This is a genomic window from Pseudomonas sp. TMB3-21 (assembly GCF_054898145.1).
Genome location: NZ_CM142718.1, coordinates 4,233,628 through 4,464,313, shown reverse-complemented (window position 1 = coordinate 4,464,313; position 230,686 = coordinate 4,233,628). Strand labels below are relative to the sequence as shown.

General features: G+C 58.5%; 177 protein-coding genes and 7 pseudogenes (2 of these 184 running past the window's edge). 102 read left to right on the top strand and 82 right to left on the bottom strand.

Translation table 11 applies throughout. The features are described 5' to 3' along the window. The 9 genes from ACYZTS_RS20315 to ACYZTS_RS20275 all read right to left on the bottom strand — a co-directional run. A protein-coding gene (locus ACYZTS_RS20315; protein ID WP_461991606.1) for an outer membrane beta-barrel protein crosses the window boundary here: on the bottom strand, positions 1 to 666 show its 5' portion. It extends 495 nt beyond the left edge of the window; the window shows 666 of its 1,161 coding nt (coding positions 1-666); it begins with the start codon at positions 664 to 666; the stop codon falls past the left edge of the window. A gap of 42 nt (positions 667 to 708) precedes the next feature. Then, complete coding sequence (gene rfaH, locus ACYZTS_RS20310) at positions 709 to 1,242, bottom strand: transcription/translation regulatory transformer protein RfaH (protein ID WP_028620253.1); 534 nt, start codon at positions 1,240 to 1,242, stop codon at positions 709 to 711. A 788-nt stretch (positions 1,243 to 2,030) separates the two neighbouring features. Continuing rightward, a complete protein-coding gene (locus ACYZTS_RS20305; protein WP_461991604.1) occupies positions 2,031 to 2,627 on the bottom strand; it encodes an MliC family protein in 597 nt (198 codons plus the stop codon). A 192-nt stretch (positions 2,628 to 2,819) separates the two neighbouring features. Next, positions 2,820 to 3,446 carry an isochorismate family cysteine hydrolase YcaC gene (gene ycaC / locus ACYZTS_RS20300; protein ID WP_461991602.1) on the bottom strand — a complete coding sequence of 209 codons (627 nt, stop codon included), beginning with the start codon at positions 3,444 to 3,446 and terminating at the stop codon, positions 2,820 to 2,822. A 126-nt stretch (positions 3,447 to 3,572) separates the two neighbouring features. Next, on the bottom strand, positions 3,573 to 4,694 hold the full coding sequence (locus ACYZTS_RS20295) for an ATP-binding protein (protein WP_461991600.1): 1,122 nt from the start codon (positions 4,692 to 4,694) through the stop codon (positions 3,573 to 3,575). Between the two features lie 145 nt (positions 4,695 to 4,839). Next, on the bottom strand, positions 4,840 to 5,235 hold the full coding sequence (locus ACYZTS_RS20290; RefSeq protein WP_461991598.1) for a RidA family protein: 396 nt from the start codon (positions 5,233 to 5,235) through the stop codon (positions 4,840 to 4,842). Positions 5,236 to 5,283: 48 nt separating this feature from the next. Then, on the bottom strand, positions 5,284 to 6,549 hold the full coding sequence (locus ACYZTS_RS20285; RefSeq protein ID WP_461991596.1) for an epoxide hydrolase family protein: 1,266 nt from the start codon (positions 6,547 to 6,549) through the stop codon (positions 5,284 to 5,286). Between the two features lie 90 nt (positions 6,550 to 6,639). Continuing rightward, complete coding sequence (locus ACYZTS_RS20280) at positions 6,640 to 8,022, bottom strand: epoxide hydrolase family protein (protein WP_461991594.1); 1,383 nt, start codon at positions 8,020 to 8,022, stop codon at positions 6,640 to 6,642. Positions 8,023 to 8,172: 150 nt separating this feature from the next. Next, positions 8,173 to 8,547, bottom strand: a complete 375-nt coding sequence (locus ACYZTS_RS20275) for a DoxX family protein (RefSeq protein ID WP_461991592.1) — start codon at positions 8,545 to 8,547, stop codon at positions 8,173 to 8,175. Positions 8,548 to 8,688: 141 nt separating this feature from the next. Between ACYZTS_RS20275 and ACYZTS_RS20270 the strand changes: the two genes are divergently transcribed. Next, positions 8,689 to 9,324 carry a TetR/AcrR family transcriptional regulator gene (locus ACYZTS_RS20270; RefSeq protein WP_461991590.1) on the top strand — a complete coding sequence of 212 codons (636 nt, stop codon included), beginning with the start codon at positions 8,689 to 8,691 and terminating at the stop codon, positions 9,322 to 9,324. 54 nt (positions 9,325 to 9,378) lie between these two features. After that, positions 9,379 to 10,290 (top strand): LysR substrate-binding domain-containing protein, encoded by a 912-nt coding sequence (locus tag ACYZTS_RS20265; protein WP_461991588.1) that lies wholly within the window; start codon positions 9,379 to 9,381, stop codon positions 10,288 to 10,290. 71 nt (positions 10,291 to 10,361) lie between these two features. Here the strand turns inward: ACYZTS_RS20265 and ACYZTS_RS20260 are convergent, their stop codons facing one another. Continuing rightward, complete coding sequence (locus ACYZTS_RS20260; protein WP_461991586.1) at positions 10,362 to 11,030, bottom strand: FMN-dependent NADH-azoreductase; 669 nt, start codon at positions 11,028 to 11,030, stop codon at positions 10,362 to 10,364. A 374-nt stretch (positions 11,031 to 11,404) separates the two neighbouring features. On the opposite strand from ACYZTS_RS20260, the gene ACYZTS_RS20255 reads away from it, so the two are divergent. Continuing rightward, entirely contained in the window at positions 11,405 to 12,916 is a 1,512-nt protein-coding gene (locus tag ACYZTS_RS20255) for a Fic family protein (RefSeq protein WP_461991584.1), read from the top strand. Between the two features lie 27 nt (positions 12,917 to 12,943). Further along, complete coding sequence (locus tag ACYZTS_RS20250; protein WP_461991582.1) at positions 12,944 to 13,567, top strand: dTMP kinase; 624 nt, start codon at positions 12,944 to 12,946, stop codon at positions 13,565 to 13,567. Positions 13,568 to 13,656: 89 nt separating this feature from the next. Here the strand turns inward: ACYZTS_RS20250 and ACYZTS_RS20245 are convergent, their stop codons facing one another. Beyond that, positions 13,657 to 16,020, bottom strand: coding sequence for a tetratricopeptide repeat protein (locus tag ACYZTS_RS20245; RefSeq protein WP_461991580.1), 2,364 nt, complete (start codon positions 16,018 to 16,020; stop codon positions 13,657 to 13,659). Positions 16,021 to 16,389: 369 nt separating this feature from the next. On the opposite strand from ACYZTS_RS20245, the gene ACYZTS_RS20240 reads away from it, so the two are divergent. The 4 genes and pseudogenes from ACYZTS_RS20240 (at position 16,390) to ACYZTS_RS20225 (ending at position 18,502) form a co-directional block, all read left to right on the top strand. After that, on the top strand, positions 16,390 to 17,172 hold the full coding sequence (locus ACYZTS_RS20240) for an SDR family NAD(P)-dependent oxidoreductase (protein WP_461991578.1): 783 nt from the start codon (positions 16,390 to 16,392) through the stop codon (positions 17,170 to 17,172). 70 nt (positions 17,173 to 17,242) lie between these two features. Continuing rightward, positions 17,243 to 17,350: pseudogene (locus ACYZTS_RS20235) on the top strand (proline racemase family protein); the annotation flags it as partial. A gap of 94 nt (positions 17,351 to 17,444) precedes the next feature. Then, positions 17,445 to 18,179: an AzlC family ABC transporter permease gene (locus ACYZTS_RS20230; RefSeq protein WP_461991576.1), complete on the top strand. Its 735-nt coding sequence runs from the start codon at positions 17,445 to 17,447 to the stop codon at positions 18,177 to 18,179. After that, positions 18,176 to 18,502 (top strand): AzlD domain-containing protein, encoded by a 327-nt coding sequence (locus ACYZTS_RS20225; protein WP_461991574.1) that lies wholly within the window; start codon positions 18,176 to 18,178, stop codon positions 18,500 to 18,502. The genes ACYZTS_RS20230 and ACYZTS_RS20225 overlap by 4 nt, the downstream gene beginning before the upstream one ends. 70 nt (positions 18,503 to 18,572) lie before the next feature. Here the strand turns inward: ACYZTS_RS20225 and nhaA are convergent, their stop codons facing one another. Further along, entirely contained in the window at positions 18,573 to 19,946 is a 1,374-nt protein-coding gene (gene nhaA, locus ACYZTS_RS20220) for a Na+/H+ antiporter NhaA (protein ID WP_461991572.1), read from the bottom strand. A gap of 655 nt (positions 19,947 to 20,601) precedes the next feature. Between nhaA and ACYZTS_RS20215 the strand changes: the two genes are divergently transcribed. Genes ACYZTS_RS20215 through ACYZTS_RS20205 form a run of 3 tightly spaced genes read left to right on the top strand, consistent with a single transcriptional unit; the run spans position 20,602 to position 25,032 of the window. Continuing rightward, positions 20,602 to 22,323, top strand: coding sequence for a type I secretion system permease/ATPase (locus ACYZTS_RS20215; protein WP_028620272.1), 1,722 nt, complete (start codon positions 20,602 to 20,604; stop codon positions 22,321 to 22,323). Next, positions 22,316 to 23,680 (top strand): HlyD family type I secretion periplasmic adaptor subunit, encoded by a 1,365-nt coding sequence (locus ACYZTS_RS20210; RefSeq protein WP_461991570.1) that lies wholly within the window; start codon positions 22,316 to 22,318, stop codon positions 23,678 to 23,680. The genes ACYZTS_RS20215 and ACYZTS_RS20210 overlap by 8 nt, the downstream gene beginning before the upstream one ends. Before the next feature lie 2 nt (positions 23,681 to 23,682). Beyond that, positions 23,683 to 25,032, top strand: coding sequence for a TolC family outer membrane protein (locus tag ACYZTS_RS20205; protein WP_461991569.1), 1,350 nt, complete (start codon positions 23,683 to 23,685; stop codon positions 25,030 to 25,032). 230 nt (positions 25,033 to 25,262) lie between these two features. Here the strand turns inward: ACYZTS_RS20205 and ACYZTS_RS20200 are convergent, their stop codons facing one another. Further along, the gene (locus ACYZTS_RS20200) at positions 25,263 to 30,878 is read right to left on the bottom strand and encodes a putative Ig domain-containing protein (RefSeq protein WP_461991567.1); all 5,616 of its coding nucleotides are present in this window, start codon (positions 30,876 to 30,878) and stop codon (positions 25,263 to 25,265) included. Between the two features lie 301 nt (positions 30,879 to 31,179). Here ACYZTS_RS20200 and ACYZTS_RS20195 point away from each other — a divergent pair, with 301 nt between their 5' ends. Further along, positions 31,180 to 31,587 carry a zeta toxin family protein gene (locus ACYZTS_RS20195; protein WP_461991565.1) on the top strand — a complete coding sequence of 136 codons (408 nt, stop codon included), beginning with the start codon at positions 31,180 to 31,182 and terminating at the stop codon, positions 31,585 to 31,587. 3 nt (positions 31,588 to 31,590) lie between these two features. Continuing rightward, positions 31,591 to 31,761: a hypothetical protein gene (locus ACYZTS_RS20190; protein ID WP_161781269.1), complete on the top strand. Its 171-nt coding sequence runs from the start codon at positions 31,591 to 31,593 to the stop codon at positions 31,759 to 31,761. Positions 31,762 to 31,900: 139 nt separating this feature from the next. Here ACYZTS_RS20190 and ACYZTS_RS20185 read toward each other — a convergent pair whose 3' ends face one another. The 5 genes from ACYZTS_RS20185 to ACYZTS_RS20165 all read right to left on the bottom strand — a co-directional run bounded on the left by ACYZTS_RS20185 (position 31,901) and on the right by ACYZTS_RS20165 (position 36,934). After that, the gene (locus ACYZTS_RS20185; RefSeq protein WP_461991563.1) at positions 31,901 to 32,845 is read right to left on the bottom strand and encodes an alpha/beta hydrolase; all 945 of its coding nucleotides are present in this window, start codon (positions 32,843 to 32,845) and stop codon (positions 31,901 to 31,903) included. A 51-nt stretch (positions 32,846 to 32,896) separates the two neighbouring features. Further along, positions 32,897 to 33,919, bottom strand: a complete 1,023-nt coding sequence (locus tag ACYZTS_RS20180) for a transketolase family protein (protein ID WP_461991561.1) — start codon at positions 33,917 to 33,919, stop codon at positions 32,897 to 32,899. After that, a complete protein-coding gene (locus ACYZTS_RS20175) occupies positions 33,916 to 34,764 on the bottom strand; it encodes a transketolase (RefSeq protein WP_028620278.1) in 849 nt (282 codons plus the stop codon). Before ACYZTS_RS20175 ends, ACYZTS_RS20180 begins: the two co-directional genes overlap by 4 nt. 18 nt (positions 34,765 to 34,782) lie before the next feature. After that, a complete protein-coding gene (locus tag ACYZTS_RS20170; protein WP_461991559.1) occupies positions 34,783 to 36,087 on the bottom strand; it encodes an MFS transporter in 1,305 nt (434 codons plus the stop codon). Positions 36,088 to 36,184: 97 nt separating this feature from the next. Next, positions 36,185 to 36,934: an SDR family NAD(P)-dependent oxidoreductase gene (locus ACYZTS_RS20165; RefSeq protein ID WP_461991557.1), complete on the bottom strand. Its 750-nt coding sequence runs from the start codon at positions 36,932 to 36,934 to the stop codon at positions 36,185 to 36,187. Between the two features lie 189 nt (positions 36,935 to 37,123). Between ACYZTS_RS20165 and ACYZTS_RS20160 the strand changes: the two genes are divergently transcribed. After that, positions 37,124 to 38,041, top strand: a complete 918-nt coding sequence (locus ACYZTS_RS20160; protein ID WP_461996493.1) for a LysR substrate-binding domain-containing protein — start codon at positions 37,124 to 37,126, stop codon at positions 38,039 to 38,041. Positions 38,042 to 38,048: 7 nt separating this feature from the next. Here ACYZTS_RS20160 and ACYZTS_RS20155 read toward each other — a convergent pair whose 3' ends face one another. Continuing rightward, positions 38,049 to 39,161 (bottom strand): endonuclease/exonuclease/phosphatase family protein, encoded by a 1,113-nt coding sequence (locus ACYZTS_RS20155; RefSeq protein WP_461991555.1) that lies wholly within the window; start codon positions 39,159 to 39,161, stop codon positions 38,049 to 38,051. Positions 39,162 to 39,470: 309 nt separating this feature from the next. Here ACYZTS_RS20155 and ACYZTS_RS20150 point away from each other — a divergent pair, with 309 nt between their 5' ends. Further along, positions 39,471 to 40,439, top strand: a complete 969-nt coding sequence (locus tag ACYZTS_RS20150; protein ID WP_461996491.1) for an AraC family transcriptional regulator — start codon at positions 39,471 to 39,473, stop codon at positions 40,437 to 40,439. A gap of 39 nt (positions 40,440 to 40,478) precedes the next feature. On the opposite strand, the gene ACYZTS_RS20145 is transcribed toward ACYZTS_RS20150, so the two are convergent. Beyond that, on the bottom strand, positions 40,479 to 42,398 hold the full coding sequence (locus ACYZTS_RS20145; protein ID WP_461991553.1) for a tyrosine-protein phosphatase: 1,920 nt from the start codon (positions 42,396 to 42,398) through the stop codon (positions 40,479 to 40,481). Positions 42,399 to 42,523: 125 nt separating this feature from the next. Beyond that, on the bottom strand, positions 42,524 to 43,435 hold the full coding sequence (locus ACYZTS_RS20140) for an AraC family transcriptional regulator (RefSeq protein ID WP_028620285.1): 912 nt from the start codon (positions 43,433 to 43,435) through the stop codon (positions 42,524 to 42,526). 168 nt (positions 43,436 to 43,603) lie between these two features. Between ACYZTS_RS20140 and rclC the strand changes: the two genes are divergently transcribed. The 7 genes from rclC (at position 43,604) to ACYZTS_RS20105 (ending at position 49,670) form a co-directional block, all read left to right on the top strand. Further along, positions 43,604 to 44,179 (top strand): reactive chlorine resistance membrane protein RclC, encoded by a 576-nt coding sequence (rclC, locus tag ACYZTS_RS20135; RefSeq protein ID WP_461991550.1) that lies wholly within the window; start codon positions 43,604 to 43,606, stop codon positions 44,177 to 44,179. 178 nt (positions 44,180 to 44,357) lie between these two features. Further along, positions 44,358 to 44,591, top strand: a complete 234-nt coding sequence (locus ACYZTS_RS20130; protein WP_028620287.1) for a hypothetical protein — start codon at positions 44,358 to 44,360, stop codon at positions 44,589 to 44,591. A 34-nt stretch (positions 44,592 to 44,625) separates the two neighbouring features. After that, complete coding sequence (gene gorA / locus ACYZTS_RS20125; RefSeq protein WP_461991548.1) at positions 44,626 to 45,987, top strand: glutathione-disulfide reductase; 1,362 nt, start codon at positions 44,626 to 44,628, stop codon at positions 45,985 to 45,987. A 95-nt stretch (positions 45,988 to 46,082) separates the two neighbouring features. Then, positions 46,083 to 46,997, top strand: a complete 915-nt coding sequence (cynR, locus tag ACYZTS_RS20120; protein WP_461991546.1) for a transcriptional regulator CynR — start codon at positions 46,083 to 46,085, stop codon at positions 46,995 to 46,997. 105 nt (positions 46,998 to 47,102) lie between these two features. Next, a complete protein-coding gene (locus ACYZTS_RS20115; protein WP_028620290.1) occupies positions 47,103 to 47,732 on the top strand; it encodes a glutathione S-transferase family protein in 630 nt (209 codons plus the stop codon). Between the two features lie 106 nt (positions 47,733 to 47,838). Next, on the top strand, positions 47,839 to 48,759 hold the full coding sequence (locus tag ACYZTS_RS20110) for a LysR substrate-binding domain-containing protein (RefSeq protein ID WP_028620291.1): 921 nt from the start codon (positions 47,839 to 47,841) through the stop codon (positions 48,757 to 48,759). Beyond that, positions 48,759 to 49,670: a LysR family transcriptional regulator gene (locus ACYZTS_RS20105; RefSeq protein WP_028620292.1), complete on the top strand. Its 912-nt coding sequence runs from the start codon at positions 48,759 to 48,761 to the stop codon at positions 49,668 to 49,670. The genes ACYZTS_RS20110 and ACYZTS_RS20105 overlap by 1 nt, the downstream gene beginning before the upstream one ends. Positions 49,671 to 49,707: 37 nt before the next feature. On the opposite strand, the gene ACYZTS_RS20100 is transcribed toward ACYZTS_RS20105, so the two are convergent. Then, the gene (locus ACYZTS_RS20100; protein WP_461991543.1) at positions 49,708 to 50,484 is read right to left on the bottom strand and encodes an alpha/beta fold hydrolase; all 777 of its coding nucleotides are present in this window, start codon (positions 50,482 to 50,484) and stop codon (positions 49,708 to 49,710) included. Between the two features lie 261 nt (positions 50,485 to 50,745). Between ACYZTS_RS20100 and ACYZTS_RS20095 the strand changes: the two genes are divergently transcribed. Both ACYZTS_RS20095 and ACYZTS_RS20090 read left to right on the top strand, forming a co-directional pair. Then, on the top strand, positions 50,746 to 51,381 hold the full coding sequence (locus ACYZTS_RS20095) for a DJ-1/PfpI family protein (RefSeq protein ID WP_028620294.1): 636 nt from the start codon (positions 50,746 to 50,748) through the stop codon (positions 51,379 to 51,381). An 8-nt stretch (positions 51,382 to 51,389) separates the two neighbouring features. Then, the gene (locus ACYZTS_RS20090) at positions 51,390 to 53,462 is read left to right on the top strand and encodes a pyridoxamine 5'-phosphate oxidase family protein (protein ID WP_461991541.1); all 2,073 of its coding nucleotides are present in this window, start codon (positions 51,390 to 51,392) and stop codon (positions 53,460 to 53,462) included. A 74-nt stretch (positions 53,463 to 53,536) separates the two neighbouring features. On the opposite strand, the gene ACYZTS_RS20085 is transcribed toward ACYZTS_RS20090, so the two are convergent. The 5 genes from ACYZTS_RS20085 to ACYZTS_RS20065 all read right to left on the bottom strand — a co-directional run bounded on the left by ACYZTS_RS20085 (position 53,537) and on the right by ACYZTS_RS20065 (position 57,074). After that, complete coding sequence (locus ACYZTS_RS20085) at positions 53,537 to 54,199, bottom strand: carbonic anhydrase (protein ID WP_461991539.1); 663 nt, start codon at positions 54,197 to 54,199, stop codon at positions 53,537 to 53,539. A gap of 39 nt (positions 54,200 to 54,238) precedes the next feature. Then, positions 54,239 to 54,487, bottom strand: a complete 249-nt coding sequence (locus tag ACYZTS_RS20080; protein WP_461991537.1) for a DUF2790 domain-containing protein — start codon at positions 54,485 to 54,487, stop codon at positions 54,239 to 54,241. Between the two features lie 102 nt (positions 54,488 to 54,589). Next, complete coding sequence (gene cynS, locus ACYZTS_RS20075; protein ID WP_028620298.1) at positions 54,590 to 55,057, bottom strand: cyanase; 468 nt, start codon at positions 55,055 to 55,057, stop codon at positions 54,590 to 54,592. Positions 55,058 to 55,344: 287 nt separating this feature from the next. Further along, positions 55,345 to 55,974 (bottom strand): LysE family translocator, encoded by a 630-nt coding sequence (locus ACYZTS_RS20070; RefSeq protein WP_461991534.1) that lies wholly within the window; start codon positions 55,972 to 55,974, stop codon positions 55,345 to 55,347. 176 nt (positions 55,975 to 56,150) lie between these two features. Continuing rightward, positions 56,151 to 57,074, bottom strand: a complete 924-nt coding sequence (locus ACYZTS_RS20065; protein ID WP_028620300.1) for a LysR family transcriptional regulator — start codon at positions 57,072 to 57,074, stop codon at positions 56,151 to 56,153. Between the two features lie 117 nt (positions 57,075 to 57,191). On the opposite strand from ACYZTS_RS20065, the gene ACYZTS_RS20060 reads away from it, so the two are divergent. After that, the gene (locus ACYZTS_RS20060) at positions 57,192 to 58,061 is read left to right on the top strand and encodes an SDR family oxidoreductase (protein ID WP_461991532.1); all 870 of its coding nucleotides are present in this window, start codon (positions 57,192 to 57,194) and stop codon (positions 58,059 to 58,061) included. Between the two features lie 157 nt (positions 58,062 to 58,218). On the opposite strand, the gene ACYZTS_RS20055 is transcribed toward ACYZTS_RS20060, so the two are convergent. After that, on the bottom strand, positions 58,219 to 59,010 hold the full coding sequence (locus ACYZTS_RS20055) for a LysR substrate-binding domain-containing protein (protein WP_461991530.1): 792 nt from the start codon (positions 59,008 to 59,010) through the stop codon (positions 58,219 to 58,221). A 104-nt stretch (positions 59,011 to 59,114) separates the two neighbouring features. Between ACYZTS_RS20055 and ACYZTS_RS20050 the strand changes: the two genes are divergently transcribed. Together ACYZTS_RS20050 and ACYZTS_RS20045 are read left to right on the top strand one after the other, a co-directional pair. Then, the gene (locus tag ACYZTS_RS20050; protein ID WP_461991528.1) at positions 59,115 to 60,026 is read left to right on the top strand and encodes an SDR family NAD(P)-dependent oxidoreductase; all 912 of its coding nucleotides are present in this window, start codon (positions 59,115 to 59,117) and stop codon (positions 60,024 to 60,026) included. 612 nt (positions 60,027 to 60,638) lie between these two features. Continuing rightward, complete coding sequence (locus ACYZTS_RS20045; protein WP_461991526.1) at positions 60,639 to 61,049, top strand: hypothetical protein; 411 nt, start codon at positions 60,639 to 60,641, stop codon at positions 61,047 to 61,049. Between the two features lie 140 nt (positions 61,050 to 61,189). Here ACYZTS_RS20045 and ACYZTS_RS20040 read toward each other — a convergent pair whose 3' ends face one another. Next, positions 61,190 to 62,164, bottom strand: coding sequence for a LysR family transcriptional regulator (locus ACYZTS_RS20040; RefSeq protein ID WP_461991524.1), 975 nt, complete (start codon positions 62,162 to 62,164; stop codon positions 61,190 to 61,192). Between the two features lie 241 nt (positions 62,165 to 62,405). Between ACYZTS_RS20040 and ACYZTS_RS20035 the strand changes: the two genes are divergently transcribed. After that, positions 62,406 to 63,692 (top strand): 3-keto-5-aminohexanoate cleavage protein, encoded by a 1,287-nt coding sequence (locus ACYZTS_RS20035; protein WP_461991522.1) that lies wholly within the window; start codon positions 62,406 to 62,408, stop codon positions 63,690 to 63,692. Next, positions 63,689 to 64,936: an MFS transporter gene (locus ACYZTS_RS20030; protein WP_461991520.1), complete on the top strand. Its 1,248-nt coding sequence runs from the start codon at positions 63,689 to 63,691 to the stop codon at positions 64,934 to 64,936. Before ACYZTS_RS20035 ends, ACYZTS_RS20030 begins: the two co-directional genes overlap by 4 nt. 620 nt (positions 64,937 to 65,556) lie before the next feature. Here the strand turns inward: ACYZTS_RS20030 and ACYZTS_RS20025 are convergent. Then, a pseudogene (locus tag ACYZTS_RS20025) lies at positions 65,557 to 65,727 on the bottom strand (citrate-proton symporter); the annotation flags it as partial. 23 nt (positions 65,728 to 65,750) lie between these two features. On the opposite strand from ACYZTS_RS20025, the gene ACYZTS_RS20020 reads away from it, so the two are divergent. Next, positions 65,751 to 65,987 (top strand): LysR substrate-binding domain-containing protein, encoded by a 237-nt coding sequence (locus ACYZTS_RS20020; protein WP_461991518.1) that lies wholly within the window; start codon positions 65,751 to 65,753, stop codon positions 65,985 to 65,987. A gap of 30 nt (positions 65,988 to 66,017) precedes the next feature. Here ACYZTS_RS20020 and ACYZTS_RS20015 read toward each other — a convergent pair whose 3' ends face one another. The 3 genes and pseudogenes from ACYZTS_RS20015 to ACYZTS_RS20005 form a co-directional block, all read right to left on the bottom strand. Then, positions 66,018 to 67,319: a carbohydrate porin gene (locus ACYZTS_RS20015; protein WP_461991517.1), complete on the bottom strand. Its 1,302-nt coding sequence runs from the start codon at positions 67,317 to 67,319 to the stop codon at positions 66,018 to 66,020. Positions 67,320 to 67,422: 103 nt separating this feature from the next. Then, positions 67,423 to 69,828, bottom strand: a complete 2,406-nt coding sequence (locus tag ACYZTS_RS20010) for a glucose/quinate/shikimate family membrane-bound PQQ-dependent dehydrogenase (RefSeq protein ID WP_461991515.1) — start codon at positions 69,826 to 69,828, stop codon at positions 67,423 to 67,425. Positions 69,829 to 70,082: 254 nt separating this feature from the next. Continuing rightward, positions 70,083 to 70,226 (bottom strand): annotated as a pseudogene (locus tag ACYZTS_RS20005) (LysR family transcriptional regulator); the annotation flags it as partial. On the opposite strand from ACYZTS_RS20005, the pseudogene ACYZTS_RS20000 reads away from it, so the two are divergent. Continuing rightward, a pseudogene (locus ACYZTS_RS20000) lies at positions 70,227 to 70,397 on the top strand (NAD(P)-dependent alcohol dehydrogenase); the annotation flags it as partial. It lies immediately after the preceding pseudogene. On the opposite strand, the gene ACYZTS_RS19995 reads toward ACYZTS_RS20000, so the two are convergent. Further along, the gene (locus tag ACYZTS_RS19995) at positions 70,352 to 71,044 is read right to left on the bottom strand and encodes a DUF421 domain-containing protein (RefSeq protein ID WP_461996489.1); all 693 of its coding nucleotides are present in this window, start codon (positions 71,042 to 71,044) and stop codon (positions 70,352 to 70,354) included. The pseudogene ACYZTS_RS20000 and the gene ACYZTS_RS19995 sit on opposite strands and share 46 nt — an antisense overlap. A 432-nt stretch (positions 71,045 to 71,476) precedes the next feature. After that, positions 71,477 to 72,568, bottom strand: a complete 1,092-nt coding sequence (locus ACYZTS_RS19990; RefSeq protein ID WP_461991513.1) for an NADH:flavin oxidoreductase/NADH oxidase — start codon at positions 72,566 to 72,568, stop codon at positions 71,477 to 71,479. A gap of 48 nt (positions 72,569 to 72,616) precedes the next feature. On the opposite strand from ACYZTS_RS19990, the gene ACYZTS_RS19985 reads away from it, so the two are divergent. Further along, a complete protein-coding gene (locus ACYZTS_RS19985; RefSeq protein ID WP_442961276.1) occupies positions 72,617 to 72,952 on the top strand; it encodes an ArsR/SmtB family transcription factor in 336 nt (111 codons plus the stop codon). 185 nt (positions 72,953 to 73,137) lie between these two features. Then, positions 73,138 to 74,300 (top strand): IS3 family transposase gene (locus ACYZTS_RS19980; RefSeq protein WP_461991109.1). Its coding sequence is split into 2 segments (ribosomal slippage): positions 73,138 to 73,393 and positions 73,393 to 74,300, totalling 1,164 coding nucleotides; the frame shifts between segments, so codons are not numbered across the junction. Between the two features lie 3 nt (positions 74,301 to 74,303). Here ACYZTS_RS19980 and ACYZTS_RS19975 read toward each other — a convergent pair. The 4 genes from ACYZTS_RS19975 to ACYZTS_RS19960 form a co-directional block, all read right to left on the bottom strand. Beyond that, on the bottom strand, positions 74,304 to 76,145 hold the full coding sequence (locus ACYZTS_RS19975) for a hypothetical protein (protein ID WP_461991511.1): 1,842 nt from the start codon (positions 76,143 to 76,145) through the stop codon (positions 74,304 to 74,306). Further along, positions 76,123 to 77,643, bottom strand: coding sequence for a tyrosine-type recombinase/integrase (locus ACYZTS_RS19970; RefSeq protein ID WP_461991509.1), 1,521 nt, complete (start codon positions 77,641 to 77,643; stop codon positions 76,123 to 76,125). The genes ACYZTS_RS19975 and ACYZTS_RS19970 overlap by 23 nt, the downstream gene beginning before the upstream one ends. An 11-nt stretch (positions 77,644 to 77,654) precedes the next feature. Next, positions 77,655 to 78,908 carry a tyrosine-type recombinase/integrase gene (locus ACYZTS_RS19965; protein WP_461991508.1) on the bottom strand — a complete coding sequence of 418 codons (1,254 nt, stop codon included), beginning with the start codon at positions 78,906 to 78,908 and terminating at the stop codon, positions 77,655 to 77,657. Between the two features lie 1,085 nt (positions 78,909 to 79,993). Further along, on the bottom strand, positions 79,994 to 80,950 hold the full coding sequence (locus tag ACYZTS_RS19960) for a threonine dehydratase (RefSeq protein WP_461991506.1): 957 nt from the start codon (positions 80,948 to 80,950) through the stop codon (positions 79,994 to 79,996). Between the two features lie 97 nt (positions 80,951 to 81,047). Between ACYZTS_RS19960 and ACYZTS_RS19955 the strand changes: the two genes are divergently transcribed. Then, entirely contained in the window at positions 81,048 to 81,881 is an 834-nt protein-coding gene (locus ACYZTS_RS19955; protein WP_461991504.1) for a helix-turn-helix transcriptional regulator, read from the top strand. On the opposite strand, the gene ACYZTS_RS19950 is transcribed toward ACYZTS_RS19955, so the two are convergent. Both ACYZTS_RS19950 and ACYZTS_RS19945 read right to left on the bottom strand, forming a co-directional pair. Then, a complete protein-coding gene (locus ACYZTS_RS19950; protein ID WP_461991502.1) occupies positions 81,865 to 82,176 on the bottom strand; it encodes a hypothetical protein in 312 nt (103 codons plus the stop codon). The two genes, ACYZTS_RS19955 and ACYZTS_RS19950, sit on opposite strands and share 17 nt — an antisense overlap. 101 nt (positions 82,177 to 82,277) lie before the next feature. Beyond that, positions 82,278 to 82,868, bottom strand: a complete 591-nt coding sequence (locus ACYZTS_RS19945; protein WP_461991500.1) for a YniB family protein — start codon at positions 82,866 to 82,868, stop codon at positions 82,278 to 82,280. A 491-nt stretch (positions 82,869 to 83,359) separates the two neighbouring features. Here ACYZTS_RS19945 and ACYZTS_RS19940 point away from each other — a divergent pair, with 491 nt between their 5' ends. From ACYZTS_RS19940 to ACYZTS_RS19920, 5 genes are all read left to right on the top strand, one after another. Continuing rightward, complete coding sequence (locus tag ACYZTS_RS19940) at positions 83,360 to 83,719, top strand: DUF6124 family protein (RefSeq protein ID WP_461991498.1); 360 nt, start codon at positions 83,360 to 83,362, stop codon at positions 83,717 to 83,719. 251 nt (positions 83,720 to 83,970) lie between these two features. Further along, positions 83,971 to 86,097 (top strand): TonB-dependent receptor family protein, encoded by a 2,127-nt coding sequence (locus ACYZTS_RS19935; RefSeq protein ID WP_461991496.1) that lies wholly within the window; start codon positions 83,971 to 83,973, stop codon positions 86,095 to 86,097. Between the two features lie 93 nt (positions 86,098 to 86,190). Further along, positions 86,191 to 87,732, top strand: coding sequence for an efflux transporter outer membrane subunit (locus ACYZTS_RS19930; protein WP_461991494.1), 1,542 nt, complete (start codon positions 86,191 to 86,193; stop codon positions 87,730 to 87,732). Continuing rightward, complete coding sequence (locus tag ACYZTS_RS19925; RefSeq protein WP_461991492.1) at positions 87,725 to 88,843, top strand: HlyD family secretion protein; 1,119 nt, start codon at positions 87,725 to 87,727, stop codon at positions 88,841 to 88,843. Before ACYZTS_RS19930 ends, ACYZTS_RS19925 begins: the two co-directional genes overlap by 8 nt. Beyond that, positions 88,833 to 89,861: a DUF2955 domain-containing protein gene (locus ACYZTS_RS19920; RefSeq protein WP_461991490.1), complete on the top strand. Its 1,029-nt coding sequence runs from the start codon at positions 88,833 to 88,835 to the stop codon at positions 89,859 to 89,861. The genes ACYZTS_RS19925 and ACYZTS_RS19920 overlap by 11 nt, the downstream gene beginning before the upstream one ends. Here ACYZTS_RS19920 and ACYZTS_RS19915 read toward each other — a convergent pair. Both ACYZTS_RS19915 and ACYZTS_RS19910 read right to left on the bottom strand, forming a co-directional pair. Continuing rightward, positions 89,846 to 90,295, bottom strand: coding sequence for a hypothetical protein (locus ACYZTS_RS19915; protein WP_461991488.1), 450 nt, complete (start codon positions 90,293 to 90,295; stop codon positions 89,846 to 89,848). The two genes, ACYZTS_RS19920 and ACYZTS_RS19915, sit on opposite strands and share 16 nt — an antisense overlap. A gap of 305 nt (positions 90,296 to 90,600) precedes the next feature. Then, positions 90,601 to 91,509 (bottom strand): helix-turn-helix domain-containing protein, encoded by a 909-nt coding sequence (locus ACYZTS_RS19910; protein ID WP_461991487.1) that lies wholly within the window; start codon positions 91,507 to 91,509, stop codon positions 90,601 to 90,603. 161 nt (positions 91,510 to 91,670) lie between these two features. Between ACYZTS_RS19910 and ACYZTS_RS19905 the strand changes: the two genes are divergently transcribed. The 7 genes from ACYZTS_RS19905 (at position 91,671) to ACYZTS_RS19875 (ending at position 99,282) form a co-directional block, all read left to right on the top strand. After that, complete coding sequence (locus ACYZTS_RS19905; protein ID WP_461991485.1) at positions 91,671 to 93,029, top strand: glutamine synthetase family protein; 1,359 nt, start codon at positions 91,671 to 91,673, stop codon at positions 93,027 to 93,029. A gap of 165 nt (positions 93,030 to 93,194) precedes the next feature. Beyond that, positions 93,195 to 94,283: a polyamine ABC transporter substrate-binding protein gene (locus tag ACYZTS_RS19900; protein ID WP_461991483.1), complete on the top strand. Its 1,089-nt coding sequence runs from the start codon at positions 93,195 to 93,197 to the stop codon at positions 94,281 to 94,283. Beyond that, positions 94,280 to 95,572 carry an NAD(P)/FAD-dependent oxidoreductase gene (locus ACYZTS_RS19895; protein WP_461991481.1) on the top strand — a complete coding sequence of 431 codons (1,293 nt, stop codon included), beginning with the start codon at positions 94,280 to 94,282 and terminating at the stop codon, positions 95,570 to 95,572. The genes ACYZTS_RS19900 and ACYZTS_RS19895 overlap by 4 nt, the downstream gene beginning before the upstream one ends. Positions 95,573 to 95,828: 256 nt before the next feature. Continuing rightward, positions 95,829 to 96,425, top strand: coding sequence for a paraquat-inducible protein A (locus ACYZTS_RS19890; RefSeq protein WP_028621063.1), 597 nt, complete (start codon positions 95,829 to 95,831; stop codon positions 96,423 to 96,425). Then, complete coding sequence (locus ACYZTS_RS19885; RefSeq protein ID WP_461991479.1) at positions 96,422 to 97,084, top strand: paraquat-inducible protein A; 663 nt, start codon at positions 96,422 to 96,424, stop codon at positions 97,082 to 97,084. The genes ACYZTS_RS19890 and ACYZTS_RS19885 overlap by 4 nt, the downstream gene beginning before the upstream one ends. Next, positions 97,065 to 98,720 carry a PqiB family protein gene (locus ACYZTS_RS19880; RefSeq protein WP_461991477.1) on the top strand — a complete coding sequence of 552 codons (1,656 nt, stop codon included), beginning with the start codon at positions 97,065 to 97,067 and terminating at the stop codon, positions 98,718 to 98,720. Before ACYZTS_RS19885 ends, ACYZTS_RS19880 begins: the two co-directional genes overlap by 20 nt. A gap of 16 nt (positions 98,721 to 98,736) precedes the next feature. After that, entirely contained in the window at positions 98,737 to 99,282 is a 546-nt protein-coding gene (locus ACYZTS_RS19875; protein ID WP_461991475.1) for a PqiC family protein, read from the top strand. Between the two features lie 144 nt (positions 99,283 to 99,426). Here the strand turns inward: ACYZTS_RS19875 and ACYZTS_RS19870 are convergent, their stop codons facing one another. Both ACYZTS_RS19870 and ACYZTS_RS19865 read right to left on the bottom strand, forming a co-directional pair. Next, a complete protein-coding gene (locus ACYZTS_RS19870) occupies positions 99,427 to 100,317 on the bottom strand; it encodes a site-specific integrase (protein WP_461991474.1) in 891 nt (296 codons plus the stop codon). 245 nt (positions 100,318 to 100,562) lie between these two features. Next, positions 100,563 to 101,528, bottom strand: a complete 966-nt coding sequence (locus ACYZTS_RS19865; protein WP_461991472.1) for a LysR family transcriptional regulator — start codon at positions 101,526 to 101,528, stop codon at positions 100,563 to 100,565. Between the two features lie 295 nt (positions 101,529 to 101,823). Here ACYZTS_RS19865 and argH point away from each other — a divergent pair, with 295 nt between their 5' ends. The 10 genes from argH (at position 101,824) to ACYZTS_RS19815 (ending at position 112,302) form a co-directional block, all read left to right on the top strand. Continuing rightward, positions 101,824 to 103,251: an argininosuccinate lyase gene (gene argH / locus ACYZTS_RS19860; RefSeq protein ID WP_461991471.1), complete on the top strand. Its 1,428-nt coding sequence runs from the start codon at positions 101,824 to 101,826 to the stop codon at positions 103,249 to 103,251. A 148-nt stretch (positions 103,252 to 103,399) separates the two neighbouring features. Further along, positions 103,400 to 104,278 carry an amino acid ABC transporter permease gene (locus tag ACYZTS_RS19855; protein ID WP_028621070.1) on the top strand — a complete coding sequence of 293 codons (879 nt, stop codon included), beginning with the start codon at positions 103,400 to 103,402 and terminating at the stop codon, positions 104,276 to 104,278. Between the two features lie 10 nt (positions 104,279 to 104,288). Then, positions 104,289 to 105,053 carry an amino acid ABC transporter ATP-binding protein gene (locus tag ACYZTS_RS19850; protein ID WP_028621071.1) on the top strand — a complete coding sequence of 255 codons (765 nt, stop codon included), beginning with the start codon at positions 104,289 to 104,291 and terminating at the stop codon, positions 105,051 to 105,053. Positions 105,054 to 105,104: 51 nt separating this feature from the next. Beyond that, positions 105,105 to 105,929 (top strand): ABC transporter substrate-binding protein, encoded by an 825-nt coding sequence (locus ACYZTS_RS19845; protein WP_461991468.1) that lies wholly within the window; start codon positions 105,105 to 105,107, stop codon positions 105,927 to 105,929. Between the two features lie 146 nt (positions 105,930 to 106,075). Then, complete coding sequence (locus tag ACYZTS_RS19840; protein WP_461991466.1) at positions 106,076 to 106,924, top strand: polysaccharide deacetylase family protein; 849 nt, start codon at positions 106,076 to 106,078, stop codon at positions 106,922 to 106,924. Further along, complete coding sequence (locus tag ACYZTS_RS19835) at positions 106,917 to 107,804, top strand: polysaccharide deacetylase family protein (RefSeq protein WP_461991464.1); 888 nt, start codon at positions 106,917 to 106,919, stop codon at positions 107,802 to 107,804. The genes ACYZTS_RS19840 and ACYZTS_RS19835 overlap by 8 nt, the downstream gene beginning before the upstream one ends. Positions 107,805 to 107,864: 60 nt before the next feature. Beyond that, on the top strand, positions 107,865 to 109,043 hold the full coding sequence (locus ACYZTS_RS19830; protein ID WP_461996487.1) for an MFS transporter: 1,179 nt from the start codon (positions 107,865 to 107,867) through the stop codon (positions 109,041 to 109,043). Between the two features lie 154 nt (positions 109,044 to 109,197). Further along, complete coding sequence (locus ACYZTS_RS19825; protein ID WP_461991462.1) at positions 109,198 to 109,908, top strand: HPP family protein; 711 nt, start codon at positions 109,198 to 109,200, stop codon at positions 109,906 to 109,908. Positions 109,909 to 110,040: 132 nt separating this feature from the next. Next, entirely contained in the window at positions 110,041 to 111,147 is a 1,107-nt protein-coding gene (locus ACYZTS_RS19820) for an enoyl-CoA hydratase/isomerase family protein (RefSeq protein ID WP_461991460.1), read from the top strand. A gap of 3 nt (positions 111,148 to 111,150) precedes the next feature. Next, a complete protein-coding gene (locus ACYZTS_RS19815) occupies positions 111,151 to 112,302 on the top strand; it encodes an acyl-CoA dehydrogenase family protein (protein ID WP_461991458.1) in 1,152 nt (383 codons plus the stop codon). Between the two features lie 203 nt (positions 112,303 to 112,505). Here the strand turns inward: ACYZTS_RS19815 and ACYZTS_RS19810 are convergent, their stop codons facing one another. From ACYZTS_RS19810 to ACYZTS_RS19785, 6 genes are all read right to left on the bottom strand, one after another. Next, on the bottom strand, positions 112,506 to 113,279 hold the full coding sequence (locus ACYZTS_RS19810; protein WP_461991456.1) for an enoyl-CoA hydratase: 774 nt from the start codon (positions 113,277 to 113,279) through the stop codon (positions 112,506 to 112,508). A gap of 13 nt (positions 113,280 to 113,292) precedes the next feature. Further along, positions 113,293 to 114,420, bottom strand: coding sequence for an acyl-CoA dehydrogenase (locus ACYZTS_RS19805; RefSeq protein ID WP_028621080.1), 1,128 nt, complete (start codon positions 114,418 to 114,420; stop codon positions 113,293 to 113,295). A gap of 126 nt (positions 114,421 to 114,546) precedes the next feature. Next, positions 114,547 to 115,740 (bottom strand): acetyl-CoA C-acyltransferase, encoded by a 1,194-nt coding sequence (locus tag ACYZTS_RS19800; RefSeq protein ID WP_461991454.1) that lies wholly within the window; start codon positions 115,738 to 115,740, stop codon positions 114,547 to 114,549. A 12-nt stretch (positions 115,741 to 115,752) separates the two neighbouring features. Beyond that, positions 115,753 to 116,514, bottom strand: a complete 762-nt coding sequence (locus ACYZTS_RS19795; protein ID WP_028621082.1) for an SDR family NAD(P)-dependent oxidoreductase — start codon at positions 116,512 to 116,514, stop codon at positions 115,753 to 115,755. Next, entirely contained in the window at positions 116,514 to 118,193 is a 1,680-nt protein-coding gene (locus ACYZTS_RS19790) for an AMP-binding protein (RefSeq protein WP_461991452.1), read from the bottom strand. The genes ACYZTS_RS19795 and ACYZTS_RS19790 overlap by 1 nt, the downstream gene beginning before the upstream one ends. 210 nt (positions 118,194 to 118,403) lie before the next feature. After that, positions 118,404 to 119,291, bottom strand: a complete 888-nt coding sequence (locus ACYZTS_RS19785) for an AraC family transcriptional regulator (RefSeq protein ID WP_461991450.1) — start codon at positions 119,289 to 119,291, stop codon at positions 118,404 to 118,406. Between the two features lie 233 nt (positions 119,292 to 119,524). Between ACYZTS_RS19785 and ACYZTS_RS19780 the strand changes: the two genes are divergently transcribed. Together ACYZTS_RS19780 and ACYZTS_RS19775 are read left to right on the top strand one after the other, a co-directional pair. Beyond that, complete coding sequence (locus tag ACYZTS_RS19780) at positions 119,525 to 120,595, top strand: aldo/keto reductase (RefSeq protein WP_461991448.1); 1,071 nt, start codon at positions 119,525 to 119,527, stop codon at positions 120,593 to 120,595. Positions 120,596 to 120,599: 4 nt separating this feature from the next. Further along, positions 120,600 to 121,118, top strand: coding sequence for a nuclear transport factor 2 family protein (locus ACYZTS_RS19775; protein WP_461991446.1), 519 nt, complete (start codon positions 120,600 to 120,602; stop codon positions 121,116 to 121,118). 51 nt (positions 121,119 to 121,169) lie between these two features. Here ACYZTS_RS19775 and ACYZTS_RS19770 read toward each other — a convergent pair whose 3' ends face one another. Further along, positions 121,170 to 122,186: an AraC family transcriptional regulator gene (locus ACYZTS_RS19770; protein ID WP_461991444.1), complete on the bottom strand. Its 1,017-nt coding sequence runs from the start codon at positions 122,184 to 122,186 to the stop codon at positions 121,170 to 121,172. 274 nt (positions 122,187 to 122,460) lie between these two features. On the opposite strand from ACYZTS_RS19770, the gene efeU reads away from it, so the two are divergent. The 4 genes from efeU to efeO (ACYZTS_RS19750) are packed head-to-tail and all read left to right on the top strand — an operon-like array spanning position 122,461 to position 126,659. Then, positions 122,461 to 123,288 carry an iron uptake transporter permease EfeU gene (gene efeU, locus ACYZTS_RS19765; RefSeq protein WP_461991442.1) on the top strand — a complete coding sequence of 276 codons (828 nt, stop codon included), beginning with the start codon at positions 122,461 to 122,463 and terminating at the stop codon, positions 123,286 to 123,288. A gap of 8 nt (positions 123,289 to 123,296) precedes the next feature. After that, positions 123,297 to 124,496 carry an iron uptake system protein EfeO gene (gene efeO, locus ACYZTS_RS19760; RefSeq protein ID WP_028621089.1) on the top strand — a complete coding sequence of 400 codons (1,200 nt, stop codon included), beginning with the start codon at positions 123,297 to 123,299 and terminating at the stop codon, positions 124,494 to 124,496. Between the two features lie 16 nt (positions 124,497 to 124,512). Continuing rightward, a complete protein-coding gene (efeB, locus tag ACYZTS_RS19755; RefSeq protein ID WP_461991439.1) occupies positions 124,513 to 125,811 on the top strand; it encodes an iron uptake transporter deferrochelatase/peroxidase subunit in 1,299 nt (432 codons plus the stop codon). A gap of 23 nt (positions 125,812 to 125,834) precedes the next feature. Continuing rightward, positions 125,835 to 126,659 carry an iron uptake system protein EfeO gene (efeO, locus tag ACYZTS_RS19750; protein WP_461991437.1) on the top strand — a complete coding sequence of 275 codons (825 nt, stop codon included), beginning with the start codon at positions 125,835 to 125,837 and terminating at the stop codon, positions 126,657 to 126,659. Between the two features lie 108 nt (positions 126,660 to 126,767). Here efeO (ACYZTS_RS19750) and pssA read toward each other — a convergent pair whose 3' ends face one another. Continuing rightward, positions 126,768 to 128,111 carry a CDP-diacylglycerol--serine O-phosphatidyltransferase gene (pssA, locus tag ACYZTS_RS19745; protein WP_028621092.1) on the bottom strand — a complete coding sequence of 448 codons (1,344 nt, stop codon included), beginning with the start codon at positions 128,109 to 128,111 and terminating at the stop codon, positions 126,768 to 126,770. 169 nt (positions 128,112 to 128,280) lie between these two features. Between pssA and ACYZTS_RS19740 the strand changes: the two genes are divergently transcribed. The 3 genes from ACYZTS_RS19740 to ACYZTS_RS19730 all read left to right on the top strand — a co-directional run bounded on the left by ACYZTS_RS19740 (position 128,281) and on the right by ACYZTS_RS19730 (position 130,460). Then, entirely contained in the window at positions 128,281 to 128,844 is a 564-nt protein-coding gene (locus tag ACYZTS_RS19740) for a TetR/AcrR family transcriptional regulator (RefSeq protein ID WP_461991435.1), read from the top strand. Between the two features lie 47 nt (positions 128,845 to 128,891). Further along, positions 128,892 to 129,368 (top strand): nuclear transport factor 2 family protein, encoded by a 477-nt coding sequence (locus ACYZTS_RS19735; RefSeq protein WP_461991433.1) that lies wholly within the window; start codon positions 128,892 to 128,894, stop codon positions 129,366 to 129,368. Between the two features lie 312 nt (positions 129,369 to 129,680). Then, positions 129,681 to 130,460: a TSUP family transporter gene (locus ACYZTS_RS19730; RefSeq protein ID WP_028621095.1), complete on the top strand. Its 780-nt coding sequence runs from the start codon at positions 129,681 to 129,683 to the stop codon at positions 130,458 to 130,460. Here the strand turns inward: ACYZTS_RS19730 and nudC are convergent. Both nudC and ACYZTS_RS19720 read right to left on the bottom strand, forming a co-directional pair. After that, complete coding sequence (gene nudC, locus ACYZTS_RS19725; RefSeq protein WP_461991431.1) at positions 130,428 to 131,258, bottom strand: NAD(+) diphosphatase; 831 nt, start codon at positions 131,256 to 131,258, stop codon at positions 130,428 to 130,430. The genes ACYZTS_RS19730 and nudC overlap by 33 nt on opposite strands. A gap of 6 nt (positions 131,259 to 131,264) precedes the next feature. Further along, positions 131,265 to 132,077: a crotonase/enoyl-CoA hydratase family protein gene (locus ACYZTS_RS19720; protein ID WP_461991429.1), complete on the bottom strand. Its 813-nt coding sequence runs from the start codon at positions 132,075 to 132,077 to the stop codon at positions 131,265 to 131,267. 591 nt (positions 132,078 to 132,668) lie between these two features. On the opposite strand from ACYZTS_RS19720, the gene glgA reads away from it, so the two are divergent. The 15 genes and pseudogenes from glgA to ACYZTS_RS19645 all read left to right on the top strand — a co-directional run bounded on the left by glgA (position 132,669) and on the right by ACYZTS_RS19645 (position 157,268). Beyond that, a complete protein-coding gene (gene glgA / locus ACYZTS_RS19715) occupies positions 132,669 to 134,255 on the top strand; it encodes a glycogen synthase GlgA (protein WP_461991427.1) in 1,587 nt (528 codons plus the stop codon). A 12-nt stretch (positions 134,256 to 134,267) separates the two neighbouring features. After that, on the top strand, positions 134,268 to 136,061 hold the full coding sequence (gene treZ / locus ACYZTS_RS19710) for a malto-oligosyltrehalose trehalohydrolase (protein WP_461991425.1): 1,794 nt from the start codon (positions 134,268 to 134,270) through the stop codon (positions 136,059 to 136,061). Next, entirely contained in the window at positions 136,058 to 138,136 is a 2,079-nt protein-coding gene (malQ, locus tag ACYZTS_RS19705; RefSeq protein ID WP_461991423.1) for a 4-alpha-glucanotransferase, read from the top strand. Before treZ ends, malQ begins: the two co-directional genes overlap by 4 nt. Then, positions 138,133 to 140,898: a malto-oligosyltrehalose synthase gene (locus ACYZTS_RS19700; RefSeq protein ID WP_461991421.1), complete on the top strand. Its 2,766-nt coding sequence runs from the start codon at positions 138,133 to 138,135 to the stop codon at positions 140,896 to 140,898. The genes malQ and ACYZTS_RS19700 overlap by 4 nt, the downstream gene beginning before the upstream one ends. A 21-nt stretch (positions 140,899 to 140,919) precedes the next feature. Further along, entirely contained in the window at positions 140,920 to 141,252 is a 333-nt protein-coding gene (locus tag ACYZTS_RS19695; protein ID WP_461991419.1) for a DUF2934 domain-containing protein, read from the top strand. A 124-nt stretch (positions 141,253 to 141,376) separates the two neighbouring features. After that, on the top strand, positions 141,377 to 143,536 hold the full coding sequence (gene glgX, locus ACYZTS_RS19690) for a glycogen debranching protein GlgX (RefSeq protein WP_461991417.1): 2,160 nt from the start codon (positions 141,377 to 141,379) through the stop codon (positions 143,534 to 143,536). Position 143,537: 1 nt separating this feature from the next. Beyond that, entirely contained in the window at positions 143,538 to 144,527 is a 990-nt protein-coding gene (locus ACYZTS_RS19685; protein WP_461991415.1) for an acyl-CoA dehydrogenase family protein, read from the top strand. After that, positions 144,524 to 145,281, top strand: a pseudogene (locus ACYZTS_RS19680) (PIG-L deacetylase family protein). Before ACYZTS_RS19685 ends, ACYZTS_RS19680 begins: the two are co-directional and overlap by 4 nt. Further along, entirely contained in the window at positions 145,278 to 145,877 is a 600-nt protein-coding gene (locus tag ACYZTS_RS19675) for an SAM-dependent methyltransferase (RefSeq protein WP_461991413.1), read from the top strand. Before ACYZTS_RS19680 ends, ACYZTS_RS19675 begins: the two are co-directional and overlap by 4 nt. Beyond that, positions 145,874 to 146,533 (top strand): glycosyltransferase family 2 protein, encoded by a 660-nt coding sequence (locus ACYZTS_RS19670; RefSeq protein WP_461991411.1) that lies wholly within the window; start codon positions 145,874 to 145,876, stop codon positions 146,531 to 146,533. Before ACYZTS_RS19675 ends, ACYZTS_RS19670 begins: the two co-directional genes overlap by 4 nt. Positions 146,534 to 146,654: 121 nt before the next feature. Further along, the gene (locus ACYZTS_RS19665; RefSeq protein WP_461991410.1) at positions 146,655 to 147,413 is read left to right on the top strand and encodes a PIG-L deacetylase family protein; all 759 of its coding nucleotides are present in this window, start codon (positions 146,655 to 146,657) and stop codon (positions 147,411 to 147,413) included. 294 nt (positions 147,414 to 147,707) lie between these two features. Next, positions 147,708 to 148,508: an endonuclease/exonuclease/phosphatase family protein gene (locus tag ACYZTS_RS19660; RefSeq protein ID WP_461991408.1), complete on the top strand. Its 801-nt coding sequence runs from the start codon at positions 147,708 to 147,710 to the stop codon at positions 148,506 to 148,508. 240 nt (positions 148,509 to 148,748) lie between these two features. Next, positions 148,749 to 151,355 carry an autotransporter family protein gene (locus ACYZTS_RS19655; protein WP_461991407.1) on the top strand — a complete coding sequence of 869 codons (2,607 nt, stop codon included), beginning with the start codon at positions 148,749 to 148,751 and terminating at the stop codon, positions 151,353 to 151,355. A 196-nt stretch (positions 151,356 to 151,551) separates the two neighbouring features. After that, positions 151,552 to 154,401, top strand: coding sequence for an RHS repeat-associated core domain-containing protein (locus ACYZTS_RS19650; RefSeq protein ID WP_461991405.1), 2,850 nt, complete (start codon positions 151,552 to 151,554; stop codon positions 154,399 to 154,401). 266 nt (positions 154,402 to 154,667) lie between these two features. Beyond that, positions 154,668 to 157,268, top strand: coding sequence for an RHS repeat domain-containing protein (locus tag ACYZTS_RS19645; protein ID WP_461991403.1), 2,601 nt, complete (start codon positions 154,668 to 154,670; stop codon positions 157,266 to 157,268). A gap of 79 nt (positions 157,269 to 157,347) precedes the next feature. Here the strand turns inward: ACYZTS_RS19645 and glgB are convergent, their stop codons facing one another. The 3 genes from glgB to ACYZTS_RS19630 form a co-directional block, all read right to left on the bottom strand. Then, entirely contained in the window at positions 157,348 to 159,579 is a 2,232-nt protein-coding gene (glgB, locus tag ACYZTS_RS19640; RefSeq protein WP_461991401.1) for a 1,4-alpha-glucan branching protein GlgB, read from the bottom strand. 2 nt (positions 159,580 to 159,581) lie between these two features. Next, complete coding sequence (gene treS / locus ACYZTS_RS19635) at positions 159,582 to 162,923, bottom strand: maltose alpha-D-glucosyltransferase (protein ID WP_461991399.1); 3,342 nt, start codon at positions 162,921 to 162,923, stop codon at positions 159,582 to 159,584. Between the two features lie 167 nt (positions 162,924 to 163,090). After that, the gene (locus ACYZTS_RS19630; protein WP_461991397.1) at positions 163,091 to 165,085 is read right to left on the bottom strand and encodes an alpha-1,4-glucan--maltose-1-phosphate maltosyltransferase; all 1,995 of its coding nucleotides are present in this window, start codon (positions 165,083 to 165,085) and stop codon (positions 163,091 to 163,093) included. A gap of 206 nt (positions 165,086 to 165,291) precedes the next feature. Between ACYZTS_RS19630 and ACYZTS_RS19625 the strand changes: the two genes are divergently transcribed. Continuing rightward, complete coding sequence (locus ACYZTS_RS19625) at positions 165,292 to 165,459, top strand: hypothetical protein (RefSeq protein ID WP_177326947.1); 168 nt, start codon at positions 165,292 to 165,294, stop codon at positions 165,457 to 165,459. Positions 165,460 to 165,502: 43 nt separating this feature from the next. On the opposite strand, the gene ACYZTS_RS19620 is transcribed toward ACYZTS_RS19625, so the two are convergent. Then, positions 165,503 to 166,012, bottom strand: a complete 510-nt coding sequence (locus ACYZTS_RS19620) for an MgtC/SapB family protein (protein WP_028621114.1) — start codon at positions 166,010 to 166,012, stop codon at positions 165,503 to 165,505. A gap of 122 nt (positions 166,013 to 166,134) precedes the next feature. Here ACYZTS_RS19620 and ACYZTS_RS19615 point away from each other — a divergent pair, with 122 nt between their 5' ends. The 3 genes from ACYZTS_RS19615 (at position 166,135) to mapR (ending at position 169,464) form a co-directional block, all read left to right on the top strand. Continuing rightward, positions 166,135 to 166,368 carry a DUF3203 family protein gene (locus ACYZTS_RS19615; protein ID WP_028621115.1) on the top strand — a complete coding sequence of 78 codons (234 nt, stop codon included), beginning with the start codon at positions 166,135 to 166,137 and terminating at the stop codon, positions 166,366 to 166,368. Positions 166,369 to 166,548: 180 nt separating this feature from the next. Beyond that, positions 166,549 to 167,979 (top strand): cytochrome c oxidase accessory protein CcoG, encoded by a 1,431-nt coding sequence (gene ccoG, locus ACYZTS_RS19610; RefSeq protein WP_461991394.1) that lies wholly within the window; start codon positions 166,549 to 166,551, stop codon positions 167,977 to 167,979. A 66-nt stretch (positions 167,980 to 168,045) separates the two neighbouring features. Then, the gene (gene mapR / locus ACYZTS_RS19605) at positions 168,046 to 169,464 is read left to right on the top strand and encodes a GntR family transcriptional regulator MpaR (RefSeq protein WP_461991392.1); all 1,419 of its coding nucleotides are present in this window, start codon (positions 168,046 to 168,048) and stop codon (positions 169,462 to 169,464) included. Here mapR and ACYZTS_RS19600 read toward each other — a convergent pair. Next, complete coding sequence (locus ACYZTS_RS19600) at positions 169,451 to 172,180, bottom strand: RHS repeat domain-containing protein (RefSeq protein ID WP_461991390.1); 2,730 nt, start codon at positions 172,178 to 172,180, stop codon at positions 169,451 to 169,453. The two genes, mapR and ACYZTS_RS19600, sit on opposite strands and share 14 nt — an antisense overlap. Positions 172,181 to 172,351: 171 nt before the next feature. Between ACYZTS_RS19600 and ACYZTS_RS19595 the strand changes: the two are divergent. Then, positions 172,352 to 172,521, top strand: a pseudogene (locus ACYZTS_RS19595) (PLP-dependent aminotransferase family protein); the annotation flags it as partial. 44 nt (positions 172,522 to 172,565) lie between these two features. Here ACYZTS_RS19595 and ACYZTS_RS19590 read toward each other — a convergent pair. The 8 genes from ACYZTS_RS19590 to tpx all read right to left on the bottom strand — a co-directional run bounded on the left by ACYZTS_RS19590 (position 172,566) and on the right by tpx (position 188,335). Continuing rightward, positions 172,566 to 175,208 carry an RHS repeat domain-containing protein gene (locus tag ACYZTS_RS19590; RefSeq protein ID WP_461991388.1) on the bottom strand — a complete coding sequence of 881 codons (2,643 nt, stop codon included), beginning with the start codon at positions 175,206 to 175,208 and terminating at the stop codon, positions 172,566 to 172,568. An 88-nt stretch (positions 175,209 to 175,296) separates the two neighbouring features. Beyond that, positions 175,297 to 176,043 (bottom strand): SDR family oxidoreductase, encoded by a 747-nt coding sequence (locus ACYZTS_RS19585; protein WP_461991386.1) that lies wholly within the window; start codon positions 176,041 to 176,043, stop codon positions 175,297 to 175,299. A 228-nt stretch (positions 176,044 to 176,271) separates the two neighbouring features. Continuing rightward, the gene (locus ACYZTS_RS19580) at positions 176,272 to 178,353 is read right to left on the bottom strand and encodes a putative bifunctional diguanylate cyclase/phosphodiesterase (RefSeq protein WP_461991384.1); all 2,082 of its coding nucleotides are present in this window, start codon (positions 178,351 to 178,353) and stop codon (positions 176,272 to 176,274) included. 304 nt (positions 178,354 to 178,657) lie between these two features. Then, positions 178,658 to 180,139, bottom strand: coding sequence for an efflux transporter outer membrane subunit (locus ACYZTS_RS19575; protein WP_461991381.1), 1,482 nt, complete (start codon positions 180,137 to 180,139; stop codon positions 178,658 to 178,660). Then, the gene (locus ACYZTS_RS19570; RefSeq protein ID WP_461991379.1) at positions 180,136 to 183,243 is read right to left on the bottom strand and encodes an efflux RND transporter permease subunit; all 3,108 of its coding nucleotides are present in this window, start codon (positions 183,241 to 183,243) and stop codon (positions 180,136 to 180,138) included. Before ACYZTS_RS19570 ends, ACYZTS_RS19575 begins: the two co-directional genes overlap by 4 nt. Then, positions 183,240 to 186,344 carry an MdtB/MuxB family multidrug efflux RND transporter permease subunit gene (locus ACYZTS_RS19565; protein ID WP_461991377.1) on the bottom strand — a complete coding sequence of 1,035 codons (3,105 nt, stop codon included), beginning with the start codon at positions 186,342 to 186,344 and terminating at the stop codon, positions 183,240 to 183,242. The genes ACYZTS_RS19570 and ACYZTS_RS19565 overlap by 4 nt, the downstream gene beginning before the upstream one ends. Continuing rightward, positions 186,341 to 187,654: an MdtA/MuxA family multidrug efflux RND transporter periplasmic adaptor subunit gene (locus tag ACYZTS_RS19560; RefSeq protein ID WP_461991375.1), complete on the bottom strand. Its 1,314-nt coding sequence runs from the start codon at positions 187,652 to 187,654 to the stop codon at positions 186,341 to 186,343. Before ACYZTS_RS19560 ends, ACYZTS_RS19565 begins: the two co-directional genes overlap by 4 nt. A 180-nt stretch (positions 187,655 to 187,834) precedes the next feature. Beyond that, positions 187,835 to 188,335, bottom strand: a complete 501-nt coding sequence (gene tpx, locus ACYZTS_RS19555; protein ID WP_028620605.1) for a thiol peroxidase — start codon at positions 188,333 to 188,335, stop codon at positions 187,835 to 187,837. A 336-nt stretch (positions 188,336 to 188,671) separates the two neighbouring features. Between tpx and ACYZTS_RS19550 the strand changes: the two genes are divergently transcribed. After that, positions 188,672 to 190,072: a DUF1254 domain-containing protein gene (locus ACYZTS_RS19550; RefSeq protein WP_461996486.1), complete on the top strand. Its 1,401-nt coding sequence runs from the start codon at positions 188,672 to 188,674 to the stop codon at positions 190,070 to 190,072. A gap of 68 nt (positions 190,073 to 190,140) precedes the next feature. Here the strand turns inward: ACYZTS_RS19550 and ACYZTS_RS19545 are convergent, their stop codons facing one another. The 4 genes from ACYZTS_RS19545 to ACYZTS_RS19530 all read right to left on the bottom strand — a co-directional run bounded on the left by ACYZTS_RS19545 (position 190,141) and on the right by ACYZTS_RS19530 (position 192,639). Then, positions 190,141 to 190,812 carry a DUF3313 domain-containing protein gene (locus ACYZTS_RS19545; RefSeq protein WP_028620603.1) on the bottom strand — a complete coding sequence of 224 codons (672 nt, stop codon included), beginning with the start codon at positions 190,810 to 190,812 and terminating at the stop codon, positions 190,141 to 190,143. A 137-nt stretch (positions 190,813 to 190,949) separates the two neighbouring features. Beyond that, the gene (locus ACYZTS_RS19540) at positions 190,950 to 191,444 is read right to left on the bottom strand and encodes a hypothetical protein (RefSeq protein ID WP_461991373.1); all 495 of its coding nucleotides are present in this window, start codon (positions 191,442 to 191,444) and stop codon (positions 190,950 to 190,952) included. A 135-nt stretch (positions 191,445 to 191,579) separates the two neighbouring features. Next, complete coding sequence (locus ACYZTS_RS19535) at positions 191,580 to 192,098, bottom strand: GNAT family N-acetyltransferase (RefSeq protein ID WP_461991371.1); 519 nt, start codon at positions 192,096 to 192,098, stop codon at positions 191,580 to 191,582. 100 nt (positions 192,099 to 192,198) lie between these two features. Beyond that, complete coding sequence (locus ACYZTS_RS19530) at positions 192,199 to 192,639, bottom strand: carboxymuconolactone decarboxylase family protein (protein WP_461991369.1); 441 nt, start codon at positions 192,637 to 192,639, stop codon at positions 192,199 to 192,201. 231 nt (positions 192,640 to 192,870) lie between these two features. Between ACYZTS_RS19530 and pdxR the strand changes: the two genes are divergently transcribed. The 3 genes from pdxR (at position 192,871) to ACYZTS_RS19515 (ending at position 195,240) form a co-directional block, all read left to right on the top strand. Then, a complete protein-coding gene (gene pdxR / locus ACYZTS_RS19525) occupies positions 192,871 to 194,304 on the top strand; it encodes a MocR-like pyridoxine biosynthesis transcription factor PdxR (RefSeq protein WP_461991367.1) in 1,434 nt (477 codons plus the stop codon). A gap of 123 nt (positions 194,305 to 194,427) precedes the next feature. Then, positions 194,428 to 194,721 (top strand): antibiotic biosynthesis monooxygenase family protein, encoded by a 294-nt coding sequence (locus tag ACYZTS_RS19520; RefSeq protein WP_028620598.1) that lies wholly within the window; start codon positions 194,428 to 194,430, stop codon positions 194,719 to 194,721. A 99-nt stretch (positions 194,722 to 194,820) separates the two neighbouring features. Further along, positions 194,821 to 195,240, top strand: coding sequence for a cupin domain-containing protein (locus ACYZTS_RS19515; RefSeq protein WP_028620597.1), 420 nt, complete (start codon positions 194,821 to 194,823; stop codon positions 195,238 to 195,240). 301 nt (positions 195,241 to 195,541) lie between these two features. On the opposite strand, the gene ACYZTS_RS19510 is transcribed toward ACYZTS_RS19515, so the two are convergent. After that, positions 195,542 to 200,443, bottom strand: a complete 4,902-nt coding sequence (locus ACYZTS_RS19510; protein WP_461991364.1) for an NAD-glutamate dehydrogenase — start codon at positions 200,441 to 200,443, stop codon at positions 195,542 to 195,544. A 503-nt stretch (positions 200,444 to 200,946) separates the two neighbouring features. Here ACYZTS_RS19510 and ACYZTS_RS19505 point away from each other — a divergent pair. The 10 genes from ACYZTS_RS19505 (at position 200,947) to ACYZTS_RS19460 (ending at position 214,329) form a co-directional block, all read left to right on the top strand. Further along, positions 200,947 to 201,300 (top strand): hypothetical protein, encoded by a 354-nt coding sequence (locus tag ACYZTS_RS19505; protein WP_461991363.1) that lies wholly within the window; start codon positions 200,947 to 200,949, stop codon positions 201,298 to 201,300. A 277-nt stretch (positions 201,301 to 201,577) separates the two neighbouring features. Next, entirely contained in the window at positions 201,578 to 202,537 is a 960-nt protein-coding gene (locus tag ACYZTS_RS19500) for an AAA family ATPase (RefSeq protein ID WP_003218556.1), read from the top strand. A 5-nt stretch (positions 202,538 to 202,542) separates the two neighbouring features. Beyond that, positions 202,543 to 203,487 carry a DUF58 domain-containing protein gene (locus tag ACYZTS_RS19495; RefSeq protein ID WP_028620594.1) on the top strand — a complete coding sequence of 315 codons (945 nt, stop codon included), beginning with the start codon at positions 202,543 to 202,545 and terminating at the stop codon, positions 203,485 to 203,487. Beyond that, positions 203,484 to 203,978 carry a DUF4381 domain-containing protein gene (locus ACYZTS_RS19490; RefSeq protein WP_028620593.1) on the top strand — a complete coding sequence of 165 codons (495 nt, stop codon included), beginning with the start codon at positions 203,484 to 203,486 and terminating at the stop codon, positions 203,976 to 203,978. The genes ACYZTS_RS19495 and ACYZTS_RS19490 overlap by 4 nt, the downstream gene beginning before the upstream one ends. Next, positions 203,971 to 205,050, top strand: a complete 1,080-nt coding sequence (locus ACYZTS_RS19485; protein WP_028620592.1) for a vWA domain-containing protein — start codon at positions 203,971 to 203,973, stop codon at positions 205,048 to 205,050. The genes ACYZTS_RS19490 and ACYZTS_RS19485 overlap by 8 nt, the downstream gene beginning before the upstream one ends. Further along, positions 205,047 to 206,783, top strand: a complete 1,737-nt coding sequence (locus ACYZTS_RS19480) for a VWA domain-containing protein (RefSeq protein ID WP_461991358.1) — start codon at positions 205,047 to 205,049, stop codon at positions 206,781 to 206,783. The genes ACYZTS_RS19485 and ACYZTS_RS19480 overlap by 4 nt, the downstream gene beginning before the upstream one ends. Then, complete coding sequence (locus ACYZTS_RS19475) at positions 206,780 to 208,414, top strand: BatD family protein (protein ID WP_461991356.1); 1,635 nt, start codon at positions 206,780 to 206,782, stop codon at positions 208,412 to 208,414. The genes ACYZTS_RS19480 and ACYZTS_RS19475 overlap by 4 nt, the downstream gene beginning before the upstream one ends. A gap of 439 nt (positions 208,415 to 208,853) precedes the next feature. After that, positions 208,854 to 210,098 (top strand): exonuclease SbcCD subunit D C-terminal domain-containing protein, encoded by a 1,245-nt coding sequence (locus ACYZTS_RS19470; RefSeq protein WP_461991354.1) that lies wholly within the window; start codon positions 208,854 to 208,856, stop codon positions 210,096 to 210,098. Then, positions 210,095 to 213,736, top strand: a complete 3,642-nt coding sequence (locus tag ACYZTS_RS19465) for an SbcC/MukB-like Walker B domain-containing protein (protein ID WP_461991352.1) — start codon at positions 210,095 to 210,097, stop codon at positions 213,734 to 213,736. Before ACYZTS_RS19470 ends, ACYZTS_RS19465 begins: the two co-directional genes overlap by 4 nt. Continuing rightward, the gene (locus ACYZTS_RS19460; RefSeq protein WP_461991350.1) at positions 213,733 to 214,329 is read left to right on the top strand and encodes a glutathione S-transferase; all 597 of its coding nucleotides are present in this window, start codon (positions 213,733 to 213,735) and stop codon (positions 214,327 to 214,329) included. Before ACYZTS_RS19465 ends, ACYZTS_RS19460 begins: the two co-directional genes overlap by 4 nt. Before the next feature lie 56 nt (positions 214,330 to 214,385). Here the strand turns inward: ACYZTS_RS19460 and ACYZTS_RS19455 are convergent, their stop codons facing one another. The 8 genes and pseudogenes from ACYZTS_RS19455 to ACYZTS_RS19420 form a co-directional block, all read right to left on the bottom strand. After that, positions 214,386 to 214,643: a hypothetical protein gene (locus ACYZTS_RS19455; protein WP_028620585.1), complete on the bottom strand. Its 258-nt coding sequence runs from the start codon at positions 214,641 to 214,643 to the stop codon at positions 214,386 to 214,388. Further along, positions 214,640 to 214,852, bottom strand: a complete 213-nt coding sequence (locus tag ACYZTS_RS19450) for a hypothetical protein (RefSeq protein WP_028620584.1) — start codon at positions 214,850 to 214,852, stop codon at positions 214,640 to 214,642. Before ACYZTS_RS19450 ends, ACYZTS_RS19455 begins: the two co-directional genes overlap by 4 nt. 294 nt (positions 214,853 to 215,146) lie before the next feature. Continuing rightward, a complete protein-coding gene (locus ACYZTS_RS19445; protein ID WP_028620583.1) occupies positions 215,147 to 215,326 on the bottom strand; it encodes a hypothetical protein in 180 nt (59 codons plus the stop codon). 156 nt (positions 215,327 to 215,482) lie between these two features. After that, complete coding sequence (locus ACYZTS_RS19440) at positions 215,483 to 216,652, bottom strand: lactonase family protein (RefSeq protein WP_461996484.1); 1,170 nt, start codon at positions 216,650 to 216,652, stop codon at positions 215,483 to 215,485. Next, positions 216,645 to 216,941 carry a DUF5629 family protein gene (locus ACYZTS_RS19435; protein ID WP_461991347.1) on the bottom strand — a complete coding sequence of 99 codons (297 nt, stop codon included), beginning with the start codon at positions 216,939 to 216,941 and terminating at the stop codon, positions 216,645 to 216,647. The genes ACYZTS_RS19440 and ACYZTS_RS19435 overlap by 8 nt, the downstream gene beginning before the upstream one ends. 318 nt (positions 216,942 to 217,259) lie before the next feature. Continuing rightward, positions 217,260 to 218,846 (bottom strand): aldehyde dehydrogenase (NADP(+)), encoded by a 1,587-nt coding sequence (locus tag ACYZTS_RS19430; protein ID WP_028620580.1) that lies wholly within the window; start codon positions 218,844 to 218,846, stop codon positions 217,260 to 217,262. Between the two features lie 10 nt (positions 218,847 to 218,856). Continuing rightward, positions 218,857 to 219,849: an AraD1 family protein gene (araD1, locus tag ACYZTS_RS19425; RefSeq protein WP_028620579.1), complete on the bottom strand. Its 993-nt coding sequence runs from the start codon at positions 219,847 to 219,849 to the stop codon at positions 218,857 to 218,859. A gap of 145 nt (positions 219,850 to 219,994) precedes the next feature. Further along, positions 219,995 to 221,316 (bottom strand): annotated as a pseudogene (locus ACYZTS_RS19420) (MFS transporter). Between the two features lie 193 nt (positions 221,317 to 221,509). Here ACYZTS_RS19420 and ACYZTS_RS19415 point away from each other — a divergent pair. The 3 genes from ACYZTS_RS19415 (at position 221,510) to ACYZTS_RS19405 (ending at position 228,980) form a co-directional block, all read left to right on the top strand. Continuing rightward, on the top strand, positions 221,510 to 223,246 hold the full coding sequence (locus ACYZTS_RS19415; RefSeq protein ID WP_461991345.1) for an IlvD/Edd family dehydratase: 1,737 nt from the start codon (positions 221,510 to 221,512) through the stop codon (positions 223,244 to 223,246). 180 nt (positions 223,247 to 223,426) lie between these two features. Continuing rightward, entirely contained in the window at positions 223,427 to 224,146 is a 720-nt protein-coding gene (locus ACYZTS_RS19410; protein WP_461991343.1) for a FadR/GntR family transcriptional regulator, read from the top strand. A gap of 133 nt (positions 224,147 to 224,279) precedes the next feature. Beyond that, a complete protein-coding gene (locus tag ACYZTS_RS19405) occupies positions 224,280 to 228,980 on the top strand; it encodes a dermonecrotic toxin domain-containing protein (RefSeq protein ID WP_461991342.1) in 4,701 nt (1,566 codons plus the stop codon). 60 nt (positions 228,981 to 229,040) lie between these two features. Here ACYZTS_RS19405 and ACYZTS_RS19400 read toward each other — a convergent pair whose 3' ends face one another. Continuing rightward, on the bottom strand, positions 229,041 to 230,686 hold the 3' portion of the coding sequence (locus tag ACYZTS_RS19400) for an efflux RND transporter permease subunit (RefSeq protein ID WP_028621141.1). Its footprint extends 730 nt past the window's final position; only the last 1,646 of its 2,376 coding nucleotides appear in the window; its start codon lies beyond the right edge, outside the window — the gene reads right to left on this strand; it ends in the stop codon at positions 229,041 to 229,043.

The following is a 230,686-nucleotide window of genomic DNA, read 5'->3' as shown; positions in this document are numbered from 1 at the left end:
GCGCGGGCTGTTGGGCTCGACGTAGTCGAAAATCTTGTGGTTGTACTCAAGCAAACTGCGGGTGTTGCTGCCGAGGCGGTGGTACCACGTGGTGGACAATGCCGTGGTGTCGCGCTCTTTGTCGTCGTTGATGCCGTCAGCGTTGTCGTAGCGAAGGCGATCGTAGCTGGCGCCCAGATCGATCTGATTCAGAGCGCTTTTGGCGCCGTAGGTATAAACGCCGCCGACGCGCTGACTGCTGATCTCGTCATTGATGCCGTCGACAGCCGTCGAGGTGGTGCGTTCGTACTTGCGTGCCTCAGCTTCCAGTTTCAAGCGATGGCGATCGGTGAACTCCATCACGCTGTCCGCTCGCAACCGTTGTGCGGTATTCGAGGCGTCGGAGTCATCGTGATAGATGTAACGGGTCGGCTGCCAGATCAGTCGGGTGCCGCTGTTGCGGTCTTCAGCCTTCAGCTCGAAGGTGGGCGCAATTTTGGTCACCATGGTCGAGTCGACATCGTGCTCCAGCTCGCGAAAGTTATCATCGTAACTTTCGGAAAATAACAAAGTGGGGGTGAAGTCGAATCCATACACATCGATCGATTGTGGTTCGATGCTCCAGGCAGCGCCAGGATAAAAAGACATCATGACCAGCATGAGAGGGCAGTTAGACTTCAAACCCATATGTTTGCTCCTGACGAGAACAGCCTGGCTTTTATTTATTAGTCATTTGTTTATAGCTGCCATTGGCTGTCGTTCAAGGTGACTCAAGGGCACACATACCTGTTGTTCTCTGTTCAGGAACTGCAATAACAGCATGACGCGCTCGGCACCGAGCATGGACAGGAACACGCCTTCCAGTGGCGACAGCGGGCCGCGGATGATTTGCAGGGTGTCACCGGGTTCGAGGGTGGGCTCGGAATGCGGTTCCAGGGAGTTGATGCACCGAGTGCGCAGGTGCTCGATGACGTGATCGGGCACCGTGGCGGGCCCGTGGTTGAATTCGACGATGCGGCTGATGCCCCGCGTGGAACGAATCGGGCCCCAGTTATCTTCGCGACTCAGCTGTATGAACAGGTAGCCCGGAAACAGCAGCTCCAGGGTTCGTAAGCGCTTGCCCCGCTGCAAGCGTTCGCTGACCAGTTGAGGGCAAAACGTTATGTAGTTCTGTTGCAGAAGATTGATCTGAGCTCGCTCATCTTGCCGGGGCTTGCACTGCAACAGGTACCATTTGGAAGGGAGGGCGATAACTTCTTGCATGGGGGGAGCTCCATACATAGCGAAGATAGTTCAGCAGGCGACAGGCACAGCTACGCCATCGCGCTTGCCATCATGCAGCTAGTAGGCAGTGGCCCATGGAGGCCGGTGCATCGTCAGAAAGAAAGCGTCAATAGTTATAGTGGAGAAGTTGATGTATCAATAATGCAACAGATATCTGGGGTGGCTTTTAATTATGCGAAAAAATTCGCGCGATAGAGTTCATGGCAACTGCTGAAATCGCCTTTCGTTCTATCTAAATTCAAATTAGTAATGAAATTGTCATCGAGTTTTGTCAGAGCAAAGCTACCGCATGGTCGATACTTGCGACCCTAATTAAATAGCTTCGTGCGTGTCCTGACTTGCCGGGGGGTCAATTAACAATGCAACACTTATGGGCATTCCCCGAGCCGATATAGTTATCGTCCAGTCTTGGCGAGCTGTCAAACGCTACAAGTCAAAAAGAATGCCTTTTATCGAAAAGCAAAATTGATGAACTGTAAGTCATTGATGATTAAGGGTGTTGGTTTTCTGTCGGAAGAATTAAACTTTTTGCAAGTTTTGTAGTCTTTGCGATGGCTAACACAGAATGAAGTCATTGTGATGTCAGTTTAGTTGAGAACTACAGTCATGGTTAACGGCCCGGGCAACTTGCAAGGTCCTTCTCCCCAACTTCGGGCACTTTGCACCTGATCGGGGAGCGAATTCAATCTATTAATCGGCGCAGCCGCGTGGTGCAAGTGCCGAGGTGCGAGCCTGCAATTCGTCCCGCGTTTGCACGCACCCGGATGTCAGGATTTCTTTTTGCACGTCATCTCGGCTGCGCCATAGCCCCAAGTCACCCGCGCCTCACCCTGATGTTCCCGGAAACTTTCGTTCTGACCTTGATATCGGCTGCCGCTGGCGGATTGAGCGGCCGTCATCAGCGAGCGCTGGTCTTTATAAACGGCAGCGAGAGAAGGTGGTTCGGTTTGAAAGAAGGTCGCACTCACTGTGCCGTTGCGGCCACAGTCGTAGGTAACAGGCCCTGTCGAGGCAACAAGGCCATATGTGCTTTGAACTTCAACAGTACGTTGGCGATAACGGCTGCTGATGCACGCGGGTTTATCGTCGGACTTCCAGCATTCATCGCGACCTTTTATCCAGCCGCGCTGTTCGGCTTTCAACACTTTGGAATCGGCACCGGCATTTTTCAGAGCGGCGTTGTAGGCAGCCGCCAGCGTCCGGTCCAGCGCGGCCAACTCTGGGGTTTTGCAGATAATTTCCTCGACGCTGCTGGACATTTTTTCCGAGCATTTGAACGACGGACCCTGCGCTGCGGAGGCCGGCGAGGTGAATGCCAGCGCAGATAAACCGGCGCAAGCCAGTGTGCGATAAAAAAGCTTCATGATCACTCCTGTAGTGAAGCTGCACCGCGAACGTGCAGGTGTTACCCGGCATAGTCTCACAGGCACTGCTTTTCGCCGATGCGGGGCAGGGTTCCTATAGTTGATTTTATCGATTGCGATGAACTCAGAACGCAGAAAAGCGCCCGGTCCCGGTGCAGGAACCGAGCGCTCAACACTAGCGGTAAGCAGTTATTACGCCTGGCGCGCGGCCATTGCCGAGTAACTGTTCATCAGGTTGCGGTAGTTGGGGATGCGCTGGGAGAGCAGGTTGCCCAGGCCCTCGATATCGTTGCGCCAGTCACCCTGCAGCTCGCAGGCGACCGAGAACCAGTTCATCATTTGCGCGCCGGCTTGCGTCATGCGATTCCACGCAGCCTGTTGCACGGTGGTGTTGAAGGTGCCGGAGGAATCGGTGACCACAAACACTTCAAACCCTTCTGCCAGCGCCGACAATGTCGGGAAGGTGACGCAGACATCAGTCACCACACCGGCAATGATCAGCTGGTTGCGACCGGTGGCTTTGATCGCCTTGACGAAATCTTCGTTGTCCCACGCGTTGATTTGACCAGGACGTGCGATGTAAGGCGCATCCGGGAACATCTCTTTCAGCTCTGGCACCAGCGGGCCATTGGGGCCTTGTTCGAAGCTGGTGGTGAGGATGGTCGGCAGCTCGAAAAATTTGGCGACGTCGGCCAGGGCCAGCACGTTGTTCTTGAACTCGTTGGGCGAGAAGTCCTGCACCAGCGAGATCAGGCCAGTCTGGTGGTCGATCATCAGAACTACGGCGTCGTCTTTGTTCAGGCGGTTGTAGGTGGTCATGGTGAAATCCTTTATCGAGTGGGTTGGGCGTCGTTCAACATGGGCTCAGATTAAGGAAGTACAAGAACACGATAAAGAGCTTGAAAACGGTTTGACTGTCCACTCAGTTGGGACAATGGCCCGGCATCACTCCATTGGAAGCACTACCACGAATTTCGTACCGATTTTGCTTTCCGAGGACACCTCGATCCGGCCGCCGTGAGCACCAACGATTTGATCAGCAATAAAAAGACCCAGGCCGAGGCTCGAATAAGGCCCGTGGTCAATTGACGCTTGCGGCGAGTAACGCCCCATCGGATTGAAAATAAACGGCAGGACATCTTCCGGTATGACGCTGCCACTGTTGTGGACGCTGAACAGAAGGTTATCCCCCGAGACCTCCAGCGTGACCGTAACCGGCTGGCGACCATCGCCGTGTTGTACGGCGTTATTGATCAGATTGGAAAACACCTGCTCCAGTCGATCGCTGTCGAACTGACCTGTCGCCCGTTTGACCGATTTCAACTTGATGTTGGTTTCCGGATACACCGTTCTGGATTCATCGACAATCCGCTCGCAAATCGGGCTGAGGTCTATCTCCTGTTTTTTCACGGGGATACCCGGGCCGACCTGGGAACGGGTGAAATCAAGCAGATCACCGACAATCTGGCTGGCGCGTTTAACGCTACTGTAAATGCGCGAAGCGATTTTGGTGGGCCGTGCGCCCAGATCGTCCGAACGCAAAAGAACGTCCGCGCCCAAGAGTATTGCGCTCAGTGGCGTGCGCAGGTCGTGGCCGAGAATGCCAAGGAAGACGTTGCGTGAAGCCTGAACGGCTTCGGTGTAACTGTTGATGGACTCGGCCAGCGCCTGATCGATGGCTTCATTGAAGCGGATCATGTCTTCGACTTGCAGCTGCGTGCCGTCGGCTGATCGTTTCATCCACAGTTTAATCACGCTCGCTCGCAAGGCACGGAATTCCGAAACCAGTTGATCGATGGTAAAACCGGACATCAACCGGGTAATGGCATGGGTCTTGGCAGCGGTTTCGTCCTCTGACACGCCATGGCCCTGAGATTTTTCTACTTGTTCCTTCGCGGACTGTGCGGTTTTCAGATCCGCCGCGATGGTGCGCAGCATCAATTCAGCGTGATCGCGCAGGGCCGCCGTATCCAGCGGATTGCCAGGGGTGTCCATGGTCCGTGCGAAGTTTTCCCATTCCTGGACAATGGCTTCAATATTTTCGAGGATGAATCCGGATAAACGCATAGCTGTCCAAACCTGAACGTTGAACCGTGCATTGTGCTGGCTCGATGATTCAGTAGAGCATCAATCGTGCTTGGGGCGCAAAAACGTCGGTTCGCTCAACCCGGCGTGAGGTAAGCCGTTTATAAACAGGATTCGGTAACAGCCTTCATAATCGGGCAACGCATTTGATTTCGATCATGGAGGTGGACACGCCAAGCGCAACCACTTCCACCAGCGTTTGAGCAACTTGCGGGTCTTCGCCATAGGCTTCGGCGCGTATCGCAAACAGTTCGTCCGCACGGGACAGGAAGTTTCTGATATCGGTCACAAACAAGGTTTCTTCGACAATATGAGGCATGTCTGCGCCGAACGAATTCAACGTCGTTTTGACATTCTGGTACGCCATGCGAACTTGTTCAGCAATGTCGTTCTCACCCACGGTCTGCCCATTGGCGTCGACACTCAACTGGCCCGACAGATAGATCCAGTTGTCGACTTTTACGCCGTCATTGATAAGCCGCTTGAAGGGGCCGTTGCGCAGCACAACTCTTTCGGTGTTCATGGTGGCGATACCTTTTTATTGAAAATGTCGTTAGGCGAAACGAAGAAATCAGCTTAAAGAACGGCCCCATTGCTGGATGTCTTTAGCAAAAGCCTCGGGCACCTCCATGGCTGCAAAGTGGCCACCTTGCTCCATGACCCGCCAGTATTTGAGGTTATAACCGCGTTCAATCAAACTCCGCGGTGGGTTGGGGGATCTTGAGTCGGGGTAAGCGGAAAACCCGGTTGGAGTCTCCACGCGTCGACCGACTGGCATCTCAGTAACTTGCTCCATACGGCCAGCGGTGTAAAACCAGGCCGCGCTGGCAAATGCATCGTTCATGACGTAAATCATCACGGATGTCAGCAGTTGGTCTTTGCTAAATACGGTTTCGAATGATCGATCCCGTAAATCCGACCAGTCATGGAACCGTTCCAACAGCCAGGCAGCCTGGCCCACAGGATTGTTTGCCATCGCGTAAGCCAGCGAATGAGGTTTGGTGGACTGCAGTTGATAATAGGCACCCAAGCGAGATTCATACTCGGCGTGTGAGGTTGCGTATATGTGTTCTTCGGCGTCACCGGGCGCGGACTGGGGTGACACGATCAGCAAATTCAAATGCATGGCTTTAAGCGATTCGGCATAGTCGAGGCCGAGCCAGCCGACGACGCCAGCTCCCCAGTCGCCGCCTTGAGCCATATAGGTTTTGTAGCCGAGCCTTTCACGCATCAGTGTGTCGAACAGCCTCGCGGTTGTGCGGGCGCCGATCGGCTGCCGAGGCTTGCCACTTGAACCGAAGCCAGGTAGCGAAGGAATGACCACATCAAAGGCATCGGCAGTGTTATTACCGAATCTCGACGGGAAGGCCAGACGCTCGGCCACCTGCCAGAATTCAAACACCGACCCAGGCCACCCATGAACCATGAGCAAGGGTCGCTTGCCGCGTGCTTCACCCACGATGTGCAGAAAGTGAACGTCCAGGTCTTCGATTCTGGTCACGAATTGCGGATAACGGTTCAGCTCATCGACTGCCTTCTGCGTGTCATAACCATTGACCCAGTAATCGCAGATTGATTTCAAGAAAACCGGATCACAACCGTACCGCCAACCGGCACTCTCGGGCTCGATGGGGAACTCGTAAGTCCTGACTTTATCCAGAACGCTCGCCAATTTCGCAGTTGGCCATTCAACTTTGAATGGACGTATGTCTCCTTTCACTGCGGTGTCGGCGAATAAGGACAGCGGCGTTGCTGCCGAGGCCAATACTGCAGCGCCGACGAAACTGCTTTTCAACAATGTCCGCCTGTTAAAACCCTGTTGATCGTCGGATTGCATGATTAGCCTCTGATGTCTGGCGTAGGTATGGAATTTCAGAAACGTTCGTGACGCTTCATGTCTTGGCCATATGGCAGCGCAAATTCAGACTCACGACCGCAGAGAGGTGAACGCGCGGCGGAGTTCTTCAGTGAACAGTTTGGGTTGCTCCAGCGCAGCGAAATGACCACCTTTTTCAACTTCGCCGAAATAGATCAACTTGGGAAAAGTGGCCTCTGCCCAACTTTTTGGCACTTGATAGATTTCTCTCGGGAATACACTCACCGCTACGGGCACGTCGATGATGCCTCCGGCAAAGCTGTTTCCCGGATTTTCCCAGTAGAACCGCGCGGCAGAAGCACCGCTTCGGGTAAGCCAGTACAAGGAAATATCGTCCAGCATTGCGGTCAGGGAAATCGCTTCTTCGGGATCACCCTTGTTGTCCGACCATACCTGGAACTTTTCATAGATGTAGGTCGCCAGCGCTACGGGGGAATCGAGCAAGCCGTAGCCCATGGTTTGCGGTTTGGTCGACAGCTGTTTGAAATACCCGATGCCCTCTGTCTTGAAGACATTGGCTTGATCAACGGCGCGTTTTTCGTCGGGTGACAATTTTTCGGGAATGACCTCGGGGAACACGAACGCCCAATTCAGATGGATCCCGGCCAATCCCTCAGGTCTTAATTGACCGAGCGTGCTGGTGACGCTGGCGCCCCAGTCGCCCCCTTGCGCAACCCAGCGTTCATAGCCGAGCCGGTCCATGAGTTTGACCCAGGTCGCAGCGGTTTTATCGATGTTCCAACCCGGGGCAGTCGGCTTTGCGGAGAACGCATAACCGGGCAGTGAAGGGATGATGACATCGAAGGCGTCGCTCGCTTTGCCGCCATGGCGGACAGGATCGGTCAAGGGGCCGACGACCTCCAGAAACTCCGAGAACGAACCGGGCCAGCCATGTGTGAGTAAGATGGGGAGTGCATTGGGCTCAGCTGATTTAACGTGAATGAAGTGGATATCCAGTCCATCGATGTTCGTCAAAAACTGAGGTATCTGGTTGACTCGCCGTTCAAACGCTCGCCAGTCGTAATGATCGTGCCACGCTGCAATCAGCGCTTGTGCCTTTGCCAGCGGGACGCCTTGCGACCAGTCCTGCACGGTTTCCTTTTCAGGCCAGCGGGTAAGGGCGAGCCGGGCGCGCAGATCGTCAAGGTCGCTTTGCGCGATTGCAATGCGAAACGGCACGATGGCAGTGCCGGTAGGTTTTGCCGAAGGCGCGGAAGCAGCCAGGGCGGGGCCGGACAACAGGGGCAACGTCGACCCCGCCGTTATCGACAGAAGGCCAGCGCCAGAGAGAAACGGTAGAACCGATCCCGTTGTCACAGCGGCTTTGAGTACGCCGCGTCGTGAGAATGCGGACGTGATTACCGGAGGCGGATCAAGACGCACGGTTTCATGTTCGGTTTTATTGTCATTAATGTGCGTAATAAAATCCGACATGACTGTTCATCTCTACGCGATAAGTTGTATGGATGCTAACGGCGCAATACTCGTCGAACAATTGGCGCACCTTAGAATTGTATTTTCGAATAACTCAAATGATTGAACCGGATCTTCGCTCTTGGTAATTGTGGAAGGCGCGTCTGCGGTCTAACGAATGGTCAGAATGGCTGCGCCCATCAAACCGCCGATGACGGCGAGATGCTCCAGAGCAAGCTGAAACTCTTCCATTTTCCTTGGTGGCGGGTATCTCCAGAAGGCGTGGCCCAGCGGGATGCTGAGCAGGGTGAACACGCCCAGTGCCCCGGCACCCAGCCAACCCGTGGAGCGAAAATCGGTGACGAGCAATATCGAACCGACGAGTTCGGTGGTCACCATCAAAACCACGATCAGACGGGGCATTGGCAGCCCGTGGGCCTTGATTGTCTCAACCATCACACCGAAGTTAAAAATGCCGAAAAGACCTGCAATCCAGAAAAACGAGGTCAATATCAAACGGGCCAGAATCGAAAACGCATCGCTCATGAGCAGGTCATGGATCAGACTGGGCATTGCTCTACCTACGGTGAGTCAGCGGTTCACGCGACATTGCGCAAAGCCTGTTCACCTCGTACTTTAATGACTGTCTGCTGAATTTCTTACTCGCATTTCAGAGCTGTCGATCCTATGCCAACGCCTTCGCTGGAGCCCCGTAAAATCCCGCAGCAAGCACGTGCGCAGGCCACTATTGAGGTGATTCTGGAGGGGGCTACTCAGGTTCTCGCCACTGACCATCTGGCAGGGTTCAACACCAATGCGATCGCAGAGCGGGCAGGGACGAGCAACGGCACGTTTTATCAGTACTTCCCCAACAAGGAAGCCTTGTTGTTGGCGCTGATCCGACGGCAGAAGCAACAGATGTTCATCAATATTTCGGCATCGATGCAAGCGGCCTCAAACACAGATCTGGAGGGTGCCGTCCGCCTTTTAATCAGAGGCCGAATGAAACACCTGCGCGACAATCAGTCCGTCGCGTGGATCCTCACTCAGCAGGAAATGCATCTGCCCATTCACGCGATCAAGGCCGGGTACCTGACGCAAGGCAGTGAGTTGTTTGCGTCGAGACTTTCGCATTGGGGTGATACGGCGCGAGGCATTGATGTGTTGCGCGCGGCGACAACCGTGCCGGCGCTGGTTCGCGGCATTTTTGAGCGTTGGCTGAGCGACAGGCCTGAGAGTATGGACATTGCCGAGCAGGAAGCGGTGTGTGGCGTACTGGGTTACCTGCAATGCCTGAAGCGCATAGATCGCCGAGATGACTAAAGGTGTGGACACTGAAGCTGCTGTCAATCCACGAGCAGACGTCTGGAGAAAGCCATGCGCAAAATACCCCCTCTCAATTCCGTGCGAGCGTTTGAGGCTGTAGCTCGTCATCAGAGCTTTTCCATCGCTGCCAATGAGCTTTCGGTCACTGTCGCAGCGGTCAGTCATCAGGTCCGGCAACTGGAAGACGGATTGGGGCAAAAGCTCCTGGAACGCGGGCGGACAGTCACCCTCACGTCCGCCGGCAAAGCCATCTACCCGCTGTTGCGAGACAGCTTTGACCAGATAGCTCAAGCATTTGCCCTGATCGGTACGCCAACCGAGGGGGACGCCATTGAGGTGTCCACTACGCGCGCGTTCGCGGAAAGATGGCTGATGCCGCGCCTGGCGAAATTCAACGCGATCCATCCCGATATAGTGGTGTCCATTCATGCCTCGGAGAAAGTCATGGACTTGCGCTCCGAGAAGATCGATCTCGCAATTCGATATGGTCTGCCCGATGCCAATGCCCGTGGGCCCGTATTGTTCGAGGATCGCTACGTTGCGGTCGCGGACAAAAGCATTTGTCCGGCCGACCGTACCGCAACGATCAACGACTTTCACAACCGCTCGTTACTGGCATTCAAATGGAAAAATCAGTCGCTGGAAGTACCGTCATGGTCGGCCTGGCTGGCCCGCGTCGAGCATGATGCATCACGGCATCTGCGCACCTCCTGGTACAGCGAGGAAACCCTTGCGCTGCATGCGGTCGAGCGCGGGCTGGGGCCGTTGTTGTGCAGCAATGTACTGATCGACGATGAGCTGCGTTCCGGCCGGATGCATCGGGTAGACGGTCCGACCTTGCCCGGATTCACGTACTACCTGATAGAAGACCACCAGCGTGCGCCGCGCCGCAGCCTGTCAGTGTTCAAAGACTGGCTTCTGAGCGAGGCCGGCTCCTTCAAGGAAAATGCTGCGATTGATTGACTCGACATCAATCGACGATCACTTCACGAGACCGGCGACACTTCTCCCCATGTCGCGGCGGCACCTGGCCTTCAGGCTGGCGAGAGCTGGCATTGTTGTTCTGCAATCATCTGCCTGATCAACACGGGAATGGCGTCGAATGCATCGGCGATGGAAGCTTCATAGCGAGCGTCTCCGAATTCCTGATAGTCGATGGAGATGACGTGAGTCTCGTCCACACCCAGGTAGTGCGCACATGTCTGAATGTGGGTGTCGAGGTGGTTCATGTGCTCGCGAACACCACCCGGTCCAAAGCCGAACTCACCCCGGGCAGACAAGATGATCAGCTTCTTGCCACTCATGATCGGCTCCAGCGGATAGTCGCCCCGGTCGAGATCAAACGTAAACGTCTTGCCGATACGAATCACTTTATCGAACCAGGACTTGAGGGTTGCCGGCATTCCGTAGTTGTACATCGGCGTGCCGATCACGATGACATCAGCGCGATCAAGTTCAGCGATCAGTTCATCCGAGAGCCGCAGCTCCTCGCGTTTTTCAGGAGTCATTTGCGCTTCGGGGGTAAACACCGCAGCAATGCATTCCTCGGTCAAGTAAGGAGGAGGGGTGTGCCCGACGTCACGGACTATGACGTGTGTTTTGCCGTCGTGGGCTAACCAGGACTCGACGAATGCCTGGGACAGTTTTCGGCTCAGGGAGCGATCAGATCGTGCGCTGGCGTCAATATGTAAAAGAGTGGTCATGTGGCGGCTCCTTTAAAGCTGAGGTGTTATTACCTCAGCGGCTTAAACAAGTTGGCCATAGCGAGCGAGTGTTCGGCTATTGATGTTTATTTGAGCAGCGTCAAATAAAACTCAACAAGAGAGTTTATTTGTCGGGGCGCGAGGGGAGCGATTCACTTGCTGGCCAGCATCATCAGTGAGAATGTCGCCAGGGAGATTCATGGCATCGGCGCGCCGGCGCTGTCACCGTACGCTGAAGCAGGCAAAGAATAGTCCGTATCGTAAATCCGCCATAGCCAGTCAAGAAAAAATCAGGATAATCGCGTGAAGTTAAGATTTTCCTGGCGCGCTGAAGAAAATCGCGCGGCAACAGCACAACATTAAGGATTTGCGCCATGAAATCAGCTGGATATGCCTGGCTGCTGGAATCGCTGCGGCTTTCAGCGTTCCCCTTGCCCCGGCCGGCGAAGGTTCAGCCGGTTACCCGCATCAAGCGGATCGGGGAAACCCTGGCTGTGCCATCCAATATTGTGCCCGCCCCGGATGATCTGCTGGGGCACCTGTTATTCGCGCTCAAGCACGAAGGTATCAACCTCGCCATTCTGGCCCAGGCGCTGCCGCGAATCCCGGCAGCGAGCCTGGAAGCAGAACTGGAACGCGCCCCTAATGGTATCTACATCCGCAAAGCGTGCTTTTTACGTGAAGCGTTCACCGCTGAAGAACTGCGCCAGCACTCGCCAGTGCGAGGTGCCTTTGTCCCACTGTTCGACCCAAAACTGTACGTGACCATGCCCGGCGAGCGTAATTCTCGCTGGCGGGTGGAGTTCAACGGCATCGGGACGATCGCGTATTGCGCCACGGTTGAACGCACCCCCGAGATTGTCGCGCTCATTGAGCACGATATTCTTGCCCGCGCGCAGCAATTCATGCAAAACCTCCCGTCGGGAATGATGGATCGCGCGATCCAGTGGGCGTACCTGCATGAAACCCAGGATTCGTTTGCGATAGAGAAAGAGTCACCCAGCGAGGACAAAGCACGCAAATTCATTAAGTTGCTTCGCCAGGCTCACGAGCGCATCCCGCTGAGTGAGGACTACCTGGTCCACCTGCAGAATGCGACTATTTCCAATCCCTTTGACATGGCCGCGGGGTTTCGTCATGAGCAGAACCATTTAGCCAGTGGTCTGCAAGGCGCTGCGGGCGTGACTTACGTCCCGCCCGCGCCAGACCTGTGCCGTGAGCTGATGGAACAGCTCATGGCGCTGGGCAATGACGCTCCAGCGCGCATCGATCCTTTGATAGCGGCGGGAATCATCTCCTTCGGCTTTGTCTTCCTGCACCCCTTCATGGACGGCAACGGACGCCTCTCGCGTTTTCTGATCCACCAGACCTTATGCCGCGCCGGCGCATTGGAGAACGGGTTGCTGCTGCCTGTTTCTGTCGCGATGAAACGCGAGGAACGCCTGTACCTGGAGACGTTGCAGCAATTCTCCCGCCCGGCGCGAGAGTTCTGGGATGTGCGCTGGATCGATCACGGTCAATACTCGTTCAACTTTATCGGCGACCCGGCGATCTATCGCTATTGGGATGCCACTCCCGGGGTTCGGTTTACCCTGGAAATGGCCCAGCGGGCACTCGAAGTCGAGCTTCGTGAAGAGACAATATTTCTCGAGAACTTCGACAAGGTCGTGAGCGCGGTCAATGACGTGTATGACGTGCGCGGTAGCGACTTGGCCAACCTGGTGATGATGTGCCTGAGCAACAATGGAGTGGTTTCCAATAACCGTCGTAAACAGTACCAATATTCGGTTCAATCCGAGGTGCTGGACTACATTGAGCAGGTCACACAAGCCCTTATCAGAGAGCAAGCGTTGGCAAAACAACCGGGTGAAGACGACGATGAGTAAGTGGCATCAGCTATCACTGTGTGAAGAATGAATCGTCAGTTGTTCGTTTCTCTGGATGGGCCCAAGGGGACCGGCAAAACCACGCTGCTGGAGGCCGTTACGAAAGCATTGCGGGCCGATAACAAAAAAGTGATCCGGCTTTCCGAGCAAAAAAGCGATCCTTACAGGGCTGAAACAATGGCCCTGGTCAACCAGTTCGTGCGAAACCCCACCCGGGATCTGGAGTTGAGAGTCTGTGAGCGTTTTGCTGACAGCCGCGCCTGGATTTCCCGGCACGTGCTGACCAAACAGCCACCCGACAGCATCATCCTGATCGATCGCTGGTACCCGTCGGATGCCGCGTTTCGCCGGTTGATTCCGTTTGCCGAGATTCTGCAATTAAACATTGACCGACACGTGCGGGTGCCGGACCTGCATGTCGGGGTTGTTACCAGCCCTGATATTTCCTGGGCGAGGGCCGCGGCACGGCGGCGCGGGCTGAGCAGTACGGTGATCCATAGGCTGGAAGATCAGGTCGCTTGTACCGAGGCGTTCGAGCGAGCGATCGCAGATTACGGCTGGGTGTTATGCCGTAATGAAGGAACGATCGAAGACGCAACGATGCAGGTGGTAACCGAGATCCACAAAGTCCTCGGATGCTCCGCAGGCTAGGTTCGCCCTTCCACGCCCCTCGTAGCCGTCAACGCAAATCTTGTAGCAACTGGCGCAGCCTGCGTCCGGACGCGAAGCGGTCGTCTTTCTCACTTCAGCGCCGGGTCCTGCGGATTCATCTTCTTCCAGGCCTGCATCACGGCATGAGCTTTCGGCTCCTGCCCGCTGTCGAGGTAATACTGGATCAACGATAGACGAGCATTTCTGTTTGCGGGCTGCACTTTCAGCAGGCGCTCCAGTTCCTCGCAGGCTTCATTCACTTTGCCGCTTTCATGCAGAGCCACCGCCAGTACATAACCGTACTGCGCATTCTGAGGCTCGAGTTGCGCAGCTTTCTTCAAGGCACTCATGGCCGCCGCAACGTTACCGGCGCGAATCAGCGACAGCCCTTGGGCGTGCTGGAGGAGTGCTGCATCCGGATGTTGCTGCAGTCCACTGGCCAGCAGTTGCTGCGCTTCCGAACTTCGCCCGCCAGCCTCCAACCACTGCACAAGTGTCACCAGCGCCGGGTAAAAGTCCGGATCACGTTTGAGCGCGGTGCGCAGCAAGCCTTCGACTTCCGAACTGCGGCCACTGGCCTGATACAGCATTGCCAGGTTCAGGTTGGCCTCTGCGCGCTCGGCAAGGCTTTTTTGCACGGCCTCGTACTCACCGATCGCCGCCTGCCAATTGGCTTGTGCGCCGCCAAGACCATTGGTGCCGACACTCAGCAGCTCCCTCGCCGCCGCGATGCGCACGGCTTTGACCGGATCTCCCAATAATGGCGCGAGCAACGGCGCTCGCTCCGGCGGTGGCAGAAACGCACTGATCGCGCGCACTGCGCTTTCTCGTACTTCTGGCGCGGAGTTTCGAAGAGCCTCGGTCGCCAGTGTCAGCGCCTGCTCGCTGGGGTACGGCGGCAGCTCAGCGAGCAACGTGGTGCGCCGAATCGCCGGCAGGTCGCTACGTTGCAGCTGTTCATCAAGGGCTTGCGCTGCGCCCGGCTGACCATTACGGATCAACCACAGGCTCTCATCGTAACGGGAAGACTGAGGCGCGCTGGAGGCATTCCATGTTTTGAACTGGGCCGTGATTGTGTCGCCTGCCTTGCCTTGGTGGCAGGTGAGGCACGCGTCCGGGGTGCCGAGTTTTTGTGCCCGCTCCGGGTTCGGGATGCTGAAGCTGTGGTCGTGGCGAAAGTCGTTGCCCATGTAAAACTTGCCGGGCATGTGGCAATCCACGCACTGCGACCCTGGTGTGCCCGGAGCATGACGAGTGTGTTCGATGGCGTCGTAGTTCTTCGCTTGCAGGCCCTGGCCGTCAACGCCTGCGACCGATGTCTTGCCAGCCGTGTTGTGGCATTGCAGGCAAACGCCGTTACCGGGCGCCTTCAATTCGTTGCTGTGCGGGTTATGGCAATTGCTGCAGCGCACGCCTTTGTCGAACATTTTGCTCTGCGCAAACGAGCCGTGCTCGAAGACTTCGTCCTTGATTTTGCCATCCAGTGCGTAGAGTTCACGCGTCAGCGTACTCGGCAGGTAATCATCCATCAGCCGTTTGCCGACGGTGAAACCGTCACCCAATGGCGCCCGGCGCGCGTGGCAGCGAGCGCATGTTTCGATCTCGACGGTGGCGTCCTTGTCCTTGAGGTCCACGGCGAAGCCGGCATGGATCAAATCGGTTTTTTTCGCCGACCATTCGAGGTGATTCGACGCCGGACCATGGCAAGCCTGGCAGCCCACGCCAAGGCTGTTCCATTGACTGGCGAAGGTGCCGGTAGTGGCGTCGAAATTGCGTTTGAACCCGGTGGTGTGACATTCCACGCACATGAAGTTGGCGTTCTGGCTGGGTTTGCTCCAGTGCAGTGGATTCTTGAAATTCACGCCCTGACCGGCATACAGGTGAAACCAGCGGTTTGTTTCCGTATCCCACGCCACGCCCAGTGCTTGCAAGCGACCTTCGCCAACTTCGATCAGGTATTGCTGCAGCGGAGCAATGCCAAAGGTGTAGGCCACTTTGAAGTCGTTGTTCTTGCCATCGAGGCCGGGCGTGTTGACCCAGAACTCATCGCCTTTGCGAGAAAAACGCACAGCCTCTTTTTCGGCATTGACCGTGACGTTGTTGAAGTCTCCCAGCATGGTCTCTGCCGTGGCCGGTTGCATAGCCAACTGGTGGTGGGAACCTTGCCAGTCTTTGACCTGCTCACTGTGGCAGCCTTGGCATTGCTGTTCATCGACCATCGTGGCGGGTTTGACCGCTGGTTGTGGCTTGCTGATCGGTGCTGGTGCCGCAGCGATAACGGCAGGTGGAGCTACAGGCTTGGGCGTCACCGGGGCCGGGCTCAACAAAAACCAGCCGATGGCAGCGACTGCCGCCAGCAACACGCCGATGGCCAGCGGGTAAAGGTATCGAGCACTGGCCTTGGAAGATGCACCGGGGGTGGCATTGACTGCTTTGTTTTCACGTTTGGGCATTGCGACTTCCATAGTCCTGGTGCGGGTGCCATTTGGCGAAGGTACACATCACGGCGGTCGATTTATTTGCTGCCGGTAAACCAGCGAAAGTATGGATTGGCGCCATCCCCACGTATTACCTCACCGATGTCGCGAGCAGGACCGCTAACGAGCCTATACCGACTTCCTGCAACGGGTCACGCACGGTGTTCTGTTGACTGCGCAACAGGGAGCGGGAGTCATCGATGTTCCACGCTGGCAGAGGAGAGCGGTAGCGTTTGCGGCGGCTATCCTGTTGAATGCGCCACCGCTCGAACCGCTGCGCAAGACAGCGTTTCTGAGGGGCAGGGTAAAGGGCTGAGATTGACTTGATGCAAAGGAGCGAGCGCTATGGTTGTGGATTGGTCGGGTCAAGTGGCCCTGATAAGTGGAGCAGGCAGCGAACACGGCATCGGCATGGCCATAGCCCGGCGCCTTGGCGCACAGGGTGTCCGGTTGATCGTGACGGCCAGTAGCTCGCGCATTGATGAACGTGTCACCGAACTTCGCGCGGCGGGTTTTGAGGCGCAAGGGCGGCCGGCAGATCTCACCAAAGAAGACGAGGTGCGCGCGTTGGTGACGTGGGCGCAAGCGCAGTGGGGGAGGATCGACATTCTGGTGAACAACGCTGGCATGACGATGCAGGGCAGTCCAGAAACCTGCGACGAACTGGCGGACATGAGCCTTGAAGCCTGGAACCTGGCCATCGCGCGCAATCTGACCACGGCGTTCCTGTTAACTCAAAGCGTACTGGCGGGCATGAAGAGCCGCGGGTACGGGCGCGTCGTCAACGTCAGTTCGACCACTGGCACGCGGGCGAGTACACCGGGACAGTCTGCCTACAGTGCAGCAAAAGCTGCGATGGTGGGGATGAACATGAGCCTGGCGCTGGAAGTTGCCCATCAGGGCATTACGGTCAATTCGGTGGCCCCCGGCTGGATCGCCACCGCATCAACGCTGCTCGAAGAGGTTGAGGCGGCGAAAGCCACTCCAATCAAAAGGGCAGGTCGACCAGAAGAAGTGGCCGCTGCGGTCGCGTTCCTTGCATCACCCGAAGCGAGCTACATCACCGGCGAGTTGCTGGTGGTCGATGGCGGCAATTGTCTGATGGAGGACAAGTCGTTGCGCAGTTGATCGTCTCTTCGAACTTTCAACAGGCGTGCGGCATGGGTGAAGCGCATGACCAATACGATGAAGGTAAGGATTTGACGGCATGCAGCCGAATATCAATGGCTGGGCGTAGACCAGCAGTCACCATACGATTTTCATGGACGACAGAGATCCATTGCGGCATGGTTTTCAGCTTGCCTGAAACGGGAGTGAACAGCGAACTTCAGCCGTCCACGATCAGGCGCTGGGTCAGTGCAGAGTGATCACTTGCGCGCGGCTGATGTCACGGGAGCAACATGACTTACCGAACGGGAACAGAAGCTTTTGTACAAGGAGTTCGCACGCTGGTTCCGTTGATGCCCGGCGTCATTCCCTTCGGCCTGGTGACCGGGGTGTTGGCGATCGAAATGGGTATGTCGCCCGGCATGAGCATCGGCATGACGTTGCTTTTTTATTCGGGTTCCGCCCAGTTGGTCGCGCTGCAGCTTCTCCAAAACGGAGTATTGCCAGCCGCGATTATTGCCACCGCCCTGATTATCAATTTGCGCTTCATGATGTACAGCGCTTCGCTGGCGCCCTACCTGCACCACTTGCCCCGTCGCTACTCGTGGCCAGTGGCATACATGCTGTCCGACCAGTCCTATGCACTGTCCATCCTGAAGTTTTCATCCGGTGAACTGGGTCGCTTTGGCCCACATTTTCACGCCGGTACAGCCAGTGCCATGTGGCTGACCTGGCAGCTTTCAGTGATTGCCGGCGTGTCCCTGGGCGCAAGCATTCCGCAGACGTGGTCCCTGAGTTTCGCCGTACCGCTTTCATTTCTGGCGTTGCTGGTACCCAACATACGCAGCGCGCCGACCTTGGTCGCTGCAACCGTTGGCGGGCTGATCGCCGTGATGGCGGTTGATCTGCCCTATAACCTGGGTTTGGTGACAGCTTCCATCGGTGGCGTTATTGCCGGCCTGCTGACTGAAAGCGCCCGCAAAAAAAAACCTGAGCCGCGCCTGGGCGATCAGGAGGAAAGTCGATGAGTGATCTGGCTTTGTGGGGCATGTTCCTGGCGGTTGGCATCGGGACTTTTGTCATGCGTCTTTCGTTCGTCGAGCTGTATGGTCGCTTTCGAATGCCCACGTTGCTGAGTCGAGCGTTGGTGTATGTACCGGCGAGTGTGCTGGCAGCGTTGGTGTTACCTGCGGTGGTCTATCCGGGTGGCCAAGGTGGAATTGTGTTCGAAAACCCCCAGATACCTGCAGCCATCATTGCTGCCTGGGTGGCCTGGAAGACTCGAAGCACAGTGCTGACACTTGTTGCAGGTATGGCAGCACTGTGGGGTATCAAGCTCATGGTTGCGTGAAAGCCGATCGGGGTTTGATCTTCCTAAATCATGCTCTCATTTCTGATCTGGACAGTACCCCACACCGAGCTCATTCGCTCTTTAGTTCCGCCTGTTGAGGCTTGGCGGATCGCCGTAACGCACCCCAAGCAAGGCCCACTATCGCGGCAGCAGCGGAAGCGCATAGCACGCTCAATTTTGCAGCAGCCAGCAGGGCTGCATCGTCAAATGCCAGCGACGCAATGAAGATCGACATGGTAAAGCCGATACCGGCGAGCAGGCCGACGAGGACGATGCCAGGCCAGGTCACCCCGGTGGGAAGCTCACACATTTTCATTTTGACGAGCACGTAGGACGCCAATATCACCCCTACTGGCTTGCCGACAACCAACGCCAGCATCACCGCGATGAACACATGTTGTGAAAGTGCATTGTCGAGGTCCGCGCCTGCGAAGCTCACACCCGCGTTGGCCAGTGCGAACAGCGGCATGATGCAGAACGCTACCCATGGATGAAGTGTCATTTGAATACGCTGCACCGGGGAAAGCATCTCCCGCTGCGCTTGAAGGAGCTCTTTCAGTGGCTTGGCGACTGACTGGTCGGGAGTGTCCTTGGCAGAGAATCTATCCAGCAAATCGTGGAAATTTCTCTGGATCATATCCAGTGGTCGTTCTGTCATAGGCATTGAGCGCACTGGGCTCATGAGCCCCAGAAGCACACCCGCCAGTGTCGGATGCACGCCCGTCTTCAGCAATCCGTACCAGATGATCGCACCCGGCAATATATAAAGAGCCATCCGGCTCAGGCCCATTCGCTGGAACATCAGTAGCAGCAGAATACCGCCTGAGGCGATGGCGATTCCCGTGTAGTCCAGGCTCGCGGTGTAGAACACAGCGATGATCAGAATGGCCACGATGTCATCGATGATCGCCAAGGCCAGCAACAATACCCTCACGCCTCCGGGGATCGACTTGCCCAGCAAGGCAAGCACGCCGACAGCGAATGCGATATCCGTTGCAGTCGGCACGGCCCAGCCGTTACTGGCGGCTGTCCCATGGTTAATCGCAATGTAGATCAACGCCGGAACCACCACGCCACCGAGTGCCGCCCCCATTGGCAGGAGAGCCATCTTGAAGCTGGCCAGGGCGCCATCATGGATTTCCTGACGTATCTCCGCACCAACGACCAGAAAGAAAATGGTCATAAGGCCGTCGTTGACGAGGAAATGAAGGGATCGCGAGACGCTGGCCTCGCCATAACCAATGGTGATTTGCGTATGCCAAAGGTGTTCGTAGCTCTCGGCAAAAGAACTGTTCGCCCACACCAAGGCAACAATGGCTGCAATCAGCAACGCGATCCCGCTGACAGCTTCGATGTGTGAAAACCGTTCAAACGCTGCAAGTGCTTTTTCTGTAAGCACTTGAGGGCGGGGGATAGAAACAGGCAAGGGCTTATTTTCAGGCACTGGTATTCTCCGCTGGCGGCCCGACCAACGCTTGAGATTAACCTGCCCTGCGCATCATGCAGCAGAGCACCCGCCCCGATGGTATGAAATGTACGGGCCTGGGCGCAAATGTTTTGCCCATCAGGCTTGCCGTCTTATCGATCACACGGGTAGATTTATAGCGTTTTGCCATCGCAGCCTGGGGCCGTGCGGCCAGGCCGATCCTGGATGTCGTCATTAGAGCATTGGGCCGCCGGTCGGGTGCGTGAACGGAATAAACAGCTTTGGCAGAATCGTTGCAAACACAGCGCCATAGGGCGTGAACTCGATGCATTCCAGAGCAGTGCCAGTGGCAGCGGCTGTCACTGATATCGCGCATTGATGAGCGATCCTGTGCAGTGCTGCACTTTATTGAGGAGGCGCATGGCTGGGAGGCTGGTTGAGCAAGGCCGGTCGGGGGGGCAAATCGACCCGCACGTTATCCGCGTCACGACCTGCTGGTGTGACTGGCACTAATCCGAGGTTGGGCTGTCAGTAACTGGCGCCTGTGGGGACTAGGATCGTCTCCGATAGCAAAAGTCAGGCTACGTTTAGTGTTTTCTCCAATGCCTTTGGGCAAAACGCTCGCGATGGATTGCGTCTTGGATCGATTATTTTCTTATGCGGGCAACATTCTATGGGTTTGCTTCTCGATCCTCGTCACGACATTGATGCCGCTTTATTGAGCTATCGCCGGGTGTTCTGGTCACTGGCGCTGTTCAGTGGTGTGATCAACCTGCTGGTGCTGGTGCCGTCGCTCTACATGATGCAGGTGTATGACCGGGTTCTTACCAGTCGCAATGAAACCACCCTGATGATGCTCACCCTGATCGCGGTGGGACTGTTCATGTTCAGTGCCTTGATCGAATGGGTGCGCGGCGAGGTGATGATTCGCATGAGCGCCGGGCTGGACGAGGCCCTGGGCGAGCGGATTTTCGACGCCGCGTTCGCCCGCAGCCTGCGTGAGCACAACGCCAACCCGGCGCAAGTGCTGACCGATCTGGCGACACTGCGGCAGTTGATCACAGGCCAGGGCCTGATTGCCTTGTTCGATGCGCCCTGGTTGCCGATCTTCCTGGTGGTCGCGTTCATCTTCCATCCCTGGTTCGGCGTGCTGACGCTGGTGCTCGCCCTGGTGCTGGTCGGCCTGGCGCTGTGGGGCGAGTTGGCAACACGCGCGCGTCTGGGCGAGGCCAATCGGCTGGGCGTGCAGTCGTCGATCTATGTCAACAGCACCTTGCAAAATGCCGAAGTGATTCAGGCCCTCGGCATGCTCGGCCCGTTGCGCCAGCGCTGGAGCCTGCTGCAGCAACGCATCATCGCCGCTCAGGCGCATGCCAGCGATCGCAGCGCACGCATCACGTCGGCCACCCGCTTCGTGCGTATCTCGGGGCAGTCGCTGGCCCTCGGTCTGGGGGCATTGCTGGTACTTGAGGGGCAAATATCGGCGGGCATGATGATTGCGATGTCGCTGTTGCTGGGGCGAGCTCTGGCGCCAGTGGAAATCGCCATTGGTTCGTGGAAGCAATTCACCTCTGGACGCCAGAGTTACCAGCGCTTGAGTCAACTGCTCGATCAGCACCCGCGCGAGCGTCTGCGCATGCCGTTGCCGGCGCCTACCGGCGCGTTGCGTCTGGAGCAACTGTATGCCGGCCCGCCAGGCACTGCGCAGCCGATTTTGCGCGGGATCAATTTCAGCCTGGCCAAAGGTGAAGTGCTCGCCGTCGTCGGCCCCAGCGCCAGCGGCAAATCAACGCTGGCGCGGACGTTGGTCGGGGTCTGGCCGGCCATGGGCGGCTCAGTGCGTCTGGACGACGCCGAGATCAGTCAATGGTCCCACGACGCGCTGGGTCCGCACCTTGGCTACCTGCCGCAGGACATCGAACTGTTCGACGGCAGCGTGGCCGACAACATTGCCCGTTTTGGCGAGCAGGACGCCGACAAGATCATCGCTGCCGGGCGTCATGCCGGCATTCACGAAATGATCCTGAGGTTTCCCAAGGGTTACGACACGCCGCTGGGCCCCGGCGGGCTGGGTCTGTCCGGTGGACAGAAGCAGCGCCTCGGCCTGGCGCGTGCGCTCTACGGGCGCCCGTCGCTGATCGTGCTCGATGAGCCCAATTCGAACCTGGATGAAGCAGGCGAGCTGGCACTGGTGCAGGCGATCAGTGCGCTCAAGGCTGCGGGCAGCACCGTGGTGCTGATCACCCATCGGCCAAATGTGCTGGCAGTGGCCGATCACATCCTGGTGCTCAAGGACGGTACTCAACAAGCCTTCGGTCCACGGGACCGGGTGCTCAAGGCATTGATGCCCGCGCCAAAAGCGGTAGTGATCAGGGAGGCCGGAAAAGATGCGTGATGTAACCCCAGCAGCTGCTCACGATTCGATGCCGAACCTGCGCGACACCACAACGCTACCCCGCGCCAGTTCTGACGCCGGGGCCGCCGCACGCTACGGCATGGGTTTCCTGATTCTGACGCTCGGCGCCTTCCTGCTCTGGGCGTTCCTGGCGCCGCTCGACCAGGGTGTGGTCGGCAGCGGCACCGTGGTAGTCGCCGGCGAACGCAAGGCGGTGCAATCGCTCGTCGGCGGGGTCGTGGAAAAACTGTCGGCCGGCGATGGTGATCGCGTCACTCAGGGTCAGTTGATGGTGCAGCTCAATACGGTGCAGGCGCAGTCGCAACTGGACGTCACCCGGGGCAAGTTGCTAAACGATCGCGCCGTCGAGGCGCGGTTGATTGCCGAGCGCCTGGGTTCTGCCGAGATTCAATGGCCGGAGGAGCTGACTGAACGCGCCGCCGAGCCGCGCGTGAAGGCCGCGATGGCATTGCAGAGCCAGTTGTTTCTGACCCGCCGCGCAGAGTTGGGCAGCCGCCTGCAGATCATCGAACACGCGGCCGCCGCATTGCAGCAGCAATTGCAGGGCTACGAAGGCGTCAAGCGCAACTACGATGCGCAGATGCGCTTCCAGCAGCAGGAGCTGGAAGGCCTGCGCGATTTGGCCCGTGAGGGCTACGTCCCGCGCAACAAACTCTTCGAGTCCGAGCGCAATGCCGCCCAACTGGCCGGGCAGATTGCGTCCGGGATCGGCGATGTCGGGCGCACGCGCCAGGCGATCAACGAAAGCCGTCTTAAGGCGTTGCAGGCGCAGCAGGAGTTTCGCCGCGATGCTGAAACCCAGCTCAGCGAAGTCTCTGCCGAGGCAGCGGGTTTTGCCGATCAGATGCGTGCCTTGCAGTTTGAAGTCGACAACGCGGCGATCCGTGCTCCGGTGTCGGGGCAGGTCATGGACGTGAGCATTCATACGGTCGGCGGCGTGGTGCAGGCCGGTCAAACGCTGATGCAGGTGGTACCGCTGGATGCGCCAATGGCAATCACGGCGCGATTCGAGCCACTGATGGCGAACAAATTGCGCCCGGGGTTGCCGGTGCATGTGCATTTCACAGCGCTGCAACGGGTCGATACGCCGACGGTCACTGGCACGGTGACCACGGTGTCGGCGGACCAGTTGATTGATGAGCAGACGAAGCAACCGTACTTTTCCGCCAAGGTCGAAATCCCCGCTGAGACCGTCGCCTCGCTGCAGACAGCCGGGCTGCTGGTGCGTCCGGGCATGCTCGCCGATGTCACCGTGGTAACGGGGGAACGTACTTTGATGAATTACCTGATGAAACCGTTGCGTGAGCGCTTGCTCGCAGCGTTCAAAGAGGAATGAGCATGACCGCCCGTTGTCGCTATCGCTCCGGCATGTTGCTGGGTTTGTGTACGGGTTGGGCCGCGCTCAGTCCCGTTTGGGCCGCCGACAACGGCTTGAGCCTGACCGCTGCTTACGACGCCTCGCGCCTCAATGATCCGACCGTGCAGTCGGCCGCCCATGCGTTCGATGCGTCGACCCATGAAGAGGCGATCGGCCGTGGCGGGCTCTATCCGCAAGTGTCGCTGAGCTCGCGCTACGGCTACGGCGGGCGCACCGACGGCGGCGACGATACCAGCTACGTCAACAGCAACGACTACCAGGCAAACAACATCACGCTCGCGGCGCAGCAGCCGCTCTATGACAAGGCGCGCTGGGCCGCGTATCAAGAGGGCAAGGCGCGCGGCCGGTTGGGCACACAGATGTTCGATGTCGCAACACAGGCCCTGTTCGACCGGGTCGCCAAGGGCTATTTCGACGTTGCCCGGGCCGAGAACGAAATCAAGTTGATCGCCCAGCAAAAGGCGGCCATCAGCGGCTTGGTGACCCAGAGCAAAAAGCTATATGAGGGCGGGCAGGGTGCAGTCACTGATATCGATGAGGCCCAGGCGCGACTCGATCTGGTCGATGCCCAGGAGGCGGAAGCCCAGGCCCGCCGCGTGGCTGCGTTGCGGGCATTGTCCGGTCGCTCCAACGTGCCTATCGATGACATTCAGCCGATGCGCGAAGAAGTCGCCGCAGGTAACCCGATCCCGCCGGAACGTGACTTGCCTTACTGGACCGCGATTGCCCGCGAAGCCAGCCCCGAGCTGGCCGCCCGGCTGGCGACGGTGAAAGTTGCCGAGGCCCAGGCCGACAGCCAGCGCGCCGGGCATTATCCGACGTTGTCGCTGACTACTCAGCTGAGCCGCCGGGAAACCCGTCAATACCAGGACCTCGACCCGCGCCAGGATTCCTATTACGTCGGGGTTCAGCTGGATATTCCGCTGTATCGCGGCGGGGCAGTACGCGCCTCGGTGGCCAAGGCTGAAGCGCAACTGGCCGGCGCCCAGTCCGACTATGACGTGCAGCGCCAGCAATTGGCCGAAGACATCGAGGCCGATTACCTGGGCGTTGTTGCCGGATTTACCAAAAGCAAGGCGATGCAACGGGCGGTGGAATCCAACCAGCGGGCGCTGATCTCCACCGAGAAAGGTTTTCAGGGAGGCGTGCGCTCCACTGTGGATATTCTTGATGCGCAGCAGCGCGTGTTCCAGGCACGTCGAGACCTGCTCAACACCAAACTCGACATGTTGCAAAGCTACGTCAGCCTGCACACCCACACCGGCCAGATGAACCGCGCGGTGCTCGACCAGGTGGAAGACCTGTTCTGAAGTGGGTAAGCCCTGAATTCGCAGGCGCGAGCCTGATTTTGTGAACGCAACAGATACATTGTAGGAGTGAGCCTGCTCGCGAATGCGGTGTGTCATTCAACATATATATTGAATGTGCCACCCTCATCGCGAGCAGGCTCGCTCCCACACTGGATTTGTAGTCAACCTCCCTCTTGAATGCACGGAAAATCCCCACTGTGGGAGCGAGCTTGCCTCGCTCCCACCTCTGGTCACGCCGTAAAGTCGCCGGCCTGCAGTTCCTTGACGCCGACCAGTTGTATTTCGAAGTCTGGCGTAGCGTCGGCGTTGACGCTGCCGTAGAGGATGCCGTCGGCGAAGCGAATCTGGCCGGTGGCATTAGTGGCGTCGAAGGCATTGCTGCCGATGAAAGTGAAAGCGTCGATGTTGGCGGTCAGCGGGTTAGCGTCGAGGCCGGAGAAATCCAGGTGATCATTCTCGGTGGTCTTGAACCCGTTGATCACATCGCGCAAGGCTCCGACGTTCATGTCCGACAGCGCCGCGAATGCGTAGGTATCCGCGCCCGTGCCGCCAGTGAGAGTGTCGGTACCGGAGCCGCCGATCAGTCGATCATCGCCCGATCCGCCCACCAGTGTGTCGTTGCCCGCACCGCCGTTGAGGATATTGGCGCCGCTGTTGCCGGACAGGGTGTCGTCATAGGCGCTGCCTGTCACGTTCTCGATAAACTTCAAGGTGTCGAGCCCTGATCCCACCGTGTTTTGCTGCGCCGATGTCGACAGGTTGACCGTCACTGCCGCCGATGCCCGATCGAAGGACACCGTGTCATTGCCATCGCGACCGTCCAGCACGTTGTTGCCGGCACCGGCGAACAGTGTGTTGTTGAGCGAGTTGCCAGTGGCATTGGCAGCGCCAGCACTATCGATATACAGGTTTTCCACATTGCTGCCGAGCGTGTACGCCGCGAGGCTGCTGTGTACGCTGTCGATCCCGCCAGGCACCGTGTTGCTGTTGGTTTCGATCACGGAATCGTCGGCGTTGTCGACATAGTAAGTGTCGTTGCCATCGCCACCGCTCATGCTGTCGGCGCCGGCCGCACCATCGAGCACGTTATTGGCGGCATTACCGGTGATGAAGTTGCGTCGGTCGTTGCCGGTACCTTCGATGTCCGATACACCACTGAGCACGAGGTTTTCCAGGTTGGCGCCCAGGGTCCAGCTGACCGAAGATTGCACGGTGTCGATCTGCGAAGCCGAATCGTTGCTTTCCACCACACTGTCGAAGGCATTGTCTACCACGTAGACGTCGTTGCCATCGCCACCCGTCATGGTGTCGGCACCCATGTCGCCATTCAGCGTGTCGTTGCCCGAACTGCCGACCAGCGTATCCGCCTGGTCCGTCCCGTAAATATGCCCGCCCTGGTTCTGAGCGTTGTCGAAGATATCCTGCACGCTGTTGTTGTCGTTGGGGTTGCCCTGGAAGCCCAGGTCGCCGGCGATGTAATCAGCGAGGCGCTGGCCAACGATTTCCGCCGATTCCTCGTGCAAGTGCCAGACGTCATCGGGATACACCAGTGGATCGACTTCGTAGCGCAGGGGCAGGTCGTTGTAGTCCACGGCCAGCTTTACGTCGGGACGTTCGGCGGCGATGGCTTCCTGCGCAGCGCGGACATAGCCGACGCCCTCGACAATGGCGGCGATCTTGTCCTCGGCGTAGCCGCGGGCGCGCGCCGCGTCCTCTTGGTAGTGACCGGTTTCCATCATGTACACGTTGAAAGTGCCGAACTGCGCATGCAGGTAATCGAACACCTTCAGCGTCGCCGCCTTGTATTCCGCTGCCGCTGCCGGTTTATTCGTGGCGCGGGCAATCTCCTGGGCGGCTTCTTCGCCCTGGCCCCAGATGATGCCCATGGTGACGTTATCGATGGATTTCAGTTCGCTGAGCTGATCCTGCAGCAGCGTTACCGCACGCAGCAGCGCAGGGCCCGGCTGGTTGGTGTCGGTCAGCCACCAGCACAACTTGAGTTCCTCGACTCCCAGCGTGGACATGCCATTGACCGTGCTGCCGCCCACGGCGATGTCGATGCCGTTACCATCGGCATCGGTGAACTGGCTGCGCACGTCATAGTCGGTGTAGCGGTCCAGGTCCTTGACCAGCATCGATGTGCCGGACTGATCGTCGTCCTCGGTCATGCGCATCAGGCGCGCATTGGATTGACCGAGGGTTGGCAGGTAAAGGATGTCCTGCTGTGCGCGCTCGCCGAAGACGAAATCATCAGCGGTCAGGGTGTTGAGGTAGTTGCCGTTGAGCGCGATCTCGAAGCGGTTGCCCGCGGCGTCGGCATCGGCGGACTTGATGTAAGTCTTGTCGCCGGCCGCGTTGAGGGTCATGTACAGCGTGCCATTGTTGCCATCGCCCAGACCCAGGAAGCCCAGAGCCGACACGTCGATCTTGTCTACACCCGCGGTGAAATCGTAGATCGTGTCAGTGGCCGTGACACCGCCGCTGTCATAGTCGCGGTAGCTGTCGAGCACGTCTGTATAGCGGAAGGTATCCGCACCGTCGCCGCCGTAGAGCGAATCGCGCCCGGCGCCGCCGTCGAGGATGTCCGCGCCGGTACCGGCTTTGATGGTGTCGTTGCCGTTGAGGCCGAGCATCAGGTCGGCGCCCGCCGTGCCGGTGAGGCTGTCGGCGTTGTTGGTGCCGGTGATGGTGCTGGCTGGCGCGTCGGCCACTGCCAGCGCAAAGCTGTCGCTGACCGACGCGCCGGACGGATCGGTAGCTTTGAGCAGAACACTATAGGTGCCAGACGCGGTGTTGGTTGGCGTGCCGCTGAACGTCAGGTTGCTGGCATTGAAACTCAACCATGCGGGCAGAGGGCTGCCGTCGGCCAGGGTCGCGCTGAAGGTCAGCGTGTCCTTGTTGGCGTCGGCGAAGCTGTCTTGGGTCACGGTGTAACTGAACAGGGTTCTTTCGGTGGCGTTCTGGTCGAGGAGGGGAATGGCCACCACCGGCGCCACGTTGCTCGGCGGGTTCTGGTCAGCGAAGACGAAATGACTTGCCGTCAGGCTGTTTGCGAGATTCCCTGCCAACGACATTTCGAAGCGGTTGCCGTTGGCATCGGCAGTCAGGTCCTTGATGTAGGTGCGATTGCTCGAGGCGCTGTAGGTCACTTGCAGCGTGCCGTTCTGGCCGTTGCCCAGGCCGGTGTAGCCGAGTGCGGAGACATCGATCTTGTCGGCGGCCGCGTCGAAATCGAGAATCTGGTCACTGGCACTGGTGGAACTGGTGCGGTAGCTGTCGAGTTTCGAGGTGTAGCGGAATACATCGGCGCCCGAACCACCGGTGAGTTTGTCCGCGCCAGTGCCGCCGACCAGGATGTCGTTGCCAGCGCCGCCATTTAGCGTGTCATTGCCCGCACCACCGTACAATTGTTCGTTGGCGGCGGTGCCGGTCAGCGTGTCGTTGTTCGGCGTGCCATTGATCACGGCGGGGCCCGCGGGAACGTCCTGCACGGCCAGAGTAAAGCTGTCGCTCACGGAGGCATTGCTGCCATCGGATGCCGTCACCTGAATCGAGTAAGTGCCCGAAGCCGTGTCGCTTGGCGTGCCGCTGAAGGTGCGTGTGGCGGCGTCGAACGTCAGCCACGTGGGCAGTGCGCTGCCGTCGGCCATTTTCGCGGTGTAGCTGAGGCTATCGTTATCCGAATCGGTAAAGCTGGTCGCCGGCACCACATAGTTGAACGGGGTGTTCTCGGTCGCGTTCTGGTCCAGCAATGCGGAGGCCACCACGGGTGCGTGGTTGACGGTTGGCGACGTGGCAAAGACGAAATTGGCGCTGGTCAAGGTGTTGAGGTAATTGCCGTCCAGCGCTACTTCGAAGCGGTTGCCATTGGCGTCGGCTTCCAGCGACTTGATGTACGTCTTGGTCCCGGCCGAGTTGACCACCAGGTACACCGTGTTGTTTTTGCCGTCACCGAGACCGGTGAAACCCATTGCGGAGAGGTCGATCTTGTCGGCGCCGATGTTGAAGTCTGTGATCAGGTCGCCGAGGTTGGCGCCGCCAGTGTTGTAATTGCGATAGCTGTCCATGCGGCTGGAGAACACGAAGGTGTCCGCGCCAGCGCCGCCGGTGAGGGTATCCATGCCGGCGCCGCCGTCGAGCTTGTCGTCGCCCGCGCCGCCATTAAGGCCGTCGTTGCCCGCGAGGCCAAGCAAAGTGTCCGCCGAATCAGTGCCCGCCAGCGAGTCGTTACCGCTTGTGCCGGTGACCACACGATTGAAAATGAAGTTGTCCGCGGTCAGGGTGCTGGTCAGGTTGCCCGACAGGATCAACTCGAAGCGATTGCCGCTGGCATCGGCATCGTAGTCCTTGATGTATGTGCGGTCGTTGCTGGCGCTGTAGCTGATCTGCAAGGTGCCGCCGCGGCCATTGCCAAGGCCGGTAAAGCCGAGGCCAGCGAGATCGATCTTGTCTTGAGTGACGTCGAAGTCAGTGATGGTGTCATCGAAGCTGGAGGTCGCGTTGCGGTAACTGTCGGACTGCGAGGCGAACCGGAACGTATCGGCGCCAGCGCCTCCGGTGAGTTTATCGACGCCTGCGCCGCCCACCAGAATGTCGTTCCCGGCTCCGCCATTGATCGTGTCGTTGCCGGCCGCACCATAAAAAATTTCACTGGCGGCGCTGCCCACCAGGTTGTCGTTACCCGCAGTGCCTTGCACGGTAGTCATCGGGATGGTGGCGCTGACGTAGCTGCCGTCGCCGTACACCAGCGTGGCGCCCTTGCTGGTGTTGCTGATGGTATTGCCAATGATCGCGTTGCGATCGACGCCGTCTTCGTTGCGTTCTGCAACGCCGTAGGTCGACAGGTTGCTGCCGCTGATGATGTTGCCCTGAATGGTGTTGTCGCTGCCGTTGAAGTACTTGCCGGATACACCCAGGGTGTCGTCGTAGGCCTGGATGATGATTTCCGGCACAGGGTTGGCCAGGGAATTGTTATTGAGCGTGTTGTCGGTGACTTCGACGTGGTTGCTGCCGTAGATACGGATCCCGGCGCTACCGTTGTCATGGATATCAACGCCGCTGACGGTCACATCACTGGACAACTTGACCAGCACGCCTTCAGCGCCGTTGCCGTACACCTCGCCACCGGTAATGGTGATGTTGCTGGGGGAAGCGATGTCCTCACTGCCGCGCTGCACGACGATGCCATTGCCGCCATTGTTGTAGGCGACGTTGTTGGTGAGGGTGAAGTCGTGGGTGCTGGTGACGACGTTGAAACCGTGGCGGTCATTGTCGTAGGCAACGTTGTTTTCGAAGGTGCTGTTGCTGAGGAAGTCAGCGACGAAGCCGTCCAGGCCATTGCCGTGGGCCACGCTGTTCTTGATGACCATATTGACGGTCTGCTCGTGGGGGTCGAAGCCGTACCCGGAGCAATCCTTGATCTCGACGCTGTCGAGGGTGACGTTGGAGTCGTAGCCTTCCTGACCGGGAATGTAGCCATTGAACCAACCGTCGATCTTGCCGGTGGTGTTGTCGCGGTTACCGTCGATGGTGAGGTTGCTGATACCAAAGTCATGGGTTTCTTCGCCGTACGCAGAGCGGATGACACCGGTGATCTTGGTGTCGGAGCCGTCCGCCACCTTGACGTTGGTTTCGCCCATGCCGTCGCCGTACATGTAGACGTTGCTCTTGATCATGAGGCAGCCGTCAGAAGGTTCTTCGCCTCCTGAAACGATGTAGGTGCCAGTTGGCATATACACCTGTCCACCGCCTGCCGCGGCGGCCGCATCAATCGCACTTTGGATCGCCGCGGTATCGTCTGTGATGCCATCACCCATGGCGCCAAAATCTTGTACGTTAAAAATCATGAGCTTATCTCCGTAACAGGCTGAAACCGCGACATGCGCCAATAATCCATCGACGACCACCGTGTTATGACCCACCGCGAAGAAAAAGTTGTGACCGCGCATCGGCAAAAGTGTCAAAAAAACGTGAAAACCGATAGACGGTAGTGAGGTGTATCAAAAAAGTAACGGTCTATTGACGCTTTTAGCGCTGACAATGCTTTGGCACGCCGGTGGCCCGGCAACTACTCTGCAAAGCCGTTAGCATGCGAAACCAGGCGTGTGTCTGGTGTTCACCGAGAGGGTTAGGCTGAAGTGACAACGAATGCAGATGACCTGGCAGCGGCAGTCATTTTTGCTTGATGGAACACTGTCCAACCTGGCCGTGGCGAAACAGAATGTAGAGCGCTCGCTGCGGCACAATCGCCTCGTCGCTGTCGTTTACGTGTTTCAGGAACCTTTGCTCGCATGGGAATTTGTGAAGGCCAGGGAGCTCACCGAGGGCAGGAGCATCCCCAAGGCAGAATTTGTTCGGCAGTTGTTTGCAGCCAAAGAAGCTGTTCTGGAATTGAAAAGGACATATAGGCTGCAGATCCGCATTGATGTCATTGTCAAGAACACGGACGGCACCAATAGGATCGTCGAACTGGACGCTGACGCCGGCAAAATTGATGCTCTCGTCACCATTCGATACTCTCAGGACAAGCTCAATCAAATTTTAGCGGAGGCTTGACCCATGAAACCCGTTTCGGACGCCAGTCCTCTCTCAAACTTCTTCAGAAACGCCTCAGAATCAGACAAGCGTGCGGCTTACACTTCAGCAGCCTCGAAGGCCATTGAAAGCCAGCGCAAAGTGCTCGAAGAGGCGAAGGGCATCAGGGAAGCACGAGAACGCCACTGCGCCTGACGTTCTGCATTTAACAAACCCGACCTGACGGGCTGCTTGATATCTGGCAATCTGCCTGGCGATAAAAAATGCTCCGCATCGAAAGATACGGAGCATTTTTTCGTTATGGCGCACTTCCAATAGAGCGTGCGAGAACCGATCAGGCTGCCCACATTTTCCCAAGCGCGGCCGCCACGTCGTGCCTGCATTGATCAGTCACTGAACCCGGGTATTGGTCAAACATATGCGGTACTCCAGGGTAAACATGAAGCTCTACGGGTACGCCTGAACGCGAAAGCTTCAACGCGAATTCCACGTCCTCTTCCAAAAACAAATCCAATGCTCCGACGCAAATGAAACTCCGCGGCAATCCCTGCAGATCTGGCGCAAGCGCCGCGGAAAACAGGAAGGCTTTTGCGTCGTCAGAGTCGTATGACCCTTGCAGGCACTGCCAGCAAAACCGGTTGGCTTCCCGCCCCCAATTCAACGTTCCGGTAGTGGGGTTATCGACAGGAGCAAACGCCGAGCCCGTACGGTGATCGAGCATCGGATAAATCAGTACCAGACCGGCGACTGAATACTGGGCCCTTTCTCGAACGAGCAACGCCAGTGCCGCAGCAAGTCCGCCGCCCGCACTGTGGCCCATAATGACGACTCTGTTGGCATCAAGGCCAAGACGGTAACTTTCACGAAAAAGCCAGCTCAGGGCCGTATAGCTATCTTCCAGCGGAACAGGGAAGGGATGTTCCGGAGCCAGCCTGTAATCGACCGCAACGATCACTGCTTTCATCTCATTAGCCAGGTCGGCCAGGTAGTCGTCGGCCATCTCTGGACAACCCAGAACAAATCCTCCCCCGTGCAGATACAGAATGGCAGGCAGTGATTGAGCTTCGGATGTTTGATCGGGCCGGTAAATGCACAGACGAACCCCGGGAGCGCCGGGAGCGTCCGTTGTCCAACGCTGTTCGTAGCGCCCTGGCCTGGATGGGATAAAATCCGCGCTGATTCGGCTTCGAATGGCGGGAAGATGGGCGAGCGTCCATTCGCTGGACTTTTTTTCCAGAAATTGCGCGTATTCAGGGTCGAGTAACTTGGCAGCGTCCAATTGTCATTCCTCCTTGCAGGGGGCCGAATAACCCCCTGCAGGTTTACACTTTTATAACCAGCCTTTGACCTGCGCGCATACGGCCTGAGTAGAAATGCCGTAGCGGTCGTGCAGCGTTGGAAGCGCCCCTGCATCGAGGAAAGCATCCGGTAGCGCGATTTGCCTGAATGTCGGCGTAACGCCATTGCGCAGTAATACCGTTGCCACTGCTTCTCCCAATCCGCCAATGATGGAGTGGTTCTCTGCGGTGATTACCAACCGTCCCGGCTTGCGGGCCTCGGCGAGAATGGTCTGCACATCCAAAGGCTTGATAGTGGGCACGTGCAGGACTGCGACCTCTACGCCATCTGCCTGAAGTTCTTTAGCGGCTTCTAAAGCGCGCATTGTCATCAAGCCCGTAGAGATGATCAAAACATCATTACCGGTGCGCAATGTCTTGGCTTTACCAATTTCGAACTTGTACCCGTATTCGTCGAGCACCAACGGTACGTTGCCGCGCAACAAGCGCATGTACACCGGCCCTTGGTGGGCGGCGATAGCAGGTACGGCCTGTTCTATCTCCAGCGCATCGCAAGGATCGACGATCATCAGATTGGGCATGGCGCGGAAGATCGCCAGATCGTCGGTTGCCTGATGGCTGGGGCCGTAACCTGTGGTCAGACCCGGCAGGCCGCAGACGATTTTGACATTCAGGTTCTCTTCAGCAATTGCCATGCAGATGAAGTCATAGGCGCGACGCGAGGCAAACACTGCATAGGTCGTGGCAAAGGGGACAAATCCTTCCCGCGCCATCCCGGCTGCCGCACTCATCAACAATTGCTCGGCCATTCCCATCTGGTAGAAGCGGTCGGGATGGGCCTTGGCGAAAATGTGCAAGTCGGTGTATTTCGACAGGTCGGCGGACAAGCCAACGATGTCTGATCGCTGATCGGCGAGTGCAGCCAGTGCATGTCCAAATGGAGCGGATTTCGTGGCCTGACCTTCAGAAGCAATCGACGCAATCATCGCGGAGGTCGTCAGCTTTTTCTTTACGATCACGGGCGCCTGAGCCGTATTGTTATTGGTAGTGCTCATACAGTTTTCCCCTCTTCGAGGTTGTTCAGGGCGAGATCCCATTCATGCTCATCCACGCGGATGAAGTGCGCCTTCTCACGTGTTTCCAGAAATGGCACGCCTTTGCCCATTTTGGTGTCGCAAATAATGACTCTGGGCTGAGAACCTGGATGGCTGCGGGCAGCATCGAACGCCTTTACCAATGCGTCCAGGTCGTTGCCATCTACTCGTTGGGTGAACCAGCCGAACGCTTGCCATCGATCAACGATCGGTTCAAACGCCAGCACTTCACTGGAACGCCCATCGGCTTGCTGATTGTTGACGTCGACGATGGCGATAAGGTTGTCGAGTTTCCAGTGGGACGCCGACATTACGGCTTCCCAGGTGGAGCCTTCATTCAGCTCGCCGTCCGACAGCAGGTTATAAACGAATGACGCAGATTTTTTGCGCTTCAAGCCGAGGCAGGCACCCACCGCGATCCCCAGTCCCTGGCCAAGCGATCCGCCGGTGATCTCCATACCCGGTGTGTAGGTGGCCATGCCAGACATGGGCAGACGGCTATCGTCTGAACCGTATGTTTCGAGTTCGTCCAGAGGCACGATTTCAGCTTCAATCAACGCGGCATAGAGCGCGATCGCGTAGTGGCCGATGGAGAGGTAAAAGCGATCGCGATCTTCCCACTCCGGGTCTTCAGGTTTGTAGGTCATGGCATGGAAGTACGACACGGCCAGCAAGTCCGCTGCGCCTAGCGCCTGACCGACATAGCCTTGGCCCTGAACCTGGCCCATGCGCAATGCGTGGCGGCGAATGTTGTGGGCGCGCTGCACTAAAGTAGTAGACGACGCGCGAGATGGATTGGCAGTCATGGGGAATTCTCCGTTAACTCAACGATTGACCGAAGCGGCAGGAATGCGCAGTACCAAACAGGCGCCGAGACACAGCACACCGGTGATCAGATACATGCCAATGGCGCTTGAGCCGGTCGTGGTGGTGATCCATCCAATCAGATAAGGCGAGCAGAACCCCGCGAGATTGGCAAAGCTGTTGATGCCGGCAATACCCGCAGCAGCGGATACTCCACCGAGCAACGTGGTGGGCAACATCCAGAAAAGTGACGAGGCGGAAAGCACACCTGCCGCCGCCTGACACAGGCTCAAGACCGATAGAACCAGATTGCCTCCGAACATCGCCGCCAACGTGAGGCCCACGGCGCCCGCAATCATCGGGCCCACCAGGTGCCAGCGACGCTCTTGGTGTTTGTCCCCGCTACGACCCATCAATACCATTGCCACGATGGCGCACAGGTACGGAAGGCTGGTGAGTAAACCGATGTGCATGGTGTCGGAAACACCGGCATTGCGGATCAGGGTAGGCAACCAGAACGTGATCGCGTATTGGCCCATGACCACGCAAAAGTAGATGCAGGCGAGAATCCACAGGCGCCGATCTCGCAGGAACTCTCCGACTGAAGCGTGAGTGACCTTTTGGCTGTTGTCCTCGGCCAGTTCCTTGCTGACGAGCTCCTTTTCTTCATCGGTCAGCCAGGTAGCCTGGTGGACGCCATCCTTTAGATAAGCAAGGACCATCAGCCCGACAATCACAGTTGGAATGGCTTCAAGAACGAACATCCACTGCCAGCCAGCCCAACCCTGATAGCCGGCGAACTCCGTCATGATCCAGCCAGAAAGAGGCCCGCCGATCATTCCGGAGAGCGGGATGGCGATGAACCACAGCACCGTCATCTTCGCGCGGCGATAGGACGGGAACCAGTAAGTGAGGTAGAGCAGCAGGCCAGGCGCGAGGCCTGCCTCTGCGATGCCAAGCAGAAAACGCAGTGTGTAGAACTGCCATGCGGTTTCGACGAAAGCGAAGAGGGCGGAAATAATGCCCCACGAAATCATGATGCGGGCGATCCAGCGCCGGGCTCCGACTTTGTGAAGGATGAGATTACTCGGCACCTCGCAAAGGAAATAACCAAGAAAAAATACCCCTGCTCCCAGCCCGTATACGGTCTCGCTGAGGGATAGATCACTCATCATCTGGAGCTTGGCGAACCCTACGTTTACCCGGTCGAGGTAGGCGCAGAGGTAGCACAGCATCAAAAAAGGCATCAAGCGCCAGGCGGTTTTACGGTAAGCGCTGGACCGAACCGAGGCGGCGGCGTCAAGCGTCATGGTGGTGGTAATCATGATTGTCTGATCTCTTGTTTTTATAGAACGCCCGGCATGAACCCGACGTACCTTCGATCCAGAACTCAATGGGCCGATGACGGCCCGCCACTTGGGGTCAGTGGATCAACATACCGCCGTTGACATCCAGCGTGATCCCGGTGAGATAGGAGGACAGGTCGCTGGCGAGGAACAGGGCGGCATTGGCAACGTCTTGAGCGGCGCCCAGGCGACCGAGCGGGATGCTTTCGATGATGGCGTGGCGGCGCTCATCCTGCATGAGTCCACCGGTAATATCTGTGTGTATCAAACCAGGCGTGATGGAGTTCACCCGGATGTTGTCAGCACCGAATTCCCGGGCCATTGCTTTGCCGAGTCCGAGCACACCCGCTTTCGCAGCGCTGTAGTGTGGCCCGCCGAAAATGCCGCCGCCGCGCTGGGCTGAGACAGACGACATGCACACGATGCTGCCGGATGACTGCGTACGCATGGTGGGAATCACGGCTTGTGACATCAGCAAAGTGCCGCGCAGACTGACATCCAGCACAGTGTCGTAGTCGGCAGGACGGATATCCAGGGTCTTGATGGGCTGCGTGATGCCGGCGTTGTTGATGAGTATGTCGATACGACCGAATCGCTCGATGACTTTAGCGACAGCCGCTTTGACCTGCGTTTCGTCGGCAACGTTGGCGGCAAGCCCCAGATGGCCCTCGCCAAGGGCGACAGCTGCGTCTCGTGCAGCGGCTTCGTCGAGATCCAGAATGACTACTTGAGCGCCATGTTTGGCGAAGGTGACGGCAGTGGCGCGGCCAATGCCACGTTCCGAAGCTGCGCCAGTGATGATGGCGACTTTACCTTGAAGAAGCATGCGGGTTACCTCTGATTGTTTTTATGGTTCGATTCAGTGATCGATGATTCAGAGTGTCCGTGGACGGCATGCTGAGCAATAACGCAAACGTCACTGCTAGATGAATAAAATTCACCTCTCGTCATTCCAAATGACTAATGGTTGAATGAATCTGTCCCCCAGCGACCAAAAACAATAGGCAGAGCACTGATGCGCCAAGACGATCACACTCCATCCAACCTCCCACCGCTGAGAGCAATTCAAGCCTTCGAGCAAACGGCCCGTTTTGGCAACCTCGCCCGAGCGGCTGAGGTGCTTGACCTCACGCCATCTGCCATTAGCCACCAGTTGGCCAAACTGGAAGTCATGATCGGTCGACAGTTGTTCGTCAGGGCTGCGCGCGGGGTGACGTTGACGCCGGTGGGCGAGCAGTACCTGAAGGACATCTCCGGGCTGTTGCAAAGCCTGGAGGTGGCGACGGAGCGTGCAGCCAGTGACGTCAGTCTCGATTGCCTGAGGCTTCATTCATCCCCCAGTTTCGGACTGCTCTGGCTCATGCCCAGGCTTGAGGCTTTCCGGATCAGTAATCCGGATATCCAGATAAACCTCTCGTGCTCGTACGAGTCGCTGCATTTCAGCCGGGACAAGATCGACGTCGATATTCGCCACGGACGACCTAACTGGCCCAGCTATGAGGTTCGCACTGTGCGTAATGAAACCTTCGCTGTGCTGGCGTCCCCGAAGCTACTCGCGCGTTGCCCCATCAATAGCGCAGCGGATCTCCTGGTACAGGATCTGATTCTGTCAGAGGCGACCCTGCTCAAGTGGCCAGAATGGTTTGCGCAGCATGGCCTGGCACGACCGGAGAACCCTTATGCACTCAGCTTCGATCGGTCGTACATGACCCTCGAAGCGGCGAGCCACGGCTTGGGATTCGCTTTGGAAAGTGCACTGCTGGCGCACAAGTATCTGGCTAGCGGTGCGTTGGTCGAGGTCGCGCCGCAAGCATTGAGTTCACCGGTAGCCGCGCATCATCTGGTTTTTCCAAAAGCACACTCCAGCTTTCCTCGAGTCAGGCGATTTTTGCAGTGGATGGAGGGAGAGTTGGGGCATAGCTTCGTATTTTGATCATCGCTTAGATGTTCAGATCGACCCACACGGCAGCATGGTCAGAGCCGGCGTTTTCTTTCCTGGTCAGCTCGGGGTAAACCTCCCAACGTACTGGCCTTGAACCCGGCCACATCCCTTTGCGGAAAACCCCGCCAGCGTTCACTTTAAGAAAAAGCTCCGGCGACAGCAGCAAATAATCAATCTTATTGGCGGCAGTGCACGATCCATATGTTCCGGGATAACCACCGTCATCAAAACGTTCGTGAGTGAACGCGTCCTTCAGCGTCGTATCTTCAAGGAGCGGCTTTAATGCGTCGCTATCCGGCGTGTCGTTGAAGTCACCCACAACGGCGACATAGAGTTCACCTTGCTCGATCAGCGAGTCGTAGATTTCCTTCACTCGGCTGGCCTGAGCCAATCTTCGTTTGGCCGAGTCAGCGAGGCTGCCGTAGCCTTTGCTTTTGAAGTGATTGACTAACAGCACCAATCGCAGACCCGAGGGCATTGTCAGATAAAACTCTGGGCAATCCCTGGAAAATATCGGCGGTCCGCCGTCTACACGATCATCCACGTGGCTGCGCATGGTTCCGATGGGAAAGCCTGCGCGTGTGGCCACGCCGACATCAATGCCGCGCTCGTCATTCCCGTCGATCAACATCACGTGGCTGAACGGAGCGCCGCCCAATCCACCGATAATCTCGGTGTTGAAATCACGTAGCGCCGGTCTGCTTTCCGCTTCCACTACGGCCAGGACGTCGGCCTTCAGATCGATCATGACCCTGGCCGTGTTGCGCATGGCTTCCTCGTCAACAGGCGCCTGGATCAACTCCAGCGAACCGACCCAATCGGATCGTCCATTGGCAACAATTGTTATTTCGCCGTTGCGCGACCGTTTTACCAGGCTGCCGCGATTTTGCCGAAGCTGGACGAAAGGCCCGCGGTCTGAGCGGTGAAGTCCCAGCTCATCCAGCAAACGGACCATGCTTCGTTTGTCTGCTGCAGAATAGGCACCTTGCCCCAGCAAGCCGTTGAGTTTCGCGAAGCGCTCCAGGGTGGGCTTGCCTTCCGCCCATCCCTCAAGATTCATGGCTTTGGCGCGATTGAACAGGTTTTCGACGTTGTAGGTGGCCAGTCTCATTTGCGTTCCTCAGGTTTAATTGGCGCCCTGCAGTTCTTGAGTGGAGACCAGCTTTCCATGGGGTGATGACGTTGAGATGAACAACACTCCGCAAGCCCCGTCACACACCTGTCACCCGCACTTGCTAACTTCCCTAGCGCCTGCTCACTGACCGACACACCGCTATCGCGAGCAAGCTTTGCTCCCACGGGTTTACCGCTGCCCACGTTATCCAGGCCAATCGAAACCCTGTAGGAGTGAGCCTGCTCGCGATGGGGTCACGTCAGTCTCCGCTTTATCCAAGAGCCCTCAACCAAGGTGCCATTCAAGTTGTTCTCCACGCCAACCCGCCAACAAATCATTCTGCGCTCCGACAACCTGCGTTCCGATGACTTCGGTGCTCTGTTCTCAAAACTGTTCGGCGACCGCTACAGCGACACGCCGCCGCCACCCTCCAACATCATCATCGGCGGCGTTTACGGCAGGCACGACGGCGTCAGTTTCCGGCGCATGCACTACCACGGCGATTTCACCGTTACCTTCCCGGCCCCACAGGACGAGATCACGTTCGTCATCCCCACGGCCGGGGCGATCCTGTTCAACCATTCCTGCGAATCCATCGGTGTTTCCCACATCGGTCTGGCCATCGACAAGGCTGATATCCGCTCGATGCGTTTCTGCGACGATCACGCGCACCACGGGATTTCGGTGAATCGCCATCAACTCACTGAGCGCTTGTCGACGCTTCTGGGCAAACCGATTGTGCAGAAATTGCACTTCGAGCCGAGGGTGGATCTGAACACGGCGGCTTTTCAGGGGATCAAGGCGTTGATTGATCTGGCCACAGGCACTGAGTTCGATGTGCTGATCAACAGCGGGACATTGATGCCGTCACGCCTGCGCGAGATGTTAATTGATGCAGTACTGGAGGCGTGGCCGCACAATTTCACTGAAGCACTGCGCCAGCCGGCGCCGCAGATTGCTCCCCGGCATGTGAGGTTGGCGATTGAGTTTATTCGGGCGCATCCGCAGCAGTTAGTCAGTGGTGTGGAGCTCGCGCGGTTGAGCAATGTCAGTCAACGGGCGCTGCAGGAGGGGTTTCGGCGGTTTGTCGGGACTTCGATTGTCGCGTATCAGCGCCAGGTGCGGCTGGAGCGGGCTTATGAGGCGCTCGCGCAGCCATATTCGGTGTCGGTGACTGAGGTGGCATCGCGCTTCGGATTCAGCAACGTCGGGCGGTTTTGTCAGTATTTTCAGAAGGCTTATGGCGTCAGTCCTGCGGATCTGAAATCGCGCTGAGTGCCCGGCCACCCTCATGAGTGGCCGGAACCCCATCGTTTAGAACGCGTAGCTGGCTTTCAGGCCGCCGTTGAAGCCGTGGCTATCGCCGCCGCCGTTGGCGCCCAGTTCGGCGCCAAGGCTCAAGGCGCCAAGGCTGGCCATGACGTTGACGCCGCCGGTGAATTGATCGCGGTTGTCGAAGGCGGCACGTTGTTCGATGTCGAGGCCAAGCAGGTGGCCCTGGCTGTCGACTTCGCTGTTACCCAGCGTCCGCTCGTAACCCACTTGCAAACCCGGTACCAGTTGCCAGTTGCCCATCGGCACCGGGGCGAAGGCGACGTTGAGGTTGGCGACGGCGCTGCGGCGGGTTTCATTGTTGTCGTCGATGTCGAGAGCGAGTTCGCTGCCTTTTTCGTTGTAACCCTTCAGGTCAAGATGGCTGACGCGCAAGCCGAGGCTCGGTTCCAGGGTCATGCCGTTGACCGGCACGCGGTAGCCCAATGCCAATGTCCCGCCGGTGAGGTTGCCGTGGGTGTCGCCCTTGGCGGTGCCGAGGCCGCCGCCGAGGTCACGTTTGCTGTCGTAGTCGATATAGCCGGCGCTGGCGTTGGCGTCGACGAACAGGCCGCGGTCCAGGCTGGTGAAGCCGTAGCGGGCGCCGACGTTGAAGAAGGTCAAATCGGTATCGGCTTCGCCGCCTGCGCCGCCAACGCTGCCTTTGCTGTAGCCGAATCCGCCGCGGGTGGAGAGTTGTTCGGAGTAGCGCCAGGTGACGCCGACCATCAGGCCCTGGCTGTGTTCGTTGCTGCTTTGGGCATGCGACGAGCCATCGGTGCCCAGGTAACCGGCGAGTGCAGTGGTCCACAAGCGGTATTGGCCGACTTGCAGGTCGGTGCCGCTGGCGAACGGTGCGGCGGCTTGTTCGATCATCGCGTTCTGGCGCAACAGATAGCTGGCCGCGTCGGCGTGAACCTGACCACCGACCTCGGATTCGACGCCGCCAAGTGTGCCGGCGTCGATGGCCGATTGCAGGTAATAGTTGTAGGCGCTGTAAGTGCCGGACAGTTCGCTGTTCTGCAATTGCTGCAGCAGTCGCGCGCCGGCGGCGGCGTTGTCCATCAGGACGGCCTGACCCGGCAAGCTGTTGTACTCGACCAGTTTGCCGCGCAGCACATAGATGGTTTCCTGCGACAGGCCGAGGCCTTGTTTGAGGTAGTTGTCCATGCTGCCGTACTCGGCCGTGACTTCATCGAGACCGGCCTGTAAATAGCTGGCCTGAACGCCCAGCAGAGGCGCGTAAACCGAGGCCATGCTGGCTGGCATCGCTTTCAACGTGGCGGCGATGCGGGCGGCGGTGTAATCGTTGCTCGCCAGGTAGTTGGCCATGATCGTCGCGTCGTCGACGCCGGCAATGCTCTGCAACACGGCGGCGGTCCAGCCGGTGCGGTCTTTGCCGGCGGTGCAGTGGAACAACTGCGCAGCGTCGACACTGGCGAGTTCATTGAACAGTTTGCCGAACTGACTGCGCATCCCTGCATCGCTGACGAAGGCGCGGTTGGTCTGCTCCATCATGGCGACGGCGTCGGCAGCGCTGGTGAACGAGATGCTGGTGATGTCTGCGCCGGAGGTGGTGCTGCCGATGATGTCGATGTTTTGCCAGTTCGCACCGGCCAGCGGGGTGTCCGGCGTATCGGCGATTTCGCTTGGGGTGCGCAGGTCATAGATCGCTTTGATGCCGAGGTTGTTCAGGGTCGCCAGGTCCGACGCCGACGGGGTCAGCGCGTTAGAGCGGTAGAACACGCCACTGCGCAGGGTGCCGTCGTGGGTAGTGGAGTACGCGGTGGTAATGCCGGCGACATCACGAAAGTTATCGATGCCTTGCAGGCGCGGCGTATCGAAAGGAACAGACTCGGCAGCATGGGCAGCGGCAATGGACAGGCTCAGAACAGACAGCGAACACACAAGACGTTGAAACACGATGCAGCCTCATAAGATTAGCGTTGGGCTGGCTACTGTCTGTGATGAATGGAAACCGAATATGACAGTTTCGTTCGGAATGGAAATGGCGGCGTGATCGGGCCGTGGGGTGCGTGATCTGTCCCTCAGACAAGCCCGCCGCGTCTCACTCTGCCTGGTGATTCACCGTAAACCTCCTTGAATTTCTTGCTGAAAGCCGCCTGGGATTGATACCCCACCTGAGACGCAATGTCGCTCAATCCCAAATGCGAATGGCTGAGCAGGCTGAAGGCGAGCTCCATTCGAACCTGCGTCAACAATGCCCACGGTGAAACGCCCGCTACCCGCACGAAGGCTCGCATGAACGTGGCTCGGGACATGCTGGCAGTCTCGGCGAGCGCGTCGACTGTCCACTCGAACGCAGGATCCGCCAGCATCGATTGCCAGGCGCGGCCTAGTCGTTTATCGGACAGCAAGGCCAGCGTGCCGGTGTGTTGACCATGGCTGGCGATGTGCGCGCGCAGCAACAGTGTGAAAAGCGCCTGGGACAAGGCATCAAGCAGGAAATGGGCGCCGACCTGATCACTGTCCGCTTCGCCGCGCAGCATGTCGACCAGCGCCGGCAGTGGGGCACTGGCGGGGAGGGCAGCGCTGGGGATCACAAGGTGCTCGGGGAGGGCAGCGAACAACAGCGACGTACGATTGTAATGAAAGCCCCCGCAGAGCATGTCCAGGTCTGTACTCGCAACGCCAATGCGATACAGCGGCAGCGTGCCGCCGGAAACCCGCTTCGGTGTGCTGGGCGCAACGGTTTTGCCGACGCTGTGCATGATGTGCGGCGCGCCACGCGGCAGCAGCAAAATGTCCCCTGCACGCATGGGCAGGCGTTGCCCGTCCGCAAACTCAACCCGACATTCGCCCCGCAGCACGATGTGATAGGGCGCTTTGCCCAGGACTTCCTGCTGGTGATCCCGCGCCCAATCCCCCTCGAACTGGCACCGCAGATCCAGACTGCCGCGTACGTTGGCCAGGCTGATGAGTTTATCGATCGAATTCATGTGAGGGCTTCGCTTGAAAATTTGAGCGTAGTGGACTCGCGTCGCAGGGGAGTACCGCGCCTGTCGAGGCAATTGAGACGATCCAGCAATAAATTGAGCAAGACGCACAAAACCGGCTTTCGCATCCCCCGCAGACTACCTCCACATTCAACCCCTCGGAGAAGTCTCATGCTCACCTCTATGACTGCCTGGCTACGGCTGATCAGCAAAGTCGACACGTTCGGCACGTCCCTCATGCGATTGGCGATTGCCGTCGTTTTTTTATGGATTGGTGCGCTGAAATTCGTCCCGTATGAAGCCGATAGCATCACCCCCTTCGTCGCGAACAGCCCCTTCATGTCGTTCTTCTACGAGCATCCTCAGGACTACAAGGCTCACCTCACACACGAGGGTGAGTTGAACGCTGACAAGCGCGCCTGGCAGACCGCTAACAACACCTACGGTTTTTCGACCGGTCTGGGCCTCGTCGAGATTCTGATCGGTTTGCTGGTGCTGTCAAATCCGCTTTCCAGGCGTACTGGTCTGTTGGGCGGCGCGCTGGCCTTCGGCACACCGCTGGTGACGCTGAGCTTTCTGATCACGACGCCGGAAGCCTGGGTGGGCGCCCTGGGTGATGCGCAGCATGGCTTCCCGTACTTGTCCGGTGCCGGACGCCTGGTGCTCAAAGACCTGCTGATGCTGGCCGGCGCTTTACCCGTCATGGCTGACTCCGCACGTCAATTGCTCAGCGAGCGTTCGGCGTAATTCGTCGGTCACGATGTGGCGGGGGGAAACAGATTGCTTCCTGCAATTGTTTCACCCAGCACAATTAAGCCATGACATCTGTGCACATTCTCTGAAAAGGCTTTGTTGGTGAAACTGATCTCACAAGCGATCAACCCCTTCAGTTGTCGCAGCGTTCTCCACAACCGGGAGATGACCTATGCCTGGCACTACTCAATCCTGCACTGACGGCTGTTCTGCAACTTCAATCGTGCTGGATCGCGAGCACGAAGCGGGCTTCCTACTGCCGCAGTTCATGGGGGCGCTGGCCAGCGAGACCATGGGATTAACCCTGACGAACCGGTGCCAGCAACCAACCGGCCCAGGTGTGTTTGCAAGGCTCGGGGCCTCACTGATGCAGTCGCTGAAACTCCGATTACTCTTCGGCAAATAAGCGAGAACTTGAATATTCCTGATAGAGAACTGACATGAGCTACGACTTCGATCTGTTTGTCATTGGTGCCGGCTCGGGTGGCGTGCGCGCTGCGCGGTTTGCAGCGGATTTCGGTGCGAAAGTAGCGGTTGCCGAAAGCCGCTACCTGGGCGGTACGTGCGTGAATGTCGGCTGCGTTCCAAAAAAATTGCTGGTCTACGGTGCCCATTTTGCTGACGACTTCGAGCAGGCCGAAAGCTTCGGCTGGACAGCGGGAAAAGCGAATTTCGACTGGGCATACCTGATTGCGAACAAAAACCGCGAGATCGCAAGGCTCAACGGGATCTACCGAAAGCTCTTGATCAACAGCGGCGTCACGTTGCTTGAAGGGCATGCCCGATTGGCCGATGCGCACCATGTGGATATAAACGGCCAGCGTTTCAGTGCCGAGCGGATTCTGCTGGCGACCGGTGGATGGCCGCAGATCCCGGACATCCCGGGGCATGAGCACGCGATTACGTCCAATGAAGCGTTCTTTCTGGAACACCTGCCCAAGCGAGTCCTGGTGGTTGGCGGCGGTTATATTGCCGTCGAATTCGCCGGCATTTTCAATGGGCTGGGCGCAGATACCCGACTGCTGTATCGCGGTGATCTGTTCCTGCGCGGATTTGATCAGTCAGTGCGTACCCACCTGGCTGACGAGTTGACCAAGCGCGGTCTGCGACTGGAGTTCAACACTGACATCGTCCGCATCGACAAGCAGGCCGATGGCAGTCTGCTTGCAACGCTGAAGGACGGCAGGCAGCTGGAAACTGACAGCATTTTTTACGCCACGGGCCGCAGGCCGATGCTGGACAACCTCGGGTTGGAAAACACCAGCGTCGAACTCAACGAAGCGGGCTATATCGCCGTCAATGAGCATTTCGAAACTGACGAGCCTTCTGTTCTGGCGCTTGGCGACGTGATTGGTGGCGTGCAGCTGACGCCTGTTGCGACAGCGGAAGGCATGGCGGTTGCTCGACGGTTATTCCAACCCGAACACTATCGACCAGTCGATTATCGTCATATACCGACCGCTGTGTTCAGTCAGCCGAACATCGGCACGGTGGGTCTTACCGAGCAGCAAGCGATCGAGCAGGGGCACCAGGTCGTGGTGTTCGAGAGCCGTTTCCGCCCGATGAAACTGACCCTGACCGAATCCTCGGAGCAGACATTGATGAAACTGGTGGTCGACGCGGATTCCGATCGGGTACTGGGCTGCCATATGGTGGGTCCGGATGCGGGCGACATCATTCAAGGGTTGGCGATTGCGCTCAAGGCCGGTGCCACCAAACGACTGTTCGATGACACCATTGGGGTGCACCCGACCTCGGCAGAAGAATTTGTCACCCTGCGTACGGCAGTGGTCAGGCGGTGAAGGGCATTCGGTTGCTCAGCCGAAAGCAGATCAGCCCTTCACGCCGCAAACGTACGAGATACACTGCAACTCGCGTTTAATCTTCAGGTGACCCCATGCTGCTAAGACATCTGCGGTATTTGTTGGCAGTGGCTGACCACGGTGGCTTTACCCGCGCCGCAGAAGTCCTGCATGTGTCTCAGCCGACGCTGTCGCAACAGATACGGCAGCTGGAAGAAACCCTTGGCGTCAGTCTGTTTGACCGAACATCCCGAACTGTCCGACCCACCGATGCGGGGCTGGCCTACATCGAATGCGCCCGTCGCGTTCTGGTGGAACTAGCGGCCGGCAAGCGGGCTTTGCACGATGTAAAGGACTTGTCACGTGGCACCTTGAGGCTCGCCATGGCACCCACCTTCATGGCGTACGTCCTGGGGCCTTTAGTGCGTGACTACATCGCGCAGTATCCGAATATCCGCCTGGAGATTTTCGAGCTGTCGATGGGTGACATTGAAACGGGGCTGGTCAATGACTCGCTGGACATTGCGGTCGCATTTGACCAGGTGCGGAACGCCGATATCGAGTCAATCCCGGCATTTGTTGAAACACTGGGTCTGATGGTCGGGCGTGCTCATCCCCTGTATGACTGCGAGGACGCGTTGACGTCCGAACAGCTGGCTGAACTGGATTTCGCCTTGCTGACACCGGACTTCGCCACCCGCGTGTGTATCGACGAGTACTTCGCCAGGGTGAGGATCACGCCGAAAGTGCTGGTCCAGGTCAACTCAGTGAACACGTTGCTGGAAGTCATCCGCAACACGGCAGTCGCCACCATTCTTCCGGAACCCATCGCCACTCAGGATCGCGCTTTGCACAGGTTGGCCCTGCTCGACAAGGCGCCTCAACGTGGCGTGTCGATCCTCCGGCGCAAGAATAACTACCACAGCGCAGCGTCAGTCGCGTTCATGAACCTGATGCTGGGAACAGCGGGCGTGGAATCAGGCCAGGGTGCCGATCATTACGCCGAGTGAAATGCTGGATTGTGAATTGTGGTAATTCCGCTGTTTGGGAGACAGGGGCAAGATCACTCCATCGACGCGATCACCGGGTCGAATCCATAACAACCGGAGCAGGTCATGTCCCAGCAACCTATCAAACTTTATCGTCACCCATTGTCAGGCCACGCCCATCGCGTCGAGTTGATGCTGTCGCTGCTCGGGCAGCCAACCGAGTTGGTATTCGTGGACCTGGCGAAAGGCGCGCACAAGACTCCCGAGTTCCTGGCGTTGAACAGTTTCGGCCAGGTACCGGTGCTGGATGATAACGGCACCGTGCTGGCTGACTCGAACGCGATTCTGGTCTACCTGGCCGCTAAATACGGCAACGGCGAGTGGCTGCCCAGCGACCCTGTTGCGCAAGCCAAGGTACAACGCTGGTTGTCGATCGCGGCCGGTCAGATCAACTCAGGCCCGGCGACAGCTCGACTGATTACGGTGTTCGGTGCCGGTTACAACGCTGAAGAGGCGATCAGCAAGTCCCACAGTCTGCTCGCCGTCATGGAGCAAGAGTTGGGCAGCAGCAAATTCCTGGCGGGCGATAAGCCGACCGTCGCTGATGTCGCGGCTTATACCTACATATCCCACGCCCCGGAAGGCAATGTTGCGCTGACTGACTATCCTAACGTCCGTGCCTGGTTGAGCAGTATCGAGGCACTGCCAAATTTTGTTGGCATGCAGCGTACTGCCACGGGCTTGCAGCAAGTCTGATCGAACGGTCGGAGCTTCCCGGGAAATACCCCGGGCAAGCTCCGGTGATCGTCTGCTCGCTCTGGCGTGCAGATCTTGCTGTCCCTATGTCACGGCAGAGTCGCCTATGGATCGCTTTCAAGAAATGCAGATATTCATGACGGTCGCCGAAGAAGAGGGCTTCGCGGCCGCTGCCCGCCGTTTGAATATATCCCCGCCCAGCGTGACTCGCGCCATTGCTGCCATGGAGGAGCGAATCGGCACCCAACTGTTATCACGCACCACACGCAGCCTGCACTTGACCGAGGCCGGGCAACGCTATCTGGACGATTGCCGGCGAATACTCGGCGAACTCAATGAAGCGGAAGAGGCCGCTGCCGGCAGTTACTCTATTCCCTGTGGCCACCTGACGGTGACGGCGCCGGTGCTCTTTGGCGAGTTGTACATTGCCCCATTGCTGGCTGAATACCTAGACCAGTTTCCTTCCGTTAATCTCAACGCGTTACTGGTTGACCGCGTGACGAGCATGGTGGATGAAGGGATCGATGTGGCAATCCGTATCGGCCATTTACACGAGAATAATCAGCACGGCATCAAGGTGGGCGAGGTGCGCCAGGTGATTTGCGGCGCCCCCGATTACTTCGAACGATTCGGTCGGCCACGCCACCCCGGCGAACTCAGCTCGGCCAAAATCGTTATGTCTTCGGCGAGCCATTTGTTAAGCGACTGGCAATTTGAACATGACGGCAATCCATTGAGTTTTCGTTTCGATCCACGGTTGGTCGTGACCGCTAACCAGGCTGCGATCAATATTGCCTGCCTGGGTTGGGGCGTAACGCGTGTGTTGTCCTACCAGGTGGCCAGTCAGGTTGCGGCCGGTGAATTGGAAGTGGTGCTGCAGGATTTTGAACCACCCGCGTTGCCCATTCAGGTCGTTTATCTGAAGAGCAACCGCGTGCCCGCGAAGGTTCGCACCTTTGTCGATTTCCTCACGGACCGCCTGGGCGGTGACAAAGCGCTCAGACCGACCATGAAAAGTACCTTCTGATGGACCGCTTCCATGAAATGCTCATGTTCGAAGCGCTGTCGGAGCGGCCAAGTCTGGCGGCAGCGGCGCGTCGCCTGAATGTCTCCGGCCCGACGGTTGTTCGCGCGATTGCCCGGCTGGAGGCGCGTCTCGGTGTGGCTCTGTTACAACGCAGCACCCGTGGCGTGTCGTTGACGGAGTCGGGGGCGGCATTCATGGCTGACTGCTCGCGCATCCTCAAAGGAATCGAAGACGCCGAAGCCTCTGCCAAAGGCCTTCACGTACAGGCCCAAGGCAATCTGACGGTGTTGCTGCCACTGCTTTTCAGCCGCTATGTCATGACATCGTTGCTAGCCAATTACATGGAGGTGTATCCCGACGTCAAAGTGTTCGCTCATTACCATGACCGTTTCCCGAACATGAACGAGGAAGGTCTGGACGTGGCCGTGCTGGTGGGGCATCTGCCCAGTTCATCGTTGATCGCCAGGCCTGTGGGCTACGTGCGTTCGATCGTTTGTGCCAGCCCTGCCTATCTTGACGCCTGCGGTGTGCCCGCCGAGCCGGACGACCTTAAACGTCATCGGTTGATTGGCATCCAGGCTTATCGGGAGAAGATTCACTGGGATTTTTCCAGCCACGGTATTCAGACCACCCTCAAAGCCCGATCACGCGTCAGTTGCACCACGGCGCAAGCGGCCATCGATGCGGCGGTGCATGGTGGGGGCCTCACGCGTTGCTTGAGTTATCCAGCCTACGATTACCTGAAAAGCGATCGATTGCGCCGGGTCCTGCAACCTTTTGAACTGCCAGCGCTGCCCGTGCATGTCGTCTACCGCGAAAGACGAAGGGCCTCGATGAGGGTGCGCAGCTTTGTCGACTACATGGTCGAGGGCCTGCGCGAACATCCGGCACTGCTGCCGGATGCTCTTTGATTGATCAGCGACCCTGACCTGCGGTCGCTGAAACACTTCATTGGGCGGTCGCTGCCTTCTCGATCAGGCTGGCAACCACTTTTGGGTTGGACACCATCACAACGTGCGACGCGCCTTTGACCACAACGGTCTGCTTAGCATGTGCCCGCTCAGCCATGAAGGCCTGCGCTTGTGCCGGGATGTTTTTATCTGCGTCGCCGTAAACAAACCAGGAAGGAATGGTTTTCCAGGCCGGCTCGGTCGAAGCCTCATTGAGCGCAGCGACTGTCACGGGACGTTGGGTGGCAGCCATCAATCTGGCGTCCGCGTCAGGAACATCAGCGGCGAACTGCTCATGAAATTTTTCCTGCTGGATATACAGGTCCTTGCCGCCGTCAGCCAGGTCTACGGGCGCGGAGAGAGTCGGGCCCAAAGTGCCGCCGGGGAAACGCCCCGATAATTCTGCAGTGGATTCACCTGCTTCCGGTGCAATGGCGGCGACGTACACCAGCGCTTTGACGTTGGCGTTGCCGTATGCCGCTTCGGTGATGACGGGCCCGCCATAGGAATGGCCAACCAGCACGACCGGCGTTTTGATGCTGGCGAGCACGTCGGCCACCGACTGCGCGTCACCCTTGAGTGAGCGAAGCGGGTTAGCGGCTGCGATCACTGGATAGCCATCTTTTTCCAGAATTTTGACGACGCCATTCCAACTGCTGGAATCGGCGAAAGCCCCGTGAACCAGAACGACAGTCGGTTTGACCGGTGCAGCCAGCGCAGCGGTGGCACTGACCATTGCGGCCGCCAGGGCCAGACCTGCAAAAATCTTCTTCATCGGATGTTCCTGTCTAAGCGTGGGAGGGCAGTGAAGCGACAGGGATAGTTGAACCTGTCGCTGTGTTTCCCATGTGTCCGGGTATCCAGTGCTCTGCATGGAAACGTGTCTGATCCCACCTTTGCTACAGGCAGATACACGCCATCATTTCAGCGGGCGAAACAGTGGATTGCATTTTGTGGCCGTTCTCATCAAAGCGAATAAAGCAGAGCATGCGTTCAAGCACTTTGTTCAGGGCATCACTGCGGAGATAACCACCCGATGAAACGAGTCCTCATGCTGCTCGCCAATGGCGTCGAACCGATGGAGATGGCCGCGTTCACCGACGTGCTCGGCTGGGCCGATCTGCTCGGTGATTGCCCTGTCGAACTGGTGAACGCCGGCCTTCGCAGAAAGATCGTCACCACCTTTGGTTTATCGGTCAATCCGGGTTGTCTGTTGCGCGATCTGGATATCAGCAGCTTCGACGCGCTGGCGCTGCCGGGTGGTTTCGAACCGTCGGGATTTTATGAAGAGGCGCTCAGCGAGCCGTTTCTGCAGACGATTCGCTACTTTGTCAGCGCTGGCAAACCCGTCGCCAGCGTGTGCGTATCGTCGGTGTGCCTGGGCGTCGCGGGTGTACTGCGAGGCAGAAATGCCACGACTTATCACCAGGAAGGCGGCAAGCGCCGGAATCAGCTGGTGGAAACGGGCGCTGTGTTCGTCGATCGACCTGTCGTGGTCGATGGCAACATCATTACGTCCAGCGGACCCGGCACCGCCACTGAAGTCGCTTTTGTGCTGCTGGAAAAACTCACCGGTGCGCAGAACGCGACGTACATCCGCAAGAAAATGCGCTTTGCTACACCCGATCGTCATTGGTTCGAGACGCCACAGGTTCCAACGCAACCTATGTAGAGGTGATCATGAATAAAACGGATGAGCCAGGGGCTTCGCCCTGGCATGCGGGTGAGCGGCAGTTGCAGGAAAGCGTCGGCGTGGCGCAGCAGATGGAGCACTTCGGGCGAAAGGTGGTACGTGACTACATGCCGGATCAACATCGCTCGTTTTACAGCCAGCTGCCTTATCTGATACTGGGTGCCGTCGATGACAAAGGCATGCCGTGGGCGACGCTGATCGAGGGCCCGCCCGGGTTCGTCGATTCTCCCGACCCACGCACTTTGCACCTGCAGCGCCTCCCTGCAGACGGCGACCCGGTCAGACCTGCCCTGGCGAAGGGCGCCGCAGTCGGGCTGCTCGGTATCGACCTGAAGACCCGACGGCGCAATCGTATGAACGGCAACATCAGCACCGCCTCATCTGGCGGTTTTGCCGTTTCTGTGGTGCACGCTTTTGGCAATTGTCCGCAGTACATTCAGTTGCGAAGCGTAGAACCGGTCAGCGTCGGACGTTCCTCAGCCGACGTTGCGGCGCAATGCCTGACCGAACTGGACGAGGCGGCGAAAGAGCTGATTCGCAAGGCCGATACTTTTTTTCTCGCCAGCTACGTCGACCTGGACGGCGACCCATCGAAGCGCTCGGTAGACGTTTCGCACCGCGGTGGCAATCCGGGTTTCGTCAGAGTCCAAAGCAACGTGCTAACGATTCCCGATTTCGCCGGCAATCTGCATTTCAATACATTGGGCAACCTGTTGCTCAATCCCAGGGCCGGTTTGCTCTTTGTCGATTTCTCCACAGGTGATGTGCTTCAAGTGGCCGGCCGCACCGAGCTTGTGCTTGAGGGGCCTGAAATCGCTGCGTTCCAGGGCGCCGAGCGACTCTGGACCTTGACGGTGGAACAGGTCGTCAGAAGGCGGAGTGTGCTGGCGTTGCGCTGGGCATTCGAAGGTTTTTCGCCGAACAGTGTGATGACCGGCAGCTGGGAGAAAGCAGAAGGCCGCTTACAGGCCGATGCGCTGCGCGATCAATGGCGGCAGCTGCGCGTCACCCGCATCGTCGAAGAAAGCAGCACCATCCGCTCTTTTTATCTGGAGCCGGTCGATGGCGCGGGGATGCCGCGTTTCGAGGCAGGCCAGCATTTACCCGTACGGTTTGGCCTGGTCGAAGGGCAGGCGCCCCTTGTCAGGACTTACAGTGTGTCGAGTGCACCTTCGGACGATTTTTTCCGGATCAGCGTCAAGCGTGACGGCCTGGTTTCGTCGCACTTGCACAACCGGATTCAGGTGGGCGATCTCATCGAAGCCCGTGCCCCTCAAGGACGATTCACCGTGCAGGCCGATGAGCATCGGCCGTTGGTTCTGCTGGCCGCTGGCGTTGGGGTCACGCCGCTGCTGTCGATGCTGCGCGAAGTCATCTACGAAGGAGAGCGCACCCGGCGCACCCGCCCAACCTGGTTCATCCAGAGCGCACGGAGCCTGGCGGAGCTGGCATTCAGGGACGAACTGTTTGAACTGGCGACCCGTGCGAAAGACAAGATTCGCGCGTTAAGACTTCTCAGTCAGCCCGAGCAGAACGCTCGCGAGGGCGAAGACTTCGAGTTGGCTGGACGTGTGGATGTCGCTCTGCTCAAAGAGCTGCTGCCATTGGACGATTATGATTTTTACCTGTGTGGCCCGGGCGCGTTCACCCAGGCTTTATACGATGGCCTGCGTCAGATGCGCATTGGCGACGATCGCATTCACGCCGAGACGTTCGGCCCTTCGACCCTGGTGCGGTTGCGCGACCAGTTGACCCCGGCCGTCGAGCAAGTTCCGGCAGCCAGTAGCCCGATCAAAGTGCTGTTCTCGGCGTCTGCGAAAGAGGCGCGCTGGGAGCCGGGAAGCGGCAGCTTGCTGGAGTTGGCTGAAAGCAGGGGTTTGAATCCGGACTTCAGTTGCCGCGGCGGGTCGTGTGGAACCTGTCGTACGAAACTGGTCAGCGGGCAGGTGCACTATTTGAACTTGCCCGCAGAAATGCCGGCGCAGGGAGAAGTCTTGATTTGTTGTGCAGTCCCGGCGCAAAGCAAGGAGGGCGATGCCCCCCTGGTGCTGGATTTGTAACACGTGTCTCTATCGCTCATCCCGCATTCGCGGGGTGAGTGCTTGAGCAAACCTCCTTTCTCGTCTGGATGCTTTCAGGCAGCAACTTCTTCCAGACGGGCATGCACTGCGCAGATCCCGGGGTGCTGTGCCAATGATTTGAAGCTGCGATGGTCGGCGTCGAGTGCGTCGACTGAACCGGTTTCGATGTCGTACACCCAGCCATGCAAATTCAGCAGGCCTTTTTCCTGAGCCAGGCGTACGCTTGGATGGGTCTGGATGTTGGCCAATTGGGCGATGACATTTTCCCGAACCATCGAGCTGACCTTCGCCGCGTCATTGGCATGGGCGCGGGATTCATTGATGACTTTTGCCGACTCGGCGTGTTGCAACCAACCGGCAACAGCAGGCAGGTGAGCCATGCACGTGCACTTGGCCACGGCGGTCATTGCACCGCAATCGGAATGGCCGCAGATGACAATATCCGTGACCCCCAGCACCGCCACGGCGTATTCGACCGTTGCCGACACGCCGCCGGGATGGGGGCTGTAGGACGGCACGATGTTGCCGGCGTTACGGATCACGAACAGCTCGCCTGGCTCTTGTTGCGTCAATAATTCCGGGACTACGCGGCTATCGGAACAGGTGATGAACAATGTGCCTGGATGCTGCGTGGTGGCCAGATGTTTAAACAGGTCAGTGCGTTGTGGAAAGGCTTCTTTCTGAAACTTGAGTAAACCTTCGATCAGCGATTTCATGGTGTGTGCCTCTGTCTGAGAGTTGAATTCAACGTGCAATCAGTTGCTGCAGCCGCGACCGATGACGCTGTATTCAAGGACCCGGGTGTCGCCGTGGGAATCCTTGTAGGTCATCTGCACGGGCACCGGACCGCAGACGTCTGCTGCCGGAGTTATGTCGATGACTTTGGCGATGTCCAGGTACATGCCATACACATAGGGCGTGGCTTGCGGGGCGGCCGAAGCTTCTTGTGCATAGGCCGACAGCGAAGCGGTCAGGGACAGGGCGAGTAACAGAATTTTTTTCATGACGAATCCTCCAGGCAAATTGGGTGAACAGGTGAAGTCGATAAAGTGGGTTGAAGCAGGCCCGCTGAAGTGGCGGGCCGAATGACAGTTGCGGTCGCAATCCTAGAAAGGACGCAGTGGCAGGAACTTGCCGTCCAGCGTGATCACGGCGCGGTGACCACCTTCTGGATCCTCGACTTTTTTCATGTCGAGCTTGAAATTGATTGCGCTGATGATGCCGTCGCCGAACTGCTCGTGAATCAGGGCTTTCAACGTGGTGCCATAGATCTGGATCATTTCGTGGAAGCGGTAGATGGTCGGGTCGGTAGGAACACCCGACAAGCTCCCACGCAGGGGAATGATCTGCAGACGGGCGACCGAATCGGCGTCCAGATCCAGTTTTTCGCCGATCACTTTGGCGGCATTTTCCGGGAGTGGGTGCTGGCCAAGCAGGGCAGCGGTCACGTAAGCAAGACTAAGACCGGTGCCTTGAGCCACGTCTTCGAATGAAAGATTTTTGCGGGCTTTGGCGTCGAGAATTTTGGCGGTCAATGCGAGGCTGGTGTCGTTGTAAGCGTGGGACTGCTGCATGGTGTTGCTCCTTTCGGATGCTTGGGGTAACGGGGGTTGGGAAACGCTTGTTGCTTGGTGTGGACCCATGTTCTGCCGCTTGCTCGATAGCGTCCAAGACCGATATGCAATGCTTCGCATAAGCCCTTCCTATAGATCGGGGCAGTGGCTGAATAGCGGGGCGCAGGCAAAAAGAAGCCCGCGCTTGGCGGGCTTGGTGGCGACGGGAGCAGTTGTCAGCGGGAGGGTGATGCAGTCGGTGGCCTGTGATGCTTATCAGTTAGGCGACAGCAACGTTTCGCTGCGTGTCAGGCTTGCTGGACGAACGCCAATCGCACCGCAAATCCAATCAGAAGTGTGCCGAACAACCAGTGTTGTACGCGATGCGCGGTGATGCTTCGCTCCAGCCAGCGACCCACCCAGGCACTGGCGGTTGCGTAGACGCTATCGAACGCGAGCCCTGTGATCACAAGAATCAGCCCGAGCACGGCAAACTGCTCCGAGACCGACGATCGGGTTGGTTCAATGAATTGAGGAAGTAGCACGGAGCAAAAGAGCAGCGCCTTCGGGTTCAGCAAATTGGTGAGCAGCCCGCGTCGGAACGCCCCTCCCAGGGTGTGTGTTGGGGGGCTGTTCTCGGCAATGGCGGGAGCGCTCACCCCGCTCGTTTTGAACATCTGCAGCCCGATCCAGAGCAGATAGGCCGCTCCCGCATATTTCACGATATCAAACGTCCAGGGCAGAACCTTGAACAGCGTGGCCAATCCCATCGCGGCCAATGCCACATGGCAGGCTCGCGCCAGCGCAAGACCCAATGCTGTCGCGAGCGCTGCGGTTCTGCCTTGTTTCGCACCGGTTTGAAGCAGCAGGATCATGTCCGGGCCGGGCATCAAGAGAACCATTGAGATAGCCAGAAGGTACAGCGCTGTGTCTTCCATATTCGCGGTGCTCGACAGGAGATGAGGAAGACAATACTAGAGCGGAGGGGCGGGGCAGGTGGTTGCGTATTAAACTCTTGAGGGCCGTCTTATTGGCAGATCCTGCTCTTTATCAGGCTTGATGAGGACGTGTATGCCAACCGAGCGCTGCACGCATCAGCCCGGGTGTCACAACCTCAACGGGCCGCGTTGAAACGATCACCCAGCGTTTCCCGGAAATGCTCCAGCAGAAACTCTATGAACACACGGGTTTTAGCCGGCAGTACCTTGCGCGCAGAGTAGTACAAGGACACTGAACCCAGATCTACGTACCAATCCGGCAGCAGCCGAATCAGTTCACCGCGCTGTAATCCGGACCACGCTCGCTCCAAGGGTACTAACGCCACGCCCAGCCCCATCAGCGCGCACGCATTCAAGGCTTCCGGGTCGTTCATGATGGCTGTGGGTTTGAGGCTCAGATCAAAGGTATCGCCACCGGCATTGCGCAATGTCCAGGTGCGTAATCTGTTGGTGTCGGTGGAGCGCGTGACGATGCCGTCCTGGCCCTGAAGATCCGCTGGCACAAGCGGCAGCGGCTTGCCCTTTAGCCAATCCGGGGCCGCTACAGCGACCAGGTGAAGTTTGGCCAACTCTCGCGCAACGACGCCCGGGCTCAATTCCATACCGCCGCCAATCGCAACGTCGAACCCTTCCCCGATCAAATCCACGCGTCGGATTTCAAGGTGCCAGTCCGGCACCACCGCAGGGTAACGTTGCTTGAAAACCTTGAGCAGGGGCAACACGTAATCGTAGGCGAACGAAGGCGCCATGTTGACCCGCAGTCGCCCGGCCGGCACATCCCGCGCGTCGCCCAGTTGCGTCATGGCGCCCTGGATGGTTTCGACACTGCTCGCCACTTGTTCATACAGCGCCTCACCGGCCTCGGTGAGGGAAAGGCTGCGCGTGCTGCGCTGGAACAATCGGGTGCCTAACCTGGTTTCCAGACGCGCGATGTTTTTACTCACGGCTGCGGCGGAAATACCCATCCGTCGAGCGGCTTCGGAAAAACTGCGGGCTTCAGCGGCTCGCACAAATGATTCCAGGTTGCCCAGATTGTCCACGCCCATCTCCAACGTTCGGTTGAAGCTGATTCTACCTATTCGTGACTAATTGGATGCGACCGTTGAGCCCATAGTGGCGTCGATTGAATTTCATTGATCAGACCAGGGCAGAATCTCATGGGCAAAATGTTGATCACCGGCGCGTCCGGTCAGTTGGGCAGTGCGGTTGTACGATCGCTTGTGACGAAAGTACCTGCGGCGGACGTAGTGGGGATGGTGCGAGATAAGAGCAAAGCGCAGGCGCTGGTGGATGTGGGCGTAGAAGTGCGCGAAGGCGATTACCTCAACGTCCAGTCCCTGGTCAGTGCCTTTACCGGGGTGGAAAAAATCTACCTGGTGTCGGCCGTCGCCTTCAGCGATCGTGTGGCGCAGCACAAGAACGTCTTTGAGGCCGCGCGTCTGGCCGGTGTCCGGCATGTGATCTACACCAGCATCCAGCGGATCAGCGATGATTTTTGCCCCATTGAAGGGGTGACGGCCAGCGACCTCGAAACCGAGGCGCTGCTGAAATCATCCGGGCTGGATTACACCATCGTCCGCCATCCGCTGTACGCCGACGGGCTCTCCCTGTTTATCGGCGAAACTGCACCGCAGAAGGGCTTCAGCGCCCCTGCCGGTCAGGGGCGGGTGCCGCTGACGAACGTCGACGAACTCGCGGAAGGTGGCGCTGTGCTGCTCAGCCAGTCAGGTCACGAAGGCCGCGTTTATCTGCTGAACAGTGGGCAAGCCTGGTCATTTACCGACATCGCCGCCGCACTCTCGCGCATCACCGGAAAAGCCATCGGCTATCAGCCGATTTCGAACGAAGCCTTCGTCGCCGCCCGGGAAGCTGACGGCTGGCCTGCGCATGTCGCAAGCTTCATTGGCGGTTGGTTCAACGCCATCGAGAAAGGTGCATTCGATCAAACCAGCCGTACCCTTGAGGAACTCATAGGCCGCAAGCCGAAAGACCTTGAAGCCATCCTTCGAGACGCGTTCAAGCTCTGACGGGTGATTGCAGGTCGACCATGGAGGGTCGCTGCGGCCAGACCATCCTCGATCAACTCGAGACAGTTTCGCGGACGACGTCGATGAACGCCCGAAGTCCTGCCGGCGTATGACGGTTGGCCGGGTAGTAAAGGCGCAGCCCTGGATACGCGGGAGTCTAGTCCTCCAGCACGCGGATCAGACTGCCTGAGGCAATATGCGCAGCAGCGGCGAAATCATTGGTCCAGGCCAAGCCGGCGCCTTGCAGCGCGGCCTCCAGCATCAGGTGATGGCTGTCGAGTGTCAGCGATCCACTGACATCGACCGATTGTTGCTCACCACGCTTCTCGAATTCCCACTTGTAGATCGCACCGCTGGGGAAGCGCACACGGATGCAGTTGTGCGCGAGAAGATCGGCCGGCACTTTCGGTTTTTTGCAGCTCGCGAAGTACTGGGGAGAGCCGACCACCGCGAACCGCAGTGGAGGGGTGATCGCAATGGCGATCATGTCCTGCGGCACGCTTTCCGCCAACCGTATGCCCGCATCGAATCCGCCAGCAACGATGTCCACCAGGCTTCTATCGGTGACGATGTCCACCCGCATGTCCGGATAACGCCGCAAGTACTCCAGCACCACCGGCGTGAGCACCATGTGCGCGGCACCTTCGGAGGTGTTCAACCGCAGGGTTCCCGCCGGTGTATCGCGAAATTCGCTGACCGCCTCCATGGCCGCCGAGATATCCCGCAGAGCGGGCTGCACCCGAAGCAGAAACTGCTCGCCGGCTTCGGACAATGAAACGCTGCGCGTAGTCCTGTGGAATAACCTCACGCCCAGGCGCTTCTCCAGTGCAGCGATCGCATGACTGAGAGCCGATGGCGACATGCCCAATTCCACTGCCGCACGCCGAAAGCTGCGGTGAGTCGACACCGCGACAACGGCGTTAAGTTCGAGAAGCCCGGATTTTTGCATTGTGCTGGTTCCTGCATCAGTTCATACGATATTAGCCCGATTGTTTGGCACAGTACTGACGCTTATCTTGATCGCAGCCACTTAATGCATCGAGGTAAAAGCACATGACACGGATCAGCACACCGTTCGGGTTTCATTCAACCGCACAAGAGGTCATCGAAGGGGTCGACCTCTCGGGTAAACGCGCAATCGTCACGGGTGGGGCTGCCGGTATCGGCATTGAAACCGCACGCGCTCTGGTCAATGCCGGGGCGAACGTGACGCTGGCGGTCCGGCGTCCGGACGCGGCGCAATTGATCGCAGCCGAACTGCGCGTAGAGGGCAGGGGCAGTGTTGAAGTTCGTTCGATTGACCTGGCGGACCTCGCGTCCGTGAAGACGTTTGCCGAGGCCTGGTCCGAGCCGCTGCATATCCTGGTCAATAACGCGGGGATCATGGCCGTTCCCAAGCGTGAGCTGACATCGCAGGGTTTTGAAATGCAGTTTGCGACCAATTTTCTCGGCCATTTTGCACTCGTGCTCGGGTTGCAGGACGCCTTGTTCAACGCCGAGGGCGCCCGGGTTGTGTCGCTGAGTTCAAGCGCAAACCTGTTGGGCCCAGTCGTTTTCGACGATATCAATTTCGACTTTCGGCCTTACGAACCTTTCGCGGCGTATTCCCAGGCCAAGTCGGCCTGTGCGCTTATCGCCGTGGAGATCACGCGGCGCTGGGCAGATCGCGGGGTTTTCGCCAACGCCCTCAATCCAGGGGCCATCGCCACCAACCTGCAGAAGCACACCGGCGGACTGAAAACCCCCGTCGAGCGGCAGAAGAGCGTGCAACAAGGCGCGGCGACCTCGGTGTTACTGGCGTCTTCTGCACTGTTGGACGGTATGGGCGGGCGTTACTTCGAGGACTGTAATGAAGCGCAAGTGGTCCGCAAGCGACCTGCCGATTACACAGGCGTTGCGCCTTATGCCGTCGATCCTGATAACGCGCAGCGGTTGTGGCAGGTTGCTGGACAAATGATTGGCTGAAGCCAGCGTGGCTTGCTGTTCCCTGAGGCAGAACTGGAAGGCTGCCCGAGAGGTACGCGACAGGAAGACGGCCGACTTATTTTTCACACTTCCTTCACCGCGCACCAACCGCTTGACCCCTAGATTGGCGCCACTTGCGTGGTGCCGGTCGGGCTGACTCCCGATGGCGCCATAATCCTCCGTAACCGAGCGATGCCATGGCGTACATTCTGATCGATGATTCCCCGGCCATTGAGCCCCTTGAGCCTGTACGAAAGTCTGCCCCGGCGTGCCATCGTGCGCGCGTGTCGATGCTGCTGATAGCGGTAAGCGTGGCGCTCGTCTGCGTCTGGCTGGCGAGTGGTTCGCGGGTGGTAGAGCTGGGTCGATCCGCGCCTGTATCATTCCCAGGTCGCAGCGCAATGGCAGCGTGGGGACGTGTTGCTGTTGATCCGGTTTGAGTTGGCGACAGGCTGTTTTTGAACCGGCCTTGTGGAGACCCTGCCGAGGGGCAGAACCCGTTTTGGCTACGTTGATGTTTTCTCAGCTAATCATTTCCAATCGACGGCCGTTACAGTTTCGGCGAGCGCCTCGGCGTCGCGATGCCCTCAATTTAGACAAAGGAAGAAGTAGGTGAAACGGTATATCTCTCTTGCACTGATCGTATTGGCCGCAACGTTGGGTGGCTGTGCAGCCACGAAACCTACCAACGACGCTTCCTTGGTTGGTTCATGGAAAGGCTTGCGCGAGGCAAACGGTAAGTGCCAGTTCCTGTCATGGAATACCCACTTCGAGCCAAACGGAAAGTTCTCTGTCACGTTCTTTCGAGACGCACAGCAAACCCAAAAAATTCAGACTGAACATGGCACGTGGACTGCTGCAAACGGCACGAACGCCTTGAAAACCGACGGTGTGCGCTTGCCCGATGTTTACACTTATAAGTTCATCGATGCCAACACCGTCCACTACACCAATATCAAGTCAGACCCGTCAGGTGATTGCCAGGAAGACTATGCATTTACTGAGCGCCGTATTCGTGGCTGAGGTCAGCCGCTGCTGAGCGTGCTGTCAGTCAAATATCCAACCGGTGACAGACCCAAGTAGATTCCACAGCGTCGTTCATGATGTCCATGACGCTGGGAATCTGCTTCCCCAGGTGAGCAAACCGTATTACAAAAAATTAGCTAACTCAATATCGCGAACGGGGTAGCGGCGACCGCTAAAGCAGTCTTGGACTCATTCGTCATACTACGAAGGTGATCCCATAAAATCTCGGCATTCGCGCCCAGCGTTTCTTTACGACGATAAATATTAATATCCAGTTCTATATCAGACTCTTTATTGCCTGCACGAACCAGATCTTTTCTTTCTATATCGTTTCGTACAATCTCCAGTGGCAGCCATGCAACGCCTAGCCCGGTTATCGCCATCGAGCGAAGACCGTCTGCCAGAGAACAATCATGAGTTTTACGCAACGCTGGCAAATCCGGATTGAACTTCAACATTTTTTCAAGCGCCCAACTCAATGAACAGTCCTGGCGGTAATGAAGGTATGAAATCTCGCCTTTAGGTGAACTAACGCTATTCAAAGGTTCCCCCAGCAAGTTGGGCGCGCTTACGGGAACCAGCCACTCCCGGCCTATCTTCAGACAGTCGAGCTCGCCCAGTGGTACGATTTTTTCAAGGTGTTCACTGATCCCGTTATGGTTATCCGCGAAAGCGACAACAAAATCCACTGAGCGGTCATTCAGGCGGTTGAAGCACTCAGGGAGGTTTGCGAAGTCTATGGAGAAACGACTTCCTGCTGACTGCCTACTTACCCTCGGCAACCAAGCCGGAAAAAACGCTCTGGACATGATATGTGGCGCAACAATGGAAATTTGCCGTCTGTTATTCTCTTGAGTGCGGATGACCGAATTTCTTGTCTTCTCCAACAGCTCTACGATTTCGACTGCAGCAACATGAAACTCCGCCCCCGCATCGGTAAGCTCAAGCTGATGACGTGTTCGGTCAAACACCGAAACACCCAACCATTCTTCCAACGCTGTGATCCTTCGGCTCAAGCCGGAGGTTGTGACATTGCAATGTATCGAAGCTTGGGAAAAACTTCGAACGCGAGCCAGCACAATAAAATCCTTTAAGGTTCGAAAGTCCGTCATCTTGCTGATCTCGCAATTTTTTGATGGTCGTATCATGCCATGCGCAACCAAGGGTCTGAAAGTCGAAAAAACCGCGCAGGCGTGAAGTTTTGTCAAAAATCCATGCTAAATCCGCAACGTACGAAATTTTCAAACTGCTAAAACTTCAAAGCGCCGTCAACACCGCATGCAGCCGCGGGCTCTAGTCTGCGAGCGGAACATTCGGGAAAGGGATTTTCTACTACTTTACAGGGAAGTAAATATGGATAACTCACAGAAGACACTTATTTTGGGGTGTGCATCGACAGGCGCAAAATTCACGCCACGCAACCACTACCTCACAGGGGATCAGCTTCTCGACTCCATTTGCACGGGCGTTACCATCAAGGCAGATCAAGACGCCATCGTTCAAGAAGCGATTGAACTTTATAACCTGGGGTGCCGTTATTATCATTATCATGCTCGCAATCCGCTAACGCAGGAACAAACAACCGATAATGATATTTATCAAGCGGTGAGCCGAAATATACAACGCTCCTGCAAAGACGTGCTTTTGAGTTTTGGAGCGAGTCGCAATGGTAAAGAAGTTCAAGAAAACATTAAAAGGTTTGGCGAATGGGAACGGGTTAGCCAATGCGCGTTACCTCTACACTTCGGCGGCGCTCATTTTGTCACCATTCAGGCCGCGATAGAGCTGCAGATCATATGCGAGCTGGGAAAGAAAATACAAAAACTCGACTTTGAGTACATGTACAGCTCTGCTTTTCTCGAAGATATACGGAAATATGTGCCATCTGAACGTGTTGTGCAGGCCACGATGGAAACAAATTCTACAAGTAGAGGTGCCGACTACGGTAGCACTTCACCTTTAATACAGTTCCAGGTTTACAAGAGTGCGATTTCAGCTCGCCGACAACTGGGGCTGTTTCACGAAGTTGAATGGGTTCAACTGGCCCGAAGCTATGGCATGACACGGTTCGCTGTTGAACACCCATCCCTGCAGCTGGGCAGTTCCGGCCAGCTAAATATAATTCTACTATTTGGATTTTCCAGTCGCCTGCCTTTTCCATCATCCTATGAAGAGTTTTGCAACATCATCGAAGTCGCCAGAAGTTTGGAGTTTGACATCTCCAATCCGGATTATAGAAAGCGTAAAATAACCATCACTGTGGGTGCCGCCATCATCCCGCAACAAGCCCATCTGCATTACAAGAGGGTGGATGTTGGGCCACGGAAAGGGACCGAAATGTGTGCTTTAAGGCGACTTGCCACATACGCCTGTCAACCTGGAAGTGGCGTAGATATTTTACGTGTTGGCATGGAAGATACACCCTATGGTGTAGACGAGAATGGAGAGGTGCATATGTGCGATAACCAACAGCTCATGGCCTATGTCCGTGAAGAAATGAACCATAATGGTGTGACCCCTGAGCTCAACCCGGAAACGATACTTAATCGAATGGGGCTCGATATTGTCAGGCACGAACATCTGACAACGCAACGTCAAAGGCCGCTGGGCGTATCAGAATATGATGGAGCTTTTCAATGATTGACGTAAGCGCTTTGCGCCAGAACTCAGGGTATCGCTGGGTTATTCTTCTGATCGCAACGGTGGCCCAAGCGTGTGCCTGTTTCTTTGTACAGGGTATCGGGGCTATAGCCATCTTTATCCAGCAGGATTGGAACCTGTCCACGATGCAAATAGGACTATTGGTTTCAGCTGCGCAATTAGTTCCTATTCTCGGGTTGCTGGTTGCGGGAGAGTTATTAGACCGTTTTGAAGAACGCTTGGTCGTGGGTATGGGCACACTCATCGTTGCGGGTGCACTTTGCGCCTCAATGCTTGCTGACAGCTACCTGATGTTGCTTATGTTTTTGATCGTGGTGGGTGCCGGCTACAGCACTGCGCAACCTGGTGGCAGCAAGTCTGTGTCCAGCTGGTTCCCAAAAAGCCAGTTAGGTTTTGCAATGGGTATCCGCCAGGCGGGCTTGCCCTTGGGAGGTGCGCTCTCTGCGGCGGTACTTCCCTACGTTGCCACCCGTTGGGGATGGCAGTACTCCTTTTTAGTGGGCGGACTGGTCGCATTGTTTGGCGCTATAACGTTCTTGAGTTTTTATCGATCGGCCAGTCCTGTTAAGCCCCCTCGGGTAAACACTGACAGGAAGGATCTGAAAGCCATTCTGGCATCAAGAATCTCCATGTTAAGCGACCCGGCGATGAAGAACATCATGTTCTCTGGTGTAAGCCTTATTTCAGTCCAATATGGGATTTTGATATTTACAGCCCTTTATCTTTACGATCTACTCGATCTGAGCATCACTGCCGCTGCCACCTTACTTTTTATTGCTCAAGGAGCGGGCATAGCGGGTCGTATTATTCTGGCCGCCTGGAGCGATCGCTGTAAATCAGGTCGGTATTTCCCAGTGTTGATCTGCATGCTCGCAGTTATTTTCGGCCTGATTGTCCTCGCTTGGGTTCCACTACGATCTTTCTGGATGTTGAGCATACTGGTCAGCTGGCTCGGATTCTTCGGATTTGGTTGGTATGGCCCGTGGGTAGCCTACGTTGCTGATTCCGCGCCTTCAGACAAGACGGGTTTCGCCCTGGGTTTAGCCATGGCGATCAATCAGGTTGCCATTGTCGTAATGCCTCCCGCATTGGGTTTGCTAAAGGACACGACACAAAGCTATATACCAGGATGGAGCATCCTGATAGCCATGACTCTGACTGCATTGCTCTGCACGGCCTGGAGCACATTTGGCTCTTCAAAATTGCCGTCATTGATTAAATAATTACCGATGACGTATTTTTGCTTACTTTAAACAAAAGGTTGATTTTGATTATTCATAAATATTTTAGTTATTCTGACCTTTACGAGTTAGCAGAGCGTTCACATTCTGTACGCAGTGCTTGCATTTGCAGTAAAAAGAATTTAACAGGATGGGAGAGCCCTGCGAGATCCTTGCCCGAAACGCTATTGTTCGATATTGGTACGCTGAAGTATGACGTTGAGGAACTGTTGACGCTTAACGAATATCATCCCGAGGACACCCATTACTGGTCATTAGATGCTCCAATTGCGCCGCTCTATTTCCCCTACAATTTATGTAAAATCTCTCAATGTTCCATTTGCGGTCGCTGTTATTTGCGCTATACCGAGAGCGGTGCTTACCATATTGAGGATAGGATTCGTAGCCTGGTCCCGTCCTTGATCATTAATGCGCCTTTACCTTAGACAGCTGAAAGCTCCTGTTGAATGGTGTCAAATCTAAAGTCTGACGTCGCTTGGCGCGGCTCGGCAGCTCGTTCGATAAATGGGCGGCGCTCTTCGCCGAATGCGCAGGATCGTGCGCACCACGCGGTCAGTCTCGCCGGCAGTGATGCGCGCCGTGCATCCCGGCCAGAGAGGATCAATCGCGGGATGGTGATTGCGCGCGGCGAACTCTTCGGTTTCTTCCAGGCTTCGGCGCAGGAAGAAAATGAACGGGACAATCATGCCGCCGACGAAAAAAGGAATCCGCCAGCCCCAGTCGGCCACCGTTTCCGGCGCCATCCACTGATTCAAGCTATAGCCCAAGGCAGCTTCAGGCGTGCCGCCAGAATCAGTTGCATCCCGAGAACATCATGTACGTACCGTCGCTGATGAGTATTCCGGGGTTGGTGGCCGCAGGCATCGGCGTAAGCGTGGTGCCGGAGACGATGACCCGGCTGACCATGCCGGGCATCCAGATTGTGGCACTGGACCACCCGGAAATGATCAGCGAGCTTTCACTGATATCGCGCATTGATGAGCGTTCCCGAGCAGTGCTGCACTTTATCGAGGAAGCTCACGGTTGGGGCTAGGTCATAAGCGTCCATACCGAAACCGCGCGTTCACAGCAAAGCTTTCACCTGCAATCCGAGCACGAACGCGTTGTCGATGTCTTCACCGGAAAACGCGCCCTGTTCGATGATGTATTGCACATCCGGGCGCAGCGTCAGCCACGCAGTGGCCTGGTATCCGTAGCCAAGCTCGATCAATTGTTCGGCACTGTTCAAATTCGGGAATGCAGCGCCATTGTTCAGCGCGGCGTCCTGCTGCACATCGCGGCTGCGCGGATTGGGTACAGCCCGGCCATAGCCCAGGGCGACGCTGTAACGCGGGCGACCATCGAACGGTTTGTGCAGAACCACGCCGGTGCCGTACCACTTACTGAACGGTGAAGCCGCTTCGCTGGCCGCCGAGTACTGGCCGAATGCGTGCAGACGGCGGCCCTCGGACGATTGCGAACGCCATACGGCTTGATCGACCAGCAGATAATGGCCACCACGGCCAGACACTTCTTCATCGCTGCCGATGCGTTTTACGTCCGAACTGTCGTAGTAATAGCCAACTTTATATTCGCCGGGCAAGTCACCCGCGTGCTTGTAAACCAGTTCGATGGGCACCACTGTTCCGGTTGTGTGCTTGGGGCCTAAGTGCCAGGCGCGACTGGAATTGCCGTTGCTCTCAGGGTCGACATTAAAGGCAGCCACGCGCAGCTGCCACGAAGACGAGAGGTCGTACTTCACCCGCACGCCCAAGTGGGCGTTGGGATAGTTGGTCCAGCCACTTCCGCCGGACATGTTCAGCGGATGTCCGCAGAAACCCGCGTTCATGAAGTTGCAGAGGGTGCCACTGTCCAGGGCACCCAGGTCGTTGCCCATGGCCATGTAACCCAATTTCACGTTGAGCGCCGGGGTGAATAAAGTGCGCTCATAACTCAGTTCGGTCAGACGTGTGTAAAGACCGCCGTAGTTTTCCTGGATCGGTAAACGGTTGTCGACCAAATCTTCGGTGGCGCTGTTGCCGCGTCGGTCGTTGAGGGTCAACTGGACTTTGCCGGCGTTATCCACGCCATACATTTTGCTCAGATCGAACTGGCCGCCGAGCTTGATGTTCTGCGAGTACCGGGCCGAACGGTGCAGACCACCATCGGCGCTGTAGGCGGTTTCGCCACTGTAGTCGCCGGTGAATTTGATGCCGCTTTCGTCCATCTGGTGGCGCAGACCGCCCCAATCACCCGTCAGGGTATTGCGGGTCAAATGGTTCGAATCGGTATTGCTATCGGCGAAGGCGGGCAGGGTGGCGCTGCAGGTGAGGCCCAGCAGTAAGCTGAGCCAGCCCGCATGTGAAAAGCGGACAGCCAAAAACATGTGAGTCTTCCTGGTGGAATCTGGAACGATTTCGCATAGCAGCGCGGCACCCGCAGGTGCCGCGCACGGAGAGATTGCCCGCCAGTGAGACGGGCACAGCGGTTTACGGCAAGGCGTAAGCCATCACGTAGTCGCCACGATCAGTCGACTGGCGCGCACCACCGGCAGTGATGACGATGTACTGCTTGCCGGTTTTCGGCGATACGTAGGTCATCGGGCCGCCCTGACTGCCCACTGGCAGGCGCGACTTCCAGACTTCTTCGCCATTACCGCTGTTGAAGGCACGCAGGTAGAAGTCCTGAGTGCCGGCAATGAAGATCAAGCCACCTTGAGTCGACAGGGTGCCGCCGAGTGTCGGCAGACCAACCTTGATTGGCAGGTACATACGGATGCCCAGCGGGCCCGTGTCTTCAACGGTGCCGACTGGAACTTGCCAGGCGACTTTCTGCGTCTTCATGTCGATCGCGGTCAGCGTGCCGAACGGTGGGGCCTGGCAAGGAATGCCGGCCACCGACAGGAAGCGGTTTTTGTTGACCGCATACGGCGTGCCTTTGAGCGGCACGGCGCCCATCCCGGTGTTCAACGCTTCGCCACCGGAAGTGGCCTGACCTTTATTCTGCGACGGGATCATCTGAATCCACAGGCCCAGGCGCATGTCGTTGACGAAGATGAAGCCATGCACCGGGTCAGTGGAGATGCTGCCCCAGTTCATGCCGCCCAGCGAACCCGGGAAACTCAGGGATTTATCGGTGCCGGGCGCGGTGTACAAGCCGTCGTAGCGCATGCTTTTGAAATCGATGCGGCAGAGCAGTTGATCGTACGGCGTGGCACCCCACATGTCGGATTCGGTCAGGTGCTGCGCGCCGATCTGCGGCATGCCTACCGACTTCGGTTGGGTCGGCGAGTACGGTTCGTCAGGAATGTTGGCCGCTTTGACCGGCACCTCATCAACCTGGGTCAGCGGTTTGCCGGTGGCACGGTCGAGCACGTAAATCTGCCCGGCCTTGGTACCGATGACCAGCGCCGGAATACTTTTGCCATCTTTGCTGAAGTCGATCAGGCTCGGCTGCATCGGCAGGTCGAAGTCCCAAAGATCGTTGTGAACGGTCTGGAAAACCCAGCGTTCTTCACCACTGCTGGCGTCCAGTGCGAGGATTGACGCGCCGTAGGTGTGATCCAGTTTGCTGCGCTCGACACCATAGATGTCGGTGGACGAACTGCCCATCGGCAGGTACACCGTGTTGGTCGCCGCGTCATAGGACATGGGCGCCCAGCTGTTCGGCGTGCTGCGCACGTAATGGCTGCCGTCTGCCGGCGCGTTGCGATCCTGAGGATTGCCCGGATCGAAAGCCCAGCGCATGGCGCCGGTGATGACGTCAAAACCGCGAATCACGCCACCCGGCATGTCGCTCTGCACGTTGTCGGCAACACGGCCGCCCACCACAACCGTCGTGCCTGCCATCAGCGGCGCAGACGACAACTGATAATAGCTGTCCGGCACATCACCCAGACCCGCCTTCAGATCAACCTGGCCATTGTTGCCAAAACCCTGGCAGAACTCACCGGTGTCAGCATCGACCGCGATCAGGCGCGCATCAATGGTATTGGTCAGCAGGCGACGCTGGCAGTTGGCGGCCGGCGCTGGTTTGGCTTCGATGATGGTCGAATCAGCGGGCTGAGCGATCGCGGTGGTAGCGTCGAAATAAGCCATGCCGCGGCATCGCTGCCAGACCTTCGACTGGGCATTGATCGGGTTTTTCCACAGCTCCTTGCCAGTGTCGGCATCGAGCGCGATCAGGTTGTTGTGCGGCGTGCAGATGAACACCTTGTTACCGACCTGCAAGGGCGTGAGCTGGTCTTCGGCGCCGTTGCCATCGCTTTCAGCCACGTCGCCCGTGCGATAAGTCCACGCCACTTTCAGCGTGTCGACGTTGCTGCGATTGATCTGGTCCAGTGCGGCGAAGCGGCTGCCACCTTCGGTATTGCCGTAGTGGGCCCAGTCCTTCTGCGCTTTGTCCGGCTCGACCGGCGTCACTCCCGGACCTGTGCCGGTTGCGGCGACTGTCGGGTGCGCAACGAACATATTGCCGGCGGCCACCGCCAGCCCGATCGCCAGTACAGCAGCGATGCCATAGGCGCCACGGCCCGGAACGCCGCCGTTGGCACGCTTGAGCAGTGGATACACCAACGTAACGGCCAGGCCGATCACGCTGAACATGAACAGGCGTGAAAACACCGGCCAGAACACCAGGCCCGCATCGCTGATGGCCCAAATTGCCGTGCCCACCAGAAACGCAGCAAACAGCCAGGCACCTGCGGTTTTGAAACGAGCGATCAGCAGACCGGAGGCGGCCATGACCAGACCACCTGCCAGGAAGTACCAGGAACCTCCCAGACCGACCAATTTCACGCCGCCTGCAGCCAATGCCAAGCCGAGGAGGGCGATGATCACGCCAAGCCCAACCAGAATGAATTTTGATATGCCCGAGAGGCGTTGACTCTGCTTCACGTTGAATGTCCGGTAGAAATGAGACGTGCAGTATATAGATAGCTAACTACCTAGTTAAATCATAAGTTTCTGATGACGCTTAATCGCTTGCCTTGCGCGCCTGATCGCAGACGGGCGTGAACCAAGGGATTTGAGGGGTTGATAAAACCATAGTCGCTTTTTTAGTCAGGGGGAGGGGATTCAGGCGGTTAAATCAGCGACGGGATAACCTCGGCAGATCTGTTCCGGTGCATTTCACAGGGGCTATCTGACAGTCAATCCGGATGGAACGCTGGAAAGTGTTCGCGAAACCAGTCCCCAAATGCATGTACCTGAGGTGCCAGATGGGTTCCGCTCGGGTACAACACTGAAACCCGCCGTTGGGTAGGGCGGTAGGATTGCAATACTTCAACCAGCTCCGTCAAACAACCATTCATGGGATCGCCGTGGCCCTACCGTCTTCGTTCGACCGTATGAACGACTTCCTGAACACTCATCACATCCGTCCTGTGACCGACCATGTGTATCCGTTCGAGCACGGTTGTCACCTACTGCGCCGAGTGCTCAACGCCATTGACCAGATGTCATGATCACACCGTGTGCACAGTGCCGCCTGGCCTTTTTGCAGGGTTTGTGCGAAACCGCATTTCACGCAGCAATAAAGTGCTGAAGTGGATGGTTTTTTGAACTCTTCGCGATGTTCAGGCGGCAGGACAGATAAACCAGGGCGTACGTCTTCTTGTTCGTAAAAATAAAGGCTGATATCCCCATCAGTCTCCACCAGCCCCAACCTGACTTGGCCCAGGTGTTCAACGCCTTGCTGCCTAAGCTCCATCAGTAGTTCGCTAGAGGACATATTCAGCTCCTCAAACGCTTTGGTTTCGTATAATCCATCGCTAATGACGGTTATAGGTAAACCATCAATCCATGCTTCAAATTTTTTGCTTTTGGTCATGGCCAACACGGTAATGCGGTAAAGCAGCAAAAGTGTGAGAAAGACTACGGCGACCGGCAGCAACGGAACGTCATGGTAGAACGACACGTCGCCCGCAGCAGAGCCCAGCGTCAGAATGACCACAAGTTCGAAGAGCGAAAGTTGTCTGATTCCTCGCCGACCACTGGATTTTAAAAACAGAAACACTGCTACAAAGGCAAAAGTAGCTCGGAACCCCACTTCCAACAAAAACGATAGTGGGAACTCGTCTATCAACATCCGTTGCAAATCAAAAGGCGACATCATTACCTCTGTTTTTTTCTTGAATTGGGGCAGTAGAGCGCTAATTTTTTCGTTCCAATGAAGCTGCGCCAAGGGAACCGCTTTGCGTGGGGATGTCGGCTCGGCCTCGGCGCCCGCTTATAAAATTAGATTAGCCGCCGTACAGACGTGACTAGGACGAGGCAAATACGCCCAGTTGTTCTCAGGGGCTCATATGCCCGGGGTGGGTTGGTCGGTTCGCCGGCATGGCTGATAGCGGTCAGGCCAAAATCGTTGGATCACTGCCAACTGAGTCATCAGAGATAAAAAAATTCAATCTCTTGAAGTCATTGCGAAGCCGCACAGGCCTGCGAACTACACCACGTTGATGGTGAAACTGTCCGCAGAACCTGCCAGCAGCAATGTTTGAATAGGTAAAAAGTGCCGCCAAAAACGCGGCAACTTTCGGGTCGCTTATCTGTATCGCTCAAGCCAGTGAGCGTAGGGCGCAGGGAGCGTCCAGGATGCGTTATCCACGCCCAGTTCTTTGGCTGCAAAATACGGCCAGTGCGGATCAGCCAGGTGGGCTCGTCCAACAGACACCAGGTCAAGCTGACCCAATTCAATTGAAGATTGCGCAAGCTGTGGCGTTCCAAAACCCCAAGCAGATGTTACTGGCAGGCCCGTTTCACGGCGGACGCGCTCAGCGACTGGGCCCATGAAAGCCGGTCCCCAAGGGATATTGGTTTCCGGGATGGTGAACCCTACGCTAACGCTCAACAGATCCAGGCCAGCGCTTTTGAAGCCCCTCGCCAACTCGATCGACTCGGTTAGAGTTTGCTCATCGCGTCCGTCATATTCGATGACGCCAAAACGAGCAGTGAGTGGCAAATTTTCTGGCCATACTTCGCGAACAGCTGCCAAGGTCTCGAGCAGGAACCGGCTGCGGTTTTCGAAGCTTCCGCCGTATGCATCGGTACGCTGGTTAGAATGCTCGGAGAAAAAACTTTGTCCCAGATACCCGTGCGCAAAATGCAGCTCGATCCATTCAAATCCGGCTTCGCGCGCCCGGCGCGCAGCGTCAACAAAGTCCTGACGAACCCGTGCAATGTCGTCAAGGGTCATTTCTTCGGGAACCTTCGGCAGATTGGCGCCGAATGCTATGGGGGAGGGGCCGATGGTCTTCCACCCGTTGGGATTGCCGTCAGCGATGTGATCATCACCTTCCCAAGGACGGTTAGCGCTAGCCTTTCGACCCGCGTGAGCAATCTGAATACCAGGCACGGAGCCAGCAGCCTTGATGGCTTTGACTACGGGCACAAAAGCCTGCGCATGGGCATCGCTCCAGATACCGGCGCATCCAGGCGTGATGCGTCCCTCAGGAGAGACAGCTGTTGCCTCAACTACAACCAGGCCGGCGCCGCCTCGTGCCATACCTGCCAAGTGTACGAGGTGCCAGTCGTTGACCACACCGTCATCAGCCATGTACTGACACATTGGCGGAATGGCAATCCGGTTTTTTAAGGTGACGTCCTTCAGAGTGAATGGTTCGAATAGTGCTGACATCGGGAGGTTCCTCGTGGTTTAATTCGCTTGTTCGATAGTATTCGAAATATGGCGCACATTGAAACCCTTCGTTATCATCAGCACATGCGTGCCTTCAAACATCCTCTCCCAGCTGAATTCGTCCTCGAGCGTTTGCTTTACGCACTGAGCGATCCCGTACGGATGGAAATTGTTCGTTATCTCAGCGGCGTGCCTGAAGCGTCGTGCGGTGAGCTTGACGGCGGCCGACCCAAGTCCAGTGTGTCCCATCATTTCCGCGTATTGCGCGATGCCGGGCTTGTTCAGACGAGGAACGTTGGAACAACGCACATGAACTCGCTTCGGTCGGAGGAGCTTAACCTTCGCTTCCCGGGACTACTGGACTGCATACTTTCCCAAGTGTGAGCAGCTGATCGGCAGCTTGAAGCGCGCTTTTGCGTACGGGCTCATAGCACGGCGAGCAGACATTCGAGTTGTGTGCGCTATATATCCGTCCTCTTAAGTCGACATTTGCTAATCGCCTCTTTGTAGTGGTCTAATGAAACCGGACACCCATTTAGGCGAGAATGCTCGCCAGATCGAGGTGTCAGATGACCAAACAACGCCGTTCCTTTTCCGCTGAGTTCAAACGCGAGGCTGCCGACCTCGTGCTCAAGCAAAACTACAGCTACATCGAAGCCAGCCGTTCACTCGGCGTCGGCGAGTCGGCCCTGCGCCGTTGGGTTGACCAGGTTCAGAAGGAACGCCAAGGCGTCACTCCGCAGAGCAAAGCGCTGACACCGGAGCAGCAGAAAATCCAGGAGCTGGAAGCCCGGATCGCCCGTCTTGAACGGGAAAAATCGATATTAAAAAAGGCTACCGCGCTCTTGATGTCGGAAGATCACGAGCGTACGCGCTGATCAATCAGCTGAGCGTCCACGAGCCGGTTGATTGGCTGTGCCAAGTGTTTGAAATCAACCGCTCAAGTTACTACGCCCACCGCCTCAAGCGGCGAACGCCTGATGTCGAACGGCTTCGGTTGCGCAGCCGGGTGAGCGAGTTGTTTTCACAAAGTCGCAGTGCTGCCGGCAGCCGTAGCCTTCTCTCGCTGATGCGTGATGATGGTGAGCAACTCGGTCGGTTCAAAGTGCGCAGCTTGATGCGCGAGCTTGATCTCGTCAGTAAACAACCTGGTTCTCATGCCTATAAACGAGCAACGGTTGAACGGTTGGATATCCCGAACATCTTGAATCGGGAGTTCGATGTCCCGGCACCCAACCAGGTGTGGTGCGGCGACATCACTTACATTTGGGCCCAGGGGAAATGGCACTATCTGGCAGTCGTGCTGGATCTTTTTACGCGCCGGATAGTGGGCTGGGCATTGTCAGAAAAACCAGATGCTGGGTTGGTGATCAAGGCGCTGGACATGGCCTACGAACAGCGTGGAAGGCCTCAAGGGCTAATGTTTCACTCGGATCAAGGGTCGCAATATGCGAGCCGCCTGTTTCGCCAGCGGCTCTGGCGTTATCGCATGCGTCAGAGCATGAGTCGTCGAGGAAATTGCTGGGACAACGCGCCGATGGAGCGGGTGTTCCGCAGCTTGAAAACTGAATGGATACCGACCGTGGGCTACAGAACTGCTCAAGAAGCCCAGCGCGATATCAGCCATTTCTTAATGCATCGCTACAACTGGATTCGACCCCATCAATTCAACGGTGGACTGGCGCCAGCTCGGGCCGAAGAAAAACTTAACGTCGTGTCCGGGATTAGTTGACCACTACAGATGGAGATGCGAGCAGCCATTCCAGCACTGAAGATGCTTAGGGCAGGGCGCCTGGGAGAAATCGTGAATGCAACCTCCGAAGGGCGTTATGTGTAGCGCCGTGGCATGTACGGTGAGGAATGCTTCTGCAGTTATCGTGCCTTTATTTGACAGCAACGCATGGTAACTGTCGGTCAACGCGCCATGAATGCGTTTATCTCTTATGCCTGTATGCAGGAAATCAATGCGCTCGTGATGGCTATTGAACGCCAAGAACTCGTGATGCGCAGCAGTGTTTTCCTCAATGCTCGTGTGTTGGTAGTAAACATTCTGGTCGAGGCGTTTTCGCCCTAAGGCCAATGCTTGCTGAACATTACTCATGCCGGTCAGATGGTAAATAGTGTTTCGCCAGTGTCGAGGTTGGTGGCTAGTCAATCGAATAGGCGCGCCGTTAGATTCTGTTAATGATCGGCGTGAAAAAATGGACGCGTATTTTTCATCGTTACCTAGAGCGTGATTTATATCCAGAAGGGTCACCCGACGAGGTATTGCACGAAAAACATTCGCCTCTCGTCCACCGAGACGGAATTGACCATCAAAAGCAATGGCAAGTGTTTCACTTGTTTTTAAGACAACACGAAGCTTACCGCTGACGTTTTCCGTAAGCGCGGCATGCCCTTTAAGTTTAGGGACGAGAAAATTCTCAATATCACCGGCCAAATACTTTCGCCTCGCCGCCTTGCTAGGATGGATTCCGTTTCGTGAAAAGTACGCACTCAGGTTTCGAGAGGCATCGCGATTCTGGCTGAATCCAAGCCAGCTAAAAACTTCAGCTTCTGACATTTCCTTCTTCGGCGAGTAGTCCCAGAGGCGACCTGGATTATCTTCTTGCCATTTAGCGATTTCTCGCTGTTCCTGGGTCAGAAACTTGAGTCGTTTGACTGCGCGCCTGGCTAGAGGAATGTCGCTTTCAGCCAGCCAATGAACACGGGATTGAAATTGCTTTTCCGCGAAGTACCTAATTCCGCATTCGATGAGAGGCTTGCCATGGGCATCGACAACTACTTCTCCTGTCGTCCCTTTGATCGGCCTTTCGACCCAACAATTATAAGGTATTACTGCAACTTCGTTACCTCGTTGCCCAGTCGCTATCAATAAGTCGATCACTCGCAGCAAGATTTCTTCGCTGTCACTAAGTGGGTTGTTCGAACAAATGGCATAGGCTTCCATTGCCTCACGAGAGGGCAGCTTTTCATCAGATTTACGCTGTTTTACAGTGCGATCGGGATCATGCAGCGAAATATAGTCGTGACGGCGCTTTTCTGGTTTTGCATCATGCTCAAAGTGGATGGCGATCTCGGTTAATTGCAGGCTATCAATCGTCTCGGCTACTACTTGAAGGTGAGAGACCGCGTCATACAGATTCTTATAACCACTTTGGCGGAGAAAAACTACGACGCGATCAAAGTCATCCCGTGTCAATTGTGTTGGATCGGATACTCCTCGCTCAAACAAGGGGTTGTATATTCGCCGAATAGCAATATTGTATGCAGCCACCATCGAAAACTTCAGGCTCCGGGTGCGTTGTAAATAGATAATCAGGGCCTTGTTAAAATCTTGGAACACGAGGGGGAGTGGGCCCTTCGCCGGAGAAGGATAGCCCGTTTTTTCGAGGGCTTGCCGGTGCGTCTCGAAGGTGAGCGTATTTTGCTTTCCCCGTTGTGGTAACCAGCCTCCGACGCCCCATAACGATGACGCCCACGGTGTTGAAATCGGTAACGAATGGAAAAGCGCTTGTTCCCGTGTAACAAAACCTCCGAGGCGTTGACTTGCTCTAGAGAGCGTCATCTGCAGCATCCCCAGCTTGTTGCCGGCAGCGCTCGATCGTAGCGCTTACCGCGAGAATGGTCGTCTGATGCTGGGCCAGGGGCCGGTTGTGAATGAGATCACCGGCTAGTTCTGCCATATCGATGAACCGTTGGGCCTCCCGCTGGAGCGCCTCCTTTACCTGCTCATGGCGGCCGTCAGCAAAGGGGTGAAACTTCTTACACGTATAGCAGGCGTATATAGGGTTGTAGGGACAGTGGGTATGGACCGGCAGGGCGCAGGCACCAATATCGCCGATGTATTGCGTATCAATGACGCCGCGGACGGCTCTTTCAGGAGCAGTTTCGCGGTGTTGGACGATTTCCCCTGTTAATAAGCTGCGCATGATGCGTTGATAGGCCGGGCTCTTACCTAATGCTTTCTCTTTGATCCGGGCAATGTTGGGGGTGGCCGTTACGTAAGCACGCGCTGCAACCGTGCTGTTGTGTCCGAGCAGTTCGGCAATCATGTCTGCCGGAGTACCCTGATCCGCCAAGCCTTGCCCGAGGTGATGACGCAACAACATGGTTACCTGATTCGGCCTATCTATCCCAGCTTCACGCAGCTCGTATTTGAGGCCTGTACCGATTTCAATAATCGAGAGACGCCTTCCACAAGGATTGACAAATAATGGTTCACAGTCGCTACGAAAACGGCGTTGAATTTCTAAAACGTGCCGTGAGATTTTCTCACCCAGGCGGGTGGTTATTTTGCGGGGGCGCCGCTCAGGTCTGCGCTGGCCGAGTTTTTTGGCCATGGGTAACCACAGGGTGTAGTACTTCTTGTGATCATCGCTCTCAGTAAACTCAAAGTCAGCAATGTCGAGCGAATGAAATTGAATCGATCGAGGTGCGATCTCGAAACCCAAGTGAAGCACTATATTAAACTGAACATCCACCCAAGAGTCATATTTAAGTTCTCGCTCAATGCGTTTGAGCAATCGAATTTCTTCATCAAGTTCTAAACCAGACTGCGAGAGAAAAATTCGAGCATACGGGTCAACCCGATCTGACTTTACCTCCTTGATTTTTAAATATGTGACTGGATCGAAGCCATTGATTCCTCTATCCATTGCCCAACGATAAAACCTTCGAAATCCTACAAGTACTGCCCTCGTTTTTTTGATCTCTTCGAGAGCAGTGATTAGTTGATGTGTGGCCCAAGGAAGTCCGGCCGCGAGATTTGTACCAGGTAAAAAACGAAGGGTATCCGCGAACATTACCGCAGTTCGAGGTGCATATTTCTCAAGTGCATAAGCCATAAAGCCTTTGCCTATTTCGATTAGCTCTGAATTCAACTGGATCGCACTCCAATCAATTTTCAGTGCAATTCCACCGTCGTACCAGGTCCACACCTTCTGCCGCGTATCGACGTAGCGTGGCTGGTCATTAGTGCGAGTTCGAATTGCAACGTAATCGGGTCCCCTGAACACGTAAGCTGGCAAAGAGGAGGGTGGTGTTGCCTGTTTTTGGTCGGCTGATTTGGCCACGGCGAACCTCCTTAACTGTCAAGTCGGCTCCAGGCTGCCGAGGTGCGCTGGGCATTGTGGAGGTTGGCCGACTCCGCTAGATAACGACCTGCGTAACGGCGTGGCATCGTCGAGGTCTCAGACCAACCGCAGACTCGCCGCAGTTCGTCCGTGGCCCGTTCGAGGTCATGCCCACGCTTTTCGACCAGGTAAGCCAAAAAGTGGTCTGCAAAGGCGTGGCGAAAGTCATGCGCAGAAAGTGTAGGCAACAATCCTGGATGAGCCAGCTCAATGGTCAGAAACAGCCGGTCAAGAACGTTAGACAACGCGCGGATCGACAGCGGGCGGCCACGATCCGAGATGAACAAATAGCGATACAGCAATTTCATCGGTTTGCCATCACGCAAAGGGCGCCGGTCGCTCTGGATATAGCGCTCGTAGACCTCATACAACTGTGCGGAGATACCTACGGTCCGCCCGTGTGTTTTGAGCGCAGGCTCTTCAACGCGCGGATCGCGGGGATCATGTTCTCGATCATTGATGCTGACATAGGCGTGCTGAGACCCTTTATTGATATCCGTGGAGTAGAGCTTCAGAAGCTCTCCGCGACGGATGCCGGTCTCCAAGAGCAATTCGATCATTAGCCAATTACGCAGTTGCAAACGTTCCGGGAACGGATTCTCCACAGCGCCAGGGCGAATCAGTGTGCGAACGATCTGTAGTTGCGTATCTGTCAGGCTGCGGTAACGAGTGCGATCGGGACGAGCATTGATGATATGGCTCTCAAAGCGCCGCTCAATGACGTCGGCAACATCGGCAAATACCACGTTGATGTCAGCCTGTGTGGCTGAATTCTGACGGGCGCGCGGGATGTAACGGGTGACGCACCAAGACAGGTATTTCTTCAGCAGGCGCAGGTACTGATCACGTGTTCGTGAACTGATCTGCTGAAAAAGTACAGTGCCAGCTTTGCCGATTCTGGCGATCAGATTATCGGCATGACGGCCACTTTGGAGCCAAATAGCGTAACCGTCCAGCAAAGCCAGAATCGCCTCAAAGTGGCAGGCCAAGATGGCCTCATCGATATCCAGATCTCGGCTTTTGGCATAGGCGTAGAAAGCCTGGATCGCGCGCAGGTGCGCCGCAGCCGTGTTGTAAGCGCGGTGCCTGAGTTTGAGTTGGACGTAGATGAACGGAATGAGTATGGGCAAAGGCGTCGCATCACCAGCTTGTACAAGCAGCGGTAGTCGTTGACCTGAAGAGAACGTGCACTGAATCAGTTTCATCGACAGCCACCTCATTCAAGGAATCGTCATGAACACTATGGACATGGCCCGTTGAAAGAGTAGACGTCGAAAACGAATTGGTCGAATCAGTGGCTTAGGAGGCTCATGAACATTTCCAACATGGCCTGTCGTTTAACATAATATACATTCCACGTAACAGGATATTGCGGGATCAGCCCGGTGGCAGGTGCATTTCACGGTGGTGATTCCCATTGCTTCTCGTTTGCCTCCAAACGTTAAATCTGCAGCCACTATCCGGCTGGTCACACGCTGGCCGCTTTCCATGTGGTTTTCATCGCGATATTCACTCGCTGGATATCCATGCAGCTTGATTCAACCAGCGCCACCCACGCCTCAGCATTTATTGCCAAATGAATGCATCCTGCGATCCGCGCTCTCTGTGATAACCAGCCACGTTGGCCAACGTCAGCGCAGCATTCTCATCAGATAGGATCAAAAAAATTCGCGCTGTTGGACTCGTATGGGTACCGGCTGTTCGTGAACACACTTCGATATTTTCAAAGCATCCATCTAGGCTGTCCAGTGCCAGGCTGCGTCTGATCTTTTTAGAGACGGCGTGAAACAACGTTGGCAAATCATGCCAAGCAACAAGGTGGCTGTGGTCAGTTTCCCTGAGTCTTGAAGCCGTTTGCGATCCACATGCAGCAACTCGGCTGCTTTCGGGAACTGTGCGCGCCTTCGAGCAGCCAGCCCGGGAATTATCCATTGATGTCTTTCCCTTTTTGTTAGGTTCTAATTCTTACCTAGCGCGATATCGCCCCGTTTTGGACATATCCTTCAAGACGTGCTAACTTGATAATATATTCCATAGGGTTATAACTACACTAAATGTCTCTTTAGTCTAGTTATATAAAGATGCGAGCATCAGATCGTTAAATCTACCTCGCGAACCTTGGAAATCGGCGGTTTTCACTTGTACTACCCCAGCCGCCGACACCCTCCCAGGCGTTTTCGCTGGTCGTTGAAGCCTTACGGGTGGATCGCCTGCCACCCAATGACAGTCTGGCGGCCACAGATGCGTGACTTTGATGATGCGCGACCCATTCTGGATAACCTCAGAACACTCATTGAATCACCCTCGCGTACACCGCTCTATCAACATTCCCGCCGGACAAAATCACCCCTACCTTTTTCCCCTGCATGATTTCACGCTCTTGCATCAGTGCTGCCAGCGCTGCAGCACCCGCGCCTTCAGCCAGATTATGCGTGTCTGTGTAATACACGCGCATGGCCTCGGCAATCTCGCTGTCGCTGACGGCAACGATTCGCGCCGCACCGCTGCTGTAAATAGCCAACGCTTCCGGGATTGGCCGGCGCACGGCGAGCCCGTCTGCAAAAGTATCCGCCGAAGCGGTTTCGCAAATCTCGCCTGACTCGAATGACAGTTTCGCCGCCGCTGCCGCCTCGGAAACAACGCCCACTACTTCAGTTTTCAAGCCCAATGCATCGCGGACTGCGATCACTGCGCAAATCCCCGAGCCACAGCCGATGGGCACGTACACGGTGTCCAGATCCGGCGCGGCTTCAAATAGCTCAAGCGCATACGTCGCCACACCTTTGACCAGTTCAGTGTGGAACGGCGGCACCAGGTACAGGCCATGCACGTGCGCCAGTCGTGACGCCTCTTCGCGGGCATCATCGAAATCGTGGCCAAATTCAACCACCTCGCCGCCGAAACCGCGCATGGCGTTGTTTTTCTCTACCGAATTGCCTTGCGGCACTACGATCAACGCCTGCAAACCTAACGCCGTTGCCGCCAACGCGAGGCTCTGGCCATGGTTGCCGCGAGTCGCGGTCACGATGCCTTTTACCTCTGGGTGCGTCCGTTTAAGCCAATGCATGAAGGTGATGCCGCCGCGAACCTTGAACGCGCCCGTTGGGGTGTGATTCTCGTGTTTGACCCACACCGTGCAACCCATTCGCTGGCTTAACAACGGCCAGGCGTATTGGGCCGTTGCCGGCATGACCTGGTAAACCTGGCGAGCCGCTCGTTCGATTTCTTCACGCGTCAGACTGTACATTTGGGCACCTCCCGAAGATTTTGCTCAGTCTAGTCAGACGTGCCTGGCGCTGGCTTTCAAAAAACTGACCTGACTTTTGCGCGCCCTCTTCATTACTATGCTGAATATGAGCCGTCATAATCGCCTGCAGCCATCGCCCGCCCCGGAACCGGTTCGCCGTGTCGAGGCGGGGCCGTGGCTGATCGAATTGTTGCCCGGCTCCGCTTACGCGGCTCGCTACGTCGCGACTCATTCCGCGATCGGATTCGCTTTCGACAGTCAGCAAGGCTTGCATGCAATTGGCAGCGACCGCGTGTTGCCTTTTGTTTGTGCGCCCAACAGCCTGGCGTTCGTTCCTGCCGGTTGTGACGTGCTGTCCGAGTCGCCTGTTGGCGGTGAGTACCTGCGAGTTGTTCATCCCGAAGGCATGGAGCGGATGGCGGATCGCGTATTCAACAATCGTATCGATCCACAGGCCATTGCCCTCGCGCTGCACATGCGCCGCGCCCTGTTAAGGCCTTCTTTCGATGACGATTGGCAAGCCTGGGCAGTCGCCCTGACTGAACGGGCGCAGGATTTCGCGGTGCTATCGGCGCCACCCCAAGGCTCGATCAACAGCGGCCGCATGCGTTTGCTTGACGAGTTTATCGACGCCGGCCTCGAAGGTCCGCTAAGCGTGCAAGCAATGGCCGAGCTGCTCGGGTTGTCCGAAGGTTTTTTCATGCGGGCGTTCAAGCAGGCGACGGGCAAAAGCCCGCACAGCTACCTGATTGATCGACGCCTGGCCAGGGCCCGCGCCTGTTTAAGCAATTCGACCGCCAGCCTTTCGGCGATCGCCCTCGCCTGCGGTTTCAGTTCCCAGGCGCACATGGCGACGGCCTTCAAACAGCGAATTGGTGTCAGTCCCACGCAATTACGCGCGTGTTTTGGACGCGCTAAATCGACAGAATAAAGCGGCACTCGGCCTCGACATCTTCGCCACCCGGCGAATGTGCATGCGGCAAAAATCCGCATCGTTCGACGACTTTTCTGGAACCGACATTTTCTTCGATCACCAAGGGATGCCAGGCGCCCATTTCGAAGTCAGCTAAATAGTCTTCAATATGCTTGGCGACGCCACTCAAGGAATAGAACGCAGGATCGCGCGCATCGATGTGAGATTCAAACCAGTCTCGGTTGCGAACTTCAAATGCCAGCAGCGCTTCAGTATCGGTTCTTGTCAGCTCGCGAATGTTGAATGGTTGCATTAACCCGGCCTCCTTTGCTCAGGTCGAAAGCGGGCACTTTGATTGGCCGTATTGAGCACAATGCAAACCGCCCGACGTTCGAAGTAATTTATAGCGGCGTGTCAAAGCATACCGGTCAACTTGGCGAGCACAGCGACAACATAGCCACCAATAATCGAAAGGCCGAGTATGCCCCATGGACGAGTCCACCACTCCCCGTCCGGATTAGGTGGCATTGGCTGCTGGAAAACATTGAGTTGATCGACTCTGCCAACTGCAACCTGACTGGCCCCGGTTGCACCACCCGCCGTCATGGAGTGGTGCCATTGCATTTCCTCGACACGTTCAATTTGCCGCTGAATACGCGTGCCGAGTCGCCGGCCGGCCAACATCAATTGTTTGCCTACGATCATGACGCCGATCAAGCCCAGGAAAAGTAGGTTGCCGTCAGTGAACGGGTCTGCCTGGTTCAGGGTCGGTACGTTGCGCCAGACGAACCCTATATAAGGTTCGGTGATTTGGTAGATGGCATAGATCAGGTTCTGGATTGTTACGCCAATTTGCGCAAGAAAAACCGAATGGCTCATGATTTCCGCATTGCGATAGAGCGCCATTAGCAAACTGACAAAGTAAAAAAGTGCGCCACCGAATATCAATATGCCGCCGACACCCCGCTGAATACGGGAGCGCCTTACCGCCTGCTGTATGTTCATCCTTGTTCCTTTTCCTTGTTAATGCCTTGGGGGGGGTGAAGCAGATGCTGTGCGTTTCCGGATAGAGACTTCGCGGAGAAACACCGGCAAGGAGACTATCAGAGCAAATTAAACGTGTCCGCTGACGTTGCTCAACAGCACGAAAAGCGCCTGTTGAAACACGCCCCGGTTTACTTCCTGAAAGCTACACAACCTTGCGCCGTTGCCTACGCATACGCCAGAATCCGCCGGCTTGTGCGTCCGGAGGTCGCCCGGTAACTTGATTCGCGTCACTGCCCATCAGTGATCGGGTTTAGTCGCCCGGCTAAGGTAAAGCGGTCGTACAAGTATCGTCAGTCAGGTATTCGCCTGCACTTTCTGGTAGCTGTGCGCATGGCGTCCTCGGACGCGCCGGTTTTGCTTCTCCTTTCCGGTCGACTAACTTGCGCACAGCTGCCACCCTTTCGTTTAGTCGCGAGACGGTTGCGGCCCTTATTCAAAGGGAAGCATTCATGTTCAAAGTCACACCCAACCCACCGGACACCGATCCGGTCTCCCCGTACGAATCGGATTCAAACAAACTCAACCAGGCTGCCGAACGAGCGCTTGACTTCCACTTCGCGTCGATCGCCGACATCAAAGCCACACCGCGCAATCCAAGCACTTTGTTCATGGTCGATCCAGCGGCGACCACCGAAACCCTTGTGGTGTATCTGATCGAAACACTGGCATCGGTCGACGTCATGGTGCATGACCTGGTGGATCAATTGGACGGCGGTTCACGCCACGCGTTGCTAGGCATTTCCAACAGCATCATGCTCGCCGAAATCACCGCGAACCGGGTGCTGGATCAGATCGATCCGCCGGCGTAGTCGCCCTGCCCGCGCAGGACCTGCAAATGGAGACGCCTTGTGGCGAGGGGACTTGTCCCCGTTGGCCTGCGCAGCTGGCCCCTGCGGTCGATGAGCAACCAAAAGGGGGCCGCTGCGCGACCCAACGGGGACAAGTCCCCTCGCCACAGCCCCTCCCCCGCGCAAAAAAACAAAATCCCCATGTGTTTCCTTCGTGACTCCCTGCGTCGCAGTTCTTCACTGCCCGTTCCTGCACGTCTGGAGTTCGCTCAATGCCCTCGTCCAAAACCCTGCCCGCTGCGCTGCTGGGACTGGCCCTCTCTGGTCCGGTCATGGCCGAGACTCAAGGCCTGGAACTCGGTCAGGTGCTGATTCAAGCTGAAAGCCTCAGCGGCGAAGACCAGACGATTGAGGACGCCAGAGCGCGGCTGGCCGAAGTGCCCGGCGGCACCAACGTGATCGACATGCGCCGCCGGCTGCAGGGCCGCGTCGCCAGCAATCAAGACGTACTCGCCTATCAACCGGGCGTGTATGCCCAGTCGGCCGGTAACGAAGGGGTGAAAATTTCGATTCGCGGCTCCGGCATCAACCGCGCGCCCGGTGCGCATGCGTCCGGGCTGTACACGATGCTCGACGGTTTACCGCTGACCGGCCCCGGCGGCACACCTTACGAACTGCTGGAACCGTTGTGGCTCGACCACGTGGAAGTGCTGCGCGGCGCCAACGGTTTTGACCGAGGCGCCCTCGCCCTCGGCGGCGCCATCGATTACGTCAGCCACACCGGCTACGACGCCCCGCTGTTGCAGGTGCGCTACGCGATGGGCAGCCATGGTTATCAGCAGCGTCAAATCAGCTCCGGGCAGGTACTGGGCGCCTTCGATTATTACCTGTCTGCGACGGACGCGAGTGCCGAGGGCTTCCAGGATCAGACCGACAGCGACAGCCAGGGCCTGATCGCCAACGTCGGCTACCGCTTCAACCCGAATCTGGAAACACGGTTCTACTTTCGTTATCGCCAGACGGACAACGAGCTTGCCGGGCGGGTGACCAAACATTCCCTGGAGCACACGCCACGTGCGGCCAACCCCGCCTACGTGGCGCGCGACGACAGCCGCAAGCAGCCGGGCAGCACCTTCATCGGCAACAAAACTACCTACTACATCGATGATGATTCGAGCATCCAGACCGGCCTGGTCTATCACGACTATCCGATGGATTTACGCGAGGGCCCGAACCGTCTCAAAGTGGCGTACACCGACATCAGCGGCACCTTCGATTACAAGCGCCGCGATACGCTCTGGGGCCGGGAAAGCCGCAGCACGATGGGGCTGCGCGTGACCAAGCATTTGCCCAATGCCGGCGCCAGCGAACGGGTGCGCATCCCGACCGGCAACACCGCCGGCTACGCGCCGGGCACGCACATGCGCAATTTCACCTATCAAGGTTCGGACACTGTTCTGCATGTAGGCAATGATCTGGAGATCGCTGACGACCTGTGGCTGACCACCGGCCTCGCCGCCATTTATACCCGCCGTGAAAGCGCGGTGACTTACCCCGATGGCGGCGGTAAAACCAGCCTCGGCGACTGGGACTACGCCCCACGCCTGGGTCTGCGCTACCAACTGACGCCTGATGTGCAAGTGTTCGGCAATCTCAGCCGCTCGGTCGAAGCGGCGCATCCCTGGTCGCTGATCTACAGCGCCAATCAGCGCTTTCCGGCAGGCAGCGGCGCGGCGACCGGCACCCAGCGCGATCCGGTCAACCTGCAAAACCAGACTGCGACCACTCTCGAAATCGGCGGGCGCGGCGACAGCACGTTGGGGCAATGGAGCCTCGCCTGGTACTTCGCACAAGTGCGCCACGAATTGCTTTCGGTGCTGCCGGACGCCAACGCCGTCACGCCTTATGAACTCAACGCCAGCCCCACCGTGCATCAGGGCGTGGAAGCCAGTCTGCAGAGCGACCTATGGTCGAGCGCCGAAGGCGGCCGTTTGAGCCTGCGTCAGAGCTACACTTTCAGCGATTTCCATTACCGCAATGACGATCGATTCGGCGACAACCGCCTGCCGGGACTGCCGATGCATTACTACCAGGGCGAGCTGCGTTACGACTGGACGCAAGGTTTCTTCGCCGCGCTCAACACCCAGTTGGTGTCGAAAGTTGAAGTGGATTACGCCAACAGCTACGAGGCTGATCCTTATGCACTGTTCGGCGCAACCGTGGGTTACAACGCGCCCAAAGGCGACTGGCAGACCTGGCTGGACCTGCGCAACCTGACCAACAAGCACTACGCCGCCACCGTCACGCCTGGCTATGACGACAAAGGTGTAGACGCCGCACGGTCGACCCCCGGTGAAGGTTTAGGAGTTTATCTCGGGGTGTCGTGGAGCCTGCGCTAGCCCCGCGAAACCCACCCTGCGAGCAACCCCGCCGAGCAACTTGCCGGCGGCCGTCTATGCTCCGGTTAGCTTCTTTGACCGGACTCATACGCAATGCTTTCAGGCGCCACCCTGTCGCTGCACTTTGCCCGACTTTTACTGCTTGGCGTGCTGGGCTTGAGTGGCTGCGTACGTTTGGGCCCCGACTTTGAATCGCCTCGACCGGCATGGCTGGAAAACTGGAACAGCGCTGCGCTCGCGCAGTCCACGCACCGTAGCCAGACCCCTGATCTGCGCCAATGGTGGCAAGTATTCGCCGACCCGCAACTCGACCGTCTGATTGCCGCCGCCGACGCGTACAACTCCGACCTGAAGATCGCCGGTTTGCGCGTCATGGAAGCCCGCGCCCGCCTCGGCATCGCGCAAGCCGGACGCTTTCCGCAGTTGCAGCAAGCCAGTGCCGACAGCCTCTACTTCAACCGTCGGCAATCGGGCGGGATCAATCCGCAGGACACGCATTTCTGGCAATACAGTGCCGGCTTCGATGTCGGCTGGGAGCTGGATTTCTGGGGCCGCTTCAGCCGCGCCATTGAATCTTCGGACGCCAGCTATTTTGCCGCACAGGCCAATTACGAGGACGTGCTAGTGCTCCTGCGCGCCCAGGTCGCCGACACCTATTTTGCATTGCGCACCACCGAGGCGCGTCTGCAGGTGGCGAGAGAAAACGCCAAACAGCAAAAGCGCAACTTCGAGATCACCGAGAAACTCTTCAACAGCGGCCAGAGTGCCGAACTCGATCTGCAACAGGCCCGCACCCAATACCTGGGCACCTTGAGCACCCTCCCCGACTTTGAAGATCAGTTGCTGCGTACGCGCAATGCCCTGGGCATATTGATCGGCCAGCCGCCCGGAGGTTTGCCGCCGCTGACCGAGCATCAAGGGCTGATTCCGCTGGTGGACCGCGCGGTGCTGCAGGATGTGCCGGCAGACCTGTTGCAGCGGCGTCCGGATGTGCGCGCCGCCGAGCTGAATGTCGCCGCGCAATCTGCGTTGATCGGTGTGGCGGTAACCGACTTCTATCCTTCGTTGACCTTGCTGGGCAGCATCGTCTGGTCGGCCGATACGCTCGATGGCACCTCCAGAAGTCTGGACCTGCTCGGCGGCCCCAGCCTGCGCTGGAACCTGTTCGACTATGGCCAGATCAGCAACAACGTGCGCGTGCAGGACGCGCGCTTGCAGCAACTGATCGAAGCCTACCGCGACAAGGTCAGGCAGGCCGCGCGCGAAGCCGATGATGCCGCCAGTGGCCTGATCAAATCCCTGGAGCGCGAGCGAATCCTGCGCGAGGCCGAAGTCGCCGCCAAGCGCTCTCTGGTGCTGGCCAGCGCACAGTACCGCGAAGGGTATTCGGATTTTCAGCGCGTGCTCGACGCACAGCGCGCCCTGCTCGAGCAACAAGACAATTACCTGGTCAGCCGCAGCAATGCCGTGAGCAATCTGATTGCCCTGTACAAAGCGCTGGGCGGCGGCTGGTACACCGCGCAAGGCAAAATCGACCCAGCCACGCGCCAGCAGATGCAGCAACGAACGGACTGGGGCGACTTTCTCGATGAGCCCACCTCCGTCCAACCGAACAAGGTGAATGACCATGAGTGAAGTTGCGCAGCCTGACGTCCCGACGCCACCCACCGATCCGGCGAAAAAAGGCCTCAAATGGGTGTTGCTGCTGATCGTCCTAAGCCTCGCGTGGTACTTGTTGGCCGATCGGATTACGCCATATACGCAACAGGCCCGCGTCGGCGCTTTTGTCATCCCGGTGGCGTCGGAAGTCGCCGGTCGGGTCATCCGCGTCAACGTGCGCAACAACCAGACCGTCAATGCCGGTGACGTGCTGTTCGAAGTCGATCCGCTGCCTTATCAGATTGCCGTCGACCGCGCCCGCGCCGACCTTGAATCGACGCGTCGCCAGATCGGCGCCAGCACCGCCGGCATTGCCTCGGCCCAGGCCAACCTGCGTGCGGCACAGGCCAACGAACTGAAAGCGCGTCAGGACAATCAGCGCCTTGAAGGCCTTTACCGCGACGACCCGGGAACGATTTCCGTGCGCCTGCTCGAGGTGTCGCGCGCCAACCGTGAGCAAGCTGTCAGCCAGGTCGCGGCGGCTCGCGCCGAGGTGCAGCGCGCCCGTGAACAGGAAGGCGGCAGCGCGGAAGACAACGCCTTGCTGCGCAGTGCCGCGACGGCGTTGTCGAAGGCCGAACTGGATCAGGCCAACACGCAGATTCGCGCGCGCTCGGCAGGCCTGATCACCGACTTGCGCACCGATGCCGGACAATTCGCGGCGGCGGGCAGCCCGGTGATGACCCTGATCGCCATTCATGACGTGTGGATCAGCGCCGACATGACCGAGAACAATCTCGCGCGAGTGCGGCTCGACACGCCGGTGGCGATTGTCCTCGATGCGCTGCCGGGCGAAGTGTTCGAGGGCCGCGTGCGCAGTGTCGGTTATGGCGTCAGCGTCGGTCAGACCCCGGCACCCGGGACATTGCCGGCTGTGCAAAACAGCCGCGACTGGCTGCGGCCGGCGCAGCGTTTTCCGGTGATCATCGAGTTCTCCGAGGCTTCGCGAAACACACTGCGTGACAGTGGCGCGATCCGTGCGGGCGGCCAGGCTGAAGTCATGGCATTCCCCAGCGAAGGTAATCTGCTCAACCCGCTCGGACGGTTTTTTCTGTGGCTGATGAGCTGGCTGTCGTATGCGTACTGAACGCACGCCTCGGGCTCAGCGCGCGTTGCGCCTGGCCAGCGGCACCGCGTTGTGCCTGGCCACCAGCTTCGGTCTGGATTTGCCGCTTCCCTTTGTGTCGCCCGTGCTGGCCGTGCTGTTGCTGGCGACGCTCAATCGTCCGTTGCCACTGAAAGCCGCGTTGATATTGGCGTTGGCGGCAATGCTCACCACCGGTGTCGGGCTGCTGCTGGTTCCGGTTCTCAAGTACTACCCGCTGACGGGCGTGCTGTTGGTCGCTGCGTGTTTGTTTCTGGCATTTCGGTTTGGGCTGCGGGGCGGCAATAACCTGATCGTGACATTTCTGGTCATCGGCCTGACGATGATTTCATCGGCCGGCGTCGCTGATTCCGGTTTGGCGGCGATGGTGATCGGCGCGCTGGTCAAGGGATTGCTGCTCGCGGTTTTGGCGGTGGCGGTGAGTCACTGGCTTTTCCCGGAGCCGGCCAACGCGCCACCGTCGCCCGTCGCACCTCTGCTGCCCGCAGCAGAGGTCGGTCGGGTGGCCCTGCGTGCAACCCTGATTGTTTTACCGACGTTCCTGTTGGTACTGATCGATCCGGCGAGCTATCTGCCGATCGTCCTCAAAGCTGTCAGCCTGGGCCAGCAGAGCTCCACCACGAATACGCGGCATGCCGCCCGCGAACTGGTGGGTTCGACGCTGCTGGGTGGCGCGCTGGCCGTGCTGTTCTGGTGCGCGCTTAGCCTGTTCGTGCATCTCTGGATGTTTTTCCTGTGGATGCTGCTGTTCGGTTTGTGGCTCGCGCGCAAACTCTATGGATTGAGCGCCACGCAATTTAGCCCGGGTTTCTGGCTCAATACATTCATTACCCTGATCATCCTGCTCGGTCAGTCGGTTCAGGATAGCCTGGCGGGCAAAGACGTCTACACGGCGTTTGTGGTGCGCATGGGATTGTTCATCGGCGTGACGCTGTATGCCTGCCTGATGATGCATCTGCTGGATTTGCGTAAACCGTCGGCCGCTCAGGGTGTAATCTGATAACCCTTGCCCTGCAGGCAGCTTGTATAGGCCGTTGCACTGGTTGAAGCTGCGGTTTTCCGATCTGCCCGGCGCTCCTGGCGCTGGCGCGAACCGCCGACCACCGCGCCGGCCACCGCCGTTTCTTTGGCACGGTTTTGCCGGTAATCCTGTTTCACATCATCATCCACGCGATCATAAAATTCGTCGTGCTGCCGCCCCCGCACCTGAGCGCCCGCCGCACCGGCAGCCGCGCCCACAGCCGCTCCGCGCAAACGTCCGCCGCTGGCCGTGGGCGGTGCGGCCTGACTGGACGCCACGCTGTTGCAGTCGTTGATGTCGAGCTGGATTTGTTGCGAGCTCTGCCCCTTCAACGGCACCACCGTTTCGGCCTGAGCCGAGGTGGCGGCAACCGATAGCACGGCGCACAACGCAAGTGGAGACAACCTGTTCATGATGACCTCCGAGCGGATTCAGCCATCAGAAAAGTGTAGATCACCCCCGCTCGCCTCGTATCTCATATGACTGACGGCGGCTTCAGCACGGCAGTGTCTGAGTCTGATCTGTAGCAGCTGGCGAAGCCTGCGTCCGCTTCGGCCGAGATGGGACTCGGTAATCGCAGAGTCCGGCGACGGGGTGGATCAGGAAAATGTTGCATTCCGATTTTACGACTGCTTCGCAGCCGGACGCAGGCTGCGCCAGCTGCTACAGGGGTTGGCGTTGGTTCGTCAGGGTTCGCCGGGTTACAGGGATCGGCAGATCAATGTTGCCGGGGGCGCTTCAGCGTCTCACTCGGCAGTTCGTTGAACAGCGCGCGGTAGCTGCTGGAAAATCGGCCCAGGTGCCAGAACGACCACTGCATCGCCACTTCGGCCACCGTGGTTTCCATGGGCGAGCTTTTCAGCAGTTCACGGTGCGCACTGTTGAGGCGACGCAGGCGCAGCCAGTGAGTAGGCGTCATCCCGGTGTACGCCTTGAACGCATGTTGCAATTGGCGCAGCGAAACGCCGGCGACGTGTGCCAGTTCGACCAGGTTGAGGGTTTCTTCCGGTGAATCCGCGGCCCATTCACCGATGCGTTTCATTACCGCGCGCTCTTCACTTCGACGTTGCAAACCACCGCGATCAAGGCACACGCAGGCGTTGTCGAGAATGTACAGACAGTCTTCGAGCAATTGCTGGGTCAGCGCTTCCCTGCTCGGTGGATCGAACGTTTGCGTCAGGCGCGTCAGCGTGCCGCTGAGCCATCGACTGAACAGCGCGTTCTGCCCCGAATTCAGCGGCGCCATGAACAGCCCTTCCAGGCGGGCGACATTCAACCCGTGGCGCTGAACAAACTGCGGGCCGAACACCACGGCGATTTCCTGATAGTTCTCCGGCGTGATCCAAATGTTGCGGCTTTCTTCATTCAGCACGTACAGGGCGTTGTCGCTGCGATCGAAACAGAACGCCAGGGAACCCTCGGGCGCGCTGAAGTTCTGCTCGACGCGGGTGTTCATGTGTTCCTCGTAAATCTCTACCCCTTGCAGGTCGAGATAACGCACGCGCCCGGCGAAATGCCCAGGTGACATCTGCTGATATTGCTGGACCCAGCCGGGTGTAGCACGGATTTGTTCGGCGACATCGGCGGTGTTGAACGCTTGGACCTGGAGCGGATTGAACGTTGTCATGGGTGACCTTACGCACTCGTTTGGTGCGTTTTGGTGCTGCTGAAAGTGGATAGATGGAACGTCAAGGCTCGCCCAAGATAGTCGCCAACGCGTCCCAGGGGAAGTATGTGGCGGATGAAACCACCCTCTCCGGCGTTAATAAAACCAATAACGAGGTCTTTATGAATGTCCCTTTCGATCAGCTGTCCACTTGGCTGAAAGATCACAAGATTACCGAAGTCGAGTGTGTCGTCAGCGACCTGACCGGCATTGCACGCGGCAAGATTGCACCCACCAACAAGTTCCTGCATGAGCGAGGCATGCGCCTGCCGGAAAGTGTGCTTCTGCAAACGGTAACCGGGGACTTTGTCGACGACGACATCTACTACGACCTGCTCGACCCGGCCGACATCGACATGATCTGCAAACCGGTGTCGGATGCGGTCTACGTGATTCCATGGGCGATCGAGCCGACCGCCATTGTCATTCACGACACCTTCGACAAATTCGGCAACCCGATCGAACTGTCGCCGCGCAACGTGCTGAAAAAAGTGCTGCAGCTGTACACCGACAAAGGCTGGCGGCCGATCGTCGCGCCGGAAATGGAGTTTTACCTGACCCAGCGTTGCGAAGACCCGGACTTGCCGTTGAAAGCGCCGTTGGGTCGTTCCGGTCGTGCGGAAAGTGGCCGGCAGTCTTTTTCCATTGATGCCGCCAATGAATTCGACCCGCTGTTCGAAGACGTCTACGACTGGTGCGAACTGCAAGGCCTGGACCTCGACACGCTGATCCATGAAGACGGCCCGGCGCAGATGGAAATCAACTTCCGCCACGGCGACGCGCTGGACCTGGCGGACCAGATAACCGTGTTCAAACGCACCCTGCGCGAGGCTGCGCTCAAGCACAACGTCGCGGCGACCTTCATGGCCAAGCCGATTGGCGACGAGCCGGGCAGCGCCATGCACATTCACCAGAGTGTGGTCGACATCGCGACGGGCCAGCCGATTTTCGCCAACGCCGACGGCAGCATGAGCGAACTGTTCCTGCAGCACATTGGCGGTTTGCAGAAATACATCCCGAAAGTGCTGCCGATGTTTGCGCCCAACGTCAACTCCTTCCGCCGCTTCCTGCCGGACACCTCGGCACCGGTGAACGTGGAATGGGGCGAAGAGAACCGTACTGTGGGCCTGCGAGTACCGACATCCACCCCTGACTCGATGCGTGTGGAGAACCGCTTGCCCGGCGCCGATGCCAACCCTTACCTGGCGATTGCCGCGAGTTTGTTGTGCGGCTATCTGGGCATGGTCGAGCGCGTGCAGCCGAGTGCTGCGGTACAGGGTCGGGCTTATGAACGGCGCAATTTGCGTCTGCCGATCACCATCGAAGATGCGCTGACGCAAATGGAAGAATGTGACACCGTCAGCCGTTACCTGGGCGACAAGTTTGTTCGCGGGTATGTCGCGGTGAAGCGTGCAGAGCATGAAAACTTCAAACGCGTGATCAGCTCGTGGGAACGCGAGTTTTTGATGATGAGTGTTTGAATACCAATCTCACCTAAGACCACCAACCCTCGTAGGAGCCGGCTTGCTGGCGATGGCGGCGTGTCATCCACATTGATGATGTCTGACACTGCGCCATCGCCAGCAAGCCGGCTCCTACAGAGGTCCGCAAGGCCCAGAAATCCTACAACTATAAGAGGTGTCGATATGCGTCTACTGAAAACCCTGGCTCCGCTCGCCCTGGCCATGTTCGTCAGCGCCAGTGCGCAAGCCGAGCAAAGCGTCAGCGTCTACAACTGGACTGATTACATCGGCGAAACCACCCTCGCCGACTTTCAGAGCAAAACCGGCATCAAGGTGATCTACGACGTCTTCGATTCCAACGAAACCCTGGAAGGCAAGCTGCTCGCTGGTCGCACCGGTTATGACGTGGTGGTGCCGTCCAACCACTTCCTCGCTCGTCAGGTGAAGGCCGGCGCTTTTCTGAAACTGGACCGCGAGCAATTACCCAACTTCAAAAACCTCGACCCGAAACTGCTCGCGTTGCTGGAGCGCAACGACCCGGGCAACGCGCATTCGGTGCCGTACCTGTGGGGCACCAACGGCATCGGTTATAACGTCGACAAGGTCAAGCAAGTGCTGGGCATTGATCACATCGACTCATGGGCGGTGTTCTTCGAGCCGGAAAATCTGAAAAAGCTCAGCCAGTGCGGCGTGTCGATGATGGACTCGGCGGATGAAGTATTCCCCGCGGTGCTCAACTACATGGGCATGGACCCGCGCAGTGAAAAACCCGAGGACTATAAAAAGGCTGAAGCCAAGCTACTGAGCATTCGTCCGTACATCACCTACTTCCATTCCTCCAAGTACGTTTCGGACCTGGCCAACGGCGATATCTGCGTGGCGTTCGGTTATTCGGGCGACGTGTTCCAGGCGGCGAATCGCGCCAAGGAAGCCAAGAATGGCGTGAACATCGCCTATACCATCCCCAAGGAAGGCAGCAACTTGTGGTTTGACTTGTTGGCGATTCCGGCCGACGCAAGCAACCCGAAAGAAGCCCACGCGTTCATCAACTACCTGCTTGATCCGAAAGTGATCGCCCAGGTCAGCGCTTCGGTGGGTTACGCCAACCCGAACCCGGCTTCACAGGCCTTCATGGACGCCGAGCTGGTCAACAATCCTGAGGTGTATCCACCGCAGGCTGTTCTCGACAAACTGTACATTTCGAGCACCCCGCCCCAGACAATCATGCGTCTGATGACCCGTTCCTGGAGCAAAGTGAAGTCCAACAAATGAACAACGAACACGCTCATTCCTATTACGCGGCGACTGCCAACAGCCAGACGCCCTATCCGGCGCTGGCCGAGGACAAAGTTGCCGATGTCTGCGTAATCGGCGGCGGTTTCACCGGGGTCAACACGGCGATCGAACTGGCACAACACGGGCTTTCGGTAATTTTGCTGGAGGGTCGCCGAATCGGCTGGGGCGCCAGCGGGCGCAACGGTGGTCAGTTGATTCGCGGCGTTGGCCATGACGTCAGCGGTTTCGCCAAATATGTCGGCGACGAAGGCGTGCGCTACCTCGAAAGGGCCGGCACTGAGTCGGTCGAGTTGGTAGGCCAGCGCATTCGTGAACACAACATTGACTGCGACCTGCGCTGGGGCTTCTGCGAACTGGCCAACACCAAAGCGCAGTTCGAGTCGTTCAAGGCTGAGCAGCAGAGCCTCATTGAATCGGGTTATGCCCATGAGATCCGCCTCGTCGCGCGGGAGCAAATCCGCCAACAGGTGGTGAACTCGGGGGTGTATGCCGGCGGATTGGTGGATATGGGTTCGGGGCATTTGCACCCGCTCAACCTGGTGCTGGGTGAGGCGCGCGTGGCGCAGTCAGTGGGCGTGCAGATTTTCGAGCAGAGCCCGGTGCTGGAATTGATCCATGGCAGCACCGTTCAGGTGCGCTGTACCGGTGGCACGGTGCGCGCCGGCAGCATCGTGCTGGCGTGCAATGCGCATCTGGAAGAACTCGAACCGAAACTCAGCGGCAAGGTGCTGCCGGCCGGCAGCTACATCATTGCCACCGAGCCGCTGACGGCCGAAGCTGCGGCGCAATTGATTCCGCAGAATCTGGCCCTGTGCGATCAGAAAGTCGGCCTGGATTATTACCGCCTCTCGGCAGACCGCCGCCTGTTGTTCGGCGGCGCTTGCCACTATTCCGGGCGGGACCCGGCGGACATCAGCGCCTATATGCGCCCGCACATGCTCAAGGTCTTCCCGCAACTGGCCAATGTGCGCATTGATTATCAGTGGGGTGGAATGATCGGCATCACCGCCAACCGCTTCCCGCAGGTTGGCCGTTTGAGTCAGCACCCGAACGTGTTCTACGCCCAGGGCTACTCCGGGCACGGGCTGAACGTGACCCACTGGTGCGCGAAACTGTTGGGCGAAGCGATACATGCCGGGCACAGCAAAGGTTTCGATGTCTTCAGCGCCGTGCCCCACATGACCTTCCCCGGCGGCCCGATGCTACGCTCGCCATTGCTGGCGCTCGGAATGTTCTGGTATCGCCTGCGCGAGATGCTGGGCTGACGGGAACCCCACGAGCGAAGCCACCCTGTGGGAGCGTGCACTCCTTTGTATCCGCCGATCATCCCCTGTAGGAGTGAGCCTGCTCGCGAAGAGGCCGTAGCACTCGACGAAGATGTTGAATCACGTCCAGGCTCGCTTGTATGTTTAGATTTGAGGGTGGGGCTTGCAGTTGTTTGTACTTTTCGATTGGCTCTATCGTGAACCGCTTCTATATTGTGGGGGTGCTCCGAATTTTCTGTCTCCTGGCGAGCGGCCTATGGCTACGACTGACCAATTGATTATCTGCGAGCACTGCGACTGCGTGTACGAGAAGGTAACACTCGGCAAACATCAGAAAACCCTGTGCATCCGTTGCGGCGGCGTGCTTCAACGCTATAACGGCCTGACCGTGGAACAGCGCCTGGCGCTGGCCTACACGGCGGCTGTGCTGTGGGCGTTTGCCAACTTTTACCCGGTCATGAGCATCAGCCTAAAAGGCCTGAAAAACAGCGCGACCCTCTGGGATTCGGTACTGGCACTGAGCCACGGCCCCATTACGTTCATCGCCATGGTGGCCGCGATTGCAATGATCGTCGCACCGATTATCCAGGTCATGCTGTTGATCTGGGTGTTGAGCTATGCACTTGCCGGTCAGCGCGCCCCCGGTTTCAGATTTTGCATGCGCTGGCTGGAAACCCTGAGGCCGTGGAGCATGCTCGAAGTGTGCCTGCTCGGCGCTATGGTCGCGGTGTTCAAACTGGCCGGCATGCTTGATGTACTGCCCGGCATCGGCCTGTTCGCTCTTGCGGTCCTCAGCCTGATGATGATCCGCATCGCCGGTCGCGATATCCGTGAACTGTGGGACATCCTGTGAACCAGCCGCCAATTGCCAGTGACCTTGACCTCTGCCTGTGTCACAGCTGCGGGCTCGCCTGTGACGTAAGCCTTGACCCGCATGAGTGCGAACGCTGCGGTGCGCCCCTGCATCAGCGCAAGGCCAATTCGATGACGCGGACCTGGGCCTACCTAATCGCCTCGCTGGTGTTCTACATCCCGGCCAATGTACTGCCGGTGATGAACACCACGATGCTCGGCTCGGGTGCCGACAGTACGATCATGGGCGGCGTGCTGGAGTTCTGGCAGCACGGGGCGTGGGACATCGCCCTGATCATTTTCATTGCCAGTATCGCGGTCCCGGGCATCAAGTTCGGCGCGCTGACGATGCTGCTGGTTACCGTGCAGCGCAACAGCTTGTGGGCGCGCAAAGAGCGCTCGAAACTCTTCCGCTTCGTCGAGCTGATCGGCTACTGGTCGATGCTCGACGTCATCGTGGTGGCGTTGGTGGCAGCGCTGGTGAAGTTCCAGGCGCTGGGTGACATCGAGCCGCGCCTCGGCATTCTGTTTTTCGGCCTGGTGGTGGTGTTCACCATGCTCGCGGCGATGAGTTTCGACCCACGCCTGATCTGGGATAACGACAAATCGCGGGACAACCCGCCAAACGAGGAGGTCATGGATGAAGTCGCAAGTCACTGATGGGTCGCAGAGCCCCGGTCAGGCCCCCATCAAGACCCGTCGTTTCAGCGTGTCGCTGGTGTGGATCGTGCCGATTGTTGCGGTGCTTGTCGGGCTTTCACTGGTAGTGCACAGCGTGATGCAGGAAGGTCCGACCATCACGATTACGTTCAAGACCGGCAGTGGCCTGACCGCCAACAAGACCGAAGTGAAATACCGCAACGTGGTGATCGGCCATGTCTCCGAAGTTGAGCTGAGCGATGACCAGAAGAGCGTCAACGCCACAATCAAACTGGACAAGCAGGCAGAAAGCTTCACCCGCGAGGACTCGCAGTTCTGGGTGGTGCGTCCGCGCATCGGTGCCGGTGGTGTTTCAGGCATCGATACGTTGCTGTCCGGCGATTACATCGGCGCCGATATCGGCCAGTCGGAGACGCGCGCAAAAATCTTCACAGGTCTGGAAAATCCGCCGCCCATCACCTACGGCGAACCGGGTAAACGCTTCACCCTGCATACCGAGGACCTTGGCTCGCTGGACATTGGTTCCCCGGTCTATTATCGCAAGATTCCCGTAGGCCAGGTCGTGGCTTATGCGCTGGATGCTGACGGCAAAGGGGTGAATATCGACGTGTTTATTCACTCCCCCAACGATGCGTACGTGACTGAAAACACCCGGTTCTGGAACGCCAGTGGTGTCGATATCGACGTCGGCGCCAATGGCTTCGCAGTAAAGACCGAGTCGCTATCGTCGTTGCTGGTGGGTGGCATTGCCTTTCGTGCGCCGCAATACAGCCCCAATGACACCCCAGCGGTGGAAGACAAAACCTTCGAGCTGTTCGACGACCAGCAGGTCGCCCTCGCCCCGCCCAACGGCAAACCTCAGTACCTGAGCCTGCGCTTCGATCAGGCATTGCGCGGGCTCAAAGTCGATGCGCCGGTGGAGTTTCTGGGCATCGAGTTCGGTCGGGTGGTGTCGGTGAACCTGGACTTCGATCCCAAGAAGCGTACCTTCCCGGTCAATGTCGGCATCGTCATCTACCCGCAGCGTCTGGGGCAGGCGCACGTCAAAATGCTCGAGGTCCTGAAACATGATCCCGATGACGAGGCGGCGGGGATTCGCCTGATCGGCACCTTTATCGAAAACGGTCTGCGAGCTCAGGCGCGCAGCGGCAACCTGCTGACCGGGCAGCTTTACATCGCCCTCGATTTTTACCCGAAAGCGCCGAAGGTCACGTTCGACGCGACTGCCCGTCCGGTCTCTATCCCGACCATACCGGGCAGCCTCGAGCAACTGCAGGAAAAACTCGAAAGCATGGTCAACAAGATCAACAATCTGCCGGTAGAACGCATCGCCAGCAATCTCGACAGCAACCTCGTCGAGCTGCGCAAAGGGCTGACGCAATTCAACTCGAAAACCTTGCCAAGCGTGCAATCGACCCTGGCGGATGTCAGCAAGACGCTGCAATCGGCCCAGTCGACTCTGGCCGAAGACTCACCACAGCGCGAGCAGTTGGGCCAGACCATGGACGAGCTTGGGCGGATGTCGCGCTCTTTGCGTGAACTCTCGGACTACCTGGGGCGGCACCCAGAGTCGCTGATTCGCGGCCGCCCCGACAATGCTGCGCCACTGGACTTGAAGGCGCCGCCACGCAATTGATCACAGGAGCAACACCATGGCTTTATCACTGAAGATCACCTTGGTCACCGCGTGCTTGCTGCTGGCGGCGTGCCGCAGTGACCCGATTCAGTTCCATACGTTAACGCCTGCGCAGCCTATGGCTGCTCGGGGCAACGCCGGGGAGATCCAGATCGAAGGGCTGAGCGTACCGCCCCAGGTCGACCGCCCACAGATTGTCATTCGCCAGGGCAACAGCAGCCTGGCGATTCTGGAAACCGAATGGTGGGCGGCGAGTCTGGTGGATGAGTTGCGCAGCGCGTTGGTGGATCAACTGGGCAGTGGCGCTCAGCGCAAGGTGTCAGTGCGCCTGGATGTGCAACGCTTTGACTCGATTCCCGGGCAATACGGGCTGATTGATGTCAAATGGCGCCTGCGCAACGGCGAAGGCGAGTTGTTGACATGCCGAAGCACGTTGCAGACACCGTCCGGGCCCTCCGTCGATGAACTGGTGGTTGCCCAGCAGACCAACGTTAAACGACTTGCCGCATTGATCAATCGCGCAGCGGGCGGGAATCAGTCAGGGTGCCCGACGGACGCTTAGCGTTATCGTCATACGACCGCTGCGCGCCCGGAAGCAGCCTTCGGCAGCTGCTACAAAACAGCATTCGTCGTAGATTCTGCAGCAGCTGGCGCAGCCCGCGTCCGGGCGCGCAGCGGCCGTCTGCGGTGCATCGGCTCACCCCATTCAAAGATCAAAACGATCCACCGCCCGCCGCCGCTCATTGTCGTCGCGTACATCGTAATTCGCTGTGGTCTGGATGTTGCTGTGATGCGCAAGCTTCTGCGCGATCGACAAGTCGTGCTCTTCGATCACTCGGGTGATAAACGAACGGCGGAAATCGTGAGGCATGATCTTTACACCCACCTGCGCACCACGCTGTCGGGCAATGTAATAGATCGCGTGTTTGGTAATGCGCTCGCGGGTGATGTGGCTGCCACGACGGATGCGATTGAACAGGAATGGATCATCCGCCTCACCTTCCTTAAGCTGCGAGCGGCGCAGTTCCAGCCACGCATCAAGTTTGGCGAACGCCCAGGCCGGGGCGTACTTGATCAGCTCTTTATTGCCTTTGCCAGTGACCCGCAGACTGCGCTCGGTGAAATCGACCTGAGCGAGGTCGAGGTTCACCGATTCTGATTTGCGCATCCCCGACCCGTACAGAATCCCGATGATGGCCGCATCGCGCAGCCCCTGCGGCCGTGGGTCGGCCGCGCATACCGCCATCATTTCCTGGATCAACGAGCGGCGCAGGTTGCGCCCCTGCGACAGTCGCGTGCCGGCAATGGCTTTGACCGAACGCATTTTCAGCAAGTGATCCTGACTGATCAGGCTCATGCGCCACGCTTCATTCATCACCCCGCGCACCGCGTTGACGTACAGCGACGAGGTGTTCGGCGCGTAACCGTCCTCGCGCAACGCCGCAACCAGCGCGATCACATCTTCAGGCTGCAGCTGGTGCCACGGAATGTCCTCGACATTCATGTCTTCGAAACCCAGGCGATCAGCCGCATCCTGCAGCACGTAACGCATGGTCAACTGACTGGACGGCGCCAGCCGCGCCAGGTAGACGGACATCGGGTTGGTTCTGGCGGTATTTGAATCAGCAGCAGGTAAGTCAATCAAAACGAAACAGCCTTGAATGGAAAACAGATCAATGAAAAACTAATAAGGTTAAACGTCCTACGCTTAAACAGAAAATTGCTGTAGGACTTCACGAAAAACTAACGCTCATGTACCGATGACCTGCGCGACGTATAACCACGCAGTTCAATAGCTGACCAACCTGCCCACCCTGGCCGCGAAAGTCAAATCTCCTGCGCCTATACCGGCACTTTCAAATCAACGGCCAAGGCCCGTGCAAATGCCTTGACCAAAGGACTGCGCACCGTGTTGTGACGCAGGATCAGATTGAAAGGGGTGTCGATATGAATCGACTCCGCAAGCACTGCTCGCATCTGCCCTTGGCTGACCAGACTGGCCGCGTAATGCCGGGGTAGAAAACCCACGAAACGTCCGGTCAGGATCAACAAGGCAACCGCTTCAACCTGCGTTGCCGAGGCGGAATAGCCGTCGTACCGGGCGAAGTTCAGCTTGTCGCGATGGATCGCGTAGCGGTGATTGATGCACTCGTATTCCTTGAGCACATCGCTGCTCAGTTCTGCGTCTGAAACGCCAAACAAAGGGTGGCCGGAGGCGCAATAGACTTCCGAGCGTTCCTCATATAAAGCGTAGTAATCGAACTCTTCCCGACGTTGATACACCGGTACTATTCCGGCGACTAAGCGTCCTTCGACTACACCGCGCTCTACTTCATCCAGTTGCGACGCCTGAAGTTGAAACCTTACTTTGGGCGACTGTTCATTCAGCGTTCGCAGCGCAGCAACTAACGGCGAATTCGAATCGGAAATAGTATTATCGATTACGCCAACGCCCAGATCGCCCACAAGTTCATTCTGCGCCGAACTAAGCCGGTCGCGAAAGTTGTCAACCGAGGCAAACAGATCGATACACGCCTGATATACCAGGCTGCCCTCCTCGGTCAGATGAAAGCCTTCCCTGCCCCGCGTGCACAAGCGCATGCCGATGCGGATCTCGAGGTCGGAGATCTGTTTGCTAATGGCCGCCAGTCCCACGTTCAGCTCGTTTTGCGCAGCGCTGAAGCCGCCTGCCTCGACCACGGCCTTGAACACTTTAAGCAGCTTGAAATCCAGACCGCTCAAGGCCAGAGGTGCTCGATGCGACGTTTTCGGCGGCGGGTTTCCGGAATTGGAAAGTGGGGTTTCCATAATGCTTATTTACCTCTGGCGCCCTATTCAACACTCTGTGTCCAACAACAAAAACAGTGCTGGTAAATAATAATGAACACAGAAAACCAGGCTTGGCAACCGCTAATAATCTCCGTACTTGAGTGCCAACTCGCTGATTCCGAACTACTAAAAGCTGACATTCCGATCATCGCTCGCTCTGTCGCAACTGCCCCTTCGAAAACTGCTTGAGCGCCACGCCGCCGAAACTGTTTGGCTCGTGTCAGCGCCCTTGCATTCTGGTTTCAGTTCGTTCTACCGACGAGGAAAAATAACAATGTCTCAGACCACCGACCGTCTCTGGGGTGCCCGCTTCAAAAGCGGCCCGTCCGCCGCCCTGGCAGCCCTGTCGCGTTGCCCCGAACGGTATTTCCGCCTGACGCCTTACGACCTCGCTGGCTCCAGGGCGCATGCCCGTGAACTACAACGTGCCGGCCTGTTGAGCGAACAGGAAACCCTGACCATGCTCGACGCACTGGAGCGCATCGGCGATGACTTCCGGGCCGGCAGCATCGTACCGACGCTGGACGACGAAGACGTCCACACCTTCATCGAGCGCCTGCTGACCGAGCGCCTCGGCCCACTGGGCGGGAAACTGCGCGCCGGGCGTTCGCGCAACGACCAGACCGCCAACGACCTGCGCCTATTCTTGCGTGATCACGTACGCACCCTGACGGTAGAAGTGCTGGCCCTGCAGCAGGCGCTCGTGAGCCAGGCTGAACAACACATCGAGAGCATCTGCCCGGGCTTCACCCACTTGCAGCAGGCACAACCGATCGTCTTCGCTCATCATCTGCTGGCTCACGCGCAATCGATACTGCGCGACGTACAACGCCTGATCGATTGGGATGTGCGCACCTCGTTGTCGCCCCTTGGCGCGGCGGCTATGGCCGGTTCTGCCATTGCTCGGTTACCGCAGCAGTCGGCAAAAGAGTTGGGGTACAGCGGCGTGTGCGAAAACTCGATCGATGCGGTCGCCAGCCGCGATCACGTGGCCGAGTTCCTGTTCATCGCGAGCATGCTGGGGATCAACATTTCCCGCCTCGCGGAAGAATTCTGCTTATGGTCATCGCGACAATTTCGCTGGGTCGCGCTCGACGATGCCTACGCCACGGGCAGCTCGATCATGCCGCAAAAGAAAAACCCTGATATCGCCGAGCTGGCGCGTGGCAAGGCTGGTCGCTTGATTGGCAACCTGACCGGGCTGCTGTCGACGTTGAAATCCCTGCCGCTGTCGTATAACCGCGACCTGAGCGAAGACAAGCACGGCGTACTCGACAGCGTTGACACGCTTTTGCTGGTGTTGCCGGCGATGGCCGGGATGGTCGCGACCATGAAGGTGAACGTCGAAGAACTGCGCCGTCAGGCACCGCTCGGTTTTGCTCTGGCCACCGAAGTCGCTGACTGGCTGGCGGTGCGCGGCGTGCCGTTCAAGGAAGCTCACGAAATCACCGGTGCATTGGTCCAGGCCTGTGAGAAACATGACCTCGAATTGTGGGAAGCATCGCCGGCGTTGTTGGCCGAGATCGATCCGCGCCTGACCGCTGACGTGCGCGACAGCCTTACGCTGGAAGCCGCCATCGCTGCTCGTAGTGGTTGGGGCGGCACCGCGCCGGAGCGGGTCCGCGAGCAGATCGGCCGGTTGAAAACTGCGCTCGCGACACAGCAAGCGTGGACCGAGGACTATCAGGGATTCCGGCTTTAAGGGAGAACACAAAACTTGTGGGAGCGGGCTTGCTCGCGATTGCGGTATCACATTCAACACTCATGTTGCTGATCCGCCCCCATCGCGAGCACGCCCGCTCCCATAGAGATTTTGGTTGATTTGAAAGAACAGTTTACGGAGCACAACAATGAGCCAGACTCAGGCAGAACGACTCCAGGCGGAGCGTAAACTGGCGGAAAACCAGTTTGATATTACCCAGTACGACCACGTGCCCAGGCGCTATTACGGGCGGATTTTTTTCGCCACGGTCATCGTCATTGCGATAGTCGGCCTCGTAAGAGCGTTCGCCGAAGGCAAGATCGAATGGTCTTACATCGGGCAGTTCCTCACCTCCCAGGCGATCATGTGGGGCCTGCTCAATACCATCGTCATGGCGGTGCTGGCGATGGCGCTCGGCATCGTCTTCGGCGTGATCACAGCGATCATGCGCATGTCGGCCAACCCGATCCTGCGCTATGTGGCGATCACCTACACCTGGCTGTTTCGCGGTACGCCGCTGATTCTGCAGCTGCTGCTGTGGTTCAACCTGGCGCTGATCTTTCCCACTATCGGCATCCCCGGCGTGTTCGAGATGGACACGGTCAGCCTGATGACACCGTTCGTGGCCGCCCTGCTCGGTTTGAGCATCAACCAAGGCGCCTACACCGCTGAAGTGGTGCGCGCCGGCCTGCTGTCCGTTGATACCGGACAATACGAAGCGGCCAAGTCGATTGGCATGCCGCGCCTGCAAGCGCTGCGCCGGATCATCCTGCCGCAGGCCATGCGAGTCATCATTCCGCCGGTCGGCAACGAATTCATTGGCATGGTCAAAATGACCTCGCTGGCGAGCGTGATCCAGTACTCGGAGCTGCTCTACAACGCCCAGAATATCTACTACGCCAACGCCCGCGTGATGGAGCTGCTGATCGTCGCCGGCATCTGGTACCTGGCCACCGTCACCGTGCTGTCCTTTGGTCAGAGTCGTCTCGAGCGTCGCTTCGCTCGCGGCGCCGGCAAACGTTCTTGAGGATTTGATCATGAGAAGCATCGTCAAGGCCGTGAGCCTGAACAAATATTACGACCAGTTCCACGCGCTCAAGGACGTCAATATTGAAGTCGAGCAAGGCGAAGTACTGTGCATCATCGGCCCCTCCGGCTCCGGTAAAAGCACCTTGCTGCGCTGCGTGAATCAGCTGGAAAAGATAGACAAGGGCGGCCTCTGGGTCGACGGCGAACTGGTGGGTTACCGCATCGCCGGCAACAAGCTTCACGAACTCAACGAATCGCAAATCGCCCGGCAGCGTCTGGCCACCGGCATGGTTTTTCAGCGCTTCAATCTGTTCCCGCACATGACCGTATTGCAGAACATCACCGAAGGCCCGTGCCAGGTGCTTAAGCGCGCGCCAAAAGAAGCACTTGAAGAAGCCGTGGAACTGCTCGCCCGAGTCGGCCTAGCGGACAAGCGCAACAGTTACCCGATCGAGTTGTCAGGCGGGCAGCAGCAACGTGTGGCAATTGCCCGGGCGCTGGCCATGCGCCCCAAGCTGATGTTGTTCGATGAGCCCACCTCGGCACTCGACCCGGAACTGGTCGGTGAGGTGCTGTCGGTCATGCGCGATCTGGCGCAATCGGGCATGACCATGATCGTCGTCACCCATGAACTGGGCTTCGCTCGCGAGGTATCCAACCGCATGGTGTTCATGGACGGCGGGCAGATAGTGGAGGCAGGAAGCCCCGAAGAAATACTGCTGAGTCCGCAAAACCCGCGCACCCAAAGCTTCATTTCTGCCGTTCGAACCTAGGCCCGGCTCGACAACCCGAGCCGACCTCATAACTCACATAAGAGAACGACCATGAAGAATTTCGTAATCCCGGCAGTACTTGCAGGCCTGATGGCTTCCAGCTTCACCTACGCCGCCGATTTACCGGCCAGCATCAAGGAAAAAGGCGAGGTCGTCGTCGCGATCATGCCCAATTACCCACCCATGGATTTCAAGGACCCGGCCACCAATACTCTCACCGGTCTTGACTATGACTTGGGCAATGCCCTGGCCGAGCGTCTGGGTGTGAAGATCAAATGGCAGGAGACCGGTTTCGAACAGATGATCAACGCCCTGACCACCGATCGCGTCGACATGGTTCTGTCGGGCATGACTGACACGGCTGAGCGCCAGGCCAGCGTAACGTTTGTGGACTATTTCACCAGCGGCCCGCAGTTTTACACACTGCAGAAAAACAAGGATTTCAACGAGATCATCGACCTGTGCGGCAAGAAAGTCGGCACCAGCCGTCGCACCACTTTCCCGTCGGAAATTGCCGAGTGGAGCAAAGCAAACTGCGAAGCTTCGGGCAAACCTGCGATCAACGTGGTCGGTACCGAAGGCTCGGCCGATGCCCGCGCGCAGCTGCGTCAGAGCCGTATTGATGCCGCGATGCAGGGTAGCGAAACGCTGTCGTACCTGAAGACGCAGGAAAAGGACATGTACAAGACCGTAGGCATGCCGATTTCCAAGCAGTTCACCGGGTTGGGCGTCAGCAAGAAGAAACCCGAGCTGAGTGAAGCGGTGAAAGTGGCGCTGCAGAGCATGGTTGATGACGGCACTTACCTGGCCATTCTGAAGAAGTGGGATCTGCAACTGGGCGCGATCGAGACCGTGACGATAAACGCCGGGAAATAATCAGGCAGCCCACCCCTAACCCCTGTAGAAGCGAGCCTGCTCGCAAGGGTGTGTCAGTTGCCAAAGGTGTAACTGACACTCCATCGCGAGCAGGCTCGCTCCTACAGAGTGGCGGTGTTTACAGATAAATAGTTGGAGCGCCACTGATGTCCTCCTCACCCCAACCCGCCTGGCCCGGCCGGTATACAGCCTGCCTGGCGCTGGCCTTCGACCTCGACGGCCCGACCGGCGACGCCATGCTGGATGGCTCGATCTGGCGCAAGCCCGAGTATTTCGGTTTTGGGGGTTACGGCCCTTACCGTGCCCTCCCGCGCCTGCTTGATCTGCTCCATGCATTCCGCATCCCGACCACCTTTTTCGTTCCGGCGTGGGTGGTGGAAAACTGGCCGAAACAATGCCAGGCGATCGTCGAACGCGGGCATGAAGTGGCCTATCACGGTTACCGGCACGAGTCCTTCTACGCCTTGACGCTGCAACAGCAAAAAGAGGTGATGAGCAAATGCCGCGAGGTGTTCTGGAAACACTTGAACATTCGTGCCGAAGGCTTTCGCACGCCGTCCGGTGACTGGCGAGCGGAAACGCCGGCAATGTTGGTGGAGGCCGGGGTGACTTACTCCAGCAGCATGCGCGGCGATGATCGACCCTACCTGGTCAACGTCGCCGGATTCGACACGCCCTTGGTGGAAATTCCGGGCCGCTGGGAGATGGACGACTACGCCTCCCTCGCCTACACCCGCGCGCCCGACTTCCCCTCCGGCCTGGACCGCACGGCCAGCTATGAACTGACGCTGGATAACTGGTGCCGCGAGTACGACGGTGCGATGAACGAGGGACTGTGCCTGACGACCCTGTTCCATCCCAAGATCATCGGAAAACCGGGGCGCATCTTGCTCCTGGAAAAACTCTTCGAACACATGCGCCAGCGCGACGACGTCTGGTTTGCCACTTGCCGCGATGTCGCGCAATGGTGGCTGAAGGAGCATCACCATGGCTGACCCGAAAACCTGGCCCGACGGCTACCGCTGCGCCGTGGTCCTGACGGTCGACTACAACGACATCCACGGCATTTTGACCCAGGCCCCGGAAGTCGCTGGCCGCGACAAAACCCTGTCGGTATGGCGTTACGGCACGCAGCGCGGGGTGGAGCGGTTGCTGGGACTGTTTGAAGAACTGAACGTCACCAGCAGCTGGTTCATCCCCGGCATTGTCGCCGAGGAAAATCCTGCGCATCTTCGCGCGATTCAAGCGGGCGGGCACGAAATCGCCTGCGCGGGTTATCGCCATCAGAATTACGACCACCTCGACCTGGCCGCGCAGTCCGCCGACATCGCTCGCGGCTGTGAGGCGCTCGAAACACTCACCGGTCAGCGACCCAGCGGTTTTCGCATTCCGGCCGGTAACGGTGCGCCTGGGTTCATTCAGGCGCTTAAGGATCAGGGCATTCGCTGGTCTTCGTCGTGGCGCGGTGATGACTTGCCATTCGCCCATCCCACAGCGCCCGAGGTGATCGAGTTACCGCTGCATTACGAGCTGGAAGACGAGCCTTACTTCGCCTTCAATCTCAGCCCGGCCGTGCCTCCGGCGCAATCTCGCATCGCTTCTTACAGCCACACCCTGAGCAACCTGCAGATGGATTTCGCCGGGTTTCATCGTTTTGGTTTGTGCTACGTGTTGCGCCTGCACCCGGAGATCATCGCCACGCCCGGACGGATTGGAGTGTTGCGCGAATTGCTCGAGGGCATTCAACAGCATGACGATGTGTGGATGGCTACCGGTGCCGACGTCGCGCACTGGTGGGCGGGATCGGCGCCGCCGGTCACCGACGATCATCCAGCGGCCGTGTATGAGCGCCATTATCGTGATTATCTGGCGTGAAGGACTGCTCAAGGTCGATCAGTGCACGCAAACATTCTGAATAAGGACATCCGTCCCACCGTGGCCACTTACTCGCTCGTCATCCGCCGCCTCATGATCTGCTCCCTGACCATTGTGGTCAGCCGCGCGATCACCAGTCCCTTGCTCACGCTGTTCCTGAGTAACAAACTCGGCCTCAACCAGCAGGACGTCGGTTTGCTGCTGGGCATTGCCGTGTTCATCGCAACGCTGCTCGCGCTGTATGGCGGTTACATCATCGACCGCTTGGAAAAGCGCCGGCTGCTGATTCTCGCGATGCTCTCCAGCGCCATTGGCTTTGTATTGCTCACGTTTGCCGACAACCTGTACCTGACCACCCTGACCCTGGTGATCACCGAGACGGCGTCGGCGCTGTTCCTGATCGGTTCCAAAGCGATCCTCAGCGAAAACCTGCCAATAGGCCAACGCGCCAAGGCGTTCTCGCTGCGCTACACGCTGACCAATATCGGCTACGCCACCGGCCCGATGCTCGGCGTAGTGATTGCAGGTGTGTACCCGATTGCGCCCTTTCTGATTGCCGGGGCGATTGCCTTCTTTAGCATATTCCTGATGAGCGGGATTCCCAAAGACGCGGCGCCGACGCCTGCAATCGGCCAGCCGCAGAGCTTTTTGAAAACCCTGATCACCCTGAAAAACGACCGCACGCTGATCATGTTCACTTGCGGCTGCCTGCTCAGCACCGTCGTCCACGGCCGTTTCACCTTGTACCTGTCGCAATACCTGCTGGTGACGCAAGATTCCAAGCGAGCGCTGCAGACCATGGCCGCGTTGCTCGCCTGCAACGCGATCAGCGTGATCCTGCTGCAATACCAGATTGGACGCTTTCTCAAACGTGAACAGTTGCGCTACTGGATCGCGGGCGGCACCAGCCTGTTTATCGTCGGACTGATCGGCTTCAGCCTGGCTGACAGCCTGGTGTCCTGGTGCGTGGCGATGTTTATCTTCACTTTGGGCGAGATGATCATCTACCCCGCCGAATTCCTGTTCGTCGACACCCTCGCGCCCGAAGAATTACGCGGCAGTTACTACGGTGCGCAAAACCTGGCAGCCCTTGGCGGCGCTCTGAGCCCGATGATTTGCGGTTTTCTGCTGATGCATACGCCGGCGCCAACCATGTTTTATGCCCTGAGCGGATTGACGGCGGTGGGAGGATTATTATGTTTCCTCAGCGGCAGGCGTGTGGCGATACTGCAAAATTAATGCACTGAAACTTCATTAATATGAATTTGTCACTGTCTTGAATGACCGGCACACTGTGCCGGTTCCTCCCCCAATAGTTGGGACACCTTTAAAGGGCTTTCTGGGTTACCCAGACAAGCCTTTTTTTTTCTCGAATTTCCGGATCACCTGCCCAATGCTCGCTCGCTGGTTACCCGCCGCCATCAACACCCGCCCGACTGAATGGAGCCGCGCCGCCATCGGCATGTCGCTGGGCACGCTGTTCAGTGTCTGGCTGTGCAGTCAGTTCTTCGGCGTCCAGGTGGCGCAACACTTGATCGGTCCGCTGGGCGCGTCGGCGGTATTGCTGTTTGCCGTGTCCTCGGGCGCCCTCGCCCAGCCTTGGTCGATAGTGGGCGGCTACCTGAGCGCCGGGGTCGTCTCGTTGCTGGTGGCGCACGTACTTGGGCGCACCTTGGGCAGCGCTTGCCTTGCTGCCGGCATGGCGCTGATTCTGATGTGCTGGCTGCGTTGTCTGCACCCGCCCGCCGGCGCCTTGGCATTGCTGCTGGTGCTGGCGGACCCGGCGACCATTGCCATGGACTGGAAGATCCTCGCTCCGGTGATGCTCGCTGCCTTCACCCTGCTATTCAGTGCGCTGGTCTATAACAACCTCACCCGGATTCGCTACCCCAAGCGCGCGGCGGAGTCGGCGGCCGTGGTGCCTGCGGACCATTCGCCCGTTGACAGCCAGGCCATCACTGCCCAGGACTTGAAACTAGCCCTCGCTGACATGGAAGCGTTCATTGACGTGACGCCCGAGGACCTCGAGCAGTTGATTCACGCCACCGAGTTGCAGGCCAAACGCCGCAGCATTGGCGAAGTGCTGTCGCCTCGCGTCGAATAGGTTGCGTAAGGCAAAAATGCAGACTACACCTGCACGTATCCGGGTTGTACTGGGCAAATTTGCGCTGGTACGATCCAGCATCGCTCGCGCGCGAGCTTGTCCATAAAGAACAATAAAAGCAGGGAGTTAGTGATGACTGCTCAGGTTTCTTCTCCGAGGACCCAGTCCATGGATGCCACGCAAAACGAAGTATTGGCCGAGGTTCGCAACCGCATTGGTCACCTGACCCTTAATCGCCCCGCCGGGCTCAATGCAATCACCCTCGACATGGTCCGCCACCTGCAGCGTCAGCTGGATGCCTGGGCGCAGGACCCACAGATTCACGCCGTGGTACTGCGCGGTGCTGGCGATAAAGCGTTCTGCGCCGGCGGTGACATTCGCTCCCTTTACGACAGCTTCAAGAACGGCGACACGCTGCACGAGGATTTCTTTGTCGAGGAATACGCGCTCGACCTCGCCATCCATCACTACCGCAAACCGGTGCTGGCCCTGATGGACGGCTTTGTACTGGGTGGCGGCATGGGCCTGGTGCAAGGGGCGGATTTGCGCGTGGTGACCGACAAGAGCCGGCTGGCCATGCCGGAAGTGGCGATCGGCTATTTCCCGGACGTCGGCGGCAGCTATTTCCTGCCACGCATTCCAGGCGAGCTGGGCATCTATCTGGGTGTCAGCGGCGTGCAGATTCGCGCGGCCGACGCGCTGTATTGCGGGCTGGCCGACTGGTACCTGGAGAGCGCCAGTCTTGGCGCGCTTGACGAACAGCTCGATCAACTTGAATGGCACGATACGCCGCTGAAGGACCTACAGGGCTTGCTGGCGAAACTCGCCGTGCAGCAATTGCCCAATGCGCCACTGAGCACCTTGCGTCCGGTGATCGATCACTTCTTCGCCCTCCCCGACGTGCCGAGTATGGTGGAGCAACTGCGTGAAGTGACGGTTGCCGACAGCCATGAGTGGGCCGTCGCTACCGCTGCCCTGCTGGAAAGCCGCTCGCCGCTGGCCATGGGTGTGACCCTGGAAATGTTGCGACGCGGTCGTCATTTGAGCCTGGAAGCGTGCTTCGCCATGGAGTTGCACCTGGACCGCCAGTGGTTTGAACGCGGTGACCTGATCGAAGGCGTGCGTGCCCTGCTGATCGACAAGGACAAAAATCCGCGCTGGAACCCGCCGACTTTGCAGGCACTGGATGCCGAGCATGTCGCGAGTTTTTTCAGCGGCCTCGAACAGAGTGGGAACTGAGCCATGCATGACATCGAATTGAGCGAAGAACAGGTGATGATCCGCGACATGGCCCGGGATTTTGCCCGTGGCGAAATCGCGCCGCACGCACAATCCTGGGAAAAGGCCGGCTGGATCGACGACGCGCTGGTGGCGAAGATGGGCGAACTCGGCTTGCTGGGCATGGTGGTCCCGGAAGAATGGGGTGGCACCTACGTCGACTACGTGGCCTACGCCTTGGCGGTCGAGGAAATATCCGCCGGTGACGGCGCCACGGGTGCGCTGATGAGCATTCACAATTCGGTAGGCTGCGGGCCAGTCCTCAACTACGGCAACGAGGAGCAGAAAAAAACCTGGCTGCCGGACCTCGTCAGCGGCCAGGCTATTGGCTGCTTCTGCCTGACCGAACCGCAGGCCGGTTCCGAAGCACATAACCTGCGCACCCGCGCTGAACTGCGTGACGGCCAGTGGGTAATCAACGGCGCCAAGCAATTTGTCAGCAATGGCAAGCGGGCCAGACTGGCGATCGTGTTCGCGGTGACGGACCCTGATCTGGGCAAGCGCGGCATCTCGGCGTTTCTGGTGCCGACGGACACCGCCGGTTTTATCGTCGACCGCACCGAGCACAAGATGGGCATCCGCGCCTCCGACACCTGCGCGGTGACGTTAAGCAATTGCACGATTCCCGAGGCCAACCTGCTGGGCGAACGTGGCAAGGGTTTGGCAATCGCCTTGTCGAACCTCGAAGGCGGCCGCATCGGCATCGCGGCCCAGGCATTGGGCATCGCCCGCGCGGCGTTCGAAGCGGCGCTGGCCTATTCGCGCGATCGGGTGCAGTTCGACAAGCCGATCATCGAGCACCAGAGCATCGCCAACATGCTGGCGGACATGCACACTCGGTTGAACGCAGCACGCTTGCTGATCCTGCACGCGGCGCGCTTGCGCAGTGCCGGTAAACCGTGTCTGTCGGAGGCTTCACAGGCCAAGCTGTTTGCGTCGGAGATGGCTGAGAAAGTGTGCTCGTCGGCGATGCAGATTCATGGCGGCTACGGGTATCTGGAGGATTACCCGGTTGAGCGCTATTACCGCGACGCGCGGATTACGCAGATTTACGAAGGGTCGAGCGAAATTCAGCGGATGGTGATTGCGCGGGAGTTGAAGCATTACCTGGTGTGATGCTTAAAAGCATCGCGGGCAAGCCCGGCTCCCACAGGTGATGCGTCGTTTGAAAGAACACCGATTACCTGTCAGCGCGAGCCTGCTCACAATGACGCTTTCGCGAGCAAGCCCGCTCCCACATTCGACAGCGTACCTTCAGAAGAAATGCGCTCAAATGTGGGAGCGGGCTTGCTCGCGAAGGGGCTAGTGAAAACGCCGTATTACTTACCTAGGAACTGCGCCTCACGCTTGCCAATAAAAGCCGCCATCCCTTCCTTCTGATCCTGCGTCGCAAACGCGGCATGGAACACCCGACGCTCGAAACGCACGCCTTCCGACAAGCTCACCTCGAACGCGCGGTTCACACTTTCCTTGACCATCATCGCAATCGGCAACGACTTCTTCGCAATCAGCGTCGCGACTTTAAGCGCCTCATCCAGCAGCTCATCCGCCGGCACGATCCGTGCGACGATGCCGCAGCGCTCGGCTTCCACCGCATCGATCAAGCGCCCGCTCAGGCACATCTCCATCGCCTTGGCTTTACCCACCGCGCGGGTCAGGCGCTGGGTGCCGCCCATGCCGGGCAGCACGCCAAGGTTGATTTCCGGCTGACCGAATTTCGCGTTGTCCCCGGCCAGAATAAAGTCGCACATCAACGCCAGCTCACAGCCGCCGCCCAAGGCAAAACCGTTGACCGCAGCGATGATCGGCTTGCGGCGGTTGGCCACGCGATCGCTGTCGCTGAACAAGTCGTCCAGGTAGATTTGCGGGTAGGTCAGCTCGGCCATTTCCTTGATGTCCGCGCCGGCAGCAAAGGCTTTTTTCGAGCCGGTGAGGACGATGCATCCGATATTCGAATCCGCTTCCAGGCCATCAAGCGCGTGATTCAACTCACTGACAATCTGAGCGTTCAACGCATTGAGCGCTTGCGGACGGTTGAGGGTGATCAGGCCAACGCGGCCCTGGACTTCCAGCAAAATCGTTTCGTAGTTCACAACGGACTCCTTCTCAAAGATTGCGCGAAATAACCATACGCTGAATGTCGCTGGTGCCTTCGTAGATCTGGCAAACCCGCACGTCGCGGTAAATTCGCTCCAGCGGGAAATCGTTCAGATAACCGTAGCCGCCCAGGGTTTGCAATGCCGAAGAACAAACCTTCTCGGCCATTTCCGAGGCGAACAGTTTGGCCATCGACGCTTCAACCAGCGCCGGCTTGCCACTGTCTCGCAGGGCCGCCGCGTAATGCACCATCTGCCGCGCAACCGCGATCTGTGTGGCCATGTCGGCCAGACGAAACGCCACAGCCTGATGCTCGATGATTGGCTTGCCGAAGCTCTCGCGCTCGCGGGCATAATCGCGCGCCGCTTCAAACGCAGCGCGGGCCATGCCGACCGACTGCGACGCGATACCGACGCGCCCGCCTTCCAGGTTGGCCAAGGCGATGCGATAGCCTTCGCCCTCCTCGCCCAAGCGATTGGCCACCGGCACTTTGACGTCTTCAAACAGAATCTGACAGGTGTCCGACGCATGCTGGCCGAGTTTGTCTTCAACCCGGGCGACTTTGTAGCCCGGCGAATCGGTCGGCACGATCAACGCGGTGATGCCGCGTTTGCCGGCGCTCGGGTCAGTCACCGCGAACACGATCACCACACCGGCGTTCTGCCCGGACGTGATGAATTGTTTGCAACCGTTGAGCACGTAGTGATCGCCTTCCAGACGCGCCCGGGTTTTCAAGCCGCTGGCATCGGAACCGGCCTGCGGTTCGGTGAGGGCGAAGGCGCCGAGCATGGCGCCGCTGGCCAATGGCTTGAGGAAACGCTCTTTCTGTTCATCGGTGCCGTAGTTGAGGATCGGCACGCAGCCAACCGAGTTGTGCACGCTCATGATGGTCGAGCACGCGCCGTCGCCGGCGGCGATTTCTTCCAGTGCCATGGCGTAGGCCAGGTAGCCGGTGTCGCAGCCACCCCACTGTTCCGGCACCAGCATGCCGAAGAAGCCCAGCTCAGCCATTTCGCCGATGGCTTCCTTGGGGAAGCGGTGCTCACGGTCCCACTCAGCGGAGAACGGCTTGAGCCGCTCCTGGGCAAACTGCCGGGCCGCTTCGCTGATTTGCAGTTGTTCGTCGTTGGGAATCATGGGTAAACCTTAAGAAGTGGATACCCCTGTAGGAGTGAGCCTGCTCGCGATAGCGGTGGATCAGCCACCCTTTGTATTGACTGATCCACCGTTATCGCGAGCAGGCTCGCTCCTACAGGAATCGAGTTAGTACAAACACTCAACCGCCATCGCCGTGGCTTCGCCGCCGCCGATGCAGATTGCCGCAACCCCGCGCTTCAAGCCTTTCTGGCGCAACGCCGAAAGCAACGTCACCAGGATTCTTGCACCCGACGCGCCGATCGGATGACCGAGGGCGCACGCGCCGCCGTGGACATTGACCTTCTCGTGGGGGATTTCCAGTTGGGTCATGGTTGCCAGGCCGACCACCGCGAAAGCTTCGTTGACTTCCACCAGATCGACCTGGTCCAGCGACCAGCCGGTTTTCTGCATCAGCTTTTTGATCGCACCAATCGGCGCGACCGGGAACAGGCCTGGCGTGTCGGCAAACGCCGCGTGACCATGGATCACTGCCAAGGGCTTCAAGCCGCGTTTTTGCGCTTCGGACTGACGCATGAGCACCAGCGCCGCTGCCCCGTCGGAAATGGAACTGGAGTTCGCCGCCGTCACCGTGCCGCCCTCGCGGAACGCCGGTTTCAACGAGGCGATCTTGTCCAGCCGGGCTTTCGGTGGCTGCTCATCGTTGCTGATCAGCACCTGTTCCTTACCGACCGTCACGGTGAGCGGGACGATTTCGTCCTTGAAAGCGCCATCCGCAATCGCCTGCTGTGCACGAGTGGTCGACGCGATGGCAAACGCATCCTGAGCCTCACGGCTGAAGCCGTTGGTCTCGGCGCAGTCTTCAGCGAAGGTGCCCATCAAACGGCCCTTGTCGTACGCATCTTCGAGGCCATCAAGGAACATGTGATCGAGCACGCGACCGTGGCCCATGCGGTAACCACTGCGCGCGCGGTCCAGCAGGTACGGCGCGTTGGACATGCTTTCCATGCCACCGGCCACCACCACGTCGGCGCTCCCGGCGACCAGCATGTCGTGGGCCAGAATCGCCGCTTCCATACCCGACCCGCACATCTTGTTCAGCGTCGTGCAACGGGTCGATTTATCCAGCCCTGCACCCAGCGCTGCCTGACGTGCAGGCGCTTGGCCGAGGCCGCCGGACAGTACGCAACCAAACAACACTTCTTCGACCGAATCAGCGCCGATACCGGCGCGTTCGACCGCTGCACGGATGGCGGCGGCACCGAGTTGCGGCGCGCTCAGACTTTTCAGTTCGCCCTGAAAACCGCCCATCGGTGTGCGGACAGCGCTGACAATAACTATCGGATCGTTGGCAATCGTCATGACAAATTCCTCTTACTTGGCGGCCATGCGCAAGGCGCCGTCGAGACGGATCACCTCGCCGTTGAGCATGCTGTTTTCAATGATATGCCGGACCAGCCCGGCGTACTCGGAAGGTTTACCCAAGCGAGGCGGAAACGGCACACCGGCGGCCAGCGAGTCGCGTACTTCCGGGGTCATGCCGGCCATCATCGGCGTTTCGAAAATACCTGGGGCGATGGTCATTACGCGGATCCCGAAGCGCGCCAGTTCCCGCGCGGCGGGCAAAGTCAGGCTGGCAATCGCGCCTTTGGAAGCGGCATACGCCGCCTGGCCGATCTGACCGTCGAAGGCCGCCACCGACGCGGTGTTGATGATCACACCGCGTTCACCGTCGCCATCCGCTTCGGTTTCGGCAATCGCTGCGGCGGCAAGGCGCAGCATGTTGAAGCTGCCGATCAGGTTGACATTGATCACCTGGCTGAAATTGGCCAATACGTGCGGGCCGTTCTTGCCGAGGATTTTCTCGCCACGCACGATGCCGGCGCAGTTGACCAGACCATTGAGGCCGCCGAACGCTTCGACCGTCGCCGCAACAGCAGCCTCGGCAGCGGCTTCATTACTGATGTCGGCCACGACACTGTGCGCACCGAGGCGCTGGGCCTGGGCCGCGAGCGCGTCGGCGTTCATGTCCACGAGCATCACTTTGGCACCGCCTGCGACCAGCATTTCAGCGGTCGCTGCACCAAGCCCGGAGGCGCCGCCAGTGACGATAAAAATCTTGTTTTCGATCTGCATCATTGTTTCCCTGATTCAAGCTGAGGGGTTTTCGCCGCAGCCTCGTGGGCCTTGGCGATTTCCTGGTTGCGCAAGATAAAGCGCTGCAATTTGCCGCTTGGGGTTTTCGGCAACTCGCTGACAAATTCGATTTCACGTGGATAGGCATGCGCGGCCAGGCGCTTGCGCACGTGCTGCCGCAGTTCTTCGGCCAGCTCCGGCGCGGCGCGGTATTGCGCGCTGAGCACAACAAAGGCTTTGACCAGTTCGGTGCGCTCCGGATCGGGCTTGCCGACCGCCGCAGCTTCTATGACCGCCGGATGCTCGATCAACGCACTTTCGACGTCGAACGGGCCGACACGGTAGCCGGACGTAGTGATCACATCGTCACTGCGCCCGACGAAACTGATGCTGCCGTCCGGGTTCCACTCGACCGTATCACCGCTCAGGTAATAGTTACCGACGAACGCCTTGGTCGGCACGCCTTCGTAACCGCCGAACCAGCACATCGGTGACTGGCTGCGATCAATTGCCAGAATGCCGGGCTGACCGACGCCGAGTTCGTTGTACGCATCATCGAGCACCACGATGCGATGGCCCGGTGAAGCGAAACCGGCAGCCCCCATATGGATCGGATGGTCCAGGCCGTGGTGGTTGCACAGGACCATGCCCAATTCGGTCTGGCCGTAATGGTCGTGAATGACGACGCCGAGGTGGTCGGCGAACCAGCGAATGACTTCCGGGTTCAGCGGCTCGCCGGCACTGCTGACGATGCGCAGCCTGCCCTTGATCGATTTGGCGAAGTCGTCGCCGCCGGCGATCAGCAGGCGGTACGCGGTTGGCGAGCCGGTCAGGTTGGTGATTTTGTATTTGTTGATCACCCGGCAGGTGCTTTCGAGGGTGAACGGGCCATCGTAGAAGGTGATCGGATGCCCTATCGCCATCGGTCCGGTGACACCGAAATAGATGCCGTACGCCCAGCCCGGATCGGCGACGTTCCAGAAGGCATCTTCCGGGCGCAGGTCAACGGCGTCGCGGGTGTAACTCTGGAAGGCGACGATCGCCTTGAGGGGCACGGATAAAGCCTTTGACGGGCCGGTGGTACCCGAGGTGAACATCAGCAGGAAAGGGTCTTCACCGCTGAGCATGACCGGTTCGCAGTCAGCGGAATAATTGGCCAGCTCGGCCCAAAAGCTGAAGTCACCCCGGACGATGCCCTGACCTTTCACGCCGCCCACGGTGACGATGGTCGGGCAGTCGGCGACTTCTGCGAGTTTCGGGCGGTTGACCGCATCGCTGACCACCACTTTGGCGCTGGAACTGCTCAAGCGATGTTCGATGGCTTTGGGACCAAACGCGGTGAATAGCGGCTGATAGACGGCGCCGATGCGCCAGGTGGCGAACACGGTGATCAACAACTCGATATTGCGCGGCAACAGACCGGCGACCTTGTCGCCCTTTTTCACCCCTTGAGCCAGAAGGAAATTGGCGAAACGCGCGGCTTTGTCTTGCAGGTCGCTGAAGGTGTACGTCGCACTGTCACCGTCGCGCCCTTCCCAGAACAGGGCGATGCGCCCCGGCAAGGCGTGGCGGTCGCAGCACTCGACGCAGGCGTTGAGCGCGGTCAGATCACCCGACAGCGCGGTATCGACGGTGTGCTGGTAATCGAACTGAGACGTGGCAGACAAGTAGTCGCGCATGACCAGAATCCCTCTGTTTTTTTATTAGGTTGGGGGAACCGAATTCAACAAGGGAATATTCGCGCTGTGCGGGGCGCGGGGCAATGGTCAAAGCGACCAAGTTGGTTGACTGGTTTGGCCAAGGTTTGGGAGGGAGCGACGAAGGACGGGATGCACGAGTCTAGCGTTTGGCGTGGTGCTGCTCGCCTGACGCGTGTGAAAACCGCAGCGTTACCTGCCATGCGCCAGGCGAAAGCGGTTTGCATCCTTTGCCGGGGGGGTACCGAACAGCCGTGAATAATCGCGGCTGAACTGCGACGGGCTATCGTACCCCACGACATGTCCTGCGCTTGCCGCGTCCAGTCCGTCCGTGACCATAAGACGGCGCGCCTCCTGCATCCTCAACTGAGTCCTGAACGCCAAGGGGCTCATTGCCGTGACTGCCTTGAAATGTTCATGGAATGCCGACCGACTCATGCCGGCAACCTTGACTAAATCATCGATACGGCAGGCATCCTTGAAATTCGCTCTGATCCACAGGATCGCACGAGCGACCTGACCGTGTCGGCTATCAGACTGAGTCATCGCGTGGATGATTGCACCGCTTGGACCTGTGAACAGTCTGTAAAAGATCTCACGTGTGGCGAGTGGCCCGAGCGCCTCGATATCCTCTGGTGTATCAAGCAGCGTAACGAGCCTCGTGACTGCATCAAGAAGTCCCGAAGTCATCTCATTGACTGTCAGGCCTGCTGAGATGGTGCTTTGGGCGGGTGAGCGAGGATATCTCAACGCCAGATCCCCGAGCTCGGTCGAGTCGAGGTCGAGTTGAACGCTCATGTAAGGGTGCAATGCACTCGCCTGAATGACCGTGCCCACGACGGGAAGCCCCACCGAGGCAACCAGATAGCTGGTCGGGTCGTAATGAAGCACGTTGGCGCCGAGCGTGGCCCGCTTTCGCCCCTGCGCGACGAAGCAGGCGGTCGGCTCATAGATGACGGGCATCGGCATCGTCGGCTCTGACCATCGGATCAGCTTCACACCAGGGATCGGACATTCGAACGTCCCGTCTTGTGGCGTGTGCCGAGCTATTGCCTCACGGAATCGTTCGAGCTGAGTCATTGGCCATTATCCCCCTATTCGCTCATTGCACCGGGCCTGAGCGTCGCGTGGTCATTATCGAAGCCCTCTGGATGATCGTGCAATCATTCAGGAAAAGCGTTCTACCTGCACCGTCCCTATCTCAACAGAATGGGCACATGCGAAGCGTGAGCTTCTCTTGTGCTGGCGATGGCATCTGCCGGGATACCACTGGCGCCAGCTATCCCAACTGACGATCCTGTGAGGACGCAATAATGGCTAACCAAACGTTACTGAACAATTACCGTTTGCTCGGACGCTCAGGCCTGCGGGTATCGCCCCTGTCGCTGGGCACCATGACCTTTGGGTCTGATTGGGGCTGGGGCGCTGATGACGCAGAAGCCAAACGCATCTTTGATGCCTACGTTGACCGCGGGGGAAATTTCATCGACACCGCCGTGAACTACACCGATGGAGCATCCGAGCGGATCCTCGGTGGTTTTATCAAAGAAAAGCGTGAGCGGATTATTCTGGCGACCAAATTCACCATGGCGCGGGACGCGCAGAATATCAACTCCGGGGGCAATCATCGCTTGAACCTTGTGCGCTCGGTTGAGGCCAGTCTTCGTCAGCTGGATACCGACCGCATCGACCTCTTGTACTTGCATGCCTGGGATTTCACGACGACGCCTGACGAGGTGATGCGAAGTCTCGATGCCCTCGTCCAGTCGGGCAAGATTCTCTATGTCGGCATTTGCAACACGCCGGCCTGGCGGGTCGCACAGATGCAAACACTGGCAGATCTTCGCGGCTGGTCGCCTTTTGTCGCGCTCCAGATCGGTTATAGCCTGGTCGAGCGTACCGTCGAGCATGAGCTCATGCCGATGGCGCAAGCGATGGGCCTTGGCGTTCTGCCGTGGTCACCCCTGGGCGGCGGAATACTCACCGGCAAATACAGCCGCGCCGACCTGTCGAGCGAGAATGACGCGAATGTGTCGGCAACGCGCAAAGGTGTGATTGCCTCGTCGGGCCACCTCAACGAGCATGCGCTGGCCATCGCGGACGTAGTGGGTGAAATAGCCGAAGAGACGCACGCGTCGCGCTCGCAAGTTGCGCTTGCGTGGACGTTACAGCATCCGGCTGTGGTCTCGCCCGTCATGGGCGCGCGCACGCTGGAACAGGCCGAGGACAATTTCGGCGCGTTAGACGTTGAATTCACAGCGGATCAGCTGGAGCGACTTAACCAGGCCAGCGCGATCGCGCCTATTTTCCCGGAGAACTTCATCGGCCGGCCGATGGGCCAGCAACTTATCTTCGGCAAAAACACCGTCGCAGTCAGGAGGTAATGCCATGACCCGTATAACTTACGCCAAGCGTTTCACCCCCGCCGTGTTTTGCGCAGTTCTTGCCTGCTTCGCAATGCCAGCGCTGGCCCAGGTAGCGCCCCTACAGGAGGCGCCAATCGAGCAAAACAGAGCCTTCATCTCGGCCGCATTTGATCGCTGGGCCGCCGGCGGGTCCGGCTTCTTCAATGAAGTACTGGCGCCTGACGTCGTCTGGACAATCAAGGGCTCCGGGCCAAGTGCGGGGACCTACCACGGCCGGGATGACTTGATGGCGCGGGCCGTTCGTCCTCTGGCAACCCGCCTGAGCACACCGATCCGGCCGGTCGCGAAACGAATCTGGGCCGAAGGCGATCACGTCGTTATCAACTGGGACGGGGAAGCCCTCGCGCGCGACGGCAAGCCCTACACCAACAGTTACGTCTGGATCTTGCGCATGGAGGGGGGACGGGCCGCCGAGGTAACAGCGTTTCTCGACCTGGTTGCCTATGATGACGTGCTGCGTCGCATTCCCCAGCCAGATTAGGGACGCAGATCTTCATCTGTGGGTTCGCCGATGGGAGGTCTGAGGGTACGATCAATCAGCCTCGTTCAAAATCAAACTCCGATAATGCCCCGGATTTGACCCCGACCACTTGCGAAACGCCTTGTAGAACGAGCTCACATCAGCAAACCCTAGCCGCATGGCGATTTCGGCGAAACTGATCGCCGGCTCGGCCAGCCAGATAATCGCCAACTCCTTGCGCACGCTGTCCTTGAGCCCTTGATACGTCTGCCCTTCCTCAGACAAACGACGACGCAAGGTTGAGGCGGACATGCACAACTGCTGTGCCAGCGCCTCGGTTTCGGGCCAACGCTCGGCAGGCAGGTGACGCAGATCGTGCTTGATCCGGCTGGCCAGGCTCTGCGGGTCGCGGTACTTCACCAGGATGTTCGCCGGCGCATGGGCAAGGAAACGCTTGAGTTCTTCGGCGCTGCGCTTGATCGGCAAATCCAGGCAATCGGCAGAAAAAATCATCCGCGTGCGGGGCCGATCGAAGCGCAGGTTTTGCGAAAACATCACCTGGTAATCGTCACAAAAATCCGGTTCCGCGCAGCGCAGCTCGACGGCCAGAATCGGGATCCGCCGCCCTGCCAGCCAACACGCAACGCCGTGCACGATCATCCAGTAAGTAAAATAGGTGAAGGCCCGGCGTGGATCGCGCCCGTCTTCAAGCAGGACAATTTCCGCCAGACTTTGCTGCCGCACCAGTTGCGCCGGCATGTGTTCGAGCATCAGCGAGAGAAAGCCGAGACCCGAGGTCAGGCCCGCCGCCAGCGTCGGCTGGGCCATTGCACAGCGACACAGAAAGGCCAGGCTGCCCGATTTGAGCTGGCGCGGGTCCATGCCAAAGAACTCGTCATCGCGGCGCCTGGCCAGCAAGCGCCAAAGACGTGCGTAAGCGGTGGCCGGGACGCGGGCCGTCAGGTTTTTTAATAACCCGGGATCAATGCCGACCTTGTGCAACACCTCTTCGGTGGCCGCGCCCGACGCGCAACTTTGCAACAGCGCTTCACGCACCAGTTGGATGGAGATGGTGTCTTTTTCCGCCATGGAGCGAGGTGGGCCGTGTTGTTTTCGGGATGGTGCGCATAGTAGCGCATGGCGCTGCATTCCCGTAGGCGCTGGCTTGCCAGCGATGAACGATGACGCGGTCGGCTGCAGGCACGGTGTCGCGCTCATCGCGGGCAAATCGGAATGCTGCACCCATCTCAACGTGTTGAAAGTTGTTCAGCTTAGGTTCAGCTAAATGTCAATGATTGCCATTTGGGAATGAATGTCATTATGTTACAACTTAGCACCCTAACTAATTACTCCACGGTGCTGAATGCTGGTTCCCTTTTTGATCATGCTGCGCGAAGGCATCGAGGCCGCGCTGATCGTTGGCATCATCGCCAGCTACCTCAAGCAAACCGGGGGCGGGCAATGGATGCCCGCAGTCTGGATCGGCGTGTTTCTGGCCGCCGCGCTGGCGTTGCTGGTGGGTGGCGGTCTGGAACTGGTCAGCGCTGAATTTCCGCAAAAACAACAGGAGCTGTTCGAAGGCGTGGTCGGACTGGTCGCCGTCGCCATCCTCAGTTCCATGGTGTTCTGGATGCGCAAAGTCGCACGCACGATCAAGCATTCGCTGCACACCTCACTGGACCAGGCGTTGGCGGGCAATAAACATCAGGTGACCGCTCTGATCGCCATGGTGTTTTTCGCCGTCGCGCGGGAAGGCCTGGAGACGGTGTTCTTTCTGCTCGCCGTGTTCCAGCAGAGCGAAGGTCCCGCTGCACCACTGGGCGCCCTGCTCGGTCTGGTGCTGGCGGTCATTGTTGGTTTCCTCATCTACAGCGGCAGCTTGCGCCTGAACCTCGGCGCGTTTTTCCGCTGGACCGGATTGTTCATATTGGTGGTCGCCGCCGGCATTCTTGCCAATTCGGTGCAGGCGCTGCACGAAGCCGGCGTGTGGAATCACTTGCAAAGCGTGCTGTTCGACGTCAGTGCGACGCTGCCAATGGACGGCCCGCTCGGCTCGGTGCTGGCCGGGATGTTCGGCTATCAGGACGCGCCAATTGTCAGCACGCTCGGGGCCTATCTGCTCTATCTGGTAGTGGCACTGGTGATGTTTTTCCTGCCTGCCCGGCAACCTCAAACAATGACCCATCAATAAGGCCCACCATGCCCAACCAAAAACCTCCTCAGGCTTCCCCTCCCCGCGCACTGCGCTGGGCGGTGGCGGGCTCCGTCGTGGTGATGATCGCCGCGGGCGCTCTGTTCTATTACGCCGCGCAATTGGCCGCGAGCAAACGACAGATCAACCACGACGAAGTGCAGGTGACCATTCACCCGCACAGCTGTGAACCCAATGCACTGACGGTGCCCGCCGGCCGCGCGAGTTTCCGCATCGTCAACCGTTCCGACCGGGCGGTTGAGTGGGAAATCCTCGACGGTGTGCTGGTGGTTGAAGAGCGAGAGAACATCGCACCGGGCCTGAGTCAGGTAATCAACGCGAAGCTGTTGCCCGGCGACTACGCGATTACCTGTGGCCTGCTGAGTAATCCACGCGGCACCCTGCACGTGACCGCGACTGCCGCTTCCGATGCAGCCGCCAAGGCCAAGCCATCGATGACCGCATTCGTCGGGCCGTTGTCGGAATTCCGCGTCTATCTGAGCAGCCAGAGCAGCGCCCTGATCAAGGCCGTCGCGGCGTTACAGCAGGCCATCGATGCCGGTGATCTAAGTCGGGCGCAAGCGCTGTATGCACCGGCCCGCGCCGCCTATCAACGTATCGCCCCGGCTGCGCAGCGATTCGCCGAGCTGGACAATGCCATCAACGCCCGCGCCGATTACTTTGAGAAACGCGAACAGGATCCCGCCTTTGTCGGCTTCCATCGCGTCGAATTTGCAATGTTCCAGCAGCGCTCGCTCGACGGTCTTACGCCGATCAGCCAGCGTTTGTTCAGCGATGTCACCGCACTCAAACAGCAACTGCTCGCCCAGTCGCTGCCCCCTGAACAACTGGTCAGCATCGTGGTGCGCAACCTGGACAGCCTGGGCAATGTGCGCGCCGGCAGTGGCGAGGAAGAACGGTACAGCCACACCGACCTCAACGGCTTCGCCGCCAACCTGTTTGCAGTGCGCAAAGTGGTCGATCTGTTGCGTCCTCTACTGAGCAAATCCAACGCCGACTTGCTAATGAACGTCGACACCGCTGCCAATGCGTTCGATGCGCAACTCAACGACCTCAAGGACGCGCAAGGCTACGCCAGCTATGACAGCGTCAGCGCCGGGAAACGTCAGCAGATTGCCGACAAGGCCAAAGCGCTGTCCGCTGCCCTCACTGAAATCGATCCCGCCCTCGGCCTTTCCGGCCTGTAAGCAGAAGACACCAACGATGAGCAATTCAGAACAATTTTCTGCCCAGCGCCGCCGCGTATTGCTCGGCATGGGCGCTGCCGGCGTCGCACTCGCCGGTTCGGCCTTGAGTTGCCCGGCCATGGCAGCCAGCGCTGCCCAGGTGACCGAAGCACCGAGCAGCGACAACACCGAAAACCGCCAGGCGTTTTATGGCAAGCATCAAAGCGGCATCGTCACCCCTCGCCCGGCGTCGGGCATGCTGGTGTCGTTCGATGTGCTGGCCAGCGATCGCGAGGATCTTGAGCGGTTGTTTCGCACCCTCAACGAGCGCATCGCCTTCTTGATGAAGGGTGGCCCGGTGGAGCAAGTCGATCCGAAACTGCCGCCGGTAGATTCCGGGATTCTCGGCCCGGTCGTTACGCCGGACAACCTGACCATCACCGTGTCGGTCGGTGAATCGTTGTTCGACGAACGCTTTGGCCTGGCCAACGCCAAACCCAAGCGCTTGTCGCGCATGGTCGGCTTCCCCAATGACGCGCTGGACGCCGATTGCTGCCATGGCGACCTGAGCCTGCAGTTTTGCGCCAACACCGCCGACACCAACATTCATGCCCTGCGCGACATTGTCAAGAACCTCCCGGACCTGCTGCTGGTGCGCTGGAAACAGGAAGGCAGTGTGCCGCCGCAAGCGCCATCCAAACCGGGCGTGCCAGCGCAAAGTGCGCGCAATTTCCTCGGCTTTCGTGACGGTTCGGCCAACCCCGATTCCAACGATGCCAAGGCCATGGACAGCCTCGTCTGGGTGCAACCCGGCAGTGACGAACCGGCCTGGGCCGCGCACGGCAGTTACCAAGCCGTGCGAATCATCCGCAATTTTGTCGAACGCTGGGACCGCACACCGCTGCAAGAGCAGGAAAGCATTCTGGGTCGGATCAAAACCACCGGTGCTCCAATCGGCGGCACGCAGGAAACACAAGTGCCCGATTACCGCGAGGATCCGCACGGCAAACTGACCCGACTCGACGCGCACATTCGCCTGGCCAATCCGCGTACCGCTGCGAGCCAGGCCAATCTGATCCTGCGCCGGCCGTTCAACTATTCCAACGGGGTGAACAAGAACGGTCAGCTGGACATGGGCCTGCTGTTCATCTGCTATCAGGCCGATCTGGAAAAAGGCTTTATCACTGTGCAAAAGCGGCTCGATGGCGAGCCGCTGGAGGAATACCTGAAACCGGTCGGTGGCGGTTATTTCTTCACGCTGCCCGGTGTCACTGACGAGCAGGATTTCATCGGTCGTTCACTGCTCGCAGCCACGCACTCGCAAGCTCCTGTTTAAGACCTCCCCACACGGAACCGCCCATGAAAAAGTCGCCACTCGCTTTACTGCTGACCCTTGGTTTGCTCAACATCCCCGCCACGGCGTTCGCGGCGCCGGCGCCGCTGGAGCTGGTGAATCCGATATCGGATTACAAAATCTATGTCACCGAACAGCTGGATGAACTGGCCAGCCACACCCAGCAGTTCACCGATGCGGTTAAGCACGGCGACCTGGCCACGGCGAAGAAACTGTATGCGCCGACGCGAGTGTTTTACGAGACGGTCGAGCCGATTGCCGAGCTGTTCAGCGACCTGGACGCGTCCATCGATTCGCGGGTCGATGACCACGAGCAAGGCGTAAAAGCGCCGGATTTCACCGGTTTTCACCGCATCGAATATTCGTTGTTCGCCGAGAACAGCACCCAGGGCCTGGAAGCTCTGGCGGACCGGTTGAACAACGATGTGCAAGACCTGCAAACCCGTGTGGCGGGCCTGACCTTCCCTCCTGAAAAAGTGGTGGGTGGTGCAGCGGTGTTGCTGGAGGAAGTGGCGGCCACGAAAATTTCCGGGGAGGAAGATCGCTATAGCCACACTGATCTGTATGACTTCCAGGGCAATATCGACGGCGCGAAGAAAATCGTTGACCTGTTCCGGCCGCAGATCGAGCAGCAGGACGCGGCGTTCATGGCCAAGGTCGACAAAAATTTCGCCACGGTGAACAACACACTGGCGAAATACCGGACCGCGAACGGTGGCTTTGAAACCTATGACAAAGTCAAGGATAACGACCGCAAACGACTGGTCGGGCCGGTCAATACACTGGCCGAGGATTTGTCGATGATGCGCGGTAAGCTGGGGTTGAACTGAGCCATCAACACGTGGGGGATCTCGCTGGGTTCGGCATCCACGCACTTCCCTGTGGGAGCGAGCCTGCTCGCGAAAGCGTCGTCACTGACGACGCCAACCCAAACCTGTTTACAAAATCCGGTACAACCAACGCTCAATGCGCACTCGACTCACGCGCTTGAGAAACTTCGCCACGCCGGCCGGATAGTCCGGCATCGTCTGCAGATCCTGGTATCGCTCGATGCGCGAGGTGTGCTGGAAAATCTCTTGCAGTTCCCGTGCGCGCGGCTCAAGCATTTCGCCTTGTGGATCATCGATCAACAGGCCGTTTTCCAGATCAAGCCGGAACGCGCGCGGGTTGAGATTGTTGCCGGTCAGCAAGGTGTAGCGCTGGTCGACCCACATGCCTTTGAGGTGATAGGTGTGATCGCCATCCTTCCACAGGTGCAGGTTCAACTGGCCACCCTCGACGCTGCGATGGTGGCGCTTGGCGAAGCGGCGCAGGCTGATTTCATACAGGTACGGCAGCGCCGAAATCACCTTGAACGGCTCGCTCGGCGGGATGTAGAAATCGTTGGCGGTCTTGTCGCCGACCACAATGTCGATCTTCACCCCACGCGCCAGTGCCCGATTGATTTCCCGGGTCACGGCCAGTGGCAGGTTGAAGTACGGCGTGCAGATGGTCAGTTGGTATTTGGCGCTGGCAATCAACTCGCAGATCACCCGGCTCAACGGGTTGTTCTTGCCGACGCCCAAGAGCGGGCTGACCGACAAACCATTCCTGGCCGTGCTGCCGGCGGTTGTGTCATACGCCGCGTGCTTGAGGCGACTGCGCAAGTCGCCGATGTCATTGCGCAGACTGCGGGTGGTCGGCAGATTTGGCAGATCGAGGCGATGCACCGCTTTGGAAGCGATCAGACCGTGCTGAATCAGGTGCTGCATCGAGTCGGCCAGCGCGGCGTTGTTCAACAGGTGATAACGGTCGTAACGGTACTTGTCGAACTTGTGCAGATAGACGTTATTGAGGCTCGCGCCGCTGTAGATCACGCAATCGTCGATCACGAAACCTTTCAGATGCAATACACCGAACAGCTCGCGGGTTTGCACCGGAACCCCGTATACGGGCACTTCACTTTGGTGTGTGCGAGTCGTTTCCTGATACCACGCCGAGTTGCCCGGCTGCTTGCCCGCGCCGATCAAACCACGCTGGGCGCGCAGCCAGTCGACCACCACCACGACATCCAGCTCCGGACGCGCCAGTTTGGCAGCATGCAAGGCGTCAAGAATTTCCTGGCCGGCTTCATCCTGTTGCAGGTAAAGCGCCACGATGTAGATCCGCCGGGTTGCGCTGGCGATCTGTTCCAGCAGGCAACGACGAAACTCGGCAGCGCCAGAGAGAATGGTGACGGCCTCGGCGGTCAGCGGGAAACTGCGCAGTTTGGGCAGCAGGGAGCGTTTGAAAAGCGACGGCATAGGGCTCGCAATGGGTCGAATCCGAAGAGCTTCAGAGCTTACACCATGGATCCGTTCGGGTCTTGTGGTGTGCCCTGATCTTCTCCGAGCCGCCTGCCGGCGGAGGCATTTCATCAGCCATTATAAATATGACCTTGACCATGTAGAACGGTCGTTCTACTGTAAGCGCATGAACGAACTCACCAACAATCAAACCCGCGATATCATTCTGGATGTCACTGAGAAGCTGATCTATAAAAGTGGCATTGCGGCCACCGGCATGGATCTGCTGGTGAAAACTGCCGGCGTCTCGAGGAAAAGCATTTACCGCTACTTCACCAACAAGGAGGCGTTGACCGTTGCCGCCCTGCAACGCCGCGATGTGCGCTGGATGCACTGGTACCGAACGGAGGTGAACAAGGCAGAAACCCCTGCCGAACGTTTGCTCAACCTGTTTACCGTGTTGAAGACCTGGTTTGCCTCGGAAGGTTTTCGGGGCTGCGCGTTCATCAATACCAGCGGCGAAACCGGCGATCCGCACGACCCGGTCCGCCTGGTGGCCAAAGAGCATAAACAAAAGCTGCTCGACTATGTGTGCGAGCTGTGTACCGAGCATGGGGTTGCTGAACCTCTGACAGTCGCCAGGCAGTTGCTGATCCTGATTGACGGCGCCATCACCGTGGCATTGATCATGGGTGATCACGGCACCGCTGATGATGCACAAAATGTCGCGCGAAAGTTGTTGAACCTGTAACTCGTTGATAACTGATTACATCGTTAACTTGATAGGGAGACATTGATATGTCCAGTGCAGAAGTTCGTCCGCCGTTGCCGCCCTTCACTCGTGAAACTGCGATTGAAAAAATCCGCCTCGCCGAAGACGGCTGGAACTCCCGCGACCCTGAACGGGTTTCGCTGGCCTATACGCTGGACACGCAATGGCGTAACCGGGAGGAATTCGCGCATAACCGTGAGGAAGCGAAGAACTTCCTGACGCGCAAATGGGCCAAGGAACTGGACTATCGCCTGATCAAGGAGCTTTGGGCTTTTACGGATAACCGCATCGCCGTACGTTATGCCTATGAATGGCACGACGATTCGGGCAACTGGTTTCGCTCGTATGGCAATGAGAACTGGGAATTTGACGAAAACGGGCTGATGGCCAATCGGTTTGCCTGCATTAATGACATGCCGATCAAGGAAAGCGATCGCAAGTTCCACTGGCCACTGGGCCGTCGTCCGGATGACCATGCGGGTCTGTCGGAGTTGGGGTTGTAATCACCGCTTAACCCACAGGAGCCGAGCCCGAATATAAAAATCTGCAACTGGCCGAGAATTCTGTGGGAGCCGGGCTTGCCCGCGATGGCGGTGTGTCATTCAACTCAGACTTTGACTGAGCCACCGCCATCGCGAGCAAGCTTCGCTGCTACAGGATGCGTGTGAAATGCAAAATCTGCGGCTGGCCCAAAACCTGTGGGAGCCGGGCTTGCCCGCGATGGCGCCTGAGTAGTCGCCGCCCAATGTGGATATAGGTAAGATACCCGCCCTCCCCGCAGCTCAAATCTGCACCCCGCCGAATAAGTCGATTCCATGCCATTCGAACTCAGCGTTGACCTCACTACCCTGGCCATTCTGGCCGTCGTTGCCTTTATTGCCGGTTTCATCGACGCCATTGCTGGCGGCGGCGGCTTGTTGACCACGCCAGCGCTGTTGACCGCAGGTCTGCCGCCGCACCTGGTGTTGGGCACCAACAAGCTCAGTTCGACCTTCGGTTCGGCCACCGCCAGTTTCACCTTCTACCGGCGCAAGCTGTTCCATCCCCGACAGTGGATGCACGCGATCGTCGGCACGCTGATCGGCGCACTGACCGGCGCCGTGGTCGCGCACTACCTGCCCGCCGAATGGCTGAACAAGATGCTCCCGGTGATCGTATTCGGTTGCGGCCTCTACCTGCTGTTCGGCGGCACACCCAAAGCACCTCTGGACAGCGACGCTCCGATCAAGAAGAAATGGCAATCAACCCAAGGCTTCACCCTTGGTTTTTACGACGGTGTGGCCGGCCCCGGTACCGGCGCGTTCTGGACGGTGAGCAGCATGCTCATGTACCCGATCGATCTGGTCAAAGCCAGCGGTGTCGCGCGCAGCATGAACTTCGTCAGCAACATCGCGGCGCTGTCGGTGTTTATCTTCTCGGGTCAGGTGGACTGGATCATCGGCCTGAGCATGGGCCTGTCGGTGATGGTCGGCGCGTTCTTCGGCGCGCGCACCGCCATCAGTGGCGGCGCGAAGTTCATCCGGCCGGTATTCATCACCGTGGTGCTGGGCCTGACCGTGCGGTTAGCCTGGCAGCACTGGTTCAGCGTGGCCTGACCGGCGCGCCACGTAGGCATCAATCAGGTAACGTGCAATCGAGCGCGACGCCGGCAACGGTGGCAGCTCATGCACGTTGAACCACTGGGCATCCTCGATTTCGTCTTCCTGACAGACGATTTCGCCCCCGGCATATTCAGCGTGAAAACCCAGCATCATCGAATGCGGAAACGGCCAGCACTGACTGCCCATGTACTGAATATTCTTCACCTCGATCCGCACTTCTTCGCGGACCTCACGAATCAGACAGTCCTCGGCGGATTCTCCTGGCTCGGCGAAACCCGCCAGCGTGCTGTAAACCCCCGTGACAAAACGTGGTGAACGCGCCAGCAGAATCTCATCGCCGCGGGTAATCAGCACAATCATGCTCGGCGAAATCCGCGGGTAGTAACGCAGATCACAAGGCTGACAATACATGGCCCGCTCACGCGGGACTTGATGCGTGGCCTGCCCGCAGTTTCCGCAGAAGCGATGTTCACGGGCCCAAGTGCCGATCTGCGCGGCATAGCCGAGCACCTTGAACAGCGTGTGATCGCCTTCGAGCATGAACGCCCGCAGCCCTTTCCAGTTGCACCCCGCTACCTCGCTGGAACTGCGCAGTTCCAGCAGGTAAACCGGCTCGCCATCCAGATGGCCGATGCCATGTTCGGCCAGCATCGACACATCCTGACGCTTGAGCCATTCACGCGGAAACAGCGCGCCATTGTCATCGAACAGAAAACCATCGGGGCTGCGCGCAACGGCCCAGCCGCCGGGTTGATCGGTGTCCAGTACTGCGGTGGTCCAGCGTGAAGTCATGGTCTATCAATCCAGAAATTCGGGTTTCTGTTTGCTCATGTGGGCGGCCATGGCCACGCGCAGATCATTGGATTGCAGCATGGCGGCGTTCCAGGTGGCAACGTATTCGAGACCGTCGTCGATGCGATGGTCGCGCATGTAACCGATCATCTCTTTGGTGCCGCTGATGGCGATCGGCGACTTGCCGGCGATCTCGCGGGCAATGCCCATCACACCCTCAAGCAGGCTGGCCGTGTCGCTGTAGACGCGGTTAACCAGGCCAATCTCGCGTGCTTCCTCAGCGCCGAAGGTGCGCCCGGTGTAAGCCAGTTCACGCAGCATGCCGTCCCCGATGATCCGCGGCAAGCGTTGCAGGGTACCGACGTCGGCAGCCATGCCGATGTCGATTTCCTTGATCGAGAATTGCGCATCCCCGGCAGCGTAGCGCATATCACAGGCGGCGATCAGATCGATCGCCCCACCCAGGCAATAGCCTTGAATCGCCGCCAATACCGGTTTGCGGCAACTGTCCACGGCATTGAAAGAAGCTTGCAGCGCCAGAATCTTGCGCCGAAGCAGCCGTGCGTTGCGACCGACGTCCTTGCCCATTTCATTGGCCACACCGGCGAGCATCATCAGGTCGATGCCGGAGGAGAAATGTTTGCCGGCACCGCTCAGCACCACAACGCGGACTTCGTCGGTGTCATCGATCCATTGGAAGATCTCGATGATCTCACTCCAGAAGGCCGCATTCATCGAGTTGATCTTTTCCGGCCGGTTGATCTGCACATGGGCGATCTTATCGGCCAGTTCGACGGTGAACGCAGTGTATTCAGACATGGCAGTGATCCTTTACCGGACAAAAACGAGGTCAGGACTATACCAAGGACCGGCGATGACCAGTAAGGCAGCGCTTCGGCCAAACACAGGACTTAATGTTGCTTCATGTTGGTGCGAAAAGCTCAAACCGACGTGCACCTTTACATGACTAATGAGTCACTTTTTAGCTCGCAGGAAAAATTAAACCGCCCTTCGTCGGTGCGATCGCGACCGTATCCGGCACGTCCGTACCGCTTTGAACCGATTGTCGAACAATTTTGCCATCTGCACCGCAGCGCTCTATGTTCTGGCCTAGACTGATTTTCGGGGCGTTAAACCGGTCAGCCACAAAGCACGAAAATAATCGAAACTTTTGCTGTTCGTGGCCGGTCCTCTTAATGGTAGGCGGGTTGCACTGGTGCAATCCTTGCAACCTTCACTTCAGCCATTCTGCTTCAGCGCATGGTTAGCGTTTGCTCACTTTGCGTAGCGCGATTGCGCCTCCTGCTTGCGCTTAGCGCTTGTGCCTCGCGCTTGCGCCCGGCCACAGGAATTGGCCTTTGGACCATTGCTCGCCAGACCAGAATTAGATCAATAACACGGGAGATTCAAATGATCAGTGCGGCTTTAGACATTCAGGGAGAACGTGCTCATCAGCAGGTCGGCGAATCGAGCGCTTTGAGCGTAACCAGCAACATCCCGGTGATCGTTCCGGGTGTGCGGACGCTCACACCGACGCCGAGCCAGAATCCGAATCGAAAGAAAGTCTTGTTTGTCACCTCGGAAATCGCCGACCTGGTGAAAACCGGGGGCCTGGGCGACGTCTCCGCAGCGCTGCCCCGCGCCATGGCGCATCTGCATGATGTGCGCGTGCTGATTCCCGGTTATCCGCAAGTGCTGAACAGCGAGAATCCGATTCACATCATCGGTGAGCTGGGTGGCCATGCCGCACTGCCGCCGTGCAAGATCGGGCGTATGGACATGCCGGACGGTCTGGTCATTTACGTGTTGATGTGCCCTGAGCTGTACGAGCGCGAGGGTTCGCCTTACGGCGCCAATAACGGTCGCGACTGGCCGGACAACCATATTCGTTTCGCCCGCCTCGGTCTGGCTGCGGCGGACATTGCTGCCAACCTCGCGCAGATTCACTGGTGCCCGGACTTGGTGCACGCGCATGACTGGCCGGCGGGCCTGGCGCCTGCATATATGCACTGGCGCGGGCAGCGTACGCCAACGCTGTTTACCATCCACAACCTCGCCTATCAGGGCGTGATCGGCCTGGGCTCCTGCCCGGAGCTCGGCATTCCTGCGCACGCTTTGCAGCAGGAAGGCATGGAGTTCTACGGCAAGATGTCGTACCTCAAGGCCGGCATGGCCTACTCGAGCCACATCACCACCGTCAGCGCGACCTACGCCCAGGAAATCACCACGCCGGACTTCGGCTGCGGCCTCGACGGCTTTCTTGCCGCCAAGACCCAGCAAGGCCTGCTCAGTGGCATCCCTAACGGCATCGATGAAAGCTGGGATGCGGCGACCGACGCCCACTTGTTCCGCCCGTTCCAGATTGGCGATTGGGAAGGCAAAGCCGTCAATGCCGCGCATGTCCGCGACCTTTTCGGTCTGGAAGAGTCCAAAGGCCCTTTGTTTGCCGTGGTTTCCCGACTGGTCTACCAGAAAGGTCTGGACCTGACCGAAGGCGTCACTGAATACATCGTCAAGTCCGGTGGCCAGATCGCAATCATCGGTCGTGGCGAACCGGAAGAAGAACAGGCCATGCGTGAGCTGGCCCTGCGTTTCCCAGGGCAGGTCGGCGTGCGCATCGGCTTCAACGAAACCGATGCACGGCGCATGTTTGCCGGCAGCGATTTCCTGCTGATGCCATCTCGTTACGAGCCTTGCGGCTTGAGCCAGATGTACGCGCAACGCTTCGGCTCATTGCCGGTTGCACGCAACACTGGCGGACTGGCCGACACCATTGAAAATGGCGTGACCGGTTTTCTGTTCGACGAATCCACGGTAGAGAGCTACCAGGAAGCGTTGAGCCGGGCCTTCAAGGTGTTCGCTTACCCCGATTTGCTCAACGCCATGCGCTGCCGCGCGATGGCCGCTCCGTTCAACTGGAGCAAAGCCGTTGAACCCTATGCCGAACTTTATGAACAACTCGTCACTAAAGCGCTCGGTAAATCGCACAGACAGTAAGAGGTTTTACAAATGCCGTTACGGACCCAAGAGACCTGGCCCCACGGCGCAATAATGCTGGACGCTGAACACACGCGTTTTGCCTTGTGGGCGCCGGACGCGGTTTCTGTCAGCGTTGAATTGCAGGATGGACAATCCTTGCCACTGTTGCCTCAGGCCAATGGCTGGTACATGAACGAGGCGCGGTGCTCGGCCGGCACGCGATACCGCTACAAGATCGACAGTGAACTGGAGGTGCCTGATCCGGCCTCCCGTGCCCAGGACGGCGATATCGACCGCCACAGCATTGTGGTTGATCCCCTCGCCTATTCCTGGCAACACCGCGACTGGCAGGGACGGCCATGGAACGAAGCGGTGATCTACGAGTTGCACGTCGGTGCTCTCGGCGGCTACAGCGAAGTTGAAAAGCAGTTGGCCCGCCTCGCCGAATTAGGCGTGACCGCCATCGAGCTGATGCCCATTGCGCAATTCCCCGGTGACCGCAACTGGGGCTACGACGGGGTTCTGCCTTATGCGCCCCAGGCCTCGTATGGCACACCCGAGCAACTCAAGCACCTGATTGACACCGCCCACGGTCATGGTCTGGCGGTGCTGCTTGATGTGGTTTACAACCATTTCGGCCCCGACGGCAATTATCTGCATCGTTACGCCAAGGGTTTCTTCAACGAGGACAAGCACACCCCGTGGGGCGCAGCGATCGATTTCCAGCGGCGCGAAGTGCGCGACTTCTTTATCGACAACGCGCTGATGTGGTTGATGGAATATCGCTTCGACGGCTTGCGTTTCGACGCTGTGCACGCGATTAAAAGCCCGGATTTTCTGCAAGAGCTGGCGCAACGAGTGCGCGAGCAGATCGATCCGGCACGACAGGTTTGGCTTACCGTCGAGAACGAACACAACCAGGCCAGCCTGTTGCAGGAACGTTTTGACGCACAGTGGAACGACGACGGCCATAACGCCTTGCACGTATTGCTGACAGGTGAGACTGACGCTTATTACGCCGACTATGCCGACGACACCACCGAAAAGCTGGCGCGTTGCCTGAGCCAGGGCTTCGTGTTTCAAGGCCATACCAATCGTCACGGCGAAGCTCGCGGTGAACCCAGTGGACATCTGCCCACCAGCGCGTTCGTGCTATTCCTGCAGAACCACGACCAGGTCGGCAATCGCGCCTTTGGCGAACGTCTGCCGCAACTGGCTCACCCGGATGCCTTGAAAGCTGCGACCGCGCTGCTGTTGCTGTCGCCGATGATCCCGCTGATGTTTATGGGCGATGAGTTCGCCGCAGAGCAACCCTTCCTGTTTTTCACCAGTCACCACGGTGAACTGGCAGAACTGGTCCGTGAAGGTCGACGCAACGAATTCTCGGCTTTCAGTGCCTTTGCCGATCCGGAAAAGCGCGAGCGAATCCCCGATCCGAATGCTCGGGAGACGTTCGAGGCATCGCGGCCTGACCTGCGTGAGCGCTCATCGGAGATCCACGACCTCTACCGGCAATTGCTGCAACTGCGCCGCGAACACATCGTGCCGCATCTGACCGATGCAGAGGCCCTCGGCGCCGACGTGCTGGGCAAGGGCGCGGTGTCTGCACGCTGGCGCCTGACCAATGGCAGCGAGCTGCGAATCGACCTGAACCTCAGCGATACGCCAGTGGTCCACTCCCCACAGGCCGAGGCTTTGCGGGTGTTCGAACATCCGCCGCAGGCGTTCGGCCTACTGGATCAGGGCACGCTTGCCCCGTATTGCGCGCTAGTCAGCCTCACGGCCGCGGCCCCTTTGCTACCCCTGGATGGAGAGCGCCAATGAGTGATGCGCAACTGGAAATACTCGCCAGCCGAGCTGGCCTGGCCGTTGACTGGATTGATGCCAACGGTCGCCAACAGAAAGTCGCTCCAGCAGTATTACGCAACGTTTTGACCGGGCTCGGCCACCCTGCGAGCACGGCCATGGAAATCGACGCCAGCTTGCTCGAATTGCAAGCCGTGCAGCAGACCCGGCATCTACCGCCGTTGCTGACCGCTGATGTCGGTGTCGGCCTTGATCTGTCTCGGTATTTCGCGCCACAGACCCCTTGTGAAATCCATCTTGAGGACGGTTCACGGATCGACCTGAGGCTGGACACGGAAGCGTTTCTGCCAGGCCTGATCCCGGTCGGGTATCAGAGCGTGCGCATCGACGACCAGGAGTTCACGCTGGCGGTGGCCCCGGAGCGTTGCTACAGCGTGGGCGACGCGGTGGAAAATCCGTTGCCCCGCGCCTGGGGTCTGAGCGTTCAGCTGTACTCGTTGCGTCGTCCCGGCGATGGCGGTTTTGGCGACACCCAGGCACTGGAAAATCTTGCCCGAGTGGCCGGTGAACGCGGTGCCGAGGCGCTGGCGATCAGCCCGATGCACGCGATGTTCAGCAGCGATACCCATCGCTACAGCCCGTACTCGCCGTCCAGTCGCCTGTTCCTCAACAGCCTGTACGCCGCACCGGGCGCAATCCTGGGCGAGCGGGCGCTGCGCACCGCGATTGACGCGACCGGGCTTGCCGCGCAACTCAAGGAACTCGAAGCACTGCCCTTGATTGACTGGCCGGTTGCCGCCGAAGCCAAGCATCGACTGCTGCAAGCGTTGTACGAAGGATTTGTTCAGGGTGAACACCCGCTGCATGCGGACTTCAGCAGTTTTCGTCATGCCGGTGGTGAAGCGGTGGAGAATCACTGCCGTTTCGAAGCTGTGCAAGAGGCCCGTGCCGCCAAGGGTGAAAGCCTGGACTGGCGTGAGTGGCCCGAGCAATGGCGTGATCCGCGCAGCAACGCACTCGCCGAGTTTGCTGAAGAAAACGCCGGACGCATCGGCTTCTTTGCGTTCTGCCAATGGCTGATTACCCGCTGCCTGGAGCGTGCGCAAACCGCTGCCCGCAGCAGCGGCATGAGCATCGGCCTGATCGCCGATCTGGCGGTGGGTGCAGACGGTGGCGGCAGCCAGGCCTGGAGTCGTCAGGATGAGCTGCTCGCCGCACTGACGGTGGGCGCGCCACCGGACATTCTCAATCGCAGCGGCCAAGGCTGGGGCATCTCCGCGTTTTCTCCGGAAGGCCTGGTGCGTAACGGTTTCCGTGCATTCATCGAGATGCTGCGGGCCAACTTCGCGCACGCCGGTGGCTTGCGCATCGATCACGTCATGGGCCTGCAACGGCTGTGGGTGATTCCCAACGGTGCGCCGCCCGCTGACGGTGCGTACCTGTATTACCCGATCGACGACATGCTTCGTCTGCTCGCACTGGAATCCCATCGTCATCAGGCGATTGTCCTCGGCGAAGACCTCGGCACCGTGCCGGACGGCCTGCAGGAAAAGCTGATCGCCCGTTCGATTCTGGGCATGCGCGTGATGTTGTTCGAGCAAGACAATGCGCATTTCAAAGGTACGCTCGACTGGTCGGACAACGCGTTGGCGACCACCAGCACCCACGACCTGCCGACCATCAATGGCTGGTGGCACGGTCACGATATTGACTGGAATGCCCGGTTGGGAATGGTCGATGCGCAAGGTGAGATCGAATGGCGCCAGCATCGCGAACGCGAGCGTGAAGGCCTGCGTCGAGTGTTGGCGGAAGACCCGCAGAATTTCCGCGAAGAGTCCCATGAGACTGATCAGGTACTCGACGCAACCATCCGTTTTCTGGGCCACACGCCCGCACCGCTGGTGCTGCTGCCGCTGGAAGATGCCTTGGGTGTCGAACAGCAGGCCAACCTGCCCGGCACCACTAACGAACACCCCAACTGGTCGCGTCGCCTGCCCGGCGACAGCGAAAACCTACTGGATGACCCGGACGCCGCACGGCGCCTGGAATTGCTCGCCTGTGCGCGACTTCAAGCAGCTGAGCGTGACCGATGAATCAAGCACTTGTTAAACCGCTGCGGGCGACTTTGCGCCTGCAATTTCACAAAGATTTCACCCTGGATCAAGCGGTGCCACTGGTGCCGTATTTCGCCAGCCTGGGCATCAGCCACATTTACGCGTCTCCCCTGCTCGCCGCCCGTGCAGGCTCAATGCACGGGTATGACGTGGTCGACCCGACCCGGGTCAATCCGGAGCTGGGCGGTGAAGCGGCATTGCACCGACTGGTCGCCGCCCTGCGCGAACAGAACATGGGGCTGATCCTCGACATCGTGTCCAACCACATGGCGGTGGGCGGTGGCGATAACCCGTGGTGGCAAGACTTGCTGGAATGGGGACGCCTGAGCCCTTATGGCGAGTTCTTCGACATCCAGTGGCATTCCCCCGACCCATTGATGGAAGGCCAGCTGCTGCTGCCGTTTCTGGGCAGCGACTACGGTGTCGCCTTGCAGGACGGTACGTTGCATCTGCGCTTCGACGCCGAGCGCGGAGCGTTTTATGTCGAGCATTACGACCACCACTTTCCGATCTGCCCGATGAATTACGGCGAGCTGTTGCGCGTCGACAAAGGACCGCTTAATTCCCTTGCGGAGCGGTTCAGCGCCCTCAATTTTCTAAGCGACGCCCACAACCTGGCGATGCCGTTGAAGGAAGAGCTGCGCGAACTGGCGAGCGATCCGGCAATTCTCCAGCTCATCGAGCAATCCCTCGGCGCTTACGATTCGCTCAAGCCTGAAGGTTTCGAGCGTCTGCACGCCTTGCTCGAACGGCAAAGCTACCGCCTCGCCAGTTGGCGCACGGCGGGTGACGATATCAACTGGCGGCGTTTCTTCGATGTCAACGAACTGGGGGGGTTGCGCGTAGAACGCCCGGCCGTGTTCGAAGCGACTCACGCCAAGATATTCGAACTGGTTGCCGCAGGCCTGATCGACGGCTTGCGCATCGACCATATCGATGGCCTCGCTGACCCGCGCGGTTACTGCCGCAAGTTGCGTCGTCGCGTCGATAGCCTGTGCCCGGATCGACACTTGCCGATTTATGTGGAAAAAATTCTCGGCGAAGGCGAAACCCTGCACCGCGACTGGTCGGTGGATGGCACCACCGGTTATGAATTCATGAACCAGGTGTCGCTGCTGCAACACGACCCGGCCGGTGCCGAAATTCTCGGCGATTTGTGGAGCAGCATCAGCCAGCGTCCTGCGCATTTCCTGCAGGAAGCGCATCTGGCGCGCCAGCAGATTCTCAACGGCTCGCTCGCCGGTGACTTTGAAAGTGTCGCTCAGGCCTTGCTGCAAGTGGCCCGCGACGACCTGATGACCCGCGACCTGACACTGGGCGCAATCCGTCGGGCGCTGCAGGAATTGATTGTGCACTTTCCGGTGTATCGCACTTACATCAGCCCTCGCGGACGTTCAGCCGAAGACGATGTGTTCTTCCAGCAAGCCATGGACGGCGCCCGGCAAACGCTCGGTGAAGCTGACTGGCCGGTGCTCGATTGCCTGGCGCGCTGGCTCGGTGGTGAGCCCTGGCGTAAGCGGCCTGTGGGTCGCTCGCGCAAAATCCTTAAACATGCCTGCGTGCGCTTCCAGCAATTGACTTCGCCAGCGGCGGCGAAGGCAGTGGAAGACACGGCGTTTTATCGCTCCGCAGTGTTGCTCTCGCGCAACGATGTCGGCTTCAGCACGGAACAGTTCAGTGCACCGGTAGCCGATTTCCATGCGGCTTGCCTCAATCGCTTGCAGGAATTCCCGGACAACCTGCTCGCCACCGCGACCCATGACCACAAGCGCGGCGAAGATACCCGCGCCCGGTTGGCGGTATTGAGCGAACGCAGTGCCTGGTATGCCGAGCAGGTACCGCTGTGGCAGGGCCTCGCCCGCCCATTGCGCGACGACGAGCAAATGCCCTCGCCCGGTGACGAGCTGTTTCTGTATCAGGCGCTGCTTGGCAGTTGGCCGCTAGACTTGCGCAGCGACGATCATGCGGCGCTAAAGGCCTACAATGAGCGCGTTTGGCAGTGGCAACAGAAAGCCTTGCGTGAGGCCAAGTTGCAAAGCAGCTGGAGCGCGCCTAACGACGCTTACGAGCAAGCCGCGCAGCAATTTTTGCAACGCCTGCTGCTGAGCCCTGATGGTGAGCCGCTGCGCACTGCCCTCGGCAAGGCTGCCAACGCCCTCGCCGCCCCCGGTGCCCTGAATGGGTTGGCGCAAACCTTGCTGCGCATGACCGTGCCGGGCATTCCGGATTTGTATCAGGGCAACGAGTATTGGGATTTTTCGCTGGTTGATCCGGACAACCGCCGTCCGGTGGATTACGCCACTCGCCAGCAAACCGTGCCGCCCGCTACGCAGCTGCCAGAGCTGGTCAGCCATTGGCGGGACGGGCGGATCAAGCAGACCCTGATCCAGCGCACCCTGCAGTTGCGCGCCGAGCATGCCGAGCTGTTTAGACATGGCAGCTATGAAGCGCTGGAAGTGGTCGGCAGCCAGGCGCATCGGGTGCTCGCTTTCGCTCGATCGCTGGAAGGCAAAACCGCCATCGTCATCGTACCGATCCGTTGCGCCGAGTTGCTGGAAGACAGTGCCGAGCCACAGATCGACGCGCGGCAATGGGGCGATACACGGGTGCAGTTACCGTTCGCGGTCTCCGGTGAAAATCTGAAGGGACTTTTCAGTAGCGCCGCAGTCACAGAACACAGAGAGCTGGCCGTGAGCGCAGCGCTGGGGAGTTTCCCCGTCAACGTCTTTATCAAAGTTTGAGTTGAGTTCAGGAGCAATGCGATGAGTACTGACGATAAACGCGTTCGAGAATTTGCTTATCAAATCTGGGAGTCGGAAGGCAAACCCGAGGGCCAGGAAGCCCGCCATTGGGAAATGGCTCGCAAACTGGCTGAAGCTGAAGCGCTGGCTCCGAGCAAATCGCCTAAGGCTGCCGGCAGTAAGTCAGCCGGCAAAGCGCCGGTGAAAAAGGCTGACAGTAAAGTGGCTGATAGCAAGGGTGCTGAACCAAAAGCCAAGGCCAAGAAGCCAGCAGCGGCCTCTTCCGTGGTTCCGCCCGGCGAAAAAGCGGCAGATAAAAAGCCCCGCGCAGCGCGTAAACCGCCCGCTGTCTGACGCGCTCACCCTTTTGTCCTGAATGACTCGTGGCGAGTGCGCTCGCCACCGAGGCTTCGCTCGCCCTCGAAAAAACCTAGAGCCACGCACGCCGCGTATGTCCCCCCTATTTGCAGGAGCATCTATGAGCAGTCCCGATAAATCCGCCCCAGAAGTCAATGCCGAGCCATCGAGAGTTCGTGAAGGTCTGCCGTTTCCGCTAGGCGCAACCTGGGACGGTCTGGGGGTCAACTTCGCATTGTTTTCCGCCAACGCCACCAAAGTTGAGCTGTGCATTTTCGATGACACCGGCGAAGTAGAACTCGAGCGCATCGAGTTGCCGGAATACACCGACGAGATCTACCACGGCTACCTGCCCGATGCGCATCCGGGCATGATCTACGGCTATCGCGTCTACGGTCCGTACGACCCGGCGAACGGCCATCGCTTCAACCACAACAAACTGTTGATCGACCCGTACGCCAAGCAATTGGTGGGGGAACTCAAATGGTCCGAGGCGCTGTTCGGCTACACCATCGGTCACCCTGACGCCGACCTCAGTTTCGACGAGCGCGACAGTGCACCGTTTGTGCCCAAGTGCAAAGTGATCGACCCGGCTCACACCTGGGGCAATGATCAGCGCGTCAGCGTGCCGTGGGACAAGACGATCATTTATGAAACCCATTTGCGCGGCATCAGCATGCGCCACCCTTCCGTCCCCGAAAACGTCCGCGGTACGTGTGCCGGGCTGATGGTCGATGACGTGCTGGAACACATCCGCAAGCTTGGCGTGTCGTCGGTTGAGTTGCTGCCCATCCACGCGTTCGTCAATGACCAGCACTTGCTGCATAAAGGCATGACCAACTACTGGGGTTACAACAGCATCGCGTTTTTCGCCCCGGACCCGCGCTACCTGGCCAGCGGCAAGATTGCCGAGTTCAAGGAGATGGTTGCGCACCTGCACGAAGCCAATCTGGAAGTAATTCTCGACGTGGTCTATAACCACACCGCCGAGGGCAACGAACAGGGCCCGACCCTTTCCATGCGCGGCATCGACAACGCCTCTTATTACCGCTTGATGCCGGACGACAAGCGTTACTACATCAACGACTCCGGCACCGGTAACACGCTCGATCTGAGTCACCCGTGCGTGCTGCAAATGGTCACCGATTCGCTGCGCTACTGGGCCACGGAAATGCACGTCGACGGTTTCCGCTTCGACCTGGCGACCATCCTCGGCCGCTACCACGATGGCTTCGACGAGCGTCACAGCTTCCTCGTTGCCTGCCGTCAGGACCCGGTGCTGCGTCAGGTGAAAATGATCGCCGAGCCGTGGGATTGCGGCCCCGGTGGCTATCAGGTCGGTGGCTTCCCACCGGGCTGGGTCGAGTGGAATGACCAGTATCGCGATACCGTTCGCGCGTTCTGGAAAGGTGATGAAGGCCAACTGGCCGATTTCGCCAGTCGCATGACCGCCTCTGGCGAGATGTTCAACCAGCGCGGACGTCGTCCGTATGCGTCGGTGAACTTCATCACCGCCCACGATGGTTTCACCCTCAACGACCTGGTGTCGTACAACGACAAGCACAACGAAGCCAACGACGAAAACAATCAGGACGGCAGCAACAACAACCTGTCCTGGAACCATGGCGTTGAAGGTCCGACCGACGATCCGGAAATCAACGAACTGCGCCAGCGGCAGATGCGCAACTTCTTCGCCACGCTGTTGCTGTCGCAAGGCACGCCGATGCTGTTGGCCGGCGATGAGTTCGCGCGCACTCAGGACGGCAACAACAACGCCTACTGCCAGGACAGCGACATCGGCTGGGTCAATTGGGACCTCAGTGAAGATGGCAAATCGCTGCTCAAGTTCGTCAAGCGTCTGATCAAGCTGCGTCTGACTTACCCGATCCTGCGTCGTGGTCGCTTCCTGGTGGGCAATTACAACGAGGACATCGGCGTCAAGGACGTCACCTGGCTCGCGCCAAGTGGCGACGAGATGTCGATCGAGCAGTGGGAAGATGCGCACGGCAAATGCCTGGGCATGTTGATGGACGGCCGCGCACAGGAAACCGGGATTCGCCGCAAGGGCGCCGACGCGACCCTGCTGCTGGTGGTCAACGCGCACCACGACGTGGTGAATTTCACCCTGCCCGAAGTGCCGGACGGTGGTCACTGGACTTGCATGATCGACACCAACCAGCCGTCGATTCGTGGCCAGGAGCGCTTCGAGTTTGGTCACGAATACTCGGTCACCGGCCGTTCGTTGCTGCTGTTCGAATTGCAGCATGAGGAAGAAGAGTGAAATGGACCTCAACGCATTTCTGCTGCGTTGGTCACCGGATTACCTTGACGCCGATGCGTTAGGGCAATGCCTTCGGGAGATGGTCGAGGCGGGTCTCGATCAGCTCCCGTTACCCGGCAGCGGTCAAACACTGGAACGTTTCCAGCGATTGGCCGAGGTCGGCGGGCATGATCTGGGGCTGTGCAAACTGTACGAAGGTCACACCGATGCGCTGGCGATCATCCAGCAACTCGGTGGCTCACCCACCCCGAGCAGCACGTGGGGCATGTGGGCAGCGGAACCGCCGGAAGCTCGGGTTCGAATCAGTCCGCACGGTCATCTGGTCACACTGAACGGGCGCAAGGCCTGGTGTTCCGGCGCAGCGGTGTTGAGTCATGCCCTGCTGACCGCTTGGGATGATCAGGACCGTCAGCAATTGGTTGCAGTGGCGCTGGATCAACCAGGCGTGACCGTCACCGATCAAGGTTGGCAAGCGGTCGGCATGGGCGCGACGGGCAGTGTCGAAGTGGTGTTTGAAGGCGCCGAAGCGCAAGCCATCGGTCAGCCTGGTGATTACCTGCAACGACCCGGTTTCTGGCAGGGCGGCATCGGCATCGCCGCCTGCTGGTATGGCGCCGCGCAAAGCATTGCCGAACGTCTACGCAGCCATTGTGCGCAACGTCCCGAGCCTCACGCCCTCGCTCACCTCGGCGCCGTCGATTGCGCCTTGCAATCGGCCGCGGCAGTTTTGCGAATCAGCGCACTGACCATTGATGCAGCGCCCCTTGATGATGCGCAACTCTTGGCTCGCCGCGCCCGCGGTGTGGTCGAACAGGCGGCCGAGCAGGTCATTTTCCATGTCGGCCATGCCCTCGGTGCAGGCCCCTATTGCAAGGACCGGCACTTCGCCCGGCTGATCGCCGATCTGCCGGTGTTCCTCCGTCAAAGCCATGCCGAACGAGACCTCGCTGCCCTCGGCGAACAAGTACTGCGCGGAACATGGACGTTATGAAAGCCAATCCAATCGTCGGTCAGGGTACGCCGCTGCATCAATGGCAACGCTCCAGCCAGCTGGCGCAGCTGGCTGAAATCGACATTCTGCAACTGGTGCCTGAAGGCGCGCGTGCGGTGATTATCGCACCGCACCCGGATGACGAAGTGCTCGGCTGTGGTGGTTTTTTGCAAATGCTCGCCACTGCCGGCCGGCGATGCAGCTGATTTCGGTGACCGATGGCAGCGCCAGTCATCCCGGCTCCGCGAGCTGGCCGGTAGAACGCCTGAGCGCAGTGCGCCCGCAGGAATCCGTCGAGGCTTTACGCCGATTGGGTCTGCCGCTGCACAGCCTGAAATGGTTGCGCGGTGGTTTTGCCGACAGTCAGGTCGCAGCACGCGAGATGGAGTTGTGCGATTTCATCGAACGGTATTTGCGCCCGGCTGATGTGGTGTTCACTACGTGGCGCGAAGACGGCCATTGCGATCACGAAGCCGTGGGCCGCGCCAGTGCTGAAGCAGCACAGCGTGTGGGCGCCACGCTGTATGAACTGCCGGTGTGGACCTGGCACTGGGCATCGCCGGAAGATTGCGCGGTGCCTTGGGATCGAGCCCGAAAAATTCTGTTGAGCCCGCATCTGGTCGCGCGCAAGCGCCACGCTATTCACGCCTTCGCCAGCCAACTGGAAGGTGATCCGCAGATTGGCTTGCCGCCGGTGCTGGCGCCCCATGTGGTCGATCGTTTGCTGCAACCGTTCGAGGTGGTGTTTATATGAGTGTCGACGATCGCTATTTCGACGGACTGTTTGCCGGCAACGATGATCCATGGTCGTTCCGCCAGCGCTGGTATGAACAACGCAAACGCGCCATCACCCTGGCCGCCCTGCCTCGACCCCGCTATCGCGCCATTTTCGAGCCCGGTTGCGCCAACGGTGAGCTGAGCGCGGAACTCGCCGGCCGCTGCGATCGCCTGCTGTGCTACGACACTGCAGCGGCAGCGGTCAGCCTGGCGCGTACGCGGCTGAGCCTGTTCGATCATGCCGAAGTACGCCAGGGTCGTTTGCCGCAGGATTGGCCAAACGAGCAATTCGACCTGATTGTATTGAGTGAAGTCGGCTATTACCTCGATGCCGACGATTTGACCCGCTTGATCGAACACGCCGCGCGGTCACTGACGGCCGACGGTCAACTGCTGGCCTGTCATTGGCGCCCACCGATTGATGGCTGCCCACTCAACGCCCGACAGGTGCATGACCAGTTGCACGAGCACCTGCACTTGCCGCGCCTGGTTTTGCATCAGGAAGCTGATTTTTTATTGGAAGTCTGGAGCCGTGAACCACGCTCCGTGGCGGCGCTTGAGGGTTTGCGATGATTGGAGTTCTGATCCCGGCACACAATGAAGAAGCATTGCTTGAAGAATGTCTTCGGGCGGCATTAGTGGCAGCCCGGCACGAGTTATTGAACGGTGAAGATGTTGAAGTGCTGGTGGTGCTGGACAGTTGCACCGATCGCTCGCTGGATATCGTCAACAGTCACCCGGTGCACAGCCTGGTGATCCAGGCGCGTAACGTCGGCGAAGCACGCGCAGCGGGTGCCCGGTATCTGCTGGAACGTGGCGCGCGCTGGATTTCCTGTTCCGATGCCGACAGCCGGGTAGCCCACGATTGGCTGGTGGCGCAACTGGCCCTTGGCACCGACGCGGTGTGCGGCACGGTAACCGTGGATGCCTGGCACGAGTCGTTCGATGAAGCGGCGCAAATTCGTTATCACCAACATTACCAGGCCCGTGAAGGGCATCGGCATATCCACGGCGCCAATCTGGGCATCAGCGCCGAGGCCTACCGGCGGGCTGGCGGATTTAAGCCTCTGGCCTGTCATGAAGACGTGCATCTGGTGCGGCAGCTCGAACGCTGCGGTGCGACGATTGCCTGGAGTCACCGGCCACAGGTGCTGACCAGCGCACGGCTGGACGCGCGGGCTCGCGGCGGTTTCGGTGATTATCTGCGGGGGATGCTGCAAGTCGGCTGAAAAACGAAACAGGTAGAACATTAGGGCGACGAATTGCCTTACTTGAGCAATACTCTGCTCGCCGCAATCCAGGGTTTGGAGCACGGCACTTCGCAATCAATTGATACAAGGACGTAGCCCCATGAAACCTGTCTCCAGCAATGACGCCAGCCTCTCGCCACAAATCTGGAACCACGCGGCTCAACTCGACAACATTCCTGTGATCAGCACCCGCAGCCTTGTTTCTCCAGGTGCACGTGCGGTGGTCATCGCGCCCCATCCGGGTGATGAAGTGGTGACGTGCGGGGGGCTGCTGCAATTGCTCAGCGCGCTGGGCCATCCCTTGCAACTCATCTCTATCACCGACGGCAGTGCCAGTCACCCGGGCTCACGCCAGTGGTCGGAAAAACGCCTCAGCGTGTTCCGCCCGCAGGAAAGCGTCGAAGCTCTGCGTCGGCTCGGCCTGCCGATGCACAGCTTGAAGTGGATTCGCGGCGGGTTTACCGACAATGCCTTGAACGAGCGGGAAGATGAGTTGACGCAATTTATCGCCCGCTACCTGCGTCCCGACGATGTGGTGTTCACTACCTGGTCCGGCGACGGCAATTGCGACCACGAGGCTGTAGGGCGTGCCGCCGCTCTGGCCGCTGCCTCAGTAGGGGCAATTTGCAATGAAGTGCCTGTCTGGGCGTGGCACTGGGCAGCCCGCGATCAAGCGCAGATTCCCTGGCATCGCGCCCGAAAGCTGCGCCTGGACACCTGGACGGTGGCCCGCAAAAGCCACGCGACCCACGCTTACGCCACGCAGCTCGACGGCGAACCCGCCATCGGCATTGCCCCGCTAATTCCGCCAGTGCTGCTGGAGCGCATGCGCTTGCCGTATGAAATCGTTTTTGTCTGATGCAACCCCTGTAACGCATATACCACCTGTAGCAGCTGCCGAGCCTGCGAGGCTGCGTCCGGCTCAGGCACGTTCGGACGCAGAAGCCCTGAACCGGCTGACGCAATGTGCCTGGCACCGGGAGTCGCCTGGTGCCGCGAGTCCTTCGGCTTCGGACGCAGCCTCGCAGGCTCGGCAGCCGCTACAGGGGTGGGCGCCGCTGCGGGAGGTTCGCGGCGTCACGACGAATCACGCTGAACTGCTCGCCCGCGGATCAGTCGCATGCATAAGCAAGCCTGATCCAGAGGAGTGAACGTGACCAGTGATTCCAAGCCGCAAGCCATCGAACCCCTAGCGTTGGACGCGCAACCGGCGATTCATCGACTCAAGGTGCTGACGGTCAACACTCATAAAGGGTTCACCGCGTTCAATCGCCGCTTCATCCTCCCGGAACTGCGCGAGGCAGTGCGCAGCACTTCGGCGGACCTGGTGTTTCTGCAGGAAGTGGTCGGCGAACATGAACGTCATTCCAACCGCTTCAATGAGTGGCCGCAGACCTCGCAATACGAATTCCTCGCCGACAGTATGTGGAGCGACTTCGCCTACGGTCGCAATGCCGTTTACCCCGATGGTCATCACGGCAACGCACTGCTGTCGAAATATCCCATTCGTGAATACCGCAACCTAGATGTCTCCATCACCGGCCCCGAGCGTCGTGGGCTTCTGCATTGCGTTCTGGACGTACCGGGGCACGCCGAAGTTCATGCGATCTGCGTGCACTTGAGCCTGTTGGAGAGCCATCGCCAGTTGCAGCTTCAGCTGTTGTGCCAACTGCTCGAATCGCTGCCCGATGATGCGCCGGTGATTATCGCTGGCGATTTCAATGACTGGCAGCTGCAAGGCAACGCCACCCTCGCCCGCCGCAATTACTTGCATGAAGCGTTCGAGCGCCACCACGGCCGTCCGGCGAAAACGTACCCGGCACGTTTCCCCTTGTTACGCCTGGACCGGATTTACCTGCGCAACGCCAGCAGCCACAACCCGCGGATATTGGGCAATAAACCATGGACGCATTTGTCGGACCATTTGCCCTTGGCGGTTGAAGTTCATCTATGAGCAGATCTCACCAGATGAGCTACTGTCATTTCTGTCAGTAGGTTTGCTGGATCTCTATAGCTACGGTGAGTTGTTCTCGTAAGTTTTATACATGGACGCGTGACTCACCGTAGCCGATTGCCGAAATCTCCCTTTCGGGTAGTTAGTTATCCGTAGCTGTCTCGCAAATCGTGCTGACGAACACCCCGATGCCACTCAGTAAGCGTCAGGTATGGACGGCACTCACTTGCGGAGACAAGCATGATCTTTTTGCCAACCCGGCCCGACTATCGCTGCAGCGCCTGCGCTGTTTCCATTTGGTTGTGCACCGCTTGGGCGCAACCGGCACAGGCGGCCTGCACGCTGGTCCCCACCGCCGGTAACGACAATTACGTGTGCGACAGCGCCAGTAGCGGCGCGCTGACCGATCTGCTGGGCAACAACAGCCTGACTTTTCCTGCCAAGGGCTCCGGCGTAATCACCGGTAACGTGGTTTTGGGCGGCGGCAGCGACACGTTCAGCATGAACTCCGGAACAGTGATTGGCGCACTGGCTCAAGGTGACGGCGCTGATACATTCACCATCACCTCCGGCCAGATTACCGGGGCAGTCAGCCAGGGCAATGGCATCGACAATTTCTTCATGAGCGGCGGTGTTATTCTATCCCTTGCCCAAGGCGACGGCCGCGACACTTTCCTGATGACCGGGGGCACCATCACAGGTGCTTTTGAAGATGGCGACATCGCGACGATGACCAACGGTACGATCGGCCGGGTTGACATGAAACTCGACAACAACCGGTTCGACCTCTCGGGCGGTCAGATCATCGGCAACCTGGTGGCCGGGTTCGGCACTGACACCATCATCGTTTCCGGTGGCCGCATTGGCGGCAATGTGTCTGTCAGCGGCGGCAACGACAGCATCACGCTGACAGGTGGCGAAATCGCTGGTGAAATTCGCGCGAGTGCGGGCGATGACACGTTTGTCTGGGGCAACGGTGGCACGGTTCTCTCGGCGATTCTGCTGGAGGCCGGCAACGACAGCGCGACGTTGCGCAATCTGACCGAAACTACACTTGCACGGACGCCGAGTATCAACGGCGGTACGGGCAACGACGTTTTGACTTTCGACACCTCCTCCTCGGCGGGCGCCGCGCGTTATGTCAACTGGGAAACAGTCAATCTGAACAGCGGCTCCAACTTCGATCTCGACGGCGTTTTCCAGATGGGCGACAACGTTAGCGGCACAGGCGTGTTCAACATTGATGGCAGCAGCACCATGACCTCTGCTCAGGGCAGCATCAGCGCCTTCACCGCAGGCCAACTGGCAACTCTGAACAACGCCGGCACCATTGATCTCACCACAGGCAATTTGCGCACCGATGACACGCTGACGGTACAGGGCAACTACGTGGGCAACGGAGGCAAACTGCTGCTGCAAAGCGTGCTGGGTGACGACAGCTCACCGAGCGACAAGCTGGTGGTGAATAACGGCACGTTGACCGGCAATACCGTGATTACAGTAGAGAACCTGGGCGGCGCCGGCGGGTTGACGCTACAAAACGGCATCCAGCTGGTTGACGCGCAAGGCACGACGGTCAGCAACAACACGGCCTTCGCGCTCAATGGTGGCCTCATTTCCGCAGGTGCATTCGATTATCGTCTGTTCAAAGGCGGCGTTACTGAGGGCAGCCAAAACAGCTGGTACCTGCGTTCGGCGGTTGTTGCTCCGGCAGTAACGACTATTCCCAATCCGGACCCAACATTACCGCCGATCACGGTACCGGTGGTACCCGTGCCGGTTGCCGCCCTCGCCCCGCCACCGCCCGCGCCTGAACCAGGCAGTCCCGAGCCGCCACGGCCAGTATCTCTCCCCCCGCTACCCGAGGCTGTACCCGGTGCCGCACCGATTGCGCTGTATCGCCCGGAAGTCCCCAATTGGTCAGTGCTGCCCCCTGCCGCTGCCCAATTGACGCTGATGGCGCTCGGTACTTTCCATGATCGCCAGGGCGATCAACGCCTGCTCACCGAAACCGGGGCATTCGGCGCGGGCTGGGGCCGGGCCTACGGCAAGGACCTCGACCAGACATGGTCCGGTACGGTGACGCCTAAATTCGACGGTTCAATCAAAGGCTTTCAGGTTGGCAATGATATTTATGGGTCACAAACCCCAGGAGGGCAAACCCAGCGCACCGGTTTTTTTGTAGGTCATACTGAAATGAAAGGCCAAGTCGACGGCTTCAACGAGGGTTTTGAAGACAAGCGCGCAGGCAAGATCGATCTACGAGGCGATCATGTCGGCTTGTACTGGACGCTAGTGGGTGGCGGCGGCTGGTATTTCGATAACGTAATCATGGCGACCCGCTTTGATGGTGAAAACCGCTCCGAACGCGGCCTTAAACTCGACACCCGGGGTCACGGGCTGACGCTGTCCAGCGAAGCGGGTTATCCATTTGCCCTGACTGCCAAATGGGTGGTTGAGCCCCAGGTGCAAATCATCCACCAAAAAATCTCTTTGGACAGCCAGAACGACGGGATTTCCGGAGTCGCATTCGATTCCGACGGCGCATGGACCGGTCGCTTGGGCGCACGGCTCAAAGGCAGCTACCAGATCAGTGACCGTCCGTTCGAACCCTACCTGCGGGTCAACCTGTGGCGCACCTTGTCGGGCACTGACACGGTGACGTTCGACAATGTCGACGAAGTGACTACTGAGCAGAAATCCTCATCCGCTGACATCGGCATAGGCATGAACCTGAGCATTGCTAAAGACATCAGCGTTTACTCCAACCTCGACTACACCAGCAATATTGACAGCCAGCAGATGCGCGGCATTTTCGGCAGTATGGGCGTGAGAATTAGTTGGTAACCATCACGTACCGGCTCAACGCATTACGGTAGACACGCCGCATGCCGGATCTGGCAACGCGTCCGCCAGCGAACTGAATTCATGGAGTGGGCGGGTCGGAGCGAAAATACCGCGATGACCTGTTATTTCTAACAGTAGGCAGAGACCCGGCGGCCGGGCACTGTGACGGTCTGTCTCTTGACCAAGGCCAGCACGGATGCCAACAGCCGCTTTGTCCTACGCGCATACCGGCACGCCCAGCCTTCAGGTGTCGGATGCGCGTGAATTGATGGTTCGGTCGGTGCAGTTTCATCGACGGGAGCCGCGCGATCCAATTGATACGCAGGTGACTTCGCAGCGGTTCGATGTGGTGGGCCGTCTGCTGGGAAGCCGTGATCCATATCTGTTTGAGCTGGCCAGGACTGATCTGTTGACGCCGTTCAATGTGACGCAGGTGGCGAGCCTGTCCGGGGTTGCGCTGCTGACTGACAGTGTGGACGCCGGTTGGCGGGTTGTGCTGACGGGAAGCTCTGGCCAAATTGTTGAGCGTTGGGACGGGCGTGGCACTCGTTCGTTGACTGAATATGATCAATTGTTGCGACCATTGGCCGTGCGCGAAAGTGGCCCGGATGTCGCAGAGCACACGCTGGAGCGGTTTACCTATGCCGATGCCGGGACGGACGCCATTGCACACAATCTGTGTGGGCAGTTGATGCGCCATGATGACCCGGCGGGCACCGTTCATGTCAGCGACCTGAACATGGCCGGCCAGCTGCTTAAACACTCGCGTCGGTTTTTGCTCCAAACCAATCCTCCAGACTGGCCGATGCTAGCCGTCGATCGAGATGCCCTTCTGGAAACCGTCGACGGCGCGATCACGTCTTACCAGTTTGCTGCGACTGGCGAACTGCTTGAGCAAACCGATGCGCTGCATAACCGCCAGATTCTCGCCTACACCATCGCCGGGCAGTTGAAGCACGCTCGCTTGACCTTGGCCGGCGAAGGCCAGCTCGAGAAATTGCTCGTCAGCGACATTGATTACAACGTCATGGACCACATTCATTCGGAAACCGCTGGCAACGGCGTCATCACCCGCCGCCGTTATGACGAGGCGAACGGCCGCTTGACCGAACTGAGCGCACACAAGGCAAATGGCACGCCGCAGCATGTTTTGAAATACCGATACGACGCCGTGGGTAACGTGCTCAGCATCGAAGACGCTGCGCAGCCTGTTCGTTACTTCAACAACCAACGCATCGAACCGACCAGAACGTATCGCTACGACACGCTTTATCAATTGATCGAAGCCTGTGGTTGTGAAGCCAAAACCGGCCAGAGCGGGCCCGCCCTGCCCGACTATCAAACCTTGCCGACTGACCCCGGGCAGATCGCCAATTACACCCAGACCTATCATTACGATGCCGGCGGCAATTTGCTTGATCTGGTGCACCTCGGTGCTCAGGCCCATGGCCGCACATTGACGCGTGAGCGCTATAGCAACCGCTGTCTACCCGAACGCCAAAACCGGCCTTTGACCGAAGAAGAGTTGGTCAATGGTTTTGACGCGAACGGAAACTTGCTGGAGTTGCAGGCGGGCGAGCCACTGGGCTGGGATCTGCGCAATCAACTGCGCGCCGTGCAGCTCATCGTGCGAAAAAATGGCCAGGCTGATGGTGAGTGCTACATCTACGACGGTGGCGGCCAACGGGTGCGCAAGGTGAATGTGAGCCAAACCGGCACCCGCACTATCACTCGCGAAGTGCGCTACCTGCCAGGCCTGGAAATCCGCACCCATGGCAAGCCGGGTGAAATCCTCCATGTCATCACCGTCAATGCCGGTACAAACAGCGTGCAAGTGCTGCACTGCGTGGCCGGGCGGCCTGATGAAGTGCCGCAGAATCAAATGCGCTACAACCTCAACGATCACCTCGGATCCAGCGCACTGGAGCTGGATGAGACCGCGAACTTAATCAGCCAGGAGTGGTATTACCCGTTTGGCGGAACTGCATACTGGGCAGGTCGAAATGCGATAGAAGCCAGTTACAAAACCGTGTGTTACTCCGGCAAAGAACGCGATGTATCAGGGCTTTATTATTACGGCTTCCGTTATTACGCTCCGTGGGTACAGCGGTGGATAAATCCGGACCCGGCAGGCTACGTAGATGGTATGAACCTGTTTTCAATGGTTGGTAACGGACCAATAACCTACATAGATCCGGACGGACGTGTCAAAAACCACCCTACTCAGAAAGAAATCGATTCATACGCAGAACAACTCAAAGATTTTTCCGATATGCCTGAAGACGCAATAAATGAAGTTATCTCGAACTATTTAAACAAAAAAAACATTGATGCGTCTGTATATTTAGAATACATAAAGGCTGCCGCTGGAATACCCACAAGCGCGAGAACATATCATAGAACACTAACCGAGTCTGAACGAAAAGGAATTCATTTATTCTGGTCTACCAATGCCGGATCCCGTTACATTAATTCAATCACAAGAAACCATCTCCTGGGTAAAGCTGTGCAGGAAAGTCTTACATTATCCGAAGCAGAAAGGGACGCCCGTAAGGAGCTGAGATCCAATCTAGGTGACTCTTCAATTAAGATGACTACAGAAATGAATCAAAAGTGGTTTACTCCTGCAATGGCATTATTGAGAGCACATCAGAATGATCCAAGACGCACTATCAACCTTATGAAGGCAACATTTGTCGAACGAGCACCTGACACCGCGGTTTACCGAGGCGCATTAGTCGACCCCTCCATCACAGAGGGGGACATTGTACAAGCCAGCGGCTTTACAGCTTTTAGCCCTGATGAGAAAACGGCGTCGATGTTTACCAGTCTCGGCCACAAAGACGAGTTCAAAAGTGGAAGAAGCCCGGTTGTCCTGGTGACAGATGGAGGCTATAAATTACTTACCAGCATTACTGAAACAGAAGTCGTATTTTTGCCCACTACGCAGTTTGAAGTAACCGGCGTCTACCGCGGACGGAAAAACACTGGGTTTTTCTTAAAAAAGGTGGATTACAAGGCAGGGCAAAACAAGCATATTATTTAGCGGCTGCATAATATGGGTTCCGGTGAGACAGCGTGTACACGCATTTGCCAAACCACCGCCCAACACCAGGTTATGTCTTACAGTAGGTAGATGAGTGAGCCCCGTTGGCGTTCGCCATTCGATCACGGTCAGTAACGATGCGATCAGCAAGTTCGTCTTCCGCGCATGCCTGCACCCCGACGCTTCAGGTCACGGATGCGCGTGGCGCAGTGGTCCGGACAGTGCAGTTTCATCGGCGCGACGCCAGTGATCCGATGGAATCGCGGGTGACTGAACAACGCTTCGATGCGATAGGCCGTCTGTTGCGAAGCCGTGATCCTTATCTATTTGACCTCGCCAAGACCGACCCGTTAACGCCGTTCAATTTGACTCAGGTGACCAGTCTGTCTGGAGTAGCGCTGCTGACCGCCAGTGTAGATGCCGGTTGGCGGGTATTGTTGGCAGGCGATGCCGAGCAAGTCGTCGAGCGTTGGGATGGGCGTGGCAGCCATTCGTTGACTGAATATGATGGACTGTTGCGACCGGTGGCCATTAAAGAAAGCGGCCCCGACCTTGCCGAACACACACTGGAGCGTTTTACCTATGCCGGTGTCGGGCCGGATGACATTGCGCACAATCTCTGCGGTCAGTTGCTGCGGCATGATGACCCCGCTGGCACCGTTCATGTGGACGACCTGAGCATGGCTGGTGAGGTACTGAAACACACGCGCCGGTTTCTGTTGCGCACGGAACCGCCTGACTGGCCTTCGCTGGCCGCTGACCGCGAGGCATTATTGGAGACCGCCGACGGCGCGACTACTTCCTACCAGTTTTCTCCCTGTGGCGAACCGCTTGAGCAAACCGATGCGTTGCACAACCGTCAAGCCTTCGCCTATACGATCGCCGGCCAACTGAAGTCCACTCGACTGACCCTGGCCGGCGAGGACCAGGACGAGATGTTGCTAGTCAGTAATATTCACTACAACGTCATCGGGCAGATCGAGTCGGAAACCGCTGGCAACGGCGTCGTTACTCGCCACCACCATGACGCTGCCAACGGACGGTTGATCGAACTCAGCGCGCACAAAGCCAATGGCACGCCGCTGCATATTTTGAAATACCGCTACGACGCGGTGGGCAACGTGCTGAGCATCGAAGACGCTGCGCAATCGATTCGTTACTTCAACAACCAACGCATCGAGCCGACAAGAACTTATCGCTACGACACGCTTTATCAATTGATCGAAGCCTGTGGTTGTGAAGCCAGAACCGGCCAGAGCGGCCCCGCCCTGCCCGACTATCAAGCCCTGCCGACCGATCCCGGGCACATCGCCAACTACACCCAGACTTATCATTACGACGCCGGCGGCAACTTGCTCGATCTGGTGCACCTGGGTGCTCAGGCCCATGGCCGCACCTTGACGCGTGAGCGCTATAGCAACCGCTGTCTACCCGAACGCCAAAACCGGCCTTTGACCGAAGAAGACTTGGCCAATGGTTTTGATGCCAACGGCAATTTGAGGGATTTACAGCCTGGCCAGCGACTGGACTGGGACCTGCGCAATCAACTGAGTGCCGTGCAGCTCATTGTCCGAAAAGATGCCCCGGATGATCGTGAGTGCTACGTCTACGATGGCGGCGGCCAACGTGTCCGCAAAGTGAATGTGAGCCAGACCGGCACCCGCACCATCACCCGCGAAGTGCGCTACCTGCCAGGCCTGGAAATACGCACCCAAGGCACGCCGGGTGAAATCCTCCACGTCATCACTGTCAGCGCGGGTAGCAACAACGTGCAAGTGCTGCACTGGCTGGCGGGAGGACCAGAGCAAGTGCCGCAGGACCAAGTGCGCTACAGCCTCAACGATCACCTCGGGTCCAGCGCACTGGAGCTGGACGAGATTGCCAATTTGATCAGTCAGGAATGGTATTACCCGTTTGGCGGAACCGCGTACTGGGCGGGGCGAAATGCCATTGAGGCCAAGTACAAGACCGTGAGTTACTCAGGTAAGGAGCGTGATGCAACCGGGCTTTATTATTTCGGGTTCCGATATTACGCATCTTGGTTGCAACGCTGGATAAACCCGGATCCCGGAGGATACCTGGACGGGATGAACTTGTTTTTGATGGTTGGCAACAACCCCAACCGTTACAAAGACGAAGCCGGGTGTGAAGGAAACGATTTCAATCAACAAGAATATCTTTCTGACTTCAAAGATCTACTGAGCAGTTATTTCATTGGTGGAGTAAACACTCTAGATCGTGATAAAACGATGAATTATTTTTATAAGCTTTTATTCATCGAGGACTTAACGAGTAAGAAAAATCTCAAAAAGTTTATAAAGAACGTCCAACAGCTTCAAAAGTCGATCAAACCACCACAGACCTATTTGCAAAAATCAAAATACAATCCTGATTACATGAGAGCCCTGACATTTTGGGACAACCTCGACCGAGCCAAACGTTTCGAGCCATTAGACCCTGATACGAATCCGCCAGACTCGAGAGACAACAGTGCTCAACAGGTTGCAAAACGATACGTCAGAGATCGTAAAAACAACCGCCAGGTGAATTTGCGATCCGATATTTATTTTGGGGGCAACAAATCTTTACCATCTACGTCCGAACGGCAGAAGCTTCTAAAATTCACTTCATATAAGCCTACTTTGACACCGATCCCCCAACCCGACCTCGACGTCAACATCGACGTCGACGTCGAGGAGATAGAGCCTTCCAAAATTGAACTGCCAAGGGCGGTGGGACGAACGAGCAATACTGCCAGCCTCTCACCTGTAAAGCACGGGGTACGCCAGCCTTTCGCGTATTTGAGACATATAATCACGCGCGGTCCCTTACGTTTTTTTTCTCCACGTGACAGCGAGCGCAAATGATCAATGCCGGACTGAGCACTGAGGGTAAGCCATGCTCCCGTAGAAGAAGCATCGCCCACCCGCAATCACCCCTGGTTAATCAACCCTCCGGCCTGAACATCAACACCGCCAACGGCGGCAGATTCAGCACCAGCGACTCCGGTTGCCCGTGGCTTGGCTCCGCTTCTGTAAACGCCCCACCGCCATTGCCATAGTTCGAACCGGCGTACTTCTCCGAATCACTGTTGATCAGCTCGGTCCAGCGCCCGGCGAATGGCACGCCGATACGATACGCCTCACGCGGGATCGGCGTGAAGTTGGCCACAACCAGTACCGGTCGACCGTCTGAACTCCAACGCAGCCAGGCGTAAACACTGTTGATGGCATCATCGCCAATCAGCCACTGGAAGCCAGCCGGTTTGTGGTCCTGATCGTGCAAGGCTGGCTCTTCGCGGTAGAGCTGGTTGAGGTCAGCCACCAGTTTCTGCACACCCTGGTGCTCAGGGTATTGCAGCAAATACCAGTCGAGCTGCTGATCGTGATTCCACTCACGCCACTGACCGAACTCGCAGCCCATGAACAGCAGCTTTTTGCCAGGATGCCCCCACATGAAACTGAGGTAAGCGCGCAGGTTGGCGAATTTCTGCCAGCGGTCGCCGGGCATCTTGTCGATCAGCGAGTGTTTGCCGTGTACCACTTCGTCGTGGGAAATCGGCAGGATGAAGCGCTCGGACCACGCATACATCAGGCCGAAACTCAGCTCGTTGTGGTGATGCGCGCGATACACCGGATCCTGCTGAATGTAATGCAGCGAGTCGTGCATCCAGCCCATGTTCCATTTGTAATCGAAACCCAGCCCGCCTTGTTGCGTCGGTTGGCTGACGCCTGGCCACGCCGTGGACTCTTCAGCGATCACCAGCGCGCCCGGCGCTTCGAGGTTGACCACGTCGTTGAGGTGGCGCAGGAAGTCGATGGCTTCGAGGTTCTCGCGACCGCCGTGACGGTTCGGCACCCACTCGCCGGCTTTGCGCGAGTAGTCGCGATACAGCATCGACGCCACTGCATCGACACGCAGGCCATCAATGTGGAAATGCTTGAGCCAGTGCAGCCCCGAAGCGAGCATGTAACCGTGCACTTCGGTGCGACCAAGGTTGTAGATGAGCGTGTCCCAATCCTGGTGAAAACCTTCCTGCGGATTCCCGTATTCGTATAGCGCGGTGCCGTCGAATTGGGCCATGCCGTGGGTGTCGGTCGGGAAATGCGCCGGGACCCAGTCAAGAATCACGCCGATGTCCGCCTGGTGGCAGGCATTGATGAACGCCGCGAAATCATCCGGCGAACCGTAACGCGCGCTCGGGGCGAATTGCGACAGCAGTTGATAGCCCCACGAACCGCCAAACGGATGTTCCATGATCGGCATCAGTTCGATGTGGGTGAAGCCCAGCTCCTTGACGTACGGAATCAACCGCTCGCCCAACTCGTGCCAGGTGTACTGGCGCGCCACTTCGCCAAGATCATCGAGCTCACACTGCCAGGACCCGGCGTGCAGTTCGTAAATCGACAGCGGCGCGCTCGCCTTCTGGCGCTCAAGGCGCGCTTCCATCCAGGCGTGGTCCTGCCAATCGATGCTCAGCGGTGCAGCCACTTTCGAGGCAGTGTCCGGTGGCAACGTGGTCGCCAGTGCCATCGGGTCTGCCTTCAGCGGCAGAATGCCGTGGGCACCGAGGATTTCGTATTTGTAAGCCTCCCCCGCCTGCAGACGCGGGATGAACAATTCCCAGACGCCGGTCGGGTGACGCAAACGCATCGGATGACGGCGGCCGTCCCAGTTGTTGAAATTGCCGACCACAGAGACCCGTTTGGCGTTCGGCGCCCACACGGCAAACCGCACGCCGTCCACTCCGTCGACAGTTTTCAGCTGCGCGCCCAGGCAGCTGCTCAGGTCTCGGTGGTTGCCTTCGGCGAACAGGTACAAGTCCATTTCGCCAAGCAACGGCCCGAAGCTATAAGGGTCTTCGGAAAGCTGTTCACCACCGGCCCAGCGAACGCGCAGCTGATAAGGTTGCGCGCGGTCGAAATGCCCGACGAACAGCCCCGGCGTCTGCGTGTTCTCAAGGCTGCCAAGCTCTTCGCCGGTGTCCTTGGCCACTACCTGCACGCTTAACGCGTCTGGCAGATACGCCCGAATGAATTGCCCGCCGGCGTTATCGCCATGGGGGCCGAGAATCGAGAAAGGGTCATGGTGCTCAGCGCGTACCAATGCGTCGATGTCTTGCGCATTGGGCATCAGCGCCTCTTGAGCGTGACCCTGTTCCTTGTTCGAGAAACTCATGACTATTCTCCACCAAGTTCGGAAAAGGGTTTAAGCCCACTTAATAATCCATACAAACCATGCAGCGGCACCGGCAACCAGGTCGGGCGATTTTCCGCTTCGTACGCCACTTCATAGGCCGCTTTTTCCAGACCGAACAACGCCAGCGCGGCGTCCTCGCCTTCCGGATCTTGCCACGCATGACCAAGACTAGCTGCCGCCAGCCGATAAGCGTCGACAAAGGCCTGTTTTGCTTCAGTCAAATAACGATCGGACACTCGCTGGCGGGCATCCTGTGCTTCATCGGTGTTATCGACGTTGTGCACGTTGATCGCCATGGCCGCCGCGTAATCGAACGAGCGCAGCACACCGCTAACATCTTTGTACGGGCTGTGCTTGCCGCGACGTTCCGACAGTGGACGCGCCGGTTCGCCTTCGAAATCGATCAGGTAAGCATCGCCCTTGATCACCAGCACCTGACCCAAGTGCAAGTCGCCGTGAACACGGATGCGCAGGCCGCCGGTGGCTTTCTTACCGAGTTCCTGTACATGCGCCAAAATGGCTTTTTTGTTGTCCAGCAGCCTTGTAACCGTGGCCTGGTCTGCGCTGTTCAGCTCATGCTGGTGTTCCTGGAGCAATTTCAGGGCGCGCTCGACCTGAGCGGCAACATCCTTGGCCGAGGCCAATGCATCTTTCTCGCTGGTAACCTGCGGCGCAAAATCCGCGTCATCGGTCGGCGCGGCCAACACCTGGTGCATTTCGCCCAGACGCTGGCCGAGCATCCCGGCGAAATCACGCAGTTCGCCGAGCGCGTTGTAATGCTGTTCCTGTTCGGACATGGCGTCTGCCAGTTCGTCACGCAGCGCTCGTTCGAGGTTGTTCTGCGTCCATTCCCACGCGTCGCCCTGATTGCTCAAATAACCCTGAGCGATCATCAGCAAGTTGTCCTCGCCCTGGGCATCGTGACGCACCACCGAACCCAACAGCGGCGAGATATTGCTGAAGCCGGCGTTGGTCAGGTACGCGCTCATTTCCAGCTCCGGGTGCACACCCGAGGCGACCTTGCGGATCAGCTTGAGCACCATGCTGCTGCCGATCACCACTGAACTGTTGGACTGCTCGGCGGACAGGTAGCGCACTTCCGATTCGGCGGTCAGGCCAAGTTTGGCCAGTTCTGCAGTCGGTTCGAAACGAATCTCGCCGCCATCCGATGGCAACACGGTGTTGTCCTGCATGCCTTGCAGCACCGCACGGATGAAGTTCTCGAGGCTGAACGCGTCGGTGATCAAGCCGACCTGCGGCCCGCGTCGAACCCGCGACAACGCCAACTGCTGTGGCAGCGCCGGGCCGACCTGATCATCAGCCATAAAGCCAAACGGCAATTGATAACGACTGGTCTGGCCGCCGCTGGTGACTTCGATTTCACTCAACAGCACCGGATGCTGGGCATCACCGAAACGCACGCCATAGGCGAGGTTGACCTTCTCGATCGCCGTATCCTTACCGGCATACCAGCGTCGATTTTGCAGCCAGTTCGGCAGAATGCTCTGCTCCAGCGTGTCGCGAGACGGCGACTCGAGCAGCTCTTCCATGCGTTTTTTCAACACCAGGGTGGTGAAGTCCGGCAGGCTTTGCGCCGGTTCTACGTGCCAGGTGGGCATTTGATTCTCCGCAGCGAGTCCAAACCAATAAAAGCCGTAAGGCGCCAGGGTCAGAAGAAAATTCAGTTGGCCAATCGGCGGGAACGCATTGCCGCCAAGCATTTCCACGGGAACCATGCCAACGTAAGCCGACAAGTCGAGTTCCGCTGCCTGGGCGCTACGGGACACGTTGGCCACGCACAGGATGATTTCGTGTTTGCCGTCCGCCCCGGTGAATTCACGGGTATACGCCAGAATCCGCCGGTTGCTCGGCGAGAGCATTTTTATCGTGCCGCGCCCGAAGGCCTTCGACTGTTTGCGCACGGCGAGCATGCGCCGTGTCCAGTTGAGCATCGAATGCGGATCGCCGGACTGGGTCTCGACGTTGACCGACAGATAACCGTATTGCGGGTCCATGATCGGTGGCAGCACCAGGCTCGCCGGGTCGGCGCGGGAGAAGCCGCCGTTGCGATCGATCGACCATTGCATCGGCGTGCGCACGCCATCGCGGTCGCCGAGGTAAATGTTGTCGCCCATGCCGATCTCGTCACCGTAATACAGCGTCGGCGTGCCCGGCATCGACAGCAGCAGCGAGTTGAGCAATTCAACGCGGCGACGGTCACGTTCCATCAACGGCGCCAGGCGCCGGCGAATACCCAGATTGATCCGCGCCCGACGGTCGGCCGCGTAGTAATTCCACAGGTAATCACGCTCTTTGTCGGTGACCATTTCCAGCGTCAATTCATCGTGGTTGCGCAGGAAAATCGCCCACTGGCAATTAGCTGGAATTTCCGGGGTCTGGCGCAGAATGTCGGTAATCGGGAAACGGTCTTCCTGAGCCAACGCCATGTACATGCGCGGCATCAACGGGAAGTGGAACGCCATGTGGCATTCGTCGCCGTTGAGACCCTGTTTATCGGTGTCACCAAAATACAGCTGCGTGTCTTCCGGCCATTGGTTGGCCTCGGCGAGCAACATGCGGTCTGGATAATTGGCATCGATTTCGGCGCGAATCTGCTTGAGAACGTCGTGGGTCTCGGGCAGGTTCTCGTTGTTGGTGCCGTCGCGCTCGATCAGGTACGGGATCGCATCCAGACGCAGGCCATCAATGCCCATGTCGAGCCAGTAGCGCATCACCGACAACACCGCTTTCATGACCTGCGGGTTATCAAAATTCAGGTCCGGCTGGTGAGAATAGAAACGGTGCCAGAAATACTGCTCGGCGACCGGGTCCCACGTCCAGTTGGATTTCTCGGTGTCGAGAAAGATGATGCGTGTGCCGTCGTACTTGTGATCGTCATCGGACCACACGTAAAAGTCTCGCGCCGCCGAGCCTTTCTTGGCTTTGCGCGCGCGCTGAAACCAGGCGTGTTGATCGGAGGTGTGGTTGATGACCAGCTCGGTGATCACCCGCAAACCACGGCTGTGCGCTTCGGAAATGAACCGCTTGGCATCGGCCATGGTGCCGTAGTCGGGATGCACACCACGGTACTCGGCGATGTCGTAGCCGTCGTCGCGGCGTGGCGAGGGATAAAACGGCAGCAGCCAGATCGTGTTGACGCCCAGATCGGCGATGTAATCGAGTTTGGCGATGAGGCCGGGAAAGTCACCGATCCCGTCGTTGTTGGAGTCGAAAAAAGATTTGACGTGTACCTGATAGATCACCGCATCCTTGTACCAGAGCGGGTCCTTGATAAAGGTAGCTCCATTGGATTTCTTCGCCATTTGAAACTCCTGTTGAATTCGAAAAATGCCGCTGAACCGATCACCATTTCAGACGCAATGATTAACCTGTGGGAGCGAGCCTGCTCGCGATGGCGGCGGTACATTCAGCACATGTATTGCCTGACACACCGCTATCGCGAGCAGGCTCGCTCCTACAGTTTTTGGTCTCAAACGGTGATGCGCCAAATCCCGAACGGCTGCACAGCCGGGTCTAACCGCATGAACTGATACTTGCCGTGCCAGGTCCAGCGATGGCCATTCATCAAGTCTTCGCCCTGCGTGGCGGCGTCGTCAGGCAGGCCCATTTCCCAAAGCGGCAATTCGAAATTGGCTTCCTGCACGTTATTCGGATCAAGGTTGACGGCGACCAGGATGAAGTTGCTGCCATCCTCGCTGCGCTTGCCGAAATACAGAATGTTGTCGTTCCAGGCGTTATAGATCGTGAGGCCAAGGTGCGTGTGCAAGGCCGGGTTCTGTCGGCGAATGCGATTGAGCTGAGCGATCTCGGCAATGATGTTGCCCGGCGCGTTGAAATCCCTCGGACGAATCTCGTACTTCTCGGAGTTGAGGTATTCCTCTTTGCCCGGCACCGGCGCCGACTCGCACAACTCGAACCCGGAATACATGCCCCACAAACCGGAGCCCATGGTCGCCAGTGCCGCACGAATGAGGAACCCGGGACGCCCGGACTGATGCAGGAACGGCGGGTTGATGTCCGGCGTGTTGACGAAGAAATTCGGCCGGTAGCATTCGCGCCAAGGCGACTCGTTCAGCTCGGCGAGGTAAGTCGAGAGTTCGTATTTGGTGTTGCGCCAGGTGAAGTAGGTGTAACTCTGGGAGTAACCGACTTTGCCCAACCGCGCCATCATCGCCGGAGTGGTAAAGGCCTCGGCCAGAAAAATCACTTCCGGATGCAGCGCGCGCACATCGGCAATCAGCCACTGCCAAAACGGCAGGGGTTTAGTGTGCGGATTGTCGACGCGGAAAATCTTCACGCCCTCTTCGACCCAACCCACGACTACGTCGCGCAATTCCACCCAGAGGCTGGGAATCGCGTCGGCGGCGTAGAAGTCGACGTTAACGATGTCCTGGTATTTCTTCGGCGGGTTTTCCGCGTATTTGATCGTGCCGTCCGGCCGCCAGTTGAACCAGCCCGGATGTTGCTTGAGCCATGGATGATCCTGAGAGCACTGAATGGCGAAATCGAGGGCAATTTCCAGACCGTGATCGGCAGCAGCTGCCACCAGCCGACGGAAGTCTTCGCGGGTGCCAAGCTGCGGATGAATGGCCTCGTGACCCCCATCCTCACTGCCGATCGCGTAAGGGCTGCCCGGATCATCAGGGCCAGCGTTCAGCGAGTTGTTCGGGCCTTTGCGAAAGCTGCGGCCGATCGGGTGAATCGGCGGGAAGTACAACACGTCGAAACCCATGTCCTGAATCATCGGCAGTCGCGCATGCACATCGTTGAATGTGCCGTGGCGAGCCGGATCATCAGTGATCGAGCGCGGAAACAGTTCATACCAGCTGGCAAACTGCGCGAGCTCGCGCTCGACGTCTACCGGGAACTCCGGGCTGTGGCTAAGGAAGGCGCGGTGGTCAGCCTGCTGCATCAGATCAGCGCTACGTTGGTGCAAAAACAGCGCGACCTGTTCGGTTTCGAGCAGCCCGGACAATTCATGATGCAGCGCCGCGAGGTCTTCGCTCAACTGGCCTTCAGTGCGCTCTGCCGCTTGCTGGACGTGATTGCGGCCTTCCTGCAATTCCAGGCTCACGGGCACTGCCGCAAGATGCTTTTTCTCAAGCTCATAGCAGAACGTGGCGAAATGATCGATCCAGGCCTCGATGCAATAAACGTAGCGGCCTTGTTGCGCCACCTGAAAGCGACCTTCCCAGCCATTGTTGCCAAGTTCTTCCATGACTTCGCTTTGCCAGGTCTCATCACCCTCGGCACGCCAGCGGATGCGCACGGCCAGCTTATCGTGGCCATCGGCAAACACCTTGCTGGTTACCACTACGTCCTGGCCAACCACGGCCTTGACGGCAAACTGCCCACCATCAAGGATCGGCATGGTGTCTTCAATCGCGATGCGCGGCAGGAGTAACGCCTGTGCCAGCGGGATGTGCGGGTTATAGCTAAGTTCTGTAGTGCTTTCAGCAGTCATCGAGCATCTCTCCTTAACGCCCCATGGACGCTCATTGTCTGATCATCGTTCTCACAAGGCGGTCTGCCCCGGTATGAACTCGCTTAGGTTCCGAGCTATGGCCATGAGTAAAAGTTCACGCGGATATCGGGGGGAATCAATTCCGTTGCGTGGTGGTCAATCGACTTAAGCACGTCTCACGCCATGTGCCACAGGAGGCTTCAACGATGACCCTTCCCAACCCGGTAGAAACGCCCGATCCGAACATCGACGACCCGGTCATCCCGCCGACCGATCCGCAACCGGTCCCTGAGCAGGAACCGCCAGGGACTACGCCACCGCCTCGGGAGGATCCGCCGGATACGATGCCGCCGGTGGTGGTTGCGGCCGAGTAAATCCCCAACGCATTCCCACGCCCGGCGTGGGAATGACTTACCTCTACGGCCGGTCCTGATCGCCGTTTTTGTCAAATACCCGCACAATCTTCGGCATCACGCTGAATACCACCAGCGCCAGCAAAGTACTCACCACCGCCGTCGCTTCGCGGCCCATGCCGGCTGACACACCGATGGCGGCGGTCATCCACAAACCGGCTGCAGTGGTCAGGCCTTTGACGTGACCCATATCACCACCGGTATTCTTCAGAATGGTACCGGCGCCGAGGAAGCCAATGCCGGCGATCACACCCTGCAATACACGGCTCATGGCGTCTGCCTGCGAACCGGACATCTGCGGGACCAGCACGAACAACGCGGCGCCCATCGCCACCAGCATGTGCGTACGAACGCCGGCGGCCTTGCCCTTCTGCTCTCGCTCAAATCCGAGAATGCCGCCCAGAATGGCCGCCATAAGCAGTCTGACGGTGATGCGTGTCAGTTGAGAGGCATCGCCGATGTCAGCGAATTCAGATTGCAGCGTTACCCATACTTCGTCACACCAGGCGTCCATGAAGCCTCCTTGTCATAAATGTGTAGTACATGGACCGCGTTGACCATTAATCAGTTGCACAGAACGATGCCGCGCACACGCGTCCTAATAGATCACCACTCCCGCTAAAAAGGATGCCTGCCATGCCTGTCCGCACCCAGGATCAAACCGCTTTTTTCACCAGTGATAATGGCGAGGAAATTCGTCTGGCGCCGGATTTGACCGTAATTACCGATCATGAGATGCGTATGTCGGCGGTGGACCTTGATGGCAAACGTGTCTTCATTACAGAAGCTGAAGCTGACTTGTTGACCGTAGCGGGTGCAACGGACGGTCGTGAGAATCTGAAGGAAACCGACAGTGATTCGGTGGTCTGATAGCCGCCTGCGCGCCAGTCCTTTCAGGTAAGGCGCCTGCAGCTCAAGTGTTTCGACTCGTCGCAAACAGCGGATCAGCGAGCATCTGATCCGCTTTTTTTCGCGAAGCCTGAGTCTGTTATGCAAACAGAGCATCGCTCATAGTTCAGCGGCCTGATGGAGGCTGTTGAGCTGAAGACCATGAGCGAAAGAATCCCCGTCCAAACGATTGAACCGTCCTCATTGCTGAAAGACGATTGGCCTTCGCGTCCGCCGATCAGGGCTAAATCGACCGACAACCTGATTCACACCCGCAGCTTTACCGGCCTCTTTCGAAACATGCGCATCACCGGTGCAGGCTTCCTGTTCCTGCTTTTTTTCGGCACGGTATGGTTGAACTGGAGTGGTCGTCAGGCGGTGCTCTGGGACCTGGCCGAAAGCAAATTCCACATTTTCGGCGCAACCTTCTGGCCGCAGGATTTCATCCTGCTCTCGGCTCTGCTGATCATCGCTGCGTTCGGGTTATTCACGATCACGGTGTTCGCCGGCCGAGTCTGGTGTGGCTACACCTGTCCGCAAAGCTCCTGGACATGGATCTTCATGTGGTGCGAAAAAATCACCGAAGGCGAACGCAATCAGCGCATCAAATTGCAAGCCGCGCCGTGGACTTTGAACAAGCTGATGCGCCGCTCAGCGAAGCACACGATGTGGCTGGCCATCAGCCTGTTGACCGGCCTGACGTTTGTTGGCTACTTCACGCCAATTCGTCCGCTCGCCGAAGAACTGCTGACCTTGCAGATTGGCGGCGTCAGCCTCTTCTGGGTGATGTTTTTCACCGGCGCGACCTACATCAACGCCGGCTGGCTACGCGAAGCGGTGTGCATGCACATGTGCCCCTATGCGCGGTTCCAGAGTGTGATGTTCGACAAGGACACTCTGACCGTTTCCTACGACGCCGCGCGTGGCGAAAACCGTGGTGCGCGCAAGCGTGAAGTGGTACCCGCCGTGGTTGGCCTTGGCGACTGCATTGACTGCCAGCTCTGTGTGCAGGTCTGCCCGACGGGCATCGACATACGCGACGGCCTGCAAATGGAGTGCATCGGTTGCGCCGCGTGCATCGACGCCTGCGACTCGATCATGGACAAAATGGGCTACGCGCGCGGGCTGATCAGCTACACCTCCGAACGGGAGTTGCAGGGCGGCAAGACCCACCTGCTTCGGCCGCGATTGATCGGCTACACCGCGGTGTTGTTGATCATGGTCGCGGCCCTTGCGGTCTCCCTGGTGGAACGGCCGATGGTTTCGCTGGACGTGAGCAAGGACCGCGGTTTGTTCCGTGAAAACAGTCAGGGCCAGATCGAAAACATCTATAGCCTGAAGGTCATCAACAAGACGCAGCGGCGTCAGGATTACCGGCTGATGCTCGAGAATGCCGAAGGCTTTGTGTTGCAGGGCAAGACCGAACTGAGCCTCGCGCCGGGGGAGATTGTCGACGTGCCGGTTTCAGTGGCGATGACCATGGAACGGCCAGGCAGCAGTTCGCAAGGTATCGGCTTCAGGATTGTCGACAGTGATGAGCCACAGATTTACAGCGTGGCGACGAGCCGCTTTGTTGCACCGATGAATCGCTGAGTCGTTAAACTGCTGCGGCGCGATGAGACCGCCTCGACTTCAATGATGAAACTGCCCGGGCTTCGAATGAAACGCTACGAAAAATTCGCCGACGACATCGCTGAACTGATCCGCTCCGGCGTCCTGGGCCCTGGCGAGCGCGTGCCTTCGGTGCGCTACGCCAGCCAGACTCACGGCGTAAGCCCGTCGACTGTGTTTCAGGCCTATTACCTGCTTGAGCGTCGCGGTCTGATTCGCGCGCGCCCGCGCTCCGGCTACTTCGTCAACGCCCATGCACCGATGCCATTCTCTGAACCGGTGATCAGCCGTGAAGTCAACGAATCCACCGAAGTGGACGTCAGCGAGCTGGTGTTCTCGGTCCTCGATTCGATCAAGGATCCGAACACTGTGCCCTTCGGTTCGGCCTTCCCAAGCCCTGCCCTGTTTCCGCTGCAGCGCCTGTCGCGCTCGCTCTCCAGCGCCACCCGCGATATGGACCCGCGCATGGTCGTCACGGACTTGTCTCCGGGCAACCCGCAACTACGCCGGCAAATAGCCCTGCGCTATAGGGTCGGCGGCTTGATGTTGCCGATGGAAGAACTGCTGATCACCAACGGCGCCCTCGAGGCGCTGAACCTGTGCCTGCAAGCCGTCACTGAACCGGGCGATCTGGTGGCGATCGAGGCCCCGGCATTTTATGCCTGCCTGCAGATCCTCGAACGGCTGAAACTCAAAGCCGTGGAAATTCCCGTGCACCCGCGCGACGGCATCGACCTTGACGTGCTCGCGCAGACCCTTGATCGCCACCCGATCAAGGCCTGCTGGTGCATGACCAGTTTCCACAATCCAATCGGCGCGACCATGCCCGAGGCGAAGAAACGCGAACTGGTAGAACTGTTGCGCAAGCACCAAGTACCGCTGATTGAGGACGATGTATACGCCGAGCTTTATTACGGGCAGCAGGCACCGAAACCGGCCAAGGCCTTTGATACCGATGGTTTGGTGATGCATTGCGGCTCGTTCGCCAAGAGCCTGGCGCCCGGTTATCGAATTGGCTGGGTGGCAGCTGGACGTTACGCGCAGAAGATCGAACGATTGAAGTTGATGACCTCACTGTGCGCATCGATGCCGGCTCAGGCCGCTATTGCCGATTACTTACAGCATGGCGGCTATGACCGGCATCTGCGCAAGTTGCGTTATGCGCTGGAGGAACAGCAGAACGCGATGCTCGCGGCGATTGGGCGTTATTTCCCGGCACAAACCCGGGTCAGTCACCCTTCGGGCGGGTACTTCCTGTGGCTGGAATTGCCCGGGCAGACCGATTCGTTGAAGGTATTTCAGATGGCGTTGGCGCAGGGCATCAGCATCGCGCCGGGGCCGATATTTTCACCGACGCAGCGATTCAGGAATTGCATCCGGTTGAACTATGGAAGCCCTTGGGATGAGATTTCGGAGAAGGCGATGGAGACGTTGGGGCGGATTGTGCGGTCTTTCAGACCAAGCTGACCTCAGCGTTACTGTGTTTTTGGTGCGATCGACTCAAACTTCTCAAAATTGCTACAAACGTATCCGCATTTCTTAAAGCCTTTTCGCCTCTCATCGCAGGTCTCGCTTTAAATTGGCTAATGACTACTCCCTTATCTTTAGTATGAAAGTCACTTAGCAAATCACGCTCGATGTCGGAGCATTCGATGTCTCCACGCAGAATACGGCTTGAATCATTAATAAATTGAAATTCAGCCACATTGTCATTGAATGTCATCCCGTAGGCATCTTGCGAATCAACAGAGCCGGCTTTGTCAACGCTACCCGAAGAATACCAATAGTCCTTAGTGCGCACCACAATATGCGACAACTCATGTAACAAGAGATGCGCATTAGCCTCAACTGTGTTTGTTAAGAGTACGTCACCATTAAGATATATCTTACTTCTACGATCCCAATCGAACACTTTTCCAGCTACAGACAAGCGTCCTTTTAGCAGCACCATCTTCTCCGAATTTGCTCCATATTTGTGAATGCGTTGTTGCATAGCTTCAATATTCCTCTTTAATAAAGTAAATTTATCCGCAGCAATAGCTCCTGCGTATTTTTCTATCGCCCCACGAGAGCTGGGCTCATAGAACGCCTTAACTGCGTTATCTATTAACGTAACTGCCCTTTCAAACGCGCTATCCAACGCAACAGCAACCTCCGGCTGCCTCGACCGAATGGCGGCCATTCCCCTCGCACTTACCGCCCATCTGATATGGTACCCTTCGAGTACAAAATCATTGATTGATGCCCATACCGAATTTAGTCCCGTTCTATCTATGCAGTTGGTCGGGTTATTTCGAGTAAACTTGTAAAAGCTCAAGCCATCCGCGTTTTCCGCCGGGTCCGGATTCAACCAGCGGTGAAACCATGGCATGTAGTACCGGACACCATAGTAATAAAGCCCGGTCGCATCCCGTTCCTTCCCGGAGTAGCGAATCGTTTTGTAACTGGTTTCCACTTTACCTCGCCCCGCCAACCAGGCCGTGCCGCCGAACGGGTAATAAATTTCCTGACTGATCGGTTTTGCTTCAGCGTCGACCTCAAAGGCGCTTGAGCCCAGATGATCATCGAAGCAGTAACGTAGCTGGTCATTGTCCACGCCTTCCGGCGGCGGACTGTCCCAGTGCAGCAGCCTTACTGAACAGCGGCCTGCCTGAATGCTCAGCACTTGCAACTGTTCGCCCGTGGCGCTGTTGCTGTGCAGTTCGAGGCCCGGCAGGTATCGCACTTCCGCGCTGTGGGTAATGGATTTCGCGGCGGCAGTGCGGCATTTGCGAACACGCATGCCTTCGTGATCGTAGCTGTAAAACTCTCTGTCGCCGGGAGCGTTGTGTCGGGCGACCTGCACAACTTCGCTCAACTCGTTTCGGCCATTCCATTGCAAGGATTGACCCGGCTGCAATTCCACTAAATTGCCGCGCGCATCGAAAAGTCCGTCCAGCTCCGCCCCCGGCCGGTCTTTGATGCTGCGATTACTGTGCGCTGCCACCTGCATGTTCAGCGTGTCGTTCACCGCTCCTTGATGAACCCGTTGCAACAGATTGCCCGCCGCATCATAAAAATAAGTTTCGGTGTAATTACACCAACGGCTGCTGTCGGCCGAGCCGAAGTCTTGCCACTCCGGCAACGCGGGGCCCAATGACGGTTTGGCAGATTCCCAGCCTGTGGCGCTGATCAATTGGTACAGCGTGTCGTAGACAAAATGACGAACCGGTTCAACGCGTTGGTTCGCGAAATGCTGAAGCGGTAGCGCGTCCTCAGTGATCGCAGTGATGTTCCCGGCCGGGTCGTGGCGGTAACTGAGGTTCTGTAAAAACGTGCCATCCTGCGATTGATTGGCGAGAGTCAGCAGTTGCCCACTGGCGGGGTCATAACTGGAAAAAGTCCGCATGCCGTTGCCGGCCAACTCGTGGAGGACCTGCCCGGCGGCGCTGTATTCAATACCGCCGACGAGGATTTCGGCCGTGGTGCGCTGCGCTTGTTGCAATCGAATGCCACGTAGTTGACCGCCGCGATCATAGCGGAAATGCCGGGTACGCCCTTTGGCGTCCGTCTGACACAACACCTCGCCCGTTGGGGCGAAATGCCAAGTCGACCGTGCGCCATCCCCCAGTTCGAGCAGTCGGTCACGTTCGACTTCATCCAACGGCCAGCCGGGTGATTCAACGCTTTCATGAAAATGCCGGACTTCAGCGAGGGCGGACCCCGCCATCGCGTAGTCCGGCAACAATCGGCTGCCCGCTGGATCATCATGGCGCACAGGCACACCGCAGCGATTGCGCAAGGCATCATCCGGCGTAAAGCGTCCCCAGGTGATTCGTTCGGCGCAGCGCTCGGGATGACCTTTAAAGTGCTCAACGACCGCCACCGGCCGCAGCAACAGATCGTATTCAATCCGCCAATGCCACCCCCGCTGATCCCACGCTTCAACCGTCAGCCCATCAGGACCGGGCAATCTCAGCTGCCAGCCTGCATCGACACTGTCGATGCACAGTGACTGCCCCGACAGACTGTAAAACGTACGCAGGTTTACCGGCACATCGGGCTCAGTGAAGGCAGACGCAAACAGTCGAGGATCGCGCTGCTCGCAAAGCCGCCCAGCCACGTCATGAACCTGATGCGTAACCCGCGTCTCCAGCAAACCGCCCATCGCACGGCGATGATAGGCCAGTTCACGAACGGGCAACCTGCGGGGTTCGATGACGGTGATTGAGGGCGTATTCCGGTGCAAATCGTAGCGCTCGACTCAAGGAAGACCACTGGCAATCTAGGCGTGCGGAGATTCAACGTCTACTGACAACAATGACAGTAGACACTGCTCTACCATCCATCACCCAGATCGACGAATAATGGTTTATTGAAATTGTTTCAGATGGCGCTGACGCAAGGCATCAGCATCGCGCCGGGGCCGATATTTCACCGTCGCAGCGGTTCAGGAATTGCATTCGGTTGAACTATGGAAGCCCTTGGGATGAGGTTTCGGAGAAGGCGATGGAAACGTTGGGCCGAATTGCGCGGTTGCTTTGAAGTGATAAGTGTCTGGCTCAGCAGCTCAAATGCATAACCTTTACTTAGACATTATGCCCTTTATTATTTCTACTTAACGCGACCGCAACATTGGTGAGAGTGTCCGCATTACGCGAAGCAATGTAAGCCCTGAAGCTCCTTGAGCTATTGAACTTTGCCAGTGCGCCGTTTACGGTGGCTTCACGCGCAAGGTTAGTTAATACTTTCATATGTCTTCCCAAAAGCGTGGGATTGATTACACCTGTACTTATTATGGACGCCGAAATAAACGCAAGCTCGTCCGGACTGCGCCCATTAATCGTTGAAACATACCAAAAATCATATGAATCAAATATGAAACTTAAATGGGTGAGCTCGTGTATTAACGTATCACTTCGGTTTTCCGGGCTCAGGGCGTTGAATTGCGCTCGGTTGATGTATATCTCCCTGTCCGGATTTGTTTTTAAGACGTATGCAATATCTCGCGAGCCCGACACTGACACCAACCTGTGCGGGTTTTTCTCAATATGTTCGATATCCCATAAAATATATTTGAAGCCACTGGTGAGATAATCAAAATCCTCAGGTGAAGCAGTGCCTATGTGAGTTTCAAGAAATCTCGCACCTCTGCCCGCATCCAGCTCAATCAGTGCTCGCTCTACTATATCTTTAGCCCCCATTAGAGCTTGGTGCAGATAAAGCGGTAGTTGCTTGCAATCTGAGGCTGGCGTTGGGGCTAGTCCTGTTTCATCACGATAATTTGGCGGGGCGTTTCTGACAAATCGATAGAGATTCAATCCATCTACATTGCCGGCCGGATCAGGGTTCAGCCACCGCTGTAACCAAGGGGCGTAATAACGTGCACCGTAGTAATAGAGCCCGGCTGCATCCCGTTCCTTCCCGGAGTAGCGAATCGTTTTGTAGCTGGTTTCAACCTTGTTCCGCCCGACCAGACAAGCCGTACCGCCGAACGGGTAATAAATTTCCTGGCTTATAGGTTTCGCATCGGCATCGACTTCAATGGCGCTTGAGCCCAGATGATCATCGAAGCAATAACGCAGCTGGTCATTGATCACGCCGTCCGGAGGAGAGCTGCTCCAATGCAACAGTCTCACCGAACAGCGGCCGGCCTGAACGCTGACCACTTGCAAGTTCTCGCCGGTGGCGCTGTTGCTGTGCAGTTCCAGACCCGGCAGGTATCGCACGTCGGCGGTGTGGATGATGGATTTCGCTGCTGCAGTGCGGCATTTGCGGACACGCATGCCTTCATGATCGTAGCCGTAAAATTCCCTGTCACTGGGGGCGTTGCGTCGGGCGACCTGCACGACTTCGCTCAACTCGTTACGGCCATTCCACTGTAAGGACTGACCTGGCTGCAACTCGAGCAAGTTGCCGCGCGCATCGAAAAGTCCGTCCAGCTCCGCCCCCGGCCGGTCTTTGATGCTGCGATTACTGTGCGCAGCCACCTGCATGGTAAGCGTGTCGTCCACAGCGCCTTGATGAACCCGTTGCAACAGATTGCCCGCCGCATCATAAAAATAAGTTTCGGTGTAGTTACACCAACGGCTGCTGTCGGCCGAGCCGAAGGCTTGCCACTCCGGCAATGCGGGGCCCAATGACGGTTTGGCAGATTCCCAGCCTGTGGCTTTGATCAGTTGGTACAGCGTGTCGTAGGTGAAATGTCGGACGGGTTCGATGCGTTGGTTGGCCGAGTACTGGATGGGTAACGCGGCGTCGGTGATGTTTATGATGTTGCCGGCGGGGTCGTAGCAGTAGCTCAGTTTTTGCAGAAACTGGCCATTGGGGGCCTGATTGGCGAGCGTCAGGAGATGTCCGTTGGCCAGGTCATAGCTGGAAACTGTGCGTATTCCATTACCAGCCAGTTCCTCGAGGACCTGGCCGGCTGCGCTGTATTCAATACCGCCGACGAGGGTTTCGACGGTGTTGCACTGCGCTCGTTGCAGACCAATCTCACGCAGCTGACCAATGCAGTCATGGCGCAAATGCCGGGTATGCCCCTTGGCATCCATCTGACTCAGCACTTCACCGGTTGCCGCGAAACGCCAGTTGCAACGTGCGCCTTCACCCGGCTCCAGTAGCAGATCGCACTCGGCTTCTGCGTCTGGCCAATCAGGTGCTTCAAGGCTAGCAAGAAAATGCCGGACTTCTTCGAGGACCGCGCCGGACAGTCCATACTCGGAAATCAACCGGCTACCCGCCGGATCATCATGGCGCACCGGCTGGCCGCTGCGATTGTGCATGGCGTCAATCGGCGTATAGCGTCCCCAAGTGATGCGCTCCGCGTAACACTCCGGCTCGCCACTGATGTGCTCAGCAATAGCCACCGGCCTCAGCAACAGATCGTATTCGATCCGCCGATGCCACCCTCGCTGATCCCACATTTTAACCGCCAGCCCATCAGGACCTGGCAAGCTCAGCTGCCAGCCTGCATCGACGCTATCGCTGCACAGTGACTGGCCTGACAGACTGTAAATGGTGCGCAGGTTTACCGGCACTTCGGGATCAGTGAGGGATGAAACAAAAAGTCGAGGATCGCGCTGCTCACACAGCCGACCGGCCGTGTCATAAGCTTGATGCGTAACTCGCGTCTCCAGCAAATCGCCCGTCGCGCGGCGATGATAGGCCAGTTCACGAACGGGCAACACGCGGGGTTCGATGACGGTGATTGAAGGCGTATGACGATGCAAATTGTGGCGCTCCACAGAGGAGAGGCCACTGCCAATCTAGATGCACCGCAGACTAGTGTCTACTGGCAACAATGACAGTAGACCGCGCTCAGCGCCCACCGCCCAAGTCGACAAATGTCCCGGTTGCATAAGAAGCCTTGTCCGACAATAACCAGATTATCGCCTCGGCTACTTCATCCGGTCGACCGCCGCGAGCCATGGGAATGCCTGATTCCAGCTTGCTGACCCTTTCCGGATCCCCGCTCAACGCGTGAAAGTCGGTGTAGATATAACCAGGTCGTACCGCATTGACCCGGATGCCTTCACCGGCGACTTCTTTCGACAAGCCTATGGTGAAGCTGTCCAGCGCACCTTTTGAAGCCGCGTAATCCACGTATTCATTTGGCGAGCCCAAGCGCGCCGCGACCGAGGACACATTGACGATGCTGCCGCCCTGCCCGCCGTGCTTGGGCGACATGCGCAGGATGGCGTGCTTGGCACAGAGGATCGGCGCCAGAACGTTGGTCTTGAGAATTTTGAGAACGCGAAATTCGGACATTTCATCGACCCGGGACTTGTGCCCCACGGTGCCGGCGTTGTTGACCAGTGCGGTCACCCGGCCAAGCTCTGCATCCACGCGATTGAACAGGGCGATCACTTCGTCCTCGATGCTGACGTCAGCACGAATGGCGATGGCTTGCGCGCCGAGTGCGCGGACCTGCTCCAGAACGTTGTGCGCTGCCTCTTCATCGGATTGGTAATTGATGCAGATCCGATAGCCCAGCCCCGCGGCCAACAATGCGGTGGCAGCCCCGATGCCGCGGCTGCCGCCGGTGATGACGATGACTTTTTCCATGCTGCCTGTTCTCCCGCTTCACACCTGTGCAGTCGGAGCAAAGGATAACCGCCATCGGGGTTTTTTGCATGACCTGTAGCAGCTGTCGAGCCTGCGAGGCTGCGTTCGGCGGCGCAGGCGTCGCGAGATTATTGGCTGAGGTTGTTCAGGTAAAGGGTGTTGGCCGGTTTGACGACGGCTGCGCCGCGGGACGCAGCCTCGTAGGCTCACCAGTTGCTACGGAATGTTTCAACCGGCAGCCAACTGCTCTCCACGAATGATATCGACCATAAACCGATCCGCCGGGAGCGGGTGGCCCAGCAAATAGCCTTGCAGCGAATCGCACCCCAGCTGCGTCAGGAAATCCTGCTGAACACCGGTTTCCACACCTTCGGCAACGATGCGCAACCCCAGTGCCTGACCCAGCGCGACAATGGCGGACACGATGGCCGCATCGTCGCTGTCATGTTCCAGATCGCGGACGAAGCCCCGGTCGATTTTCAGCTCGTTGGCCGGCAGGCGTTTAAGGTACATCAGGCTCGAATAACCCGTACCGAAGTCGTCGATGGACAGATCAACCCCCATGTTTGACAGCTCCTGCAACACGGTCATGCTCGCATCGGCGTCGCTCATGGCGGTGGTTTCGGTGATTTCCAGAGTCAGGCTGTTAGCCGGCAAATGGTGAGTGGCCAAGGCCTTGGCGACACTTTGCACGAGCCCGGCATGGCAAAACTGCAGCGCCGAAAGATTGACCGCGATACGCCAGTCGGTATAGCCAAGGACGTACCATTCGCGCATCTGCCGACAGGCTTCGTTGAGCACCCATTCGCCAATCGGGATGATCAGGCCGGTTTTCTCTGCAAGATCGATGAACTTGTCCGGTAACAACATGCCTTGCGTCGGGTGCACCCAGCGCAGCAGCGCTTCGGCACCAACCGGGCGGCCGTTGCTCGCGTCAAATTTGGGTTGGTAATAAAGGCTGAACTGGCACTGATCCAATGCCGTGCGCAAATCCTGCAGCAGTTGCAGTTGCTTGCGGGCGTTGCTGTTCATCGACGCATCGAAAAAACTGTAGCCGTTTTTGCCAGCACCTTTGGCGTGATACATCGCCGCGTCGGCATTCATCAGTAGCTCATCGGCGGTTTCACCGTTGCCCGGATACAACGCGATACCCACACTTGCGGAGATCTGCAGGTCATGTTCGGCCACGCGGAACGACCGTGCGATCAAGCCGACTTGCCGCGCGGCCAAGGCCAAGGCGTCGTTCGCCTCCTCCAACTGCACCAGCAGCACGAACTCGTCGCCACCGATTCGCGCCAGTGTGTCCGGGCTGCGCAAATCCTCACGCAGACGCAGGCCGACTTCGCGCAGCAACTGATCGCCCATGTGATGGCCAAACGCGTCGTTGACCGGTTTGAATCCGTCGAGATCAATGAACATCAACGCAAAGTAACCGCCCTGCTCCTGCACCCTCGCCATCGCCTGGTCAATCCGGTCTGCCAGCAGCATCCGGTTTGGCAGGCCGGTGAGGTTGTCGTGCAAGGCCAGCTGCCTGAGCTCTCGATTGGCTTCAGTCAACGAAGCGGCCAGGCTGGCCGTTCGTGCTTCCAGTCGCGCGTCGAGGATCGACGTGAGCAACGCGATGCTCAGCACCGCCAGCGTGGTGACAAGCACCAGGCTGTCGAGGCCTTTGCCGTTGAGGCCATCGACTGCCGCGCCGCAGAAACTGCCGTCCGGAAACCGCGCGGCGGCCATGCCGGTGTAGTGCATGCCGACGATGGCGATGCCCATGATCACCGCCGCGCCACCTCGAATCAGGCAAACATAGGGCGAGTGCTGGCGCAGCCGAAAGGCGATCCACAGCGCCGCCCCGGACGCGCCGACGGCGATCAGCAACGAAGCGCTGAACAGCGTCGGGTCATAATCGATGCCCGGCTGCATGCGCATCGCGGCCATACCGGTGTAGTGCATCGCGCTGATGCCGGCGCCCATCACCAGCGCGCCGAAGGCCAACTGCCAGACCGGCAACTGCGGTTGACTGACCAGCCACAGGGCGAAGCCGCAGGACAAGACCGCCGTGATCAGTGACAACGCCGTGAGCGTCACGTCGTAACCCAGGTCGATTGGCAAATCGAAGGCGAGCATGCCGATAAAATGCATCGACCACACACCGATCCCCATGGCAATAGCGCCGCCCGCCGTCCAGAAATGCACGGCCCGACCTTTGGCGGAGGCAATGCGCCCGGTCAGATCCAGTGCGGTATAGGAGGCCAGAATCGCCACGCAGAGCGAGACGACCACTAGCGAGGTGGAATAAGTACCGGTGAGCATGAAGGTTCTGTTTCTCGAGACTGAACACGCCGGATTGCTTCCATTCGCGGCGATGCAAAACGCGCGAGTGTATAGGTTCCCCCGAGTAACGCACTGACAAAATAACCAAAACGCCAGCAAGCCGATGAAACGCTTGTTTCAAAATTTTACTTCAACGACGAAAGCCCCAAGTCCGTAGCAGCTGCCGAGCCCGCGAGGCTGCGTCCGATGGCGTAGCCGTCGCCAGACAGTCAGTTGCGGTGACAGGTTTACGACCGCTGCGCGCTCTAACGCAGCCTCGCGCGCTCGGCAGCTGCTACCACAATCAGCGTTTTTCAGGCGGCTGCAGCGCGCCGTCCCAGCCGCCGCCCAGTGCTGCGATCAATTGGACGCTGGCGATCAAACGGTTCTGCATCAAATCGAGCATATTGCGCTCGTTGTTCAGCGCGGTCGCCTGCACGACGACGACATCGAGATAGGCAATCACCCCGGCCTTGTATTGGTTTTGTATCAGGCGCAACGATTCTCGCGCCGCGTCCAACGCCTGCTGGCGAACGGCCGATTCGTCTTCCAGCACTTTAAGCTGCACCAGATAGTTTTCCACTTCTCGGAACCCGTCGAGCACGGTTTGCCGGTAGGCAGCAACAGTCTCATCGTAAGCCGCCTCGCTGCGATCGACTTCCGCCGAGCGCTGACCACCGTCGAACAAAGTCATCGCCAGTTGTGGGCCAACCGACCAGAAGCGGTTGGGCACACTGATCCAGTTGTTGGTCGTGCTGCTGCTATAACCGCCGTTCAGACTCAGCGTGAAGTCCGGGTAATACGCCGCTTTGGCGACACCGATGTTCGCGTTGGCCGCCATCACCGAACGCTCGGCCGAGGCGATATCCGGCCGCCGCTCGAGCAATTGCGACGGCAGCTCCAATGGCACAGCAGGCAGTGCAGGAATGTCCGTGGTTTCGGCAATGCTGAACTCAGCCGGTGGTACGCCAGTCAGCACCGCGATGGCATTCTCGAACTGTGCCCGTTGCCAGATCAGGTCAACCATCTCGGCTTCGGTGCTTTTCAGTTGTGTTGTCGCCTGCGCCACCGCGTCTTTGCCGGAAACACCTGCGCGATACTGGTTTTCGGTCATTTTCAGCGAGCGCTGATAGGCCTCGACAGTGGCCTGCAACAGGCGGCGCTGTTCATCGATCACGCGTAACTGAAGGTAGTTCTGCACCAGTTCCGACTGCTGACTCAGGCGCATCGCTGCCAGATCGGCAAAGCTCGCCTCGGCATTCGCGGTGTCGGCTTCGAGCCCCCGGCGCAATTTGCCCCAGACATCGGCTTCCCAACTCACCCCGGCCTGGGCCGTGTAGGTGTCGCGAATACCGCTGGAGGAGCTTGTCAGGCTGGAACTACTGCTGCCGGTGCCCTGGCTCGAACGGTTTTTGCCGACACTCAGATCCACCGTCGGGAAAAATGCCCCACGCGCGCTGCGGACCAACGCTTGCGCCTGGCGATATTGTGCTTCCGACTGCGCAACCGTCTGGTTGGAGCGGTTGAGTTGCTCGATCAGCTCATTGAGCTGGCGGTCTCCGTACAACTCCCACCAGGCCCCACGTGCCAGGGAATCGCTCGGGTTGGCCTGACGCCAGCCAGCCGCTTCCTTGTATTGCACCGGTGCGGCGGCCTGTGGACGCTGGTAATCCGGGCCGATGGCGCAGCCACTGAGCAGCGCCACGCACAGCGTGAGGCTCAGTAAACGCGCCCCTCGCACGGTGATCAGCGATGTAGGCAGACGGGTGAGCGAACGGTCAGTCATAACGGGGTTTCCAAAGCAGCATCGGTACGCACCCCACGCCAGTGGTTGAAACGATGGCGCAGTTTGTCGAGATAGAGGTAAACCACCGGAGTGGTGTAAAGGGTCAGCACCTGACTGAAAATCAGCCCGCCGATAATGGTCAGGCCCAGCGGCTGGCGCATTTCCGCACCTTCGGCACGGCCGAGCAGCAGCGGCAAGGCGCCGAGGATCGCCGCCAGCGTGGTCATCAGAATCGGTCGCAGGCGTTGCAGGCAGGCACTGCGGATTGATTCAAGCGGCGCCAGGCCCTGATGCCGCTCCAGTTGCAGGGCGAGGTCGATCATCAGAATGGCGTTCTTCTTCACCACGCCAATCAGCAGGAACAGCCCCAACAACGAGATCAGGCTGAACTCACCGCCCAGCACGTAGATCGACAACAACGCGCCGACCCCGGCCGACGGCAAGGTCGAGAGGATGGTCAGCGGATGAATATAACTTTCATACAACACGCCCAGCACCAGGTACACCGCCACCAGCGCCCCCAGAATCATCCACGGCTGACTCTTTTGCGTTGCGGCAAATGCGTCGGCAGTGCCGGACATTTTCGCGATGACTCCTTCCGGCAAGCCAACCCGGGCGATGGCCCGCTCGATGGCAGCGGTGCCCTGCTCCACCGTCACGCCTTCGGCCATGTCGAACGAGATGTCTTCGGAGGCGAACTGACCTTCGTGGCTGACCCGATCTTCTGCCAGGCTATTTTCGTAGTGGGCAATCGTCGACAACGGAACTCGTGCGCCGTCGGCGGTGATGACCTTGAGCTGGTTGAGGGTAATCGGGTCCTGCGCGTACTTCGGATTGACCTCCATAACCACCTGATACTGGTTGAGGCTGTCGTAGATCGTCGAGATCTGCCGCTGGCTGTAGGCGTTGTTCAACACCGACGTCACCATGTTCATGTCGACGCCCAGGCGTTTGGCCTGATCACGGTCGACTATCAGCGTCACCTGCTGCGCGCCGCTCCCTTCGCGAGCATCGATCGCGGTCAGCTCCGGCAATGCCTTCAGCGCCGTCACCACTTTTGGATACCACGCGCGCAACAGGCTCAGGTCACCGCTTTGCAGGATGTAGGAATATTGCGAGGTCGTCTGTTCGCGCCCGCCGCCGAATTGCAGGTCCTGATCGGCCATCAGCATCAGCTGCGCCCCGGGGACCTTGGGCATTTCCTTGCGCAGTTGTTCGATGACCTTTTGTGCATTGACGCCGCGTTCCTTGATCGGTTTCAGACGCACGAGCATGAAGGCGTTATTGGTACCGTTGTTGCCACCAATGAACCCCGCGACGCTTTCCACTGCGGGATTCTTCAACACCTCGCGGCGGAAAATCTCCATTTTCGGCTGCATCACGGTAAATGACAGCCCGTCATCACCGCGGACAAAACCGATCAGTTGACCGGTGTCCTGCTGAGGCATAAATGTCTTGGGAACAACGACATACAGCGCGATGTTCACGCCGATTGTGACGATAAGGCTGAGCAACGTCAGGCGTCGATGACGCAATACCCAATCAAGGCTGGTGGCGTATTTGCCGACCATCCAGTCGTTGGTACGCTGACTCCAGCGTTGCAGACGATTTTCCTGGCCCGGCGTGTGCGGCTTTAACCACCGCGCGCAGAGCATCGGCGTCAGCGTCAGCGAGACCACCAGCGAGACGATGATGGAAGCCGCCAGAGTGATCGAGAACTCCCGGAACAGACTCTCGACGATACCGCCCATGAACAGAATCGACAGGAACACTGCCACCAGCGACACGTTCATCGACAGCAGGGTGAAACCCACTTCTTCCGCGCCCAGGTACGCGGCCTTCATCGGCGGCACGCCTTGGTCGATGTGCCGGGAAATGTTTTCCAGCACCACGATGGCATCGTCGACCACCAGCCCGGTCGCCAGAATCAGCGCCATCAGCGACAGGTTGTTCAGCGAGAATCCGTACAGGTACATCACCGCAAAGGTGCCGACCAGCGAGACCGGCACGGCCAATGTCGGAATCAGCGATGCGCGGAAATTGCCGAGGAACAGGTACACCACCAAAATCACCAGAGCCACGGCAATCAGCAAGGTCATCTCGGCCTCGTGCAGCGTAGCCTTGATCACCGGCGAGCGGTCCATCGCCAGATTCAGCTTCACACTGGCCGGGAGCACCGCTTGCAAGGCCGGCAGCTGCGCCTTGATTTCGTTGACCGTCTCGATGATGTTGGCACCGGCCTGCCGGTTGATCACCAACAGCACGGCAGCATCGTTATTGAAGAAACCGCTGTTGTAACGGTCCTCGACACCGTCACTGACCTTGGCCACGTCCTTCAGGCGCAGCGCGGCACCGTCCGCGTAGTGAATAATCAGCGACTCATAATCCTTGGCCTTTTCCAGTTGATCGTTGGCTTGCACCTGCCACAGCCGCTCGCCGTCTTCGACCGAACCTTTGGGTCGTCGCACGTTGGCATTGGCGATGGTGTTACGCACATCGTCCAGCGCCACGCCGTACTGATTGAGCGCCTGCGGCTCGAGTTCGATGCGCACCGCCGGTAACGAACTGCCGCCGATCTGCACCTCACCGACGCCCTGCACTTGCGACAGGCTCTGCGACAGAATGGTCGAGGCCAAATCGTAGAGCTGGCCCTTTTCCAGCACGTCCGAGGTCAGCGACAGCACCATGATTGGCGCCTGGGAGGGGTTGACCTTCTTGTAGGTCGGCATGCTGCGCATCCCGCTGGGCAGCAGATTGCGTGAAGCGTTGATTGCTGCTTGCACCTCTCGCGCCGCACCGTTGATGTCGCGGTCGAGGTCAAACTGCAAAATCACCCGGGTCGAACCCTGGCTGGAGCGGCTGCTCATGGTGTTGACGCCGGCGATGGCGCCAAAGGAGCGTTCCAGCGGGGTTGCCACGGTCGACGCCATCACCTCTGGACTGGCCCCGGGCAAGCTGGCCTGCACCACGATCACCGGGAAATCCATCTGCGGCAGCGGCGATACCGGCAACAAGCCGAAACTCACGCCGCCGAGCAGCATGATCGCCAGGCTCAGCAACATGGTGGCGACCGGGCGCTTGATGAACGGTCCGGACAGATTCATGGCTGCTCAACCACGGCTGCCGGCTCGGATCTGCGCCCCCAGCGGCGGCCGAGACGGTCGAAGTACAGATAGATGACCGGCGTGGTAAACAGCGTCAGCACCTGGCTCAGCAGCAGGCCGCCAACCATGACCAGACCCAACGGCTGACGCAGCTCCGCGCCGGAGCCGGTGGCCAGCATCAAAGGGACAGCGCCGAACAACGCCGCCAGTGTGGTCATCAGAATCGGCCGGAAACGCAAAAGCGCCGCCTGATAGATCGCCGTTTCCGGGTCCAGGCCCTGATTGCGCTCGGCGTCGAGGGCGAAGTCGATCATCATGATCGCGTTTTTCTTGACGATACCGATCAGCAAGATGATGCCGATGATCGCGATCATCCCCAGATCGTTGCCGCTCAACAGCAACGCCAGCAAAGCGCCAACCGCCGCCGAGGGCAAGGTGGAGAGAATCGTGATCGGGTGAATATAGCTTTCGTACAGCACGCCGAGCACGATGTACATGGTCACCACCGCAGCCAGAACCAGCAGCAAGGTGCTCGACAGTGATGCTTGAAAAGCCTCGGCCGCGCCCTGGAACTGGGTCTGCACGCCAATCGGCATGCCGATGTCCTGCTGCACCTGTTCAATGATCTCTACGGCATGCCCCAGCGCCACGCCGGGCGCCAGGTTGAAGGACATCATCACCGCCGGAAACTGGCCAATGTGGGTGATCGCCAGTTGCGCCTGTCGCTCTTCGATACGCGCCAGGCTCGACAGGCGTACCTGCCCGCCATCGGTAGTTTTGACGTGAATCTGATTCAGCGCATCCGGGCCGATTTTCTCGCCCGACTGCGATTGCAGGACCACCCGGTACTGGCTGGCCTGGGTGTAGATAGTGGAAATTTGCCGCTGACCAAAGGCATCGTAAAGCGCATCGGTAATATTCGACACCGATACGCCGACCCGCGACGCCGCATCCCGGTCGATCACCAGATAGACCTGCAAACCTTTGTCCTGCAGGTCACTGGCAACATCGGTCAGCTCCGGCCGCAGAGCCAAAGCCTCAACCAGTCGGCCGCTCCACAGGCTGAGCAATTCCGAGTCCGGCGACGACATGCTGAACTGATATTGCGTGCGGCTGACGCGGTCTTCGATAGTCAGGTCCTGCACCGGCTGCATGAACAGGCGAATGCCGGGCAGTTTGTCCAGTTCGGGTTGCAGACGACCGATCACTTGCGTCGCGCTCAAGTCGCGATCGCTGTGAGGCTTGAGGTTGATCAGCAGGCGTCCGCTGTTGAGCGTCGAGTTGTCACCGTCCACGCCTATGTAGGACGACAGGCTTTCAACTGCCGGGTCCGCCAGAATCACTTTCGCCAGACCTTGTTGACGCTCGCTCATCGCCGCAAACGAAATCGACTGCGGGGCCTCGGAAATGCCTTGGATGACCCCGGTGTCCTGCACCGGGAAAAAGCCCTTGGGCACCACCATGTACAGAAACACGGTCAAGGCCAGCGTACCGACAGCGACCAGCAGCGTGAGCGGCTGATGCTTGAGAACCCACGTTAACTTGCGCCCGTAAGCAGCGATCATCCAATCAATTGTTGCGCCACTGGCACGGTAGAAACGGCCCTGCTCTTCTTCCTTCGGCTCGCGTTTGAGCAAGCGTGCGCACATCATCGGCGTCAGTGTCAGAGACACCACCAGCGAGATGAGAATGGCCACCGCCAGGGTGATCGCAAACTCGCGGAACAGACGCCCCACGACGTCGGCCATGAACAGCAGCGGAATCAATACCGCGATTAGCGACAGCGTCAGGGAAACCAGGGTAAAGCCGATTTGTTTGGCGCCCTTGAGCGCCGCATTCATCGGGCTTTCGCCTTCTTCGATGTAGCGGGAAATGTTCTCCAGCATCACGATGGCATCGTCGACCACAAAACCGGTGGCGATGGTCAACGCCATCAAGGTCAGGTTGTTGACCGAAAATCCCGCGAGATACATCACGCCAAAGGTCCCGATCAGCGACAGCGGCACGGCCACCGACGGAATGATCGTGGCACTGAAACGCCGCAGGAACAGAAACGTGACCATGACCACCAGCGCGATGGCGATCAGCAGTTCGTGCTGCACGTCGGTGACGGAAGCGCGGATAGTCTGGGTGCGGTCGGTCAGTACGGTGACATCCAGGCCAGCGGGCAGGTTGTCAGTGATGCTCGGCAATAACGCTTTGATTCGATCAACCACTTCGATGACGTTGGCACCGGGCTGGCGTTGAATATTCAGCAGCACGGCCTGGTTTTCGTTGGCCCATGCAGCCAGACGCTCGTTCTCTGCCCCGTCGACGATTTCCGCGACATCCTTGAGCCGCAGCGGCGCGCCATTGGCGTAAGCCAGGATCAGGTTGGCGTAATCTTCGGGCGAAGTCAGTTGATCGTTGGCGTCGAGCATCGATACGCGCGTCGGGCCGTCGAAATTGCCTTTTGGTTGGTTGACGTTGGAAGCGCCGATCAGCGTGCGAACATCCGACAGGTTCAAACCATTGGCGGCGAGCGCTTCGGGGTTGACCTTGATCCGCACCGCCTGACGCTGACCGCCGGCAATACTGACCATGCCGACGCCGCTGATCTGGGCGATTTTCTGCGCCATGCGCGTGTCGACCAAGTCATTCAGTTTGGGCAGCAGCATCGTTTTCGACGTGATGGCCAGCGTCAGTACCGGGGTGTCCGCCGGGTTGACCTTGTTGTACACCGGCGGCGCGGGCAAATCGTCTGGCAGCAAATTGGTCGCCGCATTGATCGCCGCTTGCACCTGCTGCTCGGCGACGTCCATGTTGATGTCGAGACTGAAACGCAGCGTCAGCACCGAGGCGCCGCCGGAGCTGGTCGAAGCCATCTGGGTCAGGCCGGGCATCTGCCCGAACTGACGCTCGAGCGGCGCAGTGACCGCACTGGTCATCACGTCCGGACTGGCGCCGGGGTACATCGTCATCACGCGGATGGTCGGGTAATCGACCTGGGGCAAGGCCGATACTGGCAGCAGGCGATAGGCAATCACACCGGCCAGAATAATAGCCAGCATGCTCAGGGTCGTCGCTACCGGACGCAGGATAAACAGCCGCGAGATGTTCATGCGCCGCCCTTTTTCGCCTTGTCGGTAACGCTCACATCCGGCGCCGTGGCGGCCGATTTGCCCTGCAGGTGTTCAGTGGGGGTGGTCGGCACATCCTTGCTGTCACTGACCACTTCCACTTCGCTGCCTTCCTTCAGACGATCGGTGCCTTCCAGGACCACGCGGTCACCGGCAGTCAGACCCTCGGTCACCACCGTATGCTCGCCATCGCTGGCGCCGATTTTCAATGCGCGGATCGTGACCTTCTTGTCGCCGTCCAGTGCATAGACGAAGGTGCCATTGGTGCCGAACTGGATCGCGGCCGAAGGCGCCAGGACCACGTCTTTCAGCGTGTCAGCCAACAGATGAACGTTGACGAACTGATTGGGAAACAGGGCCTGATCGCGGTTGTCGTAACGGGCCTTGAATTTGAGGGTGCCGGTGGTCACGTCGATTTGGTTATCGAGGCTCTGCAGCACGCCGGTGGCCTGGATTTTGGTGTCGCCACGGTCCCAGGCCTCGGCGGGGAGTTTGGCACCCGAGCGGTAACGGGTCAGCACCACGTCAAGGCTGTTTTCCGGCAAGGTGAAGGCGACGCTGATCGGTTGCGTCTGGGTGATGATCGCCAGCGCAGTGGTGTCATTGGCGGCGACCAGGTTGCCGACGTCGAGTTGACGCAAGCCGACGCGGCCAGCAATCGGCGCGCGTATTTTGGTGAATTCCAGGTTGAGTTTGGCATCGTTGACCGCTGCCTGATTGGTTTTCACAGTGCCCTGATATTGGCCCACCAGCGCTTCGGCGGTGTCCAGCGTCTGCTTGGCAATACTGTCTTCGCGGAACAAACCGCGGTACCGCTCGACATCGACCTGAGCGTTTTTCAACTGTGCCTGATTCTGCAGCAACGTGCCCTGGGCCTGGAGCAAGGCGTTCTGGTAAGGACGTGGATCGATTTCAGCCAGCAGATCGCCCGCCTTGACCATTTGCCCTTCTTCGAACGAGATCTTGATCAGCTCGCCGCCGACCCGGCTGCGCACGTTGATGGTGTTCAGCGCCGTCACCGTGCCCAGCGCCTTGTAATAGAGCGGGAAGTCGCCCCTCACTGCTGGCGCCACACGTACCGGAATGGCCCCCGCTGCGCCGCCGAAGCCTGGACGCATGCCACCCGCCCGGCCGGTTTGCCCGGCAGCCGCTTTCTGCCCGGCCCCTTCTTTTGGCGCAGCGCTGTTCGGCCAGAATTTCCAGCACAGCACAGCGACGACCAACAGGACGAGCAAGCCGAATAGCCAGCGACGGGAATTACGGGGAGAGGATTGCATTGAATGATCAACCATTGGGCGCGAGAGCTTCTTTTACAGGAGGCTGAACGATAAGCACTGGAGCGACTTAAGCAAAGCGCCTTTACCGGCAATTTACCTTCTGCTTACGTAACAGGAGATTTAACTAAAGCGTTGAAGCACAAATGAAAACGGCCTGGCGGAGGGGCCAAGCCGTTATCAATTGTAATGGTTTGCTTATTTCAGAACAGACAGAGCCGCTTCGTAGTTCGGCTCTTCAGCGATTTCCTTGACCAGTTCGCTGTGCAGGACATTGTCATTTTCGTCCAGTACCACGACGGCACGGGCGGTCAGGCCTTTCAACGGACCGTCGGCTATTGCCACGCCATAGCTTTCAATGAACTCGGCGCCGCGCAGGGTCGACAGGTTCTGCACGTTTTCCAGACCTTCAGCGCCGCAGAAACGGGCCTGAGCGAATGGCAGGTCAGCAGAGATGCACAGCACGACGGTGTTGGCCAGTTCATTGGCCTGGGCGTTGAACTTGCGCACCGAAGTGGCGCAGGTCGGGGTGTCGACGCTTGGGAAAATGTTCAAAATTTTGCGCTTGCCGGCGAAGCTCGCCAGGGTCACGTCGGACAGATTGCCGGCCACCAGAGAAAAGGCTGGCGCCTTGGAACCGGCTTGTGGCAGTTGGCCGTTGACTTGAACCGGATTGCCTTTGAGAGTGACTTGAGCCATGAACGGAGTCCTTCTGAACGTTGATATGGAAATTCGACGAGGCAGAAGTTAACCATGAAATGCGCCGGGGACCTATGGCCGGATACAAAATGGAAAGGTTCACCTTCCGTTCACACTATTACGGGTGGTCAGTGGCGATGATTTTCTGCATCTGTAAGAATCACCGGCTGCTGCCGCTGCGTGCAAATAACTCGAATCAATCCCCCTGCTGGTGCCCCCCACGTTTACTGCTAACTTCAGTAGAACGCTCCACTGCGTTTGCTTGATTCAATGTCATTTTGGCTATCAGGAATTTTCGATATGCACGGTGCAATTCGCGCGGCGGGCTACAGCTTGATGATCTTGTTCGTAAGTTGCGGCGTGGGCGCTCAGGACCTTGCCAGCGGTGACAAAACCAGCTTCAGCGCAACTCCGCAGGAAGCGCGGGCAATCGCCAAGGAGGCCTATCTTTATGGTTTTCCGATGGTGGAGATGTACAAAACCCTGTACACCCAGGCCGTAGACGACCAAAGCCAGAATTTCAAAGCACCGCTGAACCAGATCGGCAACACTGCCACGGCTTTCACCGCACACGACACCGCATTCGTCACACCAAACGCCGACACGCCCTACTCGTTCGTCTGGATGGACCTGCGCAACGAACCGCTGGTATTGACGCTGCCGCCCATTGATGAAAAGCGCTATTACTCAGTACAACTGATCGACGCCTACACGCAGAATTTCGCCTACCTCGGCACGCGGAGCACCGGTAATAACGGCGGTCGATTTTTGATTGCGGGGCCGGACTGGCAGGGTCAGCCACCCGACGATGTTGATCGCCTGCTGCGCAGTGAAACCAATATTGCGTATGCGCTATACCGCACGCAGTTGTTTGATGCCAACGACTTGAGCAAGGTCAAGGACATCCAGGCAGGCTATACCGTTGAGAAGCTTAGCGATTATATGAAACAGCAAGCCCCGCCGCCGGCGCCGAACATTGATTGGCCAAAACCCGCGCCCACCATGAGCGACACCCCTGACCTGTTCCGCTACCTGAATTTCATGCTGACATTCGCTCCGGCTCAGGACGCTGAAAAACCGTTACTGGCGCGTTTCAAAGAGATCGGCATCGAGGCCGGCAAGCCCTTCAATGTCACTGATCTGAGCCCCGATCAGCGCCAGGCACTGGAAGACGGTATTGCAGACGCCAAGGCGGAATTCGCCACGCTCAAAAAAGCCCGGATCGATACTCACCAGGTCACCAGCGGTGATTTTTTCGGCTCACGCGATCATCTCAAAGGTAATTATCTGTACCGCTACGCGGGCGCCAACATGGGGATTTTCGGTAATTCGTCGGAAGAAGCCGCCTACATCGGCTATTTTGCCGACAAGGACGGCCAGCCATTAGACGCTTCCAGGAGGAGTTACACCCTGCGGTTTGACAAAGACGCCCTGCCCCCGGCCGAGGCGTTCTGGTCATTGACGATGTACAACGGCAAAAACAAACTCCTGGTAGCCAACCCGCTGAACCGCTACCTGATCAACTCGCGAATGTTGCCGGAGCTGTCCATGGATACCGACGGGGGTCTGACGCTTTATGTGCAACGCGACGCGCCAGCCGAGGCGCTGCAGAGTAACTGGCTGCCGGCGCCGGACGGGCCTTTTTTCGGAGTGTTACGGCTGTATCTGCCGAAACCTCAAGTGGCCGATGGTCAGTGGAAAATGCCGTTGTTGACATCGGGTAGTCGTCAGGAATAAGTGCTTGGTACCGGAGGAAGCGAGCCTCCTCCGGGCCCCTTGGAAAAATATCCAGCAAGCTCAGCGCATCATTCTGACTTCAGTTTCACGTACGACTGATGCATGTCCGCCGCCCAGCCATCGATCACGGCTTTCACATCATCAGCTTTCATGACTTGGGCTTCATTCTCCAGCGGCTTGCCGATGCCTTTGCGCACCACCTGCGCCACGACATTGTTGCTGCCGCCATCGAGAAACACTGCTTCCGTGGCCAGATCGGTTTCCTGATCACGAATACCGGTGGCAGTGCTCACCGCTGCCGCTACCAGAGCAATCGGAATCACTTCGTAAGGTTTGAGGCCTTCGGTCTTGCTGCTGACCGCCGTGATGGCGGCTCGAACCACGATCACGCCGGGGCCAGGGCCGGCCGCAAGTGGCAGTGATTTGCTGATTTCGCGTTTGAGCGCTTGATCGTAGTAACTGGTAATACCGTTCAGCGTCGCTTGAGGAATTTTGGCGGTCGCCTGCGGCTGGGGATAGAGCTGGGTTGGTTCGATGTAGACGCTGGTGAACTTGTCGATGTCGATCTTCGGGTCGATCCAGCGCATTACCGTCGCACCCGAAGGTGATTTGGTTTCGCGTAACTGACTATAGTCCTTGAGAAAGCCGGAATACTGGTCTGGATCAACCACTTTGCTGGAGCAACCCACCAATCCAATTGAGACCACACACAGGGTGCTCACCATCACTGCTAGCTTCATGCTGTAACTCCTGGGTCGACAATCGTCTGAAGACGGGTGTTACAGGTATAGCCAATGATGAGGTATTTGTTATGAAAATCGAAAAATTCATATAAAGGAGCACACCGCTGCACGGCTAGCGCCCGACCTCATTGTGATCAACCGCGCTCGCGGGGAATCAGGCTCTGCAACTGCTGGGCGAGGAAATTCGCATCAAACGCAAACGTGTCCGGGTCTTTCAAACCGTTGGTTTTGCGCCATTGCCAGTTGTTCGACGGCGGCTGGCAGACCAGCGAAATGCTGCCATAACGCGCGGCAGTCAGGCCCATCACGGCCAGCGAAATCTGGCCGGCGGAACCCATCACGTCAGGCACGAATTCAACAGGCTTGCCGGCGATCACGATGCTCAGCTTTTCCGTCTTGAACGTAGACGTCTCCACTGGAACGCTCGGCCCTGAAGCAACGTACGTCTCGCGGCTGACTACCAACAGGTTCGGCGCCTTGACCGGCTCCAGCCATTGCTGGATCTCATCGAACAGCGCGCCAATGCGCGTCGCCCACACGGCCGATTGCGACTCGAACTGTTGTTTCTTGTGCGCTTCACTGTCTGCATAGAGACGAAGCATTTCGCCCAATTGCTGTACGTCGTCCATTGCGGTGATCCTTTGATTCAAGCGGTGCTACGGACATTGAGCATGGCAGATGCGCGACCGCGGCGTACGACTAAAACGCCTGAGCGGTCAATCCGTTGATGGACCGCCAGACGTAGGCGCCGGCCGACCGATTGATCATGCCCCGAGCGTACGCCGCAGACGGGCCATGCTTAACGTGTCCACCAGTCTGCCGTCGCGCACCGCATAGTCGCGGAACAGCCCTTCAGTCTCGAAACCGAACTTGCGGTACAAGCTAATGGCAGCTTCATTGTCGGCATACACCGAGAGCTCGACCCTTTGCAGGTTCATCCAGTTGTCGGCAATGTCCAGCGCCGTCGCCAGCAGTTTCGAGCCAACGCCTTTGCCCTGCCATGCCGGCAGCACGCCCATGCCAAAGCTGCCGGCATGACTGCGGCGCACGCGCGAAAATTGTTCCAGGCCCATGTGGCCGATGACTGTCCCCTGATGCAGCGCCACCAGCTTTACAGCGCGCTCGTCCTCTGCCGCCAGACGCTTGCGCCAGAGCTCGGTCGATTGGAAAGGCATTTGCAGGACCTGACGGGTCACCGCCGGGTCGTTATAGAGCGCGGTGACACCCTCGATGTGAGATTCGTTGAAACGTTCGAGCGTGATGACGTTGTTGCTGACAGGCATGGGTGATTCTTCCTTGAGATCCTTATGGCCATTCACTCTACAACGTGTTCTGCCGCCAAGGCGACTAACTAGCCCCGCTTGCGAATGCATTGAGCACTCCCTATGTACTAGGCGTCTGCCGAAAACTCACCGCCAGCCGATTCCAGCTGTTGATGGTGTTGACCGCGATGGTCAGGTCTACCATTTCAACGTCACTGAACTGCCCACGAGCCTCTGCGTAGACAGCGTCCGGAACCCGCGTCTCGGCGAGCAGGGTTACCGCTTCGGTCCATGCCAGCGCCGCCCGTTCGCGCAAGCCGAAGAAATTGCTGTCGCGCCAGACCGCGATCGCATAGAGCCGACGCTCAGTCTCGCCCAGACGCCGCGCATCGAGCGAATGCATGTCGGTGCAAAAGGCGCAGCCGTTGACTTGCGAGGCGCGGATCTTGATCAGTTGGAGCAAAGCGGGTTCGATGCTCAAGTTGCTGGTCAAGGCCTCCATGGCGATCATGGCTTTCATCGCTTTGGGCGATGCGCTGTAGTAATCCAGACGTGGATTCATGCCGGCCTCGGGATTGGATAGGTGCAGTCCACCTTAGGCTCGGACGGGCGGGCGTTACAGATCCAATTCTGCGGAATACCGGTGGACCATCTGTCACAGCACGCCAATCGCGGGTTTTTTCTCTACGCAACTTCTGCCGACTGGCGCATGCGGTACTCTTTGCGACGGTCTGCTGAACGCAGGCATGCGCGAATTCAAAGCGCTCTCTTCGGCCAAGGAGCCCTTGTCGGTATGGAACTTCATGTAGTCATCAACGGCCGCAAGGACCTCGCAGGCCAGCTCTACAACCAATTGCGCAGTGCGATCGAATCCGGTCGTTTGGCAGCGGGCACACAACTGCCGCCCAGTCGATTGCTCGCCGAGCAACTGGGGATTTCGCGCAAGACCATTTCCGATACCTACGCGCAACTCACCTACGAAAACTTCCTCACCGGCGTGATCGGCAAAGGCACTTACGTGAATGCGCGGCCGGCAAAAGTCATGCGCAAGCAAAGCCATAATGAGCTGGCCAGTTTTGAGGTCATCGAGTCGTGGCGCAACATGCCAGAGTTTCTACGCCACCCTACGCTGGAAGCGTGCCTGCGCTACGATTTCATCGGCGGCGCCACCAGCAGAGGCCAGTTTCCTCAGGATGACTGGCGACGCTGCACCGCCCACGCCCTGCGTCAGGTCGGCGCTGCCAAAGGGCTTTATAGTGAGTCCGAGGGCCTCGCACCGCTGCGCAGTGCGATCGCCCGACACATCGCATTTTCACGCGGGGTCATTTGTCAGGACAAAGACGTAGTGGTCTGCAACGGTGCGCAACAGGCGCTGGACCTGATTTCGCGTGTGACGACGCGGCCTGGCAGCCTGGTTGCCGTCGAAGATCCCGGTTATCCGCCCGCGCGACTGCTGTTCGGGTCTCACGGGGCCACGGTTGTCGGCGTGCCGGTGGACGCCGAGGGTATTCAGGTTGAGCTGATTCCGGACGGCACTCAGCTAATTTATGTGACACCGTCGCACCAGTTTCCCCTCGGCATGCCGATGAGTCAGGCGCGTCGCGTAGCGCTGCTGGAACGGGCGCACGAACTGGGCGCACTCATCATCGAGGATGATTACGACAGCGAATTTCGCTACGAGGGACGGCCGACCGATTCGCTGCAAAGCATGGACGAGCGCGGGATCGTCGCCTACGTCGGGACGTTTTCGAAAACCCTGCTGCCCGAGCTGCGCCTCGGCTACACGATTCTGCCGCCAGCGATTCTCGACGCCGTTATTCGCGCCAAACACCTCACCGACCGCCACACCTCTACCCTGCCCCAATGGACGCTGGCCAAATTCATTAGCGAAGGCTGCCTGCTCAAGCACATCCGGCGCTGTCACACCATTTACGCCGGGCGCCGTGAACGCATTCTGGTACGCATCGCCAGTGATCTTTCACCGTGGCTTGAAGCCGTGCCGATCACGGCCGGTTTTCACATGGTGCTCATGTGCAAAGTCCCGGTAGACCTGGCATTGGTCGTGGAGTTGGCGAAAAAGGTCGAGGTCGGGCTTTACCCTATCGCCCCCTTTTTCTACGAGCGAGCATCACAAAACGGCTTGTTGATGGGATTTGGTGCGATCGAAACCCTGGACATCGATATCGCTCTGGACCGACTGCGCGACATTCTCCAGCAGGTCGCCTGAGGCATTGGTCTGGCGCTTTATCCGGCGATTGGTTATTGGCGATGAAGGGATGCAGGCCTATTCTGCATGGGCGTTATCTCTCAGTGAGCAGGATTCGTCCGGCCTGATTCAGGAGTGTGAGTAATGTCCCCCGAAGTGATCAATACCGTAAAAGTCCAAGCCGCCGCTGGACGCTCGGAAGAGCTTGGCAGGCAATTGCAGAAAATTGTCGAAACCCTGCGCGAACTGCCCGGCTGTGACTCATATATGGTCGACCGCTGTCCCGAAGACAGTAACCGCTGGACGGTCAGCGCACGTTGGCAATCGGAAGCCGCCATGCACATGCATTACAACTGCCCCGAAGTGCAAGGCTTCATCGGCCTGATCGATAGTCGCTTGGCCAACAGCGTCGACTTCAACAGTTTTCCCCTCGTATGAGCGCAAATTGGTCACCTTGTCTTCACGAGTATTGGCTGTTTGATTGCTCAGGCTGGCAAATTACTGTGGGTCCAACGACAACACCACGGGTAACTATCCATGAAAGCCTTGCGTTTCTGTGCTGCCTGCATCGCCGTCGTGACGCTGAGCGTTGCGCCCTCGACTTTCGCCGATGAGACCGAAGATCCTTCGGAGAAAGTGAAGGTGTTGCAAGAACAGATGCTGAAAAACGTGCCCGGCAAGAAAGCGATGATGATCGAGGTCGACTACAAGCCCGGCCAGTCATCCATCGCTCACAAGCACGAGGGTACAGCGATGGCCTACGTACTATCCGGCGCTGTCACCTCTCAGGTTAAAGGTGAGAAGACCCACACCTATAAAGCAGGCGAATATTGGTACGAACCTGCTGGTTCGGAACATCTGGTGTCGAAAAACGCCAGCACGTCAGCGCCCGCGAAACTTCTGGTATTCATGGTGCTGTCCCCCGACGAGAAAGTGTTGGTCCCATTGGAAAACTGATAGCTGCGGGATCAGCCATGAATAAACCGGCTCGAATGATTGATTCGGGCTCGTTGCGGATATTAACGAACAGTAGAGAGTGCAAGTTCGGGCGTAATGAAACAGGCTAAAAGTTGTCTTGAGGCGGATGGCTCAATCGCTGGCAAGCCAGCTCCAGGTTTTGCGTTGACCACAGATTTGCGAGCGCCATCAACCTTGGAGCTGGCTTGCCAGCGATCAGGGATCGCGCCCGTACCCTGAACCTTCAGACACAAAAAAACCCCGCATCTCTCAATGCGGGGTTTTTTCATTCAGCCGTCGATCAGACCGCCGGCTCCAGCTCGGCGTTGGCCGTAGCAGGGGCCGCAATGACCGCCTGCCCGCTCAACGCCAGATCCAGCAACTCGCGGTTGGCGACCGCGTACATGGCGTAGTCGGTGCCGCTTGCTGCACGGATTTCCACCAGCATGGCGCGCCAGCGGTCGATCATGCTCTTGTGCTCTTCCATCCACAGTGCCAGGCGTGTTTCCACGTCCTGAGTACCGTCGCCCTGCTGCAGAACGGAGATGGTGATCGCACGTTGCTGCCAGTCGACGTCATCGCGGAACGCTTCACGGGCCAGGGCCTGCCAGTTGTTTTCAACCGGCAGAGCGCTGATCTGTTGCAGGTACCAGGTGATGTCAAGCGCACTGCCCACGGCGAAGTAAGCCTTCGCCACGTCCGCAGGGTTCTGGCCGGTTACGTCGGACGCTTCGATGATCGGCAGCAGCGTATATAGGTGCGAAGTACCCGCCACCATACGCGCAAGCAATTCCGGCACACCGGCTTCGACGTACGCCTCATAACGCGCCTGCCAGTTTTCGTGGATTTCGCCACTCAGCAGTTCGTCGAGCTTGAGACCCAACTCCTTCAGATGCGGACCAAAGTGCGCAACGTCACGGGCAGCGTTCTGCTCATTGCGACGGGCACGCAGGAACCAGCGCGTAGCGCGACGGCCCAGGCGCATCAGCTCGTCCATCAGCTCCAGTTGCACGTCGGCGGAAACCTGGTAATCCAGGGCTTCGATCTGACGGAACCAGTGCGGAAGGTGAAAGATATCCCGAACAATTACATACGCACCCGCCACATTCGCCGGGCTCATGCCGGTCGACTCTTTGAGTCGCTGCACGAAAGTGATGCCCATGTGGTTGACCAGATCGTTGGCGATCTGGGTGCTGACGATCTCACGCTTCAGACGGTGACGACGCATGGCTTGCGAGAACTTGCTCACCAGACTTGGCGGGAAAGCGGTTTCCATATCGCGCGTCAGGTAATCGTCATCCGGTACCTGGGAGTTGAGCAGCGCTTCCTTGAGGTCGATCTTGCTGTAGGAGATCAGCACCGACAGCTCGGCACGGGTCAGGCCGTGGCCTTCCGCGACACGCTCGTTGAGCGCCTCTTCAGCCGGCAGGAACTCGATCGCGCGATCCAGCTTGCCGCGACCTTCCAGGTCGTTCATCAGACGCTTGTATTCGGCAATCCGCACGAAGGCACGACGGGCCGCCAGCGACAAGGCCTGAGTCTGCTTGTAGTTGTTGCCGAGCACCAGATTGCCGACTTCGTCAGTCATGCTGCCGAGCAACTGGTTACGTTGCTTCTCGGTCATGTCGCCCGCCTGAACCACTTCGTTCAGCAGGATCTTGATGTTCACTTCGTGGTCGGAGCAGTCCACGCCACCGGCGTTATCGATGAAGTCGGTGTTGGAGCCACCGCCATTCAGACCGAATTCGACACGACCCAGTTGGGTCATACCGAGGTTACCGCCCTCGCCCACGACCTTGCAGCGCAGTTCGTTGCCGTTCACGCGCAGCGCATCGTTGGCCTTGTCGCCCACATCGGCGTGGCTTTCGGTGCTGGCTTTGACGTAAGTACCGATACCGCCGTTCCACAGCAAATCCACTGGTGCCTTGAGCAAGGCGTTCAGCAGTTCGGTTGGGGTCAGCTTGTCAGCCTTAATGTCGAAACGCTCTTTCATCTGCGGGGAAATCGCGATGCTTTTCGCGCTACGGGAGAAGATCCCGCCGCCTTCGGACATGATGCTGGTGTCGTAATCCGTCCACGCCGAACGCGGCAGATCGAACAGGCGCTGACGCTCGGCGAAGCTGTTCGCTGGCGTAGGGTTTGGATCGATGAAGATGTGCAGGTGGTTGAAGGCAGCGACCAGTTGCAACTTGTCGGACATCAACAAACCGTTACCGAACACGTCACCGGCCATGTCGCCGACGCCCACTACCGTAATGCTGTCTTCCTGAACATTGATGCCGCGCTCACGGAAGTGGCGTTGAACGCCGACCCATGCGCCCTTGGCAGTGATGCCCATTTTCTTGTGGTCGTAACCGGCCGAGCCACCCGACGCAAACGCGTCGCCGAGCCAGAAGCCATAGTCGATGGCGATGCCGTTGGCGATGTCGGAGAAGGTTGCAGTGCCCTTGTCCGCCGCAACCACCAGGTACGGATCATCGTCGTCATGGCGCACGACGTTGACTGGCGGAACCAGTGCGCCGTCCTTCAGGTTGTCGGTGATGTCCAACAGGCCCGAGATGAAAATGCGGTAGCAGGCGATGCCCTCGGCCGCGATCTCGTCACGGCTCCCGCCCAGAGGCAAGCGACGCGGCAGGAAGCCACCCTTCGCACCCACCGGCACGATGACCGAGTTCTTCACTTGCTGGGCTTTTACCAGGCCCAACACTTCGGTGCGGTAGTCTTCTTCACGGTCGGACCAGCGCAGACCACCGCGAGCAACGTTGCCGAAGCGCAGGTGCACGCCTTCGACTCGCGGCGAGTAAACGAAGATTTCAAACTTCGGTACCGGCTTCGGCAGCTCTGGAATCTGGTGCGGGTTGAACTTGAAGCTGAAATAGGACTTGTTCTGACCGTTGGCATCGGTCTGGTAGAAGTTGGTCCGCAGTGTGGCTTTGATCAGGTCCAGGTAGCGACGCAGAATACGGTCTTCGTTCAGCACCTGAACGTCGTCCAGTGCGGTCAGAATCGCCTGTTCCAGACGTTGCTGCTTGTCTTCCAGATCATCGCTGGACAACTTGCGCGCCAGGTAGAAACGGGTTTTGAACAGCCGGGTCAATTCGCGAGCAATGTCGGTGTGGTTGTTCAGGGTGCTGGCGATGTAGCCCAGGTCGAAGCCCAGACGGATCTGCTTCATGTAACGGGCATAAGCGCGCAGCAGCGCCACGTCGCGCCACGGCAGGCCGGCGGTCAGCACCAGACGGTTGAACGCATCGTTTTCAGCATCGCCACGGACGATGTGCACGAAGGCGTCCTGCAAGGTGTCGTTGAGTTGCTGGATGTCGAGTTCCAGCCCTTCAGCGGCGGTGAACGCGAAATCATGAATCCAGAACTCGCGGCCATTGTTGTGGCGCAGGCGATAAGGGAACTCACCCAGCACGCGCAGGCCGAGGTTTTCCAGAATCGGCAAGACGTCGGACAAGGCCAGCGGGGTGTCGGCGTGATACAGCTTGCAGTGCAGCTCACGCTGACCGGACACCTGGCCCAGTGGCTGATAGAAGCTCATCACCAGTGGATTTTTTTCGGTCAGGCTCAGCAGGTGCTGCATATCGACCACCGCCGAATGCGCAGCGAAACGCTCGCGGTACCCCGCCGGGAAGCCTTTCGGGAAATCGGCCAGCACGTTGGTGCCGCTGGCTTCGCCGAAGCTTTCGACCGTCAGGCTGGCGTAGTCGTCCTGCCAGCTGCGGCAGGCTTGCACCACTTCTTTTTCCAGCAGAACCGGGTCGATGTCCAGACGGTTCTTCGGATCGACGCGCAGAATCAATTGCACGCGAGCCAGCACGGACTCGGAGAAGAAGGTCCAGAACTCGCAATCGGACGCTTTCAGGCGATCCATCAGCACTTGCTGGATTTTCTGGCGCACTTCGGTGGAATAGATGTCGCGCGGCACGTAGGCAAGGCAGTAGCAGAAACGGCCGTACGGGTCTTTGCGCAGGAACACGCGAATCTTGTTGCGTTCCTGGATCTGCACGATCGACATCACGGTGCTGAACAGCTCATCGACCGGGGTCTGGAACAGGTCATCACGCGGCAGCACTTCGACAACCTGCGCGAGTTCCTTGCCCAGGTGAGCCTTGGCCTGGAAGCCCGAACGGCGTTCGATTTCCTCGACCTTGCGGCGGATATACGGGATGACCCGCACACTCTCGCCATACACCGACGAGGTGTACAGGCCCATGAAGCGGCATTCCTTGATGACTTTGCCGTCGGCATCGATTTCGCGGATCGACACGTAATCCGGGTAAGCCGGGCGGTGTACACGGCTTGGATGCGCCGCTTTGGCAAACGACAGCAGGGTCGGTTCACGCAGGTAGTTGACCGCGTAATCTTCGATCCGCAGGTCTTCGTAGGTCAGGCCGCTGCGCAGCAGTTTGGTCAGACCGAGGAAGGAATTCTGGTCATAAACGATGTGGCCGCCGTCGGCTTCATCGCGCACCACGAACTCTTCGTAGCCGAGGAAGGTGAAGTGGTTGCCCACCAGCCATTCCAGGAAACTTTTGATTTCAGCTTTTTCTTCAGGATCGGCAGCGAACTGGCTGTTGTCCAGACCCGTGAGGATCTCGAGGACCTTGGCTTTCATCGGCTCGAAATCGGCGACCGCAACGCGGACTTCGCCGAGAACCTGCTCGAGCTCTTTGCTCAGAACATTCATCTCAGCCGCATTGGCGCAACGGTCGATTTCCAGGTACATCAGGGATTCTTGCAGGATCCCTTCGCCTTGAGTGCCCTTCGGCAGGATTTCCAGCAACTCGCCCTTGCTGCCGCGACGCACGCTCAGCACGGTGGTTTGCAGGGTGTGAATGCTGTAGCCGCGACGGTTCAGTTCGGTACGCACCGAGTCCACGAGGAATGGCAGGTCGTGGTGCAGCACTTCCACTGCAGTATGCGTGGACTGCCAGCCGTGGCGTTCGTAATCAGGGTTGTAAACGCGCACCTGCGGCTGCGCGTGATCGAAGCGCTCAAGCAGGCGCCATGCAGAAAGGGTGCAGCCAGCGAGGTCGGACAACCGACGCTGCGTCAGCTCGTCCAGGGAAATGATGCCGAAGAATTGTTCAGCGAACAGCGCCACTTGTGGCAGTGCCTGTTCACTGATGTGCTGCGCCAGTGCCGCTTGCAGTTGGTGCTGGAAGTCGGCTTTGCTGGCTGCGGTGAAGAACGCCATCTGTGGTACTCCGCTTGGGCTTGTTATTGATGGAAGCGTCGCGTGCAAAACCCCTTTCGGGGCAATCCGTCGCCCTGTTCCTGATTCTCGGGCAGAGGAAACAGGGTGACAGGTGGGTGAAGCTGGACGAGACACTCAGGTCACATTCACCGTCCATGAATGGGCATCTGCAAAAACGACTCTGCGATCAATTGCACAATGTCTTTACAGGTATCCATTCGATGCGCAGCTTAACCAGTGCGGCAAGGCCCGTGCTTGCGGTGCAGCGACATATTCGGTCATCGGAATGCAGGTTATGGACCGAGCCTGGAACAACACTAGCAGCCACAGCGCAAAATGGCCGGTTTATCCCAGTATTTGCGGCACTTGCGTACCGGAAATGACCAGCAACACACCGGTTGCTCGCGACACATCCTCTGACACCCTGACGAGCATTAATTCCCGGGTGCTGGCAGAATCGCCTTTTATCATGCTCACAACGCTCGCCGAGTCAGGATTACCCTATGCAAATGACCACCGCTCTCTTGATCGTCAACCCTTGTGATGAGGAAGAAGACAATATGGCCATGCTCGCCTGCCACAGCGAAAAGGGCGAAATGTTCCTGATGACGCGTTATCCGGACGAGGATGAGCTGGAAATTACCCTGGATGGTGAGCCTTCGACGCTGGACGGTGTGAAAGTCACCCTCAGCCCTACCCGCCTTCTCATCGAAATTGCCGCTGGCGATGCGGATGCGCTGAATGGGGATGATTCGCTGGAAATTACGCACAGCACGGATGCGGGGGATCTGGCAGAGGTTGAGGAGACTTTGCAGAATATTCTCAGGGGGAATGGGACTTATATCAGCGAGCTTTGATGGTGCCTTGGCCTGCCTCATCGCGAGCAGGCTCGCTCCCACATTGATCGCATCTCGATCAAGCAACTCGGTCACGGTGGGAGCGAGCCTGCTCGCGATGGGGCCGGAAAGAACACATCACCCTGTGCGCCTGCAATTTCTAACACTTTCACCCATCCATTCCCGCACTTTGAACAAATTGCCATTAGTCGCCGCCCCTCGCGATGCATTAAAGTAACGCCCCCAGCCCGGGCGTTGGCAAAACGTCTGCGGTCACCCTTTGCAGGAACAGTCATCGATGGAACATCGTGAAGCGCTGCTCGCGCTGCGAACCTTTCTTTCAACGCAGATTCTCGGCCAGGAAAAGCTCATTGAGCGCTTGCTCATCGCCCTGCTCGCCGACGGTCACATGTTGGTCGAGGGCGCTCCTGGTCTGGCCAAGACCAAGGCCATCAAAGAACTCGCTGAAGGCATCGAAGCCCAGTTCCATCGCATCCAGTTCACCCCGGACCTGCTGCCCGCCGACATCACCGGCACGGAAATCTATCGCCCCGAAACCGGCAGTTTCGTCTTCCAGCAAGGCCCGATCTTCCACAATCTGGTGCTGGCGGACGAAATCAACCGGGCGCCGGCCAAGGTGCAGTCAGCCCTGCTGGAGGCCATGGCCGAGCGTCAGGTCAGTGTCGGGCGCAGCACTTACGAGCTGTCGCCGCTGTTTCTGGTGATGGCCACGCAGAACCCGATCGAGCAGGAAGGCACCTATCCATTGCCCGAAGCGCAGCTCGACCGCTTCCTGATGCACGTCAAAATCGGTTTCCCGGATGCCGCCGTCGAGCGCCGCATCCTGCAGCAGGCCCGCGGCGAAGCGCTGAATGGCGAAACAAAACCGGAGCGCCGCGTCAGCCAGCAGGCCATTTTTGCCGCGCGCAAGGAAATCCTCGGGTTGTACATGGCCGATGCCGTTGAGGAATACCTGGTGCAGTTGGTCATGGCCACACGCACGCCGGCCAAGTTCGATCCGGAAATGGCCGAGTGGATCGCTTATGGCGCCAGCCCGCGAGGCTCGATCGCGCTCGACCGCTGCGCCCGCGCTCACGCCTGGCTGGCCGGGCGCGACTTCGTCAGCCCGGAAGACATTCAGGCGGTGCTGTTCGACGTATTGCGCCACCGCATCATTCTGTCCTTTGAAGCCGAAGCCGCGGGCATCGATCAGGACCGAGTGGTCCAGCGGATTCTTGACGTCGTAGCCGTCGCTTGACCCCGATGAACGCCAGCCTGCCGCCCGAACCGGGTATCCGCATCAGCCTTTCCGAGCTGATCGAGATGCGCCATCGTGTTCGCGAAGTGCAGCTGTTTTCCACGCCGAGCCAGCGCAGCCCGCTGATCGGCCTGCACCACTCCAAGCTGCGCGGGCGGGGCGTCGACTTCGATCAGGTGCGGGTTTATCAGGCGGGCGATGACGTACGTACCATCGACTGGCGGGTTACCGCACGCACTCAGGAACCGCACACCAAACTTTTCCACGAAGAACGCGAGCGGCCGATTTTCATCATGGTCGAGCAAAGTCGCAGGCTGTTTTTCGGTTCAGGACTGATGTTCAAATCGGTACTTGCTGCGCAGGCCGCGAGCCTGATCGGCTGGGCCGCGCTCGGCCACAACGATCGCGTCGGCGGGCTGGTGTTCGGCGACAACGAGCACTACGAGATCAAGCCGCGGCGCAGCAAACAAAGCCTGCTGCAACTGCTTAACCGACTGGTGCGGGTCAATCAGTCGCTGCACACCGAAAGCGAGCAGAATCGCGACTCGTTGAACATGGCGCTGCGCCGCGCCCGCGAGGTACTGCGCCCCGGCAGTCTGGTGATCGTGATCTGCGACGAGCGCGGACTGACCGAAGGTTCCGAGCAACAACTGAGTCTGTTGTCGCGGCATTGCGACCTGTTGCTGCTGCCGGTGTCCGACCCACTCGACCATGCCTTGCCCGCCGCCGGGCTTCTGCGCTTCGCCGAACGCGGCGCGCAACTGGAACTCGACACCCTCAATTATGATCTGCGCCAGACCTATCGCGCCCAGGCCGAAGCACGTATCGCCCGTTGGGAATTGCTGGCGCAAAAACTGCGTGTGCTGCTGATGCCGTTGAGCACCCAAAGCGAAATGGTCGAACAGTTGCGCGAGTACCTGAACCCGGAACGTCCAGGGAAAGGCCGATGAGCAGCCTCGATCAACTGCAACCGCTGATTTCGCCACCGCCCATTGGCTTCTGGCCACCGGCGCCAGGCTGGTGGTTATTGCTCCTGTTGATCCCGCTGCTGGCTTTCGGCTTTTGGCAACTGCGCCGCTTTCTGCCGGCTAAACGTGTTGCTGCGACCGCCGAGCAACCGCTGGATCCCGTGCGCGTGGCGGCGCTCGCTGAACTGGCGCTGATGCCCAAACCCTACGATGGCGCGCCCGCCGGGGCGTGGCTGCAGCAGCTCAACGGTCTACTCAAGCGCCTGTGCCGCAACCATTATCCCTACAGTCAAAGCCACACGCTGAATGGGCGCAAATGGCTGGCGTTTCTCGACAATCGCTGCCCCGCCGCCGGCCTGACGCGCTGGATGATACTGGTCGAAGGCGCCTACAAACCGGAATGCAAACTCGACGACAAAGCCATCGCCGGCCTCACCCAGGCTGTCGATACCTGGATCCGCAAACATGTTTGAGTTCGCCTGGCCTTGGATCTTCGCCCTGCTGCCGTTGCCTTGGCTGTTGCGCATTGTGTTGCCGGCGGCCGACAGCGGTGAACCGGTACTTAAAGTCAGCTTCCTCAGTGACCTCGAAGGTCTCACCAACCGACGCGCCCGGGCCAATCTGCCCGCATGGCGGCAACAGGCGCCCTTCCTGCTGCTGTGGTTGTTGCTGCTGATCTCGGCGGCGCGCCCGCAATGGCTTGGCGAACCGTTGCCCATCGCCGCCAGTGGTCGCGATTTGCTGGTGGCGGTGGATGTCTCCGGCTCCATGGATTTCCCCGACATGCAGTGGCAGGACGATGAAGTCAGTCGCCTCGCGCTGGTGCAGCGACTGCTCGGTGATTTCCTCGAAAGTCGTGAAGGCGATCGCGTTGGCCTGATTCTGTTCGGCAGCAAGGCATACCTGCAATCGCCGCTGACCTTCGATCGGCGTACCGTGCGCATTTGGCTTGACGAAGCGCGGATCGGTATTGCCGGCAAAAACACGGCGATCGGCGACGCGATTGGCCTGGCACTCAAGCGCCTGCGCCTGCGTCCGGCGCAGAGCCGGGTATTGATACTGGTGACGGATGGTGCCAACAACGGCGGCGAAATCGACCCGCTAACGGCGGCGCGTCTGGCGGCCCGTGAAGGCGTGAAAATTTATCCGATCGGCATCGGCGGTGATCCCGAGCAAAGCGGCACGGCGGGCTTGCTCGGCATCAATCCGAGTCTGGACCTCGATGAGCCGTCCTTGAAGGCAATCGCCCAGGTTACCGGCGGCCAGTACTTCCGGGCACGCGATGGCCAGGAACTGCAAGCGATCAAGGCAACCCTCGATCAACTGGAGCCGGTGACCCAACAACCGACCCAGGCGCGCCCAGCCCAAGCGTTGTATCACTGGCCTCTGGCGCTGGCGTTGCTGCTGAGCATATTGCTGGTGGTGCGCGAACGCTGGCCGCATAACCCGATACAGCGTCTGTTTACCAAGGACTTGTTTCTGCAAGCGCAATTGCCTGACTGGCGCCAGCGGCTCAACCGCTTGCGTCTGCGGAGGCGCAAGTGAGCGTGCTCTGGCCGTACTGGTTCCGTCCGTGGTGGTTGCTGCTGTTGCCGGTGCTTGGCTGGTTGCTCTGGCAGCTTTGGCATCGGCAAAAGCGCGCCGGGCGCTGGCAAATGATCCTGCCGCCAGCCTTTCATGCGGCCTTGCTCAGTGGCGGCAATGGTCGCGAGAGCAAATTGCCATGGGTCGCCCTTGGTGTGGGCTGGGTATTGGCCGTACTGGCCCTGCTGGGGCCGAGTTGGGAGCGCGTCGAGCAAACGAGACAGAAACCGGCCGATCCACTGGTGGTGATCCTTGAGCTGACCCCGGAAATGCTCGCCACCGACGTTGCGCCCAATCGCCTGGAACAAGCCCGACGCAAAGTCTTCGACTTGCTGCAGCGTCGCAGCGACGCCCAGACAGCCATCATCGTCTACTCCGGCAGCGCGCACACGCTGGTGCCGCTGTCGGACGACCTCTCGACCAGTCGCAACCTGCTGGATGCGCTCAAGCCTTCGTTGATGCCGGCAGCCGGCCATCGCGCCGATCTCGCCGTGCGTAAAGCTCTCGCGCTGTTGAACCAGGCCGCGCTCGGTGACGGTCGGATCCTGCTGATCGGTTCGTCGCTGAACGAGCTGGAGCGCGAAGGCATTCACCTGGCGTTGAAGGGTAAATCCACGCAATTTCTGATGCTGGGTATTGGCACGCGCGAAGGCTCACCGATTACCCAGGAAGACGGCAGTTTTCTCAAGGATGAACTGGGCGCAATCCTCGTCTCACGCCTGGATGAGCCCGGTTTGAAAACCTTTGTCGACAGCGTCGATGGGCACTATCGCCACGCCCGTCTGGAAGACACCGACTTGCGTGCGCTGGGCCTGTTCGACGGGCCGCGTCACCTGCGCAATGACGGCCAGACCGTGCGTCTCGATACCTGGGCCGATCAAGGTTACTGGCTGTTGTTGCCGCTGTTGCTGCTCGCTGCCTGCGCCGGTCGCCGTGGCTGGCTGTTCTGTTTGCCCCTGCTATTTCTGATACCGCAACCGAGTTACGCCTTCGACTTCGAAGATTTGTGGTTGCGACCCGATCAGCGCGGGCTGCACCTGCTCAGGCAGAAACAACCGGCCGCCGCTGCGCAGCACTTTGAAGATGCGCAATGGCAAGGCGTGGCGCTGTATGAAGCTGGCGATTACAGTGGCGCCGCCCAGCGCTTCGCCGAAGGCAAGGATGCTTACGCCCACTACAATCGTGGCAACGCCCTGGCCAAAAGCGGCGAACTGGAAGCCGCGCTGGATGCCTATGAGCAAGCTTTGGAACGCCAACCGGATTTGCGCCCGGCCCTGAATAACAAGGCGCTGGTGGAAAATCTGCTGAAGCAGAAAAACACCTCGCCGCCGGTTGAGCCGGACGAGCCACCGGCCGATGAGATCCCGTCGGAGCAAGAACCGCTCCCCGGCGCCGCGACGCAGCCGTCGAGCGAGGGCGAAACGGCTGTGGAGGCCGCTCAGCCGCCCCCCGACACTGAACAACCGACCACTGCACCGCCTAAACCGGGCAGCAATGAAGTCCCGGGGAGCGAGCTGGGCGATGAACAGCACACCAGCCCGCCCCTGCGTCCGGCCACTGAGAGCATCGACGGCGAACAACAGCAGGCGCTGGAGCAATGGTTGCGCAAAATCCCGGACGATCCGGGTGAATTGCTCAGACGCAAATTCTGGTACGAACAGCAACAACTTCAGGATCAGGAAAAAACCCGATGACCCGCTTCACGATGTTCATGCTGGCGCTGCTGCTGTGGACCACTCAGGTACAGGCTGTGGGGCTGGTTGCCAGTGTCGACCGCACTCGCCTGAATTCGGGCGAGACAGTCGAGCTGACGCTGGAATCCACAGACGTGACGCAGTTCGGCAAACCCGATCTGGCCGCGCTCGAGCCGCAGTTCGAAGTGCGCGGCACGCGGCAGGTCAACCAGTTGACAACCATCAACGGCGACTCAGGCGCCACCACCCGCTGGATCGTCACTCTGCTGCCGCGCCAGAACGGCACGGTGGTTATCCCGTCGCTGCAACTGGAGGACGGTCATAGCGAGCCGATCACCTTGCAAGTGCTGGAAAGCGACACCGAAGACAACACGGGCAAACTCGCGCCGGTATTCATCGAGGCCAATCTCGACCAGACCAGCGTTTATGTGCAGGCCCAGGCCATCCTGACCCTGCGTATTTACCATTCAGTCTCGCTGTACGACGACAGCAGCCTGACCCCGTTGCAGGTTCCTGACGCGCGCATCGAGCAGCTCGGAGACTCGCGCACCTATGAGAAAGACATCAAGGGCGTGCGTCACGGTGTGATCGAGATGCGCTACGCGATCTACCCGCAACACAGCGGGCCACTGAGCATTCCGGCGCAGGCGTTCAGTGCCACATTGGTCGATACACAACCGGCCCAGGATGCCGAGTCGCCAAAGTTGGGGAAAATGCTGCGAGTCAGCTCCAGCGAAATGGTGCTCACGGTTAAAGCCAAACCCAGCAGTTACCCGGCGGACGTGGCATGGCTGCCGGCCCGCAGCGTAAGCCTGAGCGAAAGCTGGAACCCGGAGCCGGAACAGGCCCAGGCCGGCGACTCGCTGACCCGCAGCCTGACGCTCAAGGCCGAAGGCCTCTCCAGCTCACAATTGCCACCGTTGCCGGCCACCGACATCAACGGCCTGCGGCGGTATCCGGATCAACCGCTGCTGGTCAATCAGAATAGCGAGCGCGGGTTGATCGGCAGTCGCGAAGATCGCGAAGCGCTGGTGCCCATCCGCAGCGGCGAGCTCGAGTTGCCCGCCGTGGACGTGGTTTGGTGGAACACCTTTGAAGATCACCTTGAACACACCAGCCTACCCGCCCGGACCCTGCAAGTGGCGAACAATCCAAGCCTGACGGTGGATGCGCCGGCCAGCACAATGGCAATCACCCCTGCAACTGACAGCGACACGTTGTGGCGCTGGCAGCTGACCAGCCTGATTCTGCTCTGCACCACACTGTTGGGTTTCGGCCTCTGGTGGCGTGCACGCTGGCAACCGGCGATCCTGCGCGCCGCGCATGCGGGCCCGAGCACGCGCACGGTGCTTGACGAGCTCAAACGCGCCTGCCTGGCCAACGACTCCCACGCCACTCGGCAGGCCCTGGACGCCTGGGCCCGGCAACAACCGGAAACCCTCGCTGACATGGCAGCACGCTTCGTACCACTGTCCGACGCACTGGATGGATTGAACGGCGCGCTGTACAGCGAGACCGGCCAGCATTGGCAAGGCGAAGACCTGTGGCGGGCAATCCGCGCGATTCCGACGGCCGAGGGAGTTCTGGACCTGGTGGGCGACAGCGGGCTGCCGCCGTTGTATCCGAAATAAGACAGAAAGATCGCAGCCTTCGGCAGCTCCTTGGGTTCGTGTATGGCTCAAGATTTGTGTTGTTGCACAGAACATTGTGGGAGTGAACCTGCTCGCGATTGGGGCTGCACATTCAACATTGATCTATCTGACAGACAGCTTTCGCGAGCAAGCCCGCTCCCGCAGGTTTTGTGTAGGGTTCGAAATCTGTGTTGTTGCGCAGATCCATGTGGGAGTGAGCCTGCTCGCGATTGGGGCTGCACATTCAACATTGATTTATCTGACAGACAGCTTTCGCGAGCGGGCTCACTCCTACAGAGACACGCATCCCTGCGGGGCCTGTCGAAAGCTGCGATCTATTCGCCCTTCTGCACTCGCCTCCTTTTACCAGTAAACTCTCTCCCCTTTCGCCGCCTCCAATTTCCACGCGGCCATTACCTTATTTCCCACGGAGTTCGCCTTGCGTCTGTTTCACACCTCCGACTGGCATCTTGGGCAGAATCTGCACGGCCAGGAACGCGATTTCGAGCACGGTTGTTTTCTCGACTGGCTGCTGCGTCAGTTGAAGCTTGATCAGCCCGATGCGCTGCTGATCGCCGGCGATATCTTCGACACGGTCAACCCGCCGGTTAAAGCCCAGGAACGCCTCTACGATTTCATCGTCAGCGCCCACGAACAACAGCCCAAGCTGACCATCGTGATGATCGCCGGCAACCACGATTCCGGCTCGCGCATTGAATTGCCTGCGCCGTTGATGCGCCGCTTGCGTACACATGCGCTGGGTCGTGTGTTGTGGCTGGACGACGGGCAACTGGACGCCGAGCGTCTGCTGCTGCCACTGCCGGACGCCAAGGGCAAAACCGTCGCCTGGTGCCTGGCGCTGCCGTTCCTGCGCCCGGCCGAAGTGACCGGCGCACATTTGGGTGACAACTACTTGCGCGGCATTGGTCAGGTGCACGAATGGCTGATCGCCGCCGCGAATGCCAAGCGCAAAAAGGGTCAGGCTCTGATTGCAATCAGCCACGCGCACATGGCCGGCGGCTCGGTGTCAGAAGATTCCGAGCGCAGCCTGATCATCGGCAATGCCGAAGCGCTGCCCGCCAGCCTGTTCGGCCCGAGCATCAGTTATGTGGCGCTTGGGCATCTGCACAAGCCGCAAAAGGTCAACGGTGAAGAGCGCATTCGCTACAGCGGTTCGCCGATTCCGCTGTCGTTTTCCGAAATTGGTTATCAGCATCAGATTCTTGATATTCATCTGGACGGCGAGACCCTGGTCAGCGTCGTACCCAAGCTCATTCCCCGCGCAGTCAACCTGCAACGCATCGGCCCAGCGTCGCTGGCAGAAATCCTTTTGCAACTGGCCGACCTGCCGAACATTGATCTGCTGGCCGACATTCAGCGTCAACCGTGGCTGGAAGTGCGCGTTCGTCTCGACGAGCCGCAACCGGATTTGCGCCATCAGGTCGAAACCGCGCTGCAAGGCAAAGCGGTACGGCTGGTGCGAATCGCCGCCGAATACGCTGGCAGTGGCGGCCGCGATGGTGCCGATGATGGCACCCGCCTGATCGAGCTGGATCAGCTGACACCGCAGGAATTGTTCAGCCGCGCCTGGTTGGACAACTATGGCAGCGAGGTCGACGAACAAACGCTGAAGGACTTTGCCGAGCTGTTGCAGGATGTGCAGATGGAGAGCGAGCAGCCATGAAAATCCTCGCAATCCGTTTGAAAAACCTCGCCTCGCTCGCCGGGCCATTTGAAATCGACTTCACGGCTGAACCGCTGGCCAGTGCCGGTTTGTTCGCGATCACCGGACCGACCGGCGCCGGTAAAAGTACCCTGCTCGATGCATTGTGCCTGGCGCTGTTTGGCGCCGTGCCTAGGCTGAGCAACGCGCAGGTCTCGGCCAAGGCGCCGGACGCTGATGGCGAAATCAGCACCGGCGACCCGCGCACGCTGTTGCGGCGCGGCACCGGCGAAGGTTATGCCGAAGTCGATTTCGTCGGCATCGATGGCCGCCGCTATCGTGCGCGCTGGGAAGCCAATCGAGCCCGGGAAAAAGCTGGCGGCAAGCTGCAGGCCAGTCGCCAGAGTTTGCGCGACATCGATCAGGACCAACTGCTCGCCAGCCAGAAAGTCGACTTCAAGACCCAGCTAGAAGCCGTGCTGGGCCTGAATTTCGAGCAGTTCACCCGCGCCGTTCTGCTTGCCCAAAGTGAATTCAGCGCCTTCCTCAAGGCCAACGACAACGAACGCAGCGAACTGCTGGAAAAGCTCACCGACACCGCGCTCTACACGCGTCTGGGTCGCCGCGCCTTCGACAAGACCAAAGATGCGCGCGAACATCATAAGCTGTTGCAGGACCAGGCTACGGGTGTAACGCCGTTGGCGCCCGAAGCCCGCGCTGAACTGGATGAGCGTTTCACCGAAGCGCAGCAGCAGCTCAAGACGCAACAGGCGCAACTTAAACAACTTGAGCTGCAACACACCTGGCTCAAAGAGTTGCGTCAGTTGCAGGACGAGCAACGCAGCGCTGTCGAACAACTGAGCGGTGCTCAACAGCAGTGGGAAAGTCTGGCCACCGAACGCTTGAAGTTGACGCGCCTGGAGCAACTCGCGCCGCAACGCCACCAGTTTGCGCGCCAGAGCGAACTCAGCGCCCAGCTCACCCCGCTGGCCGCGCAGATGCAAGAGCACAGCCGTCAACAAGTCGAGCTGAACGAACGCCGCGCGCAACTTGAACAGAGCCTGAGCGCCGCACAAAGCGCACTGGCAGAAGCGCAGACTCGCCACACGGCTAGCGCTCCGCTGCTGCGCCAGGCGTTCGAGGCACAGAGCACCCTCGCCCGCTTGGGTAAAGACGCGAGCCTGAGTGCGGAGCGCAAGCAGCAGGCGGAACTCGCCTGCACCGAAGGCCAAAGCGCGATTCAAACCTTGCTCGACCAGCAGCAGCGCGTGACCGAGCGTTTGCAACAGATCGCCGCAGAACTGGCGCACAGTACGCACCTTGCACCGCTCAGTGACGCCTGGAACGCTTATCGCGATCGGCTGCAGCAACTGATGTTGATCGGCAATCGCCTCAACAAAGGCCAGGCGGAACTGGCGTCGCTGGAACAGAATTCCGCCCGCTGCGCCGAACAGCTGGCCACGCAGAAACAGCAACTGGAAGTCCTCTACAAAGAGGCCGGGGCCGAACCGGAAGCCGTTGCCGAACAAATTCAATTGCTGGGTAATTTGCTGCAGGACAACCGCAAGCAATTGCGCGCGTTCGAAGAACTGAGCCGACTGTGGGCCAGCCAGCAGGAACTCGACAAGCGTGGCGCCGAACTGCAACAGCGCCAGCTCACCGCCCAGCAGGAACGCGAGCGCCTGACCCAGGACGGGGTCAAGACCAAAGCCGAGTTGACCGTTGCCGAACAGACGTTGAACGTCACCCGTGAATTGCTCGAACGCCAGCGTCTGGCCCGCAGCGCCAGTGTCGAGGAATTGCGTGAGCAGTTGCAGGACGATCAGCCGTGCCCGGTGTGTGGCAGCCCCGATCATCCTTATCATCAGCCTGAAGCCCTGCTGCAAAGTCTCGGTCGGCATGATGAAAGCGAACAGGCCAATGCGCAGAAAGCGGTGGATACGCTCAAGGAACAGCTGACTGACTTGCGCACCGAAGTCGGCGGCGTGATTGCTCAACAGAAAGAGTTGTTGCAACAGCAGGAACAGCTCGCAACCCAGCAACAAGGCCTGACGCCGAGCCTTGAAGCGCACCCGCTGTCGACGCAGCTGCTGGCTCAGGATGGCGTTAAACGCGTTGCCTGGCTGACCCAGCAAAACAGTCAATTGGCTCAGAGCATCACTCAGGACGAACAGCGGCAAACCGCCCTGCTCACCCTGCAACAGGAAGCGGCGCGCCTTCAACAGCAATTGCGCAATGCCGAAACCGCCAGTCAGCAAGCCAGCCAGCATCTGGCCAACCAGCAGCGCGAGCTGAGCAGTGATCGCCAGCGTCTGGACGAGGAACTGAATGCCTTCAGCACGCTGTTACCTGCCGATACCCTCGAAGCGTTGCGCAGCGAACCGGCGGCAACGTTCCTGCAGCTTGACCAGCAAATCGCCCAGCGCCTGCAACAACTCGATCAGCAGCGCGATGAGCACAGCGAGCAACAGCAGCGCCAGCAAACGTTGGAGAAAGAGCAGGATCGCCAACTGACCCGAGCGCAGCAGCTCGAAGCCGCGCAGCACCAGTTCGCCGCGCTGACCGAGCAGCAGCAGGCCTGTCAGCAAACCCTCGCGCAGTTGTTGGGTGACCACGCCAGCGCCGAGCAGTGGCAGCTGCAACTGGATCAGGCTGTCGAGCAGGCCCGCAGTGCCGAAGCGAGTGCCGGTCAGGAATTGCAGAGTGTACGCACGCGGCTGGTGCAACTGGCCGCCCAGCTCAAGGCCCAGGAGGACCGCAATCAGGCGCTGGTCAGTGAAGATCGCGAATTAACCGGCAGGATTGCTGATTGGCGAGCGCTGCATCCGGAGCTCGATGATGGCGGTCTGGAAGCATTGCTGAGCGTGGACGATCAACAGGTCAGCGACCTGCGTCAGCACTTGCAGCAAAGCGAAAAAGCGATCGAACAGGCCAAAGTCAGAGTGCAGGAGCGCGATCTGCGACTGCTCAATCATCAGGCGCAGCACAATGGCAACCTCGATGCCGAACAACTGGCCAGCGCACTGGCCGAACTGCAAAACCTGTTTACCGGCAGCGAACAGCGTTGCGCCGAATTGCGTGCCGAACAGGCCGAGGATCAGCGTCGGCAGAATGCCAATCAGGCGCTGGCCCAGCAGATCGCCGAGGCTTACGCCGAATATCAACGCTGGGCACGTTTGAATGCCCTGATCGGGTCGGCCACCGGCGATACCTTCCGCAAGATCGCCCAGGCTTACAACCTCGACTTGCTGGTGCACCACGCCAACGTTCAGTTGCGTCAACTGGTGCGGCGCTACCGCTTGAAGCGCGGCGGCAGCATGTTGGGCTTGCTGGTGATGGACACCGAAATGGGCGACGAACTGCGTTCGGTGCATTCGTTGTCCGGCGGTGAAACCTTCCTGGTGTCGCTGGCTCTGGCGTTGGGACTGGCGTCGATGGCTTCGAGCACGCTGAAGATTGAATCGCTGTTTATCGACGAAGGCTTCGGCAGCCTCGACCCGGAATCCCTGCAGCTGGCCATGGACGCCCTTGACGGCTTGCAGGCTCAGGGCCGCAAGGTCGCGGTGATTTCCCACGTGCAGGAAATGCATGAGCGGATTCCGGTGCAGATTCAGGTCCATCGCCAAGGCAATGGCCTGAGCACGCTGGAGGTGAAATGAATACGCTGTATTCCTTCCGCCGCTGCCCCTACGCGATGCGCGCCAGAATGGCCCTGCGGTATAGCGCAGTCGCAGTGGACATTGTTGAGGTCAGTCTGAAAGCCAAGCCTGCCGAGATGCTCGCACTGTCGAGCAAAGGCACGGTGCCGGTGTTGAGTGTTGACGGCGAAGTGATCGATGAAAGCCTGGCAATCATGCGCTGGGCTCTTACGCAGCACGATCCGCAGGACTGGTTGCTCAAGGCGGACTCTGTCGGACAGGCACGCATCGCCGAGCTGATCGAGCAGAATGATCAGGTATTCAAGGTACATCTCAACCGCTACAAATATGCCGAGCGCTATCCAGAGCAGCCAATGGAGATTTATCGGGCCGAGGGTGAGGTGTTTTTAAGCAAGCTTGAGGCATTGCTTGAGGGTCGCGATTACCTATTGGCCGACCACCCGAGCCTGGCGGATATAGCGCTGATGCCGTTCGTGCGACAGTTCGCGCATGTTGACCGCGAGTGGTTTGCACAAACGCCGTATGTTCGGTTGCAGGCGTGGTTGCAGCGCTTTCTGCTGTCGGATTTGTTCATCAGTGTGATGCAAAAGTAACCACCCCGTTGTAGCAGCTGCCGTAGGCTGCTACGTGGGGTTAGCGATCATCAAGATCAAGCAAACACTTCGCACATCTGCAACACCGAGCAATCCACCTGGAACGGGCCGAAAAAATCCACTTCACGTTTGATCGGCGGATTGCCGGCCAGTAATCCCATGGCCTTGGCGGTGTCTATTGCGTGGGCCAGGTTGTGGTTGGCCTCTATGGCGCGGGCCACCGAGCCTGCCGAGCTTTGGCCAATACCTAAAAGCGTAGAGCCATTGGTCATGAACGCCAGGAAGGCAATGACCCAGAGTTTCCTTCCTTTCATGATCCGCCGACTCCTGCGAGTTCGGCCCGATCTACCAACACGCTTTGAGTGCGATGATCAAACTGGATACCGGGATGAGCGACCTCGATCGGTGCTTCGAATTCGTGTTCGGTCTGCGCCGCAATGCTGACACCGAGGACCATGACCAGGTACAGACCGATGGCCAGGTAGGCGCCGCGTTTTGCAGAAGAGAGGATTGCGCTGGCCATGGTGTTCTCCCGTGGACATGTTTTTTGATGTCCACAGAATCGATCAAAAAAGCCGAGGCAACCACTCAGGGTTATCCATAGTAACCATCAGCATCGTTGATTATTAAGCCAGTCTATCCGGGCCTTTGAGGAAATTGATCAAGCTCGTCCCTTGATGCCGGGAGCGGGTTGAAAGGCGGGTGGGTTTCAGAGAAAAACGCGTTATGCAGGAGCGACCTCACTCGACGTTTCCCGAATTTACTTCGAGCCGCGCAAGTGACTTCGCTCCTGCATAAAGGGTGCAGGATTTATATTTCAGGCTTGGGTTTTGTGATCCAGCGCTGCGTAGAAGTTGGCGCTTTGTTGCAGGTATTTTTGCGTGTAGCTCTGGGCGTGGGATTTTTTGTCGCTGAGTTCAACGTTGGCACTGGCGGGCAATGCGACGGTGGCAGAGATAGCGGAAGCAGCGATTACAGAGAAAAGATTGAAGTTCATGGCGGTAGTCCTCGAAGTCAGTTGGCTTGCTTGCCCGGTGGGGCCGTGAAGCAAACTTAACCTTCGAGGGTTTAACCCTTGAAATGCTTTGTAGCACTTCTACATATCATCCGCATTGATACAAGCGTGCAGGCCCCATCCACCGGGGCCTGCGGCTTATTGACGCACCAGAAACTTCAAATCGCTGGGCGCGTCCATTGGCAGTTTCTGCACGGTTTTGCCCAGTAAACCGCTTTTGGCATCGCGCTCGACCACGACGATCTGGTTACTTTTTTGATTCGCGATCAGCAGGAACCTGCCGCTCGGGTCGAGGCTGAACTCGCGCGGGTGATCCCCTTCCACGGAGCGCCGCTGCAGCTCTTTGAGCTGGCCCGACGCCGGGTCGATGGCAAACACCAACAGCTGATTTGCCGTGCCGCGGTTGCTCACATACAGAAACTTGCCATCGGCGGACGCATGCAGCGCTGCCGCAGCCTTGTCGGAAGTGGGCTGTCCCGCTGCCAGATCGACCATCTGCGTTTGGTCAAGCTTGCCGTCCAGATAATTGAACACGGCAACCTGCGCGCTCATTTCCATGGTCAGCCACGCGTGTTTGCCATCGGCACTGAACAACAGATGACGCGGCCCGCTGCCTGGCGGCAGTTGCACGAATGGCGGTGTGGCGGCGATCAATGGCAATTCGGGATTGGCTTTCGGATCGAAGCGATAAACGAACACCTTGTCCGCGCCCAAGTCATTGGAGAAAACAAATTTGCCGTCTGGCGACGAGACCGTCGAATGCACGTGCGCCGACATCTGCCGCTCGGGGTTGACCCGGCTCGGTGTATGGCTGCTCATCTGCACCACCGTTTTGAGCTGGCCATCCGCGCTCACCGGCAATACCGCCAGCGTGCCACCCGGATCTTCGACCACGGAGTAATTGCTGACGAACAAATGGCTGGCATCCGTGCTGTGGCTCGAATGGGTCGGCTCATTGCCCAGGCTCTGCACCTGATTGATCAGGCTCAAGGCGTGGGTCTTGGGGTCGATCGCAAAACTGCTGACGCGCCCTACCGGATCGGCCTGACCCGGGCCGTTTTCGTTGACCGCAAACAGGTAGCGCTGATCCTTCGAGAGTGTCAGCCAGGATGGGTTTTCGCTTTTGATCACTTGCAGCGGCTTGGCGTCGATGTGGCCGGTAGCGGCATCGAAACTCAGGCGATAAATGCCCTCGCTCTGGCCCGCTGTGTAGGAGCCGACCAGCAGGTCGTAGCGCTCGTCAGCCACAGCCTGAACGCCCATCGCGCCGACGCTGCCGGCAATCAACAGTGGCCAGAAGTTACGCATCCTCATTCGTTTCGTCCTCGTCGTTATCACCACCGATGGCGTCCAAAGGCACCAGCCGGTGTTCGCCCGTATCGCCTGTGATGATCCAGCTTTTCAAGTCAGGGTCGAAGGTAGCGGCCTCGATCTGCGCCATGCTGAACGCCCAGCGTTTGAGCGCGCGGCCGTCCATGCATTCGATGTGCAGGTTGTCGTCTTCATCGAGGGAAAAATCGAACGCGTGCAGCCCGTCGATTTCAAGCATGTCTGCGTGTTCGAGGGATTGGAGCAAGGTGTCGGTGTTGGCAGTCATGGCAGTCAATCTTTGGAGAGGAAAGACGCAATGATAGCGCATGCCTGCACCGAAGCTCTCGGGCAGCCTCGCACCCCACCAAGATCGTTCCCGCGCTCTGCGTGGGAATGCCTCATCGGACGCTCCGCGTTCGGCTTCGATTGGACGCAGAGCGTCCCGGGATGCATTCCAACGCGGAGCGTGGGAACGATCAGCTAATCCGGAAACGACACAACCCCCTGTAGGAGCGAGCCTGCTCGCGATAGCGGCGTGTCATTCAACGCCGATGTCGCCTGATACTCGGTTATCGCGAGCAGGCTCACTCCTACAGGATTTGCGTTAGCCCTTGATCGCGTCGCGCGACGGCTGACCATCCACCAGGCGCTGGATGCGCAGCGGGTTAGCGTTTTTCAACGCGTCCGGCAGCAGGCTGTCTGGGTAGTTCTGGAAACATACCGGCCGCAGGAAACGGTCGATGGCCAGAGTGCCTACAGACGTGCCGCGCGCATCGGAAGTGGCCGGGTACGGTCCGCCGTGCACCATTGAATCGCAGACTTCCACGCCAGTCGGGTAGCCGTTCAGCAGGATCCGGCCGACCTTCTGTTCCAGCAACGCGGTCAATTCGCCGAACTGCTCGAAGTCTGCTGGTTCGCCGATGATGGTGGCGGTCAACTGGCCGTGCAAACCGTTCAAGGCCGCACTCAATTGCGCCTGGTCAGCCACTTCGACGAACACGGTGGTCGGACCGAACACCTCTTCCTGCAGCACTTCATCGCCGTCAATCAGCAGGCTGACGTCGGCCTTGAACAGTTGCGGCTGCGCCTGATTACCTTCCTGCGCACGACCGGCCAGATGCTCGATGCCAGGATGCGCGAGGAGTTTTTGCAGGCCTTTGCCGTAGCTGCCCAAAGTGCCGGCGTTGAGCATGGTCTGCGCCGGTTGATCGCCGATCAATTGCGCAACCTGCTGCGCGAAGGCGCTGAATTCCGGCGAGCGAATACCGATCACCAAGCCAGGATTGGTGCAGAACTGCCCGCAGCCCTGAACCACCGAAGCGGTCAGGTCACGCGCCACTGTTTCTGCACGGGCTTTCAGCGCCCGCGGCAAGACGATCACCGGGTTGATGCTCGACATCTCGGCAAACACTGGAATCGGCTGCGGACGCGCCGCCGCCATGTCGCACAGCGCCCGACCGCCCTTGAGCGAGCCGGTAAAGCCGACTGCCTGAATCGCGGGGTGTTTGACCAGCGCTTCACCGACGCCGGCGCCATAAATCATGTTGAACACACCGGCCGGCATGCCGGTTTTTTCCGCAGCGCGGGTCAGCGCACACGCGACCAATTCGGCAGTGGCCATGTGTCCACTGTGGGCCTTGAACACCACCGGGCAACCGGCGGCCAACGCAGATGCGGTGTCGCCGCCTGCCGTGGAAAACGCCAACGGGAAGTTGCTTGCACCGAACACGGCAACCGGGCCGAGGCCGATGCGGTATTGGCGCAGGTCCGGACGCGGCAATGGTTGGCGCTCGGGCAACGCCTGATCAATCCGTGCGCCATAAAAATCGCCGCGACGCAGCACTTTGGCGAACAGGCGCATCTGGCCACTGGTGCGCCCGCGTTCGCCTTGAATGCGTCCGGCCGGCAAAGCGGTTTCACGGCAAACCACGGCAACGAAGTGGTCACCCAACGCGTCCAGTTCATCGGCGATCGCATCGAGAAATTCCGCACGACGTTCAGCGCTCAAGCTGCGATAAGCCGGGTACGCGGCAGCGGCGGCCTTGGCAGCGGCGTCGACTTCTTCTGGGGTGGCCTGGTAAAACTCATGTGGCAACGGCTCGCCGGTCGTGGCGTCGACGCTTTGCAGGGTCTGGGAGCCGGCGGCGCTGCGCTGGCCGCCGATGTAGTTGTGGCCAAGAATGCTGGTCATGAAGTTCTCCTTAAAGAGTGCCAATGGTGCCGGGTTCGTATGACGCTTCGACAGGCATGATGCCATTGATCAACGGTGCACCGAATTCGGCCTGGCTGATCTCGAACACATCGCCCGGCTGCGTGCGGATGCCGTCGGCGAACGACAGCGTCGCAGTGCCGAAAAAATGGATGTGCACATCGCCGGGTCGCAGGAACTGGCTGTACTTGAAGTGGTGGTACTCGAGGTTCTCGAGACTGTGGCACATGTTCGCTTCGCCACTGAGAAACTCGTTCTGCCACAACACTTCACCGTCACGCAGGATGCGACTTGTGCCTGCCAGATGTTGAGGCAGTTCACCGACCCGAAGTTCCGGACCATAACTGCAACTGCGCAATTTCGAGTGTGCAAGGTACAGATAATTCTTGCGTTCCATGACGTGATCGGAAAATTCGTTGCCGACCGCGAAACCGAGTCGATACGGCTTGCCGTCGTGGCCGATGATGTAGAGGCCGCTGAGTTCGGGCTCTTCGCCGGCGTCCTCGGCAAACGGCGGTAGCGGAAACGGTTGGCCCGGGCGCACGACAATGCTGCCGTCACCTTTGTAGAACCACTCCGGTTGTACGCCGGCCTGCCCTGCTGCGGGTTTGCCGCCCTCCACGCCCCATTTGAAGATACGCATGGTGTCGGTCATCGCCGTCTCGTCGCCGGCCTGCTGGTGCATTTTGTCTCGCGCCGAGGCGCTGCCCAGGTGAGTCAAGCCGGTGCCGCTGACCAGCATGTGCGCCGTATCCGGGTGATCCAGCGGCGGCAGGATGCGCAGTTCGGTCAGCAGTTCGGCGTAATCGTGGGTAATGCCCAGCCCGAGGGTTTTCACCTGTTGTTCAAGATTTACGCCGGCCTCGATGGCCGCCAGGGCAAGATCGCGCACCGTACGTGCGCCCTGGACTTCACGGACCAGAGTGCCCTCGACCACGCCAACCCGACGCTCGCCGTTAATCAATTCGAATTGAACCAGACGCATGATTTTCTCCTGTGTTATTCGAAACACCGCAGATTCCTGTAGGAGTGAGCCTGCTCGCGAAAGCGTCGGCACATCCAGAATTGTTGGTGGCTGATACACCGCAATCGCGAGCGGGCTCACTCCTACAGGGGCCGGTGTCAGTCATTTAGGTACGCGTAGCACCCCGCGCACTCGCGGCAAACTGATCCGCCGGCAACGCGTGCTTGCGCTCCAGCACCCGATAGACCACGCCCGTCAGTACCAAACCGAACACCATCACGCCCGACAGGAAGTACAAACCCGAGGCCAGGTTGCCGGTGTATTCCTTCAGCGCGCCGATCACGAATGGGCCAATGTAGCCGCCAAGGTTGCCGACCGAGTTGATCAACGCGATCCCGGCCGCGGCGCTCGCGCCGGCGAAGAAACGGCCCGGCAAGGTCCAGAACACCGCAGTGCAGGAAAACAGCGCAAACGCCACCAGACACAATGCCGCCAGTTGCCATACCGGCACCGTCAGCCACGCGCTGAAAAACAGGCCGATGGCACCCAACACGTAAAGCACTGCGAGGTGACCGTAACGGTCATTCAAACGGTCGGAACTGCGTGGAATGATCAGCAAACCGATGATCCCGAAAATGTACGGCACCGACGAGACAAAACCAGTCACCAGGTCAGTGCCGCCGAACTGCTTGATCAGGGTCGGCAACCACAACCCGAGGCCATAATGCTCAGAGTCACCGGGAGGTAAAACAGCGCCAGCAGCAACACTCGCTTGTCTTTCAACGCGTGCAGCGGATTACCGTGGCGGGTCTGGCCGTACGCTTCCAGATCCTTTTTCAGCTCACCGCTCAGCCAGTCCTTTTCGGCCTGGTCCATCCATTTCACTTGCTGCGGACCATCCGGCAGCCAACGCAGCACGGGCCAGGTCAACAGGATCGCCGGGGTGCCGATGACGATGAACAACCACTGCCAGCCGTGGAGGCCGAGGATGCCATCCATGCCCAGCAAACCGCCGGACACCGGGCCGGTGATCAGCATGGCGATCGGTTGCGAGAGGATGAACAGTCCAAGAATCTTGCCGCGATGGCGCACCGGGAACCACTGGGTAATGTAGTAGAGAACACCCGGGAAGAACCCGGCTTCGGCGGCACCCAGCAGGAAGCGCATCACGTAGAAACTGTGCGGCCCCTGGACGAATGCCATGCCGATGGTGATGGCGCCCCAGGTGATCATGATCCGCGCGAACCAGCGACGTGCGCCGAAGCGATCGAGCATCAGGTTGCTGGGGATTTCGAAAAGGAAGTAGCCAATGAAGAACAGCCCGGCACCCAGACCGTAAGCCGCATCACCGATGCCAATGTCGGCGCCCATGTGCAACTTGGCGAACCCGACGGCGGAGCGATCCACATAGGCGATCAGGTACAGCAGGATCAGGAAGGGAATCAGTTTCAGTGTAATGCGACGAATAAGCCGCAGTTCCTGGCTCATGGGATCGGTCTCCGATTGTTGTTGTTATAGAAACTCGGGGGACGCCTCTCGCGAAAATCGCCAGGGCCAATCCCTCCGTTGAAACCGACTATATAGTAATACTATTTGAGCAACAACACTTCCAATGGTGGGAATTTGAGCTTATGTTATTCATCAGCTAAAACAATATAGTCATACAATAAGAGAATCGATCATGTCTGATAAGAAACCCAACCTGCGCTCCGCCCAATGGTTTGGTACGGCCGATAAAAACGGCTTCATGTATCGCAGCTGGATGAAGAATCAGGGCATCGCCGACCACCAGTTTCACGGCAAGCCGATCATCGGCATCTGCAATACCTGGTCGGAACTGACCCCTTGCAACGCGCACTTCCGCCAGATTGCGGAGCACGTCAAACGCGGGGTGATCGAAGCCGGTGGCTTCCCGGTGGAATTCCCGGTGTTCTCCAACGGCGAGTCGAATCTGCGCCCGACCGCCATGCTCACCCGTAACCTGGCGAGCATGGACGTGGAAGAAGCCATTCGCGGCAACCCGATCGATGGCGTGGTGCTGCTGACCGGTTGCGACAAAACCACCCCGGCATTGCTGATGGGCGCGGCCAGTTGCGACGTGCCGGCGATCGTCGTCACCGGCGGGCCGATGCTTAACGGCAAACACAAGGGCAAGGACATTGGCTCGGGCACCGTGGTTTGGCAGCTCAGCGAGCAGGTGAAGGCCGGCACCATCACCATTGACGATTTCCTCGCGGCCGAGGGCGGTATGTCCCGCTCGGCTGGCACCTGTAACACCATGGGCACGGCCTCGACCATGGCGTGCATGGCTGAAGTGCTAGGCACGTCCCTGCCCCACAACGCCGCCATTCCTGCGGTGGATGCGCGCCGCTACGTGTTGGCGCACATGTCCGGCATGCGTGCCGTGGAAATGGTTCGCGAAGATTTGCGCCTGTCGAAAATCCTCACCAAGGAGGCCTTCGAAAACGCCATTCGGGTCAACGCCGCCATCGGTGGTTCGACCAACGCGGTTATCCATTTGAAAGCCATTGCTGGCCGTATCGGCGTGGAACTGGACCTTGATGACTGGACGCGCATGGGTCGCGGCATACCGACCATCGTCGACCTGCAACCGTCCGGGCGCTTCCTGATGGAAGAGTTCTACTACGCCGGCGGCTTGCCTGCGGTGCTGCGCCGCCTCGGCGAAGCCAACCTGATCCCGAACCCGCACGCCTTGACCGTCAACGGCAAGTCGATCGGCGAGAACACCAGGGACGCGCCGATTTATGGCGAAGACGAAGTGATCCGCACCCTCGACAACCCGATCCGCGCCGACGGTGGCATCTGCGTGCTGCGCGGCAATTTGGCGCCGCTGGGTGCAGTGCTGAAGCCGTCCGCCGCGAGTGCCGAGCTGATGCAACATCGCGGCCGCGCGGTGGTGTTCGAGAACTTCGACATGTACAAGGCGCGCATCAACGATCCGGAACTGGACGTGGATGCCAACTCGATTCTGGTGATGAAGAACTGCGGGCCGAAGGGTTATCCAGGCATGGCCGAGGTGGGCAATATGGGCTTGCCTGCCAAGCTCCTGGCCCAGGGCGTCACGGACATGGTGCGGATTTCCGATGCGCGCATGAGCGGCACTGCATATGGCACGGTGGTTTTGCATGTGGCGCCGGAAGCGGCGGCCGGCGGCCCTTTGGCGACGGTCAAGGAAGGCGACTGGATCGAGCTCGATTGTGCCAATGGCCGTCTGCACCTGGATATTCCGGACGCCGAACTCGCCTCGCGCATGGCCGACCTGCAACCGCCGCAGCAGTTGATCGTCGGCGGTTATCGTCAGCTTTATATTGATCATGTATTGCAGGCGGATCAGGGGTGTGACTTTGACTTCCTGGTCGGTTGCCGCGGGTCAGAGGTTCCCCGCCACTCTCACTGACCCCCCCTGTAGGAGTGAGCCTGCTCGCGATAGCGGCCGAACATTCAACATTAATGTTGACTGAACTAATGCTATCGCGAGCAGGCTCACTCCCACATTGGCTCTTCATCTCATTCAGGACTGAGTCCACGCCTGCTATCATGCGCCACACCTCAATCGCACAGGATCGCGCCGCTTCCCATGGATTACCGCAAACCTTCCGACCGCAAAAGCATGCACTCGCGCATCGTCCAGGAACTGGGTATGCAAATCGTCTCCGGGCGTTTCAAACCGGACGATAAATTGCCCGCCGAGGCACTGTTGTGCGAAGAGTACGCGGTCAGTCGGCCGGTGCTGCGCGAAGCCACGCGGGTACTGGTCGCCAAGGGTCTGGTGTATTCACGCCCGCGGGTCGGCACGGTGGTCAAGCAGCGCAAGGAATGGCACATGTTCGACCCGGATGTGCTGCACTGGCTGATGCAAAGCAGCCCGCAGAATGAGTTTTTCGATCTGCTGACCAGCGTACGCAGCATCATCGAACCCGCCGCAGCAGCCCTTGCTGCGCAATTCGCTACCGACGCCGACATCGCCTCCATCAGTGAAGCGTACCAACGCATGGAAACCGCGCCGACGCCCGAAGCGTTGCTGCAACCGGATCTGGATTTTCACAGCCGCATCGCCGATGCCACCCACAACGACCTGCTGGCGAACCTGTGCAACATGCTCTCGGTCGCGATTGCCGAAGCGCTGAAGCACTCCAACCAGCGTCCGAATCTGCATGAACTGGCGCTGCCGCGACACAAGGCCATCCTTACCGCCATCGAAAACCGCGACGCTCTCGGCGCCCGACACGCCACGCTGGTGCAGCTCGACGATGCGCGCAGTGCGTTGAGTGTGGTGCTGGGTAGCGACCCGTCCTGACACCGCCTTACAGATGCCCTTCACGCTGAGTTCCTCTAGCACATCCGTCATCTGATCTGCGGTATCCCGCTACCGCACTTTCTGCTTTTTGCCGCTTTACGTTGTGCAATCCAACCATGCCAAGGATTGCACCATGCCAACAGCTTCATCATTGCCCGACGCGGCCAACTCGACCGACATAATCTCCCGCGCCATCAGCGCCCAATTCAGCACACGACCGACTCTGCGCTCGGAGACCGCGCGCCTGCTCAAGGACGGATTGCTGGAAATGTACCCCCACATGGACTTCGATCCATATCGCACTAAAATCGCCCAGCCTATCGGTGAAGGTGCCTGGCGGCTGACCAGTTTGCTGGACGCGGTGCTGGGTTATCTGGCCAGCGGTGTGCCACTTGACCTCGCCGACCAAGAGGGCCGCGAGTGTTTTCTGACCAACAAACCACCGGCGCGACTGAGCATCAATAACAACACCGCTCGCCTGCCCGACATGCAGGTGATAGCGGCTATCATTCTCGGTCTACCGGATATTTTGTACATCGGCCTGCAGGAATCCCTGACTGCCTACTGGAATGACGATAGCGGTACGGGCGCCAGCCGCTGGCAGTGGCTGGGTGACCTGCTGGCCGGTCTCCTGAAAACCGCTGCAGTCCGCCACGCCAGCCTTGATGCAATGCAGGCCGAAATGCTGACGGAGCTGGCCAACAACCCCGATCGCCAGGCGCGATTAAAGAAACCATGGGGCAAAGGCGTGATTCAGGCCTGTACGCTGCAGACCACGCTGACCAAAGGCGATGTGACGGTCACCGTACAGACACCCGACCTTCTGGTCATTTGCGGTGACACGCATTTGTTGTGCAGCGTGACCGGCATCATCGAGTCGTACCCTTCCCTGGATGATTTCGGCGCGGTCTGGGGCGAGCGTTTTCGGCAACAGCATGCGGCCGACACAATCAGCTGGAAGCGCTTCCAGCCGGACGGCAATCTCTTCGACACGCAGGCGGCGTTGCTGCTGAACCAGCAACTGGAAAACCTCGCAGCGCTGCGATTCCCTGCTGGCCAGAGCCTGGACGAGTTGCAACAGCGCATCGACTCGATCACCGATGTTGCTCGCCTCTTCATCGAAACGCCAACCACGTCGCCCCACCTTAAATCGATACAGGCCACAATCCCCGACTGGCTGCAAGCGGCAAGCGCTGCAGACCGAATGGCCTATCGGGAACACGTCCTGGCATTGGCCAGCGTCAAACAGCAGACCGGCGGCCGCTCGTTCCGCGATGGCATCGATGACGTCCGCACGTTCGCAAAAAAAGCGCTGCACAGACAGATGCTCGAAGATCAACCGCAGGCTCCCGGTTACAACGCCGATGAACTTGAGCTGACCTTCCACGTGCCGGTCGGCGACCTCGGCAGTGGCTACCTCGAACCGGTGAAAATGTCGCTGACGGATCTGGCGATCAACAACCTTTCGAGCAAACCGAAAGGCCGCATGAGCGTTCGGCATATCAGTAATCAATTGATCCAGGATTGGACCACCGAAACGTACTTGCTGGAGTTGGTGAGTCGCGTGGATGTTGGCAAACACTACCCTGAAATGATCGACGCGCGCCTTCTCGGTGACAGCGCCGAAGCCCGTGAGCGTGAGCGCCTGTTCTCGTTGGAACTGGCCATTCAGTTACCCCTGCTCGCCCTCGAATATTCGATCAAGGCTGAACAGGGATTCGACCGAACCGGCTATCGCTATGTGATGGCGCTGATGCAAGACACGGCCGCCGAACGCGTAGTCGACGGGCAGGCCATTGTCATCCGGCCGTTGGCTTTTCAACGCAAGGCTAACGCCGAATGCGATGTAGTCGCCAACATGTTCATCATCGAACCGGAAAACCTCGACGCCGATGGTCCGCATATTCTTTACCGCCCGCTCTATACGCCTGCCCTGCAGCAGTACGCCAGCCGCAGTGACTTGCTCAAAGCGATTGTCCGCACCGGCGCCCTGCAAACCAGTGTGCTGACTTGGCTCTCTGATCGCTCAAGGCCCATCTATGCCCATAACGGCTTCCGCGAACCGCACGTCCTTCATGTCCATCTCGGCGACGAGTTCCCGACGTTCGACAAGCCGGCACCGGCGATTCTGGTAGGCGACGCGGCGGCGGCTGACTGGCTCAAAGCCGTCGACGAAAACCGCGTGCTCTCCTGTCTGTTTGTCAGTAACGCCAAAACCCTCGTAGAACTGGCTGACCAGCAGTCCGTCTCGAACGCGGAAAGTCGTTGGGCAATCATCCTTGAAGGCGCCTGGCTGGTCTTCAACGTACTGACTCTGCCGCTGCAAGGCCCGGCCATGCTCGTCGCCTGGATGCTGCAAATCGTCCATGCGCTGGTTAACGATTTGCCGGCTCTGGACGGCGGCGACCCTCGCGCGCGGGAGCTGGCCTGGATCGATTTACTGTTGAATCTGGGGCTGGTGCTGCTGCATGTGGCGAAAGCTCATGGTCCATCACCTGGGCCTGAGGCCGGCACCAAGGTAGGCGCGGTCACCCTGGAGCCGTTGCGCCGCCCGAGCGTCTTTTATCCTTCGGCACTTGACGCCGTCATCACCGAAGAAGCACCGGGGCTGACCTCGGAGCCACCGGGTAGTGGCCGTACGCTGCTGGATTTCAACCTGTCGATTGCTCGGGATTCCGCTTCGGCAAGGATGTTCACCCGGTTGTTCGAGGTTCGCGTCACCTGGCCGGCATCGTTGCCTGATCCGGTCGCCACCGGCATGTTCAAAGGTTTGTATCTGATCGACACCAGGTGGCACGCCACGCTCGGCGGGCTGCTGTTTCGCGTCAGCATCGTACCCGGCTTCGGCGACGTTTATCTGGTTCACCCCGAGCACCCCGACCATCCGGGCATCAAGCTCAGGAGCAATGGAAACGGGCACTGGAGCCTCGATCAGGGTTTGAAGCTGGACGGCGGTGGCCGTCAATCAAGAATCAATGCGCAACGAGAAGCCACCCAGCAACGCATTGCCCTGCTGGAGCACAATTTTGAAGCGTTCCTCCAGGGCCAACAGCGGGTGCAAAAAGGCGTGGATTTTGCCGAACAGTTGATGAATCAAAAAAAGGACCTCGCCACCGCATCCGAACAGGACCGTTCTATATTCAGGCAGCTTTACAGCAAGGAGCTGGATAAACAGACCGCCACTTACGCAACACAGATTGCCGAAATCAAGGAGCTCGCCGCCTTGAAAAAAAACGATCCAGACCCAGCCCGTTTATCGAATCTGCTTGAGAACAGCATCAACAACGCGCGTAAACGCCTGGTCATGACGGACGTGGAGCGCGAAGCCATAAACCGTCATTATGTCGATTTCAGCAGTGGCGCAGACCGGCTCAATGCAGCGCTGGCCACTGAGGGCCTTCAGATCATGAACCGATATTACGAGTTCATGCGCAAAACGGCCGAAATCAACGAGACCATGATCAAGTTTTATGAACAGGTGGACAGCCAGCTTCTCGAGCTCAAACAGATTCCTCGCGTAGGTGCCGAAGCCTGGCAACGCCTGTCTGGCAACCGCCCCGAAAACGAACTCAATTCATTGCGTGTCAAAGCCTACCAACTGGTGGTGCTGCGAGTACTCAGCGTGGAATCGATGCACAGCAGCACCATCGCGGCACTCGAAGCCGCAGTCAATCCGGCGCTGCTGTTGTCGCGCTCGCATGCTGAACTGCAAACCTCCGACGCCTACGGCAGCAGTGATCGCATCGCCGTGCTTGACAACCTGGTCGATCATTACAGCAAAGCGCAGGACGGACTGGAAAGTATCGGCATTTTCAATGCCGACGAGTTGCAAACATCCGCGTTCAATCGTTTGCAGGAGATCATCGGAGAACTGCGCGTCGACGCCGAGCGGCGACTGGCTGACCAGCTGCAGGCTTTGCCGGAGCCCGAGCAACCACCCTCCACTTCTGCCGGTAGCAGTGGGCAACCAGGCAGGCCGCCCACCCCGCGGGCCACTCGCAAAAGGGTCATCAAAACCACTAAAGGCGCTTTGATTGGTGAGCTGCGGCCACGAATCGCCAATCAGGGTGGGGACATCATCGACATCAATGGCCCGTTTGAGGATCGGCCTCTGGCTTCTTTCCATGAACATGAACCGAATGTCTGGGTGGAAATCGAACAGCCTCAGGCACCTGCACGTGCCGCGGTTGCACGCCCTTATTCGCAACTTAAAGGTGACGCGCGCAAGGCGCTGAACAATGTCGATGGTCAGGTGAAAAAAATTGAGGGTTATGCACTGCGTGCGAGTTCCCCTCTGGAAATCGAAGAGCAATTGCAACGCGAGGCCCGCAAGCTGACGGATTATGCCTCCGGGCTTGAGCAGCATGCCGACGCACCGGTCAACCGGGGGCAGGACACTGACCTGATCAAAGAGCTGCGTGCCAAAGCCAGTGCACTCAACATCAAAGGCACGGAGCTTCGCGCCCGCATGATCCTGGCGCGACCACCCACCAGCGAAGGTGTGCAGTATTTGTTAGAGAGTAACGCCATTTATGCCCGGGCCAAGGCTGGGAGGGTGCAACTGAAGACCGGCCGCAAAGACTTCATGCAGGAATACGTCCTGGAGGACGAGAAAAATCAACCCTGGTGGTACGCACACTTTCACTACGCGAAAGCAAACGATGCAAAAGTCGACTACACCCGCGCCCATCTGAAGACCAAAGAGCAACGCTTTGAAACCTATGAATCAGCCATGCTCAAGGCCAAGGACGCGCAGCAAAAAATCGACATTCATCACGGCATGATCAGCGAGCAACTGGCGAGCAGCGTTTTCCTGCCGCTGGAACCGCGTTGACACCGCACTGACAAAAAAGCCGCAACCCTGAGGTTGCGGCTTTCTTGTTTCTGCAGGCAATCAGTGAGCGAACAGCGAATTACCCTTCTGCCCAGCGAGTTTCTCCGGTTTGATCAGAAACCGCGCCAGCGCAGGCAACAGCCACAGCGCGCCGAACATGTTCCAGAGCAGCATGAAGGTCAGCATCAGGCCCATGTCGGCCTGGAACTTGATGGCCGAGAAGATCCAGGTGCACACCCCGATCGCCAGGCACAAACCGGTGAACAGCACGGCTTTACCGGTGGACTTCAGTGTCTGGTAGTAAGCCTCTTGCAACGGCAGACCGGCACGCAGGAAGGTTTCAAGACGGCTGTAGATGTAGATCCCGTAATCCACGCCGATCCCCACCCCAAGCGCCACCACCGGCAACGTGGCGACTTTCACGCCGATGCCCATAAAGGCCATCAGTGCGTTACCCAGTACCGACGTCAGCACCAGCGGCAGGACGATGCACAAGGTCGCCGCCCAGGAACGGAAGGTGATCATGCACATAGTCGCCACGCAGATGTAGACCAGAATCAGGATAGTCAGCTCGGATTCCCTGATCACCTCGTTGGTCGCCGCCTCGATCCCGGCGTTACCCGCCGCGAGAATGAATTCCAGACCGTCCTTGTTGTTCTCCTTGGCGAACTCCTGCACCGCATGCACGGCGCGATCCAGCGTAGCGGCCTTGTGGTCGTTGAGGAACACCAGCACCGGCGCCACCGAGCAACTGTTGTTGTACAAACCATCAGCGCGGGCAATGGAGTTGTTGAGTACGTCCGGGTTGCGCGACAGGGTTTCCCATTTCAGGTTGCCCTCGTTCATGCCCTTGATCATCTGCTTGGACACGGTCACCAGGGAGATCGCCGATTGCACGCCCTCGGTGTTCTGCATCTTCCACATCAACTCATCGATGGGCGCCATCGCTTCATAGCGCGAGCAACCTTCTGCCTTGGTCTTGACCATCACCACCAATACGTCGGAGCTGGTGGAGTAATTGCTGATGATGAAGTTGTTGTCCTTGTTATAGCGCGAGTCCGGACGCAGTTCCGGCGCGCCCTGGTCAAGGTCACCGATCTTCAGGTTCTGGCTGTACCAGAGACCGCCACCGAAGGCCAGCAAGGCCAGAACGATAGACACCGGCGCCACTTTCGGACTGGCAAAACCCGAGAGCAAGCGCCAGAACGGGTGTTCACGATGCGCGTCTTTCTTGCTGCGCTCGACCGCGCGTTTGCTGATTCCCACGTAGGAGATCGCCACCGGCAGCAGGATCAGGTTGGTGAACACGATGACCGCCACGCCGATGGACGCGCCGATGGCCAGTTCACGAATCACGCCGATGTCGATGATCAGCAAGGTGATGAAACCCACCGCATCGGCAAGAATCGCGATCATGCCCGGCAGGAACAGTTGCCGGAAGGTTCGCCGCGCTGCGGTCAGCGCGTTGTCGGCCTCGCTGGACTGCAGGGCGATACCGTTGATTTTCTGCACACCGTGGGAGATACCGATGGCAAAGATCAGGAATGGCACGAGCATCGAGTAGGGATCGAGTCCGAAGCCGAAAAAGTGCATCAGCCCCAGCTGCCAGACCACCGCCACCAGCGTGGTACTCAACACCGCGACGGTGCTTCGCATGCAGTTGGTGAACCAGTAAAGCAGGATCAGCGTGATGACAAAGGCGATGC

What these genes read in the sequence shown, in the direction of transcription:
- rfaH (WP_028620253.1), bottom strand. Translation starts at nt 1,242, where the DNA reads ATGCAAGAAGTTATCGCCCTCCCTTCCAAATGGTACCTGTTGCAGTGC.
- ACYZTS_RS20305 (WP_461991604.1), bottom strand. Translation starts at nt 2,627, where the DNA reads ATGAAGCTTTTTTATCGCACACTGGCTTGCGCCGGTTTATCTGCGCTG.
- ycaC (WP_461991602.1), bottom strand. Translation starts at nt 3,446, where the DNA reads ATGACCACCTACAACCGCCTGAACAAAGACGACGCCGTAGTTCTGATG.
- ACYZTS_RS20295 (WP_461991600.1), bottom strand. Translation starts at nt 4,694, where the DNA reads ATGCGTTTATCCGGATTCATCCTCGAAAATATTGAAGCCATTGTCCAG.
- ACYZTS_RS20290 (WP_461991598.1), bottom strand. Translation starts at nt 5,235, where the DNA reads ATGAACACCGAAAGAGTTGTGCTGCGCAACGGCCCCTTCAAGCGGCTT.
- ACYZTS_RS20285 (WP_461991596.1), bottom strand. Translation starts at nt 6,549, where the DNA reads ATGCAATCCGACGATCAACAGGGTTTTAACAGGCGGACATTGTTGAAA.
- ACYZTS_RS20280 (WP_461991594.1), bottom strand. Translation starts at nt 8,022, where the DNA reads ATGTCGGATTTTATTACGCACATTAATGACAATAAAACCGAACATGAA.
- ACYZTS_RS20275 (WP_461991592.1), bottom strand. Translation starts at nt 8,547, where the DNA reads ATGAGCGATGCGTTTTCGATTCTGGCCCGTTTGATATTGACCTCGTTT.
- ACYZTS_RS20270 (WP_461991590.1), top strand. Translation starts at nt 8,689, where the DNA reads ATGCCAACGCCTTCGCTGGAGCCCCGTAAAATCCCGCAGCAAGCACGT.
- ACYZTS_RS20265 (WP_461991588.1), top strand. Translation starts at nt 9,379, where the DNA reads ATGCGCAAAATACCCCCTCTCAATTCCGTGCGAGCGTTTGAGGCTGTA.
- ACYZTS_RS20260 (WP_461991586.1), bottom strand. Translation starts at nt 11,030, where the DNA reads ATGACCACTCTTTTACATATTGACGCCAGCGCACGATCTGATCGCTCC.
- ACYZTS_RS20255 (WP_461991584.1), top strand. Translation starts at nt 11,405, where the DNA reads ATGAAATCAGCTGGATATGCCTGGCTGCTGGAATCGCTGCGGCTTTCA.
- ACYZTS_RS20250 (WP_461991582.1), top strand. Translation starts at nt 12,944, where the DNA reads ATGAATCGTCAGTTGTTCGTTTCTCTGGATGGGCCCAAGGGGACCGGC.
- ACYZTS_RS20245 (WP_461991580.1), bottom strand. Translation starts at nt 16,020, where the DNA reads ATGCCCAAACGTGAAAACAAAGCAGTCAATGCCACCCCCGGTGCATCT.
- ACYZTS_RS20240 (WP_461991578.1), top strand. Translation starts at nt 16,390, where the DNA reads ATGGTTGTGGATTGGTCGGGTCAAGTGGCCCTGATAAGTGGAGCAGGC.
- ACYZTS_RS20230 (WP_461991576.1), top strand. Translation starts at nt 17,445, where the DNA reads ATGACTTACCGAACGGGAACAGAAGCTTTTGTACAAGGAGTTCGCACG.
- ACYZTS_RS20225 (WP_461991574.1), top strand. Translation starts at nt 18,176, where the DNA reads ATGAGTGATCTGGCTTTGTGGGGCATGTTCCTGGCGGTTGGCATCGGG.
- ACYZTS_RS20215 (WP_028620272.1), top strand. Translation starts at nt 20,602, where the DNA reads ATGGGTTTGCTTCTCGATCCTCGTCACGACATTGATGCCGCTTTATTG.
- ACYZTS_RS20210 (WP_461991570.1), top strand. Translation starts at nt 22,316, where the DNA reads ATGCGTGATGTAACCCCAGCAGCTGCTCACGATTCGATGCCGAACCTG.
- ACYZTS_RS20205 (WP_461991569.1), top strand. Translation starts at nt 23,683, where the DNA reads ATGACCGCCCGTTGTCGCTATCGCTCCGGCATGTTGCTGGGTTTGTGT.
- ACYZTS_RS20200 (WP_461991567.1), bottom strand. Translation starts at nt 30,878, where the DNA reads ATGATTTTTAACGTACAAGATTTTGGCGCCATGGGTGATGGCATCACA.
- ACYZTS_RS20195 (WP_461991565.1), top strand. Translation starts at nt 31,180, where the DNA reads ATGCAGATGACCTGGCAGCGGCAGTCATTTTTGCTTGATGGAACACTG.
- ACYZTS_RS20190 (WP_161781269.1), top strand. Translation starts at nt 31,591, where the DNA reads ATGAAACCCGTTTCGGACGCCAGTCCTCTCTCAAACTTCTTCAGAAAC.
- ACYZTS_RS20180 (WP_461991561.1), bottom strand. Translation starts at nt 33,919, where the DNA reads ATGAGCACTACCAATAACAATACGGCTCAGGCGCCCGTGATCGTAAAG.
- ACYZTS_RS20175 (WP_028620278.1), bottom strand. Translation starts at nt 34,764, where the DNA reads ATGACTGCCAATCCATCTCGCGCGTCGTCTACTACTTTAGTGCAGCGC.
- ACYZTS_RS20170 (WP_461991559.1), bottom strand. Translation starts at nt 36,087, where the DNA reads ATGATTACCACCACCATGACGCTTGACGCCGCCGCCTCGGTTCGGTCC.
- ACYZTS_RS20165 (WP_461991557.1), bottom strand. Translation starts at nt 36,934, where the DNA reads ATGCTTCTTCAAGGTAAAGTCGCCATCATCACTGGCGCAGCTTCGGAA.
- ACYZTS_RS20160 (WP_461996493.1), top strand. Translation starts at nt 37,124, where the DNA reads ATGCGCCAAGACGATCACACTCCATCCAACCTCCCACCGCTGAGAGCA.
- ACYZTS_RS20155 (WP_461991555.1), bottom strand. Translation starts at nt 39,161, where the DNA reads ATGAGACTGGCCACCTACAACGTCGAAAACCTGTTCAATCGCGCCAAA.
- ACYZTS_RS20140 (WP_028620285.1), bottom strand. Translation starts at nt 43,435, where the DNA reads ATGAATTCGATCGATAAACTCATCAGCCTGGCCAACGTACGCGGCAGT.
- rclC (WP_461991550.1), top strand. Translation starts at nt 43,604, where the DNA reads ATGCTCACCTCTATGACTGCCTGGCTACGGCTGATCAGCAAAGTCGAC.
- ACYZTS_RS20130 (WP_028620287.1), top strand. Translation starts at nt 44,358, where the DNA reads ATGCCTGGCACTACTCAATCCTGCACTGACGGCTGTTCTGCAACTTCA.
- gorA (WP_461991548.1), top strand. Translation starts at nt 44,626, where the DNA reads ATGAGCTACGACTTCGATCTGTTTGTCATTGGTGCCGGCTCGGGTGGC.
- cynR (WP_461991546.1), top strand. Translation starts at nt 46,083, where the DNA reads ATGCTGCTAAGACATCTGCGGTATTTGTTGGCAGTGGCTGACCACGGT.
- ACYZTS_RS20115 (WP_028620290.1), top strand. Translation starts at nt 47,103, where the DNA reads ATGTCCCAGCAACCTATCAAACTTTATCGTCACCCATTGTCAGGCCAC.
- ACYZTS_RS20110 (WP_028620291.1), top strand. Translation starts at nt 47,839, where the DNA reads ATGGATCGCTTTCAAGAAATGCAGATATTCATGACGGTCGCCGAAGAA.
- ACYZTS_RS20105 (WP_028620292.1), top strand. Translation starts at nt 48,759, where the DNA reads ATGGACCGCTTCCATGAAATGCTCATGTTCGAAGCGCTGTCGGAGCGG.
- ACYZTS_RS20100 (WP_461991543.1), bottom strand. Translation starts at nt 50,484, where the DNA reads ATGAAGAAGATTTTTGCAGGTCTGGCCCTGGCGGCCGCAATGGTCAGT.
- ACYZTS_RS20095 (WP_028620294.1), top strand. Translation starts at nt 50,746, where the DNA reads ATGAAACGAGTCCTCATGCTGCTCGCCAATGGCGTCGAACCGATGGAG.
- ACYZTS_RS20090 (WP_461991541.1), top strand. Translation starts at nt 51,390, where the DNA reads ATGAATAAAACGGATGAGCCAGGGGCTTCGCCCTGGCATGCGGGTGAG.
- ACYZTS_RS20085 (WP_461991539.1), bottom strand. Translation starts at nt 54,199, where the DNA reads ATGAAATCGCTGATCGAAGGTTTACTCAAGTTTCAGAAAGAAGCCTTT.
- ACYZTS_RS20080 (WP_461991537.1), bottom strand. Translation starts at nt 54,487, where the DNA reads ATGAAAAAAATTCTGTTACTCGCCCTGTCCCTGACCGCTTCGCTGTCG.
- cynS (WP_028620298.1), bottom strand. Translation starts at nt 55,057, where the DNA reads ATGCAGCAGTCCCACGCTTACAACGACACCAGCCTCGCATTGACCGCC.
- ACYZTS_RS20070 (WP_461991534.1), bottom strand. Translation starts at nt 55,974, where the DNA reads ATGGAAGACACAGCGCTGTACCTTCTGGCTATCTCAATGGTTCTCTTG.
- ACYZTS_RS20060 (WP_461991532.1), top strand. Translation starts at nt 57,192, where the DNA reads ATGGGCAAAATGTTGATCACCGGCGCGTCCGGTCAGTTGGGCAGTGCG.
- ACYZTS_RS20055 (WP_461991530.1), bottom strand. Translation starts at nt 59,010, where the DNA reads ATGCAAAAATCCGGGCTTCTCGAACTTAACGCCGTTGTCGCGGTGTCG.
- ACYZTS_RS20050 (WP_461991528.1), top strand. Translation starts at nt 59,115, where the DNA reads ATGACACGGATCAGCACACCGTTCGGGTTTCATTCAACCGCACAAGAG.
- ACYZTS_RS20040 (WP_461991524.1), bottom strand. Translation starts at nt 62,164, where the DNA reads ATGACGGACTTTCGAACCTTAAAGGATTTTATTGTGCTGGCTCGCGTT.
- ACYZTS_RS20035 (WP_461991522.1), top strand. Translation starts at nt 62,406, where the DNA reads ATGGATAACTCACAGAAGACACTTATTTTGGGGTGTGCATCGACAGGC.
- ACYZTS_RS20030 (WP_461991520.1), top strand. Translation starts at nt 63,689, where the DNA reads ATGATTGACGTAAGCGCTTTGCGCCAGAACTCAGGGTATCGCTGGGTT.
- ACYZTS_RS20015 (WP_461991517.1), bottom strand. Translation starts at nt 67,319, where the DNA reads ATGTTTTTGGCTGTCCGCTTTTCACATGCGGGCTGGCTCAGCTTACTG.
- ACYZTS_RS19995 (WP_461996489.1), bottom strand. Translation starts at nt 71,044, where the DNA reads ATGTCGCCTTTTGATTTGCAACGGATGTTGATAGACGAGTTCCCACTA.
- ACYZTS_RS19990 (WP_461991513.1), bottom strand. Translation starts at nt 72,568, where the DNA reads ATGTCAGCACTATTCGAACCATTCACTCTGAAGGACGTCACCTTAAAA.
- ACYZTS_RS19985 (WP_442961276.1), top strand. Translation starts at nt 72,617, where the DNA reads ATGGCGCACATTGAAACCCTTCGTTATCATCAGCACATGCGTGCCTTC.
- ACYZTS_RS19975 (WP_461991511.1), bottom strand. Translation starts at nt 76,145, where the DNA reads ATGCTGCAGATGACGCTCTCTAGAGCAAGTCAACGCCTCGGAGGTTTT.
- ACYZTS_RS19965 (WP_461991508.1), bottom strand. Translation starts at nt 78,908, where the DNA reads ATGAAACTGATTCAGTGCACGTTCTCTTCAGGTCAACGACTACCGCTG.
- ACYZTS_RS19960 (WP_461991506.1), bottom strand. Translation starts at nt 80,950, where the DNA reads ATGTACAGTCTGACGCGTGAAGAAATCGAACGAGCGGCTCGCCAGGTT.
- ACYZTS_RS19955 (WP_461991504.1), top strand. Translation starts at nt 81,048, where the DNA reads ATGCTGAATATGAGCCGTCATAATCGCCTGCAGCCATCGCCCGCCCCG.
- ACYZTS_RS19950 (WP_461991502.1), bottom strand. Translation starts at nt 82,176, where the DNA reads ATGCAACCATTCAACATTCGCGAGCTGACAAGAACCGATACTGAAGCG.
- ACYZTS_RS19945 (WP_461991500.1), bottom strand. Translation starts at nt 82,868, where the DNA reads ATGAACATACAGCAGGCGGTAAGGCGCTCCCGTATTCAGCGGGGTGTC.
- ACYZTS_RS19940 (WP_461991498.1), top strand. Translation starts at nt 83,360, where the DNA reads ATGTTCAAAGTCACACCCAACCCACCGGACACCGATCCGGTCTCCCCG.
- ACYZTS_RS19935 (WP_461991496.1), top strand. Translation starts at nt 83,971, where the DNA reads ATGCCCTCGTCCAAAACCCTGCCCGCTGCGCTGCTGGGACTGGCCCTC.
- ACYZTS_RS19930 (WP_461991494.1), top strand. Translation starts at nt 86,191, where the DNA reads ATGCTTTCAGGCGCCACCCTGTCGCTGCACTTTGCCCGACTTTTACTG.
- ACYZTS_RS19925 (WP_461991492.1), top strand. Translation starts at nt 87,725, where the DNA reads ATGAGTGAAGTTGCGCAGCCTGACGTCCCGACGCCACCCACCGATCCG.
- ACYZTS_RS19920 (WP_461991490.1), top strand. Translation starts at nt 88,833, where the DNA reads ATGCGTACTGAACGCACGCCTCGGGCTCAGCGCGCGTTGCGCCTGGCC.
- ACYZTS_RS19915 (WP_461991488.1), bottom strand. Translation starts at nt 90,295, where the DNA reads ATGAACAGGTTGTCTCCACTTGCGTTGTGCGCCGTGCTATCGGTTGCC.
- ACYZTS_RS19910 (WP_461991487.1), bottom strand. Translation starts at nt 91,509, where the DNA reads ATGACAACGTTCAATCCGCTCCAGGTCCAAGCGTTCAACACCGCCGAT.
- ACYZTS_RS19905 (WP_461991485.1), top strand. Translation starts at nt 91,671, where the DNA reads ATGAATGTCCCTTTCGATCAGCTGTCCACTTGGCTGAAAGATCACAAG.
- ACYZTS_RS19900 (WP_461991483.1), top strand. Translation starts at nt 93,195, where the DNA reads ATGCGTCTACTGAAAACCCTGGCTCCGCTCGCCCTGGCCATGTTCGTC.
- ACYZTS_RS19895 (WP_461991481.1), top strand. Translation starts at nt 94,280, where the DNA reads ATGAACAACGAACACGCTCATTCCTATTACGCGGCGACTGCCAACAGC.
- ACYZTS_RS19890 (WP_028621063.1), top strand. Translation starts at nt 95,829, where the DNA reads ATGGCTACGACTGACCAATTGATTATCTGCGAGCACTGCGACTGCGTG.
- ACYZTS_RS19880 (WP_461991477.1), top strand. Translation starts at nt 97,065, where the DNA reads ATGAAGTCGCAAGTCACTGATGGGTCGCAGAGCCCCGGTCAGGCCCCC.
- ACYZTS_RS19875 (WP_461991475.1), top strand. Translation starts at nt 98,737, where the DNA reads ATGGCTTTATCACTGAAGATCACCTTGGTCACCGCGTGCTTGCTGCTG.
- ACYZTS_RS19870 (WP_461991474.1), bottom strand. Translation starts at nt 100,317, where the DNA reads ATGTCCGTCTACCTGGCGCGGCTGGCGCCGTCCAGTCAGTTGACCATG.
- ACYZTS_RS19865 (WP_461991472.1), bottom strand. Translation starts at nt 101,528, where the DNA reads ATGGAAACCCCACTTTCCAATTCCGGAAACCCGCCGCCGAAAACGTCG.
- argH (WP_461991471.1), top strand. Translation starts at nt 101,824, where the DNA reads ATGTCTCAGACCACCGACCGTCTCTGGGGTGCCCGCTTCAAAAGCGGC.
- ACYZTS_RS19855 (WP_028621070.1), top strand. Translation starts at nt 103,400, where the DNA reads ATGAGCCAGACTCAGGCAGAACGACTCCAGGCGGAGCGTAAACTGGCG.
- ACYZTS_RS19850 (WP_028621071.1), top strand. Translation starts at nt 104,289, where the DNA reads ATGAGAAGCATCGTCAAGGCCGTGAGCCTGAACAAATATTACGACCAG.
- ACYZTS_RS19845 (WP_461991468.1), top strand. Translation starts at nt 105,105, where the DNA reads ATGAAGAATTTCGTAATCCCGGCAGTACTTGCAGGCCTGATGGCTTCC.
- ACYZTS_RS19840 (WP_461991466.1), top strand. Translation starts at nt 106,076, where the DNA reads ATGTCCTCCTCACCCCAACCCGCCTGGCCCGGCCGGTATACAGCCTGC.
- ACYZTS_RS19835 (WP_461991464.1), top strand. Translation starts at nt 106,917, where the DNA reads ATGGCTGACCCGAAAACCTGGCCCGACGGCTACCGCTGCGCCGTGGTC.
- ACYZTS_RS19825 (WP_461991462.1), top strand. Translation starts at nt 109,198, where the DNA reads ATGCTCGCTCGCTGGTTACCCGCCGCCATCAACACCCGCCCGACTGAA.
- ACYZTS_RS19820 (WP_461991460.1), top strand. Translation starts at nt 110,041, where the DNA reads ATGACTGCTCAGGTTTCTTCTCCGAGGACCCAGTCCATGGATGCCACG.
- ACYZTS_RS19815 (WP_461991458.1), top strand. Translation starts at nt 111,151, where the DNA reads ATGCATGACATCGAATTGAGCGAAGAACAGGTGATGATCCGCGACATG.
- ACYZTS_RS19805 (WP_028621080.1), bottom strand. Translation starts at nt 114,420, where the DNA reads ATGATTCCCAACGACGAACAACTGCAAATCAGCGAAGCGGCCCGGCAG.
- ACYZTS_RS19800 (WP_461991454.1), bottom strand. Translation starts at nt 115,740, where the DNA reads ATGACGATTGCCAACGATCCGATAGTTATTGTCAGCGCTGTCCGCACA.
- ACYZTS_RS19795 (WP_028621082.1), bottom strand. Translation starts at nt 116,514, where the DNA reads ATGCAGATCGAAAACAAGATTTTTATCGTCACTGGCGGCGCCTCCGGG.
- ACYZTS_RS19790 (WP_461991452.1), bottom strand. Translation starts at nt 118,193, where the DNA reads ATGCGCGACTACTTGTCTGCCACGTCTCAGTTCGATTACCAGCACACC.
- ACYZTS_RS19785 (WP_461991450.1), bottom strand. Translation starts at nt 119,291, where the DNA reads ATGACTCAGCTCGAACGATTCCGTGAGGCAATAGCTCGGCACACGCCA.
- ACYZTS_RS19780 (WP_461991448.1), top strand. Translation starts at nt 119,525, where the DNA reads ATGGCTAACCAAACGTTACTGAACAATTACCGTTTGCTCGGACGCTCA.
- ACYZTS_RS19775 (WP_461991446.1), top strand. Translation starts at nt 120,600, where the DNA reads ATGACCCGTATAACTTACGCCAAGCGTTTCACCCCCGCCGTGTTTTGC.
- ACYZTS_RS19770 (WP_461991444.1), bottom strand. Translation starts at nt 122,186, where the DNA reads ATGGCGGAAAAAGACACCATCTCCATCCAACTGGTGCGTGAAGCGCTG.
- efeU (WP_461991442.1), top strand. Translation starts at nt 122,461, where the DNA reads ATGCTGGTTCCCTTTTTGATCATGCTGCGCGAAGGCATCGAGGCCGCG.
- efeO (WP_028621089.1), top strand. Translation starts at nt 123,297, where the DNA reads ATGCCCAACCAAAAACCTCCTCAGGCTTCCCCTCCCCGCGCACTGCGC.
- efeB (WP_461991439.1), top strand. Translation starts at nt 124,513, where the DNA reads ATGAGCAATTCAGAACAATTTTCTGCCCAGCGCCGCCGCGTATTGCTC.
- efeO (WP_461991437.1), top strand. Translation starts at nt 125,835, where the DNA reads ATGAAAAAGTCGCCACTCGCTTTACTGCTGACCCTTGGTTTGCTCAAC.
- pssA (WP_028621092.1), bottom strand. Translation starts at nt 128,111, where the DNA reads ATGCCGTCGCTTTTCAAACGCTCCCTGCTGCCCAAACTGCGCAGTTTC.
- ACYZTS_RS19740 (WP_461991435.1), top strand. Translation starts at nt 128,281, where the DNA reads ATGAACGAACTCACCAACAATCAAACCCGCGATATCATTCTGGATGTC.
- ACYZTS_RS19735 (WP_461991433.1), top strand. Translation starts at nt 128,892, where the DNA reads ATGTCCAGTGCAGAAGTTCGTCCGCCGTTGCCGCCCTTCACTCGTGAA.
- ACYZTS_RS19730 (WP_028621095.1), top strand. Translation starts at nt 129,681, where the DNA reads ATGCCATTCGAACTCAGCGTTGACCTCACTACCCTGGCCATTCTGGCC.
- nudC (WP_461991431.1), bottom strand. Translation starts at nt 131,258, where the DNA reads ATGACTTCACGCTGGACCACCGCAGTACTGGACACCGATCAACCCGGC.
- ACYZTS_RS19720 (WP_461991429.1), bottom strand. Translation starts at nt 132,077, where the DNA reads ATGTCTGAATACACTGCGTTCACCGTCGAACTGGCCGATAAGATCGCC.
- glgA (WP_461991427.1), top strand. Translation starts at nt 132,669, where the DNA reads ATGATCAGTGCGGCTTTAGACATTCAGGGAGAACGTGCTCATCAGCAG.
- treZ (WP_461991425.1), top strand. Translation starts at nt 134,268, where the DNA reads ATGCCGTTACGGACCCAAGAGACCTGGCCCCACGGCGCAATAATGCTG.
- malQ (WP_461991423.1), top strand. Translation starts at nt 136,058, where the DNA reads ATGAGTGATGCGCAACTGGAAATACTCGCCAGCCGAGCTGGCCTGGCC.
- ACYZTS_RS19700 (WP_461991421.1), top strand. Translation starts at nt 138,133, where the DNA reads ATGAATCAAGCACTTGTTAAACCGCTGCGGGCGACTTTGCGCCTGCAA.
- ACYZTS_RS19695 (WP_461991419.1), top strand. Translation starts at nt 140,920, where the DNA reads ATGAGTACTGACGATAAACGCGTTCGAGAATTTGCTTATCAAATCTGG.
- glgX (WP_461991417.1), top strand. Translation starts at nt 141,377, where the DNA reads ATGAGCAGTCCCGATAAATCCGCCCCAGAAGTCAATGCCGAGCCATCG.
- ACYZTS_RS19685 (WP_461991415.1), top strand. Translation starts at nt 143,538, where the DNA reads ATGGACCTCAACGCATTTCTGCTGCGTTGGTCACCGGATTACCTTGAC.
- ACYZTS_RS19675 (WP_461991413.1), top strand. Translation starts at nt 145,278, where the DNA reads ATGAGTGTCGACGATCGCTATTTCGACGGACTGTTTGCCGGCAACGAT.
- ACYZTS_RS19670 (WP_461991411.1), top strand. Translation starts at nt 145,874, where the DNA reads ATGATTGGAGTTCTGATCCCGGCACACAATGAAGAAGCATTGCTTGAA.
- ACYZTS_RS19665 (WP_461991410.1), top strand. Translation starts at nt 146,655, where the DNA reads ATGAAACCTGTCTCCAGCAATGACGCCAGCCTCTCGCCACAAATCTGG.
- ACYZTS_RS19655 (WP_461991407.1), top strand. Translation starts at nt 148,749, where the DNA reads ATGATCTTTTTGCCAACCCGGCCCGACTATCGCTGCAGCGCCTGCGCT.
- ACYZTS_RS19650 (WP_461991405.1), top strand. Translation starts at nt 151,552, where the DNA reads ATGCCAACAGCCGCTTTGTCCTACGCGCATACCGGCACGCCCAGCCTT.
- glgB (WP_461991401.1), bottom strand. Translation starts at nt 159,579, where the DNA reads ATGAGTTTCTCGAACAAGGAACAGGGTCACGCTCAAGAGGCGCTGATG.
- treS (WP_461991399.1), bottom strand. Translation starts at nt 162,923, where the DNA reads ATGGCGAAGAAATCCAATGGAGCTACCTTTATCAAGGACCCGCTCTGG.
- ACYZTS_RS19630 (WP_461991397.1), bottom strand. Translation starts at nt 165,085, where the DNA reads ATGACTGCTGAAAGCACTACAGAACTTAGCTATAACCCGCACATCCCG.
- ACYZTS_RS19625 (WP_177326947.1), top strand. Translation starts at nt 165,292, where the DNA reads ATGACCCTTCCCAACCCGGTAGAAACGCCCGATCCGAACATCGACGAC.
- ACYZTS_RS19620 (WP_028621114.1), bottom strand. Translation starts at nt 166,012, where the DNA reads ATGGACGCCTGGTGTGACGAAGTATGGGTAACGCTGCAATCTGAATTC.
- ACYZTS_RS19615 (WP_028621115.1), top strand. Translation starts at nt 166,135, where the DNA reads ATGCCTGTCCGCACCCAGGATCAAACCGCTTTTTTCACCAGTGATAAT.
- ccoG (WP_461991394.1), top strand. Translation starts at nt 166,549, where the DNA reads ATGAGCGAAAGAATCCCCGTCCAAACGATTGAACCGTCCTCATTGCTG.
- mapR (WP_461991392.1), top strand. Translation starts at nt 168,046, where the DNA reads ATGAAACGCTACGAAAAATTCGCCGACGACATCGCTGAACTGATCCGC.
- ACYZTS_RS19585 (WP_461991386.1), bottom strand. Translation starts at nt 176,043, where the DNA reads ATGGAAAAAGTCATCGTCATCACCGGCGGCAGCCGCGGCATCGGGGCT.
- ACYZTS_RS19580 (WP_461991384.1), bottom strand. Translation starts at nt 178,353, where the DNA reads ATGCTCACCGGTACTTATTCCACCTCGCTAGTGGTCGTCTCGCTCTGC.
- ACYZTS_RS19575 (WP_461991381.1), bottom strand. Translation starts at nt 180,139, where the DNA reads ATGACTGACCGTTCGCTCACCCGTCTGCCTACATCGCTGATCACCGTG.
- ACYZTS_RS19570 (WP_461991379.1), bottom strand. Translation starts at nt 183,243, where the DNA reads ATGAATCTGTCCGGACCGTTCATCAAGCGCCCGGTCGCCACCATGTTG.
- ACYZTS_RS19565 (WP_461991377.1), bottom strand. Translation starts at nt 186,344, where the DNA reads ATGAACATCTCGCGGCTGTTTATCCTGCGTCCGGTAGCGACGACCCTG.
- ACYZTS_RS19560 (WP_461991375.1), bottom strand. Translation starts at nt 187,654, where the DNA reads ATGGTTGATCATTCAATGCAATCCTCTCCCCGTAATTCCCGTCGCTGG.
- tpx (WP_028620605.1), bottom strand. Translation starts at nt 188,335, where the DNA reads ATGGCTCAAGTCACTCTCAAAGGCAATCCGGTTCAAGTCAACGGCCAA.
- ACYZTS_RS19550 (WP_461996486.1), top strand. Translation starts at nt 188,672, where the DNA reads ATGATCTTGTTCGTAAGTTGCGGCGTGGGCGCTCAGGACCTTGCCAGC.
- ACYZTS_RS19545 (WP_028620603.1), bottom strand. Translation starts at nt 190,812, where the DNA reads ATGAAGCTAGCAGTGATGGTGAGCACCCTGTGTGTGGTCTCAATTGGA.
- ACYZTS_RS19540 (WP_461991373.1), bottom strand. Translation starts at nt 191,444, where the DNA reads ATGGACGACGTACAGCAATTGGGCGAAATGCTTCGTCTCTATGCAGAC.
- ACYZTS_RS19535 (WP_461991371.1), bottom strand. Translation starts at nt 192,098, where the DNA reads ATGCCTGTCAGCAACAACGTCATCACGCTCGAACGTTTCAACGAATCT.
- ACYZTS_RS19530 (WP_461991369.1), bottom strand. Translation starts at nt 192,639, where the DNA reads ATGAATCCACGTCTGGATTACTACAGCGCATCGCCCAAAGCGATGAAA.
- pdxR (WP_461991367.1), top strand. Translation starts at nt 192,871, where the DNA reads ATGGAACTTCATGTAGTCATCAACGGCCGCAAGGACCTCGCAGGCCAG.
- ACYZTS_RS19520 (WP_028620598.1), top strand. Translation starts at nt 194,428, where the DNA reads ATGTCCCCCGAAGTGATCAATACCGTAAAAGTCCAAGCCGCCGCTGGA.
- ACYZTS_RS19515 (WP_028620597.1), top strand. Translation starts at nt 194,821, where the DNA reads ATGAAAGCCTTGCGTTTCTGTGCTGCCTGCATCGCCGTCGTGACGCTG.
- ACYZTS_RS19510 (WP_461991364.1), bottom strand. Translation starts at nt 200,443, where the DNA reads ATGGCGTTCTTCACCGCAGCCAGCAAAGCCGACTTCCAGCACCAACTG.
- ACYZTS_RS19505 (WP_461991363.1), top strand. Translation starts at nt 200,947, where the DNA reads ATGCAAATGACCACCGCTCTCTTGATCGTCAACCCTTGTGATGAGGAA.
- ACYZTS_RS19500 (WP_003218556.1), top strand. Translation starts at nt 201,578, where the DNA reads ATGGAACATCGTGAAGCGCTGCTCGCGCTGCGAACCTTTCTTTCAACG.
- ACYZTS_RS19495 (WP_028620594.1), top strand. Translation starts at nt 202,543, where the DNA reads ATGAACGCCAGCCTGCCGCCCGAACCGGGTATCCGCATCAGCCTTTCC.
- ACYZTS_RS19490 (WP_028620593.1), top strand. Translation starts at nt 203,484, where the DNA reads ATGAGCAGCCTCGATCAACTGCAACCGCTGATTTCGCCACCGCCCATT.
- ACYZTS_RS19485 (WP_028620592.1), top strand. Translation starts at nt 203,971, where the DNA reads ATGTTTGAGTTCGCCTGGCCTTGGATCTTCGCCCTGCTGCCGTTGCCT.
- ACYZTS_RS19475 (WP_461991356.1), top strand. Translation starts at nt 206,780, where the DNA reads ATGACCCGCTTCACGATGTTCATGCTGGCGCTGCTGCTGTGGACCACT.
- ACYZTS_RS19465 (WP_461991352.1), top strand. Translation starts at nt 210,095, where the DNA reads ATGAAAATCCTCGCAATCCGTTTGAAAAACCTCGCCTCGCTCGCCGGG.
- ACYZTS_RS19460 (WP_461991350.1), top strand. Translation starts at nt 213,733, where the DNA reads ATGAATACGCTGTATTCCTTCCGCCGCTGCCCCTACGCGATGCGCGCC.
- ACYZTS_RS19455 (WP_028620585.1), bottom strand. Translation starts at nt 214,643, where the DNA reads ATGAAAGGAAGGAAACTCTGGGTCATTGCCTTCCTGGCGTTCATGACC.
- ACYZTS_RS19450 (WP_028620584.1), bottom strand. Translation starts at nt 214,852, where the DNA reads ATGGCCAGCGCAATCCTCTCTTCTGCAAAACGCGGCGCCTACCTGGCC.
- ACYZTS_RS19445 (WP_028620583.1), bottom strand. Translation starts at nt 215,326, where the DNA reads ATGAACTTCAATCTTTTCTCTGTAATCGCTGCTTCCGCTATCTCTGCC.
- ACYZTS_RS19440 (WP_461996484.1), bottom strand. Translation starts at nt 216,652, where the DNA reads ATGCGTAACTTCTGGCCACTGTTGATTGCCGGCAGCGTCGGCGCGATG.
- ACYZTS_RS19435 (WP_461991347.1), bottom strand. Translation starts at nt 216,941, where the DNA reads ATGACTGCCAACACCGACACCTTGCTCCAATCCCTCGAACACGCAGAC.
- ACYZTS_RS19430 (WP_028620580.1), bottom strand. Translation starts at nt 218,846, where the DNA reads ATGACCAGCATTCTTGGCCACAACTACATCGGCGGCCAGCGCAGCGCC.
- araD1 (WP_028620579.1), bottom strand. Translation starts at nt 219,849, where the DNA reads ATGCGTCTGGTTCAATTCGAATTGATTAACGGCGAGCGTCGGGTTGGC.
- ACYZTS_RS19415 (WP_461991345.1), top strand. Translation starts at nt 221,510, where the DNA reads ATGTCTGATAAGAAACCCAACCTGCGCTCCGCCCAATGGTTTGGTACG.
- ACYZTS_RS19410 (WP_461991343.1), top strand. Translation starts at nt 223,427, where the DNA reads ATGGATTACCGCAAACCTTCCGACCGCAAAAGCATGCACTCGCGCATC.
- ACYZTS_RS19405 (WP_461991342.1), top strand. Translation starts at nt 224,280, where the DNA reads ATGCCAACAGCTTCATCATTGCCCGACGCGGCCAACTCGACCGACATA.